General features: G+C 61.4%; 186 protein-coding genes and 1 tRNA gene (1 of these 187 only partly in view). 56 read left to right on the forward strand and 131 right to left on the reverse strand.

The annotated features are described in order from the left end of the window. A protein-coding gene (locus tag K419_RS0105390) for a translocation/assembly module TamB domain-containing protein (RefSeq protein WP_026840685.1) crosses the window boundary here: on the reverse strand, positions 1-3,003 show its 5' portion. 1,464 nt of this gene lie to the left of the window's left edge; 3,003 of the gene's 4,467 nt are visible here — the first part of the coding sequence; the start codon lies at positions 3,001-3,003; its stop codon lies off the left edge, out of view. Further along, a complete protein-coding gene (locus tag K419_RS0105395; RefSeq protein ID WP_026840686.1) occupies positions 3,000-4,793 on the reverse strand; it encodes an autotransporter assembly complex protein TamA in 1,794 nt (597 codons plus the stop codon). Before K419_RS0105395 ends, K419_RS0105390 begins: the two co-directional genes overlap by 4 nt. Before the next feature lie 550 nt (positions 4,794-5,343). Here K419_RS0105395 and K419_RS0105400 point away from each other — a divergent pair. The 4 genes from K419_RS0105400 to murB all read left to right on the forward strand — a co-directional run bounded on the left by K419_RS0105400 (position 5,344) and on the right by murB (position 9,752). Further along, on the forward strand, positions 5,344-5,856 hold the full coding sequence (locus tag K419_RS0105400; protein WP_026840687.1) for a GNAT family N-acetyltransferase: 513 nt from the start codon (positions 5,344-5,346) through the stop codon (positions 5,854-5,856). Beyond that, a complete protein-coding gene (locus tag K419_RS0105405) occupies positions 5,853-7,064 on the forward strand; it encodes a M20 family metallopeptidase (protein WP_026840688.1) in 1,212 nt (403 codons plus the stop codon). The genes K419_RS0105400 and K419_RS0105405 overlap by 4 nt, the downstream gene beginning before the upstream one ends. A gap of 142 nt (positions 7,065-7,206) precedes the next feature. Next, entirely contained in the window at positions 7,207-8,541 is a 1,335-nt protein-coding gene (locus tag K419_RS0105410) for an exo-beta-N-acetylmuramidase NamZ family protein (protein WP_026840689.1), read from the forward strand. A gap of 248 nt (positions 8,542-8,789) precedes the next feature. Next, a complete protein-coding gene (murB, locus tag K419_RS0105415) occupies positions 8,790-9,752 on the forward strand; it encodes a UDP-N-acetylmuramate dehydrogenase (protein WP_026840690.1) in 963 nt (320 codons plus the stop codon). Here the strand turns inward: murB and K419_RS0105420 are convergent. The 13 genes from K419_RS0105420 to K419_RS0105480 form a co-directional block, all read right to left on the reverse strand. Beyond that, positions 9,745-12,195 carry an ATP-binding protein gene (locus K419_RS0105420; protein ID WP_026840691.1) on the reverse strand — a complete coding sequence of 817 codons (2,451 nt, stop codon included), beginning with the start codon at positions 12,193-12,195 and terminating at the stop codon, positions 9,745-9,747. The genes murB and K419_RS0105420 overlap by 8 nt on opposite strands. Positions 12,196-12,484: 289 nt before the next feature. Continuing rightward, positions 12,485-13,180 carry a lipid-binding SYLF domain-containing protein gene (locus K419_RS0105425; protein WP_026840692.1) on the reverse strand — a complete coding sequence of 232 codons (696 nt, stop codon included), beginning with the start codon at positions 13,178-13,180 and terminating at the stop codon, positions 12,485-12,487. Positions 13,181-13,254: 74 nt separating this feature from the next. Beyond that, positions 13,255-13,428, reverse strand: coding sequence for a YMGG-like glycine zipper-containing protein (locus tag K419_RS0105430; RefSeq protein ID WP_226377629.1), 174 nt, complete (start codon positions 13,426-13,428; stop codon positions 13,255-13,257). A gap of 134 nt (positions 13,429-13,562) precedes the next feature. Continuing rightward, complete coding sequence (locus K419_RS0105435; protein WP_026840694.1) at positions 13,563-14,021, reverse strand: hypothetical protein; 459 nt, start codon at positions 14,019-14,021, stop codon at positions 13,563-13,565. A gap of 296 nt (positions 14,022-14,317) precedes the next feature. Next, positions 14,318-14,518 carry a cold-shock protein gene (locus tag K419_RS0105440; protein ID WP_012531618.1) on the reverse strand — a complete coding sequence of 67 codons (201 nt, stop codon included), beginning with the start codon at positions 14,516-14,518 and terminating at the stop codon, positions 14,318-14,320. A 215-nt stretch (positions 14,519-14,733) separates the two neighbouring features. Beyond that, on the reverse strand, positions 14,734-15,510 hold the full coding sequence (locus K419_RS0105445) for a hypothetical protein (protein WP_026840695.1): 777 nt from the start codon (positions 15,508-15,510) through the stop codon (positions 14,734-14,736). A 64-nt stretch (positions 15,511-15,574) separates the two neighbouring features. Beyond that, positions 15,575-17,704: a response regulator gene (locus tag K419_RS22740; RefSeq protein WP_051292884.1), complete on the reverse strand. Its 2,130-nt coding sequence runs from the start codon at positions 17,702-17,704 to the stop codon at positions 15,575-15,577. A 172-nt stretch (positions 17,705-17,876) separates the two neighbouring features. Beyond that, positions 17,877-18,635 (reverse strand): NADH-quinone oxidoreductase subunit B family protein, encoded by a 759-nt coding sequence (locus tag K419_RS0105455; RefSeq protein WP_026840696.1) that lies wholly within the window; start codon positions 18,633-18,635, stop codon positions 17,877-17,879. Positions 18,636-18,695: 60 nt separating this feature from the next. Continuing rightward, on the reverse strand, positions 18,696-20,207 hold the full coding sequence (locus K419_RS0105460; protein WP_026840697.1) for a hydrogenase large subunit: 1,512 nt from the start codon (positions 20,205-20,207) through the stop codon (positions 18,696-18,698). Beyond that, positions 20,204-21,637 (reverse strand): proton-conducting transporter transmembrane domain-containing protein, encoded by a 1,434-nt coding sequence (locus tag K419_RS0105465; protein ID WP_026840698.1) that lies wholly within the window; start codon positions 21,635-21,637, stop codon positions 20,204-20,206. Before K419_RS0105465 ends, K419_RS0105460 begins: the two co-directional genes overlap by 4 nt. Before the next feature lie 4 nt (positions 21,638-21,641). After that, the gene (locus K419_RS0105470; protein WP_026840699.1) at positions 21,642-22,283 is read right to left on the reverse strand and encodes a hydrogenase; all 642 of its coding nucleotides are present in this window, start codon (positions 22,281-22,283) and stop codon (positions 21,642-21,644) included. A gap of 4 nt (positions 22,284-22,287) precedes the next feature. Next, entirely contained in the window at positions 22,288-23,196 is a 909-nt protein-coding gene (locus K419_RS0105475) for a respiratory chain complex I subunit 1 family protein (RefSeq protein WP_012531624.1), read from the reverse strand. 21 nt (positions 23,197-23,217) lie between these two features. Continuing rightward, positions 23,218-25,197, reverse strand: a complete 1,980-nt coding sequence (locus K419_RS0105480) for a proton-conducting transporter transmembrane domain-containing protein (protein WP_026840700.1) — start codon at positions 25,195-25,197, stop codon at positions 23,218-23,220. Positions 25,198-25,605: 408 nt separating this feature from the next. On the opposite strand from K419_RS0105480, the gene K419_RS0105485 reads away from it, so the two are divergent. The 3 genes from K419_RS0105485 to nrfD are packed head-to-tail and all read left to right on the forward strand — an operon-like array spanning position 25,606 to position 28,102. After that, the gene (locus tag K419_RS0105485; protein ID WP_026840701.1) at positions 25,606-26,082 is read left to right on the forward strand and encodes a multiheme c-type cytochrome; all 477 of its coding nucleotides are present in this window, start codon (positions 25,606-25,608) and stop codon (positions 26,080-26,082) included. Next, positions 26,079-26,861, forward strand: coding sequence for a 4Fe-4S dicluster domain-containing protein (locus K419_RS0105490; RefSeq protein WP_084154120.1), 783 nt, complete (start codon positions 26,079-26,081; stop codon positions 26,859-26,861). The genes K419_RS0105485 and K419_RS0105490 overlap by 4 nt, the downstream gene beginning before the upstream one ends. Positions 26,862-26,866: 5 nt before the next feature. Beyond that, a complete protein-coding gene (nrfD, locus tag K419_RS0105495) occupies positions 26,867-28,102 on the forward strand; it encodes an NrfD/PsrC family molybdoenzyme membrane anchor subunit (RefSeq protein ID WP_026840703.1) in 1,236 nt (411 codons plus the stop codon). Between the two features lie 34 nt (positions 28,103-28,136). Here nrfD and K419_RS0105500 read toward each other — a convergent pair whose 3' ends face one another. The 6 genes from K419_RS0105500 to rnc all read right to left on the reverse strand — a co-directional run bounded on the left by K419_RS0105500 (position 28,137) and on the right by rnc (position 35,694). Further along, positions 28,137-30,137, reverse strand: a complete 2,001-nt coding sequence (locus K419_RS0105500) for a proton-conducting transporter transmembrane domain-containing protein (protein ID WP_026840704.1) — start codon at positions 30,135-30,137, stop codon at positions 28,137-28,139. 2 nt (positions 30,138-30,139) lie between these two features. Next, on the reverse strand, positions 30,140-30,817 hold the full coding sequence (locus tag K419_RS0105505; protein WP_012531630.1) for a PTS sugar transporter subunit IIA: 678 nt from the start codon (positions 30,815-30,817) through the stop codon (positions 30,140-30,142). A gap of 224 nt (positions 30,818-31,041) precedes the next feature. After that, the gene (locus K419_RS0105510) at positions 31,042-32,565 is read right to left on the reverse strand and encodes a cytochrome c3 family protein (protein ID WP_026840705.1); all 1,524 of its coding nucleotides are present in this window, start codon (positions 32,563-32,565) and stop codon (positions 31,042-31,044) included. Between the two features lie 324 nt (positions 32,566-32,889). Beyond that, positions 32,890-33,783, reverse strand: coding sequence for a GTPase Era (era, locus tag K419_RS0105515; protein WP_026840706.1), 894 nt, complete (start codon positions 33,781-33,783; stop codon positions 32,890-32,892). 187 nt (positions 33,784-33,970) lie between these two features. Further along, positions 33,971-34,999, reverse strand: a complete 1,029-nt coding sequence (locus tag K419_RS0105520; RefSeq protein ID WP_026840707.1) for an elongator complex protein 3 — start codon at positions 34,997-34,999, stop codon at positions 33,971-33,973. After that, positions 34,996-35,694 carry a ribonuclease III gene (gene rnc / locus K419_RS0105525; protein WP_026840708.1) on the reverse strand — a complete coding sequence of 233 codons (699 nt, stop codon included), beginning with the start codon at positions 35,692-35,694 and terminating at the stop codon, positions 34,996-34,998. Before rnc ends, K419_RS0105520 begins: the two co-directional genes overlap by 4 nt. Positions 35,695-35,907: 213 nt before the next feature. Between rnc and tmk the strand changes: the two genes are divergently transcribed. From tmk to metG, 4 genes are all read left to right on the forward strand, one after another. Next, positions 35,908-36,585 (forward strand): dTMP kinase, encoded by a 678-nt coding sequence (gene tmk, locus K419_RS0105530; RefSeq protein ID WP_026840709.1) that lies wholly within the window; start codon positions 35,908-35,910, stop codon positions 36,583-36,585. Beyond that, on the forward strand, positions 36,586-37,548 hold the full coding sequence (gene holB / locus K419_RS0105535) for a DNA polymerase III subunit delta' (RefSeq protein ID WP_026840710.1): 963 nt from the start codon (positions 36,586-36,588) through the stop codon (positions 37,546-37,548). 144 nt (positions 37,549-37,692) lie between these two features. Further along, entirely contained in the window at positions 37,693-38,628 is a 936-nt protein-coding gene (locus K419_RS0105540) for a PSP1 domain-containing protein (RefSeq protein ID WP_026840711.1), read from the forward strand. After that, positions 38,625-40,154 carry a methionine--tRNA ligase gene (gene metG / locus K419_RS0105545; RefSeq protein WP_026840712.1) on the forward strand — a complete coding sequence of 510 codons (1,530 nt, stop codon included), beginning with the start codon at positions 38,625-38,627 and terminating at the stop codon, positions 40,152-40,154. Before K419_RS0105540 ends, metG begins: the two co-directional genes overlap by 4 nt. Positions 40,155-40,363: 209 nt before the next feature. Here metG and K419_RS0105550 read toward each other — a convergent pair whose 3' ends face one another. After that, positions 40,364-40,951: a YdcF family protein gene (locus K419_RS0105550; RefSeq protein ID WP_026840713.1), complete on the reverse strand. Its 588-nt coding sequence runs from the start codon at positions 40,949-40,951 to the stop codon at positions 40,364-40,366. A gap of 105 nt (positions 40,952-41,056) precedes the next feature. On the opposite strand from K419_RS0105550, the gene rpmB reads away from it, so the two are divergent. Further along, on the forward strand, positions 41,057-41,248 hold the full coding sequence (gene rpmB, locus K419_RS0105555) for a 50S ribosomal protein L28 (protein WP_012531640.1): 192 nt from the start codon (positions 41,057-41,059) through the stop codon (positions 41,246-41,248). Between the two features lie 74 nt (positions 41,249-41,322). Here rpmB and K419_RS0105560 read toward each other — a convergent pair whose 3' ends face one another. From K419_RS0105560 to K419_RS0105590, 7 genes are all read right to left on the reverse strand, one after another. Further along, positions 41,323-41,706 (reverse strand): RidA family protein, encoded by a 384-nt coding sequence (locus K419_RS0105560; protein WP_026840714.1) that lies wholly within the window; start codon positions 41,704-41,706, stop codon positions 41,323-41,325. Positions 41,707-41,737: 31 nt separating this feature from the next. Then, positions 41,738-43,888 (reverse strand): RelA/SpoT family protein, encoded by a 2,151-nt coding sequence (locus tag K419_RS0105565; protein ID WP_026840715.1) that lies wholly within the window; start codon positions 43,886-43,888, stop codon positions 41,738-41,740. A gap of 121 nt (positions 43,889-44,009) precedes the next feature. Beyond that, positions 44,010-44,216: a DNA-directed RNA polymerase subunit omega gene (rpoZ, locus tag K419_RS0105570; RefSeq protein ID WP_012531643.1), complete on the reverse strand. Its 207-nt coding sequence runs from the start codon at positions 44,214-44,216 to the stop codon at positions 44,010-44,012. Between the two features lie 28 nt (positions 44,217-44,244). Beyond that, a complete protein-coding gene (gene gmk, locus K419_RS0105575; protein WP_026840716.1) occupies positions 44,245-44,853 on the reverse strand; it encodes a guanylate kinase in 609 nt (202 codons plus the stop codon). Between the two features lie 57 nt (positions 44,854-44,910). Next, on the reverse strand, positions 44,911-45,789 hold the full coding sequence (locus tag K419_RS0105580) for a YicC/YloC family endoribonuclease (RefSeq protein WP_026840717.1): 879 nt from the start codon (positions 45,787-45,789) through the stop codon (positions 44,911-44,913). Positions 45,790-45,818: 29 nt separating this feature from the next. Then, the gene (gene galE / locus K419_RS0105585; RefSeq protein WP_026840718.1) at positions 45,819-46,808 is read right to left on the reverse strand and encodes a UDP-glucose 4-epimerase GalE; all 990 of its coding nucleotides are present in this window, start codon (positions 46,806-46,808) and stop codon (positions 45,819-45,821) included. Positions 46,809-47,092: 284 nt separating this feature from the next. Continuing rightward, positions 47,093-47,467 carry a hypothetical protein gene (locus K419_RS0105590; protein ID WP_012531647.1) on the reverse strand — a complete coding sequence of 125 codons (375 nt, stop codon included), beginning with the start codon at positions 47,465-47,467 and terminating at the stop codon, positions 47,093-47,095. Here K419_RS0105590 and K419_RS23465 point away from each other — a divergent pair. Continuing rightward, positions 47,445-47,945 (forward strand): hypothetical protein, encoded by a 501-nt coding sequence (locus K419_RS23465; protein ID WP_156912177.1) that lies wholly within the window; start codon positions 47,445-47,447, stop codon positions 47,943-47,945. The two genes, K419_RS0105590 and K419_RS23465, sit on opposite strands and share 23 nt — an antisense overlap. Positions 47,946-48,022: 77 nt before the next feature. Further along, positions 48,023-49,000, forward strand: coding sequence for a CHAD domain-containing protein (locus K419_RS0105600; RefSeq protein ID WP_026840719.1), 978 nt, complete (start codon positions 48,023-48,025; stop codon positions 48,998-49,000). Here K419_RS0105600 and K419_RS0105605 read toward each other — a convergent pair. The 10 genes from K419_RS0105605 to K419_RS0105655 all read right to left on the reverse strand — a co-directional run bounded on the left by K419_RS0105605 (position 48,912) and on the right by K419_RS0105655 (position 61,701). Beyond that, positions 48,912-49,832: a M28 family peptidase gene (locus K419_RS0105605; RefSeq protein WP_026840720.1), complete on the reverse strand. Its 921-nt coding sequence runs from the start codon at positions 49,830-49,832 to the stop codon at positions 48,912-48,914. The genes K419_RS0105600 and K419_RS0105605 overlap by 89 nt on opposite strands. Before the next feature lie 25 nt (positions 49,833-49,857). Beyond that, entirely contained in the window at positions 49,858-50,415 is a 558-nt protein-coding gene (locus tag K419_RS0105610; protein ID WP_035496931.1) for a DUF4124 domain-containing protein, read from the reverse strand. A gap of 305 nt (positions 50,416-50,720) precedes the next feature. Beyond that, the gene (locus K419_RS0105615) at positions 50,721-50,885 is read right to left on the reverse strand and encodes a DUF6290 family protein (protein ID WP_012531652.1); all 165 of its coding nucleotides are present in this window, start codon (positions 50,883-50,885) and stop codon (positions 50,721-50,723) included. A 39-nt stretch (positions 50,886-50,924) separates the two neighbouring features. Further along, on the reverse strand, positions 50,925-51,797 hold the full coding sequence (gene sucD / locus K419_RS0105620; protein WP_026840722.1) for a succinate--CoA ligase subunit alpha: 873 nt from the start codon (positions 51,795-51,797) through the stop codon (positions 50,925-50,927). 12 nt (positions 51,798-51,809) lie between these two features. Then, positions 51,810-52,979 (reverse strand): ADP-forming succinate--CoA ligase subunit beta, encoded by a 1,170-nt coding sequence (gene sucC, locus K419_RS0105625; protein WP_026840723.1) that lies wholly within the window; start codon positions 52,977-52,979, stop codon positions 51,810-51,812. Positions 52,980-53,437: 458 nt separating this feature from the next. Beyond that, on the reverse strand, positions 53,438-54,757 hold the full coding sequence (locus K419_RS0105630; RefSeq protein ID WP_026840724.1) for a dicarboxylate/amino acid:cation symporter: 1,320 nt from the start codon (positions 54,755-54,757) through the stop codon (positions 53,438-53,440). 552 nt (positions 54,758-55,309) lie between these two features. Continuing rightward, positions 55,310-56,713 carry a sigma-54-dependent transcriptional regulator gene (locus K419_RS0105640; protein ID WP_026840725.1) on the reverse strand — a complete coding sequence of 468 codons (1,404 nt, stop codon included), beginning with the start codon at positions 56,711-56,713 and terminating at the stop codon, positions 55,310-55,312. Between the two features lie 2 nt (positions 56,714-56,715). Further along, positions 56,716-58,542: a transporter substrate-binding domain-containing protein gene (locus K419_RS0105645; RefSeq protein ID WP_026840726.1), complete on the reverse strand. Its 1,827-nt coding sequence runs from the start codon at positions 58,540-58,542 to the stop codon at positions 56,716-56,718. Positions 58,543-58,715: 173 nt separating this feature from the next. Next, complete coding sequence (locus K419_RS0105650) at positions 58,716-60,701, reverse strand: heterodisulfide reductase-related iron-sulfur binding cluster (protein ID WP_026840727.1); 1,986 nt, start codon at positions 60,699-60,701, stop codon at positions 58,716-58,718. A gap of 49 nt (positions 60,702-60,750) precedes the next feature. Next, positions 60,751-61,701 carry a YbgA family protein gene (locus K419_RS0105655; protein WP_026840728.1) on the reverse strand — a complete coding sequence of 317 codons (951 nt, stop codon included), beginning with the start codon at positions 61,699-61,701 and terminating at the stop codon, positions 60,751-60,753. A gap of 307 nt (positions 61,702-62,008) precedes the next feature. Between K419_RS0105655 and K419_RS0105660 the strand changes: the two genes are divergently transcribed. Further along, positions 62,009-65,131: a hybrid sensor histidine kinase/response regulator gene (locus K419_RS0105660; RefSeq protein ID WP_026840729.1), complete on the forward strand. Its 3,123-nt coding sequence runs from the start codon at positions 62,009-62,011 to the stop codon at positions 65,129-65,131. Between the two features lie 119 nt (positions 65,132-65,250). On the opposite strand, the gene fusA is transcribed toward K419_RS0105660, so the two are convergent. Both fusA and K419_RS0105670 read right to left on the reverse strand, forming a co-directional pair. Continuing rightward, on the reverse strand, positions 65,251-67,365 hold the full coding sequence (gene fusA, locus K419_RS0105665; protein ID WP_051292886.1) for an elongation factor G: 2,115 nt from the start codon (positions 67,363-67,365) through the stop codon (positions 65,251-65,253). Between the two features lie 16 nt (positions 67,366-67,381). Next, positions 67,382-68,317: a 1-phosphofructokinase family hexose kinase gene (locus tag K419_RS0105670; protein ID WP_026840731.1), complete on the reverse strand. Its 936-nt coding sequence runs from the start codon at positions 68,315-68,317 to the stop codon at positions 67,382-67,384. Positions 68,318-68,699: 382 nt separating this feature from the next. Between K419_RS0105670 and K419_RS21645 the strand changes: the two genes are divergently transcribed. Further along, entirely contained in the window at positions 68,700-69,143 is a 444-nt protein-coding gene (locus K419_RS21645; RefSeq protein ID WP_035496913.1) for a BON domain-containing protein, read from the forward strand. 396 nt (positions 69,144-69,539) lie between these two features. On the opposite strand, the gene K419_RS23030 is transcribed toward K419_RS21645, so the two are convergent. Continuing rightward, on the reverse strand, positions 69,540-69,842 hold the full coding sequence (locus K419_RS23030) for a YkgJ family cysteine cluster protein (protein WP_084154124.1): 303 nt from the start codon (positions 69,840-69,842) through the stop codon (positions 69,540-69,542). A 263-nt stretch (positions 69,843-70,105) separates the two neighbouring features. Here K419_RS23030 and K419_RS0105690 point away from each other — a divergent pair, with 263 nt between their 5' ends. Both K419_RS0105690 and K419_RS22745 read left to right on the forward strand, forming a co-directional pair. After that, on the forward strand, positions 70,106-70,540 hold the full coding sequence (locus K419_RS0105690; protein WP_084154126.1) for a pyridoxamine 5'-phosphate oxidase family protein: 435 nt from the start codon (positions 70,106-70,108) through the stop codon (positions 70,538-70,540). 278 nt (positions 70,541-70,818) lie between these two features. Continuing rightward, positions 70,819-71,457 carry a DUF3943 domain-containing protein gene (locus tag K419_RS22745; protein WP_198013093.1) on the forward strand — a complete coding sequence of 213 codons (639 nt, stop codon included), beginning with the start codon at positions 70,819-70,821 and terminating at the stop codon, positions 71,455-71,457. 46 nt (positions 71,458-71,503) lie between these two features. Here K419_RS22745 and K419_RS0105700 read toward each other — a convergent pair whose 3' ends face one another. The 14 genes from K419_RS0105700 to K419_RS0105765 form a co-directional block, all read right to left on the reverse strand. Further along, complete coding sequence (locus K419_RS0105700) at positions 71,504-72,064, reverse strand: dihydrofolate reductase family protein (protein WP_198013094.1); 561 nt, start codon at positions 72,062-72,064, stop codon at positions 71,504-71,506. Positions 72,065-72,457: 393 nt separating this feature from the next. After that, on the reverse strand, positions 72,458-72,850 hold the full coding sequence (locus K419_RS0105705; protein ID WP_226377630.1) for a type I restriction enzyme endonuclease domain-containing protein: 393 nt from the start codon (positions 72,848-72,850) through the stop codon (positions 72,458-72,460). Beyond that, the gene (locus K419_RS21655) at positions 72,754-73,527 is read right to left on the reverse strand and encodes a type I restriction-modification system subunit M N-terminal domain-containing protein (RefSeq protein ID WP_226377631.1); all 774 of its coding nucleotides are present in this window, start codon (positions 73,525-73,527) and stop codon (positions 72,754-72,756) included. Before K419_RS21655 ends, K419_RS0105705 begins: the two co-directional genes overlap by 97 nt. 255 nt (positions 73,528-73,782) lie before the next feature. After that, positions 73,783-73,995, reverse strand: coding sequence for a hypothetical protein (locus tag K419_RS0105715; protein ID WP_156912178.1), 213 nt, complete (start codon positions 73,993-73,995; stop codon positions 73,783-73,785). A 274-nt stretch (positions 73,996-74,269) separates the two neighbouring features. Then, positions 74,270-74,356 (reverse strand) — tRNA-Leu (locus tag K419_RS0105720). 18 nt (positions 74,357-74,374) lie between these two features. Next, complete coding sequence (locus K419_RS0105725; protein ID WP_012531682.1) at positions 74,375-74,656, reverse strand: integration host factor subunit beta; 282 nt, start codon at positions 74,654-74,656, stop codon at positions 74,375-74,377. A gap of 50 nt (positions 74,657-74,706) precedes the next feature. Further along, positions 74,707-76,461, reverse strand: a complete 1,755-nt coding sequence (locus K419_RS0105730) for a 30S ribosomal protein S1 (RefSeq protein WP_026840737.1) — start codon at positions 76,459-76,461, stop codon at positions 74,707-74,709. A gap of 68 nt (positions 76,462-76,529) precedes the next feature. Next, complete coding sequence (locus K419_RS0105735; RefSeq protein ID WP_026840738.1) at positions 76,530-77,381, reverse strand: 4-hydroxy-3-methylbut-2-enyl diphosphate reductase; 852 nt, start codon at positions 77,379-77,381, stop codon at positions 76,530-76,532. A gap of 2 nt (positions 77,382-77,383) precedes the next feature. Further along, positions 77,384-78,085: a (d)CMP kinase gene (cmk, locus tag K419_RS0105740; RefSeq protein ID WP_026840739.1), complete on the reverse strand. Its 702-nt coding sequence runs from the start codon at positions 78,083-78,085 to the stop codon at positions 77,384-77,386. Continuing rightward, positions 78,082-79,371, reverse strand: coding sequence for a 3-phosphoshikimate 1-carboxyvinyltransferase (gene aroA / locus K419_RS0105745; protein WP_026840740.1), 1,290 nt, complete (start codon positions 79,369-79,371; stop codon positions 78,082-78,084). The genes cmk and aroA overlap by 4 nt, the downstream gene beginning before the upstream one ends. A 14-nt stretch (positions 79,372-79,385) precedes the next feature. Then, entirely contained in the window at positions 79,386-80,246 is an 861-nt protein-coding gene (locus K419_RS0105750) for a prephenate dehydrogenase (protein WP_026840741.1), read from the reverse strand. Positions 80,247-80,258: 12 nt separating this feature from the next. After that, the gene (pheA, locus tag K419_RS0105755; protein WP_026840742.1) at positions 80,259-81,338 is read right to left on the reverse strand and encodes a prephenate dehydratase; all 1,080 of its coding nucleotides are present in this window, start codon (positions 81,336-81,338) and stop codon (positions 80,259-80,261) included. A gap of 129 nt (positions 81,339-81,467) precedes the next feature. Further along, positions 81,468-82,211, reverse strand: a complete 744-nt coding sequence (locus K419_RS0105760; RefSeq protein WP_026840743.1) for a hypothetical protein — start codon at positions 82,209-82,211, stop codon at positions 81,468-81,470. Positions 82,212-82,437: 226 nt separating this feature from the next. Beyond that, complete coding sequence (locus tag K419_RS0105765; protein WP_026840744.1) at positions 82,438-83,595, reverse strand: ABC transporter permease; 1,158 nt, start codon at positions 83,593-83,595, stop codon at positions 82,438-82,440. On the opposite strand from K419_RS0105765, the gene K419_RS23470 reads away from it, so the two are divergent. After that, on the forward strand, positions 83,588-83,809 hold the full coding sequence (locus K419_RS23470; protein ID WP_156912179.1) for a hypothetical protein: 222 nt from the start codon (positions 83,588-83,590) through the stop codon (positions 83,807-83,809). The two genes, K419_RS0105765 and K419_RS23470, sit on opposite strands and share 8 nt — an antisense overlap. Positions 83,810-83,896: 87 nt before the next feature. On the opposite strand, the gene K419_RS0105770 is transcribed toward K419_RS23470, so the two are convergent. From K419_RS0105770 to K419_RS0105785, 4 genes are all read right to left on the reverse strand, one after another. After that, entirely contained in the window at positions 83,897-85,063 is a 1,167-nt protein-coding gene (locus tag K419_RS0105770) for an ABC transporter permease (RefSeq protein ID WP_012531691.1), read from the reverse strand. Further along, entirely contained in the window at positions 85,064-85,753 is a 690-nt protein-coding gene (locus K419_RS0105775) for an ABC transporter ATP-binding protein (RefSeq protein ID WP_026840745.1), read from the reverse strand. Between the two features lie 2 nt (positions 85,754-85,755). Further along, the gene (locus K419_RS0105780) at positions 85,756-86,970 is read right to left on the reverse strand and encodes an efflux RND transporter periplasmic adaptor subunit (protein ID WP_026840746.1); all 1,215 of its coding nucleotides are present in this window, start codon (positions 86,968-86,970) and stop codon (positions 85,756-85,758) included. 80 nt (positions 86,971-87,050) lie between these two features. Continuing rightward, positions 87,051-87,332 (reverse strand): DUF503 domain-containing protein, encoded by a 282-nt coding sequence (locus K419_RS0105785; RefSeq protein WP_026840747.1) that lies wholly within the window; start codon positions 87,330-87,332, stop codon positions 87,051-87,053. 365 nt (positions 87,333-87,697) lie between these two features. On the opposite strand from K419_RS0105785, the gene rdgC reads away from it, so the two are divergent. Further along, positions 87,698-88,888, forward strand: coding sequence for a recombination-associated protein RdgC (gene rdgC, locus K419_RS0105790; RefSeq protein ID WP_026840748.1), 1,191 nt, complete (start codon positions 87,698-87,700; stop codon positions 88,886-88,888). Positions 88,889-88,998: 110 nt separating this feature from the next. Here the strand turns inward: rdgC and mnmA are convergent, their stop codons facing one another. Further along, entirely contained in the window at positions 88,999-90,066 is a 1,068-nt protein-coding gene (gene mnmA / locus K419_RS0105795) for a tRNA 2-thiouridine(34) synthase MnmA (RefSeq protein ID WP_026840749.1), read from the reverse strand. 220 nt (positions 90,067-90,286) lie between these two features. Between mnmA and K419_RS0105800 the strand changes: the two genes are divergently transcribed. Next, the gene (locus K419_RS0105800) at positions 90,287-91,117 is read left to right on the forward strand and encodes an HDOD domain-containing protein (protein ID WP_026840750.1); all 831 of its coding nucleotides are present in this window, start codon (positions 90,287-90,289) and stop codon (positions 91,115-91,117) included. On the opposite strand, the gene K419_RS21660 is transcribed toward K419_RS0105800, so the two are convergent. From K419_RS21660 to K419_RS0105845, 9 genes are all read right to left on the reverse strand, one after another. Next, complete coding sequence (locus K419_RS21660; protein WP_051292890.1) at positions 91,077-91,544, reverse strand: (deoxy)nucleoside triphosphate pyrophosphohydrolase; 468 nt, start codon at positions 91,542-91,544, stop codon at positions 91,077-91,079. The genes K419_RS0105800 and K419_RS21660 overlap by 41 nt on opposite strands. 44 nt (positions 91,545-91,588) lie before the next feature. Beyond that, positions 91,589-91,783, reverse strand: a complete 195-nt coding sequence (locus tag K419_RS21665) for a type II toxin-antitoxin system Phd/YefM family antitoxin (protein ID WP_226377632.1) — start codon at positions 91,781-91,783, stop codon at positions 91,589-91,591. A gap of 68 nt (positions 91,784-91,851) precedes the next feature. Beyond that, positions 91,852-92,982 (reverse strand): ABC transporter permease, encoded by a 1,131-nt coding sequence (locus K419_RS0105815; RefSeq protein ID WP_026840751.1) that lies wholly within the window; start codon positions 92,980-92,982, stop codon positions 91,852-91,854. 10 nt (positions 92,983-92,992) lie between these two features. After that, on the reverse strand, positions 92,993-94,126 hold the full coding sequence (locus K419_RS0105820; protein WP_026840752.1) for an ABC transporter permease: 1,134 nt from the start codon (positions 94,124-94,126) through the stop codon (positions 92,993-92,995). Then, positions 94,123-95,274, reverse strand: coding sequence for a hybrid sensor histidine kinase/response regulator (locus tag K419_RS0105825; RefSeq protein WP_026840753.1), 1,152 nt, complete (start codon positions 95,272-95,274; stop codon positions 94,123-94,125). Before K419_RS0105825 ends, K419_RS0105820 begins: the two co-directional genes overlap by 4 nt. Then, positions 95,271-98,036, reverse strand: coding sequence for a PAS domain S-box protein (locus K419_RS0105830; protein ID WP_226377633.1), 2,766 nt, complete (start codon positions 98,034-98,036; stop codon positions 95,271-95,273). Before K419_RS0105830 ends, K419_RS0105825 begins: the two co-directional genes overlap by 4 nt. 185 nt (positions 98,037-98,221) lie before the next feature. Continuing rightward, positions 98,222-99,187: an ABC transporter ATP-binding protein gene (locus K419_RS0105835; protein WP_026840755.1), complete on the reverse strand. Its 966-nt coding sequence runs from the start codon at positions 99,185-99,187 to the stop codon at positions 98,222-98,224. An 80-nt stretch (positions 99,188-99,267) separates the two neighbouring features. Then, positions 99,268-100,191, reverse strand: coding sequence for an ABC transporter ATP-binding protein (locus tag K419_RS0105840; protein WP_026840756.1), 924 nt, complete (start codon positions 100,189-100,191; stop codon positions 99,268-99,270). Between the two features lie 12 nt (positions 100,192-100,203). Continuing rightward, entirely contained in the window at positions 100,204-101,205 is a 1,002-nt protein-coding gene (locus K419_RS0105845; RefSeq protein ID WP_026840757.1) for an HlyD family secretion protein, read from the reverse strand. A 123-nt stretch (positions 101,206-101,328) separates the two neighbouring features. Between K419_RS0105845 and K419_RS0105850 the strand changes: the two genes are divergently transcribed. From K419_RS0105850 to K419_RS0105860, 3 genes are all read left to right on the forward strand, one after another. After that, positions 101,329-101,904: an ANTAR domain-containing response regulator gene (locus K419_RS0105850; RefSeq protein ID WP_026840758.1), complete on the forward strand. Its 576-nt coding sequence runs from the start codon at positions 101,329-101,331 to the stop codon at positions 101,902-101,904. 240 nt (positions 101,905-102,144) lie between these two features. Continuing rightward, positions 102,145-102,987, forward strand: a complete 843-nt coding sequence (gene htpX / locus K419_RS0105855; RefSeq protein ID WP_026840759.1) for a zinc metalloprotease HtpX — start codon at positions 102,145-102,147, stop codon at positions 102,985-102,987. Positions 102,988-102,999: 12 nt separating this feature from the next. Further along, the gene (locus K419_RS0105860) at positions 103,000-103,920 is read left to right on the forward strand and encodes a TerC family protein (RefSeq protein WP_026840760.1); all 921 of its coding nucleotides are present in this window, start codon (positions 103,000-103,002) and stop codon (positions 103,918-103,920) included. Between the two features lie 3 nt (positions 103,921-103,923). Here the strand turns inward: K419_RS0105860 and K419_RS0105865 are convergent, their stop codons facing one another. From K419_RS0105865 to K419_RS0105890, 6 genes are all read right to left on the reverse strand, one after another. Further along, entirely contained in the window at positions 103,924-105,246 is a 1,323-nt protein-coding gene (locus K419_RS0105865; RefSeq protein ID WP_026840761.1) for a hemolysin family protein, read from the reverse strand. Positions 105,247-105,430: 184 nt separating this feature from the next. Then, a complete protein-coding gene (locus K419_RS0105870; RefSeq protein WP_026840762.1) occupies positions 105,431-105,931 on the reverse strand; it encodes a chemotaxis protein CheX in 501 nt (166 codons plus the stop codon). Positions 105,932-106,017: 86 nt separating this feature from the next. Beyond that, on the reverse strand, positions 106,018-107,223 hold the full coding sequence (locus tag K419_RS0105875) for a methionine adenosyltransferase (protein WP_026840763.1): 1,206 nt from the start codon (positions 107,221-107,223) through the stop codon (positions 106,018-106,020). Positions 107,224-107,378: 155 nt separating this feature from the next. Continuing rightward, positions 107,379-107,774, reverse strand: coding sequence for an FxsA family protein (locus K419_RS0105880; RefSeq protein ID WP_026840764.1), 396 nt, complete (start codon positions 107,772-107,774; stop codon positions 107,379-107,381). Positions 107,775-107,785: 11 nt separating this feature from the next. Further along, the gene (locus K419_RS0105885) at positions 107,786-109,162 is read right to left on the reverse strand and encodes a sigma-54-dependent transcriptional regulator (RefSeq protein ID WP_026840765.1); all 1,377 of its coding nucleotides are present in this window, start codon (positions 109,160-109,162) and stop codon (positions 107,786-107,788) included. A 41-nt stretch (positions 109,163-109,203) separates the two neighbouring features. Further along, positions 109,204-110,397: a pyridoxal phosphate-dependent aminotransferase gene (locus K419_RS0105890; protein ID WP_026840766.1), complete on the reverse strand. Its 1,194-nt coding sequence runs from the start codon at positions 110,395-110,397 to the stop codon at positions 109,204-109,206. A gap of 179 nt (positions 110,398-110,576) precedes the next feature. Here K419_RS0105890 and K419_RS0105895 point away from each other — a divergent pair, with 179 nt between their 5' ends. Then, positions 110,577-111,860, forward strand: coding sequence for an O-acetylhomoserine aminocarboxypropyltransferase/cysteine synthase family protein (locus K419_RS0105895; RefSeq protein ID WP_026840767.1), 1,284 nt, complete (start codon positions 110,577-110,579; stop codon positions 111,858-111,860). Positions 111,861-111,953: 93 nt separating this feature from the next. Here the strand turns inward: K419_RS0105895 and K419_RS0105900 are convergent, their stop codons facing one another. Beyond that, positions 111,954-112,448: a YchJ family protein gene (locus K419_RS0105900; protein ID WP_026840768.1), complete on the reverse strand. Its 495-nt coding sequence runs from the start codon at positions 112,446-112,448 to the stop codon at positions 111,954-111,956. A 45-nt stretch (positions 112,449-112,493) separates the two neighbouring features. Continuing rightward, positions 112,494-112,784, reverse strand: coding sequence for a Dabb family protein (locus K419_RS0105905; protein ID WP_012531718.1), 291 nt, complete (start codon positions 112,782-112,784; stop codon positions 112,494-112,496). 203 nt (positions 112,785-112,987) lie between these two features. Between K419_RS0105905 and K419_RS0105910 the strand changes: the two genes are divergently transcribed. Together K419_RS0105910 and K419_RS0105915 are read left to right on the forward strand one after the other, a co-directional pair. After that, positions 112,988-113,722, forward strand: coding sequence for a DUF4350 domain-containing protein (locus K419_RS0105910; protein ID WP_226377634.1), 735 nt, complete (start codon positions 112,988-112,990; stop codon positions 113,720-113,722). Positions 113,723-113,746: 24 nt separating this feature from the next. Continuing rightward, positions 113,747-114,121: a desulfoferrodoxin gene (locus tag K419_RS0105915; RefSeq protein ID WP_026840770.1), complete on the forward strand. Its 375-nt coding sequence runs from the start codon at positions 113,747-113,749 to the stop codon at positions 114,119-114,121. A 209-nt stretch (positions 114,122-114,330) separates the two neighbouring features. On the opposite strand, the gene K419_RS0105920 is transcribed toward K419_RS0105915, so the two are convergent. Both K419_RS0105920 and K419_RS0105925 read right to left on the reverse strand, forming a co-directional pair. Further along, positions 114,331-115,749 carry a DEAD/DEAH box helicase gene (locus tag K419_RS0105920; RefSeq protein ID WP_026840771.1) on the reverse strand — a complete coding sequence of 473 codons (1,419 nt, stop codon included), beginning with the start codon at positions 115,747-115,749 and terminating at the stop codon, positions 114,331-114,333. A gap of 170 nt (positions 115,750-115,919) precedes the next feature. Beyond that, positions 115,920-116,540, reverse strand: coding sequence for a hypothetical protein (locus tag K419_RS0105925; RefSeq protein ID WP_026840772.1), 621 nt, complete (start codon positions 116,538-116,540; stop codon positions 115,920-115,922). Between the two features lie 216 nt (positions 116,541-116,756). Between K419_RS0105925 and K419_RS0105930 the strand changes: the two genes are divergently transcribed. The 4 genes from K419_RS0105930 (at position 116,757) to K419_RS0105945 (ending at position 122,867) form a co-directional block, all read left to right on the forward strand. Beyond that, positions 116,757-118,208, forward strand: coding sequence for an ATP-binding protein (locus tag K419_RS0105930; RefSeq protein ID WP_026840773.1), 1,452 nt, complete (start codon positions 116,757-116,759; stop codon positions 118,206-118,208). Further along, positions 118,205-118,876: a response regulator gene (locus K419_RS0105935; RefSeq protein ID WP_026840774.1), complete on the forward strand. Its 672-nt coding sequence runs from the start codon at positions 118,205-118,207 to the stop codon at positions 118,874-118,876. Before K419_RS0105930 ends, K419_RS0105935 begins: the two co-directional genes overlap by 4 nt. A gap of 302 nt (positions 118,877-119,178) precedes the next feature. Next, positions 119,179-120,825, forward strand: a complete 1,647-nt coding sequence (locus K419_RS0105940) for a methyl-accepting chemotaxis protein (RefSeq protein WP_026840775.1) — start codon at positions 119,179-119,181, stop codon at positions 120,823-120,825. Positions 120,826-121,205: 380 nt separating this feature from the next. After that, the gene (locus tag K419_RS0105945; RefSeq protein ID WP_026840776.1) at positions 121,206-122,867 is read left to right on the forward strand and encodes a methyl-accepting chemotaxis protein; all 1,662 of its coding nucleotides are present in this window, start codon (positions 121,206-121,208) and stop codon (positions 122,865-122,867) included. A gap of 260 nt (positions 122,868-123,127) precedes the next feature. Here the strand turns inward: K419_RS0105945 and K419_RS0105950 are convergent, their stop codons facing one another. The 3 genes from K419_RS0105950 to K419_RS0105960 all read right to left on the reverse strand — a co-directional run bounded on the left by K419_RS0105950 (position 123,128) and on the right by K419_RS0105960 (position 125,078). After that, complete coding sequence (locus K419_RS0105950; protein ID WP_012531727.1) at positions 123,128-123,436, reverse strand: hypothetical protein; 309 nt, start codon at positions 123,434-123,436, stop codon at positions 123,128-123,130. A 14-nt stretch (positions 123,437-123,450) separates the two neighbouring features. Then, positions 123,451-124,101 carry a CBS domain-containing protein gene (locus K419_RS0105955; RefSeq protein ID WP_026840777.1) on the reverse strand — a complete coding sequence of 217 codons (651 nt, stop codon included), beginning with the start codon at positions 124,099-124,101 and terminating at the stop codon, positions 123,451-123,453. A 101-nt stretch (positions 124,102-124,202) separates the two neighbouring features. Further along, complete coding sequence (locus K419_RS0105960) at positions 124,203-125,078, reverse strand: methylenetetrahydrofolate reductase (RefSeq protein WP_026840778.1); 876 nt, start codon at positions 125,076-125,078, stop codon at positions 124,203-124,205. Positions 125,079-125,355: 277 nt separating this feature from the next. Between K419_RS0105960 and K419_RS0105965 the strand changes: the two genes are divergently transcribed. Further along, positions 125,356-126,990, forward strand: coding sequence for an ABC-F family ATP-binding cassette domain-containing protein (locus K419_RS0105965; RefSeq protein ID WP_026840779.1), 1,635 nt, complete (start codon positions 125,356-125,358; stop codon positions 126,988-126,990). A 167-nt stretch (positions 126,991-127,157) separates the two neighbouring features. On the opposite strand, the gene K419_RS0105970 is transcribed toward K419_RS0105965, so the two are convergent. From K419_RS0105970 to K419_RS0106015, 9 genes are all read right to left on the reverse strand, one after another. Continuing rightward, positions 127,158-128,621, reverse strand: coding sequence for a B12-binding domain-containing radical SAM protein (locus K419_RS0105970; RefSeq protein ID WP_026840780.1), 1,464 nt, complete (start codon positions 128,619-128,621; stop codon positions 127,158-127,160). After that, positions 128,618-130,582, reverse strand: a complete 1,965-nt coding sequence (locus K419_RS0105975; protein ID WP_026840781.1) for a tetratricopeptide repeat protein — start codon at positions 130,580-130,582, stop codon at positions 128,618-128,620. The genes K419_RS0105970 and K419_RS0105975 overlap by 4 nt, the downstream gene beginning before the upstream one ends. Before the next feature lie 15 nt (positions 130,583-130,597). Further along, on the reverse strand, positions 130,598-131,347 hold the full coding sequence (locus tag K419_RS0105980; RefSeq protein WP_026840782.1) for a class I SAM-dependent methyltransferase: 750 nt from the start codon (positions 131,345-131,347) through the stop codon (positions 130,598-130,600). Continuing rightward, positions 131,344-132,468, reverse strand: coding sequence for a DegT/DnrJ/EryC1/StrS family aminotransferase (locus K419_RS0105985; RefSeq protein WP_026840783.1), 1,125 nt, complete (start codon positions 132,466-132,468; stop codon positions 131,344-131,346). The genes K419_RS0105980 and K419_RS0105985 overlap by 4 nt, the downstream gene beginning before the upstream one ends. 239 nt (positions 132,469-132,707) lie before the next feature. Next, entirely contained in the window at positions 132,708-134,102 is a 1,395-nt protein-coding gene (locus tag K419_RS0105990) for an NDP-hexose 2,3-dehydratase family protein (protein ID WP_026840784.1), read from the reverse strand. Next, entirely contained in the window at positions 134,092-135,063 is a 972-nt protein-coding gene (locus tag K419_RS0105995) for a glycosyltransferase family 2 protein (RefSeq protein WP_226377635.1), read from the reverse strand. Before K419_RS0105995 ends, K419_RS0105990 begins: the two co-directional genes overlap by 11 nt. 732 nt (positions 135,064-135,795) lie before the next feature. Continuing rightward, positions 135,796-136,404, reverse strand: a complete 609-nt coding sequence (locus tag K419_RS0106005) for a MarC family protein (protein WP_012531739.1) — start codon at positions 136,402-136,404, stop codon at positions 135,796-135,798. Positions 136,405-136,564: 160 nt separating this feature from the next. Then, positions 136,565-137,554 carry an NAD(P)H-quinone oxidoreductase gene (locus K419_RS0106010; protein WP_026840787.1) on the reverse strand — a complete coding sequence of 330 codons (990 nt, stop codon included), beginning with the start codon at positions 137,552-137,554 and terminating at the stop codon, positions 136,565-136,567. 103 nt (positions 137,555-137,657) lie between these two features. Next, positions 137,658-137,996, reverse strand: a complete 339-nt coding sequence (locus K419_RS0106015) for a hypothetical protein (RefSeq protein ID WP_226377643.1) — start codon at positions 137,994-137,996, stop codon at positions 137,658-137,660. Positions 137,997-138,170: 174 nt separating this feature from the next. Here K419_RS0106015 and K419_RS0106020 point away from each other — a divergent pair, with 174 nt between their 5' ends. The 5 genes from K419_RS0106020 to K419_RS0106040 all read left to right on the forward strand — a co-directional run bounded on the left by K419_RS0106020 (position 138,171) and on the right by K419_RS0106040 (position 142,169). Further along, positions 138,171-138,914, forward strand: a complete 744-nt coding sequence (locus K419_RS0106020) for a YebC/PmpR family DNA-binding transcriptional regulator (protein ID WP_012531742.1) — start codon at positions 138,171-138,173, stop codon at positions 138,912-138,914. 75 nt (positions 138,915-138,989) lie between these two features. Further along, entirely contained in the window at positions 138,990-139,484 is a 495-nt protein-coding gene (gene ruvC / locus K419_RS0106025; protein WP_026840789.1) for a crossover junction endodeoxyribonuclease RuvC, read from the forward strand. 65 nt (positions 139,485-139,549) lie between these two features. Then, positions 139,550-140,149, forward strand: a complete 600-nt coding sequence (gene ruvA / locus K419_RS0106030; protein WP_026840790.1) for a Holliday junction branch migration protein RuvA — start codon at positions 139,550-139,552, stop codon at positions 140,147-140,149. 104 nt (positions 140,150-140,253) lie between these two features. Then, positions 140,254-141,267, forward strand: coding sequence for a Holliday junction branch migration DNA helicase RuvB (gene ruvB / locus K419_RS0106035; RefSeq protein WP_026840791.1), 1,014 nt, complete (start codon positions 140,254-140,256; stop codon positions 141,265-141,267). A 197-nt stretch (positions 141,268-141,464) separates the two neighbouring features. After that, on the forward strand, positions 141,465-142,169 hold the full coding sequence (locus K419_RS0106040) for a DnaA/Hda family protein (RefSeq protein ID WP_026840792.1): 705 nt from the start codon (positions 141,465-141,467) through the stop codon (positions 142,167-142,169). Between the two features lie 232 nt (positions 142,170-142,401). Here K419_RS0106040 and K419_RS0106045 read toward each other — a convergent pair whose 3' ends face one another. From K419_RS0106045 to trpB, 4 genes are all read right to left on the reverse strand, one after another. Then, a complete protein-coding gene (locus K419_RS0106045) occupies positions 142,402-144,303 on the reverse strand; it encodes an ABC-F family ATP-binding cassette domain-containing protein (RefSeq protein WP_026840793.1) in 1,902 nt (633 codons plus the stop codon). 261 nt (positions 144,304-144,564) lie between these two features. Then, positions 144,565-145,062, reverse strand: coding sequence for an LEA type 2 family protein (locus K419_RS0106050; RefSeq protein ID WP_026840794.1), 498 nt, complete (start codon positions 145,060-145,062; stop codon positions 144,565-144,567). A gap of 115 nt (positions 145,063-145,177) precedes the next feature. Next, on the reverse strand, positions 145,178-145,867 hold the full coding sequence (locus K419_RS0106055; protein WP_026840795.1) for a transglycosylase SLT domain-containing protein: 690 nt from the start codon (positions 145,865-145,867) through the stop codon (positions 145,178-145,180). Positions 145,868-146,106: 239 nt separating this feature from the next. Further along, positions 146,107-147,297 (reverse strand): tryptophan synthase subunit beta, encoded by a 1,191-nt coding sequence (trpB, locus tag K419_RS0106060; RefSeq protein ID WP_026840796.1) that lies wholly within the window; start codon positions 147,295-147,297, stop codon positions 146,107-146,109. 266 nt (positions 147,298-147,563) lie between these two features. On the opposite strand from trpB, the gene K419_RS0106065 reads away from it, so the two are divergent. After that, a complete protein-coding gene (locus K419_RS0106065) occupies positions 147,564-148,040 on the forward strand; it encodes a tRNA (cytidine(34)-2'-O)-methyltransferase (protein ID WP_026840797.1) in 477 nt (158 codons plus the stop codon). A 12-nt stretch (positions 148,041-148,052) separates the two neighbouring features. Further along, positions 148,053-148,376: a cupin domain-containing protein gene (locus K419_RS0106070; protein WP_026840798.1), complete on the forward strand. Its 324-nt coding sequence runs from the start codon at positions 148,053-148,055 to the stop codon at positions 148,374-148,376. Between the two features lie 10 nt (positions 148,377-148,386). Here the strand turns inward: K419_RS0106070 and K419_RS0106075 are convergent, their stop codons facing one another. Continuing rightward, positions 148,387-148,971, reverse strand: coding sequence for an exopolysaccharide biosynthesis protein (locus tag K419_RS0106075; RefSeq protein WP_026840799.1), 585 nt, complete (start codon positions 148,969-148,971; stop codon positions 148,387-148,389). A 224-nt stretch (positions 148,972-149,195) separates the two neighbouring features. Here K419_RS0106075 and K419_RS0106080 point away from each other — a divergent pair, with 224 nt between their 5' ends. Further along, a complete protein-coding gene (locus K419_RS0106080; protein WP_026840800.1) occupies positions 149,196-149,696 on the forward strand; it encodes a rubrerythrin family protein in 501 nt (166 codons plus the stop codon). Positions 149,697-149,760: 64 nt separating this feature from the next. On the opposite strand, the gene K419_RS0106085 is transcribed toward K419_RS0106080, so the two are convergent. The 9 genes from K419_RS0106085 to K419_RS0106130 form a co-directional block, all read right to left on the reverse strand. Next, positions 149,761-150,498: an alpha/beta hydrolase gene (locus K419_RS0106085; protein WP_026840801.1), complete on the reverse strand. Its 738-nt coding sequence runs from the start codon at positions 150,496-150,498 to the stop codon at positions 149,761-149,763. Positions 150,499-150,505: 7 nt separating this feature from the next. Beyond that, positions 150,506-152,185, reverse strand: coding sequence for a sensor histidine kinase (locus tag K419_RS0106090; RefSeq protein ID WP_026840802.1), 1,680 nt, complete (start codon positions 152,183-152,185; stop codon positions 150,506-150,508). A 186-nt stretch (positions 152,186-152,371) separates the two neighbouring features. Continuing rightward, the gene (locus K419_RS0106100; protein WP_026840803.1) at positions 152,372-153,265 is read right to left on the reverse strand and encodes a sensor domain-containing diguanylate cyclase; all 894 of its coding nucleotides are present in this window, start codon (positions 153,263-153,265) and stop codon (positions 152,372-152,374) included. 136 nt (positions 153,266-153,401) lie between these two features. After that, positions 153,402-154,295, reverse strand: coding sequence for a formate/nitrite transporter family protein (locus tag K419_RS21670; protein WP_051292893.1), 894 nt, complete (start codon positions 154,293-154,295; stop codon positions 153,402-153,404). A gap of 16 nt (positions 154,296-154,311) precedes the next feature. Next, the gene (locus tag K419_RS0106110) at positions 154,312-154,614 is read right to left on the reverse strand and encodes a hypothetical protein (RefSeq protein ID WP_026840804.1); all 303 of its coding nucleotides are present in this window, start codon (positions 154,612-154,614) and stop codon (positions 154,312-154,314) included. Between the two features lie 316 nt (positions 154,615-154,930). Then, positions 154,931-155,554 carry a substrate-binding domain-containing protein gene (locus tag K419_RS21675; protein WP_226377636.1) on the reverse strand — a complete coding sequence of 208 codons (624 nt, stop codon included), beginning with the start codon at positions 155,552-155,554 and terminating at the stop codon, positions 154,931-154,933. A 135-nt stretch (positions 155,555-155,689) separates the two neighbouring features. Further along, positions 155,690-156,430 carry a succinate dehydrogenase/fumarate reductase iron-sulfur subunit gene (locus K419_RS0106120; protein WP_026840805.1) on the reverse strand — a complete coding sequence of 247 codons (741 nt, stop codon included), beginning with the start codon at positions 156,428-156,430 and terminating at the stop codon, positions 155,690-155,692. Beyond that, positions 156,430-158,343, reverse strand: coding sequence for a fumarate reductase/succinate dehydrogenase flavoprotein subunit (locus K419_RS0106125; protein WP_026840806.1), 1,914 nt, complete (start codon positions 158,341-158,343; stop codon positions 156,430-156,432). Before K419_RS0106125 ends, K419_RS0106120 begins: the two co-directional genes overlap by 1 nt. A 9-nt stretch (positions 158,344-158,352) precedes the next feature. Further along, a complete protein-coding gene (locus tag K419_RS0106130; RefSeq protein ID WP_026840807.1) occupies positions 158,353-159,018 on the reverse strand; it encodes a succinate dehydrogenase cytochrome b subunit in 666 nt (221 codons plus the stop codon). 441 nt (positions 159,019-159,459) lie between these two features. Between K419_RS0106130 and tgt the strand changes: the two genes are divergently transcribed. From tgt to mazG, 3 genes are all read left to right on the forward strand, one after another. Then, the gene (gene tgt / locus K419_RS0106135) at positions 159,460-160,566 is read left to right on the forward strand and encodes a tRNA guanosine(34) transglycosylase Tgt (RefSeq protein ID WP_026840808.1); all 1,107 of its coding nucleotides are present in this window, start codon (positions 159,460-159,462) and stop codon (positions 160,564-160,566) included. Between the two features lie 5 nt (positions 160,567-160,571). After that, positions 160,572-160,925: a c-type cytochrome gene (locus K419_RS0106140; RefSeq protein WP_026840809.1), complete on the forward strand. Its 354-nt coding sequence runs from the start codon at positions 160,572-160,574 to the stop codon at positions 160,923-160,925. A 100-nt stretch (positions 160,926-161,025) separates the two neighbouring features. Then, positions 161,026-161,820 (forward strand): nucleoside triphosphate pyrophosphohydrolase, encoded by a 795-nt coding sequence (gene mazG, locus K419_RS0106145; protein ID WP_026840810.1) that lies wholly within the window; start codon positions 161,026-161,028, stop codon positions 161,818-161,820. Positions 161,821-162,041: 221 nt separating this feature from the next. Here mazG and K419_RS0106150 read toward each other — a convergent pair whose 3' ends face one another. From K419_RS0106150 to K419_RS0106225, 16 genes are all read right to left on the reverse strand, one after another. Beyond that, positions 162,042-162,638, reverse strand: coding sequence for a methylated-DNA--[protein]-cysteine S-methyltransferase (locus K419_RS0106150; protein WP_026840811.1), 597 nt, complete (start codon positions 162,636-162,638; stop codon positions 162,042-162,044). Next, positions 162,635-164,203, reverse strand: a complete 1,569-nt coding sequence (gene murJ, locus K419_RS0106155) for a murein biosynthesis integral membrane protein MurJ (protein ID WP_026840812.1) — start codon at positions 164,201-164,203, stop codon at positions 162,635-162,637. The genes K419_RS0106150 and murJ overlap by 4 nt, the downstream gene beginning before the upstream one ends. 103 nt (positions 164,204-164,306) lie before the next feature. Continuing rightward, complete coding sequence (locus K419_RS0106160) at positions 164,307-165,473, reverse strand: class II aldolase/adducin family protein (protein WP_026840813.1); 1,167 nt, start codon at positions 165,471-165,473, stop codon at positions 164,307-164,309. Between the two features lie 33 nt (positions 165,474-165,506). Then, the gene (locus tag K419_RS0106165) at positions 165,507-167,246 is read right to left on the reverse strand and encodes an aldehyde ferredoxin oxidoreductase family protein (protein ID WP_026840814.1); all 1,740 of its coding nucleotides are present in this window, start codon (positions 167,244-167,246) and stop codon (positions 165,507-165,509) included. Positions 167,247-167,427: 181 nt separating this feature from the next. Further along, on the reverse strand, positions 167,428-168,501 hold the full coding sequence (locus tag K419_RS0106170; RefSeq protein WP_026840815.1) for a mannose-1-phosphate guanylyltransferase: 1,074 nt from the start codon (positions 168,499-168,501) through the stop codon (positions 167,428-167,430). A gap of 158 nt (positions 168,502-168,659) precedes the next feature. Then, complete coding sequence (locus K419_RS0106175; protein ID WP_026840816.1) at positions 168,660-169,817, reverse strand: Na+/H+ antiporter NhaA; 1,158 nt, start codon at positions 169,815-169,817, stop codon at positions 168,660-168,662. Next, complete coding sequence (locus tag K419_RS0106180; protein WP_026840817.1) at positions 169,818-170,195, reverse strand: phosphomannose isomerase type II C-terminal cupin domain; 378 nt, start codon at positions 170,193-170,195, stop codon at positions 169,818-169,820. A 22-nt stretch (positions 170,196-170,217) separates the two neighbouring features. Continuing rightward, positions 170,218-171,051, reverse strand: coding sequence for a dTDP-4-dehydrorhamnose reductase (gene rfbD / locus K419_RS0106185; protein WP_026840818.1), 834 nt, complete (start codon positions 171,049-171,051; stop codon positions 170,218-170,220). 59 nt (positions 171,052-171,110) lie between these two features. After that, complete coding sequence (gene rfbB, locus K419_RS0106190) at positions 171,111-172,178, reverse strand: dTDP-glucose 4,6-dehydratase (RefSeq protein ID WP_026840819.1); 1,068 nt, start codon at positions 172,176-172,178, stop codon at positions 171,111-171,113. 141 nt (positions 172,179-172,319) lie between these two features. Continuing rightward, positions 172,320-174,374, reverse strand: a complete 2,055-nt coding sequence (locus K419_RS0106195; protein ID WP_026840820.1) for an LPS-assembly protein LptD — start codon at positions 174,372-174,374, stop codon at positions 172,320-172,322. Between the two features lie 167 nt (positions 174,375-174,541). After that, positions 174,542-175,816 carry a bifunctional folylpolyglutamate synthase/dihydrofolate synthase gene (locus tag K419_RS0106200; RefSeq protein ID WP_026840821.1) on the reverse strand — a complete coding sequence of 425 codons (1,275 nt, stop codon included), beginning with the start codon at positions 175,814-175,816 and terminating at the stop codon, positions 174,542-174,544. Between the two features lie 180 nt (positions 175,817-175,996). Further along, positions 175,997-176,845: an acetyl-CoA carboxylase, carboxyltransferase subunit beta gene (gene accD, locus K419_RS0106205; RefSeq protein ID WP_026840822.1), complete on the reverse strand. Its 849-nt coding sequence runs from the start codon at positions 176,843-176,845 to the stop codon at positions 175,997-175,999. Positions 176,846-176,978: 133 nt separating this feature from the next. Next, a complete protein-coding gene (gene trpA / locus K419_RS0106210; RefSeq protein ID WP_026840823.1) occupies positions 176,979-177,785 on the reverse strand; it encodes a tryptophan synthase subunit alpha in 807 nt (268 codons plus the stop codon). Between the two features lie 220 nt (positions 177,786-178,005). Beyond that, the gene (locus K419_RS0106215) at positions 178,006-180,210 is read right to left on the reverse strand and encodes a methyl-accepting chemotaxis protein (protein ID WP_026840824.1); all 2,205 of its coding nucleotides are present in this window, start codon (positions 180,208-180,210) and stop codon (positions 178,006-178,008) included. Positions 180,211-180,214: 4 nt separating this feature from the next. Continuing rightward, entirely contained in the window at positions 180,215-180,574 is a 360-nt protein-coding gene (locus K419_RS0106220) for a hypothetical protein (RefSeq protein ID WP_026840825.1), read from the reverse strand. Between the two features lie 71 nt (positions 180,575-180,645). Further along, positions 180,646-181,959 (reverse strand): porin, encoded by a 1,314-nt coding sequence (locus K419_RS0106225; RefSeq protein WP_026840826.1) that lies wholly within the window; start codon positions 181,957-181,959, stop codon positions 180,646-180,648. Between the two features lie 262 nt (positions 181,960-182,221). Between K419_RS0106225 and K419_RS0106230 the strand changes: the two genes are divergently transcribed. The 3 genes from K419_RS0106230 to K419_RS0106240 all read left to right on the forward strand — a co-directional run bounded on the left by K419_RS0106230 (position 182,222) and on the right by K419_RS0106240 (position 184,726). After that, complete coding sequence (locus tag K419_RS0106230; RefSeq protein ID WP_026840827.1) at positions 182,222-183,886, forward strand: multiheme c-type cytochrome; 1,665 nt, start codon at positions 182,222-182,224, stop codon at positions 183,884-183,886. 9 nt (positions 183,887-183,895) lie between these two features. Beyond that, positions 183,896-184,426, forward strand: a complete 531-nt coding sequence (locus tag K419_RS0106235) for an epoxyqueuosine reductase QueH (protein ID WP_026840828.1) — start codon at positions 183,896-183,898, stop codon at positions 184,424-184,426. A gap of 87 nt (positions 184,427-184,513) precedes the next feature. Next, on the forward strand, positions 184,514-184,726 hold the full coding sequence (locus tag K419_RS0106240; RefSeq protein WP_026840829.1) for a DUF2905 domain-containing protein: 213 nt from the start codon (positions 184,514-184,516) through the stop codon (positions 184,724-184,726). 34 nt (positions 184,727-184,760) lie between these two features. Here the strand turns inward: K419_RS0106240 and hpnI are convergent, their stop codons facing one another. The 3 genes from hpnI to K419_RS0106255 all read right to left on the reverse strand — a co-directional run bounded on the left by hpnI (position 184,761) and on the right by K419_RS0106255 (position 189,451). Beyond that, positions 184,761-185,921, reverse strand: coding sequence for a bacteriohopanetetrol glucosamine biosynthesis glycosyltransferase HpnI (gene hpnI / locus K419_RS0106245; protein WP_026840830.1), 1,161 nt, complete (start codon positions 185,919-185,921; stop codon positions 184,761-184,763). Continuing rightward, positions 185,915-186,502, reverse strand: a complete 588-nt coding sequence (locus K419_RS0106250; protein WP_026840831.1) for a class I SAM-dependent methyltransferase — start codon at positions 186,500-186,502, stop codon at positions 185,915-185,917. Before K419_RS0106250 ends, hpnI begins: the two co-directional genes overlap by 7 nt. Before the next feature lie 300 nt (positions 186,503-186,802). Next, positions 186,803-189,451, reverse strand: a complete 2,649-nt coding sequence (locus K419_RS0106255) for an MMPL family transporter (RefSeq protein WP_026840832.1) — start codon at positions 189,449-189,451, stop codon at positions 186,803-186,805. Positions 189,452-189,684: 233 nt separating this feature from the next. Between K419_RS0106255 and shc the strand changes: the two genes are divergently transcribed. The 4 genes from shc (at position 189,685) to hpnH (ending at position 195,984) form a co-directional block, all read left to right on the forward strand. Further along, positions 189,685-191,727 carry a squalene--hopene cyclase gene (gene shc / locus K419_RS0106260; RefSeq protein ID WP_026840833.1) on the forward strand — a complete coding sequence of 681 codons (2,043 nt, stop codon included), beginning with the start codon at positions 189,685-189,687 and terminating at the stop codon, positions 191,725-191,727. A gap of 13 nt (positions 191,728-191,740) precedes the next feature. Then, the gene (gene hpnA / locus K419_RS0106265; protein WP_026840834.1) at positions 191,741-192,730 is read left to right on the forward strand and encodes a hopanoid-associated sugar epimerase; all 990 of its coding nucleotides are present in this window, start codon (positions 191,741-191,743) and stop codon (positions 192,728-192,730) included. Positions 192,731-192,960: 230 nt separating this feature from the next. Beyond that, positions 192,961-194,868: a 1-deoxy-D-xylulose-5-phosphate synthase gene (dxs, locus tag K419_RS0106270; RefSeq protein ID WP_026840835.1), complete on the forward strand. Its 1,908-nt coding sequence runs from the start codon at positions 192,961-192,963 to the stop codon at positions 194,866-194,868. Between the two features lie 117 nt (positions 194,869-194,985). After that, on the forward strand, positions 194,986-195,984 hold the full coding sequence (gene hpnH, locus K419_RS0106275; RefSeq protein ID WP_012531791.1) for an adenosyl-hopene transferase HpnH: 999 nt from the start codon (positions 194,986-194,988) through the stop codon (positions 195,982-195,984). 345 nt (positions 195,985-196,329) lie between these two features. Here the strand turns inward: hpnH and K419_RS0106280 are convergent, their stop codons facing one another. Together K419_RS0106280 and K419_RS0106285 are read right to left on the reverse strand one after the other, a co-directional pair. Next, on the reverse strand, positions 196,330-197,259 hold the full coding sequence (locus tag K419_RS0106280; protein ID WP_026840836.1) for a DUF1566 domain-containing protein: 930 nt from the start codon (positions 197,257-197,259) through the stop codon (positions 196,330-196,332). An 83-nt stretch (positions 197,260-197,342) separates the two neighbouring features. Next, the gene (locus K419_RS0106285) at positions 197,343-197,531 is read right to left on the reverse strand and encodes a hypothetical protein (protein WP_026840837.1); all 189 of its coding nucleotides are present in this window, start codon (positions 197,529-197,531) and stop codon (positions 197,343-197,345) included. Between the two features lie 177 nt (positions 197,532-197,708). On the opposite strand from K419_RS0106285, the gene K419_RS0106290 reads away from it, so the two are divergent. Then, positions 197,709-198,833 (forward strand): sensor histidine kinase, encoded by a 1,125-nt coding sequence (locus K419_RS0106290; protein ID WP_026840838.1) that lies wholly within the window; start codon positions 197,709-197,711, stop codon positions 198,831-198,833. Positions 198,834-198,957: 124 nt separating this feature from the next. Then, positions 198,958-199,512: an NADPH-dependent FMN reductase gene (locus tag K419_RS0106295; protein WP_026840839.1), complete on the forward strand. Its 555-nt coding sequence runs from the start codon at positions 198,958-198,960 to the stop codon at positions 199,510-199,512. A 222-nt stretch (positions 199,513-199,734) separates the two neighbouring features. Here the strand turns inward: K419_RS0106295 and K419_RS0106300 are convergent, their stop codons facing one another. The 3 genes from K419_RS0106300 to K419_RS0106310 form a co-directional block, all read right to left on the reverse strand. Then, the gene (locus tag K419_RS0106300) at positions 199,735-200,475 is read right to left on the reverse strand and encodes a C40 family peptidase (RefSeq protein ID WP_026840840.1); all 741 of its coding nucleotides are present in this window, start codon (positions 200,473-200,475) and stop codon (positions 199,735-199,737) included. A gap of 360 nt (positions 200,476-200,835) precedes the next feature. Further along, positions 200,836-201,045 carry a hypothetical protein gene (locus K419_RS0106305; RefSeq protein WP_026840841.1) on the reverse strand — a complete coding sequence of 70 codons (210 nt, stop codon included), beginning with the start codon at positions 201,043-201,045 and terminating at the stop codon, positions 200,836-200,838. A 279-nt stretch (positions 201,046-201,324) separates the two neighbouring features. Next, a complete protein-coding gene (locus K419_RS0106310) occupies positions 201,325-201,537 on the reverse strand; it encodes a GSU3473 family protein (RefSeq protein WP_026840842.1) in 213 nt (70 codons plus the stop codon). Positions 201,538-202,006: 469 nt separating this feature from the next. Here K419_RS0106310 and K419_RS0106315 point away from each other — a divergent pair, with 469 nt between their 5' ends. The 4 genes from K419_RS0106315 to K419_RS0106330 all read left to right on the forward strand — a co-directional run bounded on the left by K419_RS0106315 (position 202,007) and on the right by K419_RS0106330 (position 207,428). Further along, entirely contained in the window at positions 202,007-204,694 is a 2,688-nt protein-coding gene (locus K419_RS0106315) for an OmcA/MtrC family decaheme c-type cytochrome (protein ID WP_026840843.1), read from the forward strand. 156 nt (positions 204,695-204,850) lie between these two features. Then, positions 204,851-206,152 (forward strand): porin, encoded by a 1,302-nt coding sequence (locus K419_RS0106320; protein WP_026840844.1) that lies wholly within the window; start codon positions 204,851-204,853, stop codon positions 206,150-206,152. Continuing rightward, entirely contained in the window at positions 206,152-206,586 is a 435-nt protein-coding gene (locus tag K419_RS0106325; protein WP_026840845.1) for a hypothetical protein, read from the forward strand. Before K419_RS0106320 ends, K419_RS0106325 begins: the two co-directional genes overlap by 1 nt. Further along, the gene (locus K419_RS0106330) at positions 206,574-207,428 is read left to right on the forward strand and encodes a hypothetical protein (RefSeq protein WP_026840846.1); all 855 of its coding nucleotides are present in this window, start codon (positions 206,574-206,576) and stop codon (positions 207,426-207,428) included. Before K419_RS0106325 ends, K419_RS0106330 begins: the two co-directional genes overlap by 13 nt. A gap of 104 nt (positions 207,429-207,532) precedes the next feature. Here the strand turns inward: K419_RS0106330 and K419_RS0106335 are convergent, their stop codons facing one another. Beyond that, positions 207,533-209,146, reverse strand: a complete 1,614-nt coding sequence (locus K419_RS0106335) for a glycerol-3-phosphate dehydrogenase/oxidase (RefSeq protein WP_026840847.1) — start codon at positions 209,144-209,146, stop codon at positions 207,533-207,535. Positions 209,147-209,621: the final 475 nt, after the last annotated feature.

Consider the following 209,621-nt stretch of genomic DNA (forward strand, 5'->3'; position numbering starts at 1 on the left):
GGCGAAGGTGAGCGTGGCCGAACGGAGGTTGGCGCCGATCACTCCGTTGCCCCCCTGCCAGCTCGCCCTCCCCTGGGAGAAGCCGGCCTCGCCGCTCAATTCGAGACGCTGCCCCGGCATGAGCCTGCCGTTGGCCTGGCCGTTCAGCTCCCCTTTGAGGTCCAGCGTCCCCGGAAGCCACGGCTTCAAGAGTTCGGGGCGGATGCCGCTCCAGCGCGCGGAAAGATCGCCCGTCTCCGGGATATTGAACCCGGCCGGGGAGTTGGAGAAGAAGGTGGCGGTCAGGCTCCCCCCTTGATCCAGCGTGAGGTCGACGGCGGCACGGCTGCCGCTCTTGTCCGCATCCAGCCGCAGCGTGCTCTTCGCCACCAGCATCCGCTCCCCGTTCGAGGTGTAGGTTCCCGTGGCCGCGGCGCGCGCGCTCAGGGTTAGCTCTGCGCGCCTCCCCCTGGCGGGGTTGATCCGGCCGCGCCAGCCAAAACTGACTTGGGCCTGGTCCAGCGGGGCGTCGAATTCCTCGCCCTGGGAAAGCCAGTTCAGATGCCCCTCCGAAACGCTACCTTCCCCTTTCACGTCGACCCTGCCGCCGGGAAGGAGGTTCCCGGTGACGTCCCCCCGCATCTTGCCGTCCACCAGCATCCCGGAAGGGAGGAAGGGGCGCAGCAGCGCGAGGTCGAGGCCGGAAAGGGCAATGGCGAGATCGCCGCGGTTCGGCAGCGAGAGCGACGCGGGATCGCTTGAGTGGAAATCGAGACGGGCCGCGCCGGCACCCTCTTTGAGAGCCAGATCGGCCAGGGCGGTGAGGCCGCCGGCCCCGCCGTTAATGGTGGCCTGGAACCGCTCCAGGTCGAGGCGCTGCCCGTCGACAACGACTCCCCCGTCAGCCTCCGCATGCCCGGAGAGGTCGATCCGCCCGCGGCGCAGGAAGGCGACCTCCACCTCGCCCGAACTCCTGCCTTGTAATTCGCCGCCGCTAAGCCAGTAGTTGGTGCGCGACAGGTTCAGCGCGCTCCAACTGGCTCGAAGGGAACCGGTCTTATCCCGCTCCAGGTTCCCGGCGAGCTCCACCCGCTCCACCCGCTCCCCCTGCGCCCCGACCAGTACCAGCGGCGAAAGGGCGAAGCGCCCCCCTCCCGCGACCACGGTCGCCGGAGCCGCGAGGGCGAAGGGGCCGACGCTGTCGGCGCCTAAGAAGCGCAGCAGCCGGCCGCGCCACTCGCCGCCGGCGTAGCCCCCCTCAAGGCTCAGCTCGGCGTGATTCTCGCCGGAGGCAAGCCTCCCTTCGAGCTGGTGCCGCGCCAGCGTCCCCGCCAGCGAGAGGTGCGCCGTCTCCACCTGCGCTTTGCCGAGAGAGACCCCTGTCAAGGCCGCGTCCAGATGCACCGGGTACCCCTTTTCTTCGCCCAGGCTCGCCTTCACTTCCATGGAGCCGACGCGGCCGCCGGAGGCGGCTATGTTGCGCCCGTTGCCGCTCACCGCACCGCTCAAGACGCCGTCGCGCCACCTGAACCATCCCCCCGCCCGCAGTTCGCCAGAAGCGGCCGGCACCGCCCCGGAGAGATCGCTCACCTCGGCCGCGAAATCGAAGCGGCGGTCGAGTTGCCCCGAACCGCGGGCGCTGAACCCTTTGCCGGCAAGGACCAGGCGTTTCACCAGCATCGTCTTGCCGAGGAAGCTCCCCTGCAGGTCGCCGCGCAGTTCGTGCCCCTGCAGCCTGCTTTCCAGCAGATGCGCGTCCAGGCTCCCCCGGACCTCCCCCCGTTCAGGCACGTCGACGCTGCCGGTGAGGTCGAGGTTGACGACCCCCTTCCAGCTTGCCGCCAGTTGCGAAGGGTCGAGCCTCCTCCCCGCGAGCTTCCCGCTCACCAGCACTCCCTTCTCCCAGCCGATATCCAGCGCACCGCGCACCCCTCCCCCCAGCCACTCCCCGGAGAGCGGCGCGAGCTTCACGCCGCTTTTGCCGCCGCGGTAGCCGGCGGCGAGCGCCACCTTGCGCCACCCCTCCCCCTGGTTCGACAGGGAGAAATCGCCCCGATAGCTGGCCGGTGTCCCGGAGAAGTTGAGCGTGCCGGAGATGAGGTCGGGAGTGTTGAGTTCTTTGGAGAGGTCGAGTTCCGTCCCCCGCAGGGCGAGGGTGAAGAGCGGATCGGTCTTGGTGAGGGTCATGCTTGCGCTGCCGGACAGGGTGCCGCGACGCCCGGGCCGCACCAGCTTCAGATTTCTCAGGTTGAAACCGGTGCTGGTGATGCCGAGTTCGCTGTTAAGCTCCAGGCGCCGTGCCCCCCCTCGCCTGCCCGAAAGCGCCAGCGGCCCAGCCATCTGCTCGGGAAGAGTCCCCGGCATAAGCCTCGCCTGCACCGAAAAGGCGTCCATATCGGCCACGGCGGCCGAGGGGTTCAGGCGCAGGTCGAGCGTAAGCGATGGGCGCCAGAGCCCGGCGGCCAGTTCGCCTGAGGCGGTCCCCTGGGAGGCCGAGATGCTCCCGCCGGTGAGCTTCAGCGTCCCCTCTTTGAGCGCGAGCGATGCCGCGAGCTCTTTGAGCTTCGAGGGGGGCTGCTGCAGGTGCCGGTAGCTGAGCTCCTTGAGCGAGAAGCGGGTCACCTCAGCATCCAGCCTGCGCACCGCCTCGCTCACCTGGGGCCAGCGCAGTTCGGGGGCTTTTTCGCTGAGCGGGGTGTCGTCCTCAATGCGCACCCCCCGAAGGGCCAGATCGTGCACCAAGAGCTTCCCGCCCAGTAGGCGCTCGGGGTCCCAGGCCAGGCGCAGCTCTTCTACCCGGACCAGCATCCGCGGCCGCGAAACGGTGACCCCTTGCAGCAGCAGGCGATCCCTTAGCCTCCCCTCCACCTTTTGCACCGTGACCTCGACGCCCGCGAAGCGGTCGAGGGTGGTGAGCGCAAAGCGAGCGCCTGAGCTGGTATCGACCAGCCAGACGAGGCCGGCGAAGATGACCAGGGCGAGGGCCAGGATGGCTCCGCCTAAGTAGAGCGCGATCCGCCTCATAGCTGGAACCCCACGGTGAAATGGATGCGGTAGCTCCCCGCTCCGGAGGTTAGCGGCCTGGCGAGGTAGAGGTTCAGCCCCCCGACGGCGGTGTAGTAGTGGACGCCCAAGCCGGTCCCGTCTTTCAGGCGCATGTCAGCGTAGTTGTTGAAGGCGTTCCCTATGTCGTAGAAGACCGATACCCCCCAGTCCTTGTAAAGGGAGCGCAAAAGCTCCAGGCTCCCGACCAGCAGGTGCCTCCCCCCCACCACCTTCCCGGAGGAGTCGCGGGGGCCCAGGCTTTGGTAGGTGTAGCCGCGCACGCTCTGGTCGCCACCGGCAAAGAAGCGGATGGACGGCGGGAGGTCGGAGAAGGGATCGGTGAGCAGGCTGTACGCCGCATCCCCCCGCGTCTGCAGGGACAGGCGCCAGGGGAGCGGGAACAAGAGGTTGGCATGGGCGATCCCCTGGATGAGGCCGCTGTCCGATCCCAGGTACGGGTGGGCGCCGCGCAGTTCCAGGGTGTAGGCGTAACCGCGCCTGGGGCGGACCAGGTCGTTGAAGGTTTCCTTGGAGAAACGGAATCCCGGGAGCACCAGCCTGGAGTTCGCGTTCACGTTGCCGACGGTGAAGACTTCCTGCAACAGCCTAACGTACCCCGTCGCCAGCTCGCCGCGCCCCAACCCTATGTTCCGATCCAGTTCCAGCGCGACTATCTTGCTCAAGTAACTGGTGACGTCTTCCTTTTGCAGGTTCAATTGCAAGGCGGTGGAACTTCGGTAATCGCTGCTGCTCGGTATGGTGTAGCGGCCGGCGAACCCCTGCAGGCGCTGCGCCGCGTAGAGGCTCAGGTCGAGGTCGTGCCCTTTGTGGAAGAGGTTCAAGTCGCGGTAGTGGGTGGAGAACCTGGCGCCGGTGTCGGTCCCGTACCCGATCCCGGGCCTTACCGTGCGGCGCGGCGCCTCGGTGAGCTGCACCACGACAGGTACCCGCGCGTTCTCGGCCCGCTCGCGCTCCGGCGTGACCACCACCTGCCTGAAGCGCTCGGAGTTGGCGAAATTGAGCTGCGTCTCTCCGATCTTCGCGTAGGAGAACGGTTCCCCCTCCCTGAAGGCGACGAAACGCTTCAGGTAGGACTCGGGGTACTCCGGCGCCCCCTGGATCACCGCCGGGCCGAAATAGAACCGCGGGCCGGTGTCGAGCACCAGGGCGATCCGCGCCGAGGAACGGTCCTCGGCGATGCGGATCTCGTGACGGGGGAAAGCGGCATCGAGATACCCCAGTTTCTGGGCCATAGACTGCAGCGCCCCCTTGCCCCGCTCGTAGTCGGGTTGCAGCAGCACCTCACCCCTTTTCACCGGGAAGGCGTCCCGCACCCGCGAGAGCCTTCTCTCCTCCGCTCCTGCCCCCTTGAGCTCCACCGTCACCTCGGCGACCCGCACCGGTTCCCCGGGGATGACGACGACCTGCAGGCTCGGTTTGCCGTCCCTTGTCTGAGCCACCCGGGCGGAAACCTCCGACTTGTAATAGCCGTAAGGCTGCAGCGCCTGGCGTACCTTGTCCGGCGCCTGCTTGGCGAAGCGGTCCAGCCAGAGCCGATCCACCTTCCCGTCCCGGACCAGGCCGTAGGGAAGCGCCAGCGCCTGACGCGCGTTCTCCAGGGCATCGCCTTCAACACCTGTCACCTCGATCTCGACCGGGTCGGCAGCAAAGGCGGCGGACGCAAGGAAAAGCAGCGCCGCGAGGCAGCTAAGAGCCAGGTATGGAGGAAACCGCTTGGGCATCGGGCCGGCCTTCATCAGTGTCAGCAACAGACCCGGCACCGCCCTTTGGGCCGATGGAACCAGGGCCTTGGTGCCGGCGCCGTCGTCGACCTCGGCTAAAGCAACGCATAGGTGTGCGCAGACGGCGGAACAGCTTCAACTGGACACTGCTTTTTTGGGAATGGTACTGCCGAAGGCGCCGCGGATCAGGTGAGGCAGTCCCGCGAACTGGAGAATTCTACCATGCCGCGCAGCAATAGTTGGGAAGAGGGCCGCAATAACTGCAAATGAAGAAACTAGTAGCAACATCTTTTGCTACCGATGGAGTTGCCGTCTCTTCCCTTTGAGAATTTCCCTATCCAAGTCGCCCGCCGCGCTGAGCCAGAAAAGGCGAGTCGGCTCTGCCGCAGGAGAGTCACCAAAGAAGCACCCTCTTCTCACAGCGGTCCCGATCATCCACATCCCGCCGGCAGAACTGACAGCAGCAACGTAACTTGCACCTGCCGGACAGAATCAGGAAAAAATAGTGTCTCGGCTGGCAGTCAGGGAACCTGTTATAATGTCTGTGAGGTAAATAAACCGTGTCACGAGGTACGCAATGCTGCCACAACATCCGCACGACGAAGAGACTCCCCGCATCAGGGAGATGATCATAGACGATCTGCCCGAGGTGTTTCACATAGGCGAGGAGCTCTTCACCGCCGAATATTCACAAAGCCTCTACCGGACCTGGGACGAATACGAGATCACCACCCTTTTCAACAGCGACAACGAGCTCTGCATAGTGGCCGAGCACGAGGAGCGGATACTCGGCTTCGCCCTGGGGACCACGGTGAAAAAGCACGGCTCCCCCTGGAAATACGGCTACCTCGTCTGGCTCGGGGTGCGGCGCGACCTGCAGAAAATGCACGTAGGCGAGCGCCTTTTCAAGGAGCTGAAGCGGCGCTTCAAGGAACAGGGGGTGCGCATGATCATCATCGATACCTCGGCCGACAACAAGCCGGCCATCAAGTTCTTTCAAAAGCACGGCTTCGACAACATCCAGGAGCACGTGTACATGACCCTGAACCTGTCCAAGAGAAGCAAGAAGAAACCGGTGAAAAAGCCATGACCGGGCGCCTGGACGAGGTTTTCGCCGCCATCGATCCGGTACGTCTCAAGGGAACCCTGCTGGAGATGCTGGACATATATTCCCCCTCGGGGAAGGAGGAGGACATCCAGCTCTACCTCGAGGACCTGCTGGCGGGCGCCGGATTCTACGTCGAGCGGCAGGAGGTGGAGGAGGAGCGCTACAACCTGCGGGTGACCATGGGGGAAGGCGAGCCTGCGCTTTACCTCGTGGGGCACGTGGACACGGTCCCGGCGTGGGACCTGGAGGAATTCGGCGCCAGGGTGGAAGGCGACGTCATCGGGGGGCTGGGGAGCGCCGACATGAAGGGGGGGTGCGCCGCCATGATCGAGGCGTGGCTCGCCATAGCCCAGGCCTTGAAGCCGGGCCGGCGCCCGAACGTTGGGCTTTTGCTTGTGGTGGGGGAGGAGGAGAACGGCGACGGCAGCGCCAGTTTCCTGAAAAACTGCAGTCCCGCCTGGGCGGTGATCGGTGAGCCTACCGGCCTCTCAGCCTGCTTCGCCCACTACGGCTACCTGGAGGCCGGCTTCGTCACCCACGGGTTGAGGAGCCACTCCTCCCTGCCGGAATTGGGGCACAACGCGGTGGAATCGATGCTGAGGGTGCTTTTGCACTTGAGCAAGGACCCGCTGTTCAACCGGGAGCAAGGGAGCATCGTCTACTCCATCCGGGAGATGCACTCCTCCCAGAAGGGGTTCGTGGTCCCGGACCGGTGCGAATCCTGGATCGACCTGCATCTTCCCCCGGAGCTCGACCCGGAGTCCGTGCAGCGGGGGATTCGCCATATCGTCTCCAGCGCAGGTCAATACATACCCGGGCTCGACTTAAACGTCGCCTTCAATTTCACCTCGGCCGGCTACAACCTCGGTACCGACAACCCCCTTTCCTGCATCCTGGAACAGGTCTACCAGCGCCTTGGGCGCACCCTCAAATTCGATTCCTTCCGCTCGCACTCCGACGGCAACCTCTTCTATGCCGCCGGTTGCCGACCGCTGATCCTGGGCCCCGGCGCACTGGAGATTTCGCACACCCCCGAAGAACAGGTCGACTTCCCCGAGGTCTTGGCGGCGGCACAGATCTATGCCGCGCTTTGCCTGGGGCTCGACCGGTACGCGGTGCTGAACGTGGAGCGCTGCGGCTCCTGGGCTTCGTTCGACAGGCAGGGGAGCTGGGTGGGTTGCCGGGATTAGAAAGGGACCCTTGCCCTCCTGATTCGTTTTCTGTAAGCTGCTTCAGTATTTCCATCCCACACCGATACGATACCCCAGGACAGGTTCCGCTGGAGTATCAGCATCGACCCGGTTCAATTGACCCATAAGGCGGTACCTAGAGTTGCGACTGTTTCGCGTTTTGCCCTACCTGTTGTCCCTATCACTGATGCTGACCCTTTTCTCCCCCGCCCCTTCCCAGGCCGCCCTGGTGAAAACCGGAGCGGAGGTACTCGCCGAGCAGAACTTCCTGCCGCTCAGGGGAAAGAACTTCGCCCTGGTGACCAATCATTCCGCCATGGTGGGTGAGGTGCACCTGCTGGACCTTATGAAAAGCAAGGGGGTGCAGCCGGCGGTGATCTTCACCCCTGAACACGGCCTGAAAGGGACCGCCGAAGACGGGGTGCACCTGGCGGACGACTCCAGCGACGGCATCCCGGTGATAAGCCTCTACGGCGCGGTGAAGCAGCCCCGCCATGAGGACCTCAAGGGGATCGACCTGGTCGTCTTCGACATCCAGGATGCGGGGGTCCGCTTCTATACCTACATCTCGACCATGGGGCTTGCCATGCAGGCTGCCGCCCGGGACGGGATTCCCTTCATGGTGCTGGACCGCCCCAACCCGCTGGGAGGGGATTACGTCGGCGGGTTCATGAGGGACGGGATACCGGCGAGCTTCACCTCGCTCTACCCGATCCCGATTGCCCACGGCATGACCGTGGGCGAGCTTGCCGGCATGATCAAAGGGGAGGCGATGCTGCCGGGACTCGCGCAACTCGACCTGAAGGTGGTGCGGATGCAGGGGTGGCAGCGCGCCATGCGCTGGCCCGACACCGGCCTTTCGTGGGTGGCGACCAGCCCCAACCTCGCCTCGTTCGAATCCGTGCTCCTTTACCCGGGAACCGGCCTTTTGGAGGGGACCAGCGCCTCCGAGGGGCGCGGCAGTACTCTCCCCTTCCAACTCGCGGGGTGGCCCGGCATCGACCCCCTGGCGCTCGCGGCCCGGCTGAACGGCGAACAGTTGCGGGGCATCCGTTTCGAGCCGGTGCAGTTTACGCCGGTGAGGATCCCCGGGGTATCGAGCGTGCCCAAGTACCGGGACCGAGAGGTGGACGGGGTGAGGATCGATATCACCGACTACAGCAAGGTCTTGCCGGTGGAGACCGGGATCGCGGTCCTGAGCGCGCTGCACGCCTTGGTACCGGAGCCGGCGCGCCCTTCCTTTTTCAGGGCGGGGTTCGACGACATGGCGGGTTCGGCGGAGTTGCGCAAGGCGGTGGAGCAGGGTGAGAGCGCCGCCGGCATCTCGGCACGCTGCAACGGCGAAATCTCCAGGTTTCTGGCATTGCGCGAAGCGTACCTTTTGTACGACGACGAGCCCGCTTCAACGGCCGATGCTGCGGGGAAGGCGGCGGATGCATCCGGTTTGGCTCAAAAAGAAGGGCACCCATCGCGGTAAAGCGATGCGTGCCCCAAGTGCGCCATCTGATAGGTATCGGCCGCCAGAGCGCACCATATAAGAGGAGCTGCAGGATGGCGGAGCGCTGCCGTTCTGGCAGGGATGGTCCACCTTTTCGCGGCACCTTCTGTACCGCCGGTTGTCCTGCTTGTCAACACCTCAGCTCTTATCGCCAACCGCCGGCGCTACTTGAGCTGAAAATGCCCCTACGTTGGCTTTGAGCGCAAACTGTTGCTATGATAGGGCCCATGTATACCGACCAGAGAAAAGACAACCAGCCGATTGAACTTTCGCGTGACATCCCCCTCGCCCCCTTCACCTCGTTCAAGATCGGCGGCCCGGCCAGGTTTTTGACCAGGGCCCGGACGCTGGAACAGCTGAAGCAGGCACTTTCCTTCGCCAGGACGGAGGGGATTCCCTTCCTCATCGTCGGAGGGGGATCCAACCTGCTGGTGAGCGACCGCGGTTTCGACGGCATCGCGATCAGGCTGCAGATGAAAGGGATCATGGTCCAAGGGAACCGGGTCGAGGCGCAGGCGGGAGTCGACCTCATGGCGCTGGTGGAGCATGCGGCACACTGGGGGCTGGCGGGGATCGAGCGGCTGGCTGGCATTCCGGGGCTCTTCGGGGGGGCGGTGCGCGGCAATGCGGGCGCCTACGGCAGTTGCATCGGCGACGTGATCGAGAGGGTCCACGCGCTGCGGGCGGACACCCTGGAACTGGTCACGCTCGCGCGGGACGCCTGCCAGTTCCAGTACCGCAACAGCCGTTTCAAGAAGGACCACGGGCTGGTGGTGGTGGCGGCGAGCCTGCTCCTTGAGCCGGGGAACCCCCAGGAAATCCTGCGCCTGGCGGAGGCGACGGTGAGAAAACGGCAAGCCCGCCAGCTGCAATGCGACCTGAGCGCAGGCTCGTTCTTCATGAATCCGGTGGTGCGCGACCCCGAGCTGATCCGGAGGTTCGAGACCGAGCAGGGGACCCACTGCAGGGACGGCAGGATTCCCGCCGGATGGCTCATCGACAGGGCCAGGCTGCGCAGCCTTTCCGTGGGAGCGGCCATGGTCAGCCCGCGGCACGCCAATTACCTGATCAACACCGGCAACGCCAGCGCCCAGGAGATGGTCAGGCTCGCCGAGCTGGTGAAGGACGAGGTGCGGGCATCGCTGGGCGTGCAGCTGGAGGAGGAAGTGAGCTGCGTCGGCTTCACTTAGGCTGCGCCGCTTCCCTCCTGAACTCGGCGAAGGCCTCCTCGAGATCCTGGTAAAGCCCCGTCATCCCCTCAAGCTCTTCCTGCTGCGCTGCCTTTTTCTCCATCTCGAACGCAATGATCCGCATAACCTCGGCACCTATGCTGGCCGCCGCACCCTTGATGCTGTGGGAATGCAGGTGCATGCCGTCCAGATCCCCGTCCGCTATGGCCTGTCTCAAAAGCCCTAGCAACTGCTCCGTGCTGGCCAGGTACTTCTCTACAAATATGCCCACAAACTCAGGGTCGCCCACCCGGTAGAGCAGCCCCGCCCGGTCGAACACCGGCGGCTGCGGAGGATCACCCTCCTCCCCGGCCGGTGCGGATTCCACGGGGCAAGCGGCAGTTTCGCCCCTGGGTGCTTCTTCCTCAACCATCTTCCCGGGTAGCCAGCGCTGCAAGACGGCGCATAGCTGCTCCGATCCGAAGGGCTTGCTCAGGTAGTCGTCCATACCCGCTGCGAGGCAGATCTCACGGTCCCCGGTGATGGCGTTGGCGGTGAGCGCCACTATCGGGACGCGCCCGGGGCCTTCCCCTGCCTCCCACTCCCGGATTTTCCTGGTGGCGGTAAATCCGTCGACCTGGGGCATCTGGCAGTCCATGAAGATCAGGTCGAAGCCTCCCCCCCGGGCGGCATTCAAGGCTTCGGCACCGTTATCCACGATCTGCACCGAGCACCCCAGCCTGCCTAGCATGTGCCGGACCACGTCCTGGTTCACCGGGTTGTCCTCCGCCACCAGGAGGTTCGCGGCAAAACGCACCTTATGCTGCGACACCGGCTGCCGCTGGGAGAGCGCCATCCCCTCCGGCGCCTCGGCGAGCGCCTTCAGGCGGAGCGTGAACCAGAAGGTGGAACCGGCGCCGAATTCGCTCACCACGCCCAGCTCCCCCCCCATCAGCTCAACCAGCTGCCTCGCGATGGCAAGGCCAAGCCCTGTGCCGCCGAAAGAGCGGGTCGTGGAGTAATCCGCCTGGGTGAAGCTGTCGAAGATGTGTGCCAGGGCCTCCGGCCGGATGCCGATCCCGGTGTCCACGACCTCGAAGCGGAGCACCCGCTCCTCCCCCCGTTCTTCCAGCCGGAAGGCGCGCAACTGCACCTCGCCGCGGCTGGTGAACTTAACCGCGTTCCCGACCAGGTTCACCACGATCTGGCGTAACCGGACCAGATCCGCTTCGACGTAGCGCGGGACATCCGGGGCGATCCGGCACTCCATCCCCACCCCCTTGCTGCGCGCGCCGGCGCCGAACATCTCCAGCACCTCCGCCATCGTGCCGTGCAGGTCCATCGGCGCCGGGTCCAGATGCATGCGGCCTGCCTCTATCTTGGAGAAATCGAGGATGTCGTTGATGATGCACAAAAGGGATTCGCCGGAGTTGCGGACCGCTTCCGCGAAGCAGCGCTGCTCGCCGTCAAGGCCGCTCTCCAAAAGCACGCTCACCATTCCCAGGACGCCGTTCATCGGGGTGCGGATCTCGTGACTCATGTTGGCCAGGAACTGGGACTTGGCGAGGCTCGCAGCCTCGGCCGCGTCCTTGGAGAAGCGCAGTTCGGCAACTGTCTGGCTCAACTCCCGGTTGGCCGCGGAAAGTTCGTGGGTGCGCCGTTGCACCACCTCCTCTAGTTCGATGCGGTGCGCCTCCAGCTTCTGGTCGCGTTCCTGGATCTGCACCAGCATCTCGTTGAAACCGTCCATCAGCATCCCCAGTTCGTCATTTCCCTGCTTTCGCGCCCTCAGGTAGTAGCTCTTGTCGGTGGAGACCGCTTTCATGACCTGCGCCAGGTGCGAGATGGGCTCGGAGATGATGCGTTGCAGCTTCGCGGCGAGAAAATACCCCAGCGACAGCGCGCCCAGCAGCACGCCCGCCAGCATGAGGAAGAACGGTTTCAGCCGGTGCTTTAGTTCGGTGGCATCGGACTGAATCACTACGGTTCCCAGCTGCTGGCCGTCCAGGATGATGGGGGAGATGCCTAAGATGTGGCCGCCAAAGGCAAGCGGGAAGCTGGCGCGGGCCAACTCGACCCTCAACTTCCGGTCGTCCACCCGCGCGCGCTCGCCGGAACCGTCGACAAAGCCCAAATGTTGCAGCGTCGCGCCCGGCGCTACATAGCTTGCGAAGAGTGTGTGGTCCTTCAGCACGACCAGCGCGGTAAGGATGTACGGTTTGGCGCGCAGCGCGGCCAGGGTATCGGCCGCCGATTTACGGTCGTTGAAGGCTACGGCGGCTGAGCTGTTGCTTCCCACGATCTCTGCCAGCGCGCTCAACTCGGTCTGCATGCCGCTACGGAAACCGGTCGCCTCGGTGATGACGAAAGCGGTGGAGACAAGGGCGAGACCCACTGCGCTGGTGAGAAGCAGTATGGCGAGCAGCTTACGCCTGATGGAGAGGTCACGGAACCGTCGAAGCATTAGGTATTTATCCGTACAAAGGGTTGCCCGCGTTATCAATCGGGCGGATCGGGAGGTTTGCCCAAAGCCTTCGGGACAAACATGGAGACACATCCCTTCTCGGACTGTTATCGGGAGAACTTTAATGTTAAAGAATGGCGGGGATAGAAGAAGGGGGCGCCAAGGAAGATGGGGCTAGGTTCCTTCGGCTCCGCCCGCCCGGATTCCGGTCACGTCGGGGGAGAATGAAAGGTGCCCGGGACCAGCTCCCGGGCACGCTCGATCGAAGGTACAAGTGCGGTTAAAGGCGCTACTTCGCGGCGGAATATCTCGTCAGTGCCTTTTGCAGATTCACCGTCGCCGGCTCTTTTTTTAGCCCTTGGCCGGCAAGGATATCCTTCGCGGTGAGGTCGCTCTTGCCGTAGTAGGCATGGTTCGCGTCGTCGTCTACGAGCAGCGCCGCCCCTTCCAGCGAGACCCCGGCGAACAGGCCGCGGCTGCGCGAGTAGGAGAGTATCCCGGTTTGGAGGGTGACGTCGGTCGCCGCACTTGCCTTGCGCCCCACCGGGCCCGCCGCGACAGCCGCGTCCGCCCCCAAGGTGAACTTCCCTTGCAGCAGTTTATCGACGTCCTTGACCTCCTTGAAGACGAGGATGAGATCTGTGGACGTTGCTCCCACCTGCCAGCCGACACTCCCCCCCGTTATGCTCACGAAGACCGGGTCGCTCCAGTTGTTGTCCGCATTGCGCACGGAGAGGACGCCGGTACCGTGCCGGCCGCCCACGACGAAGGCGCCCTTGATGACGCCCGGAATGATGGCGATCGCCTTGGCGTCGCGCAGAAGGACCGGCGGAATCCCCTTCTCGGGGATCTTCATGATCTTGGCCAGGACATCGGCGGACTCCTCAACCTTCTTGGCCTCGTTCTTCGCGAGGGCGGCGGTGGACCACACCCAGAGAAGCATTACGGCAACCACTGCGATGGAAAGGACCTTACCGGATCTCATGGTCAAACCTCCTTTGATTGGCTCTGCGTATAGGATAAGTAGCTCCCGCCGTCGGACCTCAGCGCCGAAACAATCTATCTCCTGTGGCGCGCATTCCTGTCCCCGAGGATGTAGCCGGTCAAAGCGCCGACCGCCCCGCCCACTGCCGCGCCTACCGCAGGCCTCCCCCCGGAGATCCCGCTCAAAACCGCCCCGCCGCCGGCGCCTATCGCTCCCCCGGTCAGGGTCCTCTGTTCCCTCTCCGACATCCCGGCACAACCGGAGCATGCACAAACAAACAGTGCCAAGATAAGGCTTGTTCTCGGTCTCATGGATTTTCTCCTTCTTACCGTCTCTGTTACCCCTCACGGGCCTACCGCACGCCCTGCGGCTTCACCTGCGGCTAAGGGGCGCTCCCCTCCCCTTCAAAGGGGATATCGGCTATGCCGCTTTTCAGCCGCGGCTTCACGATCTGGGACCACACCACCCGCAGCACCGGCAGATCCCGGTCCCCGGGGTTTTGCCGATAGTAGCTGTTAATACGGTCGATGATGCTGCTCATGGGAACGCCGCGCAGCCCTTCACCCAACTTGGCCACGAAGTCCTGCCTCTTCAACTCGGGGTGCCGCTGTACCACTGCCTCCTCGATGGTTACCACGTGTCCGACCCCCCAGATGAAGGCGATCTTCGCGTCCGGAGACATGCTCTGCCAGCTTTCCCCATCCAGCACCGGCATCTCCTTCAGCTCCGTACCGGTCTCCAGGGCGACCGGCAGCTCTGCCGCAAGGGCGTGATCGACCATCCCCACCCCAGCAGCAACTACCACAAGGCAACAGAATTTCTTGAGTTTGCTGACTTGCATGCTCCACCTCCAGCGCTCGGTTAAGTTCGGCTAATTATAAATATTACAGATATTTGCTGTCAATGAATTTCAAAGGGCGAGTCTGCTAACTATATCGGGGCGGGGGACGCCGGTACCGGCGATTCTTTTGCGGCAGCGAGACGAATGGCATGAGGCGTTGGCAGAAACAATCAGGGAGGGGTCAGTCTGTCATAGGTGCTAAAGCGGAAGTCATAGGAAGGGATAACGCTGACTCTGGACAAAAAAAAGTCCCGGATTATCTCCGGGACTCATATCAGCGCTGAAACTAGAAGTACTTACTGCCTTGCGACGTTAGCAGCCTGAAGCCCTTTGGGCCCTTTTACTACGTCGAAGGTGACGCTATCGCCTTCAGCAAGGGATTTGAACCCGTCGCCGGTGATGGCAGAGAAATGGACGAACACGTCGTCGCCATTGTCCTGCTCGATGAAACCAAACCCCTTGCTGTCGTTAAACCATTTTACAGTACCATTTGCCATTTACTTTTACCTTCTCCATGTCTTTCTACTGAGTTTTGTTCCGGTCATCCGAAACTTTCGACACAGTAGCAGAGTTCATATCGCCAATGCAAGCTATTTATTTTCCGTTATTTTTGCGGCATCGTTTAGCAGAGAGAGTCCCGAGGAGCCAGAGGCTCCCCTGTTTGCATCAAGCCAAATGACTGTTTTTTCACACTTAATGAGCGTATCCCGGATCAAGGCGTCAGTTTTACCACGAAATCGGCCCCGTCTATGGTGAGGGTCGTGGAGGCACCCGCATCGACGTTGCTAGTCAGGTTCCTGACGAAGATGCGCCGGTTGTTCAATGGTGTAGTCAGGGGCGAGCTGTGAAAATCAGTTGGGACGATATCTGTAAAGCTCACGGTAAACTGTGCATTCCCCCTGTTGAGGGAGTCCTTGATGCTGACGAGGTGCGTGCCCGGTGCGCCGTCCGCGGCGACAAGGGTGGCCACGGCACGGTTGTAGCCGTTTTCCGCTGCGAGCGCACTGAAGACGGGGATCTCCACGAACCTGGTGGTGCTGACGAAATTGGCGCTGACCGTCCCAATGGTCAGGGTGGTTTGTGTCGCGGTACCCAAGGTGGCGGCCGATTTATGGCTCACCGTCACCTTGTCGCCGTTTTTAACAGTGCCCTGGGCGCTGGTGGCGGTGGCGCCGTTGATGGAGTAAGCGCTCTCGCTGGAACCAGTGACGAAGATGCGGCTCTCCTCGGTGAGGCCGGAGACGGTAATGGGGTCGGAGGTGACGGTGACGCTCTTGTCGGTGCCAGCTTTGGCCGCGAAAGTAAACTGGTCCGGGGTGGTGCCGAGCCGCACGTACGGCGGGAACCAGACGATATCACCGCACCCCGGGAGCACCAGGGTGCAGGCGAGCAGGAGCAGTTGAGCGACAACAACAAGCGCTCGTAGTGCCCGGCTTTTCCCATGCGCCGCGCGGCGTACGCCGGCCCAAATAACATCAGCACTCGTCATGGCAATCTCCTTGTAATTTTTGAAAAAATCAGACGCTAACCCGAACCCGGTCATATTACAAGCGTTACAAGCCCCGCAACAACTCCCGCAGGGTGGAAAGCTTGTACGGCTTCTGGATGAATCCGGCGATTCCATCCAGCTTTTCAGTCACTTCCTGCTGGGTGAACCCGCTCGACATCACCACCTTCAGGGTTGGATCCAGTCGCCGCAGCGTCCGGAAACACTCCTCGCCATCCATGTGCGGCATGGTCAGGTCCAAAATCACCAGGGAAACGTCGTCGCGGCTCTGGAAGAGTTCGACCGCCTGCCGGCCGTCGCAGGCCGTCACCACCTGGTAACCCAGCTCCTTCAGCATCTCGCTCCCCAGCGCGCGAATGGTCTCCTCATCGTCCACCAACAAAACCGTCCCGCTGCCATGCCACGGCTGCACCTCCCGCTCTTCAACAGCGGGAAGGACGGACGGCAGCGCGGTGGCAGGAAAGAGGAGCTTGAAGGTGGTCCCCTTGCCGGGTTCGCTGTAAACCTTGATCGCCCCGCCGTGCCCGCGCACTATGCCGAGCACCGCCGCCATCCCCAGCCCCCGGCCGGTGAACTTGGTGGTGAAGAACGGATCGAAAATCTTCCCCAGCGTCTCCTTGTCCATGCCGCAACCGGTGTCGGCGACTTCGAGGGAGACGTAGAGGCCGTCCGGCAAAGGATCGGAGAGCCAGGAATTTCTGAAATAGTCGTCGTTGCATTCCACGCAACCGGTGCCGATTGCGATGACGCCGCTTTTATCGCCGATGGCCTCGGAGGCGTTGATCACAAGGTTCATGACGATCTGCCTGATCTGCGTGGCGTCCCCCTTGAACACAGGCAGCGGCCGGTGGCAGTCGTAACGCAGCAGCGCCTTCTTAGAGATGGAGACCTCCAGCATATGCCCCATCTCCTCCACCAGTTCGTTCAGGTCCAGTTCCTCCACCAAGAAGCGCCCTTTCCCGGAATAGGCGAGCATCTGCCGCGCCAACTCTGCGGCCCTGGCCGCAGCGGCTTCCACCCGCTCCAGGTTTTCCACCGCCGGAGACTCAGGCTTTAGTTTCAGGCGGGCCAGGTCGGCGTTGCCGGCGATCACGGTGAGGATGTTGTTGAAGTCGTGCGCTATCCCTCCGGCCAGCACCCCCAGGCTTTCCAACTTCTGGGTGTGAAGCATCTGCTTTTCCAGCTTGATGCGCTCCTCCTCGGCGTGCTTGCGCTCGGCGATCTCGTTCTCCAAACGGGCGTGGCTCTCGGACAGTTCCCGTGTCCTCTCCTCCACCATGCGCTGCAGCAAGATGGGCTGGCGGGTGAGCCACCACGCGGTCAGCGCGGACAAGGCGCCGAATAAGATCACCATAGCACCCTCGACGATTACGGTCCGCGACGAATGCCACTCCTCGACCGGCTCTACCGACAGGGTCCACTCTCCGTTGGGAACCGCTATCTTCTGACGGACCGGGTCATGCAACGCCCCGCCCTCCGACCAGAAGACGTCCCTGACACCGGTATCGGGATGAATGCGTGAAATCTGATAATGGAAGGCGCCTTGCAGGATGGGAGAGAGGTTGGTGTTTTTGAAGAAATCGGCGGTGCGCAGGACGGCGATGCTGAATCCCCAGAACCGTTCCGGGCCGCCGTTGTGGTCCCTGATGAAGACCGGGAGTCTCCCTATGGCAGCCTGTCCCCCCTGGATCAGTTGGAACGGGCCGGCAAGCGTGAGGGATTTGGTGCGCAAGGCAAGGATCGCCTCCTTGTTGCGCTTGCTGTCCTGCAGTAGGTTGTGTCCCACCGCCTTCTCGTTGCCGGAAAGGGGGACCACCTGGGTGATGATGCCGTCGGGGGCGAGTTGGAGGCAGCTGATGCCGTGGTAGAGCTTCAGCATCTCCCGGGCCAGTTTGGGAAAATTCTCGATGTTGCCGTGGCCTTGGCGGATGATGGCGGCGAGTGCGTAGGTGGAGGAAAGCGAGAGGTTCAGGTTGTTCTGGATATCCTGGGCCACCTTCTGGCTCAGGTCGGTCACGGCGCGGCGTTTGCTCTCTATGCGGTTGGTCTCGTAGAGCCAGATGGCGCCGGCGCTGACCAGCGACCCCACTAGGAAAGCAAGTAACGCCGCGCTCCAGACCCGCGCCAGATCCGATCCTTTGACAGGTTCGTTATCGTTTTTGCTTCCTTTTGGCATCGAGTCCACCATCGCTCAGGACCCCGCCGCCGCGACCGTTCAAGATCGCAACGAGTTGGCGTCCCTTAGATTTGAGACGCTAAAGGGCTGTTCTGGCGGGGTATCGTACTGCAGGACGCCTGGAAAGTCAAAAAGAAGAAGCTGTTGCGAAAAACGACGACGGATTTCTCGCCTATGGCATCCGGTCCAAAAGCCTGAGGAGCCCATCCAGGATGGTGACCGGGTGCGGCGGGCAACCGGGGATGTAGAGGTCGACCGGCAGCATCCCCTCGACGCCGTCGTGCGCCTCCGGCGAACCCCGGAAGGGGCCTCCGCTGATGGCGCAGGCGCCGCACGCCACAACCAGCTTCGGCGCCGGTATCGCCTCGTAGGTCAAGAGGAGCGCCTCCCGCATATGCTCGGTGACAGGTCCGGTGACCCAGAGGCCGTCGGCGTGCCTCGGGGAGGCGACGAACTGGATGCCGAAGCGCCCCATGTCCCATCCGATGGTGGAGAGGACGTTGGTGTCGGCCTCGCAGGCGTTGCACCCGCCGGCTACAACGGAGCGGAACTTGAGCGAGCGGCCGAAAAGCGAGAGCATCTTCTTTTCCAGCGCCTGAGCCAGCCGGCGCTCGTCCCCGGGCCTCACCACCAGCTCCTCCCGGTGGTTGGCGGCCAGCCTCGCGTCCGGGGTGTGGGTGATGGCGCCTTGGGGGCAGGCCCGGGAGCATTCGGGGCAGAAAAGGCATTTGCCCAGATCCAGCGAAAGGTCGGGCTGGCACTCGAGTGCTTCGACCGGGCAGGCATCGGCGCAGGCCCGGCACTCCTTCGGGCAGAGGTCGGCCTTTATCTCTGGGTAGCCGCGGAAACGCTCCGGCAGCGGGAGCGGTTCCCTGGGGTAAGCCATGGTCCGGTGCCCCTGTTTGCAGCGTGCGATGATGGCCTTGAACATGATGCAACTCCTGTTTGATCTCCGGCTCCGCGCCTTAGCCGCGCGGCGCGGGAGAGGTCTCTAAAGGTCGAACCCGCAGTAAGAGAGGTTGAAGCTCTTGTTGCAGAGCGGAAAGTCGGAGATCTGCCCCCCGCGCAGCGCCATGGCGAGGCCGCTCCAGTTGTGGAAGGAGGGGTCGGTGATCTTGTAGCGCTGGAATTGCCCGCTCCCGTCGGTGAGGGCTACGTGGCAGACCTCGCCGCGCCATCCCTCGACCAGGGCCAACGCCATCCGGTTTTCACCCAGCTGCGCCGCCGGCGAGACGATGCTTCCCCCCGGAAGCTGCGCCAGCTGCTCCTCTATGAAATGGAGCGACTTCTCGATCTCCAGCCAGCGCACCAGGGTGCGGGCATAAACGTCCCCCCCCTTGGCGGTCTCCACCGGGAGCTGCGTCACGTTGTAGATGCCGAAGGGGTGATCCCGGCGGATGTCGCGGTTGAGCCCGCTGGCACGCGCCGCCGGCCCGACGAGGCCTAGATCGAGCGCGTCCTTTTCGCTCACCACCCCGGTCCCTTCCAGCCTCCCCATCACCGAGGGGCTGTCCCAGAGGAGCTCCACCGCGTTGGTCACCTCGCGGCGCGCCACGTCTATCCTCTTCCTCAGCTTGTCCGCCAGTTCCCTTCCCACGTCGAACTGGACCCCGCCCGGGGTGACCAGGCCGCGCCCGAAGCGGCTGCCGCAAAGCTCGGCGCTCATGTTCAGGAAGTCGCCGCGGATCCTGCCGCAGAAGGAAGCGGTGGGAAGGTAGCCGACGTCGCCGGCTATGGCCCCGAGGTCGCCGGTGTGGTTCGCCAGCCGCTCCAATTCCAGCGCTATGCCGCGTATCGCCTCGGCCTTGGCCGGCACCCGCGCGCCGCAAAGGGCCTCGACAACCATGGCGTAGGCGGTGCCGTGGCCGATGGTGGTGTCCCCGGCGACCGCCTCCATGCACTTGAGGGTGCGCAGACCGGGGCGCCCGAGCACCATGCGCTCGACGGCGCGGTGCTGGTAGCCCAGCGAGATCTCCAGGTGCATCACCTCCTCGCCGAAGCACTGGAAGCGGAAATGCCCCGGCTCGATGATCCCCGCATGCACCGGCCCCACCGCGACCTCGTGCACCTCGTCTCCCGCCACGCGGTAGAAATCCATGATGCCGGCTTTTTCGGGAGCCTTCGGGGGCACCGCCGGAAGCGAGGCAAGCTGTGTCTCGAACCGGACCGGCTTCAGCCAGGGATGCCCCTCAAAGCTGATGCCGAACTGCTCGGCGATCTCGCGCTCGAACAGGTGCAGTTGGGGGACAGCCTCAACCAGCGAGGGGAAGCTGTTGCCGGTGACGGCGGTGCTCATGATACCTAGCGCCGCGTGGGTTTTGAAGGAAAGGATGCAGTAAAGCCGGACGGCGTCAGCCTCCGCAGCACCGAAGTAGGAAACCACCCGCCATCCCCCGTCGATCGCGGAGATAAGCGTCTCGCAGAACCTTTCGCCCGAGTGCTCCGGTATTTCCTCGCGACTGACTGCGCTTCCGTTTTGAGTAAAAAGGAGCCCCGGCGTCATGCGCCACCTCCCAATAGCCCGGCCGCCTCATGCAACAGCTGCTGCAGCGGCGCCGGGAGCCAGAGCCCCATGGTCAGGATGATCCCCATGAGCAGCAAGGGGGGGAGCACCGTCGGAAGCGTGTCGCGGTACCTGGTCCTCTCTATGTCTGTCGGCACCTCGCCCAGCACCACCGGAAGCACGGTCGAAGCCATGCCGATGAAGATGAGGGCCAGGAAGACGAGGAAGAGCCCCCCAGTCCAGAAGTTCCCCTGAACGAAGGCGGAGGAGACGATGAGGAACTCGCTCACAAACGGCGAGAACGGGGGGGATCCGGTGATGGCGAGGAAGGCGGCCAAAAACAGCGCCCCCGACCAGGGAGTGCGCCTGAGCGCCCCGCGCACCGTAGTGGTGCTCTTCGAGTTGTAGGCCCGGTGGATGTTGCCGCAGGAGAGGAAGAGGACCCCCTTGGTCATCGAGTTGTTGATCATGTGCAAAAGCCCGGCGAAGAGGGCACCCTTGCCCAGCCCAAGCGCCACGGTGATGATGCCTATGTGCTCGACGCTCGAGTAGGCGAGCATCCTCTTGAAATCGCTCTGCCTCGCCATGAAGACGGCGGCGAAGGCCATGGAGACGAGCCCCATGACGAGGAGAACCTCCTGGAACATGGCACCCTCGCTTGAGGCGACGGCGATCTGGTACACCCGCAAGAGCGCCAGGAGCGCGCAGTTCACCAGCCCCCCGGCGAGCAGCGCCCCCACCAGCCCCGGCGCCTCGCCGTAGGCGTCCGGCTTCCAGGTGTGCAGCGGGGCGAGCCCCATCTTCGAGCCGAAGCCGACCAGGAGGAAGATGAAGGCCGCGTGACGCCAGCCGGGATGGAGCGCCGCCGCGTCGGAGATGAGCGAAGGGAGCAGGAGGGTCACGTCCTGCTTGGCGACGATGGTGGAGTAAGCCAGGAAGAAGAGCCCCAATAGGGCGATGGCGATCCCGACCGAGCAGATCAGGAGGTACTTCCAGGTAGCCTCGATGGAGCGGGCGTTGTGGTTGAAGTAGATCAAAGGCGCCATGGTGAGCGTGGTCGCCTCCAACGCGATCCAGAGGAGCCCCAGGTGCTGCGAGATGGTGACCAGGGTCATGGCGGAGAGGCAGACCAAAAGAGCCGCGCAGAGGACCCGGTTCGGACGCCTCCTGCGGTAAGCCAGGTAGCCGACGGCGTAGAAGGCGCAGACGGCGAAGAGGACGCTATTGCTGATCAGGGCGAGCTTTCCCAGCGGGTCGAGCATGATCCACCCGGCTGGGGAGACGGGGGGGGTGTCGACAAGGAGCGCTCCCACCAGGAAAAGCTGCGCCAGCGCGAATACCGGCAGCACCAGGGCGCGCTTCCTGTTGTCGGGGATCAGCCAGGCGATCAGGGCCCCCGCGAGGGGGAGAAGGACCAGGGCCCACATCATGTCGTTATTCCTCCCTGAGCGCGCTGAGCCTCGAGGTGTCGATGCTCGAGAATTCGCGGCTTATGTGATTGATGACGATCCCCATGACGAAGATGCCGACCAGAAGGTCCAAAAGCGCCCCCGCCTCGACCATGACCGGCATGGCGTCGGCCAGAAGCAGGCCAAAGAGGAAGATCCCGTTCTCCATGAGGAGGTACCCCAAGACCTGCGAGATCGCCTTGCGCCTTCCCATGAGGACCAGGAACCCGCACATGAGGGTCGCCAGCGACGCCGGGACCACCAATAGCCCCGAGTGCTCCGGGGCCAGCGGCAGCTTCGCCGCGAAGATGAAGGCGAGCGTGGTGAAGAGCGCTCCCAAAACCAGCGAGGGGATGTAGCCGATGAAGGGCTGGAACTCGCGCTCGATCTCGGCCCTCTTGATGGCCCGGATGATCAGGAACGGGATCAGCGCCCCCTTGACCAGCACGATGCTCACCACGATGAAGGCGAGGTGCCAGGAGAAGGGATGCACCAGCGCCGGGAGGACGCCCAAGAGCACCCCCTGCAGCGCCACGGAGCGCACGGAGAAGTTGAGCCTGCTGGTCCCGAGGACGGCGAAGTTCAAAAGCAGGCAGAGCACCAGGAATTGGTCGGCCAGGGAGTTCATCGGGTCACCTCACTACCAGAACCAGGGAAAAGGCGGTCAGTATCATGGCCGCTACCAGAAGCTGCGGCACGCGGATCAGCCTCAGGCGCGCCATCACCGATTCCACCACCCCGATGGCGACGGCCAGAACCAGCATGGAGAGCGCGAAAAGGGCCCAGTCGACAAAGGCGTTCCCCGAGGCGAAAGGGACGGCGATGTTCACGAAGAGCGCGCCCAGCAGGTAGAGCTTCAAGGCGGCGCCGTAAAGGATGCAGCCGAAATAGGGGCCGCTGTGGTCCAGCACCATCACCTCGTGGATCATGGTGAGTTCCAGGTGGGTGTTGGGGTCGTCGAACGGTATGCGGCAGTTCTCCGCCAAAAGGACCACGAAGAGCCCCGCCAGAAGCAGTATCAGGGAGGCGCCGGCGGCAACCCAGACCGGAGAGGTGACGTGGTTCAGCATGGGCGTAAGGCTCATGGTCCCGGAGAGCCTGGTCAGCGTGATCAGGGCGAAGAAGAGCGCCGGTTCGGCGAGGCAGGAGAAGGTGACCTCGCGGGCCGCCCCCATCCCCTCGAAGCTGGAGCCGGTATCGAGGGCGGCCACCGTGGTGAAGAAGCGCCCCAGGGCGAAGAGATAGGCGAAGAGGATCATGTCCCCCTCGAAGGAGACCGGGGCGGCGTGTTTGCCGAGCGGCACCAAAAGCGCCGCGAAGAGGGTCGCCGCCAGGGTGACCGCCGGGCCGGCTTTGAAAATCCAGGTGGTGGTGTCGGAAATGACCACCCCCTTGCGCATCAGCCGCGACAGGTCGTAGTAGGGCTGCAGGAACGGGGCCCCCACCCTGCCGGCGAAGGCCGCCTTGGTCTTGCCGATCACCCCCAAAAGCAGCGGGGGCATGGCCAGGACCAGCACCATATGGAAGAGCGTGTCGATCATGTCGAGTCTCCTGAAGCTAAATTAATGCACCCACAGCATCAGCAGTAACAGCGTGGCGAAGATGTAGAGGATGTAGACGTGCACCTCGCCGTGCTGCAGGCGCCGCACGAAGGCGAAGCCCACGCCTATGATGCTTATCGTGGGGAGCACGATGCGCTGCAGCACGGTCTCCTCGGGTGCATAGCTCAGCTTCGTTGCAGCCGGCGCCACCCCGGCCACCTTGCCGGCGCTGATGCGCGAGCGTACCAGCGTCGAGGCAAGTGAGCCGAACAGGGCACCGAAGGAACTCCCGCTGTACTGCATGCTGGCAGCCGGGCGAATGTAGCCGCACCCCCAGGTCGGGCCGGCGCCGGCGGGGACCGCTTTCGCCCTTCCCTTGAGGAAGAGAAACAGGGCCGCGGAGAGGACCAGCAGGCTCCCTCCGGCAACCGCGAACCACGCAGGCGCCACCGGAAGCGCCACGGCGTCCGCGCCGGGACCGGCGAGCGCCGCGAGCGCCGGGTTCACCAGCGCGAGGAAAAGCTGCGGGAACAACCCGCCGGCCAAAGCGAGCAGGGCCAAAAGCCCCATCGGGGCGAGCATGCTGAAGGGGGCCTCGTGGCTGCGGGCGGAGCCATCGGTGCGCGGGGCGCCCAAAAAGGCGATGCCGTAGAGCTTCACGAAGCTGATCACGGCGACGCCGCCGACAAGCGCCAGCACCGGCGCCCCCAGCGCAAGGTACGGCGCCCCCGCCTGCGCCTCTGAGAAGAAGCCCAAGTACAGGAGCATTTCGCTGGCAAAGCCGTTGAAGGGGGGAAGTCCGCAGATGGCGACGGCCCCGCAAAGCGAGAGGAAGGCGGTCCGGGGCATGCGCTTGGCGAGCCCCCCCATCCGGTCCAACTCGCGGGTGCCGGCGGCATGGATCACGCTCCCGGCCGAGAAGAAGAGAAGCGGCTTGAAGATGGCGTGGTTCAGGACGTGGAAAAGCGCCGCGGCGAGCCCCAGGTAGGCGAGCAGGCGGTTGCCGCTTGCCGCGGCGAGAAGGTAGACGCCGATCCCGGTGCAGATGATCCCCAGGTTCTCGATGCTGCTGTAGGCCAAAAGCCGCTTGATGTCCTTCTGCGCCGAGGCGATGCAGATACCCATCAGGGCCGAGGTGAGGCCTGCGGCGGTGAGGAGCGCGCCCCACCACAAGGGAGGATGGGGGAAGAAGGAGATGACCCGCAAGAGCCCGTAGATGCCGACCTTCAGCATCACCCCGGAGAGAAGCGCGGATACGTGGCTCGGGGCGTTGGCGTGGGCGGAGGGGAGCCAGATGTGCAGCGGCATGAGCCCGGCCTTGGAGCCGAAGCCGCCGAGTGCCGCGCAAAAAATAAGGGTCGAGAGCCCGGCAGTTACCTGCAAAGAGCCGGCGGCGGGGAACTGGAAGGCGCCGGTGGAGAAAAAGAGCGTGGAGAAAAGAACCATCAGCGCCCCCGCCCCCAGGTGGCTCGCCACCAGGTACACCGTCCCCGCTCCCCTCACTTCCTCCTCGGCGTGCTCAGCCACCAGCAGGAAATAACCGGAGACGGCCATCACCTCCCAGGCGATGAGAAAGAGCGCGCCGTTTCGGGCGACCACCACCAGCGCCATGGCGCAGGCCAGGAGCCCATAGAAGAAGGTGACGCTCCGCTCCGATGCGCGGCGCTCAACTGCAGGCCAGTAACCAAGGGCATAGAGGGCGCCTGCCGGAAAGACAAGGAAAATGGGGATCAGGAAGAATGCAGAGAGAGGGTCTAGAGCGATTTCGCAAGGGCCGAAAGGGAGGTTCCAGTTGAGGGTAAAGCTTGATGTTTGCCGCCAGAAGAGGAGATAGACCAGCGACGGTAAAGCAATCAGCGACGAGAGTAGCGCGGCTGCCGAGGCCAATCGCTGTCCCAGCGGGCCATGCCTCAGCAACAGGCCGGGAAGGCCGGAACAGCCGGCAAGGGTTATGGCGCAGAGGACCAAGACGGCGGGGTCCCGCAACATGTCAAAAAGCATAGCCAATCCTTTCGAACGGATCGTCACGCCGCTCCCTTAGGAGCAGGATTCTCTCATCAAGTTTCAACCTCTCCGACGGGCTGAGCCCGGACCGGAAAAGGGGAGCGAAAAAGTTGCTGCGTGACTGCGGTAGGTTGCACGGCGCGGAGCGCGCCGGTAGCGGTCTAAGGGGGACCGAGAGGCTCAACATACTCCGTGGAAACGGATTTGTCAAAAAAAGATTTCTAATGATATACGGCCGGATAGAACAATACTGTAAGGGAATATGCCTCAAGTTACTTGTTTTAATGCCGACAACAGTTATCATTAAAGTCAGAGTGTCTCCATCTTGCGAACAGCGTTATATACTGCGATTTTCCCATGCCTCGATGGCACGGAAGGTTCCCAGACAAATATGGAGGAGTATCGGTGAAGAATCATGTTTGGCGTCCCCTCTACGTGGTGCTGGCGGTAGTGGCCCTGGTGCTGTTGGCCAGGAAGGTCCTGGTCCCGGCCGACTTCGGCGTCGGGCCGCGCGGGTACATGTACGGCTGGCACCGCCCCAGCAATGAGCAGCAGTGGAAAGAGGTCAAGGTGAAGTACAGGACCGCGAGCTTCTGCATGGAGTGCCACCGGGACAAGTACGACGAGATGAAGGAGTCCCCGCACCGCAACATCAACTGCGAGAACTGCCACGGCGCGGCCCTGAACCACCCGGACGATCCCCGCTACCTCACCATCGACCGCAGCCGCGAGCTCTGCGCCCGCTGCCACACCCGCCTCCCCTACCCCACCAGCAGCCGCGGTGTCATGAAAGGGGTCGATCCGAAGACGCACCACGTGGGCCTTGACTGCGTCACCTGCCATTGGCCGCACGACCCGAGGAAGGAGGGGCACCAGAGATGATCGACAGAAGAACTTTTTGCAAGAACACGCTGCTCATCGCCGGGGGCCTCGCACTCCCTCTCTCGGCGCTGGAACTCTTCGACCCGAAGCGGCTTTTGGCCGAGAAGGATCAGAAAGGGGCGCGCTGGGTCTTCCTGGTGGACACCCGCAAGTGCGTAGGCTGCGGCTTCTGCGTCAAGGGGTGCAAGGTGGAGAACGAGGTTCCCTACGACGCCAACGTGACCCGAACCTGGGTGGAGCGCTACCTGGTCACCAGTGACGGCAAGACCCACATCGACTCCCCCAAGGGGGCGCGCGACGGGTTCCCAAGGAAGGAGATCGAGATCGGGCACGGGAAGTTGGAGGAGATCCGCGACGAGGATATCGAGAAGGCCTTCTTCGTCCCCAAGCTCTGCAACCAGTGCGACAATCCCCCCTGCGTCCAGGTCTGCCCGGTGGGGGCGACCTACCAGACCGAGGACGGGGTGGTGCTGGTGGACCGTAGCTGGTGCATCGGCTGCGGCTACTGCATCATGGGTTGCCCGTACGGGGTCCGCTTCTTCCATCCGGTGCACCACGTGGCGGACAAGTGCAACTTCTGCTACCACCGGATCAGCAAGGGGATGCAGACCGCCTGCGTGGATAGCTGCGCCTTCGGGGCCAGGCGCATCGGGAACCTCAGGGACCCCGAGGACCCGGTCACCAAGGTGATCATGACCGAGCGGGTCAACGTGCTCAAAGAGGAGTACGGCACCAAGCCGCAGGTCTTCTACCTGGGGCTTTCCAAGGAGGTGAAGTAGCCATGATGGTGCACGGAGAAGCCTGGACCCTCAAAGAATTCTTCACCTACCCCAACGAGTACATCTACTGGACCATCCAGATCGTGATGTACCCCTTCATGACCGGCCTCGTGGCCGGCGCCTTCGTGCTCTCCTCGCTGTACCACGTCTTCGGCGTGAAACAGCTGAAGGGGATCGCGCGCTTTTCGCTGGTCTTTTCCTTCGCGCTGCTGCCGGTCGCCATGCTACCGCTCATGCTGCACCTGCAGCAGCCGCTAAGGGGGATCGAGGTGATGCTGACGCCGCATTTCACCTCCGCCATCGCCGCCTTCGGCATCGTCTTCACCACCTACGGCATGATCGTCGCCTCGGAGCTCTGGTTCGTCTACCGCAAGCACTTCGTCGAAACAGCGCTGGCCCTGAAGGCCAAAGAGCGGCGCGGTCCCGGCGAGCAGTTCGCCTGTCTCCTTTTCTCCGCGCTCACCATGGGGGCCTACGACGTGAGCCATGAGGCGCTGGAGGCGGACGAGCGGGCGGTGAAAAAGCTTGCCGCCGCCGGGATTCCCGTCGCCTGCTTCCTGCACGGCTACGCCGGATTCATCTTCGGCTCGGTGAAGGCGAACGCCCTTTGGATGACGCCGCTCATGCCGGTCATCTTCATCTGCTCCGCGGTAGTTTCAGGGATAGCGCTTTGCATCCTGACCTACATCGTCACCATGGAGATCAGGAAGGCGCTGGCGGCCAGGCGCCCCGAGCTCCCCTCCAAGGAGGAACTGAAGAGTGCCGAAAGCCAGGTGGTGGTGATGACCTCGCGCTACCTGCTCATGTTCATGGTTGCGGCCATCACGCTGGAGCTGCTCGACTTGGTCTTTCGGGGGTACACGGCGGTGAAATCGTGGGACATCCTGAGAAGCGTCATCTACGAGCGGGATTTCGTGAACATCTTCGTGGTGCAGTACGGATTGGGGAACCTGGTTCCCCTGGTGCTGTTCCTGGTCCCGGGGCTCACCATCCGGCGCGCCATCCTGGGGACGGCGCTGGTGCTGCTCGGGGTTTTCATGATGCGCTGGAACGTCGTCATCGGCGGCCAGGCCTTTTCCTCGTCCTTCTCCGGCTTCATGCACTACACCCTGCCCATCTGGCCCGACAGCTTGGAAACCTTCAAGGAAGGGCTCGGCGGCGCGCTCTTGGTGGCCGTGATCCCGTTCTGTCTGTTCTGGATCCTGAACAAGGTGATGCCCGTCTTCAAGGAGACGCACTGATCGCCCTTTTGCCGCCCGGCTCTTTCCCTCAGTCTTAGCGGCTGGTCAGCGCGAGGAGGACCACCAGGGTGATGAAGGTGTAGAAGATGTAGATGTTCAGCTTGCCGTGCTGCAGCCTGCGGACCGGAAGCGCCTTTTCGAACAGGTATTCCAGGAAGGGGAGATAGATCCGCTCCAGCACGGTCTCAGGGACGTGGCTGGCAAACCGGGCCCGCTCGGGGAAGAGCCCCGTCACCTCCTCCCGGTGCAGCTCGGGGCGCAGCACGATCTTGAACCAGCTCACCAGGGTCGCGCCGAAGGAGCTCGCGGTATATTGCATGGAGCTCGTGGGCCTCAGGTAGCCGCAGCCCCAGGTGGGGCCGGAGCCGACCGGGAGCCTCGCGGCGCGCCGCTGCAGCAGATACGCCGCCAGCAGCGCGGCCAGGATAAGCCCTGCGGCCAGCGCCGAGACCCAGGTAAACGGGACCAGGTTCTCGATCCATTCCCCCGACAGCGAGGAGCGGTAGGCCGAGAGCGCGTTGTTGAGGGGGGTCGCGAAAAGTCCCGGCGCGACCCCGATCACGGTGCAGCAAAGAGCCAGCACCCCCATCGGCGCCAGCATCCCCCCGCTCGCCTCGTGTCCCCCCGCATGCTCTTCCGAGCGGGGCGCCCCCAGGAAAGCAATTCCAAAGACCTTGACGAAGCAAGCGACTGCCAGCCCCCCCACCAGCGCCAGCACGGGGGCGGTAAGCGCGGGGAACATCCCCGACAGCCCCCCCGTGGAACTGATGGCGGTAAAGGAGCCCAGGTAGATCATCAGCTCGCTCACGAAGCCGTTCAACGGGGGGAGCCCGCAGATGGCGACGACACCCGCCAGGAAGAAGAGTGCCGTGTACGGGAGGCGGCGCGCCACCCCGCCCATGAGGTCAATTTCCCTGGTGCCAGTGGCGTGGATGACCGAACCGGCGGAAAGAAAGAGCAGCGCCTTGAAAAGAGCGTGGTTCACCACGTGTAACAGCGCCCCCCCCACCCCCAGCGCCGTCAGCGCAGGGTTCCCCTGACTCTCGCCTATGAGCGCGATACCGATCCCCATCATGATGATGCCGATGTTCTCGATGCTGTGATAGGCCAGTAGCCTTTTGATGTCGTGCTGCGCTATGGCGAAGGCCACCCCGAGGACGCCGGAGACAAGCCCCAAAACCAGCACGGTCCCCCCCCACCAAAGAGGGGGATCGGAAAAGGCGGAAAAGACGCGCATCATGCCGTAGATGCCGGTCTTCAAGACGATGCCTGAGAGGATGGCGGAGATGTGGCTGGGGGCGTTCGCGTGCGCCGAAGGGAGCCAGATGTGCAGCGGCATGCAGCCGGCCTTCAGGCCGAAGCCCAGGATGGCGGTGAGAAAGATGGCGGCGGCGAGCCCTGTCTGCGCGGAAAGCGTGCCGGCCGCGGGGAAAAGCCATTCCCCGGTTTCCCCCTTGAGCAGCGAGAACATGGCGAAGAGCGCCAGCGCGCCCAGGTGCGCCGTGATGAGGTAGAGGGTCCCCGCCTCCCGCACCTGGGGCTTTTCATCCTCGGTGGTGAGGGCGAAGTAGGCCGCGAAGGCCATCACCTCCCAGGCGATCAGGAAGAGAATCGTGCTCTTCGCGATCAACAGCGTGGTGAGGGACGCCGCCAAAAGCCCCAGGAAAAAGGTGAGCTTGCCGCAGTTGCCGGCATGGAGAGCGGCGGGCCAGTAGGCTACGCCGTAGAGCGCCGCGCAGCCGGTCACGATGAACATCGGAAGCAGGAAGAATCCGGAAAGGGGGTCCACCCCTGCCTCGAAGGGGCCGAAGAGGAGGCCGGAAGCGATGGTGACTGTGGCGCAGGAAGGGGAAAGAAGAGCTATCAGGGCGCCGGAGAGGCCGGCCAGGGAAGCTGCGGCTAGAAGTGCTGCGGATAGGCGCTGCGCTTTTGCTGAGCCGCGCCGGAAAAGAAGGGGGAGGCCGGAGAGCGCCTGGCAAGCGGCGGCGAGCAACAACAGGTAGATACAGGTCGCAGGCTCGCCGGAAAAGATCATGATCAGCTCCTTTTGCCGCGCTCGAAGCGCCGGGCGGCTTCCAGAATGGCCGCGGGGTCGCAGGCGTGGTTCAAAGTCGCCCTGAATTCGGCATCGTGCAGGGCATAGGCTAACCGCGACAAAAGGTGCAGGTGCACCTTCACGGTAGGACTGGTCAGCATGAAGAGAATCCGGACCGGCTCACCGTCGAGGGCACCGAAATCCACGGCATGCTCCAGGAAACAGAGCGAGATGGCGGGAACCGGCTTGTCCTGCAAGAGGATCGGGTTGCGGACGTGCGGGATCGCGATCCCGTCCCCGATGGCGGTGGTACCCAAGGCCTCGCGCGCCAGAAGCACCTGGAGCAGAAACTCCGGGTCCATCCTGGGGGGGAGCTTCATCAGGCTAACCACGTTTCGCAGCACGGAAAGCTTTTCGTCCCCGGGAACCCCGCAGTGCACCCCGCCCGCCTCCAGGGCCTGGCTCAGTGTCGGCAACACGACATCCGCCTGCGCCGCCTCGAACAGTTCGGGCGGCACCTTGATGCTGTGGTCGGTCGCCCATTCCAGGAGATCGACGCGGTTGATTCGGTAGCTCCCCTGCACCATGGTGGCCGGCAGCTTTTCCTTCTTGATCCATTTGGCCACCACGCTCTCGTCCACCTTGAGCAGCGTGGCCACTTCCGACGCCTTCATCAACATCTGTCACTCCACGTGTAGGGACTGGGAAAAATTTATAACACCCTTAGCGGCAAGACACAAGGTCGTTAATGTAGAAAAAGCGCCTGTGTTACTGGCGGGTTGCCGGATCGCTCCTCTAATAAAAAAGGGACAGGCTACTTTTTTTCTAAAAAAGCAGCCTGTCCACTTCCATAAAAAAGCCCCCGGATCGCTCCGGGGGCTTTTTCGTCTTTTCTGCCAAGATGCTAGTGCTTCGCGTGCTGCTCGCCTCCGGGGACGTCCTCCCCGCCGGCTGCGTGGCAGTCGCTGCAGTTGGCCTTGAAGAGCTCGTCGCCAATGTCGACCGGGTGCACGAACTCCTTCACCTGCTTGCCGGCCGGGATGTTCTCCTGCTTCTGGCTCAGCACCGTATGGCACATGTTGCAGTCCTTGGAGATAACCTTGCCCGCCGCGGTCTTGTGCTTGCCGTCATGGCAGCGGAAGCAGCCAGGTGTGTAGAAATGCCCGATATGGTTCGGATAGGTATTCCAGGAGACCTTCATGTTCGGGAAGAAGTTCCTGTTGTAGATATCCTGCACCACGACGACCGCGTGGTCGATCTCCTTCTGCTTGCCCTTGGCGACCGCCGGGTAGTTCTTGGCGTAGTACTCCGGCAGTTCCTTCGCGATGGCGGCCTTGGCCTCTTCCTTCTTGGCGTAAGGCCTGGTCAGGATCTCGACGGCAACCTTCTTCAGGTACGGCAGGCTCCCGTCGATTCTTCTGGCCGCGAAAGCCTCGTCCATCTCGATGCCGGGGGCGCGGTAGATGTGGGCCGGGCGGTTGTGGCAATCGAGGCAGTCCATGACGCGTTTATGGGACTTGGCCACCTCTTCCTTGCTCAGAGGCTTCTCGCTGTCCATGTACTCGGTGATGCTGCCGTCCTTCTCCTTGACCGCGATGTACGGGATGTTCATGCGCTGCCTGTCGGTGGCGATGTAGCTGACCTCCTGGCCGATGTGCCAGTGGATCCCCTTGGCATGCTCGCTCTTGGGCGTGCCGCCGATGTTGATCAGCATGTTGATCTCGCGAGGGGAGTTCTCCTCGTTGGGCGCGTAGTGGTAGAACACCTTCTGGCGGCCGGCGTAGAACTTCTCAGGCCAGTGGCAGTGTTCGCAGGTGTCGCGAGCCGGGCGAAGGTTGTCGATCGGGGTTCCGATGGTCTCCGGGTAGGTCTTGAAGAGGACCGCATAGAGCTGCCTCATACCGGAGATCTTCGCCTTGACGTACCAGGCTGCACCGGGGCCTACGTGGCACTCCACGCATTTCACCTTGGCGTGCGGTGAGTTGCTCCAGGCGACGTGCTCCGGCTCCATGACCACGTGGCAAAGCTCGCCGCAGAAGGTGGTCGACTCGGTGAACTCGTACCCCTTGAGCGAGGCGACCGAGACGATGAGGACGAAGATGATGCTGGCGATGACGAAGAAGAGGAACATGTGCCGCTTGTGCGGCTCGTTGAAGTCAACCGTGGGAAAGGGGCTGATTTCCGCCTCGGGGTGCCTGCGTCTCTTCTCCCGCACCAGGTAGGCGCCCAGCGGAACCAGGATAAGGCCCACGATGAGCATCCCCGGGAAGAGGAAGTAGGTCATCAGTCCGAGGTAAGGTTTCTCCACGCCGGTGATCCCCTCGTACGAGAGGAAGCCGATGATGAGACCGGTCGCGGTGACGGCCAGTATCATGCCAACCAAGCTGATCAAGTTCCAGGCGTAGCCGGCATATTTCCTTATTGCCATGTTCTCTTCTCCTTGCCGTTTCTTATGGGTGACAGCCATTTAGCGAAAAAACGCCGCGATATGGCGTAACGATAATAGCCGAGCACCTTACACGCGGATATGATCTTTGTCAAAAAAAAGAAATTTAATATATAAAACAATTGTCTGCCAAAAAACCGCAGTGTTTACTGGAGAATGACCTATGTATACGAGAATAGTGCTGATTTACATAAACAACGTTATATTGTTTTAAAAACAACGGCGGCACGACGACGATTTCTGGCTGACAGGGTCGAGAGAGCCGCAAAATGACGCGGGAATCGCGCGCCCCCCTCGGAAGCCGGGCTACTCGTAGCCGAACTCCTTAAGCATCCGGCTGTTATCGCTCCACTCGCCGCTCACCCGCACAAAGAGCTCAAGGAACACCTTGGTGTCGAGCAGGCGCTCAATCTCCTGCCTGGACTGGGTGCCGATTCGTTTCAGCATGTCCCCTTTCTTGCCGATGATGATCCCCTTTTGCGAGTCCCGCTCCACGTTGATAGTGGCGGAGATGGCGACCACGCCGTTTTCGCGCTCCTTGAAGCTGTCCACCACCACGGCGGTGGAATAAGGTACCTCATCATGGGTGAGCCGGAAGATCTTCTCGCGCACGATTTCGGCGACGATGAAGCGCTCCGGGACGTCAGTGAGAATATCGTCCGGAAAATAGCAGGGCCCCTCCGGGAGCAGGCCGTGCACCAGTTGCACCAGCTGCTCCACTCCGTCCCCGGTACCGGCGGAAACAGGGATGATTTCCTTGAAGGGATAGGTGTCGCCGTAGCAGGACATCCGTTCCAAAAGCTCCCCCTTGGGGACGAGGTCGATCTTGTTCATGACCAGGATCACCGGGGCGTCGACCCCCGAGAGCACCTCCTTGATCATGCCCGCTTCCTTTTCCGGATCGACGGCGCCGTCCACGAGAAACAGGATCAGGTCCACTCCCTGCACCGAGGAGAGGGCCTCGTCGACCATGAACTTGTTGAGGCGGCTCTTGGCGCGATGGATGCCCGGGGTGTCGATGAAGACGATCTGCCCCCCCGGCACGTTGTGGATCCCCTTGATGCGGTTCCTGGTGGTCTGCGGTTTGTCCGAGGTGATCATCAGCTTTTCACCCAGGATCCGGTTTAACAGTGTGGATTTACCTACATTGGGACGCCCCACTATGGAGACGAACCCGGAACGAAACTTCTTTTCTGACATTTCCATGCCTCCTGGCTCTATGGCAACTGATCGAAGCGGTACAAGATACGGGAAAAGGTGCTGGAAGGAAAGCATCTTTGCACGGCAGGTATGGGTTTAGACACAAGGGGACAGTATACGAAGAAAAAAGGGGACAGGCTACTTTTTGATTTCAAAAAGTAGCCTGTCCCACTTTTCCTCTTTTGTGTCACAAACCCGCACTCATGGCCCCGCCGTCCCACTCCACCGAGACTGTGTGCGGCTCAAGTGCGGCGTCCTCCCGCACGGCGACGACCCGTGCATCGAAGAGACGCGAGACCCTGGAGAGGTTCTGCCGTTTCTGCCCCACCAGGTCGGAGGTCTTCCCCCGCGGCACTGTAAAGCTGACCCGGCTCCCGCGTGGGAGGGCGGACAAAAGACGGCTCATCTGGTCGAAACAGAGCTCGCTTTCCACCAACTGGCGAAAGGCCGGGTGGTAAGGCCCGGCCAGAACCACTCCCGGCGCCTCCAGTTCGGCGGTAGGCTGCAGTCCCATGCGTATTACCGGCACACCCGCCCGGGTCGCCGCTACCAGCATCTCCTTGCAGAGGTTGACGGCATCCTCTAAGGAGAGGGGGCTATAGCTTCCGGCTGTGTACATGCGGGAAAGCTCGGTCCCCGAGATGACCAGCGTGGGATAGATGCGCAAAAAGGAGGGGGAAAGCGCTAGCACGCGCGCAAGCGAATTGAGCGAGCGGGCGGGGGAGTCGCCGGGGAGCCCCGGCATGAGCTGGATGCCGACCTCGATGCCTGCTTCCTTAAGCGCTGCCACCGCGGATTCGACGTCGGCGGCGTCATGGCCGCGCCCGGAGAGCCTCAGTACCTCGGCGTCCATGGACTGCACCCCCAGCTCAACGGTGGCGACACCGAAGCTTTTCAAGAAGGAGGCGGTATCGGCATCGACCGAGTCGGGCCGGGTGGAGATCCGCAACGACTTCAGCGCGCCTTGAGCCAGAAGCGGCTGCAGCGGGGAGAGGAGTCGCTTTTGGTCGGCGCGAGGAAGGGCGGTGAAGGTCCCGCCGTAGAAGGCGGCCTCCAGATCCCTGCCGCGCGCCTTTTCCGCGTACTGCGCCACCCGCGCCAAGAGTTCGGCCGGCGCCGGGAGCCCACACGAGGCGCCCGCCACCTTTTCCTGATCGCAGAAGACGCAGCGGTGGGGACAGCCCAGGTGCGGAATGAAGAAGGGGACGACGCTCACCCCTCCCCCTTCAAAAGGAGAAAGGCGGCGCGGGCTGCATCCTGCTCCGCCTCCTTCTTGGTCCTCCCTACCCCCTCACCCATCAGCTCCTCGCCCAGGTAGACCTCGACGGTGAAGCGCTTGTCGTGGTCCGGGCCGGTGACCTGTTTCAACTGGTAACGGGGGAGTTCCCCCTTTAATAGTCTCGCTTTTTCCTGCAGCTCGGTCTTCGCGTCGCGCCCGGAAAGGAGGTCGCGGCTGGACAATAGCGGCGCGAAAAGCGCCTCGACCACCCGGCGCGCCGGGTCCAGGCCGCCGTCGAGATAGAGCGCGGCCAAAAGCGCCTCGAAGGCATCGGCCAGAAGCGAGCGCTTCTGCCTCCCTCCCCCCTTCTCTTCGCCGCGCCCAAGACGCAGCGCCTGCCCGAGGTCGAGCTCCGAAGCGATCTTCCCCAGGCTCGCCTCGTCCACCAGCGCAGCCCTGATCCGGGTCAATTCACCTTCGCGGCTGTCGGGGAAACGCACCAGGAGCATGTCGGAGAGCAAAAAGTCGAGCACGGCGTCGCCGAAGAACTCAAGACGCTGGTTGTCCCTCCCCCCCGCCTCGTTGACGTAGGTGCGATGGGTCAGCGCCTCAACCAAAAGGCCGCGATCGCTGAACCGATAGCCTAGGCGCCCCTCGATCCCCTCCAGGGGGTCATGCAGCATGTCGCTCATAATGAAAACCTGCTCTCCTGAGTTTAATGTGCGTAACTATAAGGCAAAGGGTTAAAGCAGGCAATAGCCATCTCCGGCGCACCCCGCGCCCCGTTGCTGCCGAGGGCCGCACCAAGGCACTAGCCACGCGGGTTTGCGGCCATTTAAGTCTTGCATATTCATCCCCCCTCCCATATAATTCAGTGATTTTATAAGGATCATGAGAGAAGAGCTATGGGCTTTTTCATTACATTTGAAGGTATAGAGGGGTGCGGCAAGACCACCCAGCTGAGGCTTTTGAAGGAGCGTCTGGAAGCTGCGGCCGAGAAGGTGACCGTGACCAGGGAGCCTGGAGGGTGCCCGGTCGCCGACCAGATGCGCGCCATCCTGCTGGATGCGAAAAACAGCGCCATCACCCCTTTGGCGGAACTCCTTTTGTACGCGGCGGCCCGGGCGCAGCACGTGCAGGAAGTCATAGTCCCCGCGCTTGAGCGTGGCGAGACGGTCCTTTGCGACCGCTTCACCGACGCGACCGTCGCCTACCAGGGGCACGGCAGGGGTCTCGACCTCACCGTCATCGAAGAACTCAACACCCTTGCCACCGGCAGGGTGCAGCCGGCGCTCACCGTGCTCATCGACTGCCCGGTGGAAGTGGGACTTTCCCGCGCCCTGGCCCGGATCGAGGCGACCAGCGGGGCGAAGGAAGAACGTTTCGAGCGCGAATCCCTGCTCTTCCACCAAAAGGTACGCAACGGCTACCTGACGCTGGCGGCCGCCTTCCCGGAACGCTTCGTGGTTGTCGACGGCTCGGGAGACGTGCAGCAGACCGGGCTCCTCGTCGAAGAGGCCCTTCGCCAGAGGATGCAGAGCCTTGGAAAGGCCGGACTCGCAGCAGTCAAGGCAGGGTGCTAGATGCCTTTTTCCGAGGTACTCGGCCAGGACCTGGCCGTATCCGTGCTCAGACGCTCCATCGCCATGAACCGCGTTTCCCACACCTACCTCTTCTCCGGAATCGAGGGTTGCGGGAAGAAAAAGACGGCACTCGCCTTCGTGCAGGCTGTCTTCTGCGGCCGCGACGAGGCCTGCGGCGTCTGCTCCTCCTGCCGCAAGATCGCCTCGGGGCAGCACCCGGACCTGCACATCCTGGAGCCAGACGGCGCGTTCATCAAGATCGACCAGGTGCGGGAGCTGCAAAAGGAGCTATCCTACCGCCCCTTCGAGGCTCCCAAGAAGGCGTGCATCATCGACGGGGCCGACAAGTTCAACCTCGCCTCCGGCAACGCGCTCCTGAAGACGCTGGAGGAACCGCCTGGGAACGCCCTGATGATCCTGATCGCCACGGAACGCTCGACGGTGCTGCAGACCATACTGTCGCGCTGCCAGGCGCTCACCTTTCAGCCGCTTCCGGCCGCGCTCATCGAGGAGCGGCTGGTGAGGGAGCAGTTCCCGGCGGAGGCGGCGCGGGTAGCCGCCACCCTTTGCGGGGGGAGTCTCAGAAGGGGAATCGAGATCGCCACCGACGGCGTGCTCGAAGGAAGGGTGAGGTTCCTGGAGCGGGTGCTCGCCCTGGAGCTTAAAGACATCGCCAAGCTTTTCGCCGCGGCCGAGGAGTTCGCCGCCGACAAGGAGGGGCTCCCTGGGCTCTTGGAGCTGCTGCTCTCGTTTTTGAGGGACGTGCTGATCTACCGCTCAACCCCGGAGGCCTTGGCCAACGCTGACCTTACGCAACTGGTGGAGCGGGAGGCGTCCCGCTGCCGCGAGGGACGGGTGATGGAGCTGATCGAGCAGTTGGCGACCATGCGCCGGATGCTCGCCCGCAACGTGAACGCGCGGCTCGCCCTGGAAGTTTTTTTCATGAAGCTTGCGACGCGCTAGGTCCGCGAGAGCTTCAACTCCAGGGCGGGATTAAGATAGCAGTAGAAGCGCCTGACGCCGGCTTGGCCGGCGGGCGGTGCAGCACCCAGACACAGCAAACGACAGGACGTCAGACCACGGCCTGTTTCTCTTTTGGAGGATTTTTTGGCAAAGATCGCAAGGATACAATTCAACACCGCAGGCAAGCTCTACGACTTCACCCTCGGCAAGACCACGGTCAAGCCGGGCGACCGGGTCATCGTCGAGACCGAGCGCGGCAAGAGCATAGGGCAGGTCGTGGCCGGCCCCATCGAAGTGGACGACGCGCTGGTCCCGGAAGGAATCAAGCCGGTTCAACGCCTGGCGGAGGCCAGTGACCTGGCGACGCTGGCATCCAACACGGCAAAAGAGAAAGAGGCGCACAAGTTCTGCCTGACCCGGATCAAGGAGAGGGGCATGGACATGAAGCTGGTGCGGGTCGAGTACCTCTTCGACGGGAGCAAGGCGATCTTCTACTTCACGGCCGACGGCCGGGTCGATTTCCGCGAACTGGTCAAAGACCTGGCACATGCCTTCCACACCAGGATCGAGATGCGCCAGATAGGCGTCAGGGACGAGTCGAAGATGGTCGGCGGCATCGGGATCTGCGGGCGCGAACTCTGCTGCTCCTCCTACCTGCGCGAGTTCGAACCGGTCTCGGTGAAGATGGCCAAGGAGCAGAACCTGGCGCTCAACCCGAGCAAGATCTCCGGGCAGTGCGGCAGGCTCCTTTGCTGCCTCTCCTACGAGTTCGATACCTACTGCAGCCTGAGAAAGGGGCTCCCCAAGTGCGGCAAAAGGGTCCAGTGCGGCTGCGTCGACGGCGAAGTGGTGAAGGTGAACGTGCTGCAGCAGACTGTGACCGTGAGAAACGCAGACGACACGATGGTCACGCTGAACGGCGACGAGATCAGCCCCGAGAACGTGAGCGACCGCGTCAAGAAACCGCAGGGCAAGGGAGAGCAGCAGGGCGACAAGGGCAAAGGCCCGCAGGGCGCCGGCAAGCAGCGCCGCAACAGGCCCCAGGACGTTAAGGAAAGAAAAAAGGAGAAACCACAATGAAGCCCGCGTACTACGTCACCACCCCCATCTACTACGTAAACGACGTCCCGCACATAGGCCACGCCTACACCACGCTTGCTGCGGACGTACTGGCGCGCTACAAGCGGCTCAAGGGCTTCGACGTCTTCTTCCTGACCGGCACCGACGAGCACGGGCAGAAGGTGGAGAAGGCTGCCATCGCCGCCGGCGAGACCCCGCTGGAACTGGCCGACCGCGTCATGAAGCGTTTCCAGTCGCTTTGGGAGAAGCTGGAGATCTCCAACACCGACTTCATCAGGACCACCCAGGAGCGCCACAAGAAAGGCGTTTCGGTGCTCTTCGAGAGGGTGATGGAGAAAGGGGACATCTACCTCGGGGAGTACGAGGACTGGTACTGCACCCCGTGCGAGACCTTCTGGACCGAGACGCAGTTGATCGACTACAAGTGCCCTGACTGCAACAGGCCTACCGAGAAGCTGAAGGAGGAATCATACTTCTTCAGGATGAGCAAGTACCAGGACCAGCTTCTGGCCCACATAGAGGCGAACCCGGACTTCATCCAGCCCAAGAGCCGCAGAAACGAGATCATCTCCTTCGTCAAGGAAGGGCTTCGCGACCTCTCCGTCTCCCGCACCACCTTCCAGTGGGGGATCCCGGTCCCCGGCAACGACAAGCACGTGGTCTACGTCTGGTTCGATGCGCTGACGAACTACATCACCGCGCTCGGCTACCCCGACGAGCAAGGGAACTTCGGCAAGTACTGGCCCTGCGACGTGCACCTGATCGGCAAGGACATCCTGCGCTTCCACACCGTCTACTGGCCCACCTTCCTGATGGCGGCCGGGCTCCCAATCCCCAAGAAGGTGTTCGCCCACGGTTGGTGGACCGTCGAGGGGCAGAAGATGAGCAAGAGCCTGCAGAACGTGGTGGAGCCCAACATGCTGGTCGACAAGTACGGGGTGGACGCGGTGCGCTACTTCCTGCTTCGCGAAGTCCCCTTCGGCCTGGACGGCGACTTCTCGCACCAGGCGCTGGTGCACAGGATCAACTCCGATCTCGCCAACGACCTCGGTAACCTCCTGAACCGTTCCACCGCGATGCTGGGGAAATACTTCGGAGGCGTTTTGCAGGCCCCCGGCGAAGAGACCGAGCTGGACGCGGCCTACCGCGAGAAAACCGTGGCCATGATCGGCCAGGTGGACGGATTCATCGAGGACCTAGCCTTCAGCCGCGCGCTGCAGGCGATCTGGGAGGTCATCTCCGCCGGCAACAAGTACATCGACGAGACCGCCCCCTGGACCCTCGCCAAGGACCCGGAAAAAAGGGAGCGTCTGGCGACCGTCATGTACTACATGCTGGAGTCGCAAAGGGTGGTCTACTCGCTCCTCTGCGCCTTCATGCCCAAGACCTCCGAGAAGGGTCTTTGCTGCCTGGGTTGGGCGCAGGCGCCCGACGCCGGCGATCTCGCCTGGGGTGGGCTCAAGCCCGGCACCCCCATCGCCAAGGCCGAGGCGCTCTTCCCGAGGATCGAGGAAAAAGCGGAGTAAGACCTAAAGCAATTGACAATTGACAATTGACAATTGACAATTGACAATTGACAATCACAAAAACAAAGGCGCTTGACTCAGTTATCTGTCAAGCGCCTCTTTTTTTGCCAACTAGTTTATGCCGTCAAAACGTTGATCAGTCAACGTCCCGGTTTTCGTTGTCAATTGTCAATTGTCAATTGGTTCTGCGCGTCAATTGGTTCTGCGCGTCAATTGGTTATTATAGGTCTCAGCTCGCCCGGCGCGAACAGGAAGAAGACCCGCAGGATGCAGTACTTGTAGAATTCGGAGAAGAGCAGCTTGAAGCTCCCCTTGTGGTTCCACCACTCCTCCTTAAGATTGCTGGAATCTACCGGATGGGGATAGATGGCGATGTCCTTGGGGAACGCGTTCCGGAACAGGATGGTGGAGCGCTTCATGTGGTAGCGCGAGGTGATCAGCTTGATGGAGCTCACCTTGTGCTTCATGATCATGTCCCGGGCATAGATGGCGTTCTCCAAGGTGTTCCTCGACGTCTTCTCCAGATAGACGTTCTCAGCGCCTGCCCCCTGGTAAAGCTCGTGCTTTTTCACCAGAGGATCGACCCCGATGAGAAAGAGGAGCTTTCCCTGGCCGGCCCGGTACAGCTTCACACCCTCCTCGACCCGCCCCCGGCCGCCGGTCAAGACCACGATGGCGTCGGCGTGCACGTCGCGCTGAGACAGTGAAAAGGTCTTATAGACGAAGTCCACGAACAAAACACTCAGGACGATCAGTATCAACACCATGAGCGAAAACAGTCCCTTCAATAAAGCCATGATTTAGCACCCGAAAAAAAGCATCGTTCGCCACTTTTTGCTTGCATCGAAAGTGCGACTCTGCTATTAATTACGACTTCAGTAACCACCGGAGGGTAGAAAGAAATGTCCAGAATATGCGAGATTTGCGGTAAAGGCCCTAGCTTCGGGAATAATGTCAGCCACGCTAACAACAAAACCAGCAAAATCTGGCGCCCGAACCTGCAGAAGATCAAGGCCGTTAAAAACGGTACCGTCAGGAGCATCAAGGTCTGCACCCGCTGCATCCGCTCCGGTCACGTCACCAAGGCCCTCTAGTAGATCTTCCGCAAAGCAATTAAAGCCGCGGCGCAGCATGCGTCCGCGGCTTTATTTTTGCCCGCAGAATACATCTAGCCGCAGAGGGCGGTCACCTCGATCTCGACCAGCGCGCCGCGCGGCAGCCCCTTCACCTCGACGGTGACCCGTGCCGGAGCCTCGGCCTCGAAGAAACGGCCGTAGATCCCGTTGACGGTGGCGAAGTCGGCCATGTCAGCGAGGTAGATCACGGTCTTCACCACGTCCCCAAAGCCTACGCCTGCCGCCTGCAATAGCGCGCCGATGTTCTTCATCACCTGCTCGGTCTCGGCGACGACGCCCCCCTTGACTATCTCCCCCGACACCGGGTCGAGCGCGATGGCGCCGGAAAGAAAGAGAAACCCTCCCGCCTTCACCCCCTGGGAATACGGGCCGATCGCCTTGGGCGCCTGGTCCGTTACGATGATCTCCTTTTTCATGCTTTCCCCCTTGCTACCTTGAATGTTGTTCCTAGCTTCTCAGCCTTTCCACCTTGATGACACCCTTCACCTTCATGATGGCGGCGAACACCTTCTTCAGGTGGTCGAGGTCGGTTACGTCCACCTCGAAGAGGTTCTCGCCCCGCTTGTCGAGGGTGCTCTGGATGGAGGCGCTGGAGATGTTGGCCTCGCAGTTGGTAATGGCGGTGGCTATGTTCGCCAGGATCCCCTTTTCGTCGTTGCAGACGACGCGGATCTTGACCGGAAGCGCGCTCTTTCTCCCCTTATTCCAGGCCACCTCGATGCGGCGCTCGGGCTCCAGCGCCATGGCGAAGGGGCAGTCCGCAGTGTGGATGGTGACCCCTCGCCCGCGGGTGATGAAGCCGGTGATCTCGTCGCCGGGAAGAGGGTTGCAGCACTTGCCGAAGCGCACCAGCACGTCCTCGACGCCGCTGATCTCGATCGCCGAGGAGGATTTCCCCTTCAGCTTCTCGATCACCTTACCGATGCGCGTTTCCTTCTGCTCCTTCGCGGCATCGAGCTTGTCGGCAGGGATCAGCTTGGAAAGGATCTGGTTCACGGAGAGCTTGCCGTAGCCCACCGACGCCATCAGGTCGTCCTCTGCCACGAAGCCGAACTCCTGGGCCACCTTCTTCAACTCGCCGGTCTTTTGCAGCTTCCCGAAGTTGAGCGAGAAGCGGCGGAACTCCTTCTCGCAGATCTCGCGACCCAGCGTGATGCTCCGCATCCGCTCCTCGGTCTTCACCCAGGCCCTGATCTTGTTGCGCGCGCGCGAGCTCTTGACTATCTTCAGCCAGTCCTTGGAGGGGGTGTGGTGCGGCGAGGTGATCACCTCGACGATGTCGCCCGTCTTCAGCTCGTACTTGAGCGGGACCAGCTTGCCGTTCACCTTGGCGCCGACGCAGCGGTGCCCCACGTCGGTGTGGACCGAATAGGCGAAGTCGATGGGGGTCGACCCCTTGGGGAACCCCTTCACGTCCCCTTTCGGGGTGAAGATGAAGACGTCCTCGGGGAAGAGCTCGACCTTGACGGTGTCCATGAACTCCTTGGAGTCGTCGAGTTCCTGCTGCCATTCGAGGAGCTGCCTGATCCAGGTGAAGCGTTTGACGTCCTTGTCGTCGTACCCCTTCCCTTCCTTGTACTTCCAGTGCGCCGCGATCCCCGACTCCGCCACGCGGTGCATCTCCACGGTGCGGATCTGCACCTCCATGCGTTCGCCGTAGGGGCCGATGACCGTCGTGTGCAGCGACTGGTACATGTTCCCCTTGGGCATGGCGATGTAGTCCTTGAAGCGTCCCGGGATCGGCTTCCAGGTGGAATGGATGATCCCCAGCACCTCGTAGCACTCGCGGATGTCCTCCACCGAGACGCGGATGGCGATCAGGTCGTAGATCTCGTCGATGTCGACGTTGCGGCTTTGCATCTTGCGGTAGATGGAGTAGAGGTGCTTGGAGCGCCCGGAGACGTCCCCCTTGATGCCGTGCTCCTCCAACTGTTTCTTGATGATCTCCTTCACCGTCGCGACGTAGGACTCTCGCTCCTGCTTCTTCTTCGCCACCTTGCCGGCCAAGTCGTAGTAGAGCTGGGGCTCCAGGTAGCGGAAGGAAAGGTCCTCCAGCTCCCCCTTGACCCAGGAGATCCCGAGCCGGTTGGCGATGGGGGCGTAGATGTCGAGGGTTTCCTTGGCGATGGTGCGCTGCTTGGGCTCGGGCTGGTACTGCAGGGTGCGCATGTTGTGCAGACGGTCGGCGAGCTTCACCAGGATGACCCTGATGTCGGTAGCCATGGCGAGGAGCATCTTGCGGAAGTTCTCCGCCTGGCTCTCCTCCTTGGTCTTGAAGTGGATCTTGCCGATCTTGGTGACGCCGTCGACGAGCCTCGCCACCTCGGCGCCGAAAAGCGACTCCAGCTCCTCGTGCGTGGTCAGGGTGTCCTCGACCGTGTCGTGCAAGAGCCCGGTGACCACCGCCGGGAGGTCCAGGCGCAGGTCCGCCAGTATCCCGGCCACCTCCATGGGGTGGATCAGGTACGGCTCTCCCGAGAGCCGGGTCTGCCCCTGGTGCACCTTGGCACAGAAGACGTAGGCCTTGCGGAGCAGGTCGAGGTCGCAACCGGGATTGTAGGAGGCGACCTTTTCAAGTATGTCGTTGAGTCTTATCATCGCGCCTGTCTTTGCTGAAAAAGAAGGGGCTAGCGGCAGCAGGGCCCGATTCCCCTTTAGCCGTTAGCCCCCAGCTCGTGAAAAAAAGGGAGACCGCGCAGCGAGTCCCCCTTCCTGTCTTTTAACGACCTTTCTTGCCTATTTCACAGCCGATTTTGCCGGCGGCGATCTCCCTCAGGGAGACGACCACGTTCTTGTTGGCGCCCCTGTTGTCGATGAGCGGCCTTGCCCCTTTGAAAAGCTGCTTCACCCTCTTGGAGGCGAGCATGACGAGAAGGAAGCGGTTGTCCACCTTCTCGAGACAATCTTCTACGGTTACCCTTGCCATAATTTGAATCCCCTTTGTGGTTTAACTGTTAGATCTCGAAGGTCGCGGAAAGACCCTGGATGAGTCGGGTGGTTCTGCAGCGCTCGGCTATAAGCACGCTCTTCAGCTGCTCGACGGCCTCGCGGAACCGGTCGTTGACGATGATGTAGTCGTACCAGCGCGCTTCCTTGATCTCGCCGGCCGCGTTGTTGATGCGGCGCTCGATCACCTCCGGGGAGTCGGAGGAGCGGTGGTCGAGGCGGCGGCGCAGCTCCTCGATGTTCGGGGGGAGCACGAAGATGTAGACGCCCCCTTCGAAGCGTCCCTTGAGCTGCCGCGCACCCTGGCAGTCGATATCAAGGATCAGGTCGATCCCGTCGGTGCGGGATTCCTTCAAGGTGGCAAGCGAGGTGCCGTACAGGTTGCCGTGAACCTCGGCCCACTCCGCGAACTCGCCCGCCTCGACCATGCGGTTGAATTCTTCCTTGCCCACAAAAAAATAATCACGCCCGTGCACCTCTCCGGTACGGGGAGGGCGCGTCGTGTGGCTGACAGAATGCCGTAGGTTCGGGAAAATGTCAATTATTTCCTTGCAGAGCGAGGTCTTGCCCGCCCCCGAGGGTGCCGATATCACATACAGTACGCCTTCTCGTTTCATGGTTCTCCATCCGTTATGCGTTATGCCCGCCGGGCGTTCCCGGCAAGGCCCAAGCCGCTACTCGATGTTCTGCACCTGCTCCCGGATCTTCTCCAGCTCCGCCTTCAGCTCCACCACCAGGGCCGCCATCTGCGCGTCGTTCGCCTTGGAACCTGTGGTGTTCACCTCGCGGTTGATCTCCTGGAGCAGGAAATCGAGCTTGCGCCCCACCGGTTCGCCGCTATTGAGCGTCTCGTCGAACTGACGCAGATGGCTCTCCAGGCGCACCAGCTCTTCGGTCACGTCGCACTTGTCGGCCAAAAGGGCGACCTCGACTGCCAGGCGCTCCTCCGGAACGTTCCCCTCGGTTAGGAGCTGGGTGATCCTCTCCTTCAAGCGCTGCGCGTACTCCTGCACCACGAGCGGCGAGCGCGCCGCCACCTTGGCGATCAGCTGGGCCAGCGCCTCGCGCCGCTTCTGGAAATCGGCGTAGAGCGATTCCCCCTCGAAGAGCCGCATCTCGTCCACCCGGCGCAGCGCGTCCTCCAAGGCGGCGACAAGCTCCGGCGGGATCTCCTCCAGGGTAGCCTCGGCCTCGGCGGCCACCGTGACCACGTCGCGCTGGCAGGCGATCAACGAGAGCTTCACCTCCCCTTCCAGCCCCAGCGCCTCCTTGATGCTGGTGAACGCCTTGAGATAGCCGCGCGCAAGCGGCAGGTTCGCCGTCGGCACCCCGAGCGACACCGCGTTTTCGACCTGGATGAATACGTCGATCTTGCCGCGCACCAGCCTCTCGGCCACCCGCTTCTTGATCTCGTTCTCGAACTGCATCAGCGCGCGCGGGAGCTTTACCGTCACCTCGCCGTAGCGGTGGTTCACGCAGCGCACCTCGACTACGAACCTTCCCCCCTCGTGGGTGGACTCTCCCTTGCCATACCCCGTCATGCTCTTGATCATGCGCTCTCCTTAGTGAAAGCCTCGTACGGCTATTTCTGCTTTTCGAACAGTTTTTTCTCCCAGCGCCAGGCATCCTCGATGATGGTGCGCAGGCTGTTGTAGCGGGGGGTCCAGCCGAGCACGCTGCGGATGCGGTCGGCGACGGCCACCAGGTCAGCCGGGTCCCCCGGGCGGCGCGGCCCCTCGACTACCTTGAAGTCGACCCCGCTTACCTCCTTGACCACCTTGATCACTTCCCTGACGCTCCCGCCCTGCCCATATCCGACGTTGATGGTGCTCGACGTCCCCCCCTGCTCCAGGTACTTGAGGGCGTAGAGGTGGGCGGCGGCGAGATCCTCGATGTGGATGTAGTCGCGGATGCCGGTCCCGTCGGGGGTATTGTAGTCGGTGCCGAAGATGGAAACGCTGTCGCGCATCCCCAGAGCCGCCTGGCAGGCGACCTTGATCAGGTGCGTCGCGTCCGGGGTGCGCTGTCCCATCCGCGCCTGCGGATCGGCGCCGGCCACGTTGAAGTAGCGCAGCGCCACGTAGGAAAAACCGTGGGCGAAGGCGGCATCCCTCAGCATCCATTCGCTCATCAGCTTCGAGGTGCCATAGGGGTTGATGGGGACGGTGGGGCTATCCTCGGCGGCATGCCCCCCCTCGGGAATGCCGTAGACGGCGGCGGTGCTGGAGAAGATGAAGCGCTCCACCTGGTTGTCGACGCAGGCCTTGATCAGGTTCAGGGTGTTGCGGGTGTTGTTGGAATAATACTTGAGCGGCAGCAGCACCGATTCCGGTGCTACGATGGCGGCGGCGAAATGCAGCACCGATTTGCACCCGGTTTCCCGCAGCACCTCGCCTATCTTTTTTTCGTCCGCCAGGTCGCCGACTATGAGCCGCTCCCCGTTGATCAAGGCGTCGGCGCTCCCGGTCGAAAGGTTGTCGAAGACAATCACCTCGTGGCCCGCCTCGGAAAGCTGTCTTACTACATGGCTTCCAATGTAGCCAGCCCCACCTGTAACAAGAATCGCACCCATAGATGCCTCCATCGTTTTGGATAATGAAAGAGGGTCTAGCCCTTGGACTAGACCCTCGATACTTCGGCGCTCTCGCCGGCAAGGCCACATGTGCAAACCCGAAGCCACAACCGCAGCGCGGACGGTATCAACAGCCAATAAGGCGAATATTTATAGCATTTACCCACTCCCCGCGCAACGATTAATTCGGTCCAAGAACCGATTGAACCGCCCCCCCTGCCGGGCGCACACACAAAAAGGCCGCATCGTTTGATGCGGCCTTTCCGAGTTCAGGAACCAAAGCGTCACCTTCCGCCACCGCCGGTCCCCGCGCCGCCTGCGCCTGCCCCGCCTTCGGTGCCGCCCGGGGTTCCCATGGTCCCGCTCGGGCCGCCGGTAGCAGGTGTGCCGTAGTTGGGCTCGGTAGTGTTAGTGGTCCCGGTAGTTGCCCGGCGCGTCGATTTCTTCGACTTCTTGCTTCTTTTCTTTTTCTTCTTCTTGGTAGTGTCCTGGGTCTTGGTCTTGTCCCCCGCCGCACCCGCGGTCGGGACGTCATAGGGTGGTTGGCCTTTGGTGTCCATGGTTTCCGCCGGCACGCTGGGACTATCTACGGCCGAGACAATACCGGCAAACGACACGGCAACCAGGGCACTAACAATGATGGACAGCACTCTTTTCATGATGAGCCTCCCCTTGTTTATTAAACAACCGCCCCACTATATCATGAAATTAAAAAATGCAAATTTTTACCCGATTTTTTCCCGCGCACCGTTGAACCCCACTCACCACAGAGGACACAGAGGAGAACCAAGGCCAAAGCTGACGTTTTCGGTTTTGCCTGTACTGTATTTCGTTTTTGATTCTCCTCTGTGGTGGAGCTTTTGTCTGCGTCACGCCCTCGAAGTGGAGCAGCGGCAGCGCCCCGACACCTTGACACGTCGAAAACAATGGTTATATTTCTCTAACCAAAAATCAAACAAAGGAGGAAAGGCGTTGAAGACCCCGAAGCCGCTCGACCTAGTGATCGACCAGTACCAGATTCTTATGACAAAGCTAAAGTCAACCCGCGACGTTCAGGAGAAGAACAAGCTCTTCCGCAGACTGGCCAACCTTCTTGCCGTGATGGAATTTCTCCTCACAGTTAACAAATCTTCTTAAGACAAAGATCCTGACATGAAGATGGTGCTATAATCCTGCCTGTCACAGTATCGGCACTTACATGAAAGGCGAAGGTCATGGCCCGCTCCATTCCAAGCACAGGCGAACCAGGTTCCCTTCGGATCTGGTTCGCCTCCCGCACCACACTAACCGCAGCCGCAAAACTCTTTTTCGCCAACTGGAAGCAAGTATCGAAGACGCTGGAGGAGGAACAACTCCACGACCTGCGCGTCGCCTCACGCCGCCTGCGGGAGGCGCTGGCACTCTTCGAACCCTGCTTTCCCTCGGATGCAGCGAGCAAGCTGTCAAAGCGGGTCAGAAAGGTGACCCGGATGCTGGGCCCGATACGCAATGCCGACGAGGCCCGTCTCTTTTTCCTTGAACTAAAGCAAAGCAGGCCACAGACCGACACGGCGGTGCTGGACGAGCTTTTGCGCGCACTTGAGCAGGAGCGCGGGCTGGCGCGCAGCCAACTCGCCGCGACCTTGCGCCACCCCCGCGAGCGCCGGCAGACCGCCATGCTGCTGGACGCTCTGCACGACAGGCTCAACCTCTTCCGGGGCCAGAAGGAAAACCCCTTCCTCGACTTCCGCACCTTCGCGGAGGGGGCGCTCACCGAACGCGCCGAAACTCTCGCGGTACTCCTTCCGTCGGCGGCCATTGAAGGAGATCCCGCGGCACAGCACAGGCTGAGGATCGCGGTGAAGAAGATGCGTTACCGGGTGGAGCTTGTGGAACCGCAGCTGCCATCGGCGGGTGCCTTGAGGGACAAGCTGAAGAGCCACCAGGAGGTGCTGGGGAAACTGCACGACCTGGACGTTTTTACCGGGATGGTGCGGGAAAGGGTGGCCGACGGGGCGGCCAAGGAGGAACTGCTGGGCGTAATGGAACAGCTAAGGCACGAGCTTTTCACACGGTTTCTGGAGCTGCTCCAGGCGATGCCGCTTGCGGCGGTGCCTGAAGAGGTCAGACTTCTCTTTCCTCGACGCCCCCAGCCAGGTCCAGCAGGCAGCCGGCAGTCGCGCGGCAGACCTTTTCCGCGAAGGCAAGGTTGAGGGTCTCTAGCGTGTCGCTCGGCTCGTGGTAGTTTGGGTTTCTGAAATTTGTTGTGTCGGTCAGCATCACCGCGGGGAAACCGAGGTCCCAGAAGGGGGCATGATCCGACCTCCTGGTGTCGCGGAACATCTCCCCGTTGCCCGGAACCGCCAGGGGAACTACCGGAAGAGCGGCGCCATGGCGCTTGATCGACTGGGAAAACCCCTGCAGCAGCACTTTTGAGTTTTCGTTGCCGATCGCGGCCAGGAAGTTCCCCTGAGAAGGCACCTCCAGCGGCAGCCCCGCCGGCACGGTCTGCAAGGCGGAGTCGGATGCGAAGGCGACCGATTCCAGCACCAGCACCCCCTCGATATCCCACCCTTCCTCTTTGGCCCGGGCAGCGAGCGCCCGGCTCCCCCTGAGTCCGCTGCCGGACACCTCTTCGTCGGCATTTTCCTCCAGGTTCACCGCCACGAACTGGACCGTCTTTTCCATGGAGAGCCCGCTCAAAGCAGTGGCTATTTCCAGGAGAACCGCCACGCCGCTTGCGTTGTCGTCGGCCCCGGGGGAGTTGGAAACGGTATCGTAATGAGCCAGCACCAGCAGCCGGCGCCTGGGGAAAAGCCTGCCGCGCCGGGTGGCAATCACGTTGCTGAACTCGCTGCCGTTGTCGAGGAACAGGTGCTGTTCGATGCTGTACCCCAAGGCTTTCAGGTTGTCGCTTACATAAGCCCGCGCGCGCTCCAGGGCGGCCGGGGCCGCCACCGGGTGCCTCACCCCTTCCAGCTCCTCGATGTGCTTTCTGATCCGTTCCACCGAGATCTTCGCCAACGCCTGCCGAACCAGTTCCATCCTCGCTCCTTACGCCTATTTGCCTTTACTTTCCCTGCGCCTTAAGTTGCTGCTCCAGTTGCCGGATCCGCTCCTCGTCCTTTTGCACCTCTTCCAGTTTTTTCAAATAGGCGACGCGGGCGGGAATGGGGGACGAGAGCGGCGATTTGTTGACATAAGGGTTGTCCTTGAAGGTCGACTTCCCCTCGGCTCGCTTCTTCTCGAATTCCTTTATCTCTTCCCGAGAAGGGTTTCGCCCCTTGGCCAGTTGCCACTTGCGCCGCAGGCGGGCCAGTTCGGCCTGCTTCGCCGCCAGGTCCTCCCTGAGCTGGTTCAACTCCGTGCTCGCGCGATCCCCCTCAGGAGGTGTGGGCGCGGGCGCTGCCGCGGGGGCACCCTCCCCTTTAATTGCGGGTGGTGTCGGGGAGGCAGTTTTCTTTTCCCCGGCGACCGATTGGATCTCCCTCGCCCGATTCAGGTACTTCTCCGGTACGCGGTCGGCATCGTCGGTGAAATGGGTCACGCCCTGGTCGTCGCGCCACTGGTAGCTCGCAGCAGGGGCGATGCCCGGCGCAAAAAAGGCGAGAAGCAGGGTACTAATCACGAGATGTCGCATATCTCCCCCAAGAAACGAACCGTCAGCCACGGAGAAAATCCGAGAAGTTCACAGTCAAAACCACGCTTCCGGTACAAGGCTCGCCTGACCGGCATCCGAGGCAGGGACGATAATATGCATATCGCGGAAATTGTCAATTTTCTTTTAAATACTCTCATAGGTTGCGCCGCATTCTGGTGGAACGAAGCCAGACGTAAAAAAGGCCGGGAAGTATCTCCCCGGCCTTTTTCATTCGAATTCCAACGCGTACTTTTTTTCTCTTTCCTGCCAAGCCCCCCCTTGCCGGCGCCCGGTCAGGAAGGATCCTTCGCGGGGACCGCCAATAGCGCCTCCCGCATCAGGTCCGAGACCTTCATGTTGGTCTGTTTCGACAGGTGTTCCAGGGTCTCGCGGTCTTCATGGGTTACCCGTACCGAGACCACATGGTAGCGTACGTTCTCCTTCTTCTTCTTTCTCATACGCACTCCCCATTGCCACCTCGCCGTGGCAGTAAGTACTTACGGCTTGTAGACCTGCAGCAGCGCCTGGGCCATCTCCGCCGGGCTGTCGGCAACGCTGATGCCGCATTCCCTCAAGACAGCTACCTTCTCGGTCGCGGTCCCCTTGCCGCCGGAGATGATGGCGCCGGCATGCCCCATCCTTTTACCCGGGGGAGCGGTGACGCCGGCGATGTAGGCCGCCACCGGCTTTTTCATATTCTCCTTCACGAAGCGCGCGGCCTCCTCCTCGGCGTTCCCCCCGATCTCCCCGATCATGATCACCGCATCGGTGTCGGGATCCGCCTCGAAGAGCCTCAAGCAGTCGATATGGCTCGTGCCGTTCACCGGGTCGCCGCCGATGCCGACGCAGGTGGATTGCCCGAGCCCGATGGAGGTGAGCTGCCATACCGCCTCGTAGGTGAGGGTGCCGGAGCGCGACACGACGCCGATCCTGCCGGGCTTGTGGATGTAGCCGGGCATGATGCCGATCTTGCACTGGCCTGGAGTGATCACTCCGGGGCAGTTGGGTCCCACCAGGCGGGTCCGCTTCCCCACCAGGTACTGCTTCACCTTCACCATGTCTAGAACCGGTATCCCCTCGGTGATGCAGCAGACCAGCTCAACGCCGGCATCGACCGCCTCCATGATGGAGTCCGCAGCGAAGGGGGGCGGGACGTAGATGACGGACGCGGTGGCGCCGGTTTGGTGAACCGCTTCGGCGACCGTGTCGAATACAGGGAAGCCGTCGATGACCGTCCCCCCCTTCCCCGGGGTTACCCCCCCCAGCATCTGCGTGCCGTACTCGCGCGCCCCTTGGGCGTGGAAGAGCCCCGTGGCGCCGGTGATCCCCTGGGTGATGACCCTGGTTTCCTTGTTGATCATTATGCTCATGGTCATCCCCCCCTAGGCTTGGGCCGCTACGGCCCGCACTATTTTCTGTGCCCCGTCGGCCATGCCGTCGGCAGCCACTATGTTCAACCCGCTTTCGGACAGAAGCCGCTTGCCCAGCTCCACGTTGGTCCCTTCCAGCCTGACCACGAGCGGCACCTGGATGCCGACCTGCCGCGCCGCTTCGATGACCCCGGTGGCGATGACGTCGCACTTCATGATCCCGCCGAAGATGTTGACCAGGATCCCCTTCACGTTTTTATCCGAGAGGATGATCTTGAAGGCCTCGGTGACGCGCTCGATGGTGGCCCCGCCCCCGACATCCAGGAAGTTGGCCGGGTCGCCGCCGTAGTGCTTGATGATGTCCATGGTGGCCATGGCGAGGCCCGCGCCGTTAACCAGGCAGCCGATGTTGCCGGTAAGGGAGATGTAGGAGAGGTCGTGCTGGGATGCCTCGATCTCGTTTGCGTCCTCCTCGTCGAAGTCCCGCATGTCGCCTATCTGCAGGTGCCTGAATAGCGCGTTGTCGTCGAAGCCGAATTTAGCGTCCAGCGCGATCAGTTCACCTTCGTCGGTGACGACCAAGGGGTTTATCTCCAAAAGCGAGCAGTCGGTAGCGATGAAGGTGTTGTAGAGGGAGGTGAAGACCTTCACGGCCTTCCCCGTGAGCTTTCCCCTGAGCCCCAGGCTGAAGGCGATCTTGCGGCACTGGAAGGGAGTCAGCCCCACCAGCGGATCGACCGCCTCGGTGAAGATCTTTTCCGGGGTCTTCGCGGCCACCTCTTCGATGTCCATCCCCCCCTCGGTGGAGGCCATGACCGTGACGCGTGAAGTGGCACGGTCCACCAAGAGGCTCACGTACAGTTCGCTGCCGATGTTGCAGCCGCACTCGACCAGGACCCGGTGCACCACCTTCCCTTCCGGCCCGGTCTGATGCGTCCTGAGGGTCATGCCGAGCATGTCGCGGGCGATCATCTGCACCTCGCTCGAGGTGCGCGCCAATTTGACGCCTCCCCCCTTGCCGCGCCCCCCGGCATGGATCTGGGCCTTGACCACCCAAGGTCCCTCGCCGAGCCGCTTGGCCCATTCCCTGGCACTGGCGCCGTTGTAGCAAACGTGGCCATCCGGAACCGGCACCCCGAACTTGCGCAGAATTGCTTTAGCCTGGTACTCGTGGACGTTCATACTCCCTCCTTAAAGATCGGGTTCTGACATATCACCAGCAAACTGCCAACAGCATTAACTATCGCTTGTTTTATTTTGACTCAAAAACGGGCAGGGAAGAATGGGCCCTAGCATAATATGTCAACATCGTTTTAGCAAACTGTTTTATAAAAAACCTGTTACAAAATTGGTCCGACCACGACAACCTTTCAAAGAAGCCGGCGCAGCCCACAATTTAAGACGCAAATCCGGCAGATTACCCCGCAGGCACGCCAACCCGCCCTAGTATCGACACCTACTGGTCATGCGTCAAAACAGACACCATCGCGTCCTTTTCCATGAATCAACGCTGAGGTAAAAATAAAACACGCTGTAAACATTTTCGGCAAACTAAACGTTTCGGACAAAAAAAATCCCCCACCACCGGCAAAGGTGATGGGGGATCGAAGATACGAAGATAGGTTCTGAGCTCGGTGTGTCTAAGCCTCTTCGGGCTCGGGGTCCATCATCAGCAGGTCAGCCTCCCCGGCAGCCTCATCCAATTCCTTGTTCAGCACCTGCGACATGCGGGTCGCGTTCAGCTCGTTTTCCCAGCGGGAGACGACCACGGTAGCGACGCCGTTGCCGACCAGGTTGGTAAGGGCACGCGCCTCGGACATGAAGCGATCGATCCCGAGGATGAGGGCAAGCCCCGCAACCGGGATGGTGGGGATGGCGGCAAAGGTTGCGGCCAGGGTGACGAAACCGCTGCCGGTGACGCCTGCGGCCCCTTTCGAGGTAAGCATCAGCACGCCCAGGATGGTCAGCGTCTGGGTCAGATCCAGCGGGGTGTTGGTCGCCTGCGCCACGAACACCGCAGCCATGGTGAGGTAGATGGAGGTGCCGTCCAGGTTGAAGGAATAGCCGGTGGGAATCACCAGACCGACCACGGACTTGGAGCAGCCGAGGTTCTCCAGCTTCGCCATCAAGCGGGGAAGCGCGGATTCGGAAGAGGAGGTCCCCAGCACGATGAGGAGCTCTTCCTTGATATAGGAGATGAACTTGAAGATGTTGAAGCCGCACAGCTTGCCGATGGTGCCGAGCACCACGAAGACGAAGAGCAGGCAGGTCAGGTAGAAGCTCCCCATCAGCATCCCGAGCTTGGTCAGCGAGCCCAGCCCGAACTTCCCGATGGTGAAGGCCATGGCGCCGAAGGCGCCGATGGGAGCGAACTTCATGATGATGTTCACGACGCCGAAGAAGGCGTGAGCCACATCGTCGATCATGCGGTACACCGGCTTGCCCTTCTCGCCCATGGCGGAAAGCGCCAGGCCGAACAGGATGGCAAAGAAGAGCACCTGGAGGATTTCGCCCTTGGCGAAGGCGTCGACCACGCTATTGGGGATGATCCCCAGCGCAAAATCGGCGAAGCTGTGGGACTTGGCGGCGGTAGCCGTGTAGGTGGCGAGCCCCTTGGTGTCCAGCTTGGTGACATCGGCGTTCATGCCGACTCCCGGCTGGATCACGTTGATCACCACGAGCCCGATGGCAAGCGCCAGGGTGGAGACCGCTTCGAAGTAGAGGAGCGCCTTGCCGCCGACGCGGCCAACCTTCTTCATGTCGTCCATGCCGGCGATGCCGGTGACCACTGTGCAGAAGATGATGGGGGTGATGATCATTTTGATCATCTTGATGAACCCGTCACCCAGCGGCTTCATCGCGGTACCGGTGTCCGGCAGGTAGTAACCGAGCGCTACGCCGATCGATATCGCCGTCAATACCTGGAAGTACAGATGCTGGTAAAACTTCTTTGTTTTCATGGGCTCTCCTTTTACTGTGACTATTTCAACTTCAATGAAGCGTCATCGCATAAAAATCGCAGCGGCTCTCGACACCACATATCAGCAAGAGGAGTACCAATCATCTGTTTACATTTACAAGTTACTGTGAGGACACAAGAAAATACTGTTTTAGAAGAAAAGGGCGACCGCAATGGTGTTAACCAAAGTAAATACCATTGAAGAAGAGCGGCAAAAGGGACGTGAAAGCGGGAAGATAACCGGCTTAACCATGGTTAAGGCCTTAACCATGGTTAACACCATTGGGTGATGTAGTTGATATAGCAAGGAAAGGGACTGAAGACTATCGATGAGGGTAAAACCGTGATCTCGTTCCCAAGGTCCACCTTGGGAACGCAAAACCAGCCGAAGCTCCAGCTTCCACTAGATGCAAAGCTGGAGCTTTGCGCCGCATTGGGTTCCCAAGCTGGAGCTTGGGAACCAGGAATTCTCCCTCTCCCTCTGGGCCTTCGCCCACCGTAGGCTACGGTCCGCAGGTGGGAGAGGGTCGGGGTGAGGGGAGAGAAGTGTTATTTATTTCCGCTGCTTGAGGCGCTTGTTCAGCGCGGGGGCGGAGATACCCAAGAGCCTCGCGGCGATGGCCTGGACGCCGTTGGCGCGCGAGACGGCCGCCTCCACCAGCAGTTCGGCCGCTTCGGCGAAGGTGGGAAGGCGCTCGAAGGAGTGGAACGGGTTCTCGTGCAGGGCGGGAAGCGGCTGCTCCACGCGGGAGCGGCCGATCGCCTTCAGGAAGCTGTCCATGGAGAGGATCCTCTCCTTGTGCAGACTAACCGCGTTGTAGACCATGCCGCGCAATTCGCGCACGTTGCCGGGGAAGCTGTAGGTGGCCAGTATCTGGGCCAACTCCTTGGGAGGGGTCGGCTTCTTCTTACCCAGCGACTCCGCCGCCTGTTCCAGGAAATAATCGAGCAGAAGCGGGATGTCCGCGGTCCGCTCCCGAAGCGGCGGGATCTGGATGCGGTGCGTGCAAAGACGGTAATAAAGGTCGCGCCTGAAGGTCCCGGCGGCCTCTTTGGCGGCCAAATCGCGGTGCGTCGCGACCACGATGCGCGCGTTCATCCGTTTCGGCCGGTCGCTACCCAGCTGGAAGTACTCCCCTTCCTGCAGCAGGCGCAATAATTTCACCTGCGATGCGATGCTCAGGTCCCCGATCTCGTCTAAGAAAAGCGTCCCGTTTCCCGCCTGTTCGATCATCCCGAGGCGCGCCTGGTCCGCGCCGGTATAGGCGCCGCGGACGTGCCCGAATAGCGTATCGGCAAAGACGGTATCGTCGAGCCCCGCGACGTTGACGGCGACCAGCGGCCCCTGGCAGCCGCTCAAGGCGTGCACGGCGCGGGCGATCAGTTCCTTCCCCACCCCGCTCTCGCCGGTGATCAAAAGCGGCTGATGGCTGGGCGACACCGCCTCCACGTAGTTGAACAGGTCGTGCATGCCGCGGTCGCTGGTGACGATGTCGGCGAACGCCTCCGGGTGTTTCAACTCGCGCGAGATCATCCGGTCCGACATGGCGCGGAATTCGTTGTGCAGTTCCAGCATCCGGATCGCCCTCATCGCCCCCCCAACCAGCCGGTCCTCCTCGTCGGTCTTAACGATGTAGTCGAAGGCGCCAAGCTTCATGCAGCGCACCGCGGTGTCGAGCTGGTTCATACCGCTCACGATGATGGTCATGATCTCCGGATGGCTCTCCGCGATCTGCTGCAGAAGCGTCTCGCCGGAGATGTGCGGCATGGTGAGGTCTAGGAGCACGAGCCCCACTCCCCCCCGGTCCAAAAGCCCCATCACCTCGCGGCTGTCCTGGCAGATGAGCACGTTGTTGATCCCCGCCCGGCTTTTGAGCGTGAGCGAGAAGGACTTGAGCCAGGCCGGCTCGTCGTCGACCAGCAGTATGCTGAAGCTGGGGTACGGCGTTGACTTCATATTCATGACCTCCTGGAAGTAACGGGAAGGGAAAGGGTGACCGTGGTCCCCTCCCCCGGCGTCGACGCGAAGCGGAGCGTCCCCCCGTGCTCCTTGACGATTCCCGCGGAGACGGAGAGGCCGAGCCCGGTGCCTCCGGTCTCCCGCTTGGTGGTGAAGAAGGGATCCACGAGCTGCGGCAGGTGCTCCTGCGCTATCCCCACCCCTTCGTCACGCACCTCGATCAGCACGCTGCCGCTCTCGCTGTCCAGCGAGGTGGTAAGCGTCACCCCCTGGTCCCGCCCGGAAAGGGCCTGGCAGGCGTTGAGCACCAGGTTGACGATGACCTGCTCTATGCGCTGCGCGTTGCCCAATACCGGCGGTAGGTTCCCCGCATAGAGCGCCTCGAACCTGTTGGTTGCCGTACGTATGGTCGGCTCGACCAGGCGCACGGCCCTCTTGGCTGCCGCCTCCACGTCGATCGGCCCCATGTAGCCCGCGTCGTCGCGGCGCGCGAAGTCCTTCAGATCGTTCACTATCCTCTTGATGCGCTGCGCCCCGTCCTGCATCTCCTCCAGGATGCGCGGGATCTCCTCGCGCATCTCCGAGTACGGGACCCCCCCGAGCATGAAATCCCCCTCCTGCAGGTAGCGGGCTTCGAGGATCTCCTCCGCGTCCTCGTGCACGCGCCTAAGAATCGGGATATCGAGCAGCAAGAGCCCGTTGGGGTTGTTGATCTCGTGGGCAACGCCGGAAACCAGCGTCCCGAGCGAGGCCATCTTGTCCGCCTGGATCAGCTTGTCCTGGTGGCGCCTTAACGCCTCCAGAGCCTTGTTGCGCTCCGAGACCTCCTGCGCCAGCTCATCAGTGCGCTCGGCGACCCTTTTGTGCAGCGTCTTGTTCCAAAGCGCCGTCCCCGCCAAGACCAGCAAAAGCGGCACCAGGATCATGGCGCCGTACTTGAGCGCCATCTCCCTGGTGACCCGCGGAGGCTCGTGCACGCCGAGCCACCGGTTGTAGATCTGCGCGTACTGGCCGGTCTTGATGACGATGGCGAGCCCCTCGTTGAAGCGGGTCAAAAGCTCCTTATTCCCCTTGGCGACCCCGTAGCCGTACTGCTCGCTCACCACGGCCTTTGCCACCGGAACCAGGTTGGTCAGGTGCAGTTCGCGGATGAGATACATCCCCGGGAGTTGCGCCACCACCGCGTAGTCGTACTGCCCCGAAGCCAGGAGCCTGAGCGCCTCCGCCGGCGTCGGGGTGAGCACCAGGTCCTTCCCGAACCCCAAGAGCTTCAGGCGCTCGTGCATGATGCCGTCCTGGAAGACGATCACCTTCTTCCCCTTCAGTTCCTCCAGGGTACGGACCCGTTTCGAGTCCCTGCGGGCGAAGATGGCGTGGTGCACCATGGCGTGGGGGGGCGAGAAGTCGACGCTCCGGGAGCGCTCATCCGAATAGGAGAGCCCCTGCAGGATGTTGATCTTTCCCTGCTGCAGCCCTGCCCGCATCTCCGCCCAGCTTCCGAAGCGGAATTCCACCTTCATCCCCATCACCTCGGCGATGGCCTTGGTGAGATCCACGTTATAGCCGGCGGGGCGGCCGTCCTTGTCGATGAATTCGTATGGGGGATAAGAGCGGTCGCCGCCGACCACGATGGTGGCCGCGGGGTCGTAGTGGACCGGGGGGGATTGCTGCGCCTGGGCAGGCGGGGTCAGAGAGAGCAGCAGGACCAGCAGAAGGAGCGAGAAAAGCGCCCGGTTGCCGGCGTGGGAAGGGTTCGTGCTGAAAGGAGGGAAGAAACGAAACCTCGATGCGGGTTTTAGTGTGCCGGTGCAGGCGCCGTGAGACACTGTGAATCCTTTTGCTTTAAAAAAGGGGGACAGGCTACTTTTTTAAATGAAAAAGTAGCCTGTCCCCTTTTCGGAGGTAAGGGCTACGGCTTCGACAATATAGCATGCGCCGGGACAAGTCAATGAAGCTCATGAGAAACAAGGGGACTGGCTCCGCCAGGTGCCTGTCCCCCTTAGACTATCCGCTCCGCTAGAATCTCAGCCAGATCCCTCGCGGCGACGCTTCCCTCAGCGCCGCCGGTCTTGATGCCGTCCTCGAACATGGTGAGACAGAACGGGCAGTTGGAGACCAGCATGGAAACGGCGGTTTCCTGGGCCATCTGCACCCGCGCCACGTTGATCCGCGTGCCGCGCTTCTCCTCCGCCAGGATGCGCCCTCCCCCGGCGCCGCAGCAAAAGCTCTCCAGGCGGCTCGCCCCCATCTCGGCGATGCTCCCGCCGGCGCGCTGCAGGAGCTCGCGCGGCTCTTCGAAGATGTCCATGTAGCGTCCGATGTAGCAGGAGTCGTGATAGGTGCAGGCAAACGGCTCCGCTTTCAGCTTCAACCTCCCCTGCTGCACCAGGTCATGGAGGAAGGTGGTGTAATGCTCAACCGGGACATCGAAGCCCAAGTCGCGGTAATCCCTGGCGAGCGTGTTAAAGCAGTGCGGGCAGGTGGTCACCACCCGCGGCACCCCGTATCCCTTGATCTTCTCGATGTTCTCCTGCGCCATCCCCTGGTACAGGTACTCGTTCCCAAGCTTTCTGGGGGGCTCGCCGCAGCACTTCTCCTCTTTGCCTAAGATGCCGACCCTGACGCCGGCGGCGTTGCAAAGCTTCACGAAGGCGCGGGCGACCTCCTGGTTCCTGCGGTCGAAGGAGGCGTAGCAGCCGACGAAGTAAAGGACGTCGACCGCGGCGCCTTTCTCCATGAGGGCGACGTCGAGGCCGTCGGCCCAGGCGCCGCGCTCGGCGTAGGCCATGCCGAACGGGTTGCCGTTCACCTCGTAGTTGGCCATGGCGGCGCGCACCTCGTCGCCGGGGAAGGAGCCCTCCATGAGCGCCAGGTTCCTGCGCATCTCGAGGATCTTGTTCACGTGCTCGATCTCGGCCGGACAGATCTCCTGGCAGGCCCGGCAGGTGGTGCAGTCCCAAAGGACGTCCTCGGTGACGGTCCGGCAGAGGTCGGCCTGCGGCGTCGCGGCAGCCACCTCGCCTATCCGCAGCACCACCTTCATGGGGGAAAGCGGCTTTTCCGTGTTCCAGGCCGGGCAGCGGTCCTGGCAGCGCTTGCAGAGCGTGCAGGCATCGGGGTCGTAGAGGTCCTTCCAGGAAAAATCCGCCACCTTGGCGACGCCGAACTGCTCCGCCCCCTCGTCCTCCAGGTTGATGGTCGCAATCGCCCCCTTGGGCCTTAAGTCGGTAAAGAGGTAGTTGACCGGCGTGGTGAAGAGATGGCGCAGCTTGGTGAAGGGGATGGCCACGATGAAGGAGAGGGCCAGGAACAGGTGCCCCCACCACAGAGTCTTGTGGGTCAGGGAAATCCTCCCCAGGTCCATCCCCACGAACAGTCGGCCGAAGAGCCCCCCTACCGGGGACCAGCGCGCGAGTTCCGGGTTGATCCCGATCTCCGTCGAGGCCATGCGAAGCCCCTCCACCACAAACCCGGTGACGAGGATGGCGAAGAGAAGCGCGTGCGCCAGGTAGTCGTCTCCGCTGGTCGGGAGCCCCTTCGGCTTCACGAACCAGCGGCGCACCAAAAGCCCCCCGAGCATGACGATCGCCACCAGCCCGGCAAGATCCAGCACCAGCGAATAACCGCGGTAGAAGTTACCCTGCAAAAACACCCTGTGGAACAGCGGCGCGGTGAAGTCGGCCTGCAGCATGATCAAGAGGGTACCGATGAAAAGGAGCAGAAAGCCCCAGTAGAAGAGCGCATGCAGCGTCCCCGGCACGGGAACCCGCAGCACCTTCACCTGCGAAAACATCCCCTTAAGGAAGTGCCGGACGCGCTCGGGGAGCCGGTCCAGCCGGTCAAGCGGCTGCTTACCCTGCCGGTACATGGGGAGACGCCGCCAAAAGCCCCAGGCGCCTGCCGCCAGGGCAATGAAGGCGAAAAGGTACATCACCCAGATCAGGGCGTGATTGACGTTCCAGTATATTTCGCGGGTGGCGTGCATGATGAGACCTCTATAAATCGATAGGATGGGTGCTGCCTGTTGCGGATGCTTAAGCGTGGTTGCGCAGCATCAGCTCCGCCGGATGTGGGGAGAGGTAGACCTGCTGCTGCAGATACTGCTGCCGGTACTTGTTGACGTAGTGCTTCAGGAGGGTGACCGGCACCACCAGGGGGACCAGTCCATCGTGGTACTGCCCGATCAACTCCAAAAGCTCCTGTTTTTCCTCGGCCTCCAGCTCTTTTTTGAAGTACCCCATGATGTGCATCAGCACGTTGGTCTGCTTTTTCACCGTGGCCTGCAGCTCCAAGGCCCGCAGGAAAAGTTCCTGGTAGCGCTCGGCGAGCTCCGGCCAGACGATCTCCTTGCCGCGCGCGACAAGCGCCCCCATTTCCCGGTAGAGCTGCGTGCTGTGGGAGATCACCAATAGCTTTTGCCGGGTGTGGAACTGCACCAGCTTCCCCAGGTCCGGTCCCTGCGTCAGGAAGTCCTTCCAGCGCCGGTAGCTGAAGACCCGCTCGATGAAGTTCTCCCGCAAGGAGGCGTCGGCGAGCCTCCCCTCCTCTTCCATGGGAAGGTGCGGGAAACGCCCGGCCACCGCGGCCGCGAAAAGGCCGCTGCCGGTCTTAGACGGCACGCCGGCATGGTCGTAGACCTTGACCCGGAACAGGCCGGAACTGGGGGAGCCCTTCTTGAAGATGAAGCCGCAGAGATCCTCCAAGGCCAACGCCTCCACCTTGGCGCGGCAAAAGGCCAGCATCTGCTCGGTCTTGTCCGCCCGGCTCTTGTGGGTGATCAGCCTGGGCGCCGCAGGATCCCCCTCCAGCCGCATCGCCTCGCGCGGCACGGGCATGCCGCACTCAACCTCCGGGCAGACCGGGACGAAGAGGAAGAACCTGCCCAGCACGTCCGTGATGTAGCGGTCATGCTTGTGCCCTCCGTCATAGCGGACCTTCTCACCCAGAAGGCACGAACTCACACCGATCTTTATAGGTGAAGTCATTAAAACTCTCCTTGCATGGCAGATTCGACGAAGGCACATGATACCACAGTAGCAGCCGGTGCGACAGGATCGGTGGGGACTAACTTCAGCTCTATCTGCAGTGGCTATGAGTGCTGCAGTGTCGCCTGCGGATGGTTCAATTAAAGCTACGGCAGCACCACACCGATAAGATGTTATGAAACAAGCAATTCCAGAAAACAGCTCTGACACAAAACGTTGAACTGTCACCTTTATCCTGTTATAAGCATCGATAGGTTCATCCTCTGCTGACAGTGCTGAGCCTTTTCCACCTTTCCAAGGAGGGCCGATGTTCCATTCGCTTCAGAACTGGCAGGCATTGTTCGACAGCATGTCCCAGGGCATGTTCTGCCAGGACGCGGAGGGAAGCCCCGTCGAGGCGAATGCATCGGCACTCTCCCTTCTGGGCCTGGACCGCGAAGCGTTCATGGCGCACACCCCGCAAAAGCCGCAATGGCGCCTCCTCACCCAGGACGGAGGCGACCTCCCCCCGGAACAACACCCGGCCTCCGTAGCGCTTACTAAAGGAAAGGCCGTAACCGGCTTCACCGCCGGCATCTACACCCCCCACAATGACGCCACGATCTGGGTAAAGATCGATGCCATCCCGCTCCAGCAGGGACTTGTCTGCGTCGTCCTGAACGACATCACCCAAGAAAAGCTGATAAAGGAGCAGGAGCACCAGGCCGCGCTGCAGTACGAGCTTCTTGCCAATACCTCCATGGACGGCTTCTGGGTCGTCGACATGGAAGGAAAGATCCTCTCCGTGAACGAAGCCGCCTGCCGCATGTACGGCTACAGCCGCGACGAGTTCAGTTCCATGTTCGTCTACGAGATCGAGGCGCGTGAGGACCGCCACGAGGTCATGCAGCATACCGAGAAGGTAGCGGCGACACGCTACGACCGCTTCGAGACCGTGCACCGCACGAAGGACGGCACCCTGATCGAAGTAGAGGCGAGCACCACCTTCATACCGGAGAGCAGGCGGTTCCTCACCTTCTTGCAGGACATAACCAGCAAGAAGGACGCGGAAAATGCCCTGCAACAAAGCGAACGGCGCTACCGGGCCATCGTGCAGACCCAAGCCGAATTCGTCGTGCGTTACCGCCGGGGAGGCTTCCTCACCTTCGTCAACGATGCCTTCTGCAAATACATGCAGATGTCCCGCGAGGAACTGTTGGGCCAGAGCCTGTACCCGTATTTTTTCCTGCAGGACCGCGAACACCTGATCCGAGTCGTGGAGTCGATGGGCGCGGAGCACCAGGAGCAGGCGCTGGAAGTGAGGGCCTGGCTGCCGGACGGCCGCCTGGTGTGGCAGAAATGGAGCAACAGCGTCATCCCCGACGACTGCGGACAGGTGGCGGAGTTCCAGGCGACCGGCATGGACACCACCCGCAGCAAGCACGCCGAAGAGAGCCTGCGCAAAAGCGAGGAGAAGTACCGCTCGCTGTTCGACAACATGCTGAACGGCTTCGCCTACTGCAGGATGATCCTGGATTCCAATCTCCCCATGGACTTCGTCTTCCTGGAAGTGAACCAGAGCTTCGAGAAGCTGACGGGGCTGCGCGAGGTGAAGGGGAAGCGGATGAGCGAGGTGCTGCCTGGCGTCGGCAACTCCGACCCGGAGCTTCTCGCGGGCTTCAGGCGCGTCGCCCTGAGCGGGGAGCCCGAACAGGTGGAATACTTCCTCTGCGCCATCAACGAGTGGATTGCCGTTTCCGTGTACAGCCCGGAGCCGGGGTGCTTCGTCGCGGTCCTCGACGTGATAACCAAGCGCAAGAGGACCGAGGAGTGCCTGGCATTCCTGGCCCAGTCGGTCTCAGAGCCGGGCGAGCAGTTCTTCCACCGGCTGGCGAAATACCTGGCGCAAGCCCTCGACATGGAATTCATCTGCATCGACCAGCTGGAGGAGGGGAACCAGTACGCGCGCACCCTCGCGGTCTACTTCGACGGCAGCTTCGAGGACAACATCCGCTACACCCTGCGGGACACCCCCTGCGGCGAGGTGGTGGGAAACAGCGTCTGCTGCTACCGCCAGGGGGTGCGCCACCTCTTCCCGACCGACACCTTGCTGCAGGAGATCAAGGCGGAGAGCTACATGGGGACTGTGCTTTGGGGGTCCAACGGCGTGCCGATAGGGTTGATCGCCGCAATCGGCAAGAAGCCCCTGGGAAACCGGAACCTGCCTCAGGAAATCTTCCAGATGGTCAGCTCGCGTGCCGCGGCGGAGATGGAGCGCGGCCTGCACGAAGAGGAGCGGCTGAGGCTGGAGCATCAGCTTTTGCACGCGCAGAAGCTTGAAAGCCTGGGCATCCTTGCCGGCGGCATCGCGCACGACTTCAACAACATCCTCACCGGCATCCTGGGGAATTCCAGCCTCGGGCTCTTACGCATAGACCCGGATTCTCCCGCCGCCGAAAACCTGCAGAACATCGAGAAGGCCGCCGTCAGGGCGGCCGACCTGGCCAAGCAGATGCTCGCCTACTCCGGCAAGGGGATGTTCGTCGTGGAACCGGTGAACCTCAACCTGCTGCTGGAGGAGATGATCCACCTGCTGGAAGTCTCGGTATCGAAAAAGGCCGAGCTGAAGCTCTCCCTGGCCCAGGAGCTACCTCCGGTGCAGGCAGATCCGACGCAGTTGCGTCAGATCGTGATGAACCTGGTCATCAACGCTTCGGAGGCCACCGGAGAGCAGGGGGGGACCATATCGATCAGCACCGGATACCGGTATTTCGATCAGAGCTATCTGAAAGAGGCGTGGTTCGACTGCGAACTCGTCGAGGGGGAGTTCGTCTTCCTGCAGGTGGCAGATACCGGCTGCGGCATGGACGAGAGCACGCTTTTGCGCATCTTCGACCCCTTTTTCACCACCAAATTCACCGGTCGCGGGCTCGGCATGTCGGCGGTACTGGGTATCATCAGGGGGCACAAGGGCGCCATCAAGGTGCAAAGCAAGACCGGGGAGGGAACGACCTTCACCGTGCTGCTGCCGGCCAGCGACCTCCCGGTGCCAGTGAAGGAAGCGGACCAGAAGATGGACAACTGGCAGGGGAGCGGGACCATCCTTCTGGTCGATGACGAGGAGACCATCTGCGACATCGGGGCGATGATGCTGGGACAGTTGGGATACGAGGTGGTGACGGCGCTTTCCGGCAGCAGTGCGCTGCAGACCTACCGATCGCGGCCGGATATAAAATTCGTGATTCTGGATCTCACCATGCCGCAGATGGACGGGGAGCAGACCTTCGACGCGCTGAGAGCGCTCGACCCGGAGGTGAAGGTGATCATGTCCAGCGGCTACAGTGCCCAGGAGGTAACCGGGAAGTTCACCGGAACCGGTCTGCTCGATTTCATCCAGAAGCCGTACAGCATGCAGGCCCTTCTCGAAGTGATGAAGAGGTGCGACAGATAAGCCGGAGGCGTAATCAGGGAATACCGAGGAACCAGGGTGGTCTTTCCTCGAAGGACTAGGCGGGGCTATTGCGTCCCCCCCTTTGCGAAGGGGGGACAGGGGGGATTTTGAAGTAGCGGTCAGCTATGAATACTTCCTTTGAGCCCGAACTGCTCCTGCACCTGGGCGGGCGCCTCCTCGAAACCCTGGAACTCCATGGTATAGCTCCCCCGCCCCTTGCTGGCGCTTCTTAGCTCCGTCATGTAGCCGAACATCTCCGCCAGCGGCACCGTGGCCTTCACCAGCTCCAATTCGCCCCTGCGGTCGAGCCCCTCCACCCTCCCGCGCTTTTGCTGCAGCCCCCCGAGCACCTTTCCCAGGTACTCGGCCGGCGTCTCCAGCTCCAGTTTCATGATCGGTTCGAGCAGGTACGGCTCCGCTTCCCGCGCCGCTAGCGCCAGCCCCCGTTGCGCCGCCGCCCTAAGCGTCTGTTCGCCAGGCGCCGGCATTCCCGGGTCCACCGGCAGTTCCAAAACCCGCACTTCCAGATCGGTCAGGGCGTACCCCGTCCGTCCCCCCCCCTGGCATCCCTGCAAAAGGCTCTGTTCCACCGTTGTCAGCAGCTCGGCAGTCATGGGCGGCGCCGGTTGCGGCAAGACGATGCGAACCCCGCTTCCGCGCGAAAGAGGGACCAGGCGCAGCAGGATCTCCGCCCTCTCCTGCCGCTTCTCGGTCAGGGCCTGGAACACCTCGCGCCGTTCGACCTCGCGCCTGAGCGCCTCCCGGAACACCACCCGCGGCCTTCCCGTTTTCACCTGTACCCCGTACTCGCGGCGCAGACGATCGATGACCACCTCGAGATGCAACTCCCCCATCCCGGTGAGGATGGTCTGTCCCGTCTCCTGGTCCTCGTGCACCCGGAAGGTCGGGTCCTCCCACTGGAAATACTCCAGGGAAGTGAGAAGTCCCGCCCGATCCTCGCCCCCCTTGGCCTCCACCGCGATGGACACCACCGGCTCGGGCACGGTCATCCCCTCAAGAACCAGGGGATGCGCAGGATCGCAAAGGGTATCGCCGGTCAAGGTCGACTGGCAGCCTGTGACGGCGACGATGTCGCCTGCTGCCGCATCGGCTACCTCCTCGCGCTTGTGGGCATGCATGTGGAACAGGTGCCGGACCCGCTCGGCGTTGCCACGGGTCGCGTTCAAAAGCGATGCCCCCGCTCTTATGGTCCCGCTGTAGATGCGCAGATAGGTCAGCCGCCGTCCCTCCTCCGCCATTACCTTGAAGGCAAGTGCGGCCAGCGGGCGCCCCGGGTCGCACAGGACCGGTTCGGGATCGCTGCCGCCGGGCTTGCGCGCCACCAGCGATGCTACTTCGTTCGGGGAGGGAAGGTAGAGGCAGACGGCATCAAGCACCGGCTGCACCCCCTTGTTCCTGAGCGCCGATCCGAAGAGCACGGGAAAGACCTGGCAGGTAAGGGTCCCCTGCCGCAGCGCCTCCCTTAACAGCGACGTCTCCACCTTCGTCCCCTCCAGGAATGCCGCCATCACCCGGTCGTCGAAATCCGCTGCGATCTCCGTCAACTGCAGCCGCGCCTCTCGCACCGCCTCGACAGCCTCCTGCGGCACCGCCCCCCTCACCACCGTCCTTCCCTGGTCCTGCTCCGAGAAGGTCAGAAACTCTTCGGAAAGGAGGTCGATCACCCCCGAGAAACCGGCTTCCGCGCCGACAGGGAGCTGCAGCAGCACCGGCCTGGCACCGAGTCGCTGCTCCATCTGGGAGAGGACGTTCCGGTAATCCGCCCCCATGCGATCCATCTTGTTGATGAGGCAGACGCGCGGGACGCGGTAGCGGTCCGCCTGGCGCCAGACCAGTTCGCTTTGCGGCTGTACCCCCTCGACCGCGCTGAAGATGGCCACCGCTCCGTCCAAAACGCGCACGCTCCGCTCCACCTCGATGGTGAAGTCGATGTGCCCCGGTGTGTCGATCAGGTTGAGCCGGTATTCCCCCCAGCGGCAGGACGTGGCGCTGGCGGTGATGGTGATGCCGCGCTCCTGCTCCTGCGGCATCCAGTCCATGACCGCCTGGCCGTCATGCACCTCCCCCATCTTGTGCGTCTCGCCGCTGTAAAAGAGGATCCGCTCGGTAACGGTGGTCTTGCCGGCGTCGATGTGGGAAATGATCCCGATGTTGCGGGTGTGGGAAACGTCGATGGATGAAATAACCCTCTCCTTTCCAACAGTAATGGGCATTAAGTGCGGACTCCTTCTATTCACCCGGAAGCATCTGCCGGTACAGCCTCTCGGCATCCTCCCGGCGGCAGAGCTCCGTTCCGGGCGTCATCACCGCGGCGGTCCCGGCAGCCACCCCGAAACGGACGGCGTCACGCAGGGCGTTCCCCCGCGCAAGGCTCAATACCATGCCGGCCACCATGGAGTCTCCGGCGCCGACCTTGCTGATAATGGGAACCGTGGGGGGATGCAGCCGCTCCACTCCCGAGTCCGACACCATGAGGACCCCGGCCGCGCCCAGCGAGATCACCACCACCTCGCTCTGCCCATCGAGGACAATCTTCTTGGCAAGCGCCAGCACCCTGGCTTCGTCTTCCCCCCCCTCGCCTATCATCTCGCGAAACTCCCGGATGTTCGGCTTGATCAGGAAGACCCCTTCGCGTAGCGCCAGGCGCAGGGGCTCGCCCGAAGCGTCCACCGCCACCCGGGCGCCGTGCTGTTTTCCAAGGCGCGCTACCCGGGCATAAAAGTCCTGCGGTACGCCCGGAGGGAGGCTGCCGCTCGCCACCAGGTAATCTGGTTTGGCTGCGCCGGCAAAGATCTGTTCCAAACAAGCCTGCCATTCCTTCGCGGAGAGATCCGGCCCCGGCATACCGAATCGGTACTGCTGCCCCGTTGCGGACTCCAGCACGATCAGGTTCTCCCTGGTCCAGCCGGCGACCTCAATCGGACGGTGCGTAAGCCCTTCCTGGTCGAGCAGCAGGCGCAGCGTCTGTCCGCTGTGACCTCCCGACGGATAAAGAGCCAGGGACTCCCCGCCAAGCTTCCGCACTGCCCGCGACACGTTGATCCCCCCTCCCCCGGGCTCGAAAAGGGGCTCGCTGCAGTAAAGCTTTCTTTCTGCCAGCACATGATCCACCGTCGCACTCTTATCGATGGCAGGATTCATGGTTATGGTCACGATCGTTTTCATAGCGACAGCTCCTCGTCGTTGCCAACGCTGACAGAGCAGAGGATTTGAGCAAAAGTTCAATGGTATCGGAAGGACCGCCGAAGTCAAAACTGGCATAGCGATAGGAATCAAGCTCAGAGGCTGCATTTATTGCCGCATCTGCAGATTCAGCAGCTAAAACCGAAAGCACGAACAGCAGCCGCAGCGCAAATAACGAAAGCTATTGACAAAGACGAATACTATATTAATTTCTTCTTATCTTTTTTTCACCCCAGTCCCTGCCGGTTCTGTCATCGCTCCGCAAAACGCAGAGAGAAACAGGACGCGCTGATTGCGGCAAAACCCAACAGCAAGATCACAAGGGAGCAATCCCTATCAACCAGAGAAGGAGGCAAACCAAGACATGAAAAAAGTAAACCTGTTGATCGCCATCGCACTGTCAGCCGCTGTTGTTTTCAATGCACCGCCCCAAGCCACAGCCGCCCAGGACTCCAGCGCCGCCAAAGCCGACAACTCCAAGAAGAACAAGGAAGCAAGCAAGGGAGTCACCGCCGACCAGCAGAAGGAAAACAAGCCCGACCGGGAGACCACCAGGCAGATCAGAAGGGCCGTGGTTAAAGACAAATCCCTTTCGATCAAGGCTCACAACGTGAAGATCATTACCACAAACGGCAAGGTCACGCTGAAGGGACCGGTAAAATCCGAATCGGAGAAAACGACCATCGAGAAGATTGCCGAAGGGATCGTCGGCAAGGGGAACATAACCAACGAGATCGAAGTCGCGCCGCCGTCGGATAAAGGCAAGGACAAGGAAAAGAGCAAGAGCGACAAGGAGAAAGGGAAGTAGAAGTCCCAGGCGAAAACCCGCCGTTTTCTCGGGCCAAAGGATCAAAAAAAGGCTAGATCGCTTAAAGCGGTTTAGCCTTTTTTATATCGGGAAAATGCGTGGCTCTATCTTGCTCGTTTTTGCTTTTGGGCCTGATACGCCTCCCATTGTTCCTTGATCTCGTCAGGAGCGTACCGCTGGAAAAAGCGGGGAAAGCACCTGGCGATGAGCTTGTCCTGCCAGGTGAAAGTGGTAAGCCAGCGCTGCGCCGGATCTGCCTTGGGAGGAGTTTTCATGCCCCTATTGTACCTGTAGAGACGGTAATAACCATCAACCATCGCACACGGATTTGGCGGAAAACGCGGATAACGGCAGATTGATCTAAACATAAACTAGGCTAAGGATATGCAGAAGGTCTCAGTCGCTCCGGCAGATGAAACGGCGGCAGATCTCCGGCCGCAGCTCATAGATGCCGCACCTGTTGCCGACAAGAAACTCGCAGCCGTTTTCGATTATCAACTTGTGTGGCCCATGAATGGAAAAATGGAGGCGAGTCGCACCCATGCTCTCAAGAAGCTGGTATTCCTCCCAGGAGAGGTCGACATTGGGAAAGGAGCGGCAACACAAGGCAGCACAGGCGTCGCAGCAGGAAGGGTCATCCAGCGGTTTGTCCAGCAACAGTCCGTGCCTTTTATCTTTGGCTCGACTATGAAAAAGCATGTCATGCCCCCTATTGTGCAGAAGCAACAACAAAACCGGACGTGGCAGAGCCAGAAGTACTGAAATCCTACTGCCGTATACACAATACTGTCAAGATGCGGGTTGTAACAGCCAGCATACACAGGTAGTATGGCCATCCGAGCACAGCGGCTTGCGCGACGGAGATTAGTTGTATATATTCACTTGGCGGTGCAGCAAAGATCAAGTTTCAGCGTCGCGACGAAGGACGCCGCTGCGTTGGAACTGCAGATAAGGAGGTAGCTATGAAAGTAGAGATGAATAAGAAACAGATTTTGGAGTTCATCAACGCAAATCCCATTTTCCACATGGCGACCGTCGACGGCGACACACCTCACGTGCGCGGGATGCTTTTGTTCAGGGCCGATGACGATGGCATCGTCTTCAATACCGGCAAGATCAAGGACTTATACCGGCAACTGAACGTCAACCCCAAAGTTGAGATGTGTTTCACCAACGGTATCTTCGAGAACCTGATCCAGGTGAGGGTGACCGGAACAGTCGAGGCGCTGGAGGACCTGGAACTGAAGAAGGAGATAGTGCATAAGCGCGATTTCCTGAAGCCGTGGATAGACAAGGTGGGGTACGAGCAGCTGGCCGTTTACAGGTTGAGAAACGGCGTGGCGACCGTCTGGACCATGGCCACCAACACCGAGCCCAAAGAGTTCATACAGCTGTAAAAACGTAGAGTACAGGCAGGAACGAAATGGCCGCCACAGAGCGGCCTTTTTATTGCCGGCATCCCAAACCGATGCTGGAGTTTTTCCAGGACAAAGAGGCAGACATGCTCCCCGATGTTGTACTAGCTTCAGATGGTAAAAGCTTCAAACAGCTCCAGCTTTTTCTTCGGATTATCACCTTTATCCTGATGGCAGGGACATCTCAAGCCGCAGAACTTCCTATGGGTGACCTTCTCCTTTCTCCCCCTGTTTCCGCTGAAGTTCCTATACCGGATAAAATGACCACACCCTCCGAGCCGGCGAGCATCCCCTCCGTCACCAAGACCAAGGACCGGGACGGGCTCTGGCGCGATACCGGCATCCTGGTTGGAGCACAAGTCGCGTCCATCGGAGTTCTTTATGTGATGCCGGAGAGCGTTTCCGGCTGGAGCCCTAAACAGAAGAAGAACAGCTTGAGGAACTACGAGCAGAACGTAAAGAATCCGGGATTTGATAACGACAAGTTTTATCTCAACTACATCCTGCATCCGTACTGGGGCGCGGCATATTTCACCCGGGCTAGGGAGCGAGGGTTCGATGAAGGCGAATCCTTCCTGTACTCCACGGCGATGTCCACCCTCTACGAATTCGGCGTGGAATGCTTCTTCGAGAAACCCTCGATACAAGACATGTTCGTCACCCCCGTCATAGGCTCAGTGATAGGAAGATACCTGTTCGAGCCGGTGCGGATGCGCATCAAGCAAAAGGCAGAGCGTGACTGGTATGACGAAACCTTGCTGGTAGCCACCGACCCCACTGGAGTCTTGAGTAACGGCATCGAGAAGATGTTCGGGATCAAGTCCCAGGTCGAGCTGAACTACGGCACCCCCGCCGGAAGCCCGAGGGTAGATGTAATGGTCAAGTTCCAGTTGCACTAGCTACAGCAGGTCACCATCAAGATCACAGTCCTGGCCGGGCATGGTGCTATTTCCCTACCTCATACCGCAGTTCAACCATGGCGGTCCCCATCTGGCGAACGGAGGAAAGGCGCAGGATCGGGCTCAGAACACGGCGCGGGAACAACTGCTTGCCTTTCCCCAGCGTAACTGAGCCAATCTGGATGATGAGCTCGTCCAGAAGCCCTGCATCGTAGAACTGACCGGCCAAGTCCCCGCCCCCGACAACCCAGATATTCTTTGCCCCTGCGGCCAGACGCATATCGTTGTGTACCTGGCGTACATCGCCTTTCACGAACCTGATATCTGCACCTTCAATTGCCGAGAGCACGCGACAGGTGAATACCCAGACAGGCTGGGTGTACGGCCAAGGAGAACCGGTCTCGGCAGCGACCTTGGCGGCATTACGAACCATCCACTCATAGGTGGCCGATCCCATTGCCAGCGCGCCAACCTCAGCAATGAATTCCGAATAGCTGGACTCCTGCAGGTTCGCAAGAGAAAAGAGCCACTCCAACGAGTCGTCCTCCGTCGCAATAAATCCATCAAGACTCGAAGCGGCGTAGTACTGGGTCTTCATAACTTCCATCACCTCTCGTGCCGGCTCTCTTCATGGTCGCTGCCCTAACCCCACTTCGTACCCGCGAAGTCCTTTTCCATCCGTGTGGTTTGGGTTCCTTCTCCAGTACCTCATGTGTTGCATAATTATCGGTATTGTGTCCCCGCAAATTCTGATTTACGCTAAAAGCGTACGGGTTCCACAATCGTAAATACACCCAACGTGTTCTTTGCAGGTACTGTTTCTTATCCAGTGAAAACCACCTTCCCCGACATTGAATGTAATGAATTCAAGCTGTTTTGTGTTGAAATCAAGCGGCGGTATGTGAAACTTCTTCATATTTTTGGCTACCTCGCGTAGGTGTGTGGGCGGACTACAACAGGTCTGCGGTTGAACGCGACCATGGAAACAAAGCGGGTCAGGCTAGACATTCGGACATTCAACTATCACCTCACCCATGTTTGAACCGACCGAGTTCGGCTGAACTGGCAAATATTCCGTTGTCGGCCCTGCGCCCACCACTTCCCACTCCGCACTGAGCGTCTCCGCCTGATCAAGCACCAGTTGCACTGCCGCTTCCTCTCGGTCGGGCGGATACTTGTACTTGCGCAAGATCCTCTTCACCATCAGCCGCAGCTTGGCCCGCACGTTCTCACGCACCGACCAGTCCACACTGACGTTCCGCCGCAGGCTCTCCGCTAGTTCATGCGCGATCTTCTTCAATATCTCGTCGCCCATCTCGCGCACCGCTTCGGCGTTGTTGGCCAAGGCATCGTAAAAGGCGAGTTCATCGGCATTAAGGAACCAAGGGGACACGTAGAAGAATATAAGTTCCGCTTCAAAAACTTAAAATCTGATACGTGTCCCCTTGGCTTTCGCTGGTGCGGTGCGAGTACGGCCACTAGCGTCTTGACGATGCTGGCAGGTGTGTAGAACTGGCCGCCGCGTTTCCCTTCGGCGCTGGCAAACTGCCCCAGAAAATATTCGTACACCTGCCCGAGCAAGTCCCGGGCACTCTGCCCGGTGGTCCCAAAGCCGATAGTCGAGACCATGTCCACCAGTTCACCCAGCTTTCCATCGGGGAGTTGAACGCGGGCATACCGTTTGTCGAGAATCCCCTTGAGCTTTGGGTTCTCCGTCTCGATCAACGTCAGGGCGTCGTCAATCCGTTTGCCGATATCCGCTTGCTTCGCCTGTGCCCGCAGGTTTTCCCAGCGAGCAGCCTCCGGCACCCAAAAGACGTTCACCTCCCGGTAGTAGTCCCGGTCCTCCAGTTCGCAAACCAGCGAGGCGCTGGAAGCGTCAGGCAGATAGTACTCGTCGTGAGGATCGATGAACCGCTCCCTTAGTTCCGTGCTGCGGGTTTGGAAAGTGTCGGAGATGTATTTGAGAAAGATGAGGCCAAGTACCACGTGCTTGTATTCGGCAGCGTCCATATTGGCGCGCAACTTGTCGGCAGTGGCCCAGAGAGTTTTTTTGATGTCTTCAATCATGCCCGTAGCAACCTCACCAAATAAAATCGCCCCAATTTACCTGAGACTAAGGCATCGGTCAATTTATCTAATGAAGTGAATGGGGGGTTCAGCCAAAATGTGGAGAGAGACTGGGTTCCGTGCGGTTATCCTGGAAATCTGAATCGTTCCACACCCATACCGGGGGAAGACAATTCCTAGCACCGGGAACACCAATCTCCATTCCGGGAAACGCAAAAGTTGCTCCGCAAATAACAACTCTCGCTCCGGGAATTACTAAAGTTGCCCAGCGAATGTCATTTCTTGTTTCGGAAAATGCAAAAGTTCCTGAGCGAATGGCAATTCCCCCTGCGGGAAATACAAAAGTTCCTCCGCGAATACCATTTCTCGCTCCGGGAATACCATTTCTCGCTCCGGGAATACCATTTCTCGCTCCGGGAATACCATCTCTCGCTCTGTGAATACCATCTCTCGCTCTGTGAATGCCATCTCTCGCTCCGGGAATTGCATTTCTGGCTCCGGGAATACCTTTTCACGTTTCGGGAAACGCAAAAGTTGATCAGAGAAATATTTCTGAGATAGGGAAATGCAATTCCCCTCTTGGAAAAATGCAAAACCCTCTGGAATCGAAATCCAATCGATCGGGCAGTGGGGCCTGTAAAGCGGCTGGTGTTAATGGCGCTGTATTCAGCCGCAGACAGCAAAAAGGGCCGCGCTTTCGCGTGGCCCTTTTCTATTGGTCTTCAATATTCAGTTGTTCCCGTGGTGCCCGGAGCCGGGGTCGAACCGGCACGTCCTTTCAGACGAGGGATTTTAAGTCCCTTGCGTCTACCAATTCCGCCATCCGGGCCGATCCGGTCTTCTTTTACTACAGGTTGTTCACCCGCTCCCTAAGATCCTTGCCGGTCTTGAAAAACGGGGTCTTCTTGGACGGGATGCTCACGATCTCGCCGCTCTTGGGGTTCCTTGCCTCGCGCGGCTCGCGATCCCTGATGGTGAAGCTCCCAAAACCGCGGATCTCTACCTTGTCTCCGTTGGTGAGCGCCTCGCTCATGGCATCGAACACCATGGAAACGACGGCCTCGGAGTCCTTGCGGGTCAGCACGCCACGTACTTCAACCAGCTTGTCGATCAGTTCGCTCTTTGTCATTTGCATACCTCAATTACTATTAAATTAATCAGTCGGCGAAGTGACTGGTTCTATTCCTCGGTGCTCTTCTTCAGCTTCTCTTTCAGCAGATCGCCGAAGCTGGAGGTGGCCTCACCCTGGCTCCCCATGTAGGAGGCGATCTCTGCCTTCTCCATGGCGGTCTGCAGCGCCTTGATGGAAAGGGCGATCTTCTTCTCGACCATGTCCACGTTCAGCACTACAGCCTCAAGCTCATCGCCCACGTTGGCGAAGTCCTTCGGGGAGGCGACCTTCTCGTAGGAGATCTCGGAGACGTGGATCAGCCCCTCGATCCCTTCTTCGATCTCGACGAAGATACCGAAGTCGGTCACGGAGGTGACGCGCCCTTTGACCTTGGAGCCCGGACGGTACTTCCTGGGGATCTCTTCCCACGGATCGGCTGCCAGCTGCTTGATGCCCAGGGAGAGACGCTCGTTCTCGACGTCGATGTTGAGAACAACTGCCTGCACGGTCTGCCCTTTGGTGAACATCTCGCCCGGGTGCTTCACGCGGCGGGTCCAGGAGATGTCGGAGACATGCACCAGGCCGTCGATGCCGTCTTCGATGCCGATGAAGACGCCGAAGTCGGTGATGTTCTTGATCTGACCTTCGATCTTGGTGCCTACCGGGTAGCGCTCCCCGATCACGGTCCAGGGGTTGATCTCGGTCTGCTTGAGCCCCAGGGAGATCCTGCGGTTGCCCGGATCGACGCCCAGGATGACTGCTTCGACTTCCTCTCCGACCTTGAGGATCTCGGACGGGTGACGCACCCTCCTGGTCCAGGACATCTCGGAAACGTGCACCAGGCCTTCGATGCCGTCTTCCAGGGAGATGAATGCGCCGTAGTCGGTCAGGCTCACGACTTTGCCGCTCACCCTCTCGCCTTCCTTGTAGCGGTCGCCGACGTTGAGCCAGGGATCGGGCACGGTCTGCTTGAGGCCGAGGGAGATCTTCCCTTTCTCGCGGTCGTACTTAAGAACCATCACGTTCAGGGTGTCGCCCACTTTGACCATCTCGGAGGGGTGGCCGAGGCGGCCCCAGGACATGTCGGTTACGTGCAGCAGGCCGTCCACGCCGCCCAGGTCGACGAACGCGCCGTACTCGGCGATGTTCTTGACCACGCCGTTGACGATGTCGCCTTCCTTCAGGGTCGCCAGGGTCTCGGTCCTTGCCTTCTCGCGCTCTTCTTCGAGCAGCACGCGACGGGAAAGAACCAGGTTGCCGCGCTTCCTGTTCAGTTTCAGGATCCTGAACTGGTAGGTCTGGCCGACGAAGCGGTCCATGTTGCCACCGGGACGGAGGTCAACCTGGGACGCCGGAAGGAATGCCTCGACGCCGACGTCGACGGTCATGCCGCCCTTCACCTTGCCGGTGATCTTGCCTTCGATAACGCCACCCTCGCCAGCTGCGGCGATGGTCTCCCAGGCAACCTGGGAATCGGCTTTCTTCTTCGAGAGGACCATGTGGCCGCGGATGTTTTCGCCGCGCTCGAAGTAAACGTTTACTTCGTCACCGACCTTGACGTTGAGTTCGCCGTTCTCGTCGATGAACTCGCCGATGCGGATAGCGCCTTCGGACTTGTAACCGACGTCCACGAGCACCACGTCCTGCTCGATCTGGACCACGACGGCCTTGACTACCTCGCCGCTTTGCGGCTGCCTCAGACTGTCCTGGAAAAGGTCGGCAAACTCGCCACCCATTTCGGCCTGATCCAGCTCCTCGTCATTATCGTGTAACCGCCTGATAGGCATATCTTTTTTCTTGAACGTCCTTTTTTCGTCACCCATTGAAACGTGTACCCCCTCGTGTAATCTCCATATAAAATCGGGCTAATTTAGCACATCGTCGAGAAAAATCAACTTATTTTATCTTTATCTATCGCCGAAATACGATCGATCACTTCATCGATAATCCACTTCGGCGTGGAGGCGCCGGCCGTGACTCCGACCTTCTTCACCCCCTTGAACCACTGCTCGTCGATCTGGCAGGCGGTCTCGACGTGGTGGGTGCGGGGCAAAAGCTCCCGGCAGATCTGGGCGAGCCTCATGGTGTTGGCGGAATTGAAGCCGCCGATCACCACCATGCAGTCCACCGCGCCGGCCAATTTCTTGGCCTCCTCCTGCCTGACCGCCGTGGCGTCGCAGATGGTGTTGTAGACCCGGGTCTCCCCTCCCCTGGCAAGGCAGGCGGCGACGACTTCGTGCAGATGCTCGAACGACTGGGTGGTCTGGGCCACTACGCCGATCTTCGACATGCGCGGAAGGCGCTCCACGTCTTCATGGGAGCTGACCACGTACACCCTCCCGGCGGCGTAGGAGACGATTCCCTGCACCTCGGGGTGCACCGCGTCCCCCACCACCACGATGTCGTACCCTTCTTTGGATAGGGTCGCCACATGCTCTTGCGCCTTCTTGACGAACGGGCAGGTGGCGTCGACCACCTCGAGATTGGCACGGACCGCGGCTTCCAGTTGCTCGGCGGCGACGCCGTGCGAACGGATGATGATGGTGCCCCCGGTCTCCACCTCGCTCACGTTCTCGACCGATATCACGCCCATCTCCTCAAGCCTTTGCACTACCTGCGGCGAGTGGATGATAGGCCCGAGCGTGTAGGTTTCGCTCCCGATGTTGGCTGCTTCGAATGCCAGTTGTGTAGCCCTTTTGACGCCGAAGCAAAACCCGGCGTGCTTGGCCAGTAACACTTGCATAATTACCCCTTTTCGCCTTGGGCCAGGCGCTCTTTCACGGTACGTTCCATCAGTTCCAGGACCTGCTCGATGGTGAGGCTGGTGGAATCGATGGGGACTGCGTCTTCTGCCTGCTTAAGCGGCGCGTGCTCGCGCCCCTCGTCCTGCCGGTCGCGCTGGATCACCTTGGCGATGGTCTCTTCGAGGGTCGCGCTCTCGCCGCGGGCGGCAAGTTCCAGGTAACGGCGACGGCCGCGCTCCTCGGCACTGGCAGAGAGAAAGAACTTCACCTCGGCATCGGGAAAAACCACGGTGCCGATGTCGCGACCTTCCAGGATCACGCCCCCCTTGGCCCCCATCTTGCGCTGCATTTCCAAGAGCGCCTGACGCACCGGCTTCCTGGCCGAGATGGTCGAGGTCAAAAGCCCGATCTCCTCGGTCCTGATCTCGGCGGATACGTCCTCGCCGTTGGCGAGTACCCGGCAGGTTTCGCCGTCGCGGGCAAAAGCGATCTCAAGGCCGCGGCAAAGTTCGGCCAGTCCCGCGTCGTCGTCGCTCTTGATGCCGGCGCGCTGGGCCGAAAGGGCCACGGCGCGGAACATGGCGCCGGTGTCGATGTGGATGTACCCCAGACGTTTGGCGAGGAGCTTGGTGAGGCTGCTTTTGCCGGCCCCGGAGGGGCCGTCTATGGCTACGATTACTCCGTTTTCCCTTACCGCGCTCACCGCTGCACCACCCCCTCAATGAGGTTGACGAAGCCGGGGAACGAGGTGGCGATGCACTCGACGTCCGAAACGCTGGTCTCATTCTGGGCGACGAGCCCGGCGACCATCATGGACATGGCGATCCGGTGGTCGCCGAAACTGTCGGCGGCGCATCCTTTCAAAGAGGCGACGCCGGTGATCTCCATGCCGTCCGGGGTCTCGACGATGCTGACCCCTGCGCGCCTAAGGTTATCGGCCATGGCGGAGATGCGGTCGGTCTCCTTGACACGGAGCTCCGCGGCGTCGCGCACGACGGTGGTCCCTTGCGCCAGCGAAGCGGCGACGCAGATGGCGGGAAACTCATCGATGGCGCGGGGCACTACGTCTCCGGAGATCTCCATGGCGGTCAGTTTCGAATGGCGCACCCGAATGTCGGCGACCGGCTCCCCCGATTCGTCGCGCAGGTTGGTAAGTTCCAGGTCGCCCCCCATACCCTTCAGCACGTCGATGATGCCGGTACGGGTCGGGTTGACGCCGACGCCGCGGATGAGGAGATCGGAACCCGGGACGATGAGGGCTGCGACCAGGAAGAAGGCGGCCGAGGAGATGTCGCCCGGCACCACGATGTCGCGTCCGGTAAGTTCCGCCCCGCCGCGCACCTTGACGCCGCCCGGGAAGGTTTCGACGTGGGCGCCGAAAGCGCGCAGCATCCGCTCCGAGTGGTCGCGGGAGAGATGCGGCTCGCGCACCACCGTTTCGCCGCCTGCGTAAAGCCCTGCCAGCATGATGGCCGACTTGACCTGTGCGCTGGAAACGGGGGAGTCGTATTCGATCCCTATCAGTTTCGAGCCCTGGATGGCCAGGGGGGCCTTTTCGCCGCCGGCGCGCCCCGAGATGCGAGCGCCCATCTGGGCCAAAGGCCCGACCACGCGCTTCATGGGACGGGCGCGCAGGTACTTGTCCCCGGAGAGGACAGAGAAGAAGTTCTGCCCGGCGAGCAGGCCGGTCAAAAGGCGCATCGAGGTCCCGGAGTTGCCGCAGTCGAGCACGTCGGTAGGCTCGCTCAGGCCGTGCAGCCCCCGTCCCTGGATGGTGACCGTCTCGCCGTCGTCATCGATCTGCACCCCCATGGCACGGAAGGCTTCGAGGGTGGCCAGGGCGTCCTCGCCACGGAGGAAACCGGTCACCGTGGTTACGCCGGAGGCGATGGAGCCGAACATGATGGAGCGGTGCGATATGGACTTGTCGCCTGGGACGCTGATTTCGCCGCGCACCGACTTGGCGGGTCGAACGGTATAGTTTTGCATGAGTACCCCTGGTTCTACAAAATGGCGTCGCGCTTTTCTTTCGAGTTCAGGAAGAAGCTGCGGAGCCCTTCGCCGTCACCTTCCGCGACCAGACCGCGCAGCGTTTCCAGATACCCTGAGAAAAAATCCATCATCTCCAGGATGGCGTCGCGGTTGGTGAGCGCGATGTCGCGCCACATGACGGGGTCGGACGAGGCAATGCGGGTGAAGTCCCGGAAACCGCCGGCGGAGAAGGATAAAAGATCCCCGCCAAAACGGTCGTAACCGTCGACGGCGTTGACCAGCGAATAGGCAACCATGTGCGGCAGGTGCGAGATCGCGGCGACGACGCGGTCGTGCTGGACCGGATCCATGAGCGGTACCGAGGAGCCGGCTATCTTCCAGAGTTCCACCACCTTCTTAAGCGCCACGGCATCGGTCTTGGCGGTAGGCGTTACGATGCAGCGCTTCCCCTGGTACAGCGTCGAGAAGGATGCCTCGACCCCGGAGTGCTCGGTTCCGGCAATCGGGTGTCCCCCGACGAAGAAGGTCCCTTCTGGCATGAGCGGTTCGCACGCCTCGACCACGAATTCCTTCACGCTCCCGCCGTCGGTCACGATGCAGCCCGGCGCCAGAAACGGCGCTATCTCGGCCACCACCTTGGGGATGGAACAGACCGGCGTCGCCACGAAGACCAGATCGGCTCCGGCAACGCCTTCCCTGGCATCGGTGGTGTAGCGGTCCAGGACCCCCAGTTCGACGCCGCGCTTCAGGTTCTCCTCGCCGCGGCCGATCCCGACCACTTCCTTTACCGCACCCTTCTCGCGCAGTATGCGGGCAAGCGAGCCCCCGATCAGTCCGACGCCGATCACGGCCATCCGATTGAATACCACCATGCTAGCTATCCCTCATGAACGCGCCCGGGGGTAGGAGCCCAGCACCTTGACGAATTGACAGCAGACGGAAAGTTCCTTGACCGCATCGGCGACTTCCGGGTCGGAGATGTGGCCGGACAGGTCGAGGTAGAAGATGTATTCCCAGGCCTTGCGCTTCAGGGGGCGGGATTCGATCTTGGAGAGGTTGATGCCGCGCTGGGCGAAAGGCTCCAGCATCCGGTGCAGGATGCCGGGCTCGTCGCGGACCGAGAACATGAGCGAGGTCTTGTCGTCTCCGCTTTTGTCGGCCATCTTGCGGCCGATGACCAAAAAGCGGGTGAAGTTGTTGACCTGGTCCTCGATGCGGGCCTTGACCACCTTAAGGTTGTAGATGGAGGAGGCGTATTCGCTGGCGATGGCTGCGGCGGTGTAGTCTTCGGACACGATCTGCGCCGCGAGCGTGGTGGAGGCGACGTCGACCAGCGGCACGTTGGGGAGGTTCTCGGCGAGCCACTTGCGGCACTGGGCCAAGGGCTGCGGGTGCGAGTAGACCTTTTTGATGTCCTCGAAGCGCCCGGTGCGGGAAAGGAGGAAGTGGGAAACCTCGAGGAGCACCTCGGCGTTGATCTTCAGCTCGCTCTCCATGAACATGTCCAGCGTGTGGGAGATCATCCCCTCGGTGGTGTTTTCCACCGGCACCACGCCGTAGTATGCCTCACCCTTCTCCACCGCCTCGAAGACGGCGGGGATGGAGCGCTCCGGGGAAAGCGAGGCCGAAAGGCCGAAGTGCTGCATGGCGGCCAGGTGGCTGAAGGTGGCGCTCGGTCCGAGGAAGGCGACGTTCAGGGGTTTTTCCAGCGCGAGCGAAGCCGAGATGATCTCGCGGAATACGCCGCGCACAGCGTCCGACGGGAAGGGGCCCGGGTTCTGCGCGGTGAGGCGTTCGTAGATCTCCCTCTCCCGGCTGGGGACGTGGAAATCGCTGTGGCTTTTGGCCTTGACCGCGCCGACCTCCATCACCAGCTTGGCCCGCTGGTTCAAAAGATCGAGGATGCGGTCGTCAACGGTATCTATTTCCTGACGGAGTTTTTCCAGAGTCTGCTTTTCTTTCAAAGCGTTCGGTCACCTTTCAGGAGGGGGATAGTGGCGTTCAGAGAGTCTGATACGATCATTCAGAGAGGCTGATATTTATAAGACACCGGATGCAAATATGCAACTTTTTTCTGACTTTTTCGCCCCGGCTCAGGCCACCTCGGCATGCGCCTGCGGGTTCATCGGGTTCATCCGGACGGCCAGCGAAAAGAGATAGGGGTAATCCTTTTGCAGGTGGGCCATGTACGAGAGCCACTCGATGAGGAGGTGGTTGTGGGCCCTTTTCATGTCCCCCGCCAGGTGTTCCAGGTCGCTCGCGGGGAGGGAGGCTAAGGAGTGGCGCGCCTGCAGTTCCTCGATCAGGTGGAAGACGGCCCAGAGCAGGTCGGTGAAGGACTCATGCTCCAGGAGGTTCGGGTTTTCCATGAGCGAGAGCATCACCCCCTTCTTCTCCGAGAGGAACTCTTTCAGGCGGGGGAGGTCCCCAAGGCGCGCGTCGAGACGGATCTCATGGCTTTTGATGAAGTCGCGTGCGGCGCGGTAGTCCTCCTCGCGCCAGCGCACGGTGACGTTGAGCTTTCCCCTAAGGCCCTGTCCGTCCGGGAAGAAATCGAGGAAGTCCCGCAGAAGCTGCGTGCCGACCTCGCTGAAAAAGATGCCGATCACCATGTTGAGCTTTTTGATCATCGCCTCGCGCTCGCGCTCCCTCAAGACCCGCTCGATCATGAGGGTGACGAAGAGGACGTAGACCGGGAGGAAGGCGACGTTGGACATGAAGCCGAAGCCGATCTCGCCCATTCGGCCGAAGAGGAAGTAATCCATCAGGTAGAGGGCGACGGAGACGAGGAGCAGCAGGTAGACGATGCGGTCGTGGGGCATGCGGATGAATCTCAAGAAAAACCTCCTAAAGTCATAAACGCCTCACGCAAAGACGCGAAGACGCAAAGAAAAGATAAGACTTAAAAAAACAAACCTTTGGCAAGGAGAACTTCTGAGAAAATCTGAGCATAGACAGAAGCTGGAGAGAACCCAAAACTACGCTTTGCTTTTCTCGAGTTTTTGCTTTTACTCAGATATCCTCAGATGTTCTCCTTGTGAAGGGTTTTGGTTATTTTCGGTTTTAGCCTATGCGCTTCAACCCTTGCGCGATGCGGATGGTGGCGCCGCGCCAGGTGGGGAAGATCCCCGAGACGACTCCTACGGAAAGGGCGGCCAAAAGCTCCAGCAGCAGGGTCTCCATGGAGACGCTGAAAAACGGGAAGTACTGGGTGAGCTCCACCTCGATCCAGTGGGCGACGGGGAAGGTTGCCGCCACTCCCAAGACGCCCCCCAAAACGGAGATGGCGACGGACTCGCCGAAGATGAGCCCGGCCAGATGCCCCGCCTTGAACCCCAGCGTCTTCAGGGTCGCATACTCACCGATCCGCTCGCGCGCCGTCATCGCCATGGTGTTGGCCGCCACCACCATGATGATGGCGATGACCATGTAGGAGACGATCTGGATCGCCACCATGATCGCCTCGGTCATGGCGATGAACCCCATGTGGAAAGCCTTCTCGGTCTCGGTCAAGGTCTCGGCCAGGGAGTTCTTGAACATGGAGTCGACGGCCAAGGAAACCTCGGGGGCGAGCTCCGGGCGCTTCACTCCGATCATGAAGAACCCGACCTGGTCGGCCCTGCCGGGGAAGCTCTGGCGCACGCTCTCGTTCAGGTAGCTCCAGTGGAAAAGGAGCAGCCGCTCCTCGGTCGCCTTCTCGGCGCCATGGTAGATGCCGCGCAGCACGAACTCCCAGTTGCCGGGAAAGATGGTCCCTTTCAGGGTGATGAGATCCCCCACCTTCCAGCCGTAGGTCTTCGCCAGCCGCTCCCCGACGATGCACCCCTTGCGGTCGAGGATGAAGTCGTTCTTCTGCTTCTCCGAGAGGACGAGCTCGGGGTAAAGGGCCAGGTAGGTGCGAGGCTCGACGGCGTAGTTGGCGAAGAAGTTCTTCTCCTCGATGTAGATCCCCCCGAACCAGTTGCCGTAGGAGACCGAGCTCACCCCGGAGACGCCGCGGATGCGGTCCAGGTAGGAGATGGGGAGCGGGAAGACGAGGGAGATGGCGTTGCGGGTGACGAGTCGCGTGTCCGAGGCGTGCTCGGCGCCGGCGTACCAAAGCCCGACCAGGGTGCGCAAAAGCCCGAAGGCTAGTACAGCGACGGCGACGCCGACCACCGTCAACACCGAGCGGAGCTTGTGCCGGAAGAGGTTCCGTATGATGTATTTCAGCATGAACATCAAAAACCCTCAAAAACCAAAAAAACCAGAAGCAAGAGCACTCACCACAGAGGACACAGAGGAAAAACAAAAGCGAGGAAACCCAACCTTTTTTGGGAAAAGCAAAAGCTCAAAACCATTTGCCACAGAGGTCACGGAGAAAAACCAAAAACTTTTTTGTGAAAAAATAGGCCTTGCCTTTCCTCTGTGGTTCCTCTGTGTACCTCTGTGGTGAGTGCCTTTGCTTTCCCCTGAAAAACCTCTGTGACCTCCGTGGACCTCCGAGACCTCTGTGTTCCGCCTTTAGTTTACGCCTTGAGGTTTACGTTGCCCTCAAAGCTTCCACGATATTCATCCGTGAGGCACGGAACGCCGGGAGGGTGCCTCCCACTAGCCCCATGACTGCGGAAAAAAGCAACGACTTCCACACGATGGAAAAGTTGAGCGTGAAGGAAAAGGCCAGCTCGGAGAAGGAGGCCCAGTTCATGGTGGAAATGGTGATGAGCTGCATGAAGCTCGCGGCAAAGAGCCCCAGCCCACCGCCGCAAAGCCCCAAAAAGAGCGCCTCTACGATGAAGGCGGAGAGGATGCTCTTCCTCTGGAACCCTAACGCGCGCAGGGTCCCGATCTCGGTGACGCGATTGGCTACGGCGGCGTACATGGTGATGGTTGCACCGATGACGGCGCCTATGGAAAAGACCACGGTCAACACCATTCCGAGTATGTTGAGAAACTTGGACATGGCCTCGGACTGGTCCAGGTAATACTGGGTCTCCCGCTTGGCCTCGACAGTGAGCCTCGGGTCGCTCTCCACGCGCGCCTTGTAGGAATCGAAAGCGGTCGAGTCCCGCAACCGGAAGATGATGGAGGAGTAGGCCTGCCTCCGGAAGGCCTGCATCAACTGGTCGGCGTCCCCCCAGATCTCGGAGGAGAATCCGGTGGAACCTGCGTCGAAGACGCCGACAACCCGCCAGTCCCGCATCCCGAACCGGATGGTCTCACCAAGGCCGCCCCCCTTGAAGCGCCGGGCTATGCTCTCGCCGGCGATTACTTCGGCGGAACCGGACCGCGGCATGCGCCCCTCCTTGAGCCGGATGGCGGGACGCAGCTTGAGCGAAGTAGGGGTCACCCCCCTGATGACGACGTTGGAGGGCTTGTCCCCCACCCGCTTTTTCAGGTTGATCAGCACCACTACTTCCTTGGCTAAGAGCGGCTCTCCGTCGGCGCCGATGGCGACCTCGGGCTGGCTCTCCAAAAGGGCCGCCTGGGAGCGCTCCACGCCGCTTTGCACCTCGGAACCGGCAGCTTTTCTGAGCAGCACGACGTTATCAGGAGAGCCGGTCTGCACCAGGGTCTTTTGCAACCCCTCGGTGAGCATGAGGGTGGCGGCGAAGACGAAGACGACGAGCCCCATCCCGCTCGCGGTGAGAAGGGTGGTGAGCCGCCGGGTCCAAAGGTTGCGGAAACTGTAGGAGTAAGGGATCCCCATCTAGCTCACGCTCAGCTCGCCCTTCTCGAGATGCCTGATGAGGTGGGCCTTTTCGGCGGCACGCGGGTCGTGGGTGACCATGATGACGGTCTTGCCGAACTCGTGGACCAGGCGGTCCATGAGCTGCAGGATCTCTTCGGCGGAGGCGCGGTCGAGGTCTCCGGTCGGCTCGTCGGCCACCAGGATCTCGGGGTCGGTGACGATGGCGCGCGCGATGGCGACTCTTTGCTGCTGGCCGCCGGAGAGCTGAGAGGGGTAGTGTTCCATCCGGTCGGCAAGCCCCACCACGGAAAGGACCGCCTCGACATGCTCGCGCCGTTCGCGCCTTTTCAGGGGGGTGAGCAAAAGGGGAAGCTCCACGTTCTCGAAGGCGGTCAGGACCGGTATCAGGTTGTAGAACTGGAAGATGAAACCGACGTTGCCGGCGCGCCAGCGGGCCAGTTCCCCCTCGCTCAGATGGGTGATCTCCACCTCTCCGATGGTTATGGAGCCTTCATCGGCGGTGTCGATGCCGGCGATGAGATTGAGGAGGGTGCTTTTTCCCGAGCCGGAGGGACCCATGAGGGCGACGAATTCTCCCTGGTCGATGTCGACGTTGATGCCGGTGAGGACCGGGATGACCTGGGTGCCGCGGCGGTAACCCTTGGAAAGGTTGCGGATGCGGACGATGGGAGGGGTGGATTCTGCCATGGCTATTTTTCCGCCGCCTTGACGCGGCTATTGTCCTTGAGCTTATCCAGGGGCTTGGTGGCGATGCGGTCCCCCGCCTTGATGCCGGAAACCACCTCGACCATGTCCCCGAGTTTCCCTCCCAGCGTGACCGGGGTCTGCCGCGCGCGGTCGCCTGCGACGACGAAGACGAACTCCTTGCCGTCGCGCTTGACCACCGCGGCGGGAGGTATCGCAATCCGCGGCCTTCCCTCTCCCGGCTTCAGCTCCCGCTCCAGGAAAGCTACCTTCGCGCTCATCTCGGGAAGGATCCGTTTGTCCTGGTCGATGAAGCGGACCTTAACCAGGACGCTACCCTTGCTGCGGTCGGCGGTCGGGACGATGGTCTGCAGCGCCCCGCGAAAGCGCGCTTCGGGGAGGGCGTCCAGAAGGATCTCGCAGGGCTGCCCCACGCGCACCTTGCCGAGGTTCGCTTCGGAAACGTCCGCCTCGACTTCGAGGGAACCCATATCGGCCAGGGTGACGACGGCGGCCTTGGCGTTGGCGGCGGCAGCAAGCGGGGAAACGATATCCCCCACGTCGGCATTCTTGGTGAGCACCACCCCGTCGAAGGGGGCGCGGATCAACGTGTAGTCGAGCGACGCCTCGGCCCCCTGCAGCGCGCTCGAAGCCCCCTTCAGGTTCGCCTGGGCAGCGGAGCTCGACGTAACAGCGCGCTGGTAACGCGCCTCCGCCGTGTCGTAATCGGCCTGCGCCACGATCCCCTGGGAAACGAGCTCCCTCATGCGCGCCAAGTTGCGCGCCGCGTCCTTTTGCTCCACCCGGGCCTGCTCCAGGTTCTTCTCGGCCGCGGAGACGCTCGCCGCGGCCTCCCCCTTTTGCGCGGCGACGTCCCGGTTTTCCAGGCGGGCCAGAAGTTCCCCCTGCCGCACCACGCTCCCCTCCTGGACCCCGAGCCATTCCAGGCGGCCGGTCGCCTTGGAGGATACGGCGGCCTTTCGCTGCGCCACCACGTAGCCGCTTGCGTTCAAGAGGGAAAAAGTCTGGGAAGGGTAAACCAGGGAGACGGTGGCGACCTCGACCTGGACGCTGCGCCGCGCGGCCCAGGCGAAAAGGGCCAAGCAGAGGAGAATCACCAGCGACGCCGCTATGATCCTGGAGCGCCAGGGGCTGCCGCCGCTTGCGGGGGAATAGCGTTTTTTGTCGATGGTGAGCTTGTTAAGGTCGTCCTGTGCCATGCGGTTTCACCCCGGTTTACAAGATCATAACGAGCGGAAGCTAACACATTTCGCCTGGACTGTATAGCGTGCAAATGAGGCTACAACTCCTCCACCTGCACGTCGCTTACTTCCAGCTCAGGACGCTCAGATACCAGCCAGGATTCGAGCTCCTGCAGTATCTGCTTCGCGCGGGCAACACTGGGGGCGACGGTCACGAAGCAAAGCTCGGCATCCATGGGCTGATCGTGCAGTTCGCTCTCAGTACAGGCGACGTTGAACCGGTTGCGCGCCCGGGAGAGCACACTCTTTACGATGGCGCGCTTCTCTTTGAGCGTGCGGCTTGGCAGTAACAGCCTCATCTGCAACAGTGCCACATGCATGTATCCTCCCTTCATCTTCAACAGGCCGCGAAGATCTGACAGCCCCTTCTATTCGAACTTCAGGATTCTACCATACCGGGCGCGCGGACAGGGGGGCTGACCGTATACTGGCGCACGGGACGCGAACGATCTAGTTACTGTTGTCTTGCCGGCGCAACTTAAGCTAAACTGCGCAGTGCCAAAAACGGGGCGCCATGCACTAGATATCGCCTTACCCCCCTCGCCCAGGTTTTGTTTCTCTCAGATTTTCTTCGTGGCAGAGGGTTTGGCCTTTTAGTTTTGGCTTGCCCGCAACCGGCAAAAGGTGTATCCATGCTGTCCCGCTAAAGCGGACTAGATAAACGCACAATCCGAAGGAGAAGAAGATGGGCATCCTCGCCAACACAGTAAGCGTCTGCCATTTCAAGGTCCAAGGAGAACTCCCGACCCAGGACCTCTACACCTGGGTCACCAAACAACTGGCGGCGAACCGCTTCAATCCGATCGACCAGGGAAGCGAAGAAATGTCGATCGGCTGGGTCCACCTGGACGACCCGAAAGCAAGCGACTTCGAGACCCCCGCGGCCTGCTGCCGCGAGCACTACCTCATGTTCACCCTGCGCCGCGACAAGCGCTCGGTCCCCTCGGCCATCCTGAAGGCACACCTGGAGAAGGCGCAGGACGAGTTCCTCGCGGAGAACCCCGGCTTCACCAAGGTCCCCAAGCAGAAGCGGGAGGACCTGAAGGAAGCGGTGCAGGCGATGCTCCTTTCGCAGACGCTCCCGACCCCGGCCACCTACGACGCTGTGTGGGACACCAGAAGCGGCATCCTCACCTTCACCTCGCTTTCCCCGAAGGTCATCGAACTCTTCGAGGAGCAGTTCAAGAAGACCTTCGAAGGGCTTCGCGTCTCCGCGTTCCACCCCTACGCCCGCGCCGAGAACGTTCTGGACGAAGGGAACCAGGTGCTCCTCAAAAAGGCCAACAAGGCAGGCGGCGACAACTATTTGGAGCTGATCAAGGAGAACCAGTGGCTGGGCACGGACTTCATGCTCTGGCTCATGTACCAGACCATGAACGAGGCCTCCGAGTACAGCGTGAACCAGGAAGGTATCCTGCTGGCGAAGGAGCCGTTCGTGGCCTATCTGGACGACCGCGTGGTGTTGCTCGGCTCCGGCGAGAACGGCGCCCAGAAGATCACGGTCGCCGGGCCGCAGGACCACTTCAACGAGGTGAGAAGCGCGCTATTGAACAAGAAGCAGATCACCGAGGCGACGCTGCACCTTGAGACCGGCGACGACCACTGGAAGCTGACGCTCAAGGGCGAGCTCTTCCACCTGGCGTCCTTCAAGTCGCCGGCGGTAAAGCTGGAAAAGGACAGCAGCGTGGACGAGGCGATGGAGCGGGAGGCGGTTTTCTTCGAGAGGATGATGCTATTGGAGAAGGGGACCCAGCTTTTCGATTCGGTGTTCGCCACCTTCCTGCAGCTCAGGCTCGGCAGCGAATGGGCCGAGCAGGAGAAGGCGATCCAGAAGTGGCTCAACGTCTGCAGCTTCTGCAACGGGTCGCTCGCGTAGAGGGGGGTGTGAGGGGACTGGCTCCGCAAGGTGCCTGTCCCCCTTGCCTCCAGGTTGACCCCCTCCCAACCTCCCCCCTCCGGGGGGAGGAGCTCCTGTGACTCTCTCGTCTAGATCTTCCCTACGATGCGGCCGCCGCCCAGGAGTTCGTCGTCCCGGTAGAAGACCACGGACTGCCCCGGCGTCACCGACTTCTGCGGCTCGGCAAAGAAAACCTCGCCCAGCCCCTCGCCCAAAAGCTTGACCCGGCACTCTATCGGTTGCTGCCGGTAGCGGATCTTGCAGGTCGTCTCGAAGGTCTCCCCCTCTACCGGCACCACCCAATTCAGGTCGCAGGCCACGAGCCCCGAGGCAAAGAGCTGTCCGACTTCGCCGACCACCACCCTCCCCTCCAGCGCATCGATCGACACCACGTAAAGAGGCTCCTTCCAGGCGACGCCTAGCCCACGCCTCTGGCCGATGGTGTACCGGTGGGTGCCGCTGTGCCTTCCCAGCACGGTCCCGTCGATATGGACGATGTCGCCGCTTTTCCCCGCGACTCGCCCCCCCTTTTCCAGGAAGGCTACGTAGTCGTCGCCGGGAACGAAGCAGATCTCCTGGCTGTCGCTCTTTTGCGCCACCGGGAGCCCGAACTTTTCCGCAAGCCTGCGCACCTCGTCCTTGCTCGGCATGCCACCCAGCGGGAAGACCACATGGGAGAGCTGCCTTTGGGTCAGCGTGTAGAGGAAGTAGGACTGGTCCTTGGCGAGAAAAGCCGCTTTGAGCAGGTGATAGCTACCGCCATCGTCCCTGCTGGTCCTCACGTAATGGCCGGTCGCCAGGTACTCCGCCCCCAGTTCCAGCGCCTTGTCCAACAAAAGCCCGAACTTGACGTAGCGGTTGCAGCGGACACACGGGTTGGGGGTCTCGCCCCCCAGGTACTGCGCGCGGAAGTCGTCCATGATGAGGCGCGAGAATTGCTCCTCCAGATGCACCAGGTGGAATTCGATCCCCAGGTACTCGGCGACGATCTGCGCGTCCCCCTTGGCCTGCGGGTCCTCGCCGTCGCGCGCAAAGAGCTTCATATTGATACCGATCACCTCCGCACCCTGCTCTTTGAGGAGGGCGGCGACCGTGGACGAATCAACTCCGCCGCTCATGGCGACGGCTACTTTCTTGCCTTTAAAATTCCCTGACATAACATCTCCGTTTGCTTTACTACAGGCGCATCCATAGTTGACCAATTCGCTCTCCCATGGCAACTGTTTTTATCAAACAGTGCCGCTCCCCTTGCCAGTCAGAGGAACAGATGAAAAAAGGGCCAGAAAGTTCCGGCTACACAACAATTTGCTGTTGTTATCTTTCCGGCACTTGCTTTAAACTGTCGAGTGGCTCGAATCCTTGCTCAGGAGAACCGCTATGCCCTTATCGCTCACCATCAGGCGCCTGTTGACCAACCAGCCGATAGATCTGCCGGTCTTCCACCCGGTGGCGCTGAGGCTGCAGCACCTCCTTGCGACCCCGGACTTCTCGATGGCCCAGGTAGTCACGCTGGCCAACGAGGATCAGTCGCTGGCGGGACAGATCCTGAAGATGGCCAACTCCACCATGTACATCGGGCGTGTCCGCACCGAGACCATCAAGGACGCGGTAATCAGGCTAGGCGCCCAGCAGGTGTGCAACCTGGCGATGGCGGCTTCGCAGGCAGGGCTCCATGTATCGGACAACCGCGTCATCAACGGATTCATGCAGTCGCTTTGGCTGCACAGCCATGCCTGCGCCATGGGAAGCCGCTGGCTGGCCCGCAGCGCCGGCTATCCGCAGCACGCGGACCAGGCGTACATGGGGGGGCTTTTACACGACATAGGGAAGCTCTACCTGCTGAAATCACTGGAGCGGCTGAACCAGTCGGGTGTGGCGCAAGCCGCGCTGGAGGATGACCTGCTGCTGGAGATTTTCGAGGAACTGCACGTGGAGCAGGGGTGCCGCCTGATGGAGCACTGGAACATGCCGAAGGTGTACTACAACGTAGTGGCCAACCATCACGACGAGAATTTCGAGACCACGGACATCGTGTTGACGGCGGTGCGGCTGGTGAACAAGGCATGCAAGCTGAAGGGAATCGGGCTTGTCGTCGACCCGACCATCGATCTCGAAAGCGAGCCGGAAGCCGCGCTTTTGCAGTTGACGCCGGAAGAGATAGACGAGCTCATGGAAGTCCTGGACGACTCCCAGGAGCTGTCGCTGTAAAAAGGGGCTCTGCCTCTCCCCGCATTTGCTGGTATTCCAGTATTATCGGCAGGTCCGCGTCGGCCCACTCCAGTTCCAGCATCTTCGCGGGAAGGAGCCATCTCACCTCGGAGTGCTCGTAAAGGGTGATCTCGCCGGAAGCGATGCGGCAAAGGTAGGGATACAAGGTCACGTCGAAGCTGGGGTAGCTGTGGGTGGCCGGCGTCAGCGCCTGTCCCACCTCTACCTCCACGCCCATTTCCTCGACCATCTCGCGCTTCAAACACTCCTCGCGCCCCTCGCCGGGCTCGATCTTCCCCCCCGGGAATTCCCACTTGAGAGGCAGGTTCATCGAGGCGCTCCTGAGCGCCGACAGCACCAGCCCGTCCCGCTCAACGATGGCGCAGGCGACATGCACGTGTCTTCTCTGTTCTTCTGTATGGCTCATTCGTAGTGCCTCTGTCAGCTCACCAGCCTGGCTCTTCGCTGCATTCATCGAGCGGCGTAGCCAGACCTTCCAGGATCGACTCGCGCATGCCGTTCACTCCCAGCCAGCCACTCCTCCTCAGTGAGAGAAATAGCGTTTCCCAGCTTTCCAGTGATGCACATCGGCTCGTGGGACTCAGCGGCTTCATCGATCAACTTGTAGATATTGGCTCTGGCTGCAGTGGGGGAAACTGTTTTCATCGCACGCTCCTCGGGCGAAAACCTACGCGAAGGGGGAGTTGCGGTCAAGGATTATTAGCGGCCCGCGCCTACCCCAGCGTCTTCTTGAACCTGAGGACGGCGGTGGAGAGGATGGTGACGCCGATCAGGAGCAGCGCCGCCATCTGCGGCCAAAGGATGTCGACGCCGACTCCCTTCTGGAAGATGGCGCGGATGATGACCAGGAAAAAGCGCATGGGGTTCACCAGGGTGAACCACTGCACGATTTGGGGCATGCTCTCGATGGGAAAGGCGAACCCGGAGAGGAGGATGGCGGGAAAAAGAACGAAGAAGGCGCTCATCATCGCCTGCTGCTGGGTGCGGCTGATGGTGGAGATGAGCAGCCCGATACCCAGCGAACTCATCAGGAAGAGGGCGGTGGCTAAGTAGAGAAGCGGTATGGAGCCGCGCAGCGGCACCTCGAACCAGAACACCGCGACCAGCGAAATGATCGTCACGTTGATGAAGCCGATGAGGATGAAAGGGATGCTCTTGCCCAGGATGAACTCCCCCTTCCCTATCGGGGTCACTATCACCTGCTCGATGGTCCCGATCTCCTTCTCGCGCACCACGGCCATGCTGGAGAGAAGCATGGTGATGATGAAGACGATGTTGGTGATGACCGCGGGGACGTAGTAGTTGCGGCTTTCCAGATTCTCGTTGAACCAGGCGCGGCTCACCAGTTCGACTCCCCCGGGAAAAGTCCGCACTCCGCCGTGGCGCGCGCCCCACTCCTCTTGCAGGCGAGCGTTGTATCCCCCGACGATCCTTGAGGCGTAGTTGAGCGCGATGCCGGCGGTGTTGGAGTCGGTTCCATCCAGGATCATCTGCAGTTGCGCCCCCCTCCCCCCGACGAGCCGCTCGCTTAAGCCCCGGTTCATCCTGAGCACCGCCTTCACCTCGCCTCGGTCGATCAGCTCCTGGGCCTTCTTGTCGTCGTAGACCCGGGCCTCAAGCCGGAAGTAACCCGACTTGACGAACAGGTCCGCTATCTCCCGGCTCTGGCTGCTGTTGTCGAGATCGTAGACGGCGGTCGCCACCTCGCGCACGTCGGTATTCACCGCGTAGCCGAAGATGAGGGTCTGCACCACCGGGATCACGAACATCACGAAGCGCATGCGCGGGTCGCGCAGCACCTGGATGAATTCCTTGACCAGCATGGCTTTCAGCCGTTCGATCACGCTCGCCCCCTCACTCGATCTTCTTGCGCAGCTTGTGGTGCGCCAGGGTGAGCACCAGCGCGGCGAAGGCCAAAAGAAAGAGCGCCTCGCCGACGAGAAGCCTAAGCCCCAGCCCCTTCAGATAGATGCCGCGCAAGAGGGTGACGAAATAGCGCGCGGTGATGACGTGGGTGAAGAGCTGGATCGGGTACGGCATGTTGGCGATGGGGAAGACGAACCCCGAAAGCAGGAAGGCGGGGAGCATGGTGGCCACGAGCGCGATCTGGCTGGAGAGGAACTGGCTCTTGGTGACGATGCTGATCAGCATCCCCAGAGAAAGGGCGCCGGCCAGGAAGACGGAACAGGAGGCGAAGATGAGCCAGAGTTGCCCGCGCATCGGGATGTCGAAGACGAACTCCCCGACGAGAATGGCGAGCAAAAGGTCGAGCATGCCGATGCAGAAGTAGGGGATCAGCTTCCCCAGGATCAGCTCGCCGCGGGTCACCGGCGTCGCGATCAACTGCTCCATGGTCCCCACCTCCCATTCCCGCGCCACGGTGAGGGAGGTCAAAAGGGCGGCGATCACCATCATCACGACGGCGATCAGCCCGGGGAAGATGTAGTTGCGCGACTCCATGTCGCTGTTGAACCAGACCCGCGGCTCAAGATCCAGCCCCGCAGCAGGCTGAGGCAGGCCGCCCCTTCTCATGGAGTCGAGGGTCACCTGGTTGCTGTAGGAGCGGGTCACACCCTCGGCGTACCCCAGGGCATAGGAGGCGACGTTGGAATCGCTTCCGTCGATGATGGCCTGAACGGAGGAGCCGCGCCCGGAGGCTACCCCGCGGGCGAAGTCTACCGGGACCACCAGCGCGATCACCGCCCGCCGGGCCTCGATGGCCCGCTCGATCTCCCCGTAGCCCCCCGCTTCCCCTACCAGCTGGAAGTAGCGCGAGGCGCTGAAGCCGCCGATGAAGGTGCGGCTGGCGGGGGTCTGGCTCTGATCCCAGACGACGAGCGGCACGCGGTCCACGTCGAGGGTAAGCGCGTAGCCGAAGAGAAAGAGCATCACCAGCGGGATGGCGATGCCGATCCCGAGGCTCCTCCAGTCCCTAAGGACGTGCAGGAACTCCTTGCGGGCTACAGCCGAGACCCGCTTCGCCTTCACTGGCGCACTCCGTCCGCGAAGGGGGGAGCGTCGGCCGATTCGGGCTCAGGAAGGAGCAGGGGGATCTGCATCTGGAACAGGGAGCCCCCTCCCGGCGAGCTCTCCGCCCAGATGCTCCCGTCCATAAGCTCTGTCATGCGCCGGGCCAGGGTGAGCCCCAGCCCGAGACCCGGAAACGAGCGTGTAATGGAGCCGTCGGACTGGGTGAAGTCGCTGAAGACCCGCTCCAGGTCGGCCGGATCTATGCCGACGCCGGTGTCGGCGACGGAGAATTGCAGCATCTGCTCTCCCGCCACCTCCTGGAGATGCACTTCCAGCGATACCTTGCCGGCCGTGGTGAACTTGACGGCGTTTCCCAGCAGCATGGTAAGGACCTTGTGCAGCATCGCCTGGTCGCTGCTGACCGCCTCGGGAAGGGCAGGATCGAGGGTCACCATGAAATCGAGCCCCTTGCCCTCAGCCTGCGTCCGGGCCTCCATGGCAACGGTGTCCAGGAAGGCCTTGAGCAGGAAGGGGCGGTACTCGGGAGCGGTCCCCTCCCCTTCGAGCCTGCTGGTCTCGATCAGGTCCTCGACGATTCCCAAAAGGCGCAGCGCGGATTTCTGCACCATGGTCAGGTACTTCCGCTTGTTGTCGTCCTCCTCGCTGTCGAGAACCAGGTCGGTCATGCCGATGATGGGGGTGAGCGGGGTGCGCAACTCGTGGCTCACGCTTCTCAGGAATTCCTTCTTGGCGCGGTCGGCGGCGCTGGCGAGCGTCTCCAGAAGGTCCCGGTACCTTTTCAGCTCCAGATGGTTCTTCACCCGGGCGCGCACGATGTGGGGGGAGATCGGCTTGGTGAGGTAATCTATCGCGCCGAGTTCCAGCCCCTTGATCTCCTCCTCCTCGCCGATCATGGCGGTGACGAAGATGATCGGGATGTCGCGGGTGGCGGGGTCTCCCTTCAGGATGGAGCAGAGTTCATAGCCGTCCATCCCGGGCATCATGATGTCCAAAAGGATCAGGTCCGGCTTGTCGGCGCGGATCAGTTCCAGGGCATCCGCCCCGCTGGTGGCGAAGAAAAGTTCGTACTCCTCCCCGAGTGTCTCGCTGAGGATCTCGATATTGGCAGGGGTATCATCGACGATCATGACCGTCTGGCGTTTCATAGGCTCTCCCTTTGTTCCGAGTGCGGCTCCTGCCTGTCCGCCGGGAAGGCGGATAGAAGTTGCCGTGCCTTTCTGAAATCAAGTCTTTCCAGGCAGCGTTCCAGCGCCTGGATTTCTTCGGCGAAGCCGCCCGCAGGGACCGCACCGCAAAACTTCTCGAACTGCCGCTTCGCGTCCAGGCTGTTCTTGGCAAGGAGCCGCTCCAGCTTCGCCTTCTCGGCGGCGAGCTTCGCCGGCTCGAAGCTACCCGCCGCGGCAGCCGGTTTCCTGCGCCGGACAGCTTTCTGCGGCGGCCACGGTTCGACCTCCGGCCACAGCTCGCCGGAGCGCGCCAGCACCCGTACCAGTATGTCGAGGAGAGAGGAGGGACGCGCCGGAGCGCAAAGGACCGCCGCCACACCCCACTCGTCCGCCTGCTGCCGCACCGTCTCCAAATGCTCCCGACTCACGGTGGCAAGAACGGGAAGCAGGCTGCGGTACCGGCTCCAGATGCCGCGGCAGATCTTCTCCATGCCGTCGAGTCCGGCCGTCGCTTCGTCGACCACCAGCAGGTCGAAGGGAGGGTCCTCCGGCGGAGCCTTGTCCTTAAGCGCGGCGAGTGCCTGGGGCAGGCTCTCCGCGTATTCAAGCGCAAGGGGCATTCCTTCGGTGATCTCCTCGATGCCGGCGCGCACCTCCTGGTCGCGCTCGACTACCAGCACCCTGAGGTCCGGCAGCTCCTGTTCCCGCGGTTGGGCGACGGGGTTGACGGCGTCGGGAAAGGCAAGGGGGACGGTGAAGGAGAAGCTGCTGCCGGAGCCGGGGACGCTCTCCACCTGCAGTTCCCCCCGCATCAGCTCCACCAGCTGGCGGCTGATGGAAAGCCCGAGTCCCGTACCGCCGTAGCGGCGCGTAGTGGAGCTGTCCGCCTGGGTGAAGGGGGTGAAGATCTTTCCCATCTGCTCGGGTGCTATGCCGATGCCGGTGTCCTGGACGCAGAAGTGGACCTCGACCTCTTCCTCCTCGCGCCGCAGCGGCTTGATGGCGACCACCACCTCTCCCTTTTCGGTGAATTTCACCGCGTTGGCGATGAGATTGTTCAGCACCTGTGTCAGGCGCAGCGGGTCCCCCACCAGCTTCTTGGGGAGATCGGGAGCAAGCCGGACCCGGAATTCGATCCCCTTTTCCTGGGCCTTGGACTGGTGCATGTCGGAGATGTTTCCCAGTACCTCGTACAGGTTCAGCTCCGTCTTCTCCAGTTCCAGCTTCCCGGCCTCCATCTTTGAGAAGTCGAGGATGTCGTTGATGATGTTCAACAGGGTCCTGCTCGACGAACCTATCTTTTCCAGGTAGCCGCGCTGCTTTCTGTCGAGCTCGGTCTTAAGCGCCAGCCGGCTCAACCCCATGACGGCGTTAAGCGGGGTGCGGATCTCGTGCCCCATGTTGGCCAGGAACTGGCTTTTGGCGCGGCTGGCCGCCTGCACCAGGTCTCGTTCGCGGCGCAGCTCCTCGGCCTCCCTGTTGGCGGTTACGTCCTCGATGATGCCGGCCAGGTACTTGGGCTCCCCCTTGGGACCGCATACCAGCGACTTGGTGAGGTTGACCCAGACCGGGGTGTCGTCATGCCTCAACTGGCGGATCTCGATGCTGTAGTTGTCGATCTCCCGGCTCAAAAGCCGCGCGGCCTGCCGCTGCTCGGCCTCCCGGTCGTCGGGATGGATGGTCTGCTCCAGGGACCAGCCCAAGAGCTCCTCCTGCTCATAACCCAGGATGTCGCAAAAGCGCCTGTTGATGCGGATTAGCTCTCCGCTCAGGGCGAGGTGGCAGATCCCTACCGCCGCCTGCTCGAAGATGCTGCGGAACCGCTCCTCGCTCTCCCTCAACTGCTCCTCGGCGCGCTTTCTGAAGGTGATGTCGGTCAGTACGCCGAGCAGGCCATAGACACGGTCGTTGTCGTCCCGAAGGGGGATGAGAGCCTTGCTGATCCAAGCGCCGTCCCTCTCGCGCTGCTCGTCCCGCTCCACCGCGGCTCCGCCCGCCATGACCTTGCCGTCGTCCTCCTGGCGCTTTTTGGCCAACTCGGGAGCGAAGAGGTCGTAGTCGGTCTTTCCGAACACGTCGGAGGGCTCGACGCCGAGATCGCGGGCGAAGCTGGAGTTGCAGGAGAGGTAGACGGAGTTGCAGTCCTTAAGGAATATGCGCTGCGGCAGGTTCTCGATCAGCCCGCGGTAGCGCTTCTCGAAGAAGAGGGCGTTCTCCGCTTCCTTTTGCTCGCTCACGTCCTGGACCACGCTCACCACGCGAAGCGCGGCGCCGGAATCGTCCCTGAACACCTCCCCCACCTCGAAAAGGAAGGACTCCTTCCCGCCGGGGCGCTCTACCGAGTATTCCACGGCGAAGGAATCCCTCCCGGCCAGCGCCTCCTCGACCGCGGCGGCCAAGGCGTCCTTGCCGTACTCGGGAAGAATAGCCAGCAGACCGTCGTAGTTGTCCGGCGCCTCGTCAAGCGGGACCGAGAAGATGCGGCAGAGCTCTTCCGAGCAGTCCAGCCTGCCGCTGGCGAGGTCCAGGTCCCAGCTCCCGATGCGGGCGATGCGCTGCGAGATGCGGAGCTGCTCCTCGCTGCGCCGGACCGCGTCGTCCGATTGCTGCCGCCATTTAAGGCGCATGCCGTGCAGCGCCGCGATGGAGAGCACTATCACCGACGCCAAGAGCGAATGCCGCTCATGAAGGGCAAGGGCGCAGACGAACAGCAACACCCCCCCGCAGAGAAACAAGGCCATCCTGCTTTTGGTATGTGGAATTGCGGGAGATTCCCGGAAATGCATCTGTCACCTGTGGAAATGGAGGTTCAATCGCCCTTGGGCGGGCGGCCGGGCTGCCTTTTGGAGGCTTTAGCGGCAGCGGCTGCAATGGATTTGCTGCAGTATCTCTTTATCGGGCCGGAGCCCGGAAACATTAGGGATAATTATGAGCTAGCGGCGCGCCCCTGCGCCTGCATGAAGGAGACGAACAGGTCTTCCAGCGACGGCGTGATGCGCTCCATCCTGAGATCCAGGTCGGGGAGCTCCCGGCCGATGGCGGCGATGGTCTGCTCGGCGTTTTCCACCGCCAGGTGCAGCCCGGCCCCGAAAAGCGCCGAACTCTTCACCCCCGGCAGGGACTCGACCCGCTGCAAAAGCTCAAAGGGGCGCTCGCAGCCGATCTCGACGATCTGGCCGGGAAAGCCTGCTTTGAGTTCGGCAGGGGTCCCCAGGGCGATCAGCTCTCCGCCGAAGATGAAGCCCAAGCGGTCGCAGCATTCGGCCTCTTCCATGTAATGGGTGGTGACGAAGATGGTGACCCCCTCGCCGGAGAGCCGGTAGATCAGCTCCCAGAAGCTCCGCCTGCTGATGGGATCGACCCCGGAGGTCGGCTCGTCCAGGAAAACGATGGGGGGCTCGTGCAGGACGGCGCACCCCAGGGCGAGCCGCTGTTTCCATCCTCCGGAAAGGGCCTGGGCGCGGGTCCCTCGCTGCTCGGCGAGCCCGGCCATCTCGATGACCCACTCCTTGCGCTCGGCTTTCTTCCCGGCAGGGATGCGGTAGATGCCGCTGTAAAAGTCGATGTTCTCCTCGACGGTCAGCTCCTCGTAGAGGGAGAACTTCTGGCTCATGTACCCTATCTGGTTCTTGATCTGTTCCGATTGGGTGGCGATGTCGTAGCCGGCCACGGTCCCGCTGCCGGAGCTGGGAGGGAGGATGCCGCAGAGCATCCTGATGGTGGTGGATTTGCCGGCGCCGTTGGGCCCCAAAAAGCCGAAGATCTCCCCCCGCGCCACGTCGAGGGTGACCCGGTCCACGGCGGTAAAGTCGCCGAAGCGCCTGGTCAGTTCATGCAGGCTGACCTGCGCTTCCGGGGATTCCCCAGTTGTAGTGGCGTTGGCACCGTTCATTTATTCGACTTCTCCTCAAAGGCCCCGCCGGAGGGACCGCCCCCGGCAGATCCGGCAGATCCGACAGATCGACAAAAGCTTCAGCGCAAAAGCGAGACGAAGAGGTCCTCCAGGGACGGCTCGACTTGCCTCACCCGGGGGGCTTCCAGCCCCGCCTTTTTGAGGCTCGCGATGGCCCGCTCCCTCGCCTCTTCCGGATCGTCGGCGTAGTACAGATGCAGCTTCTCGCCGAAAAGCGCCACGCTCCCGGAAGGAAAATCGGCGGAGAGAAGCCGCACGGCGCGGCGCGGCTCCTCGGTGGTGAATTCCAGCACGCCTCCCGTCATGAGCCCCTTGAGCCCCTTGGGGGTGTCGCAGGCCAAGAGCCTGCCGCGATGCATGAGGCCCACCCTGTGGCAGCGCTCCGCCTCGTCCAGGTACGCGGTTGCAACGAGGATGGTCACCCCCTCCCCCAAAAGGCCGTGCAGGATGCGCCAGAAGTCGCGGCGCGAGACGGGGTCGACGCCGTTGGTCGGCTCGTCCAGGAAAAGCACCCGCGGACGATGCACCAGCGCGCAGGCAAGCCCGAGCTTCTGCTTCATCCCGCCGGAGAGCTTGCCGGCGAGCCTCTCTTTGAAGGGGGTGAGGTTGCTGAACCCCAAAAGCTCGTCGATGCGGCCCCCCCGTTCGCGTGCGGGAATCATGTGGATGTCGGCGTAGAAGCGGAGGTTCTCCAGCACCGTCAGGTCCGGGTAGAGCCCGAAGCGCTGGCTCATGTAGCCGATGTCGCCGCGCACTTCCTCGGCCTCTTGCGCCATGTTCCGCCCAAGGACCAGGGTCTCGCCGCCGGTGGGATCCATGATGCCGGCCAGCATCCTCAGGGTGGTGGTCTTGCCGGCGCCGTCGGAGCCGACCAGGCCGAAAAGCTCGCCACTCTTTACGCCGAGCGAGAGTTCCTCAACCGCGGTCACCTTGCCGAAGCGTTTTTGCAGCGCGTTGGTTTTGATCGCCTCGCTTGGCGCCATCTCTTCCCCCTGTCAGCGCGCCGGTTGTGCGCCCAGGTCTATCACGGCATCAGCCGGCATCCCCGGTTTCAGTTCCATCCCCGGGTTGGCCAAAGAGATCTTCACCCGGTACACGAGCTTCACCCGCTCCTTCTCGGTCTGCACGCTCTTGGGGGTGAATTCCGCCTGGCTGGATATGAAGCTCACCCTTCCCTCGAAGGCCTTGCCTGGAAGCCCGTCCGCCGTCACCCGCGCCCTTTGCCCCAGCTTGACCCGCGCCAGTTCCGTCTCGGGTATGTATCCCTTGAGCCAGCAATCCTTAAGGTCGCCGAGCGTGACCACGGGGGTCCCCGCAGCCACCTGTTCGCCCGGCTCGATCGATTTGTTGAGCACCACACCGGAGATGGGCGCCGCCAAGGTGGCGTACCCCAGCCGCTCCTTTGCCGTGGATACCCGCGCCAGCGCCCCTTCATGTGCGGCACGGGCGGCTTGCAGGCGCTCGGGCCGCGCCCCCTTGCGCAAAAGCGCAAGCGCTTCCCTGCGCTCGCGCACAGACGCCCTGGCCCCCTCGTAGGCCGCCTTGGCGGCGTCGAACTGCTGCCTCGGGATGACCTCCCTGGCGAGGAGGGCCCTGCTCCTTTCGTAATCGGCCGTCACCTGCGCGGCTTGGGCCTCGGCGCGCGCCAGAAGCGCCGCTCCCTGGGCCACCTCTTCCCTGCGGTTGCCGGCTTCCAGTTCCGCCAGCGAAGCGGCGGAGGCAGCCTCATCCGCCTGCGCGAGCTTCAGCGCATCGGCGAGCTCGCGCTCTTCCAGGCGCGCCACGACCTGTCCGCGGGCAACCTGCAGACCCTCGTCGACCAGCCGCTCCAGGACCCGGCCGGAAGTCTTGAAGCTCAGTTGCACCTCGGTAAGTTCGACGTTCCCAGAGATGCGCAGCGCCGCGGAGTTCTCCCCGTCCCGGTGATGGCGAAGGTAGAAAACAACCGCCACCACCACTGCCACCAGCAATGCCGCAATAATCCCCTTGTTTTTCACAGGCACCTCCAATGATTTAGAACTTATAGCATCAGAATGTTTTTTTTGGAACGCTCTATGCTCTTACCCTGCTAGTTGTGCCGCAAAAGCGGCAGCGCCAATCGTCGTAAGGGGGTGAAAGACATGGGAAAAGCGGTCCTGTATGTTCGCGACGAAGAGCTTCTGGGAAGCCTAAAAAACAGGCTCAGTGAGAGGGGATATGCTGAAATAATAGCTTCAGGCAGCGCCGGCGAGCTTTTGGTGGACGCCTTGGAGCAGCGCCCCGAGGTGGCCGTAATCGAGTATGCCGACGGCGACCAGGAGATAGGAGCTACGGTGAAGCGGCTCTGGGACAAGCTAGGCATCCCGATCATCATGGTCGCGCAGAGCTGCGACCTTCAGGAGGTGCAGGAGTGGGGCGAGTCGCTGGTTTCCACCATCCTGGCGAAGCCGGTGCGGGAAGAGGAGCTGGTGGCGGCGCTGGTCCTCTCGGTCGCGGCGGCGCGCCGGGTGGAGCGGCTCAAGGAAGAAGTCTCCACGCTGAAAGAGAGCATCGAGAGCAGGAAGGTGATCGAGAAGGCCAAGGGACGCCTGATGGAACGGGACAAGCTCTCGGAGGCCGAGGCTTTCCGGAGGATGCAAAGGCTCGCCATGGATCGCAGGATTTCCATGCGCCAGTTGGCGGACGCGATCCTCTTGACCGACAGTATCGGGGGGTGAAGCTTTCTGGTTGACACATCGCCAGTCATTACCTATATTCCACAAAGTGTAAAGGGGAGTAGCAATCGGTTACCACGGCAACCGACCTGTGTTCGTCAAGACGGCTGACAAAGCCCGGACACGGGGCGATGACACCTGTCAGAGCATGCAAGACCTTTATCCAGTGCCGACGCGCCTGGATAAAGGTCTTTTTATTTGACCTGCCAGCGACTGTCAGTTCGACCGCAAAGGAGGTACGTCATGAACAGATTCAAGACTGCCGTTCTACTTACTTCTCTCACCCTGTTGATGGTAGGGCTCGGCGGAGCGATCGGGGGGCAAGGGGGAATGTACCTGGCCTTCCTGATGGCCTTGGCCATGAACTTCTTTTCCTACTGGTTCTCGGACAAGATCGTCTTGCGCATGTACGGCGCGCGCGAGATAAGCGAGATGGAGAACCCCGCCTTCTTCGGCATGATCCGGCGGCTCACCGTGCAGGCCGGCCTGCCCATGCCGCGGGTCTACATCATCCCGTCGGAGAGCCCCAACGCCTTCGCCACCGGCAGAAACCCCGAGCATGCGGCTGTGGCCGCGACCGAGGGTATCATGCGCATCCTCACCCCAGAGGAGCTGGAAGGGGTGATGGCCCACGAACTGAGCCACGTCGCCAACCGTGACATCCTGATTTCTACCATAGCGGCCACCATCGCCGGGGCCATTTCCATGCTGGCCAACATGGCGCAGTGGGCCGCCATCTTCGGGCACAGAAGCGACGACGAGGAAGGCGGTGGCGTGATCGGCACCCTGGCACTAGCCATCCTGGCGCCGATCGCCGCCATGCTGATCCAGCTTGCCGTTTCCAGATCGCGCGAATACATGGCCGACGAAGGGGGCGCCAAGCTCTGCGGCCATCCCCGCTCGCTCGCCAACGCGCTGAGAAAGCTGGACCAGGCCTCTCACCTGCTCCCGATGCAGGGAGCGCGGCCGGCCACAGCACACATGTTCATCGTGAACCCACTCACCGCGGGCGGTATCGCCAAGCTCTTCTCCACCCATCCGCCGATGGAGGAGAGGATCGCGAGACTCGAGCAGATGGGGCGTTAAAAGGAGGTTTATTTGTCTACCAGGGAAATGATGTGGGTTGCCTTCGCAGCCGTCATCACCGTCATGTTCGTGCTGGACCTGTTCGTCTTCAACCGCAGGAGCCACGAGATCAAGTTTCGCGAGGCGCTCGCCTGGACCACCGTGTGGGTGGGGCTCGCCCTCGCCTTCAACGCCGGGATCTGGTATTTCATGGGGCCGGGGAAGGCGCTGGAGTTCTTTACCGGCTATCTCATCGAGGAGTCCCTGTCGGTCGACAACCTCTTCGTCTTCATCATGATCTTCTCCTACTTCAAGATCTCGAAGGCGCAGCAGCCCAAGATCCTCAAATGGGGCATCATCGGCGCGCTGGTGATGAGGGGGATCTTCATACTGGTGGGGATCGAGCTGATCGAGCGGTTCCACTGGATGATCTACATCTTCGGGGGGATCCTGATCTACACCGGGATCAAGATGGCCTTCGGCGGAGACGACGAAGTCGAGCCGGAGAAAAATCCGCTGGTGCGCCTGGTGAGGCGTTTCATGCCCATCACCAAAAGGATCTGGAGGGACAGGTTTTTCATCAAGAGGCACGGCGTCTGGGCGGCGACCCCGCTGTTTCTGACCCTGGTGGTGGTGGAATCGAGCGACGTCATCTTCGCCGTCGACTCGATACCCGCCGTACTGGCCGTGACCCACGACCCGTTCATCGTGTACAGCTCCAACGTCTTCGCCATCATGGGGCTGCGCTCCCTGTACTACCTGCTGGCCCACGTGATGGAGATGTTCGTTTACCTGAAGCTGGGGGTATCCTTCATCCTCGCCTTCGTCGGGGCTAAGATGCTTCTCGTGGACGTGGTAGAGATCCCGCTGCAGCTGTCCCTGGGCTTCATCATAGGGACGCTGGTCATATCCATCCTCATCTCTGTGCTGCTAGCGAAGAAAGGCAGGGGCTAGGGGTCAGGGGCTAACCCCTGTTTTTCCAGCCCCTGTTTTCGCGATTCTCACCTTGGTGATGCCGGTGCGGGTGACTTCCTCGCAGATCAGGGTGTACTCTCCCAACTGGATCTGCTCGCCCTGCTCCGGGAATCCGCCGATGCGGTTCAGTATCAGCCCGGCCAGGGTGTCGAAGGGAAGATCCTCGCCAAGATCCATCTCCAGCAGGTCCTCCAGATCGGAAACGGAGATGAAGGCATCCACGAGGTAGCTCCCGTCGGCCAGGATCTGCACCGTGCTCGGCTCGCCGACATCGTGCTCGTCCTCGATCTCGCCGACCAATTCCTCCAGCAGGTCCTCGGTGGTCACTATGCCGCTGATGCTGCCGTACTCATCCACGACAAAAGCCATGTGCACGCGGGTTTTCTGCATCTCCTTCAAGAGTTCGCTCACCTTCTTCCCCTCGGGGACGAAGAAGGGGGGACGGACGATGGAGCGGATGTCGAAATCCGGCTCGCGCACCATCCTCCCTAAGAGGTCCTTGCCGTGGATGAACCCGACCGTCTCTTCGATGCTCCCGACGTAAACCGGGTAGCGGGAATACATGTTGTCCAGAACCTCGTTCAGGATCTCCTCGTTGGAAAGGTTGAGATCGAAGGCGACCACCCTGGTGCGGGGGACCATCACCTCTCTTACTGCGGTATGGGTGAAGTCGAAGAGGTTGTCGATGAAGGTGTGCTCGGTCTCGCTGAAGATGCCGCTCTCATGCCCCTCGGCGACGATATGCTGCACCTCCTCCCGCGTCATGAAGGCCTTTCCCTCCCCCTTGATCCGGAACAGCGCCAAGGCCGCCCTGGTGGAGTAGCTGAGCACCGATACCAGGACAGCCGCAACCCTCGCTAGGAAGGTGATGGTCTTGGCGACCCGAAGCGCCACCGTGTCGGCATACTGCAGGCCGATGGTCTTCGGTACCAGCTCTCCCAGGATGAGCTGGAGATACGAGATGACTGCGACCACCATGGTGAGGGAGAGCGGTTCGGCGGCGTTGCGGATCATGGCGAAGGGGGATACCTGCAGGATGGGGCGGATGTAGTCAACCGCTATCACGCCCCCCACCGCGGAGGCGGTTGATCCGACCACGGTGACCCCGATCTGCACGATGGCCAGCAGGCGGTGCGGATCCTTCTGCAGGGATTCAACCAGCGCGGCACGCTGGTCCCCCAGGGCGACCAGTTGCGCAACGCGGCTCTTTCTGATGGAGATGATGGCGAATTCGGCGCAGGAGAAAAATCCGTTCAGCAGGATGAGGATGGCGATGACAAGCAGTTCGACGAAGATTGTGTCCAATTACCCTCCACTTTGATTGTCGGGGCGTCCGCCAGTGCGCTCCAGGCGGCCCGGCACCGCCGGGTGCCCCCAAGTTTCAACAGGTGCTCATTTTTCACTACTAAGCCGGCTTTTGTCAACCTTTTGTGGCGCTTAGCCTACTTTACCCATCCGTCACCGGGCGCGGCGCCGCCTTTGGAGTGGGCTACTTGCCGATCTTAAAGGAAAGCAGGAAGCGTTCCTCTTTGCACAGAAACGGTATCACCAGCGCGTCGGAATTGGAGATGCTCTCCAGCGCGTAATCGCTGCCGTAGATTACGGTCGGGATGGAGAGGTTGATGTCGGCCCCTTTTGGGGAGAAGATGTGCTTCACATCGCCGCCTACCATGTTGGCGATCTCCCCCATGGCGTCGTTGACGTCCTCGTCGACGTCGGTGACGTCCATTCCCAGCATGTTGGAAGTGACCAAAAAGGCGAGTTTCTTCGGGCAGTGAATGGCGATGATGCCGGAGTGGCTTCCGGCGAGGCCGACCATGCTGGTGACCGTTTCATGAAAGGTCTGCACCGGCTTCTCAAGAGGGGGCTCGTCGACCACATCGAGCATCACCATGGTGGAAAACACCCCCTTGGTGATCTCAGCTATGCTCTTGCGCACCTCATCTTCCGTCGTGTTGGCCTCGTTCAGGATTGCCGGATCAAGCCCCATGGTGCCCCCCTCCTCCTAATGAATTCTTACAACAGTCTACCGTACCCTCTAATAAAAAAAAAGACGACCCCGCAAAAAGTGCGGCGTCAACTGACCGGGTAGGCCCCCTTGGCAAGCATGAGGCAGAAAGCATTGATCTCCGCGAATTCGCGCTCGAACACTTCCTCGACCTCCCTCTCGACCTCCACCGCCCGCCGGCCCGGCTCCATGACTAGCTGCGCGTTGGCCATGTGCGGCCGGTCCACCCGGTCGCCGATCCGGCTCAAGAGCATGACGTGCGCCCCCTGCACCCCGGCGACGGAGTTGCAGATCTCGCGCGCCATCCGGTGCGCCAGTAAGTTGTAGATCTTCCCCACGTGGCTCATGGGGTTCTTCCCGGCTGCGGCCTCGGTGCCGATGGGCCTCGCTATGGGAATCACCCCGTTCACCCGGTTCCCTCTCCCCACCTGCCCCGAATCGGCGTCTTCCGCCGATGTCCCCAGCAAAGAGAGGTAAACCCCGCCCAGTCCGCGCCCCGGCTCGTCGAGGGTGTTGTAGTGCAGGTCGATGCGGCTGAAATCCCGCAGCCCCGCCTGCAGAAAGCGCCTCATCTCCTGCTCCACCTTTTCCTTACGGTAGAAATACTCCCGCTCCGATTCGATGCTACCTGCCAGAAGCGGCATGGCGACGGTCAGGTCCAGTTCGTCGCGCCGGCGCAGCCCCATGACCTTCACGTCTTCACCCGTCTCGGGGAAGAGCTTCTTGAAGCGCTCCGAGTTCAGCTCGTTCTCCAGGGAGAGAACCGTCTTTTCCGTGGGGCTCAACGGGTAGTAGCCCACCGCCGCCGAGGTGTCGTTCGCGCCCCTTACCTCGCCGGCGCGGGCAAAGATGTCGGTCAGCTCCTGCGACCCGGGGGCGAGCTTGAAGCGGTACTCAAGGTGCCGCTCCGGATCGACATTGCGCAGGTTCTTCCCGATCCACTCCTTGGCGGCGGCCAGAGCGATTTCCTGTACCGGGATCTCCTTCCCCTCAAAGCTGAAGGTGGCGCGGTCGCCGATGGTCAGCTCCATCGGCTCGACGACCTCGCCGCCGCCGAACCGCTTCTCGACGCGCCCCGCCGCCAAGAGCCCCTTGTCGATGTTGTGGTGCAGGACGGTGCCGAAAGTCTGCAGATAGGCGCGGGAAAGGGCGACCGAGATGGCATCCATGACGCAGTCGCAGATCTGGTCCGGATGTCCGGCCCCCTTGCGCTCGACCATCTCGACGGCCTGCTCCGTTACCAAAGCTCCCTTGTACTGTTCGACGAGGAACATGGCACGCCCCCGGTTGAGGTTGAAGTCTAATTAAGAGAAGGAAGGTTCCTTACACAAAAGGGCAGCAGAGATTGTATCCGAAAAAGTAATGGGTGCAATGTTTTAGAGAGGTTACACGATGCGGGGGAGGGGCCGGGGCAACGCTTGGGGCGTGATCAGTGATGGTGCCTGACCACGAAGCCCCCCCGCGAGATACGGGATTGCAGCCAGAGCCCAAGCCACGCCTTGATGACGCGGCGAGTGGCCGGGATCAGGAAGAAAATGCCGAGGAAGTCTGTGAAGAAGCCGGGGGTGGCGAGAAGGACGCCGCCGATGAAGACCAGGGCGCCGTCCAGCATCTGGGCGGCGGGGAGCCTCCCCTGGGAGAGTTCGTCGCGGATCTGGGTGAGGATCCTTCCCCCCTGGCTCTTCATGAGCCAGGCGCCGAACAGGCTGATGGAGAGCAGGGTCGCCACGGTGGCAACCCCGCCGATAACCGATCCCACCTTGATCAGCAGGTAGATCTCGATCACGGGGACGATGAGGAAAACCAGGAACAGTTTGAAGTACATTGAGGTCCCTGCTATTTCTTCATGTCTATGCCATAGCTCTTGATCTTGCGGTGCAGGTTGCTCCGCTCAAGCTCGATGGCCTCTGCGGTCTTGGAGACGTTCCAGTCGTTCTCCTCCAGCTTCTGGATGATGAACTCCCTCTCGAACTCCTCTCGCGCCTCGCGCAGGCTGGAAAGTTCCAAGACGCTGTCCAGCTTGCCCCCCCCCGCATCCTTCCCGGCACCGTCACCGCGGAAATAATCGGGGAGGTGGTCGACGGTCATCGTCCCGCTGGGGGTCATGATTACCAGCCGCTCCACGATGTTCTTCAGCTCGCGCACGTTCCCCGGCCACTCGTAGCGCTTGAGCGCCTCCATGGCCTCGGGGACGATCCGCTTCGACTCCCTCCCCTCGCGCGAGCAGAAGGCATCCATGAAGTACCGGGCCAGAAGCGGTATGTCGTCGCGCCGCTCCCTCAACGGCGGGACCTTGAAGGGGACCACGTTCAGCCGGTAGTAAAGGTCCTCGCGGAAACCACCGTTTCTGATCTCCTCCTCGAGGAGCTTGTTGGTGGCGGCGACGATACGGACATCCACCTCCAGTGTCCTCGTGCCCCCCACCCGCTCGAACTTCTTCTCCTGCAGGATACGCAGCACCTTGGCCTGGGTCTTGAGCGACATGTCGCCGATCTCGTCCAGAAAGAGCGTGCCGCCGTCGGCCAGGTCGAATTTCCCCTTCTTCTGGGCGACAGCTCCGGTGAAAGCACCCCGCTCGTGGCCGAACAGTTCGCTCTCGATCAGCTCCTCGGGGATTGCGGCGCAGTTGATCTCGATGAAGGGCTTGTCGCGGCGCTGGCTGTGGAAATGGACCGAGCGGGCCACGAGTTCCTTCCCGGTGCCGTTCTCGCCGGTGATCAGCACCGAGGCGTTGGTCGGGGCGACGAGCCGGATCTGCTCGCCCAACTGCAGCATGGCGGCGGAATTCCCGATCATCTCGTGGCCCTGCTGCACCTGATCGCGCAGGGCGGCGTTCTCCTCCTTCAGGCGGTTCATGGCCAGGGCGTTTTCCACCGTGACCACCACCTTCTCCAGCGAAAGCGGCTTCTCGATGAAGTCGTAGGCGCCTAGTTTGGTCGATTTGACCGCCGTCTCGATGGTGCCGTGGCCGCTCATCATGATGACGTTCAGGAATGGGTGCGCTTCCTTCAGGCGCTGCAGCGTCTGGATGCCGTCCATCTTGGGCATCCAGATGTCCAAAAGCACGAGCCCCGGCAGCTCCCGGGCGCAAAGCGCGAGCGCTTCCACGCCGTCGGCGGCGCAGACGGTCCGGTATCCCTCGTCTTCGAGGATGCCGGCCAGGGAGGATCGAATTCCCTCCTCGTCGTCAACTATCAGAATGGTCTCGGTCATGGTGGTCCTTGCCTCCGGGAGGATCCTCCGTAGCGCAACGCTCAACCGGCGAGCCCCGCTTCGCGCGCGAGTTCCGCCCAGGCGGGGAGGCTCCGCTCGATCATCTTCTTGTCGACGCAGTAGGCGATCCGGAAGTAGCCGGGGGCGCCGAAGCCTGCGCCGGGCACCAGCAGGATGCGGTGCTTCTGGGCCAGCTTCACGAACTCGATGTCGTCGGCAAAAGGCGATTTGGGGAAGAAGTAAAAGGCGCCGTCGGGCTTCACCATGCTGAAGCCAAGCTTCGTGAGCGATTCGTAGAGAAGATCGCGCTTTTCCTGGTAGGCGCTGGCGTCCACCGAAACATGCTGCAGCCCTGCCACGAGCCTCTGCATGAGCGCGGGCGCGTTGACGAAACCAAGCACCCGGTTGGAGAAGACCGCCCCTTCCATGAACTGGTCCACGTCGTTCATCTTCGGGTTCGCGGCCAGGTATCCGATGCGCTCGCCCGGAAGGGCCAGGTCTTTTGAGTGCGAGGTGACGATGACGGAGTTGGCGACGTAGCGGAAGATGTTGGGGACGCTCTTTCCCTCGTAGCTGATCCTCGCGTAGGGTTCGTCGGAAATGACGCAGATCTGGCGCCCCAGTTCCTTCTCTTTGGCGGCCACCACTTCGCCCAGGGCGGCGAGGCTCTCGGCGGGATAGATGACCCCGGTCGGGTTGTTGGGGGAGCAGATGATGATGGCGCGGGTCTTCGCGGTGATGGCGGCGCCGATGGCGGCCACGTCGAGCTGGAAGGTGTCGCGGTCGGTCCAGACCTCGACCGGCACCCCGCCATGGTTGTCGATGTAGAAGCGGTATTCGACGAAGTAGGGGGTGAGGATGATCACCTCGTCACCGGGGTTGAGGATGGTCTTCAGCACCACGTTGAGCGCGCCTCCCGCCCCGCAGGTCATCACCACCTGGCTCCCCTGCACCGGCAGATCGGAGGCGGCCGAAAGCATGCGCGCCACGGCGTTCCTCGTCTCGATGTAGCCCGCGTTGTTCATGTAACGGTGCATCCCCGGGACGGGGGACTTGGCGAGCTTCAGGAACTCGTCGCGGAAAGGCTGTGGGGGCTCCACGTCGGGGTTCCCCAGGGTGAAGTCGTAGACTTTGTCGGCCCCGAACTGCGCGCGAAGCTTCTCCCCTTCCTCGAACATCTTCCTGATCCACGATGATTTCGCAATGAAACCGGCTATCTTATCGGCGACGGGCATCATCCCCTCCTTGATTTTTGATCTCTGCCTTATTAGCACATTACGGAAACAGCGGCAAGGCGTATTCCCCGCCCGTGAGCCTCGGGCTGCGGCTGCCTGAATATTTCCCTGCAAATCGCGGGGCAATCTGCTATGATGCCGCCCTGCATTTGGGCATCCGATTTTGACAGGAGGGATACATGAAAAAGGATTGGCGCATCGAGACCCAGGCGATCCAGGAAGGCTTCGCCCCCAAGGACGGAGATCCCCGGATCCTGCCGATCTACCAGAGCACGACCTTCAAGTTCTCCAGCGCGGAGCACGTGGCGAAACTGTTCGACCTCGAGGTGGGAGGACACTTCTACACCCGGCTCAGCAACCCGACCGCCGAGGGTTTCGAAACCAAGATAGCGGCCATGGAAGGGGGGGTCGCCGCCATGGCCACCTCCAGCGGGCAGGCCGCGACCAGCATGGCCATCATGAACATCTGCCAGGCCGGCCAGCACGTGGTCGCCGCCAGCACCTTGTACGGCGGCACCTATTCGCTGTTCGCCAACACCTTCCCGAAGATGGGCATCGAGGTTACCTTCGTCGATCCCGAGGCAGGCGAGGCCGCCATCGAGGCAGCCTTCCGCCCCGAGACCCGCGCGATTTTCGGCGAGACCATAGGGAACCCCGGCTTGAACGTGCTCGACTTCGAGAAGTTCTCCCGGATCGCCAGGAAGATGCAGGTGCCGCTCATCATCGACAACACCTTCCCGACGCCGTACCTGTGCCGCCCCTTCGAGCACGGCGCGGACATAGTGATCCACTCGGCAACCAAGTACATCGACGGGCACGCCACCAGCGTGGGCGGGGTCATCATCGACAGCGGCAACTTCAACTGGGGCAACGGCAAGTACCCCGAGATGACGGAGCCCGACTCCAGCTACCACGGCCTCAAGTACCTGGTGACCTTCGGCAAGCTCGCCTACATCGTGAAGGCGCGGGTGCAGCTCATGCGCGACCTGGGCTCCTGCCCGGCGCCGATGAACGCCTTTTTGTTCAACCTGGGGCTGGAGACCCTGCCGCTGCGCATGCAGCGCCACAGTGAGAACGCGCTCGCCATGGCTAAGTACCTGGAAAAGCACCCCGCGGTAAGCTGGGTCACCTACCCGGGGCTGGAGAGCCACAAAAGCTACGCCCGCAGCAAGAAGTACCTCCCCAAGGGAGCCAGCGGCGTCCTTACCTTCGGCATCAAGGGAGGGGCCGCGGCAGGAAAGAAATTCATGGAGAGCTGCGAGCTCGTGGCGCTGGTGGTGCACGTAGGGGACGCCAGGAGCTGCGTCCTGCACCCGGCAAGCACCACGCACCGCCAGCTGAACGAGGAGCAGCAGATAGCTTCCGGCGTCTCCCCCGACCTGATCAGGCTCTCGGTCGGCATCGAGCACATCGACGACCTGATCGCGGACGTGAACCAGGCGCTTTTGGCCAGCCAGAAGTAAAAGCGCGGCGCTACCGGCCTTTGGCCGCGCTGCCAACGAAGAAGGGGCGAGTGAATCCACTCGCCCCTTCTCATTTTTAAAGCTTCCGCTACCCTACTTGCCGCAGCACTTCTTGTACTTCTGGCCGCTGCCGCAGGTGCAGGGGTCGTTGCGCCCGATCTTGGGCCCCCTGACTATCGGCTGCTGGGGCGCCGGGTTCACCGCCGTGCCGTCGGTAAAGAACCAGCGGGACTTCTCCTTCTTGAAGAGTGCGCGCTCGTGATGCACCCTCTCCTCCCCATTCTCCTTCCAGCGCGCGATGAACTCGACCTCGCCGGTTTTGTCGTCCTTGCCGCCGTCCTTGGTCGAGACGATCTCAAGCCCCTGCCATTCCGAGTTCGCGGCCCAGGCGCGGGTTCCGTCATGGTCATAACCCTCGCGGTGCTGGGCGTGGGTGGTTTCAAAGATAAAGTCGGTCTCCACGTTGACATACGCCGCGTAACGCGCGCGCATCAGTGCCTCTGCCGTCTCCGCGGGGCGCTGGCCCTTGATGATGGGCTGGCAACATTCAGCGTAGGCAAGACCAGTTCCACAGGCACATTGCTCCATTCCGGTACTCCTCCTCGTTTCTATTTGGTTTCTTCGTTGCTTTGTCTAGCAGTGATAATCGGCGGCGACCACTGAAGAGCATACGCTTCTCATGTAGGCGGCTACTGTATCGGCGTGATAGGGGTGCACCTGGTAGGCCTGGAGATCTTCCAGCGAATCGAACCTGGTATAGAGGGCGATGTCCGCGGACCTGGGTGAGCGAATCACATCCACCCCCACCTCAAGCTGGCGCAGCATTTCGACCTTGCCGTCCATACTCAAAAGGAGCTGCTTTGCCTTTTCGATCCCCTCAGGAGTCGACTCCTTCAGCGTGAATAACACTATGTGCGCAATCATTTCTATCTCCCGTAACTTAATGGTGTTGCCTCGGATACCATGTAATACATCGGCGCCAGCCTCCCTGTCAACGGTGGCAGTCTTTGAAGCGAAAAAAAAGGTTGCACGCAGGGGGCAATGCTGCTATAAGGACCAACAAGACCGTTATGGTCCTCTTTAAAATTTTCTGCTGGGGAGATGTGATGACTGGCATTTTGAAATTAATGAGTATACTTGTACTGGCCTCCTTAATCTACACCGCACCGGGCGAAGCGGCCGAGAAGGTCCTCTTCGACACCGGGCATGGAGAGCGTTTCCGGGTGAGCGACACCGGGCCTTTGCAGCTTTCGGGGCTGGCCGGGATAATGAAGTCGGCGGGCGCGCAGTTAGAGGCCACCGATCAGCCCTTCAGCGACGCGACGCTCGCCGGTGCCCACGCCGTGGTGATCAGCGGCGCCTTCAACGCGCTGCATCCAGCCGAGATCGAAGCTCTGCTCCGCTTCATGCAGCAGGGGGGCAAGCTCGCCGTGATGCTGCACATCGCCCCTCCCCTGGCCACTCTCCTTGAGCGGCTGCAGGTGACCTACACCAATGGTGTGATCCAGGAGCGGCAGAACGTGATCGACAACGATCCCCTGAGGTTCCGCGTGCAGCAGATAGACCCGCACCCGGCGCTCTCCGGGGTGACCCGGTTCAGCGTGCATGGTGCCTGGGGGCTCTTGAACCTGGCCCCTACCGCCCGCATCGTCGCCTCTACCAGTCCGCAGGCATGGGTCGACGTCAACAGGGACCAGGTCCAGGCCAAGGAAGAGACGGCAAGCTTCGGCATAGCCGTTGCCGGCGACGTGGGCAAGGGAGGCTTCATCGCCTTCGGCGACGACGCTCTGTTCCAGAACAAGTTTCTTGACGACGACAACAGATACCTGGCCAGGAGTCTGGCCGGCTGGCTGAATAACTAATCAACCAACAGGAGGGAATTGAGCATGGCAGAGGCATTGGGAATCTACAAATGTGGGAGCTGCGGCAACATCGTCGAGGTATTTCATGCAGGCGGGGGCGAACTGGTCTGCTGCGGAGCGCCGATGACGCTGCAAAAGGAGAACACGGTCGACGCTTCCAAAGAGAAGCACGTGCCGGTGATCGAGAGGGGCCAGGGGAGCATCACCGTTAAGGTCGGGAGCATACCGCATCCCATGGAGAGCGCCCACTACATCGAGTGGATCGAGGTGATAGCCGACGGCAAGATCTACCGCGCCCAGTTGCAGCCGGGGCAGGCCCCCGAGGCGACCTTCCCGGTCACCGCCAAGGAAATCAAAGTGCGCGAGTACTGCAACATGCACGGACAGTGGTCTGCGTAACGTAGAAAAGGGGACAGGCTACTTTTTTATTTGTAAAAGTAGCCTGTCCCCCTTTCAAGCAGGTGACTTTCCCGGTTCACACCCAAAGAGATAAAGGCGCGATTGTACTGCAACATCGACGGGCGCTGTTCAGCATCAAAATAAAAGGGGACAGGCTACTTTTCGTTTTGAAAAAGTAGCCTGTCCCCTTTTTCCTTCTTTTTACTTTCCTACCTGCCGCTGCGGCGGGCGGCGTGGTTCGCGGGGCGGTTGCCGCCGGGGTGCTGCCGGTGCTTTCCAGCAGGCCCGGAAGCATGGCCGCCATCTGCCGAGCCGTCTTTGCTGCCGTGAGCGGCAGGGCGGCCGGAAGCGGCTGCGTTACCTTTCGCGCCCACTGCGGAAGCCGGTTTGGCCCCGGCGGCGGGTCTGGCTGCGGCGGGTCTCCCGGCGCCGGGCTTGGCTCCGTCTCTCCGGCGCTGAGGTTCGCGGGGCGGCCGGGCGAACTCGGTGTCCTTTTGCGGAGCGGGGACCGCGTAGTCGAACCCCTCGATGCGGCGGCGCTCGATCTTCGTTCCCAACACTTTCTCGATGCTGCGCACCGTGTAGTCGTCTTCCGAGGTCACCATGGTGAAGGCGTCGCCGGTCTTGGCGGCACGGCCGGTCCGGCCGATGCGGTGGGTGTAGGCCTCGGGGGTGTCAGGGATGTCGTAGTTGATGACGTGGGAGATGAGCGAGACGTCGATGCCGCGCGCGGCGATGTCGGTGGCGACCATGATCTGGAAGGTGCCGTCCCTGAAGCCGTCGAGTGCCGCCTGCCTTCTGTTCTGGGAAAGGTTCCCCTGCAGCGAGGTCGCCTTGTAGCCGGCCTTCTCCAGTTGCTCCCCTACCCTCTTGGCGCGGTGCTTGGTCTTGGTGAAGATGAGCACGCTCTCGGTGTCGGTGTGCTTCAGCATCTCGAACAGAAGCGGGGTTTTCAGGTGCTGCCCCACCGGATAGAGCGCATGCGACACGGTAGCGGCGGGAGCCGTGCGGCTCACCTGCACCGTGACCGGGTTGCGCAGGATCTCGTGCGCCAGCCTGCGGATGTCGTCGGGCATGGTGGCGGAGAACATGAGGTTCTGCCTCTTGCCGGGGAGCGCCCTCAAGATCTTCCTCACGTCGGGGAGAAAGCCCATGTCGAACATCTGGTCCGCCTCGTCCAGCACCAGGATCTCGACCCTGGAGAGGTCGATGGTCCCCTGGGAGATGTGGTCCAAAAGGCGCCCCGGGCAGGCGACCACGATTTCGGCACCTTCTTTGAGCTTCTTGATCTGGGTGTTGATGTTGACCCCGCCATAGACCGTGACGCTTCTCAGGCGGGTCTGCTTCCCCATGCCGTTCAGGGCGTCGTTGATCTGCTCGGCAAGCTCACGGGTGGGGGCAAGGACCAGGCCGCGGACATGCCCGCGCTCTTCCTGCACCAGACGGTGCAGCATGGGAAGGCCGAAAGCGGCGGTCTTGCCGGTGCCGGTCTGGGCCAGGCCGAGGACGTCCTGCCCGGAGATGACCGAGGGAATCGCCTGCAATTGGATGGGGGTCGGGGTGACGTACCCCATGGCCTCGACGCCTGCCTGGACCTTGGGGTGCAAATTAAACTGTTTGAAATCCACTATTACTCCTGTCAATCGATGTACATGCCACAAAAAACCCCAGAAGCTTAGAAGGCCTTGGGGTCTTTGCTAATTAGAACTGGACTATAGCATGAAAGTATCGGAAGTAGGGATATTTTATTTTTCTCCCTCAGAGAGATTTCATTCGATGGGCCGGAAATCTCCTTGCGCTAGCGACGGTCCCTCCCCTCCCGACGGTCGTCGCTGCGGTCATCATGCCGGGCGTACTCCCTGTCGCGGTAGCTATCGCGGTCGCGGTCCCGATGCTCGCCCCAGCGGCCGTCGCCGCGGTCGTGGTCGTGCATGGAGACCGGGCGATACCAGCGCCCCCGGTAATGATCGCGGTCGCTCATGTAGGCGCGGTACTCCCGGTCACGGTAATAGCGTATCTGTCTGTAGTCGTGGCGGTGCAACCGGTAGGGGAGTCTTTCCCGGGTGACGTAGGCCCAGGGGCCGCCGTAGCTGCGGGACATGAACCAGCGGCCGCCCCGATTCTGGTAGTAGCAGTCGTCAAGGTAGACCACGTCATATGGGGCGCCGACAGAGACGTAGAAGCCAAGGTTAGGAGAATAGATGAAACCCGCAGGCTCGGCGTAGACGGGTTCGGCATAGGCGACCGGCTGAGGATAGCTTGGATAACTTGGATAACTCGGATAGGTCACCACCGCCGCTGCCGGTGGCGGCGCGACCACCACCGGCACGCCGATGTTCACGCTTACGTCCATCCTTGCCTGAGCGCTCGCCGCACCGGCTAGCACGATGAGTATTGCTGCTGCGAGATGCTTTTTCATGTTCCTTCTCCTTGGCGGCCTGAAGCCGCGCTGTCCTTTTCGGTAGTTTGCCTGTTGCAGCATCAACTCTTGCTTTGGTTTTCACAATAGCCGCTCAATGTGGAGAAAATATGCAGCAATTGTGGATTTTCTGCTCCATCGGAAGATGCGATGGCGCATTGCCGGCATCTGTGTTAATAAAAAAGCAGCGTTACCAATTCTAATAGTGGGCTACCCATGAAGATAATGATCAAATACAGGCTGTTGATCGCCATGCTCGCCGCAACCGGGGCCGTGGTGGTCTCGATGTTCCTCATCATGCAGTGGAGCATCGGGCGCGGCTTCCTGGCCTACGTCAACACCATGGAAGAGGACCGGCTCGGACGGCTCGCCCAGGTGCTGGAGCGGGCCTACCAGGCGAACGGGAGCTGGGACTTCGTCAAGGACGACAACGCCACCTGGTCGAAACTCGTTACCTCCAGCAGGGAGACAAGCGACCTGGACCGGAACGAGCACGGCGAGCGAAGAATGACGCCGCCCCCCCCGCCGTTTCCCAACCTCTCCGGGCATCCCTTGCCGCCGCGCTTCCAATACCGTTTCGAGGGAAGGGTGCTGCTGCTCGATGCGCAGAAGGTGAAAGTGATCGGTATGCCTAACGCCCAAGAGGCGGCGCAACTGCACAAAATTACGAGCTCCGGCCGCATCGTCGGCTACGTCGGGCTGCGCCCCAGGCAGCGCCTCACCGACAACTATCAGCTCCTTTTCGTCAAGCAGCAGAAACTCACCATGGGTCTCGTGGCGGTGGTTATGTTCCTCGTTTCCGCCGCGATCTCGCTACCTTTGGCCCACCGCCTGGTGCTCCCCATCAAGCGGCTCGCCGCCTCCATGCACCGCCTCGCCTCCGGCGAGTACAGCACCAGGGTCGCCGTCGGCCCCGAAGACGAACTGGGGCAACTGGCGCGCGACTTCAACACGCTTGCGCTGACGCTGGAGAACAACGAGCGGGCGCGCCGGCGCTGGGTGGCGGACGTCTCGCACGAGCTGCGCACGCCGCTTGCCATCCTGCGCGGCGAGATCGAGGCGATCCAGGACGGCGTGCGCCAGGCGGGCCCGGAGTCGATGCGCTCCCTGCACGGCGAGGTCATGCACCTAAGCCGCCTGGTCGACGACCTCTACCAGATCTCCCTCTACGACATAGGGGCGCTGACCTACCGCAAAGAGAGCATCGATTTGAAGGAGGTGCTGGAGGATGCGCTGGCCATGCTAGGGCAGGAATTCGTCCAGAAGGGGATCAACCTCTCCATAGAGCTGCCGCGAGACGACGGCTGCTCCGTCTTCGCGGATCCCGACCGGTTGAGCCAGCTTTTCTCGAACCTTTTAGACAACTCGCTCAAGTACACCGATGCCGGGGGAAAACTGTCGGTCAGGCTCAAGTATCGGCCCAACACGGCCCTGGTCGAATTTGCCGACAGCGCGCCGGGGGTGGCCCCGGACCAGTTGGAGCGCCTTTTCGACAGGCTCTACCGGGTGGAAAGCTCGCGCAACCGCGCCAAAGGGGGCGCGGGGCTGGGCCTTGCCATCTGCAAGAACATCGTGGAAGCCCACGAAGGAACCATAACCGCCCTCTCTTCCCCGCACGGCGGGGTGCTGATCAGGGTGGAACTGCCGCTTACCGGGAGCAGGACATGACACAGAGAGTGATGATCGTAGAGGACGAGGAGAAGCTGGCGAGCCTTTTGGGCGACTACCTGAAGCAGTCCGGTTTCGAGACCATGTGGATAGCCGATGGCAACGAGGTGCTGCCGCGGGTGAGGGAACAACAACCCGACCTGATGCTGCTCGACCTGATGCTCCCCGGGCGTGACGGCCTGGAAATCTGCAAGGAGATCAGGACCTTCTCGCAGCTTCCCATCATCATGATCACGGCGCGGGTGGAAGAGATCGACCGCCTGCTCGGCCTGGAGCTTGGCGCCGACGACTACGTCTGCAAGCCGTTCAGCCCCCGCGAGGTGGTGGCCAGGGTAAAGACGGTGCTGCGGCGGACGGGCGAGCAGGCCCCGGCGCAGGCACACGGCCTCACCCTCGACGCCGACCGCTACTTGGCGCTCTTCCACGGTCATGATCTAGAACTCACCGTGGTCGAGTTCAAGCTCTTGCACTTCCTCTACCAGAACCCGGGTCGGATCTACTCCCGGAGCCAGCTGATGGACCGCATCTACTCGGACCAGCGCATCGTCAGCGACCGGACCATCGACAGCCACATCAAGAAGCTGCGCAAAAAGATCGCCGCAGTGGCCCCCGACCAGGAGATCATCCACTCCATCTACGGCGCGGGGTACAAGTACGAGCCGGCGTAACCCTCCCCTGCGCTTCATTTACCTTCGACTACTCCCCTCCGGCCTTTACAGCCTTGCCTCACGCCCCCCACTAAGGATAATCGAAATTTCACCTTCGAAAACTCCTATTGTTTAATGAATTCGTCGACCGATATCTATTTACAGCGACTTGGTTTGGAAATCAGCTTTAACTTCGGAGCCGGAGCGAAAACGAAGTAGTGATGTTAAACAGCCTGGAGGCGGCTGTTGAGTCCTGTGGCTAGAATTTCCTCAACCAACCCCACCTGCAGAGGTCATCGAGATTTGTAAAAGGGAGGTAGTTAATGAAGTGGTTCATGAACATGAAGATAAAAACAAAAATGGGCCTTGGGTTCACAATCGTCCTCGCCCTTTTCACCTGCGCGATTGCGGTGACGTGCTTCAACCTGGAGCAGGCGAGGAAAGATTCCGAGCAGGTTGCCAGCGAATCTGTCCCTTTCCTCATGCGCGCATACGACATGAATATCGCCGCAATAAAGTTATCGGAAACCCTTACGGATATCGCCGCGACCCATAACAACGAAGGGTTCAAGGAAGCCGAACTGGCGGCGGTGAGGTTCCGGCAAGAACTGGCAAAGTACAGGGAAATGTACATGAGAGAGAACGACGAAAAATCTCTCCGAGAAATGGACGAGCTGGGTAAAAGCTTCGACAAGTTCTACGACACAGGTAAAAAGATGGCTCTCAGCTATGTCTCATCGGGCCTGGTGCAGGGCAATACGATGATGGACGGTTTTGACAAAGATCGCGCGCTCCTCTCCGCGGAAATCGAAAAGCTGCAAAAATCCCAGTCAGACGAAGCCAAGGCGAACACAAAGGGCATTGTCACGACACTTAACAAAGTTTTTCTATTGCTCGTCGCAGCGTGCGGGGTAGCGATCGCCTTGGGGATTCTGATTGCCGTCTTCGTAACCCGCAGCATAACAGTTCCGCTCCAGAGAGCTGTAGAGGTCTCCAACAAGCTGGCGGAGGGAGACCTGACTATCGTTGTAACGTCTGAGAATACTGACGAAACTGGCCATCTTTTGGCTGCTATGGGGAACATGGTCTACAAGCTGAGGGAGATCGTGGGAGAGGTGCAGGCCGCGACCAAGAACGTAGCGTCGGGAAGTCAGGAGCTCTCCTCCAGTTCCGAGCAGATGTCGCAGGGTGCCAGCGAGCAGGCAGCGGCGGCTGAAGAAGCTTCCGCCAGCATGGAGCAGATGACCTCCAACATCCGTCAGAACGCGGACAACGCGTTGCAGACCGAGAAGATAGCAGTCAAGTCCGCGGAAAACGCCAAAGAAGGGGGGCAGGCTGTCCTGGAAACGGTGCACGCGATGAAGGACATCGCCGGAAAGATCAACATCATCGAGGAAATCGCGCGTCAGACGAACCTTTTAGCCCTGAACGCCGCCATAGAGGCGGCCCGGGCCGGCGAGCACGGCAAGGGTTTCGCCGTCGTCGCCAGCGAGGTGAGAAAGCTCGCCGAGCGGAGCCAGAAGGCTGCCGCCGAGATCTCGCAGCTTTCCAGTACCAGCGTCGATGTCGCGGTAAAGGCCGGCGACCTCCTGTCCAAGATGGTGCCCGACATCCAGAAGACGGCCGAACTGGTCCAGGAGATCAGCGCCTCCAGCAGGGAGCAGGACACCGGGGCGGAGCAGATCAACAAGGCGATCCAGCAACTCGACACGGTCATCCAACAAAACGCCGGCGCTTCAGAGGAGATGTCCTCGACCGCAGAGGAACTTGCTTCGCAGGCGGAACAGCTGACAAGCTCCATCGCCTTCTTCAATATCGGTGAAGAGGGAAGGTCGAAGCCCCTGGCAAGACATTCCAAGACGACGATGAAGCCGATGAGCTTTAGCAAGCACCCCGCAAAAAGCGCACCTATCGCCAACGTCGCGGGCACGGATCTCCAATTGGACGACGACCATTTCGAGCACTTCTAACGGCACCTGCTTCTGAATGGCAAAAGCCGGGTTCCGCCCTGCGACCGCACGGTCCGACGAAACCCGGCTTTTTTGTTTCCGACCTTCGATCTCGTTGATCCCGTGCCCAAGGTCAATCTTGAGCCGCGCGGACCTTGCTTCCACTGGGGCAAGCTGGAGCTTGGGAACTGAAAGTGGCTCATCGATACCGAGTCGCAATAGATATTCGTTGCCGCAAAAAGCCTATACATGCACAGCGGCACATCGGCGCAACGGCATAAAGTGGAATCGACACCACACTTTCCGAAACTCCCATAATTTACTCAAGCAGCGTGTCGATAGTTAGAAAGCAGGGTGAAAGAGCGCCAAGCTTAAGAGATAACTAAAGGGGGGGATTAGCGATGTTAAGCAATTTAAAAATTGGTACAAGATTACTGCTGTGCTTCGGCGTAGTCCTGCTCCTGCTTGTCGCCGTGGCGGGCACCGGTTACTGGGGCATCAAGCAAGTTGAAGCCACCACAGACACCATGCTAGCTACCGAGGGACGCATCGCAGAGCACTCAGCCAGGGCCCGGGCCAACATTCTGGGCATGAGGCGCTATGAGAAGGACATGCTCCTGAATATGGGCGAAGCTAAAAAGGTCGAGGAATACCTCCAGAAATGGAACGCCGAGGCCGCCAAGATGACCGAGCGCGTCGCCGACCTGGAAAAATGCGCCGTCGACAAAGAGGACAAGGACAAAACCAAGGAAATCAAGGAAAATTTCGATAGTTACAAGGCAGGTTTTGCGAAGGTAGCAGCCGCTATTCAGAACGGAAAGCTGAAGACCGCACAAGAAGCAAACAGCGCTATAGCAGCATACAAGGACCAGTCTCACCTGATGGAAGCGACGGCGGTCAGCCTGGCACAGGATGGCGTCAAGTCAATGCATGAAGCAGGGGCGAACATTGATAAAAAGGCTAAGGAAATTGTTAATTACCTGCTCGCTATATCGTTGACAGCCGTAATTATGGCAGTCGCACTGAGTTTCCTGGTGACGCGCAGCATCAGGCGTCCGCTGGAGGTCGGGGTTCAAACTGCGAACCGACTTGCTGCCGGAGATCTTACCATGGACATCGGCGCGACCAGCAAGGACGAGACCGGTGAACTGCTGGCGGCGATGGGCAACATGGTGTCCAAGCTGAGGGAGATCGTAGGAGAGGTGCAGGCCGCGACCAAGAACGTCGCCGCCGGAAGCCAGGAGCTCTCGTCCAGTTCAGAGGAGATGTCGCAGGGGGCCAGCGAGCAGGCAGCGGCGGCTGAGGAAGCTTCCGCCAGCATGGAGCAGATGACCTCCAACATCCGCCAGAACGCGGACAACGCGCTGCAGACCGAGAAGATAGCGGTCAAGTCCGCTGACAACGCCAAGGAAGGTGGACAGGCGGTCCAGGAAACCGTACAGGCCATGAAGGATATCGCCGGCAAGATCAACATCATCGAGGAGATCGCGCGGCAGACGAACCTATTGGCCCTGAATGCCGCCATAGAGGCGGCCCGGGCCGGCGAGCACGGCAAGGGATTCGCCGTCGTCGCCAGCGAGGTGAGAAAACTGGCCGAGCGGAGCCAGAAGGCTGCCGCCGAGATCTCGCAGCTCTCCAGCAACAGCGTAGATATCGCGGTAAAGGCAGGCGAGCTGTTATCCAAGATGGTGCCAGACATCCAGAAGACGGCCGAACTGGTCCAGGAGATCAGCGCCTCCAGCAAAGAGCAGGACACGGGTGCGGAGCAGATCAACAAGGCGATCCAGCAACTCGACACGGTCATCCAGCAAAATGCCAGCGCGTCGGAGGAAATGTCCTCGACCGCTGAGGAACTCGCCTCGCAGGCGGAACTGCTGTCAAGCTCCATCGCCTTCTTCAAGATCGAAGAGGGAAGGTCGAAGTCCTTCGTTACTTCCACGAAGAACCCCGGCACGGTGAAGACGATGAGCTTTAGCGAACACGCGGCCGCTCCTCGCGCAGCGGCCGCAAACGTCGTGGGCACCGACCTCCAGCTGAACGACGAAGAGTTCGAACACTTCTAAGAGCGCCGTTTAGAAAGAAAAAGCCGGGTTTCGCCTGCGACCAATCGGTCCGGCGAAACCCGGCTTTTTTATTTCAGCGATCTTTGGCGACCTCGTTCCCAAGGTCCGCCTTGGGAACGCAAATCCCGAAAGAAGCTCCAGCTTCGCCTAACCGAGGCAAATCCCCCGTCCCTCCTTAGCAAAAGGGGGAACGCGCTAGTTCACGTGCGGCGCTTGTTGGGTGGGACTTTCAGTATTCCCCGGCGTTCGACGGTGAACCTTTACAGCAGCTCTATCTCGCTGCTCCGGACGATCAGTATGTCCTGGCGGAAGTCGGCGGCGAGTTGCTGGCGGTACCTTTTCCACCAGGCCCGGTCCAGTTCCGCCGCCATCACCTCGTAAATCACGATGTCGTCGTGCACCGTGGTTTCCCGGGTCTCCTTCCACAGACCGCGCGCCGGCGAGCGCATGTAGGTGGTGATGCCGCCGAAGCGCTCGGACAGCTGGTCGCGCACCTTGAGGAACTCGTCCTGGGTGAAGGGTACCCCCTCGTTGTCGTAAAGCGGCAGCAGAATCTGGATCAGGTACATGTGGACCGTCCTTTTTAGGTCTCGCGCACGTCCTTGATCTCGCGCACGTGCGGCCGGATCGCCTCTACCAGCTTGTCCTTGTCTACCCCCTGCACCTTGAAGGTGTTAACCCAGGTGTCGCTCGTGCCGCCGTCCACCTCGCTGAAGCCGAGGCCCACGATGTCGCCGCCGGCCTGGTAGATGGTCTGGGCCACGTCGGCCAGTGTCCCCTTGGCGCCGGTGGTGGTGACGGTGAGGCGCACCCCGTGCCGCCGACCACCCAAGAGTTCCAAAAGCGCCTGGAACAAATCGCTCTCGGTGATGATGCCGACCAGCGCGTCACCTCTCATTACCGGCAGGCCGCCTATCCTGCGGTCGACCATGACGCGGGCCGCTTCTTCCAGCGGGGTGTCCTCGGTAACCGTGATGACGTCTGTGGCCATGGTCTTGTCGACCGTGAGCTTCGCCAGCAGGTCGTGAATCTCCCAGATCGCCAGCGAGGTCGCCGGCGAGGGGGAAGCCTGAAACAGGTCGCGGTCGGATACGATCCCCACCAGCTTTCCGGTACGCTCGACCACGGGAAGGCGCCGGATCTTCTTGTCGCCCATGAGGCGCAGCGCTTCGGTCACCGAGATATCAGGCGTGATGGTTATGGGGTTTGGGGTCATCCGGTCTCGAACAAGCATGGTGCAACCTCCTGTTTATTTGTTGTCCTGCCGCATCCGGCTAAGGCGCCGGTTTCGTCGTGCGATATATCAGCCCGAAGGCCGCTGAGGTCTGGGGAGGGTTACGACGGCAGCAGGCCGTCTACAAGCTCCAGCACGGCCAGGTCGCGGTTCAGCGTGTAGATGTGAACCCCCGGAACCCCGGCGGCCAGGAGCTCCTGCGCCTGCCGCCTGGCGTAGGCGATACCGGCTTTTTGCACCGCGGCCGCCCCGCCGCTGCGGTCGGCCTCTTCGAGTTCGGCAAGGTATGCGGGGGGGAGCGTCGCGCCACACATGGAGATGATGCGCTGGATCACCTTGAGACTGACGACCGGGATGATGCCGGGGATGATTGGCTTGTCAACGCCCGCTGCACGCGCCTTCGCGAGGAAATCGAAATAAAGCTGGTTGTCGAAAAACAGCTGGGTGATGACGAAATCGCCCCCCTGGTCCAGCTTGAGCTTGAGGTACCCCAGATCGCTCTCAGGGTCAGCCGCCTCGGGGTGCGTTTCCGGGTAACCGGCGACCCCGACCCCCATCTCGGGATGGGACTCCCTGATGAAGGCGGCGAGATCGGAGGCGTGCAAAAGCGTGCGGCAGGCGGAGAACTCGGGCGGCGTGTCGTTGGGGAGGTCGCCGCGCAGGGCCAGGACGTTCTTGACCCCGGCGAACGCTAGCTCGTCCAGGAAGAGCTGCAGGTCGCCGCGATAGGCGCCGACGCAGGTGAGGTGCGCCATGGTGTCCAGGCCGTTGCCCCCTTGAAGCCTCTTCACTATTTCCAGCGTGTCCCCCTTGGTGCTGCCGCCGGCCCCATAGGTTACCGAAGCGAAAAGGGGATTTATCTGCGACAACCGGTCCACCGTCTTGAAGAAGGCGGGCCACTCGTTCCTATCTTTCGGGGGAAAGAACTCAAGCGAAACGAACTGCTGCGCCTGGTTCATCTTTTCCACTATTCTCACTGCAATCTCCAGCGCTTCTATTAGGCTCCCAAAGCCCACACATTGCCATATCGGCCGATGAAAATAAACTTTTTTGTCATGTCGACAGGCAGGAGCTGCAACTTTAACTGTTTTTTATAAGAAGCCGTGTGGCTGCAACAGGAAGAGCGCCGCTCCAGATAGTGCAGGTGCAAAAATACGTTGCTTGCCACCTATAGGAAATGATATACATGCAAGGTTCATGACCACGGGGACGCTCCTTGTGGTTTTTTTCATTTTTCCAAAGGGAGCAGTTCACATGATCACCGCATCAAACGTCACCCTCTCGTACGGCAAGAGGGTCCTGTTCAAGGACGTAAACATAAAATTCACCCCCGGCAACTGCTACGGCCTCATCGGAGCCAACGGTGCGGGGAAATCGACCTTCCTGAAAATCCTCTCCGGCGAGATCGAAGCCGACAAGGGAGACATCTCCGTCGGCAAAGGACGCATCGCCGTATTGAAGCAGGACCAGTTCGCCTACGACGAGCACACGGTGCTGAACACCGTCATCATGGGGCACAAGAAGCTGTTCGACATCATGGCGGAGCGCGAGGCGATCTACTCCAAGCCGGAGTTCAGCGAAGAGGACGGCATCCGCTCGGCGGAACTGGAAGCGGATTTCGCCGAGATGAACGGCTACGAGGCGGAGAGCGAGGCGGCGGTGCTGCTGAACGGTCTCGGCATCCCCGAGGAGATGCGCGGCAAGCAGATGAAGGAGCTTGAAGGGGGCGAGAAGGTCCGGGTGCTCCTGGCCCAGGCGCTCTTTGGCAACCCCGACGTGCTCCTCTTGGACGAGCCTACCAACCACCTGGACCTGAAATCGATCTCGTGGCTGGAGGAGTTCCTGTTCCGTTTCCAGAACACCGTGATCGTGGTCTCCCACGACCGTCACTTCCTGAACCAGGTCTGCACCCACATAGCCGACATCGACTTCAGCCGCATCCAGGTCTACGTCGGCAACTACGATTTCTGGTACCAGGCAAGCCAGCTGCACCTGAAGCAGCGCCAGGACGACGCCAAGAAGACGCTGGACAAGGCGGCCGAGTTGAAGGAATTCATCCAGCGCTTCTCCTCCAACGCTTCCAAGGCGAAACAGGCGACCTCCAGGAAAAGGCTTTTGGAGAAGCTGACCATCGAGGACATGCCGGTTTCCTCCAGGAAATACCCCTGGGTGGTGTTCAAGCCTGAGCGCCCCTGCGGCGACATCATCCTCGAAGTGAAGGGGCTTTCCAAGATGGTGGACGGCGTCCAGATCTTCAAGGACCTCGACCTGATCGTCAGGAAAAACGACAAGATCGCCTTCGTGGGGGGCAACTCGCTGGCGAAGACCACCTTGTTCCAGATCCTTGCCGGAGAGCTGGAGCCGGACGAGGGGACCTTCCGCTGGGGCGTCACCATCACCAACGCCTACTTCCCCAAGGAGAACGGCGACTACTTCAAGAGCGACCTGAACCTGATCGAGTGGCTGGGGCAGTATTCCCCTCCCACCGAGGGCGAGAGCTTTGCCCGCGGCTTCCTGGGGCGCATGCTCTTCTCCGGCGACGAAGCGCTGAAAAAAACCAGCGTCCTTTCCGGCGGCGAGCGCGTGCGCTGCATGCTCTCCAGGATGATGCTGACCGGCGCCAACGTGCTGATACTGGACGAGCCTACCAACCACCTCGACCTCGAATCCATCACCGCGCTCAACAACGGGCTCATCTCCTACACCGAGGTGGTGCTCTTCGCCTCCCACGACCACGAGTTCGTCTCCACCGTGGCGAACAGGATCATCGAGATCCACCCCAACGGCATCATCGACCGCGACATGAACTTCGACGACTACCTGGAGGACGCGGACGTCATAGCCGAGCGCGACAGGCTTTGCAACGGCCACGCGGAGCTGAGCCTGTAGCACGCGCAGCACGCACCAGACCAGCCATGACAAACGAAAAGGGCCTTTCCCGTGGGGGGAGGCCCTTTTTTTCTTTTAGCTGATCTTTCGCAAAAAGCCCCCGGTTCACCCCAGGTCCCTCACCCCCGCCCCTCTCCCAGAGGGCTCCGCACATCCCACCTCCCTCCCTACATCTTCCCCGTTGCGTACCATTTGAGATAGGAGAGCCCGGCGCGGGTCCAGTACCCCAGTTCCTCCCGCGACCGGATAGCAGCCAACTGCTCGAGGACGTAGCGCGGGCGCAGGTAAAAGGAGCGGGTGAACGACCTCTGGTACTCGAGGAGTTCCTCCGCGCTGAAGTTGGCGGTGCGCCAGCGCGGCTTCTTGCCGAAGATGACGTAATCCTCCCAGGGTACCCCCGGCTCGATCAGCCCGGCTGCGAGCATCTTCTCCCTAAGCGGCGTCCCCGGGTAGGGGACCACCACGGAAACCGAGACGAAACTCCAGGGAAGCCCCCGGATCAGCCTCCGCGTCTGGTCCAGATCCTCCCGGGTTTCCGAGGGGTCACACCCTATGATGAAGTTCCCCTCCACATGCCTGATCCCGGCCTCCCTGGCCCAGCGCACCGCGTTTTCAACCTGCCCGACCGTGATCCCCTTCCCCATCAACTCCAAAAGGCGCGGACTGCCGCTCTCGACGCCGAAGGCCACCTTCTCGCAGCCGCAGCGCCGCATCAGCCGCAGCAGCTCCGGCGTCACCGTGTTTACCCGGGTGTCGCAGTTCCAGGAACGGATGCCGCTGCGCGTGAGGATCTCGCAGATGACTGCGGCGCGCTCGGGGTTGAGCGTGAAGGTGTCGTCGGCAATGACCACGTGGTTCACCTTCTGCTCGCGCACCATCCGGTCCAGCTCGTCAGCTATGAAGAGAGGGTCACGGAAACGGACGCTCCTGCCGAAGGTGGCCTGGATGGCGCAAAAGGAGCAGGCGACCGGGCAGCCACGAGAAGTGAAGAGTTCGCCACAGCGTAGCGCGTTGGAAAAACCGCGGCTGGAATGGCCGGCACGAAGGGAGTAGTCGAGCAGGTCGCGGGCAGGAAAAGGAAGGGAATCGAGGTCTTCTACCAGCTCGCGGGACGGGTTCACCCTTACCCCGTCCTCGGACCGGTAGGCGATCCCCCGAATGTCTTGGCCGGCTCCGCCCTCGCGCAGCCTCAGGGAAAGCTCCGCAAGCGTCAGCTCCCCCTCTCCCCGGACCAGGTAGTCAAAGGAGGGGAACTCTTCCAGCGTCTCTTTGGGAAGGGCGCTCGCGTGGCTCCCCCCTATCACGGTGAGCGTGTCGCCGCGCCGCCGCTTCACTGCACGGGCTAGCCCGGCCGCGCTCCCTATGGTGGGGGTAGTGGCGGAAAAGCCGACCACCGCCGGGGAAAGCCGCTGCAAAAGCGCCCCAAGGTGCTCTTCGCTGTAGGGGGTCGCCTCGTAGTCGGCGATGTCCACCTGCAGCCCTGCCAGGCGCAGGCTGGAGGCGAGGTAGGCGAGGTTCATCGGGCGGGTGTGGGAGAGAAGCGCCGCCCCCTGGAAAGGATCGGGGGGGCGCACCAGCAGCACGCTTCCCGGTTCCACCTGCGCCGCTCTCCTCGTGAGGGCGCAGCTCATCGCCCCTCCACCATGAATCTCAACTGCGCTATCTTCGGCTCCAGGTCGGGGCGGGGGACAAGCCTATTGGCGATCTGGTACTCCTTGAGCGCCTCGGCGTGCCTTCCCTCTCGCAGGGAGAGAAGCGCCAGGAACAGATGCGGGAAGGGCTCCTGAGGGGTGAGAGAGATTGCCTGCTGGTACTGGAGACGCGCAGCGGCAAGATCCCCCCGAGCCTCGCTGAGCTGCCCGATAAACGCGCGGGTCCTTGCGTCCTTCGGGTCGAGCGCGGCTGCGGTCGCCAATGCAGCGGCCGCTTCGTCGAACTTCTTTTGCACCATCAACGCCGCCCCCAAAAATGAATATCCGGGCGCAGATTTGGGGTCGAGTTTGGTCGAGATACGGAGTTCCCTGACCGCTTCGTCCAGTACCTGGTTCTGGGCGGGGTCCATGGGCTGGAGCATCACGTTGATGTCATCGGTGTGCCAGGGGGGGAGGGCACAGGCCAGCGCGAACCCGAGTGAGAAGTGCGCCCTCCCCTTCCCCGGGCTCTTTTGCACCGTATCCCGCCACAGGGCCACCGGCGTCGTCCACACCTCGTTTCGCAGGTAGCAGGCGACGGAGCTGGCGAGAACCAGGAAGGCGACCGCGGCGACCGCGGGACGCGAGGTGCAAAGCGGTGTCCCGCTGAACCGGGGGGGAAGGGAGAACGCGGCGGCGAGCAAGGCGATGAAGAAACCGACCGACGGCAGGTAGGCCCGATGCTCGAAGATGACGTCGTCGATCGGCACCACGCTCGACTCGACGCTGAGGGTGATGAAAAACCACCAGATGCCGAAGCCGGCCAGCGCGCGCATGCCGGCCCGGTCGTCAGACCTGCGTGAGGTCGCCAGGAGATAAGTGCCGCCGGCTGCCAGCGCCAGCAGCAAAAGCAGCGGCAGGACTACGGCCGGGACGAGGAAGGCTTTCTGCAGCGGGTACTGATAGTCGAAGTTCTGGTTGACCGGCAGGATGAGGAGCCGCAAGTAGGTCGTTATCACCCCGAACTGCGTCATCAGGTATTCCCAGGGGGAGGTGCGGTTGAAATTGACCAGGTTCACCGCACCGGCCACCTTGCCCCCCGTGGCAGCCATGGCCGAGAGGGACATAAGCTTGAGCGGGATGATCGCCATGGTGAAGAGGAACGGGACCAGCCGCGCGAGCCGGGCGGCGGTGACGGCGCCCCGGAAGAAGACGAACTCGTACAGCGCGATCACCGCCGGGAGGGTGAAGGCGTTTTCCTTGCTCTTCATGGCGAGGACACAGGCGAAAAGCGAGCCGAGGTAGCAGGCGATCCGCATCCCCTTCGTCTGTGCAAGCCTTCCCGCGGCGTACAGCGCCAACGACCCCAGGAAGAAAAAGGCGACCAGCGGGACGAAGCGCTGCACCACGTAGGTGACCGCCTGCGTCTGCAGCGGGTGGCAGACGAACAAAAGGCTCGTCAGAAACGGGAGGTAGAAGTATCTCTCCGCCGGGGGTGCCGCCCCTTCACCGTGCTCCGGCTGCAGCGCCGGCGTCCTCAGGGTGAGCCACAAGACGAGGTACACCAGCAGCGCGTCGGCCATGTGCAGCAGGAGGTTGACGACGTGGTACCCCCGCACGTCCAGCCCGTGCAAGGCGTGGTTGAGCGCAAAGGTGAAGTAAGCCACCGGGCGCAGGATGAAGTTGTTCTTCAGGTCCGGGTTGACCGGGAGCGCGAACACCTTTTGCGGATCGGCGAAGAAGGAGAAGTCCTTGATGGCCGGGTTGTTGACCAGGCAAGGGAGATCGTCGAAGACAAACGGCGCGGCTACGATGTTCGAATAGACCGCGAAGCCCAGCGCCAGCACCAGCAGGATATGAACGAGCGGATCGCACCAGAGGCTCAGCTCTTCCTCCACCGCGGGCAAGGCCTGTGGCCCGGCTTGCGGCTCAAGCTTTGCTAACTTGCGTCTCTTTTTCATGTTTTCTCCAAGCCGTCAGCCTTTTCTGGCCACGGCGAACAGGGAGGAGCCGATCGGCAGCCGCAGGCGCCGCAGCAGGGAATTCTCCATCCGCATCGCACACAGAAGAACCCGGTTCACCAGTGGCGAAGGGAGCACCACGTCCGAGGCCCCAGCTTTGGCGGCACGGGCGGAGCGCAACCGTCCGCGCAGCAGCCGGTACCCCGCGACGAGCGGGAAAAGCAGGCTTACCCGGAAGCTCAAAAGCGCGACGCGAAAGCCCGCCGCAGCCAGCCTGTCACGAAGGGTGCGCTCGTCGTAGCGCTCGCGGGTGTGGACCGCCACGTCGTGGGAACTCCTGAGCCACTCCAGGGCCACCAGGTTGAGGATCAGCATGCCGCCCGGCCGGAGCGCCGCGAGGAACGACTTCAGCACCTCTACGTCGTCCCGGACCCCCTGGTGGTACAGGACGTCGATGGAGGTGATCAGGTCGTAGCGCTCCGGCTCCAGCTCCAGAGCGTTCAGGTCGCCGATTTCGGCGGCGACGCCGCGCCTGCGGCAGAAGCGGATCGCCTCCCGCGAGGCGTCGACCCCCTCCACCTCGCCGTAGGGCGCCAGCAACTGGCAGAGCCTCCCGGTGCCGCACCCCGCATCGAGGATGCGCAAGGGGCGCTTAAGGCGCGCGGCCTCCCGCGCCACGTGGGAGAGGATGAGTTCGTGCAGCCCCACGTACCACCAGTGGGAATCCTCCACCTGAAACATCCTGGCGTATTCCGCCTGGTTCATCGGCTCCCCCGGAAAAACGCCCGTACCGCTTCGACCACCCTTTCGGCATGGCGCCGGGGGAGTTCCGGGTACATGGGGAGCGAGAGGATGCTGCGAGCCAGGCGCTCGGTTACCGGCAGGTCCCCTTCCCGATAACCCAAGAAGGCATAACCGCGCATCAAGTGCACCGGGTGAGGGTAGTTGATGCGGGTCTCTATCCCTTCGCCGCGCAGATATTCCTGCAGCTCGTCGCGCCGACCGGTCCTCACGGTGTAGAGGTAGAACTGGTGCCGGCACCCCTCCCTGACCGCGGGAAGCGCCAGGTCCCCGACCCCTGCGAGCCCCTGGTCGTAAAGCTGCGCCAGCTCGCGGCGCTTTTCGACCGCCTTCTCGACCCGGGGCAGCGCAAGGCTCAAAAGGGCCGCCTGCACCTCGTCCAGCCGGGAGTTGAACCCCTCTTCTTCGGCATAGTAGCTCCCCTCCATGCCGTAAAAGCGCAGCCGCCTCAACCGTGCCGCAAGCTCCGGGTCGGCCGTTGTCATCACGCCCGCGTCGCCGAAGGCCCCCAGCACCTTGGTGGGATAGAAGGAGAAGGCGCCGATGTCCCCGAGGCTCCCCGCCCGGCTCCCCCGGTAGCTGGCGCCGCAGGCCTGGGCGCAGTCCTCGACGATGCGCACCCCCCGCCGCTTGGCGATCTCGACAAGAGGCGCCATGTCCGCCATCTGGCCGCACAGGTGCACCGGAAGGATGCAGCGGGTGCGTCCGTTCATGGCTCCCTCCACCTGGGAGACGTCGATCAGGAAGGTGTCCTCTTCGACGTCGACAAAGACAGGGGTCGCGCCGGCGGCGCGTATCGCTGCCACGGTGGGGACGGCGGTATTGGAGACGCTGATCACCTCGTCGCCTGCCCCTACCCCCAGCGCCTTCAGGGCCAGCGTCAGGGCGTCGGTCCCGGAATTGACCCCGACCGCGTAGCCGGTCCCGCAGTAGGCGGCGATCGCCTCCTCGAATGCCGCCACCTCCTGTCCCATCACGAGCCGGCCCGAGGAAAAGACACGATCCACTGCGCGCAGGTACTCGTCGCGCCGCGGCTCATAGGCGGCAAGATAATCCCAGTAACGGACCGGTTCTGCGCTCGACATAAGTTCTCCCTCAGTTCGTTCCAGGTTCCCCGGAATTCGATCTCGTTCCCAAGGTCCACCTTTGGAACGCAAGGCGCGTGGCCATCGTGCAAAGCTGGAGCTTTGGGTTGCATTTGGTTCCCAAGCTGGAGCTTGGGAACCAGAAGAAAACATCCTGGCTGCCGTCCATTCTCCCTCTCCCCCTGGGAGAGGGTCGGGGTGAGGGCGAGGGGATGGACTCTGTCCCTCCCCCGCTTCCCCTACAGCAAGCAGGAGAGGATGCTGCGGGCGCACGAGTTCACCTGCTCCCCCAGCTGCACCAGGAAAGCGATTTCGCGAAGCGGGATCCAGCGGTGGTCGGGGGGAAGCTCCAGAGTCTCCCCCTCGGGGAGCACCAGGACCCGGTGCAGGTTGTACTCCTGGTAAAACCGCGCCCCCTCCTCGGTCTGCCGACTCTCGTGGAGCACGGGAAAGCGCCCCGGGGTGGAGAACTCCTCGAACAGAAACGGCTTCGTCAACTTCGGGCTCCCTTCGTAATTTTCCCTGGCGAACTGCGCCGTCGGGCCCAGCTGGACGGTGACGCGGTTTCCTACCTCGGCTTTGGCCTGCATCAAAAGCTCCATGCCCCGCCCCCCCTTGCGGACCAAAAGGCCGATGATCCCGGGAGCGGGGTTCTCGAGGATAGGCTGCCCCCAGGAGCCTACCTCGCGTGTTTCCGAGGAGATCCGCAACCCCACGACGCGGAAAAAACCGCGCGACAGGTGCGAGAAGAACCCCTTTTCGTCCAGCGCCCATTCCTGCAGATCGTTCAACCCGATGCGCCTGGTAAGGATGTGGGTACAGGCCTTGCGATCGTCGAGCCACTGGAGCGTTTCCCGCAGCCCTTCATCTTCATGCCGTGCGCCCGCGCCTGCTTCGCCAACCGGGATCAGAGCGGAGAGGATGCTGCGCGTGCAGGCGTTCACCATGTTGTCGCTGCGGATGAGCGCGGCGATCTGGCGCAGGGTAAGCCAGATGAACCCCTTGGGGAGCTCCACGGGGAAATCGTCCCCCGCCACGACCACCATGTTGCGGTTCGACTTGTACAGGAACCGCCCGCCGTCCTCGGTCTGCAGGCGGGCAAACAGCAGCCGGGACGGGTGCGGATCCATGAAGTGCTCCAGAAAGTGCGGTATGCCACCGCCATGGGCGCAGGTGTAGTTGCTGTAGGTGGCCTGCACCGTCGGGGAGAGCTGGATTCCCCCAAGGTTCCCCGGCTCCTCCTTGGCCTGGAGGCAGAAGTGAAGGGTGCCGGCGATGGACTTCGCCAGGATGCCCAGTATGCCGATCTCGGGCTGCTCGATAATGGGCTGGTCCCATTCCAGTTCGTGGCGCCCCAACCTGTGCCTTGCATGCACGCCTATGACGCTGAAGAAGCGGCCGGTTTGGTGGCGGATGTTGCCGGTTATCGGGTCGCGGCGCCACCCTTGAACCGCGTCGAGCGGAACCAGGCTCTTGTACAGCGAGCAGGCCTCGCGCGCCTGCCCGATCCAGCCTTCGACGCAGGCGTCGTCATGCAGGGACGATCCGCCGTCAAGTGAGCGGGCGACCCCCCGGGCATGTTCAGGAGTTATGGCCAGGGAGGCTGGAAGCGGAAAACTCAATTCAGGCGCCATGACGCTCCCCCACCGTTTTCGCCAGCAGCTTATCCCTCACGATGAACTGCGGCTCCTGGTTAAGCTTCAAATAGATCCGTCCCACGTACTCGCCCACGATGCCGGTCGCCAGCAACTGGACCCCTCTGAAAAACATGGTGATGGAGCTCAACTCTTCGAGGTCGCTCGGGTCGTTCAGCATGGGAAGCCATCCCCTGACCAGCATGGCGCAGACGGAATAGATGCCGAGACAGGTCAACACCGCCCCGGCCGCGGCCAATAACCGCAGCGGGATCAACGAGTAGCTCACGAAGACGTTGCCCCAGAGATCGGCGAGCTTCTTCATGGTATAGCCGGACCGCCCCTCCCGCCGCACGTCGTGCCGTACCTGGACCGTACCTATGTTCCGTGTGGTGCGCAGGATGAGGGCATCGAGGTAGACGTTGGGGCTTCTGTGCACGACGAGATGGTCCACCAGGAAGCGGTTCATCGCCCTGAAACTGGATAGGTAGAGGTTCGCCGGCTTGTCGAGCGTCACGCGTGCCAAGGTGCCGTTCAGGTAGCTACCGAGGTTTCGATACCAGCTGTCGCTCTTGGTTGCATACTGGCAGTAGACGACGTCATACCCCTTCTTTATCTCGGTCAAAAGCTTGGGCACTTCTTCCGGCGGGTTTTGGAAATCGTCGTCCATGACGACGACGTAATCGCCACAGGTATGGTTCAATCCCGCCAGCACCGCGTTGTGCTCGCCGAAGTTGCGAGACAAGGCAAGATAGGTGACGGTCCGGGGAAACTCGTCGCACAGAGTGCGGCAGATGCGGTCACTTTCGTCGCGGCTGTAATCGTTGACCAGTACGATGTCGAGCCGGTAATCGCCAGACAGCTCCGAAATGAGGGCGCGGCAGAGCGGGCCGATGGTTTTCTCGGCGTTATAGACAGGAATTACGATGGAGATGGGAGTCATGTATTCTATTTTGCGCAATTTTCCGTGCGCTGACGGGTGTACGCGAAGCGGCGCTGACGCAGGTACTTCGGCTTGCCGAGGCAGAGAGGCCGGCGAAAGACGTCGCCGGCTCGCGGCATGGCTGCTGAGAATGACTGCGGATGCGACGGAGATGCGCCCCGCTCGGCTGCAAGCGGGTTGGAGGCACCTGGGACAAACCACCTTCGCGCCGCTATGCGTATTGGTAACGCGGGTGACGGCGGTAGCATGGCCGGTCGGAACAGGTCAGGGGATCAGCAAGAAGGTGGGGAGCGCCCGTGGAGGGAATGCAGTTCAGGATCTACGAGATGGGGAGCCAGGAAGCAGGCGGAGGCAATCGTCGTGTTCCAGACGGTTTTGCAGCACCCAAATGAGAGGAATTCGGCGTCGATGACGTGGACGGGAACAGTTTCGCTGCAGTGGGCAGAGCTTGGCGCTTTCTTGCCGCACAGGTTGAGGACGGCCCGCGGCTTGGGCTTGGGCCCGGGGCCATGTTCGAGAAGCGCAATCCTCATTCCGGCGAAAGCCAGGAAGAACATCACTGCGCATGCCGCCGCAGTCTTTACCATTCTGCTGTTGACCATGAACGTTAAGCCTGACTCCCGGGACATCTACTCTCAAAGGCGCAAAGGACAGCTAAGGCGACCGCAACATAGCGTAAAACGGATAAAAAAGTCAACATTAATTCACTAAAGTACATTTTTCGACAGGAGACATAGGGAGATTCCCTCCTCATTTGACCTGCAGGAAATTTCTGACTCCCGTGAAAACGATTTGGGCGGCGAGGGCCGCGACGAAGAGGCCGGTGAGCTTGCTGAGGATGGTGATCCCCTTTTTGCCGACGATGTGTTCGATGAAGGAGGCACAGACAAGGAGGATGCCGACGCAAAGAACCGCCGCCGCGAGTGCCGCAAGGCCTACGAACACCTGCCAGTTGTGCTGCACCTCGGCCCCCATGACCAGGAGCGCGCCGGTGGTGCCGGGGCCTACGGTCACCGGTATGGCGAGAGGCACCACGGAGATGGCGCCGCGTTTCTCGCTGGGAGGCGCGCTGTCGTCGCCGTGCACCATGTGCACCGCCGACAGGAACAAGAGGCTACCCGCGCCGATCCTGAAGGAGTCGAGCGTGATGCCGAAGAGCGAGAAGAGCGTGTTGCCGAAGGAGTAGAGGACGAAGCAGGCGACCAAGACGGCGAGGGTGACCCGCAGCGCGGTGGCGCGGCGTTCCGAGGCCGAGAGTTCCGGCGTCATGGCGAGGAACGTGGAGAGGACGAAGAAGGGAGTCAGCAGGAAGAAAAACCTGATCCACACGGTGAAGAAAAACTCTGAATACGTTTCCATCCTGAGACTGCCTCTCCTTAAAGTCAGAAGCGTTAACACAGAGGTCACGAAGGAACACGGAGGTCCCAGAGGAAAAAGCGAAGAAAAGGTTTTCCCCTTTCCCGTCGCCTTTCTCTGTGCCCTTCGTGAACCTCGGTGCCCTCTGTGTTCCGCTTCAGGTTTATTCAGCTACTTTCAAAACTATCTTTCCGAAATGCTTGTCTTGTTCCATCATCCGGTGCGCTTCGACCACCTGATCGATGGGGAACGCCTTCTCGATAATCGGCACGATGGTGCGGTCGGCGAACTTCGGCATGGCGCGGCGCACGAATTCGGCCGCTATCTCCCCCTTTTCGGAGACCGGACGCGAACGGAGCACGCTGCCGATGATCTGCTGGCGCTTCACCATCATGAGGGCCAGGTTCAGCTCGGCCTTGATGCCGGAGATGACCCCGATGATGACGAGCCTCCCCTTGTACCCCAGGGAGTTCATGTTGGGCGCCAGGTACTTGGCGCCGACGTGGTCCAGGATGACGTCGACACCCTTTTTGTTGGTGAACTCCTTGACCGCCTCGGAGAAGTCAGGGGTCTCCTTGAAGTTGATCACCAGGTCGGCCCCCAACTGCTTCACGCGCTCCAGCTTCTCGGGGGAAGCGGTGACGATCAGCTTGGACTTCGGCGCCAGGGCCTTGCAGAGCTGGATGGCAGCGGTGTTAACCCCGCCGCCGCCGCCGTGCAGGATCGCGGTCTCGCCGTCCTTGAGCCCGCCTATCATGAAGACGTTGAGGAAAGCGGTGATGTAGGACTCGCAGATGCAGGCCGCCTCCTCGAAGCTCACCGTCTCGGGGATCGGCATCAGGTGGCAGGCGTAGGCGACTGCGTACTCGGCATAACCGCCGCCCCCCACAAGCGACACCACGCGGTCGCCTTTCTTCCAGCCGCTTACGCCCGGTCCAAGCTCCTCGATGACGCCCGCGACCTCTAACCCGAGGATTTCGGAATCGCCCGGCGGGGGGGGATATTTCCCTTCGCGCTGCACCAGGTCAGGGCGGTTGATGGAGGTGGCATAGACCTTGACCAGCACCTCCCCTTCCTTGGGGACCGGCCTGTCCACTTCACCCAGCTTCAGAACCTCGACACCGCCAAAACCCTCCATCAGCACAGCTTTCATGGTTTCCCTCCAGAAAAATTAAATTGATAGCGTATACAGGCGCACACTATCTCAAAAACAGGCGCAATTGATCAACCGGAATTTTGTCGATGGAGGGAAAAAATCAGCGGAATTTGACCGCGACTCCCTTAGCCGTCATCTCGCTGACCGGGTAGAAGATGTAGGTGTCCATCTCCACGGTTACCTCGGGGAGGATGACGGCGTCGGCCCCGATCTTCTGGGCCTCGGCGCGCAGGGCGTCGTAAGCCCAGCTGTAGTCGGCGGGGGTCAGGTCGGCACGGGAGCCGTAGCGGGAGCGGCGTACCTGGATGTTGCCGACCTTGTAGTAGGGGCGCAAGAGCTCGTCCTGGGTGAGCACCGGCGGGGCGTTGACCACGTTGAGTCTCGCAGTCGCGCATCCGCCGAAAACGACGGCGCACAGAAGCAGGAATACCGGCAACACTCTTTGCAAACAACCTCCCATACAAATCACCTCTCTCGGCAGTCAGCGCTGCGCCCCGTACGGTCATAAATCGGGTGACAGTTTAACTGTCATTTTCCCACTTTACAACCGTCTTTTGGCCATGATAGTATTTCGCGTTTCAATCACCAAACTGATTCGGAAAGGAAGCAGCTTATGTCAGGACATAATAAATGGAGCACCATCAAACACAAGAAAGGCGCCGCCGATGCCAAGCGGGGCAAAGTATTCACCAAGATAATCAAGGAAATCACCGTTGCCGCGAAACTCGGCGGCGGGGACCCTGACGGCAACCCGCGCCTTAGAACCGCTATAGATAAGGCAAAAGGCGAGAACATGCCGAAAGACAACGTCGAGCGCGCCATCAAGAAAGGCGTCGGCGGCCTGGAAGGGACCACCTACGAAGAGACCACCTACGAGGGTTACGGCCCCGGCGGCACCGCGGTTCTGGTCGAGGTCATGACCGACAACCGCAACCGCACCGTCTCCGATGTGAGGAGCATATTCACCAAGTGCAACGGCAACATGGGTGAGTCCGGCTGTGTTTCCTGGCTTTTCGACAAGAAGGGATTGCTGGTTTTCCCGAAGAGCATCGACTTCGACAAGCTCTTCGAAGCCTCCATCGAGGCGGGCGCCGACGACGTGACCGATGAAGACGAGCAGTACGAAGTGCTGACCGACCCGGCCGCGTTCCACCAGGTGAAGACGGCCCTGGAGGGAGCAGGCTTCAAGGCCGAGTCCGCCGAGATCACCATGATCCCGCAGACCATGGTGAAGCTTGAAGGGAAGAACGCGGAGAACATGCTGAAGCTGATGGACCGTATGGAAGACAACGACGACGTCCAGAACGTCTACGCCAACTTCGACATCTCCGAAGAAGAGATGGAAAAGATGATGTAGCAAAGGCAGGGTCTTTTGTGGTACTAAGAGCGCGGGCTTGTCTCCGCGCTTTTTTTTTAACTTTCAGGATTCAACATGATCATTCTCGGCATCGACCCAGGCTCCCGCAAGACCGGCTACGGCATCATCTCCAAACAGGGAAACCGCCTGATTCACGTCGACAACGGCGCCATCTTCACCCAGAGCGCCAAAGACTTCCCCGAGAGGCTGGAGAAGATCTTCACCGGGCTCTCCGAGATCATCGCGCAGTACCGCCCCGAGGTGGTCGCGGTGGAGGACGTGTTCCTGGCGAAGAACGCCCAGAGCGCCTTGAAGCTCGGGCAGGCCCGCGGCGCGGCCATCGTCGCCGCGGTGAACGTCGGCCTCCCGGTCCACGAGTACACGGCGATGCAGGTGAAGCAGGCGGTGGTCGGCACCGGTCGCGCCGAAAAGGCGCAGGTGCAGCAGATGATCAAGGCGCTTTTGAACCTGCCGGAGGTGGCCCAGGAAGACGCCTCCGACGCCCTGGCGGTAGCCATCTGCCACGCCCACTCCGCAGGCATCAACACCCTTTTGAAAAGCGTCAGGTAGCCACTAATGTTTCTTCACCGTCAATTGTCAATTGTCCATTGTCAATTGGTTCAGGAGAGTTTTTTATGATCGCGCTCCTTACCGGAAAGCTTGCCTACAAGTCCCCCGAGTTCATCATCCTGGACGTCAACGGCGTGGGATACCAGGTGCACATCCCCTTCTCCACCTACTACACCCTCCCCGCCGAAGGGGGCGCGCTGTCGCTGCAGATCCACACCTCGGTGAAGGAAGACGCCATCAACCTGTACGGTTTCCGGACCCAACAGGAGAAGGAACTGTTCCAGCTCCTGATCGGCGTCTCGGGTGTCGGGCCGAAGCTCGCCACCGGCATACTTTCCAACAGCGAGCCTTCCGAGCTCGCCGACTCGCTCGTCAACGGCAACCTGGCCCGACTCTCCGCCATTCCCGGCATCGGCAAGAAAACAGCGGAGCGACTGGTGCTGGAACTCAAGGAAAAGATGAAGAAGCTGGGCCTCGCGCAGCCGCAGGCAGGCGGCACCACCGCTCCGGCCAAACAGGAGATCAGGGACGACGTGCTCTCCGCGCTCATCAACCTGGGGTACAAGGAGGCCGTGGTGCAAAAGGCACTGGCAGAGTTGAAGGTCACGGAGGACGCGACCGTCGAACTCGTGCTCAAGCAGGCGCTGAAGATACTGATGAAGTAGGCGACGCAGCAGGCGTATCCCTCCGGCATCCCCCTTGACCTTTATCTCCAACTGTTATAATTTGGCCCCTTGCATTTTGCAGAATTGCCGCAGCAAGGAGAGCCATGACCCGCCTTATCAGCGCAGATAAATCAGAAGACGACCTCCTTGAGGCGTCGCTGCGCCCGCGGGCGCTCTCCGACTACGTGGGGCAGGAAAAGGCCAAAGGAAACCTGGGACTTTTCATCGACGCCGCACGCGGCAGAGGCGAGGCGCTGGACCACGTGCTTCTGTACGGCCCGCCGGGACTCGGCAAGACCACGCTGGCCAACATCATCGCCTGCGAGATGGGGGTCAACATCAAGTCCACCTCCGGCCCTGTGATCGAGCGCCCCGGCGACTTAGCAGCCATCCTCACCAACCTGGAAGCGCACGACGTCCTCTTCATCGACGAGATCCACCGCCTCTCGCACGTGGTGGAGGAGATCCTCTACCCGGCCATGGAGGACTTCCAGCTCGACATCATCATCGGCCAGGGGCCGAGCGCCCGCACCATCAAGCTCGACCTCCCGAAGTTCACCCTGGTCGGCGCCACCACCCGGGCCGGTCTTCTTTCCTCACCCTTGAGAGACCGCTTCGGCGTCATCTCGCGCCTGGAGTTCTACACCCACGAGGAACTCGCCTTCATCATCACCCGTTCCGCCCGCATCTTCGGGATGGCCATAGCGCCCGAAGGGGCCATGGAGCTTGCGCGGCGCAGCCGGGGAACCCCGAGGATCGCGAACCGCCTGCTGCGCCGCGTGCGCGACTTCGCCCAGGTCCGCGCCGACGGCGTGATCACCCGTAGCGTAGCCGACCAGGCGCTGGCGCTTTTAGAGATAGACGACATGGGGTTCGACATGATGGACCGCGCCATCCTGCTCACCATCATCGACAAGTTCGGTGGCGGTCCGGTAGGGCTCGACACCATAGCCGCCGCCATCAGCGAGGAAAGCGACACCATCGAGGACGTGTACGAGCCGTTCCTGATCCAGAACGGGTTCCTGAACCGCACCCCCAGGGGGCGGGTTGCCACCGCCGCGGCCTACAGCCACTTCGGCAGGATCGCGCCCGAGCCGCCGCAGGGCAAACTCTTCTAAGCCAATTGACAATTGACCATGGCAGAGCTTTGTTTGCTTTTCTACTCATTACATCAATACCGGCACTGCTTGACCTGACAGCGGGTCACGGCCTGTTCTACTTCATTGCAGAAATACTGGCACAGCACTTGACCTGACAGCGGGTTCGCTTTTCGTTGTCAATTGTCAATTGTCAATTGTCAATTGGTGTTAGCCTTATGCAGCTTATCTTTGATTTCCCGGTGGTGCCGCGCTTTGGCTTTGAGAACTTCGTGGTCTGCGGCGGCAACAAGACTGCCTACCAGTTCGCGAAGAAGCTGGTCGAGGACCCGACGGAAAACCTGCTCTACATCTACGGCCCGGAAGGCTCGGGCAAAACCCACCTTTTGACCGCCCTCTCCAATTCCATCGACGGCAGGTACTTTTCCTTCCGCGATGCCGGCTCGCTATACGGCGCCAGCGTCGGCAGCGAAGGCCCTTCCTGGCTGGCCGAGCACTTCCAGGATGCGGCCGCGCTGGTACTGGACGATCTGCATCTCCTCCCCAACCTGCAGGAAGTGCGGGTCGAGCTTTGGGAACTCTTCAACGCCTTCTACAGTTCCGGCCGCAAAATTGCCATCTCCGGCCTTATGCCCCCCAAAGAGCTGCCGCACCTGGACGGGCACCTGACCAGCCGCCTGCTCTGGGGACTTGTGGCGCGGATGGATGTCTCCGACGACGAGTCCAGGAGGATGATCCTGAAAAAGCTGGCCGAGGACCGGCAGATGGCACTTCCCGACGACGTCATAGACGAGATGCTCTTGAGGGTGAGGCGGGACATCCCGTCGCTCGTGTACGCCCTGGAGAACATCAACCGCTACGCCATCTCGACCAAGAGAAAGGTGAGCCTCAGGCTGGCGAAAGAATCTTTTAGAGGCAATTGAGAAGCAATTCAGAGTCAATTGACAATTGACAATTGTCAATGAAAACCTTTGCTCATTGCTCAATCCCAGACTCATTGCTGCGACACAACAAGAAAGGCTTCTGAACTTCCTCTACCAGAGGTTGTCTCAGAAGCCTTCTTTCGTCAGTCAATCGCTGTGCTTTTCGTTGTCAATTGTCAATCGTCAATCGTCAATTGGTTCTCGCTTCTCGTTGTCAACCGTCAATTGGTTTTCAATTGCCTTTCTTCGTCTCCAACTCCTCCCACCGCTCGAAGGCCGCGGCAAGTTCGGCTTCCAGCCTCCCGTAGTTCGCCGTGATGGCGGCGATGCCCCCTTCGACGCTGCCGTAGCAGGAAGGGTCGCCCAACTGCGCCTCGACCTCGGCGAACTCCTGCTCCAGTTCTGCAATCCTAAGCTCCAGTTTCTCCAGCTCGATACGCTCGGCGTAGGTCAGCCCCTTCTTGGGCTTCTCGTTCCTGGCGGCCTGGGCCGCATCCTTCTTCTCGACCCGCTGCGCTACTGCCGCCACGCGCGCCGCTTCCTTGCGCTCCCGGTAGTTGCTGTAATTCCCCTCGTAGAAGGTGACCTCCCCCTCTCCCTCGAAGGAAAGGATGCCGGTGGCGACCTTGTCCAAAAAGAAGCGGTCATGGGTGACCATCAGCACGCACCCCGGAAAGGCGGCTATGGAGGCGTCGAGAAGCTGCAGGGTAGGTATGTCCAGGTCGTTGGTCGGCTCGTCGAGCACCAGGAGGTTCGAGTCCTGCAGCATGAGCCTGGCGAGGATGAGCCGGCTCTTCTCTCCGCCGGAAAGGCTTCCCACCGGGCGCCGCCTGTCCTCGGGCGAGAACAGGAACTCCTCCAGGTAGCCGATCTTGTGCCGCTTATCCCCGGTCGGCGTGGCGACGTAATCCCCCTCGCCGAAGAAGTCGTAGACGGTCTCATTCGGATCGATCACCTCGCGCAACTGGTCGAAGTAGGAGATCTTCGTTTTCTTGCCGACCACGACCTTCCCCAGGTCCGGCTCCTCCTCTCCCATGATCATGCGGATCAGGGTGGTCTTGCCGCAGCCGTTGGGCCCGATCACGCCGACGCGGTCGCCGCGCTTCATCCCGAAGGTGAGCTTCTTGAGCAGCTTCTTCTCGCCGAACCCCTTGCTCACACAGTCCAATTCCAGAATGGTCCCCCCGAGCCCCTCTTCGGTGTTGAAGCCGATCTTCAGCTCCTTGCGCGCAGGCCCGGCCAGGCTCTCCTCAAGGGCGTAATAACGGTCGATGCGCGCCTTTTGCTTGGTGGAACGCGCAGGGGGGCCGCGCCTGATCCAGTCGGTCTCGGTACGCAGCAGGTTCAAAAGGCGCGAGCGCCTGGTCGCCTCGTTCAGGAGCCGCTCTTCCCGCTGCTCCAGGTACCAGGAATACCCCCCCTGGTAGGAGATGACGGCCCCACGCTCCAACTCCAGCATCCGGGTCACCACCTCGTCGAGAAAGTAGCGGTCGTGGGTGATCAGCATCACCGCGCCGGGGTAGGCCTTAAGGTGGTCCTGCAGCCACTGGGTGGTGTCGGCGTCCAGGTGGTTGGTCGGCTCGTCTAGGAGCAACAGTTCCGGTGCCTGCAGCAAGAGCTTCGCCAGCGCCACGCGGCGCTTGGTCCCTCCGGAAAGCGTGCCGATCTTCTGGTCGCGGTCGGGCAACTGCAGGTGGGTCATCATCTCGGAGACACGGTGGTCGGTATTCCAGCCGCCGTGGTGCTCGATCCAGGCGGAGAGCTCCCCCTGACGCGAGAGGAGCCGGTCCATGTCGGGAGGGTTCGACGCCATGCGCTCGGAGAGCTCGTTGAAGGTGGCCATGGCGGCGCGGATCTCCTTCAAGCCCCCTTCTATCTCGGCGGCTACGGTGGAGCTTTCGTCCAGCACCGGCTCCTGGCTCAGGTAGCCGACGCTCGCCCCGCGCTTCATGGCGATGGAACCGCCGTCGTGATCCTCGATGCCGGCTAAGATGGTGAGGAGGGTGGATTTCCCGGCGCCGTTTGCTCCGATCAGGCCGACCCTCTCCTCCTCTCCCACCGCGAACCCGACCTGGTCCAGAAGCTCCCTGGAACCGAAGCTTTTACAAAGCCCAGTTACGTCTATTACGTTCATGCAAACTCCAAAACCGGGGGCAGATGTGGCTATCTGAACCCTCGGGAAATAATCGGCGCACCGAAAGCGTCGCAGCCGCGGCTGCGAAGCGCCCTAGTATTGCATGAGCCCTGCCCATCAGGGAAGTCCGAAATTAAAAATAAAAAGGCAGCGGGCCCCTTCGGCCCACTGCCGGTAACGCTTTTCCCAAGGGGAATCCGGGAGAGATCTGCGGCAGCATGAACACCCCCCTGGCGCCCGCATCGCCTCGGCACGCCTTCCTTACTGGGCCTTGAAGAAGTCGCTGATCCTGCCAAAGAGCGCCGACGGGCGGTACTGCTTTGGAATGGCGTAGGTGCCGGTTCGATTGACAGGAACCGTCATCTCCCCCACCGGGGTCTCCAGCTCGAGCCCGGCGGCGAGCTGGTACGGTATCCGGTCAGGGTCGGGCCTGCGCTTCAGGATCTCGATCAGTTCCTGGTAGCTGATCCTGATCGGGATGCGGAAGTCGGCCTCCCCTTGGGCGGGAAATTTCACCTCTTCGCGCGCCCCACCCTTGGCCAGCGGCAGCGCCATCACCCTGAGATCGTAGCTGAACCCTTGAAGCTTCAGGTCGAAGCTGTTGGGGTTCTTCACCTTTAGGTACAACTCCATGCCGGCGCCGGTGGGATCGAGCGAGACCACGCTCAGATCCTCGACGGTGACCATCGGGTGCGTGACGAAGCTGGTGCAGCCGGAGAGCGCGACGACAGCCATTAAGACGAACAGTATCTTTTTCAAGCGGGACTCCTCCTTGTTCAGCGGCGTTCGACACGCCCGCCAGGGAATAAAAACGGGCGGGCTCCCGAAAGAGCCCGCCCACTATAGCACAACCGAACTGCAAACCGCAAAAGGACTAGCTGTTGCTGGCTACTTGCTGCAGCATCCCTTTTTGCATCTCGTGCAGGATCTCCGCACGGAAACGCTTGCGGACTTTATCGTAGGCCCTGGCCGCGGGCCCCGTTCCGCAATAAAGCCTCTTGGCCCTTGCCATGTTTCCTTTCGCCATGTCGAGCTTCTCCTTGAGCTCTTTCACCGCAGCATCCGCGCACTTCTCGTCGTCCCACATCTCCTGCGGCGTGTATCCATGGCTTGCGGCCCTCTCCGGCATCAACTGCCAGACACCCAAGGCTCCCTTGTGTGAGACCGCTCTCGATGACAGCTTGTGGCCGCCTGTTTCCGCCAGGGCTATTTCAGCCAGATCCAGCGGTGTAAATAGGGTTCCCTCGGTCTTCTCGTAGCAGATTTCCGCGAGCCACTTGGCCCTGGCGGGTGTGGTCCTGCGTGAAAAAGCCGTATAAATTGCGGGAACCAGTTTCTTCCTTCCGTCCAGTACCGCCTCCTTGGGCAGCTCCGTCTGCGTGGCAGGGGTGGAAGCAGGTGAGTTTTCCATCGACTTCTCGCTCCCTTCCGCCCAGGCAAGCAGCGCCCGGTCCTGCTCCGAAACTCCCGGAGTGACCGGTACCTGCGCCTGTTGCAGGTGGGACTGGTCGCACGATGCCGTCAACATGAGCATCGCGACCAGCAATAAACATTTTCTTTTCATAGATCGCTTTTGAATGGCTTGTGCCGGCTTTAGTAGCTTTAAATAAATGTCGGTAGTGAAGCCTGCGCCAATCTCTCCTTTCATTATAATGCAAGTGGCTCGTCGCCAACCTGAGGGCTCTAGTGTAGCCAAAACCGACAACATTGCAAGAAGCACATTAATTTCTTGTAACCATGGTCGATAAAAAGGGAGGCCCGCGTTAGCGGCCCTCCCCCACTAAAACCTCAGGATTTCATATATTAAAGCTGTACCCCCATAACCTCGGCCACGGTATGGATGTCCTTATCGCCTCTGCCGGAAAGGCAGACCACGATGCTCTCATTGGACGATAGTGTCGGTGCCAGACGCAGTACGTGCGCCACTGCGTGCGACGATTCCAGCGCCGGAATGATACCCTCCTCCCGGGTCAGCACCTGGAACGCGTCCAGTGCCTCCTGGTCGGTAACGGAGACGTAGCTGGCGCGCCCGCTCTCCTTAAGGAAGGCGTGCTCGGGTCCCACGCCTGGATAGTCGAGCCCCGCCGAAATGGAGTGGGCGTGGGCGATCTGCCCGAAGCCGTCCTGCAACAGGTAGGTCTTGTTGCCGTGCAAGACACCGACCGTCCCGGCGCAAAGCGGTGCTGCGTGCTTGCCCGACTCGATGCCGTAGCCGGCCGCCTCGACCCCGACCATCTTCACGCTCGCGTCGTCGCTGAAGGCGTGGAAGAGGCCGATGGCGTTACTCCCCCCTCCGACCGCCGCCACCAGGTAGTCAGGGAGTTTTCCTTCCGCCTCCAGGTGCTGCGCCCTCGCCTCGTCGCCGATGATGGCCTGGAAGTCTCGCACCATCGCCGGGTACGGGTGAGGTCCCGCCACGGTGCCGATGATGTAGAAGGTGTCGGCGACGTAGGTGACCCAGTGGCGCATGGCCTCGTTCATGGCGTCCTTGAGGGTCGCCGTGCCGGAGGTGACCGGGGTCACTTTCGCCCCCAGGAGTTTCATCCTGAACACGTTGAGGGACTGGCGCCGGATGTCCTCCTCCCCCATGAACACTTCGCACTCCATGCCGAACAAAGCCGCCACCGTCGCGGTCGCCACGCCGTGCTGCCCGGCGCCCGTCTCGGCGATCACCCTTTTTTTCCCCATCTTCCTGGCGAGCAGCGCCTGGCCGATGGCGTTGTTCACCTTGTGGGCGCCTGTGTGGTTCAGGTCCTCGCGCTTCAGGTAGACCTTGGCGCCCCCAAGTTTCCGGGTCAGTTTCTCGGCGAAGTAGAGCGGGTTGGGGCGTCCGACGTACTGCCGCATGTAGTACGCGTACTCCTCCTTGAACCCCTTGTCGGTCCGGTAATGGTTGTACGCTTCCTCAAGTTCGAGGAGCGCCGGCATCAGGGTTTCGGAGACGTATCTGCCGCCGAAACGGCCGAAGTGTCCACTAGTGTCAGGCGTGCTCAAGTTGGCCTCCAGTAGGTGTTTGGAGGGGGCACTATAGACTATCTGTCGATAAATTGCAAGCTTACAGAATCCGCCCCTCTGTCAAGCCCCCGGGGTTACTGGCTTTTAGCCGTTTATCTTTGCCTTATTTTCCGCTTTGAGATACTTATATCCATTGCTTTTTCAGCTCTCATTGCGTCTCCGAATTGGGCAATATCTGCTATTGAGTTTGGCCCTTATTTCGTCTGCCGAGAAAGCGATGAATTGCACTGTCATAGAGGAGCGTGATGTCAGAGATGAAACCTTTTCACATAGTGCTCGTCGAGCCTGAGATACCGCCTAACACCGGCAACATCGCCAGGCTCTGCGGGGCAACCGGCACCGTTTTGCACCTGGTGGGAAAACTCGGCTTCTCGACCGACGACCGCTACCTGAAAAGGGCGGGGCTCGATTACTGGAGCGAAGTGGAGATTCACTACTGGCCCGACCTCCCGGCACTAAAGCAGGCCTATCCCGACGGAAGGTTCGTCTATACCAGCAAGAAGACGGATAAAAGCTACCTGGCCTTCACTTTCCTTTCCGGCGACTTCATCGTCTTCGGCAAGGAGACCAAAGGGCTTCCCGAGGAACTGATCGAGGCGAACGCGCAGACGTCGGTCCGCATCCCCATTCCCGGCAAGGTCCGCAGCCTAAACCTCTCCACCTCGGCCGGGATCGTTCTTTACGAGGCCTTGCGTCAGACCGGTGCGCTCGAAGGTGCATGAAAAGGAGTCCGCATGTTTGCAAACGGCAGCGAAGAAGGTTACCAGGAAGTGCTTGAAGGGATAAGGCGCAAGACGCTGGTCTACGGCGAAGAAACCCTGATGGTGGAGTTCCTGCTGAACGGGGGGGCGCGCCTTCCGCTGCACTCCCACCCGCATGAACAGACGGGCTACCTGGTGAAAGGGAGGATGAGGCTTACCATAGGCGGAAAGACGCGCGAGTTGCTGCCGGGCGACAGCTGGTGCGTCGCGAAGTGGGAGGAGCATGGCGCTGAGGTTGTCGAGGACTCGGTCGCGGTCGAGGTCTTCTCCCCGGTGCGGGAGGATTATCTCCCCTGACCGCTTTCTTTCAGATCATGTTGTAGGCGAACACGGCGAAGCTTAACCCGATCACCAGGAAGGAGATCAAGGCAAGGAGCCCGTCCCGGGCGATCAATGCCAGACCGAAAGCGGTAAGAGCCAGTCCTGCGGCATGGGCCGAAAAGGGCACAACTTCCATGATCGGCATCACCGCCCCGATGGCGACGCAGAGAAACGAAATGAGGTGGATCCTCCACCCCTTGACGAAGGCGGGAAGCCGCGGCCTGAGCCAGCGGTCGACAAATCGCGCCGGCGGCCGCAGCCAGTCGATCGCCTTGCAGATCTTTTGCTGTTCCAAAGAGCGCTTGAGCACCCAGCGCGGCAGCCAGAAATGGTCCTTGCCGAAGAGGAGCTGCCCCGCGATCAGCACCACCAATATCCCCATCGTCGTCGGGATACCCGGCATGCCGCTCAAAGGCGAGGTCATGATGACCCCTATCAGGAGCAGCAGGGGCCCGAAAGACCTTCCACCGACCGACTCCACGATACTCCCCAAGGTAACACGCCCCTCGTCATCGGAGGACTCCCCGATACGATTCAGCATCTCCTCCAAGGTATTGATCTCCTTGGTCATTAGTGGCCTCTAGGACATCTGCGTTTGCTTCGTATCGCCGCCGGCAGCACCACGGAAGGGTATATTAGAACCTATCCAAGTCAAGACTCATCGCTCCCCGGAACATCCCGCCCCGGGACAAAAAACGTTTACAGATCAAATAAATATAATATTAAAGCAGGCTTGACTGGCATGGCGCAGCCGTTATATTCAAGCATCACAAAAATCGTCTTAGGAGGAATCAGATGCCTACGAAAGAGAACCTTGCCGAGGCGTTCGCAGGGGAAAGCCAGGCCAACCGCAAATATCTGGCCTTTGCCAAAAAGGCGGAGGCCGACGGCCTGCCGCAGGTGGCAAAGCTGTTCCGCGCCGCGGCGCACGCCGAGACGGTGCACGCCCACGCCCACCTGCGCGCCATGGGGGGGATCAGGAGCACGGCCGACAACCTCAAGGAGGCCGTAGAGGGGGAAGGGTTCGAATTCCAGAAGATGTATCCCCCGTTCCTGGAGCAGGCGAAGGCGGAGGGGGACCGCTCCGCGGAAAACTCCTTCAAGTTCGCCCTGGCAGTGGAGGAGGTGCACCACGGCCTGTACCAGCAAGCGCTCGCCGCGGTCGAGGGGGGAAAGGATCTGGCCGACCGCCCCATCTACGTCTGCGAGGTGTGCGGCAACACCGTCTACGACGCCGCGCCGGAGAAATGCGAGGTCTGCCTGGTGCCGAAGGAGCGCTTCACGCTGATCGGCTAAAACTAGGGGACAGGCTACTTTTTCGTTGGAAAAAGTAGCCTGTCCCCTTTTCTGCCCCCTTTTCCTAGGGGTTCCTGATCGCCACTTTCCCCCCTGCAGCCCAGTCGTTGTGCCCCCCCTCGATCTCACGCAAGAGCGCGCCCGGCTTGCTGTCCGCCAGGGCCTTGGCGAACCTGGCCGGGATCACCTCGTCCTCGCGCATCCCGAAGATCTCCACCCTTCCCCCATACCCCCGCAGTGATTTGACGTTGTCCCAGTCGTCGGATAGAAGCAGGCGCACCGGCAGAAACGGGTAGTGGTAAGCGGCGACCCGGTGCAGCTGATCGAACGGCGCCACCAGCACGATCTTGTCCGGAGGCGGATCTTCGCCGGCAAGGACCGAGGCCGGCCCGCTCCCCAGCGACTCCCCCAGGACACAGACCGGCGTGCGCGGGAACCTCTCCCTGAGCAGACGGTAAGCCTGCCCGGCCGCGGCATCCAGACTGGCACGGGACGGTTCCCCCGGCCGCTGGCCGTAGCCTGGGTATTCGAGGATGAAGACGGAATCCTTGGGCGAAAAGGAAGGGAGGGCGTAGGCACGGTCGCTCGCCTGGCCGCCGTTTCCGTGCAGCATGAGCCAGACGTTTAGTGGCGCGGGGACCTCGCGGGCAAACCCGAGCAGCTCCTGGCGGTGACGCCACTCGGAGAGGCCGTTGTTGCCGCTTTCATGGGTGGGGAAAAAGAGCAGCCGCCGCTGCCAGGTAGCCGCGACGAGTATCAGGGCCAAAAGGGCGACCAGCAGCAACACCGCTATGCGTAGCATCCGTCTGTCAGGAGAGGGTGAAGTAGATGGTGGCCCCGGCATCGACCTCCCCCTGCGCCCAGACAGTTCCGCCATGACGCTCAACGATCCGCTTCACGGTGGCGAGGCCGATCCCGGTCCCCTCGAACTCCGAGCCGTGCAGGCGCTGGAAGGCCCCGAACAGCTTGTCCTGGTAGGCCATGTCGAACCCCACCCCGTTGTCGCGGACAAAGAACGCTTTTTGCTCCCCCCAGTTCGATTTGCCGACTTCGATACGGGCGCATCCCCTGTCCCGGGAATATTTCCAGGCGTTGTCGAGCAGGTTCTCCAAAAGCTGCCTCAAAAGCACCCGGTCCCCATGCGCCTGTAGGCCAGGCTCGATCACCAGCTCGGCCTGGCGCGCCGGGTCGCTCTCCAGCAGTTCGCGCCCGATGCCGCGGGCAAGCTCGCTCAGGCTGACAGGGACCTTATTCAATTCCAACCTGCCGATCCGGGAGAGCTCCAGCAAGTCGTCGATCAGGTCCCCCATGATCCGGCTGGAATTCCGGATGCGGTCCATGTACCTTTTCGCCTCCGCCGACAGTTCGGCGCCGAATTCCTCCTCGATGATCGCCGTGTAACAGTTTATGTGGCGCAGCGGACCGCGCAGGTCGTGGGACACCGAATAGCTGAAGCTCTCCTGCTCCCGCATGGCGGTCTCCAATCGTGCGGTCCGCTCGACCACGCGCAGCTCCAGTTCCTCGTTCAGCATCCTGAGTTCCTGCGCCATGCGGCGCCTGTCGGTGACGTCCCTGGAGATCCCGAAGACGCCTATCAGATTACCCTTGCCGTCCTGCAGCGGGCCCTTGATCGCCTCGAAGATCCTCTCTTCCCCTTCGGAGGTGAGGGTATGCAGCTCGAGGGTCTGGGGCTCGCGCGTATCCAGGACGAGCCGGTCCTTCGCCATCGCATTGCGCGCCACGTCAGGAACGAAAACGGTGAGATCGTCGTGTCCCAGGGCCGCGCCCGCGCTTACCCCGGTCATGACCTCGGCCGCACGGTTGAAGAGGAGGTACTGCCCCTGCAGGTTCTTCACGAAAACCGCGTCCGTGGTCCCATCGACCACCGCGTGCAGCAGCTCGCGATCTTGCAGCATCGAGCTCTCGACGCAGGCCCGGTCGTCCATGGTCTGGCGCAGCTCCTGGTTCAGCGCCAGAAGTCGCTGCTGCTCGCGGTCGTGCTGCTCCAAAAGCACCCACAACATCATGGAACAGCAAAACACGCTCATGACCAGCCCGACGGCCAGATCAGCAGTCCTTTCATATGCGGCTCCGTAGTAGGCGACGGAGCCCGGGAAAGCGATCTCCGCCGCCAAAAGGGCCAGCGCGTCGGCAACGGCAAGGACAAGGAGCAACCAGCGCGTCTTCCCCCGGTAAAAGATGGGGGCGTAGAGGAAGAGGCAGTAAAAGAAGTAGCCAGAGCTCCCGCTGGTGCCGCCGCTTGGGAACCAGACCAGGTTCAGCAGGAAAAGCAGCAGGAAGAAGAAGGTCTTAAGGTGATGCTTGCCGAGGCAGGCCCGGCGGAAAAGCCAGAGCGTGCCAAGGCCAAAGCAGATGACGGCGGCGTTTATCTCGGCGGGGCGGTGATGCAGGTAGTTGGTAGGGACGATGACCAGAAAGGAGGTGGCGGTCGCAAGCAGACAGAGCAGCCGGAAGAGGGGCATTTCCATGCCCGGGTCGTCCATCCTCCAGATACAGCTTTTGAGCCTAACAGCCAGAGAATCCATGGTGGTCGGTGCGGCCTCACTCGAGCGGAACAGGGTCGAGGAACTTCTGAAGGCGACACCTTAGCACATGAACGCTTCTTTACAAAGAAAATTTTTTAATGGGGCCAGCCTCAACAAAAAAGGGACACGCTAGCGCAGGGTGACCAGGTTCCGGCCGCCGGCCTTGCTCCGATACATCTGCGCGTCCGCCCTGCCGATGATGCTTTCGGCGTTATCCCCCGTCTCGGCTATGGTCCCGCCGATGGAGAGGGTGACGCCGACCCTTTGGCCGTCCTCCATCAGGAAGGAACCGGCGACCGCGCTTCTGATCCGTTCAGCTATGGAGGCGAGCGCAGGGAGCCTCGTGGCGGGAAGAATGGCCACGAACTCCTCCCCCCCCCAGCGCGCCACGGTATCCACTTTCCTGAACGTGTTGGATATGGTCTTGCCTAACATGCGCAACACCTCGTCGCCGGTCTTATGCCCGTAGCGGTCGTTGACGCTTTTGAAATGGTCGACATCCATGAAGAGCACGCCGAAGGGCCTGCGGTGCGTCTGCCAGTCGTGCAGCCTCGACTCCAGCGACATGTCCGCCAGCCTTCGGTTCCCCACCCCGGTAAGCGGATCGACCAGCACGTCCTGCTTCAGCTGCTCCAGCGCGGCGAGGATCTGCACCGAGTTGGAGTTGTCGGTGAATATTTCGACGGCGCCGACTATGGCCCCCTCTTCGTTTCTCACCGGAGAGGTGCGCACCTGCACCGGGAGGCGGTAGCCGTGCTTGTGGTGCACCAGCACGTTGGCCTCCCGTACCTTGCCGTCTGCAATGGTCGCCGCGAGGGGGCACTTCACCTCGCATTCGTAGCCGTCGACCTCGACACGGCGCAGGATGGAGTCGTGGCAGTTGGAGCCGAGCACTTCCTCAGCGCTGTACCCTGTTATCCTCTGGGCGGCACTGTTCCAAAAGGAGATGCGCCGGTCCAGATCGACGCAGTAAAGGCCGTCGAACAGGCTGTTCAGCAACTTGTCTGAAGACATCCCTAGCATAAGCCACGCTCCTTGAACAGGCGTTTACTCACAGCGCCTGGATATTGTCTGCTCCATGACAATAATTATCGGTGCTTATGCAAGTTACTTTAACGCTTTTATCTGTGAGAATGCTGCGGCGAGACTTTACTGCTTGTTATTGCTCGGGAGGAGATGGAGAAGAACCCGCCGGGGAGGATGCCGCTGACGGCGAAGATGCATCGCTTTGCTTAAACGACCGGCTGCGCCGCCCGTCCACCTTCAGATGCACGTACCAATAGGCAAAGGCCACGAAGAGCACGCCGCCCAGGATGTTTCCCAAGGTAACCGGGAGCAGGTTGTCGCGGAAACAGGCGGTCCAGGTGAGCCCCGGCACCTCACGCCCCTGGGCTCTCGCCAGGAGCACACCGGTCGGTATGAAGTACATGTTGGCGATGGAGTGTTCGAAGCCGCTGGCCACAAAGGCCATGATGGGGAGGTAGCAGGCCAAAAGCTTCCCGGTGACGTCCCGGGCCGCGGTGGCCATGAAGACGGCGAGGCAGACCAGCCAGTTGCAGAGCATCCCCCGCACCAGGGCCACGGAGAAAGGGAGCTGGCACTTGGCAGCGGCGATCCGGATGGCATGATCGGCCACCCCGGGGGCGGCCCAGAGCTGCGAGGCGAACATCATTGCGGCGAAAAAGAGCGATCCCGCCAGGTTCCCGAGGATCACGATGCCCCAGTTCTCCAGCAGGTGCGCCCAGGTGATCTCCCCGTGAAGGGCCGAGCTCGCCAGCATGCTGTTCCCCGTGAAGAGCTCCGCGCCGCAGATCACCACCAGCATGAGCCCGAGGGAGAAAACGCTGCCGCCGAGAAAGGCAGCCACCCCCTTGCCGGCCGTCTGCGCCGCGTCGTGGGTCACCACGGTGGCGAGTTCGGCGCCGAATCCGATGTAGAACCCGGCCAGAAGGCTCAGCACGAAGGTGCGCAGCCGCGACTGGGTCAGCACCCTTTTGCCGTTCTCAACGATCGCCTTTACGGTCTCTGCTGGGGTCAGGTACTGCTTTTCCATTGAGGCTCCCGGCGGGTCAGCGCCCCCTTCGGTTCATCATCTTGCGGACGATGAAGAGTTGTGCCGCGACATCGACGGCGAGGACGGCTGTGGTGAAGTAGAGAAGCCACCATCTCTGTCCGAAGAAGGCCAGGCAGTCGAAGAACATATAAAGTGCGACCACCCAGGCCAGAAGCCTGCGCACGCCGCGCACCGCCTCCTCGCCGGCCTGCTCTCCCCCGCCGGCCAAAAGGGTGATCGAGGGAGCGGCATGGTAGCCGACGGTGGCGTCTAAGAAAATGAGGAAGATGTTGGCGACGAAGATGTAGGTGAAGATCATCCTTCAGGCTCCTGTTGCTCCAGTGCGGAATCTAAAGGAAATGGCCGCGGGAATCAAGGAGAATGGTCGTCCCCCCTTCCCGATACGACAGCGGGCGGAAGGTTTCCCTCCCGCCCGCTGCCAAACGCGTCGTAACCATGCGGCTAGAACTTAACCGGGTTTGCCTTTTCCTGCCTGATTATCGCCTGCCCTTCCGCGGAGCGGACGAACTGGATGAACCTCAGGTCCGCCGGGGAGGGGTTCTTGTTGAGCACGAACTGGTAGTGGTGCTGGATCGGGCCGGTGATGGAGGAGGTGATGTCCTTGCCGTCCAGCTTCAGCGCGACGAATTTACCGCGGCGTCGGCATAGTTCACGGCGTCGACCATGCCGATGGCGTCAGGGGTGCCGGCGAGGGAGGTCATCATGTCCTTGGCGCGGAACTTCGACTGCACCGTCGCGGGCTCCTCGACCTTGGCGAAGCCGGGAACCTGCTGGCGCATCACGATCTTGGTCGAATCCTTCTCCGGCCGGGTCAGGACCACGATCTTGGCGTCCTTGCCGCCGACCTGCTTCCAGTTGGTGGTCTTGCCTGAATAAATGTCGCAGATCTCGTGGCTGGTGAGGTTGCGCACGGGGACGGAGGGGTGCACTGCGAAAAAGGCCGCCACCGTAGCGATTTCATACGGCTTCACCTGAAGCCTTCTCTCTTCCTCCCCCAGCCTGCGCGCCGAGGTGGCGATGTCGATGTACCCCTCGCTCACTGCCTCGACGCCATTTTTCTGCCCCAGCGATTTCGGGTTCACTTCCACCGCGTCGCCCGGGTGCTTCTTCATGTATCCCTTTCCCAGTGCGGTCGCCAGCGGGAGCATCTGGCCGGAACCTGCGATCTTGATGGTATCCGCGTTGGCGTTGAGGAAGGAGCAAAGGACGACGGCTACGGCCAGCAAGATACGTTTCATGGATGCTTTTTCTCCTTTCGATGCGGCCTTCCGGGAGTTCCCCGGAGGTAGTGGAATCTGACGCGCCTTAAAAAGAAAAAGGGGCGAGAGGTTACCCTCCCGCCCCTGCTTTTATTTATCGGCGATTATGCCCGATTACTTAAACAGCGCCTTCTGGTACTCGCGGTTCAACCTGGCGATGAACTTGACGTTGATCCCTTTCGGGCAGGCTGCCTGGCACTCGTAGTGGTTCGAGCAGTTGCCGAAACCTGCGGCCTGCATCGCGTCGGTCATGGCGCAGACGCGCTCGGCGGCTTCCGCTTTGCCCTGCGGCAGGGCGGCCAACTGCGCCACCTTGGCGGAGGTGTAGAGCATAGCCGAGCCGTTCGGGCAGGCAGCGACGCAGGCGCCGCAACCGATGCACTCGGCCGCGTCCATGGCGTAGTCGGCGTCCGGTTTCGGTACGAGAAGGGCGTTGCCGTCGGCGACGCCGCCGGTGTGGCAGGAGGTGTAGCCGCCTGCCTGCATGATCTTCTCGAGGGCGTCCCTGTCCACGATCAGGTCCTTGAGGATCGGGAAGGCAAGGGCACGCCACGGCTCGATGTAGATGGTGTCGCCGTCGTTGAAGCGCCTCATGTGCAGCTGGCAGACGGTGGTGCGCTCCTGCCCGCCGTGCGGCACGCCGTTGATGACCTGCGAGCACATGCCGCAGATCCCCTCGCGGCAGTCGTGGTCGAACACGATCGGATCTTTTCCTTCCTTGATGAGGTGCTCGTTCACCTCGTCGAGCATCTCCAGGAAGGACTGGTCGGGACTTACGTTCTTGGCCTCGTACTGCTCGAGCTTGCCCGGCTCTTTGGGGCCGCTTTGGCGCCATACGTGTAGTGTGAGGTTCATTATTTATAACTCCTTACCGCCAGATGTACGTTCTCGAACGCCAACGGCTCCTTGTGCAGTTCGGGCTCCTTGTCGACACCTTTGAACTCCCAGGCCCCGACGTAGCAGTAGTTCTCGTCGTCGCGCTTCGCCTCGCCGTCGGGCATCTGGTGCTCGACGCGGAAGTGGCCGCCGCAGGACTCGTTCCTGTGGAGAGCGTCCTTCGCCATCAGTTCGCCGAACTCGAGGAAGTCCGCCACGCGGCCGGCGTTCTCCAGCTGCTGGTTCAGTTCCTCGCCCTTGCCGGTGACCTTGACGTTCTTCCAGAACTCCTCGCGCAGGACCGGGATCTTCTTGATGGCGTCCTTGAGGGTCTCCTCGCTTCTCGCCATGCCGACGTTTTCCCACATGATCTTGCCCAGTTCGCGGTGGAACTCGGAAACGGTCTTCTTGCCGTTCACGTTGAGCAGGCGGTTGTTGTAGCTCTTCACGTCCTCGATCGACTTCTTGCACTCCGGGTGATCCGCCTTGACGGCGCCCGGCTTGGTCTTGGCGAGGTAGTTGGCGATGGTGTAGGGGATGACGAAGTAACCGTCGGCCAGGCCCTGCATCAGCGCCGAGGCGCCCAGGCGGTTAGCGCCGTGGACCGAGAAGTTCGCCTCGCCCAAAACGAACAGGCCGGGGACGTTGCTCTCGCAGTTGTAGTCGACCCAGAGGCCGCCCATGGAGTAGTGCGGTGCCGGGTACATGCGCATCGGCTGCTTGTACGCGTTCTCGTCGGTGATCTTCTCGTACATCTCGAAGAGGTTGCCGTAGCGCTCGCGGATGGTGTCCTCGCCGACGCGCTGGATCGCAGCGGAGAAGTCCAGGTTCACGCCGCGGCCGCCGGGGCCGACGCCGCGCCCGTCGTCGCACTGCTCTTTCGCGGCGCGCGAGGCGATGTCGCGGGGAGCGAGGTTGCCGAAGGAGGGGTACTTCCTCTCCAGGTAGTAGTCGCGCTCGTCTTCCGGGATCTCGTTGGGGTGACGGTTGTCCCCCTTCTTCTTGGGAGCCCAGCAGCGGCCGTCGTTTCTGAGCGACTCGGACATGAGGGTCAGCTTGGACTGGTGGTCGCCGGACTGCGGGATGCAGGTCGGGTGGATCTGCGTGTAGCAGGGGTTGGCGAAGAAGGCGCCTTTTTTGTGAGCGCGCCAGTTGGCGGTGACGGAGCACCCCATCGCGTTGGTGGAGAGGTAGAACACGTTCACGTAGCCGCCGGTGGCGAGGACGACCGCGTCACCCACGTGGGTGCGGATCTCGCCGGTGATCAGGTCGCGTACGGTGATCCCTTTGGCTTCGCCGTCGACGACGACAAGATCCAGCATCTCGGTGCGGGCGAAGAGCTTCACGGTCCCAGCCTTCACCTGGCGGGAAAGTGCCGAGTAGGCGCCCAGAAGGAGCTGCTGGCCCGTTTGGCCGCGGGCGTAGAAGGTACGGGAAACCTGCGCGCCGCCGAAGGAGCGGTTATCCAGGTAGCCGGCGTAGTCGCGGGCGAAGGGGACACCCTGGGCCACGCACTGGTCGATGATGTTGTTGGACACCTGGGCCAGACGCCACACGTCCGCCTCGCGGGCGCGGAAGTCGCCGCCTTTGATGGTGTCGTAGAACAGGCGGTAGATGCTGTCGCCGTCGTTCGGGTAGTTTTTCGCGGCGTTGATGCCGCCCTGCGCTGCGATGGAGTGGGCGCGACGTGCGCTGTCCTGGTAGCAGAAGGCTTCGACGTTGTAGCCGAGCTCGCCCAAGGAAGCTGCGGCTGCGCCGCCGGCCAGGCCGGTGCCGACAACGAGGATCTTGTACTTACGCTTGTTTGCGGGGTTGACCAGCTTCAGGTCGAAGCGGTGCCGGTCCCACGAGGTCTGAATCGGTCCTTTCGGACATTTTCCGTCGAGTATCACTTGAACCCCCTAAAGTTTCAATAAGCCAGCTAAGATGACGGCAGGAATCGAGATGTATGCGAGCATGAGAATGGTCGAGATTACTTTCCCACCGGTAGCGAAGACGGGAATGGTTTTCTCGTTGTTCCACCCCATGGTCTGCAGGAAGCTCGGGATGCCGTGGGAGAGATGGAGGAACAACATCACCATGGCGGCCAGGTATACCAGCGAGATCAGCGCGTTGCCGAAGCTGGTGACCACCATCTTGAAGACGTCGGGGCGGTTGAGGGAGTCAAGCCCGATCACGATGTCGGGGGTCCCTTTGATGGTGAACTGGATCAGGTGATACACGATGAAGGTGGCCAGAAGCAGGCCGGTCCAGATCATGTTCTCGGAAGCGAAGCTCTTTTTGAGGTTCTTTTTCACTGCGTAGGCGCCGGGGTTGGCGGCCTTGTTCTCCAGTGTGAGCATGACGCCGTAGCAGATGTGGACTGCGACGGCGGCAAGCATGAAGAGGCGGAAGCCCCAGACCAAAGGCGGCAGGCTATGCAGGTGTTCCGCATAGGCGTTGATGCCGTTGGGTCCGAAGAATATGGTGGAGTTTCCGATCAGGTGGATGAGCACGAAGATGATCAGGAGCTGACCCGTGATGGACATCAGGATCTTTCTTCCCACAGAGCTAGTTAAGATTCGCATGTTTTTTGTCCCTTTTGCGTTTTTTTCGATGATCGATGGTTTGAGTGCTTGCGTACGCCGGAGGGGCTACAAGTCCCGGGAACCCAATCGGGGATGGACTCGCGGTTTCCGCTGGAAAGTTAAGGGGGACCACGCCACGTGCTAAGTGTCTGCATTTGATCTCTCCTTTATTAATCGTGGTTTATCTGCAAGCGGATGCGAGATAGAACTTATAAATGGGAGGATGCTTCGAGGCGCATATTAAATGCCGTTATATCAAAATGCAACTGTTTTTTGTATACAGCATACAATTAATATATCGGCAACCTTAGCCCCCTCCCAATCGAAGTAACCATGTTTTGAAATTCCGCTTACGCCCCCTTGCTGTTGCTTTTTCCCACCCGCTCTGCTAATTAGGATAGTTACCGCAAGGAAAAATTCAGAAAATAGAACGGAAGGTCGATGATTTTCAAACTGCTTAAGAAAGATCCCAAGTCGGGAGCGCGCCGCGGCGTGGTGACCACCGCCCACGGAGAGATCCAGACCCCGATTTTCATGCCTGTTGCGACCCACGCCGCCATGAAGGCCATGACCCCCGCGCAGGTGCACGACACCGGCGCGCAGATCATCCTCTCCAACACCTACCATCTGCACCTGCACCCCGGCGAGGCCCTGGTGCAAAAAGCGGGCGGGCTGCACCAGTTCATGGGGTGGGACGGCCCCATCCTCACCGATTCCGGCGGGTTCCAGGTCTTCTCGCTCCCCAAGAAGCGGATCACCGAGGAAGGGGTGTTCTTCCGCCACGAGGACACCGGCGAAGAGGTCTTCCTCGACCCGGCCAAGGCGGTCGCCATCCAGGAGGCCTTGGGCGCCGACATCATCATGAACTTCGACGAGTGCATCCCCTACCCCTGCGAGAAATCCTACGCCGAGCGCTCCACCGAGAAGACCATCCGCTGGGCCAAGCAGTGCCGGGAGGCGCACAAGAGGGAGAAGCAGTATCTTTTCGGCATCGTGCAGGGGAGCGTGTTCGAGGACCTGAGGAAGCGCTGCGCCAAGGAGCTGGTGAAGATGGACTTCCCCGGCTACGCCATCGGCGGCGTTTCGGTAGGCGAGGGGCTTGAGCTTTTGAAGCAGGTGGTGGGGTACACCGCGCCGCACCTCCCCGAGGACAAGCCGCGCTACCTGATGGGGGTCGGCCTTCCCGAAGACATACTGGAGAGCGTCGAGCGCGGCATCGACATGTTCGACTGCGTGATACCGACCCGCTACGCCAGGAGCGCCACGCTCTTCACCAACCGCGGCCGTATCCGGCTCACCAACAAGAACTACCGGCGCGACTTCTACCCTATCGAGCCCAACTGCACCTGCTACACCTGCCGGAACTTCACCCGCGCCTACCTGCACCACCTCTTCACGGCGAACGAGGTGCTCTCGGCGATACTGGCGAGCATCCACAACGTGCATTTCTACCTGAACATGATGGCCGAGATCCGCAGCTCCATCGAGGAGGGGCGCTTCAAGGAGTACAAGGAAACGTTCCTGGCATCCTATCTCAAGGGGAAATAGCCGTTATGAACCGAAACCTGCACCTGATACAGTTCCTGCTTCTGGCCCTTCTTGCCTCCTCCTGCTCCAAGGGGGAACAACAACCCCCTGAGGGGAGAAAGAGCATCCCTTTTCCTGAGGAGTTGACCGGGGAGCCGCTTTTCAACGAGCGCTGCCTGACCTGCCACAAGGTCGGCGAAAAGGGGGGAACTGTGGGGCCGGACCTCTCCCTTGTGGGCGCCAAGCGCGACGCCCGTTTCCTTAAGCAGGTGATACGGGAGCCGTCGAAGGTTTTTCCCGGCACCGTCATGCCCGCGTTCGACAGCTTCTCGGAAAAGCAGGTCGATTCGCTGGCCGACTACCTGAGTACGCTAAAATAACAGCCCCGACACAAGCGGGCTACGTCTGAAAAAAGGGGGACATGCACTTTTTGAAAGCAAAAAGTAGCCTGTCCCCTTAACTGCATTGGAGACTCGATACATGGAAAAAGCCAACCAGCAAAACCGCTTCGAACGCCTCATGGAGATCATGCGCAAGCTGCGCGCCCCCGGGGGCTGCCCCTGGGACGCGGAACAAAGCCACGAGTCCCTCAAGCGCTACCTTCTCGAAGAGGCGTACGAGGTCATCGAGGCCATCGATGCCAAGAACAGCGCCCTGCTCAAGGAGGAGTTGGGCGACCTCCTTTTGCAGCCGGTCTTCCATGCCGCCATTGCCGAGGAAAACGGCGACTTCACCATGGACGAGGTACTGGACGCCATCAACGAGAAGCTGGTGCGCCGCCACCCGCACGTGTTCGGGGACCAGGTGATCGAGAGCAGCGAGGCCCAGGTAGAGAACTGGGAGAAGATCAAGAGCCAGGAAAAGGGCGTGGAGAGAAAATCGGCGCTCTCCGGCATCCCCCCCCACCTGCCCGCCCTGATGCAGGCGCACAAGATCACCGAGAAGGCGGCACGGGTCGGCTTCGACTGGGAGCACACGGACCAGGTTTTCGCCAAGGTGATGGAGGAGTTGCACGAATTCGAGGAGGCGATGGTAGCCGGCGACCAGAAGGAGATGGAGGCGGAACTGGGCGACCTGCTCTTCGCCATCGTCAACCTGGGGCGCTTTCTCTCCATCGATCCGGAGGACGCACTCAGAAAGACGATCCAGCGCTTCACCAAGCGCTTCAGCCACGTCGAGGAGACGCTGCATGCCCGGGGCAAGACACTGCCGAATTCGACTCTCGAAGAGATGGACCAGCTCTGGGAAGAAGCGAAGAAACTGGAAAAACGTTAATCTAATTGATATTTTTTCGATACCACATGCTTATCCACATTTTTTGTGGATAAGCTGTGGAAAACGATGTTGACAAATAAATAAACCCACGCGTTTTAAGCACTTTCCGCGTTCTGCATAAATATTGGCCATGGCCATATACATTGTAAAATCAATAACTTAGACGCTCACATTAAATACCACGCGTTTACGCTCTAACTAGATGAGCCGAACCTAATTAGTCAAGCGCCCCCGTGGAAATCCTGTGCAAAACCCCCGCTGCAACGCCCCTGCAACACCCCTTTGTCGCTCAAAACCGCACCTTCCATCGCAAGGAGTTCGCGCTTGGATGCGACGCCCCCCGGAGCGGTAAATCCGGTCATCACACCGGATGCTCCCACCACCCGATGGCAGGGTATCAGGATCGGGAGCGCGTTCCTCGCCATGGCGCCTCCGACGGCCCGCGCCCCCTTAGGCGAACCGCAGGCGGCCGCAACTTCCAGATAGCTCAAGACCTTGCCGTAGGGGATCTTCGCGACGAACCGGTACACCGCCTCCTGGAACGGGGTGAACCCCTCGAGTTCCAGGGGGAAGTCGAAAGAGACTTTTTCCCCAGCGAAATAACGTGCCATTAGCGCCGCTGCGTCGCGGGTCAGGGCGCTCTCTTTAGTCGCCTCGGGATGCAGTGCGTCGGCAAGCTCAAGGGCGTCGCCGGCGCAGGCGGAACCGAAGGGGAGATGATGGGCCACGAGCCCGTTTTCGTTCGCCGCCAGCACCCCGAAGCCGCAGGGGGCCTGGTAGATGGAGCGGGCGATTGCCGTTACATGGTTCTTTTTCATTTTCTAAGTACCTTTTTTCTGAACAGTCCCACGATATCGGTCGCCTCCTCGCAACGCAAAAGGTGCGCGGTCACGAGGAAGACAGCCATCCCGGCCGCGACTGCGGCCCCGAGCACCCCTCCTTTCAAAAGCCGCCCTCCCATCGGCGACCAGTCTATCAGGTGGATTATCCAGTAGGCGACCACACCCATCGGGATGGAGGCGATCACCCCCTTCACCCCCGCGGCGAAAATCGCCCGCCCACCGAAGGGACCTATCTTCTTCCTCAAGAACCAGAGCAATAGAAGCATGTTCCCCAGCGCGGAAAGGGAGGAGGCGAGCGCAAGCCCCCCGTGCTTCAGCGGCCCCATGAGCGCCAAGCTGAAGAGAAGGTTGAGCAGGAAGGCGCAGAAGGCGGTCATAACCGGCGTCTTCGTGTCCTTCAAGGCATAGAAGGCGGGAACCAGCACCCGCACCAGCGCCACGAAGGTAAGGCCCAAGGAGTAGTACAAGAGCGCGACGCCGCAGTTCACCGCCTTGGCGTAGTCGAAGGCCCCCCCCATGAAGAGCAGCGAGAATATGGGGGTCGCGCAGATCATCAGCCCGACCATGGCAGGAACGGTGATGAAGAGGGTGAGCCGGACCCCGTAGGAGAGCGACTCCTTGAGCGCGTCCAGATCCCCCGCCGCGGCCTGCCTGCTCATGGACGGGAGCACGGCCTGCGCCACGGAGACGGTGAAGATCCCCTGGGGGAACTCGAAGAGACGCTGCGCGAAGTAGAGATAAGAAACGCTCCCCTCGGGAAGGAGCGACGCCAGTATGGAGCCGACCGCCAAGTTGAGGTAATAGACCCCGACGCCGAAGACGGAGGGGCCCATGAGGAGCGTGATCCTCTTCAGAGCCGGGTGGGACAGGTTGAAATTGGGGCGGATGGGGAAACCCATTCGGTAGAGCACCGGAAGTTGCAGCACCAGTTGCAGCACGCCGCCGATCAGAACGCCTACGGCGAGCGCCACGATGGGGACCTGGAACCGGTTATGCAGCAATACCGCCGACAGGATCATGGCGATGTTCAGGAACACGGTCGATATGGCCGGGGTGAAGAAGTGGCGCAGCGTGTTCAGTATCCCCATGCAGAGGGCGACTATGCTCACGAAGAAGATGTAGGGGAACATGAGCCGGTTCAGCAGGATGGTCATCGACAGCTTTTCGGGGTTGGAGGCGAAGCCCGGGAACATCAGCTTAACGAGCTGCGGGGAGAAGATGATTCCCGCGACGGTTATGGCGGCCATCACCATGGTGAGCGCGGTGAAGCAGACGTTGGCCAGGGCGCGCGTCTCTTCCTCCCCTTTGGTCGCGTGCCACTCGGAGAAGGTAGGCACGAACGCCGAGGTGAGCGCCCCCTCCGCGAAGAAGCGGCGCAGCATGTTGGGGATCTGGAACGCGGCGACAAAGGCGTCCGTGTACATCCCCGCGCCGAAGAGGCGGGATACCACCATGTCGCGGACCATCCCCATGATGCGGGAAAGCATGGTTGCGGCGCCCAGGACGCCGGCGGCGCGGGCTATGTTCTTCTTTTCCGACAAAAAAACCTCCAAAAATCACTCACGCCAAGCCGCAAAGACGCGGAGAAAAACAAGAGAGACTTAAAGCCTTTCTTTGCGTCTTTGCGGCTTTGCGTGACCTGCTTTATGCCTTTGTTTCCAACTGCCTGAAATACTCTTCGCGGCAGAAGTTCTCCACCTCGACCATGGTCCTGAAGGCTTCCCCGAACCCGTCGCGCCCGAGCGTGAAGACGCCGTGGCCGTAGACTATGGCGGAACCGCTGGCGCCGATAACGGGGGGAACGCGCTTGGCGAGCCCTCCCGCCCCGATCTCGCCCGCCACCACCGGCGTGCCGCCCAAGTCCCGCACGTGGGGGCATTCCTTCCAGCAGTCCTTGATGGCGCACTCCTTCTTCTTGTCGCAGAGCATGCTCATGATGACGGCGAATTTCGGGTGCCCGTGCAGGATGACCCGCGCCCCGGTCTCTTCGAAGATCTTTCTGTGGGCCAGGAGTTCGCTGGAGGCGGTGATCCCGGTCGTGGAGGAGTTGTCGGTCGGCACCGGGTCGATGCACCCCTTCAGCTCGTCCAGGCTCGCGGCGGTCTGGGAGATGTAGATGAGATCCCCCGCTGCCGCCGAGATGTTGCCGAAGAAGGAATCGACCAGCCCCCGCTCGACCGTGTAACGCCCCACCCGCTCGATCTCATGGAGGATCTCTTCCTTATCCAGAGAGATGGCATCGACGAACTCCAGCCCCTCGGCCGAAAGCGGCTTCAGCCACTGTTTGCTGAAGCTCTCGAACGCCTCGCGCTCGCCGGGGAGCTTGAAGCCGTCAGTAAGAAGGTCCTGCAGGTATTTGACGAAGGTGGAATGGAACACCGAGGAGTAGTTGATGAAGGCCTGCTCCACGGTGATGGCGCCGACAGCTATGATGCCCACCCCCTCGACGATGACACCCTTGCGGCTACCCAGAAGCCGCGCAAGCTCAGGCGCCGGGTCGCCGGCTAGATCCTCGCGGCGCAGAAACGGGATGTCGTGCAGGAAGGTCCGGGTCTCGGTGTCCTGCGGCAGGATGAAGGTTTCCCCTTTCCCCGCCCGCGCTATCAGGAACTCCGCAAAGGGAAGCGAGGGGCGCGCGGCCACGAGCGCGAGGGAGTTGAGCCGCGACAGCGTGCCGCCGGCAAGCTTGGCAAGCTCCGGGCTCCCCTGCGCGATCAGCACGTCGTCCTGCGCCGCAATGGCGATGGCGCCGGGAATAGCGGAGCGGTCCGCCAAAAGCTTCCCTATGTATTTATCGATCTGGTCTCTCATGGTTGGGCCTTAGGTCTCTTGGTTTCCAGCTGTTCAGGGGAGCTTTTCGAGGAACGAAGCATCGGCAAAGGTGCCGTCAGGGGAGAGCCCGCGGATACGGTAATACTTCTGCAGCTCTTCCTGGAAACGCGCGCGGTCAAGGGGCGGAATCTCGATCCCCTCCCCTGCCGAACCGGGCTCGCGGTAAAACCGCTCCGGCAAGAGATCGTCCTTCATGCGGAAGCCGTTGGCGCAGTTGTAGAAGCGCTCGGTGAGGTAGATCCGCTCGCCTATGGCCTTGAGCGACTCCGGGCAGTACTCGACCCCGGTCACCGCGGAGAGGAGTTCGCCGTACTCCTCAAGCGTCGCCCCGAAGAAGGCGAATTTGCAGGCAACCAGCGAGTCGACCGCGGCGTTCACGTCCTCGGCGATCTTGATGATGCGAGCCTTCCCGGAGAAGGAGAAGCGGTCGGTCGGGACCGGCTTTCGCAGGATCTCGTGCGAGATCGGGTAAGCGCGCAGGTGGCACCCCCCCCGGTTGGAGGTGACGTAGGCGAGCGCCATGCCGTAGGCGCCGCGCGGGTCGTAGGCGGGAAGCTCCAGCGACTTGACGCTCATGGAAAGCCCGGGCTTGCCCAAGGCCTCGGCCACCCTGCGGGACCCCTGGCAGAGGAGTTCACCGTCGCCGCGCCTGAAGGCCATGTCCGAGAGGAGCCGGTCCACCTCGGCCGGGTCGGGGAAGCGCCCCCTCGCCTCTCCGAAAGCAGAGAGGGTCGCGGCTGCCGAGATGGTATCGAGCCCCAGCTCGTTGCAAAGAGTGTTCGCTCTTACGATGGCGTGGAGGTCCGAGATGCCGTTCAGCGCGCCGAAGTGGTTCACCGTCTCGTACTCTGGGAGCGGTTCCCCCTTGGCGCTCGCCTTCTTGCACTGGATCGGGCAACCGTAGCACCCTTCCTTTTTGGCGCCGCACTCCTTGCGGATGGCGGGGCCGGAGTAGTTCGCCGACAGGGCAAAGAAAGTCGATTTGAAGTTTTCCGTCGGCGCCATGCGCCGCTGGGCCATCAGGTCCACCAGTGCCGGGGTGCCGTACTCGGCGATCCCCAGCTCTCCGAAGATGACGGGCGAAGCGCGGAACAGGCGCATGACGTCGGCGCGGGCGGCGTCGAAGCGCTCCCGGTTGGCTACCCCGGTCACACCCTCCCCTTGCACCGTGACGGCCTTGAGAAGTTTCCCCCCCATGACGGCGCCGAGCCCACCCCGGCCGATGGAGTTCCCCTCCCCCATCATGATGTTGGCGAAGAGGACGCCGTTTTCCCCGGCAGGGCCGATGGCGGTCACGCTGCCGCGCCCTTTAAGCGCCGCTACCGTTTCCTTCACACCCTTGCCCCAGTGCTCACCCGCGGCCAGGATCTCGGCGCGGTCGCCGTCGATGGCGAGGACGACCGGGGTTGCGCTCTTGCCGGTGACGAAGACGACATCCAGCCCCGCCCCCTTCAGACGCCAGGCAAAGCGCCCGCCGGCTGAGCAGTCGTAGATGGTGCCGGTGAGCGGCGAGCGGGAGACGCAGGCAAGCCGGGCAGCGGTGGGCGAGTTGGTGCCGCAGAGCGGGCCGACCGCGAAGATGAGCGGCATCTGGGGGTCGAAGGGGTCGAGGCGGAAGTAGTCCCGCATCAGCCGGACCCCGAGCCCGCGCCCGCCCAGGTAGGCGTGCAGGATCTCGGTCGGGATTTCCCTGCGCTCGCAGGTGCCGCTGGTTAAATCGACGTGCAGTAATTTTCCGGTCCAGCCGTACATAAAAACCTCAAAGTCCGTTCAGCGTTCAACGTTCAATGTTCGATGCGTCCCCATACCGGGGCCAAGCGCCATGTGGCGGCACGTACAGCTTGAGACCTTCCGGAGCACGGTGACCGTAGCAACGGCTCTGCCCGCAGGGAAGAAAATGTCGAACCTTGAACGTTGAACGGTGTTCCTAGGGTTAAAGCAGTTCCGTCTTGCCCCTGCGCTCCAGCTCCTCTACCACCTTCTTCACGTCCTGGGCCGCGGACTTGGCGCAGACCAGAAGCGCGTCAGGCGTGTCCACGACGATCAGGTCCTTTACGCCCACCAAGGCTACCATTTTGCCGTTGCCGTAGGCAAGACACTCATTGGAGCCGACGGAGACGGACCCTTCGGCGGCGATCACGACATGCCCGTCCTCGCCTGCCTCCATCACCTCCGGAAGCGCGCTCCAGGACCCCACGTCGCTCCAGCCGAAGGACGCCGGTATCACCTGCACGCTTTCGGCCTTTTCCATCACGCCGAAGTCGATGGACTCCCCCTTGATTGAGCCGTAGATCTCGGCTATCTGCGGCTTCAGGTCGGCGAGCTCCCATACGTCCGAGTCGAAGCTGAGTTTGGCCAAGGCATTCGAGAGTTCCGGCATGTGGATCGCAATCCGGTCCAGGATGGTGCAGGCCCCCCAGACGAACATCCCGGAGTTCCAATAGAAACGGCCGGTGGCGAGAAACTCCAGGGCCCGCTCCAGGTTCGGCTTCTCCACAAAGCGCTGCACGTCTACCGCACCGCTCCCCCCTGCGGCGGCCGCCTCTATGTAGCCGTAACCGGTCTCGGGCCTGGTCGGCGCGATCCCGAGCGTCACCAGGCTCCCCGCCTGGGCAACGCCCCTTGCCTCTACCAGGGTGGCGCGGAAGGTAGCCTCGTCCAGGATGTAATGGTCGGCAGGAAGGACAGCCATGACCCCGTCGGGATCGAAGCGGGCGATGATGGAAGCGGCAAGGCCGATGGCGGGGGCGGTGTTGCGCCCCACCGGCTCCTCGATCACGTCGACCGCGACCTCCTTGATGTATGCGAGCTGGCTCCTGGTCTCGGCCGCCTGCAGCGCGTTGGTCACCACCAGTATCCGTTTCGGCTTCAGCGGCAGGACCCGCTCCACCGTCCTTTGCAGCATCGACTTGCCGCCGAAGACGGACATGAGCTGCTTGGGCGTGCTCTTGCGGGAAAGGGGCCAGAACCTGGTGCCGGAACCGCCGGCCAGAATGACTATGTACATGTTCACCTCCTGTAGCTTTTAACTTGACCTGATCAGCAATCGCACCGGTCCCCGCCCCCGGAGGGGGAGGGTCAGGGAGGGGGCAGTTCCATCTTCGCTTCTCCAGGCTTCCCCCCTCCCAACCTCCCCCCTCCGGGGGGAGGGGCCAATCGCTCAACTCAACGTCGGCCGGGCTCGCCAAACCGGCGGCCGATTCGTTCGATCGCCGCAGCCGGCACAAATGCAAAGAGGCTGAGCATCGCCCCCATCTTGGCGGCGCCGCTCAGCTTGAGATCGGAAAAGGCCTCGCCTGCCACGAAGAGGGCAACGGTAAACCCAATCCCTGCCAGGAAGCCGGTGGTGACCAGTTCGCGCAGCCCCATGCCGACCGGCAGCGGAAAGCCCATGCCGCGCCCAGCGAGCGCGAACGACACGATCCCCACAGCCTTGCCGCCTAACAACGCCGCGAGGACGAGCCAGGTGGCGCTACCGAGCGAGCCGAAGGAGACGCCGGCGTTGACCAGCCCGAAGACGAATAGCCCCAAGTCGACGAACAGCTTCCAGTCGTGCTCGAAACGTGAGAGCGGGGTGTGGTCCGCCGGGTCGAGCTCGAAGAGGTGCGCCGTCTCGCTGGAGGGGTGCGGCAGGAAGGGGATGACGAAGGCCAGCGCCAGGGCCGGGTGCAGATGGGCGAGGAACAGGCCGGACCAGCTCAGCACCCCTCCTGCGGCGAGGTAGGGCCAGTAGCTGGTCACCCGGCGCAAACGGAGCCAGTAGCAGGCGGCCATCCCCGCCAGTGTGAGGAGGAGCCAGGCCGGTGCGGCGGGGGTGTTCGGGTCCCCGTAGAAAACGGCGATGATGGCAAGCCCCACCGCATCGTCGGCGACGGCCAGAAGCAACAGGAAGGATATGGCGGGGTGCCCCTTGCCGAAGATGAAGCGGGCGGCAAGCCAGGCGAGCGCGATGTCGGTCGCGGTGGGAATGCCCCACCCCCTGGCAAGCTCGGGAGCGCCGAACCAGCCGTTCAACAAGAGGTAGACTGCGACCGGGCCCAGGACGCCCCCGGCCGTTGCCAAGAGCGGGTTCACCGCGCGCTTCAGCGGATGCAGATCCCCGCCGGGGAGGCAGCTCTGGGTGATCTCGACCGCAGCCATGCCGAAGAAGAAGGTCATGAAGAGGTCGTTGGTGATGAAATGGAGGGAAAGACCGGCGAGGACCGGCTCGTGCAGGAGATGGTGGTACTGCTCCGGCGCCAAGTTGGCCCAGGCGAGGGCAAGGATGACGCCGGCCACCAAAGGAACCGAGAATTCCTGCAGGAGGCTCAGTTGTTTCCTCATTTAAAGGGCCGGGTCCACGTCCGGGTCGATGCTGGTTTCGACGCGCTGGTAGTCGTCCTGGAAGCGGACGATATCGTCCTCGCCCAGGTACTCGCCGCTTTGCACCTCGATGATGATCAGGGGAATCACCCCCGGGTTTTCCAGGCGGTGGCTGGCCCCGATGGGGATGAAGGTGGACTCGTTGATGTTGACCGTTCGGACGCTGTCGCCGCAGGTGACCTTGGCGGTGCCGGAAACGACGATCCAGTGCTCGCTTCTGTGGTGATGCTTCTGCAGCGACAGGCGCTGGCCCGGCAGGACCTCGATGCGCTTGATCTTGTAGCTGCTGTTTTCGTCCAGTACCGTGTATGTTCCCCAGGGACGCTCTCCGCGCTCCATATTTCCTCCAGTGCTGTGTCTGCTATCGTGCCGGCCGCAGTTCCAGGTACCGCTCCAGGGCTTGCTGCCAGGGCTGCAGCGCGAACCCGGTATCCTGCGCGAGCTTGCCGCAATCGAGCGTCGAGTAGAGCGGGCGCGGCGCCGGGCGGTTCAGTTCCGCCGTGCTCATCGGGTTGACCTTGATGTCGAGCCCCGCCAGGCGGAATATCTCCTTGGCGAAGCCGTTCCAGGAGACGAAACCGGCGTTCGCGGCATGGTAGGTGCCCCCGCACCCCTTGTCCAAGAGCGCCTTGATGGCCAGGGCGAGATCGCGGGCCCAGGTGGGGGAGCCGATCTGGTCGTCCACCACGGAAAGTTCGCTCCTCTCCCCCGCCAGCTTCAGCATCGTCTCGACGAAGTTCTTGCCGCCGTGGCCGTAAAGCCACTGTGTCCTGACGATCAGGTGGTCGGGGTTGAACCAGGCGTTCATCTCGCCGGCGAGCTTCGACTCGCCGTAGATGGAAAGCGGAGACGCGAGGTCGTCCTCGAGGTAGGGCGCACCCTTCTTGCCGTCGAAGATGTAGTCGGTGCTGACCTGCACCAGCTTGGCGCCGATCTCCTTGGTGGTCAGGGCCAGGTAGGCGACCCCTTCGCCGTTGACCTGCATAGCCTTTTCCACCTCGGCCTGGCAGCCGTCCACGTCGGTGTAGGCGGCGGCGTTGATGACGATGCGGGGCTTGAGGGTCAAAAGGACCCGCTGCACCGAAGCGAGGTCGGTGATATCGATGTCGTCGATGTCCACCCCGCGGGCGGCGTCCCCGAACACCTGCATCAGTTCCTGCCCCAGCATCCCCTTGCTCCCCACCACTAATATCATCGCTTCCCCCGCCCCTTGTAAGGGGACTGGCTCCGCCAGGTGCCTGTCCCCCTTCGGTTTTAGTGCTGCCCGTACTGCTTCTCGTAGTATTCGCGGTAGGCGCCGGAAACGACTTCCTCGACCCACCCCTGGTTAGCCAGGTACCAGTCGATGGTCTCGGCGATGCCGCGCTCGAAGGTGTAGCTCGGTTCCCAGGAAAGCTCCCGCTTCAGCTTGGAGGCGTCTATGGCGTAGCGGCGGTCGTGACCCTTGCGGTCCTTGACGAAGGCGATCAGTCCCCTGCTCTCGCCGGGGCGCCGCCCGAGCCTTTCGTCCATCAGGTCGCAGACCAGGTTCACGATGTCTATGTTCTTCCACTCGTTGTTGCCGCCGACGTTGAAGATCTCCCCCGGCTTTCCAAGCTTTAGCACCCGCTCGATGGCGGCGGAGTGATCCTTCACGTGCAGCCAGTCCCGCACGTTAAGCCCGTCTCCGTACACCGGCAGCGGTTTCTTCTTGAGGATGTTGTGAATCATGAGGGGAATCAGCTTCTCCGGGAAATGGTACGGGCCGTAGTTGTTGGAGCAGCGGGTGTTCAGGGTGGCAAGGCCGAAGGTCTCGGAGTAGGCGCGCACCAAAAGATCCGCCCCAGCCTTGCTGGCCGAGTAGGGGGAGTTGGGCGCCAGCGGCGTCTCTTCGGTGAAGTACCCTTGGGCGCCGAGGCTGCCGTACACCTCGTCGGTAGAGACCTGCAGGAACCGGAAACCGGCAACGCGCTCCGCGTGCAGCCGGCTTGCTTCGAGCAGCGTCTGGGTCCCGAGGACGTTGGTCCTCACGAAGATGTCGGGGCCGGTGATGGAACGGTCCACGTGGGATTCGGCGGCGAAATGCACCACCGCGTCCACCTCTCCCTCGGCGAGAAGTCCGGCCACGAGGCCGGCGTCGCAGATGTCCCCTTTCACGAAGCGGTAGTCGGGGTTTTCCTCCACCGCAGCCAGGTTCTTCAGGTTCCCGGCGTAGGTCAAAAGGTCCAGGTTGATGACCCGGCAGCCGGGGTTACCGGCCGTGAAGTGGTTGATGAAATTGGAACCGATGAACCCGGCACCTCCTGTCACCAGAAGCGAGGTCGGGGTGAATGCGTCCTGCATGTAGCCTCCAGATCGTAACCGTTTGCCGCGTCGGCCTTGACTGCCGCAATTATTCAAACCGCTTTCCTTGATACACCGGAAAACACAATCGTGTCAACTTCTTAGCATTTCCCAACCGGCACGGGCCAATCGGGGGAAAAGCTAAAATGCCCGCAGCGGGCCCAGCGAACCGAGCCCTGCCAGCGTGAAGTTGACGCTGAACTGCTGCTCGCCGGCGACGTTGCGGCTCCCTACCCGGTCGGAGTAGGAGAAGACAACGCTCCAGCACTGGCGCCGGTACTCGACGGCGTAGCGGGATTCCAGCAACTCCCCGCTATCCGCGGAATAACGCCCCAAGAGATCGGCGGTGATGTCCTTGGTGACCGGGAAGGTGAAGCCCCCCTCGACGTAGTCGACTTCCCCGCGGCTGTGGCGGTACCCGAGCTTCGCCTTGTCGCGCCCCTCTCCCTTCAGCTCCACCCCGACGTTCGCGGTGGAAAACTGGCTGTCGCTCGTGTTGTAGCGTGTATCGAACGCCACGGAGAGCCGTTGTACCGGGGTGAGCACCCCCTCCAGCATCAGGTCCGTGAGTCGGTGTCCCTCGTCCACCAGGGTGAGGAGGTCGCGGCGCTGCCCCGAAAGCCAGTACCCCTGGGAGAGCTTCAGGTAGAGGAGGTCGCGGTACTCGGGAATTCCGTCCGCCTCGGCGAACTTCCGGGTCACCACGTTGCTGAGCGACCAGCGGACGGCATTTTGCCCCAGCACGCGATCGTCGTAATCGAAAAACGGGAGGTCGCCGTCGCGCCGTTGCTGTACGAAGCTGTACTCGACAGCCGGGATCATCAGATGCCGCAACCGGCCGTCGTACACACGCTCCAGCGGCAAAGAGAGAGATCCGCCTGCGTCCGCCTGCCCCAGTTGCCGCCATCCCCTCTCGCTGCTCTCCCCTTGGGCGTTGTACATCCGCTGCTGGTAGCCGCCGTAAAGGGAAAGGTCTAAAAGGCCGGCGGGTTTGCCGTACCAGGCGAGTCGGGGATGCAGTTGCAGGCGCTGACCGGTGGCTCCCGCCTCGCGCTGGAAGCTGGTGAAGCGGCTATCCATGGAGAAAAAAGTGGGCCCCACCTTTTCGCCTGCGGCGATGAAACCGAGAATGGGAAGCCGCTGCAAGGTGGCGTCGTTGTTGGGGGTCTCCAGGTCGTCGGTGTAGCGCAGCTCGCCGAACAGGCCGCTGCGCTCCCAGCGCTGGTCGAAGGAGGCCGTCGACTCCAGGTACTGCCGGTTGTACTCGCCTGAGAACTCGCCGTAATCCAGGAAGTAGCGGCGATCGGTGATGAGATGGATATTGGAGGCAAGGGTGAGCCTGGGGGTGAGGAGTTCCAGGTGCTGCTGGTCCACCTCGCCACGGAACTCCGACTTCTGGGTGTCGTAGATGCCGAAGGTCTGCAGCCGTCCTGAGCTGCCGTGCGGACGCAGGTAGCGGTAGTCCAGCCCCCCCCCGACTCCCCGGGAGCTTTCCAGGTCGAGGGTGAAGGTCGCCTCCTGGCTGGGATTGATGGCCCAGTAGTAAGGCTGGTCGTAGTAGAACCCTTTCTTGGAAGAGTAGCCAAGCCTTGGGAGCAGCAGCCCCGACTGCCTTTCGATGTTGGCGGGGAAAATAAGATAAGGGGTATAGAAGATGGGGACGTCGCCTGCGTAGAAGACGGCATCCTTAGCCGTGGCGAAATCCTCCAGGGTCACCTTCACCTGCCTGGCCTCGAACCTCCAGCTGGGCTTGTCGCCGTCGCAGGTGGTGAAGGTTCCCTTGGTCATCTTGTAGTCGTCGGGGCCGGTCTTCTCCAGGCGCTCGGCGCGCAACCGGAAGTTCGACCTCTTGACGAAAAGCTCTCCGTTTAAGAGTTCCCCTGTTTGAGACAGCAGGTTCAAAGAGAGGCTGTCCCCCTTCATGGTGTCGCCGCTGCGCTCCATGAAAACGCCGCCCTGCGCCTGGGCCTCGCCGGTGAGCCGGCGGTAGACCACGCTGTCGGCCAGAAGGGAAAGGCCGTCCTGGGTGATACGGACCTCGCCCTGGGCACGGTAGCTCTGCGTCGGGACGTCCACCGAGAGGTCGTTCGCTTTCAGGGTGACCTCTTTGTCGACGGGGACAGCGAGTTCGCCCTGGGCGGGTACCGCCAGCAGCATAAGGTATGTGAGAAGCCAAGCGGCTCTTGCAGCTTTCATTGCACTCCATTAATAAGACGACCGATTAGCAGTGAGCTTTCCGCTAATCTCACTGATCTCGTTCCCAAGGTCCGGCTTGGGAACGCAAGGATTGCCAACCAGGAAAGGCTCATCTCGTTCGGGGAGCCTCGCTCCTCGTCCCCCTCCTAGGGGAGGGAAGGTGCCATTCAACCCCGAAAAGGCTCGAAGCTGCGCGACAGCAGGTATCCCCGCGCCTCCCCGACGGCAAAGAGGGATCCGCAGACGAGTATGAGGTCTTCATCGGCGGCGGCAGCTTGCGCCTGTTGCACCCCCTGCGTCACGCTCCCGGCCTCCTGCGCCGGCACCCCGGCGGCAAGGCAGAAGCGGGCGATCTCTTCCGCCGGCAGCGCCCGTTCCAGGGCCGGGGTCACGCAGAGTACCTGGTCGGCCAAGGGGAGCAGCGGCCCCAGTATCCCTCCGAGCTCCTTGTCCCCCATGACGCCGACCACCATGAAAAGCCTCGCGCGCGGGACCTCCGCGAGCGCCTCGGCGAGGGCGTTGGCGCCGGCTGGGTTGTGGGCGCCGTCCAAAAGCACGCGCGGCGGCCCGGGAAAGAGCTCCATCCTTCCCGGCCAAAAAGCGCGCGCCATGCCGGCCGCCATCGCCTGCGGCGACAGCGGGAAGCCGAGCCCCCCCAAAAGTTCCGCAGCCGCCAATGCCAAAGCGGCGTTGCCGCGCTGGTAGCGCCCGAAAAGCCCGACCTCGAGCTCGTCCAGGGTCACCCCGATGCCGCGGTAGCAGAGCCTCTCCCCCTGCCAGAAGGCGTCGAAAGATTCCTGCTGGCGGTACAAGGGGGAGCCGATCTCGTCGGCGCGGGTTGCTATGGCCGCTTCGGCCTCCGGGTGCTGCGAGGCGCATACCAGGGGCGCCCCCGGCTTGCAGATGCCGGCTTTCTCCTGAGCTATCTCAGCGAGGCTTTCCCCCAGGTACTCGGTATGCTCCAGCGAGATCGGGGTGACCGCGCAGAGGATGCCCTCGAGAGCGTTGGTGGCGTCGAGGCGCCCCCCCATGCCGGCCTCGAACACCGCTACCTCGACCCCTTTCTCGGCGAAAGACAAAACGGCCAGGGCCGTCACTATCTCGAAGAAGGTGCTCTCCGGCGGAGCGGCGTCCATAACGCGCGCGGTCAGAAGCACCACATCCTCTTCGGATATTTCGTTGCCGTCTATGCGGATGCGCTCGGTGAAGGAGATCAGGTGCGGAGAGGTGAAGAGCCCCGTCCGGTACCCTCCGGCGCTGAGTATGGAACTGAGAAAGGAGGCGGTCGATCCCTTGCCGTTGGTGCCGACCACGTGGACGCTCCGGAACCGCTCCTGAGGATTGCCCAGCGCGGCAAGCAGCGGGGAGATCCGGGAGAGCCCCGGCTTCATCCCGAAACGCCCCAAGGCGTAGATGTGGCTGAGGGTTTCGGCGTAGGTCATGACAGGCCGGGATTATAGGTAAAGCGCATGAAAAAGTCCATAAAATAGGGGCGGCTCGAGGAGGATTGCTCAAGCCGTCAAGGCTGCTAGCGGGGAAAGGTTTCACCCCATGCACCAAAATAAAAAAGGCGCCGGCCAGCCAACAGCTGATCCGGCGCCCGTGATTCGGATGACGCCTCTTTACGGGCGATAGAGCATCTTCAGGATGCTGGAGAGCTGCGACCTCATCTTGCTCCTCTCCACGATGACGTCGACCATGCCGTGGTCCAAAAGGTACTCGGAGCGCTGGAAACCCTGGGGGAGCTTCTGCCTGATGGTCTGCTCGATGACGCGCGGGCCGGCGAAGCCGATCAGGGCCTTGGGCTCGGCCAGGTTGATGTCGCCCAGCATGGCGAAGCTGGCGGTGACCCCGCCCGTGGTGGGGTCGGTAAGGATGGAGACGAAGGGAAGCCCCGCTTCGCGCAGCTTGGCCAGCGCCGCGGAGGTCTTCGCCATCTGCATGAGCGAGAGGATGCTCTCCTGCATGCGCGCGCCGCCGGAAGCGGAGACTATGATGCAGGGGATACGGTCGGAAAGCGCGCGTTCGATGCCGCGGGTGATCTTCTCGCCCACGACGCTCCCCATGGAACCTCCCATGAAGGAGAAGTCAAAGACGCAGATCTGCACCGGGGTCCCCTCGATGCGGCCGGCGCCGCAGATGATGGCGTCCTTGCTGCCCCCCTTGGCAAGGGCCTGGTCGATGCGGTCCTGGTAGCTCTTGGAATCCTTGAAGTCGAGGAAGTCGACCGAGACGACGCCTGCGTCGAATTCGGTGAAGCTCCCCTCGTCGAGGAGAAGCTCCAGCCTCTTCTTGGAGGAGACCCGGTAATGGTGGTTGCACTTGGGGCAGACGTTGAGATTGTTCTCGATGTCCTTCGTATAGATCGTCTCGCCGCAGCTGACGCACTTCGTCCAGAGCCCCTCGGGAACCTTCACCCTGGGAGCCGGTCCCTTAGCCTGCGGCGGATTGTCTCTTTTAAACCAAGCCATATGTGCCCTCTTCTGGGGAAATGCCCCTATTGTTTTAAAAATCGTAAATCCGGCGCTGATACTTATCAGATCGCACCGTCTATGTCAAACAAAACGGTTTACGCGCAAAGCTAACCAGCCGGAACAAAAGCGGTTACTGCCGGGAGCCCTTCAGCACTCCTTGTTTTAGCGCCGAGACGAAGCCTCCCAGCTGTTCCAGGAGTTCGGCCCCCTGGTACTTCTCGAAGTACTTCACCAGCGCGCTTCCCACCACCACGCCGTCGGCCACCCGGGCCACCTCCCCCGCCTGCTCCGGGGTGGAGATGCCGAAGCCGACCACGAGCGGCAGCTCCAGCGCCCCGCGCACCTCGGTGACCCGCGCCGCCAGGTCATCGGCGACCGCGCTCCGCGCGCCGGTGACGCCGGTGACGGAAACGTAGTAGATGAAGCCGCTTCCCTGGCGCGCGACCATAGCGACCCGGGAGGCGTCTGAGGTCGGGGTGAGGAGGAAGATGAGGTCGAGTCCGCAGCTGTCGGTGGCCCCTTTCAGCTCAGCGGCCTCCTCGGGGGGGAGATCCACCACCAGCAGGGCGTCGACCCCGGCTTGGGCCGCATCGAAGGCAAAGCGCTCGGAACCGTAGGCGAAGATGGGGTTGAAGTAACCCATCAGCACGATGGGGACCTGGGTCTTTTCCCTGAGCCTCGATACCAGCTCCAGTATCGCCGGGAGCGTGGTGCCGGAGGCCAGGGCCCGGTCGGAGGAGAGCTGGATGGTCGGGCCGTCAGCCATGGGATCGGAGAAGGGAACTCCCAGCTCGATCAGGTCGGCCCCTGCCCGTTCGAGTTCGAGCACCACCTTTTCCGTAGTCGCCAGATCCGGGTCGCCGGCGGTGACGAAGGTAACGAGCGCCTTTTCCCCCCGCTCTTTCAGGCTGGCAAATCTATCTGAAATCCTGCTCATCAGGCCCCTCCTTATTTATTGAATGTCGCACGGCTGGATCACGCCTCCCGGCGCCCCCTCCGAACAGCAGATTATGTAACGAAAAAACGGAGAAACTGCAAAAACAAAAAAGTCCCCCAGGTAAAAAAAGGGGGATGCGGGGGACTGCTCTGGGCGGGAGAAATCCCCACCCCCCCGGCAAGGGGGGCTGGGAAAGTTGCCGGTTTGCTTGGCAGGGTGATCAGATCCTGAACGCGTCCACTTCTTTTTTCAAGAGCTCGGTCTGGCGGAACAGCTTGTAGACCGCCTCGTCCATGACCCGCGTCGCCTCGAGGTTCGCGTCGGTCGCCTGCTGGATGTCCTCCACCGAAACGACGATCTGCTCGCTGCCGCGGGTCTGCTCGTCGCAGGCGCGCTTTATGTGGCGGATCATCTCGGTGATGCTCTCGGTGGACTGGGCGATCAGGTTCCCGACCTTGTTCTGCTCGCGGGTGGAAGAGAGCACCTGCGAGGTGAGCCCCTTCATGTGCTCGACCGCGCCCATGATCAGCTCGCTCCCCTGCCCCTGCTCCTTGGTGGCCTTGGCGATCTGCGCCACCATCTCGGAGACCTGCTCCATCGCCTCCCGGATCATCTGGCTTCCCTTGGCCTGCTCGACCGTAGTGCGGGCGATTTCGCCCACCTGGGCGGTAGCCTCGTTGACCCCGACCACGATCTTCGCCAGCGCCTCCCCCGATTTCTGCGAGAGGAGTTCGCCGTCGCCGATGGAGCGCTCGGCCTGGTCGATGGCCTCGACGGCGCGTCGGGTCTCGTCCTGGACCGCGCGGATCACCTGCGAGATCTCGCGGGTGGAGCTGGAGGTGCGCTCGGAAAGTTCCTTGATCTCGTCCGCGACGACGGCGAAACCCTTGCCGTGCTCTCCGGCCTGGGCCGCGATGATGGCCGCGTTCAAGGCCAAAAGGTTCGTCTGCTCGGCCACCTCGTCTATGACGGAGAGGATGTCGCCGATGTCGGCGGCGCGCTCGGAGAGGGTGGTGATGACCTCGCTGGTGATCTGGGAAGCGCGTTTGATTTCCTGCATCCCGTTGATCACCGCCTCGACCGCCTCGCGGCCGGTCTCGGCATCCTCGCGCACCCCCTTGGAGATGGCCGCCGTCTCGTTGGCGTTTCTCTCCACCTGCTTGATGGAGCTGTCCATCTCCATCACGGAGGAAGCGGTAGCGGTGGAGACTTCCATGAGGCTCACCACGCCGTTACCCACCTGCTTGATGGAAGCCCCCATCTCGACGATGGACGAGCTTACCTCGTTCACCGACAGAGCCAGGTTCTCCATGTTCTGGACCACCTCCTCGACGCTTGAGGCCATTTCCAGGATGGAAGAGGAGCTCTCAGACGCCGAGATGGACAGGGAATCGACGCCGTGGGCGACCCCTTTTACCGAGGTGGTGATCTGGACGATGGCCGCGGAAGTCTTGGAGACGCTTTCCGCCTGGGTCTTCGCCGAGCCGACCACCGAGTGCGAGGCCTGGGCCATGGTGTCCGAGATCCCGGCCAGCTCCGCGGCGGAGCGGAGCACCTTGCCGATCATGACGGAGAGCTTGTCGACCATCTCGTTGAAGTCGCTTCCCAGCTTCCCTATCTCGTCGTGCGAGTCAAGCGAAGTGGTCGCGGTCAGGTCCCCCTCGGCCCCGCGGTTGACCGCCTCGCAGATGGCGCCCACCCGGGTGACGATGTTGCGGGTGATCAAGATCCCCAGACCGACGGCCACGGCGACGGCCAGCAGGATGACCACGGCGAAGGTGACCCCCGCCGATTTCTGGATCTCGGTCACCCGGGCATTGGCCTGGTTCATCTGGTTGCCGACCTCCACCAGGATGTCGTCCAGGTCGGCCTTCGCCTTGTCGTTGGCCTCGGTGATCTCCTCGTTGGCCAGATGGTTCAGCTTCTCGTCCGCCAGGGCGTCCTTGGCGGCCTGGTTCAGCACCCCGGCGGAGACCCCCTTGAAGAGCTCCTGCTTCTTGGCGATGAGCTCGTCCGCCACCTGCTCGAAGGCGGCCCAGCTCACCAGGAACTCCCTGGTCCGCTTCTCCACCACGCTCCCCTTGGGAGCCGGAAGCACGCCGAGCTTCTTGTTCCCTTCCAGGATGATCTGGGCCTGGCTCAAGAGGGTGTCCCGCTTCATGCGGTAGTCCTCGACGTACTCCTCCAGTTTGTCCGGGTCGGTACGCACCAGCGCAGCCTGCATCAGGCTCACGTGGCAGTACTTCTGGGTCACCCCCATGAGCAGCACCAGTTTCTGCTGCTTGGAGAGCTGCTCCAGGATGGTCTGGATCTGTCCGCCGACCCTCTTTATCCCCAAGGCGCCGAAACCGCCGGTGAACGCGACCAGCAGGGCCATGACCAGGAAGGCGATTATCAGCCGGCTACGCAGCGTGAGGTCTTTCATCGCGTTATTGCCCCGCTTCGCTCAACAGGTAGTTCATCAGGTCGACGGTGGCCTTCACTTCGGGCTTGGTCATGTTGGAGTCGGGCTTTCTGAGCATCTTGATGCCGTAGGCCTTGGTGGCGGTGCGGTCGAAAGGCTGGCCGGAGATCGGGGCCACGCCGGTCTGGATGGCGACGATGGTGCGCTCCAGGGTGTGACACTTGACGCATTTGGTTCTCATGACGTCGTAGTTTGCCTTCATGGCCGGCGGGAATGAGGTGGGGTCAAGGCGCATGGCGTCTCCCCTGCCGACGACTTTGAGCCCGGCATGGGCGCTGCTTGCGGTCGCTGCGAGAAGAAGCATAGTAACAAGGAACTTTTTCATTTTCTTTTAAATCCTCCCAACGGTGTATAAACGGCGGCAATACCGCCATGTTTGTTTCTTCGGCGTCCCCACTACAAACTGAAGGCGAGAGAGGCGAAGGCTGTGTTGCTGTTTCCTTCCGGGGCTTCGCTGTGGATGTATTCCAAGGAAAGCTTCAAGTTTTGCAGCGGTGAGTAGGCCAGCGCGGGGATGAAACGCTTGGTCCCCCCGTTGCCGGTGTCCAAGTGCTCGTAGCGGAAAAGCGGCACCAGGTTGACCGGTGCCCCCAGGTAGTACTCGCCTTCCAGCGTGTACGCGCGGCTGTCGACTTCCTGCCGCACCCAAAGGGTGGGGTTGGAATCCCTGCCGAAGCTGCCGCTTCCTTTCAGGTGCAGCCGCTTGTACAGTATGTCGGCCTCTGCGCCTATGCGGCGGAAGTTGTTGAGGTTCTGCGCGATGCCGTTATTGAACTGGCCGTTTTGCCCCCAGTAGCCGAAGACGCCGGTGGTGATGGCGAGGTAGTCCCAGATGCTCTCCCCTTCCAGCTCGAGTTCGGGCTCCTGCCCTTTCAGGTCAGTCCCGCCGAACTTATAGGAAATATGCCCGTAACCATCCTCCCGGTCCTGGCCGTCCCTATCGACAATGCCTGCCGCGACGAACAGGCGGTTGCCCAGCACCGCGTTCAGCTCAATCCCGTCCTCGGTCGCGTCACTGCTAAACGGCGAATTGCCTACCAGATAGGTGGTGGAGGCGTAGGAGGGAACGGGGAGGATGCGGTTGCTCTTCTTCCAAAGTGACAGCTTGGGCTCGAAACGTCCCACCTTGAGGTTCACCGGAGAATTAAGCGCGTGGCGCCATACCAGGAACAGCTCATCAATGTCGGGATCGTTGTTTGGGGGGGTATTCGTGTTGCGTGCCGGGGTGAGCGCCTCCGACCCCGCATGCCCCGCCCCTTGCGAATAGAGGTTGTAGGTGAGGAAGAAGCCAGCCACGTCCCGGAGGGAACCGCCGGCGTGCAGCGTTAGCGACCTCGTGGAGAGGTTGACTTTGTTGCCATCTGCGGCGTCGTTGTCATAGGCCAGGTCGGCGGTCGCGGTAAGAGAGATGGGGAGCTGCAGGGGCAGACCGGAGATGGTTGCCCATTCGTTCCCGGCCGGTTCCCCCCCTTGTGTCGCGGCGCTGACCGCCTTCGCGCCGTTTTTCTTGTGGGGCCAGACATAGCTGTTCTTCAGGAAGGCGTCACCGAACTCGTTCAATTCCGGGTATATCGTGTGACAGGTGGAGCACTCGGTCTTGTGTTGCCGACTGAAAGCGGGTATTGCGTCGGCCTTTTCAGGAACAAGCAGGGGCGCAAGAACAAAGCCCAAGGTGAGCAGGGCAGCTGCGGTTACTCTCTTTAAGAACATTTTTGTCTCCTGCAGAATCAAAAAAAATACATTATTGTAAGAATAAGCTAATAAATAACAATTCGCCCTATTCAAGAAATTGCATAGAAAGAGCAGGAAGAAACGAGAGTAGATTATTACAATATTGCTGATGTGAAGTCAACTTAACAAAAGACTGTGAGAGTAATTGCTTTTCTCTGGTGAGCTGATCTTCATTTTTTAACTACATTTTTAATTTGGGAAGTGCTATAAGGTAGCGTCGAAATTTCCCGGAGGTCATGCTATGCGGCTAAAAAGTCTCCTTCTCCTGATCCTTGTTCCGGTGCTGGTCGCCGGTTGCGGCGGCGGCTCCAGCGAGAGCGGAGTCCCCATTTCGAAGCTGGCGGCATCGCAGACGTGCATGAGCCTTAACTGCCACGCCACCTGGACCTCCCCGGGGACGGGGGCCGTTATCGCCGACGAATGGCGCGCTTCCGCCCATAACCTAAAGAACGGGGCAGGCTGTGCCGACTGTCATGAACCCCATGCCGGCCATCCGCAGTCCTGCTCCAAGTGCCACGGCGGCGGAAGCGGAGTGGCGACCAGGAACCCGGACCAAGCCGGCAAGTGCGGCAAGTGCCACGGGCTCTCCCACCCGGGCGACGTCATGGTGGCGCAGGCGCCGCAGCACTTCGGCAACATGACCGCGAGCCAACTCAACACGAAATACAGGGCTTCATACGTAAGCTCCCACAATGTGAACAATTGCAGGAACTGTCACAACCCGCACAACCCGAGCGGCGCCATCAACATAGCACGACAGTGGGCGCAAAGTGCGCACGGCAATACCATGGCCTTGGCCTATGCGTACTACGACTTCAAAACAATGGGCACCGTCCAGTCGTCCTCAACCACCTTCGAGTCGAACTGCGTCCGTTGCCACACGACGACCGGCTACATTAATTTCGTCAATTCCGGCTTCGTCGATGCCCGGGCCTGGGGCAGCGGCAGCGACAAGACCAAGGAACTCACAACCTGTAACGCCTGCCATGACAACGCCGCCGGTCGCGCCTATGGCTACGGTCTGCGCAGCGTCCCCGCCGTCAGCATTTACTACAACTACTCGGCATCCAAGAGCTCGCCGACGGTGAAGCTCAACAACAACGCCACCGTGTACCCGGATGCAGGCGCATCCAACCTCTGCATGCCGTGTCACACAGGCAGGGCGATTGGGAAGATGATTAAAGACGCGGCAGCTCTGGGCCTTAACTTTAGCAACGCCAACATGCCGAACGGCCATTACCGCTCTGCCGGGGCAACCATTTTCCAACTGGGGGGCTACGAGTTCGCGGGGAGAAGCTACTCGAACGCCTCCTTCCTACACTCGTCCGTCGGCCTTGGCAACAACCGCGGCACCGGCGGCAAGGGTCCCTGCATCACCTGCCACATGACCGACGGCACCTCTCATCTTTTCATGCCAGTGACACTGGATGATTCCAAAGCCATCACAGCTGTGGTCAACACGACCTGCGTCAAGTGCCACGACAGCAGCTTCCAAACCAGCCACACCGCAGCCTCGCTACAGCAGCGCAAGGCGGGGTACGCCGCAGCATTGGCCATGCTCAACATCATCAAGAGCGGCAAATCGACCAGCACCAACTGGGACACGTTCCTCCCAGGCAACGGGGCCAACACCATGGGGGCATCTTTCAATTACAGCCTCCTGTCGAGTGAACCGGGAGCCTACGCTCACAACCCGCTCTACACCAAGCGGCTCATCTACGATTCCATCGACTGGATCTCCAACGCCGGCATGGACGACGACGTTGCGACTGCCATAAACGCGGCGATTCTTCCGGGTTCGATAACCAACCCGATAACAAAGATCGCTTATACTCCAGCGGAGATTGCCGTTTTGAAGACGCTAGCCATCGCCTACCTCAGTGGAAGCGGCGGCGGGCGGCCCTAAAGGGAGAAGATGAAACTCTTACTGCACATATGCTGCGGGCCATGCGCCATCTACCCCGTGAAGGAACTCAGGTCCAGCGGGGTGGATGTCACCGGCTTTTTTTACAACCACAACATACATCCCTACACCGAGTACAAGCTCCGGATGGAGGCGCTGAAGAAGTACGCCGAGATGGTCCAGCTGGAAGTGCACTACCGCGAGGAGTATCGGTTGGAAGAGTTCCTGTCCCAGGTGGCGGGGGAACCTGCGGCGCGCTGCGCCTACTGTTACCGGTCGAGACTGGAGGAGACCGCCAAGGCGGCGGCCCTCATGGGTTTCCCCAGCTTCTCGTCGACGCTTCTGTACAGCCGGTACCAAAACCAGGAACTGATCCGCGAGTTCGGTGATAAACTCGCGGAGCGCTACGGCGTGAAATTCCACTACCAGGATTTCAGGAGCGGCTGGCAGGAAGGGATCGACCTTTCCAAGGAGATGGGGCTGTATCGCCAGAAGTACTGCGGCTGCATCTACAGCGAGAAGGAAAGGTACGTCAGGAAGTAAGTCACAGCGCCCGAGCCGCTAGTAGCCCTCACCCCCTCCCCTCTCCCATAGGGCGGGGGGCGATCCTCCTTCACAACTGGGGACGACATGCCTTCACTGGGAAAATCGCTCATCATAATCGGGCTCGTCATCGCCGCCATCGGCGCTCTCGTCACCTTCGCCGGCCGCTTCCCCTGGCTGGGGAGGCTCCCCGGGGACATCTACGTGAAGAAGGAGAACTTCACCTTCTATTTTCCGCTCGCCACCAGCATCATCATCTCGCTGTTACTCTCGCTCATCCTCTGGCTTTTCCGCAAATAAAGCGAAATAAAGGGGGACAGGCTACTTTTTGATTTCAAAAAGTAGCCTGTCCCCTTTTCCGTAGAGGCCGGATCGTCCCCCCCTTGTCTAACTGGAACAGCTCCCCGCGCCAGCGCACCCGGTTTCCCAGAAGCGAAAGCGCCCATACCGCAAAAGCGAGCGCGTCGCGCAGTGGCAGGAGCCAAAGCCAGCGCGGCAACAGCCGGTCCCGCACCAATGCTCGGCTATAACTGACGGACACGGCCGATCGCACCAGATAGAGCAGTGCCGCGGCAAGCCAACCCGACGCGGTGAAGCCGGAGATAAGCAGCGCCAAGAGGGCCGCCGGGAAGGGGAGCGTTATGCCGGAGGCGAGATAACCGCCAGGGCGGGAAACGCGCATGGTCCTCCCCCAGCGCAACTGCCGCGCCATCACCTCGGATACCTCCTCATCGCCGCGCATGACGCTCTCCACGAAGTGCGGGGAGAGTTCCAGGCGGAACCCGCTTTTGTGGATCATGTTCCCCAGTTGGTAGTCGTCGGCCAGGTAGTCGACCAGGGCCTCGAAACCTCCTATCCGCTCCAGCGCCTCACGGCGCAGCGCCATGGATGCGCCGAGAGCGAAGCTCAACCCTTCCAGCTTCACGGCAGCCATGACGTTCGGGACCATCTCGCTGCAAAAGCCGAGCGCCTCTATGGCGCAGCCGGCCCCTTTCACGCTGGAGCTCCGGTAAAGGGATGTCACCAGCCCCACCTGGGGATCGGCGAAAGGCGCGCAAACCCGGCGCAGATATTGGCTGTCGACCCGGATGTCGCTGTCGCAGACGATGAGCAGGGGATACTTGGCCTTCGCGTAGGCATGCATCAGGTTGCACACCTTGTAGTTCGCCCCGTGGATGGCGCCGTCCACGACCAGCGAGATGTCGACCTGCGGGAAGGCGGCGATGAGCCGCTCGATGATGGGGATGACGGGATCGGAAGGAGACGCAGCAGCGAAGACTATCTGAAACTTCGGGTACTCCTGCCGGCAAAACGAGGCGAAGTTTTCGAAGCTGTCGCCGTCCACCCCTTTGACCGGTTTCAGGATGGAGACGGGAGGGGTGTGCTCAAGAAGGGGTCTCTGCCCTGCGAAGAAGCTGCGGCCGCAGTGGAGCGTGAAAGCGGCATAGCCGAGAGCCGGCGCGGTAACCAGGAATGGAAGCAGCTCCTTTAGCATGATCCTCCTCGTATTCTCTCGACCAGGACCAGGTACGGCGCCACCTGCGGTCTGTTCAACTGGCGGCTGCACCAGACGTTGTACTCCCTGGGGGCGAGCGAAGCGCCCCACTCGTGCACGGTTTGCGCCTCCTCGGGGCCCCCTTCGTGGCCGGTGTACAAAGCTATGGTGATGATCCCACCAGGCTTCAGTAGCTTGGCGGCCTGCCCCAGCGCCGACACGGTCCGCACCGGATCCGTGACCAGAGAGGCTTCGCCGCCGGGAAGGTACCCGAGGTTGAAGACAGCCGCCGCGAGCCCGGCAGGGACGAATTCCGATACTCGTTCGTGTCCCGCCTCCAGCAGGTGAACGGTCGCCAGGCGCCCTTCCCGCTCCAGGAGCGCGCGCGTGGCAGCGATGGCGCGGGGCTGGATATCGAAAGCCCAGACCTCTCCCCCCTCCCCGGCAAGCTCCGCCAGAAGGAGCGTATCGAACCCGTTGCCGCAGGTAGCGTCCAGCGCCAGGTCCCCCGGGCGCACCCTCTGTCTCAGGTAGAAATGAGACAAAGGCACCGCGCCGCGTAATGATTCATTCTTTGCCATGCAAACCTCAAAAGCATTAGCCACGGAGAAAATCCGAGAACGTCAAAAACCTTTAAACCATTAGCAAGGAGGACATCTGAGAATATCTGAGTAAAAGCCAAACACTGAGAAAACCTTTTTCGGGGAAAAGCAAAACCCAAAAGGTCTGATGTTGTTCTCACAATCCCATGCTTAAGCTTGGCTTCTCTCAGATTTTCTCCGTGGCTAATGGTTTTGGTTTTTAGCTTCTCTCCCGCTTTGCTCAGATTTCCTCAGATTTTCTCCTTGTTAGGGGTTTTGACTGATGTCTTGCTTTGCTCATCATTTACCGGCCAGGGTCAGCACCGCCGGTAACGTGACCATGAAGGCCAGCTGGCAGGCGACCATCCCCAGCGACATGACGGCGCCGATGCTGAAAACCCCCTGATGATGCGCCACCATGAGCGCGCCGAAGCTGGCCATGATGGTGAGGGTGTTGAGCAGAACCCCGACCCCGGTGCTGCTCAGAACGACCGCCGCGGCACTCCCCTCTTCGCGCCGGAAGCGGTTGATGATGTATATCCCCGAGTCGACGGCGATCCCCAGCACCAAAGGCATGACTATGATGTTGGCAGAGTTGAAGTCGATCCCGAAAAGCCACATGCCGCTCACCATGAACAAGACGCCGACGACCAGCGGGATAAGACCTATGGCGGCGAACTTGACGCTCCTGAAGGCGACCAGCAGGATCACCACGATGGCGGCAAAGGCGTAAATGAAGGCGAGCCGGTAGGCGTCGCGCATGATGGTCATGGATTCGTAAACCATCACCGGCTGCCCGGTCGCATGCGGATCGACGCTCTTCACCTGGTTCAGGAAGTCCTCGAGCGGCTCGCGGTTGAAGATCTCCCACTTGGGTGCAACCTGCAGCATCAGCCTGCCGCTCTTCCCCACGAACCGCGAACGGAGCTCCGCCGGGATGTCGGCCTCGGTGACCGGCGACGCGTCCAGACTCTGCTTCAGTGCCTCTATCTTCAGCGGCAGCTCGCGGAACATCCCCCCCTGGAACTCCTGCAGCATTCCGACGGCGTTTTTGTCCCGCTCCTTTTCCAGCCCCGCGAAGAACTTGTCCAATACGGCCACGAAGGAGGAGACCTGCTTCGCCTCGGGACGGCGCTCCTTTTCCAGCTTCCCCTTGAGCGCTACCGCCGCGTTCCTGAAATTCTCGAAAACGGTCGGCAGTTCCATGAGCGAGAGCTCTTCCTCGTATGGGGCCGGCTTGACGTCGGCAAGCTCGCGCCTTATGGCCGCCAGCTCGGCGAGCTTTTCCGGCTGGCGGTCCGGCACCAGGGTATGCAGGCTCACCACGTGATCCACCGTCGGCAGCGCTTCCAGCCGCGCGCTCTTCTCCCGCGCCTCCGCCTCGTTCTTCGCGGTGACCACGGCAAAATAGCCGCTGTTTTCCTTGCTCTTCATCAGCTTGTAGGCGTAGGTCACCGACTCGAGCCCCTCGGCCTGCAGGTTCATCAGGTTGTAATCGAAGGCGATCCGGGAAAGGGGGTAGAGCGATGCCAGGCAGCAAAAAGCGGTGACCGCGATGACGAGCTTGGGGCGGCCATAGACGATCCTCGCAACGACGCCGTGCTCCGAGAAGTGCGTCAACCCTTGCCGCGCGTGCGGCTTTCTGTGCCGGGAAAGGAGCACCAGCATGGCGGGAAGGACGGTGAAGGTGACCAGAACGCAGATGGCGACCCCGCCCGCGGCGATGATGCCGAGTTCCGCTATCCCCTTGAAATCGGTGAGGACGAAGGTGAGGAAAGCGGCCGCCACCGTCGCCGCAGCCATGATGATGGCCCAGACGTTTCTTTCCAGCCCGGTCTTGATCGCCGGCAGTTCCCCCGCCCCCAGGTTCAACTCCTCCTGGTAACGGAGCACGACCTGGATCCCGTACTCGATGCCGATGCCGATCAGCATCACGGCGAAGACCATGGAAAGTATGTTGAGATGGCCGACGGCAAGCGTGGCGAAGCCGAAGGAAAGCGAGATGGCCACCAGCAGGGATGCCATTGCGGCCAGCACGTTGAGCACGCCGCGAAAGGCCAAAAGCAGCAGGATCACGGTCAGCACCAGGGAGACCGCGGTGGCGAGCGCGATGTCGTTTTGGCTCGTCGCCATCTCCTCGTTTTCCAGCACCGGCGTTCCGGTGAGCCCGACGGTCACCCCCTTGAATTCGGGAAGCGCCTTCAGCCTGGCCACCTCGGCGCGCACTTTTTGTATCGCCCCCGCCGCCGGCACGAATCCCTGCATATCCCTCACCGGGAGCACCGTAAGGATCTGCTGCCTCCCCGCCTTGGCGAAAGAGGAGTCCGGATTCATGAAGACGGTTTCCATGGAGGGGGGCGCGCCTTTGCCGCCGCCGAAGCTTTGGAAGCCTGCGCCGAGCTTGTCCAGCATGAACAGTACGCCGGGAAGCTGCGACTCGTCCCCAGCGGCGCAGCGCTCCATGCTCCGGGTCAGGTGGGTGAAGAGCGTCTGCACCGACGGGGATGCGGCGAGTGCCTTCAAGGCAGGCGCAGCAAGGGAGAGGTTTTTGCGCAGCTCCTTTATATCCTCAAGCGGCATGAAGAGCAGGCCGTTTTTCTGGAAGAAGGGGAGTGCGTACGGGTAGAAGACGTCGGAGAAGTACCTGGGCTCCTTGGAGAGCGTGCCGTAGAGCCGGTTGCCGAAGGCGCCCACCCGCTCGGGGTCGTTCCCCTCGATGACCACCGCTATTTCCTCCATGTCGCCGAAGTCGGCGCGCAATTCCCGGAAGTCGCGATTGAAGGCGGTGTTCTGCGGCATCAGGTCGTCCCTGCCGGTCAGGAACTCCATGCGCTGGCAGGTGAGCCACAGGGAAAGCACCGACAGCAGCAACGCCGTAACCAGTACCAGCCAGGGACGGCGGGAGGAAAGGGAGAAGAGGAGGCTGCCTCTTTTTGCCGTTTCTTTCATAGAACCTCGTCAGTTTCGTGTACAAAAGCTCAGGACCAGGCAACCTAGCACACACAGCCACTACAATCAACACCAGGGAACAAACTATTGTTTTAATTAAGAAAAAAATCTTCCCCCATCAAAAAAATATTGTACCTTTTGGGAAAACCGTGTTAAGTTTCGACACTTGTAACAATCAGAGTAAGAGGCTACACTCTGTTAGCTTTCACCAACCTGACAGAAAGGAGTACGTTTTGACCTCCCCTTTCAAGCACCCCATATCAAACGCACTCACCTCATTCAACGGTAACGTTGCAGAGCCAGAGCAAAGCGTAGAGCAACAGAGTGGAGCAAAGGTGCACCACCTTCCTGCTTCAATCTGGAAGCGGAAGATGGGCAGGGCTAAGAGCCCCCTGGATGTGGCCATTGAAGGAAGCCGCGACTTTTTCTTTCAGGAACAGCTACCCAAAGGTTATTGGTGGGCCGAACTCGAATCCAATGCCACCATCACCGCCGAATACATCATGCTGTTCCATTTCCTTGGGCTGGTTGATCCTGAGCGCCAGCGCAAGATGTCAAACTACCTGCTCTCTAAACAGACCGAAGAAGGTTTCTGGACCATCTATCACGGCGGACCTGGCGATCTCTCTACCACCATCGAGGCCTATTTCGCCCTTAAACTCTCCGGTTACCCGGAGGACCACCCGGCCCTGTCGAAGGCGCGCGCCTTCATCCTGGAGCAGGGGGGGGTGGTCAAGAGCCGCGTCTTCACCAAGATCTTCCTGGCGCTCTTCGGCGAGTTCGACTGGCAGGGGGTCCCGAGCATGCCGGTTGAGCTGAACCTCCTGCCGGACTGGGCCTACATCAACCTCTACGAATTCTCCAGCTGGGCCAGGGCGACCATTGTCCCGCTTTCCGTGGTGATGCACAGCCGCCCGGTGCGCCGCGTCCCCCCTTCCGCGCGGGTACAGGAACTCTTCGTGCGGCAGCCCACCGCGGCGGACTACAGCTTCGCCAAGAACGAGGGCCTCTTCACCTGGGAGAAATTTTTCCTAGGTCTCGACTGCGTGCTCAAGGTGTACGAGAAGAGCCCGCTGCGCCCGTTCAAGAAGGCGGCGCTGGCCAAGGCGGAGGAGTGGGTGCTGGAGCACCAGGAACCGACCGGCGACTGGGGAGGCATCCAGCCGGCCATGCTGAACGCCATCCTTGCGCTCAACGTGCTGGGGTACCAGAACGACCACCCCGCGGTGGAACAGGGGTTGAGGGCGCTGGCGAATTTCTGCATCGAGACCGAGGACCAGCTGGTGCTGCAGTCCTGCGTCTCCCCGGTGTGGGACACGGCGCTGGCGTTAAAGGCGCTATTGGATGCGGGCGTTCCTCCCGACCACCCCTCCCTGGTGAAGGGGGCCCAGTGGCTTCTGGACAAGGAGGTGACCCGGGCAGGCGACTGGCGCGTCAAGTCCCCCAACCTGGAAGCCGGCGGTTGGGCCTTCGAATTCCTGAACGACTGGTACCCGGACGTGGACGACTCCGGCTTCGCCATGATCGCCCTGAAGGGGATCCAGGTGAAGGACCGCAAGGCCATGGACGCTGCCATCAAGCGCGGCATCAACTGGTGCCTGGGGATGCAGAGCAAGAACGGAGGCTGGGGGGCGTTCGACAAAGACAACACCAAGCACGTCCTGAACAAGATCCCCTTTGCCGACCTGGAGGCGCTCATCGATCCCCCCACCGCGGACCTGACCGGCCGCATGCTGGAGCTGATGGGGACCTTCGACTACCCCGCCACCTTCCCTGCGGCGCAGCGCGCCATCGAGTTCCTGAAGAAGGAGCAGGAGCCGGAGGGGCCCTGGTGGGGGCGCTGGGGGGTCAACTACCTCTACGGCACCTGGTCCGTCCTTTGCGGGCTGGCCGCCATAGGCGAGGACATGGATGAGCCATACATCCGCAAGGCGGTGAACTGGATCAAGTCGCGCCAGAACATCGACGGCGGGTGGGGCGAGACCTGCCAGTCGTACCATGACCGGACCCTGGCAGGGGTCGGCGAGAGCACCGCTTCCCAGACGGGATGGGCGCTCCTAAGCCTTCTGGCGGCCGGCGAGATGCACTCGGCGACCGTGGTGCGCGGGGTGCAGTACCTGATCTCGACCCAGAACAGCGACGGGACCTGGGACGAGCAGCAGTACACCGGGACCGGGTTCCCCAAGTACTTCATGATCAAGTACCACATCTACCGCAACTGCTTCCCGCTCATGGCCCTGGGGACCTACCGCACCCTGACCAGGACGCAGCCGTGACCGGAGCGCGCGGGTGAAAGCATTCGTCACAGGCGCCACCGGGTTCATCGGCGCGAGCATCGTGCGCGAACTGTTGAAGGACGGCTGGGAGGTACGGGTGCTGGCCCGGCCCGGCTCGGACCGCCGCAACCTCTTCGGGCTCGACGTGGAGATCCGGGAAGGGGACCTGAGCGACCGCGAAGCGCTGGTGCAGGCGCTAAGCGGCTGCCAGGCGCTGTTCCACGCCGCCGCCGACTACCGGCTCTGGACACGCACGCCGCAGGCCATGTACGATGTCAACGTCAAAGGGACCCGGGCCATACTGTCGGCGGCTCTCGCGGCGGGGATCGAGAAGGTGGTCTACACCAGCAGCGTCGGGACCCTGGGGAACCCCGGCGACGGCACCCCCGGCGACGAGAGCACCCCGGTGGATTTTTGCCACATGGTGGGGGACTACAAAAAGAGCAAGTTCCTCGCCGAGCGGGCGGCGGAATCGTTTCTGGAGAAGGGATTGCCGCTCGTGATCGTGAACCCGTCGACCCCGGTGGGGCCGATGGATGTGAAGCCTACGCCGACGGGGAAGATCATAGTCGACTTTTTGAACGGCCGGATGCCCGCCTATCTGGACACCGGGCTGAACCTGATAGACGTAGAGGCGTGCGCCCGGGGGCATATCCTGGCGGCGCAGAAGGGGCGGGTCGGGGAAAAGTACATCCTTGGCAACCGCAACCTGACCCTGGCCGAGATATTCGAGATCCTCTCCGGCATCACCGGTCTCAAGGCGCCGCGGGTGAAGCTCCCCTACTATCCGATACTGTTCGCCGCCTACGCGAACCATGCGCTGTCGGCCGTGACCGGGAAAGAGCCGCTGATACCGCTTGCCGGCGTGCAGATGGCAGCGAAGTTCATGTATTTCGATTCGGGGAAGGCGGTGAGCGAGTTGGGGTTGCCGCTTTGTCCCGTGGAAGGCGCGCTGGAGCGAGCCGTAGAATGGTTCCGCAGCAACGGCTACGTAAACCGGTGAAGCAAAAACCTAAACCATTAACAAGGAGGACTTCTGAGAAAGTCTGAGAAAGACAAGAACTTTGATAAGAAAACACTCAAGCATTAAGGTTCTGTCTTTCCCCAAGAAGGTTTCTCAGGATTTTGCCTATACTCAGAAGTTCTCAGATTTTCTCCGTGCCAATGGTTTTAGATGTTGGACTTTTGTTTCTTTTTTTGCATTGATATCGCTACGGGTTCTCAAGGAGATCCATGTACAGACTGCTAAGCAAGATCAACGGTCCCGACGACCTGAAGAAGCTTGATGCCGAGGAACTGACTCCCCTTGCCGAAGAAGTGCGCGCCTTTCTCCTGGAGACGGTGCCAAGGACCGGCGGACACCTGGCCTCCAACCTCGGAGCGGTGGAACTGACCATCGCGCTGCACTACTGCTTCGATTCCCCCAAGGACAAGATCATCTGGGACGTCGGGCACCAGGCCTACACCCACAAGATCCTCACCGGCCGCCGCGACAGCTTCCACACCCAGCGCTGCTACAAGGGGATCAGCGGCTTTCCCAAGCGCGCGGAATCCCCCCACGACGCCTTCGGCGTAGGTCACTCCTCCACCTCCATCTCCGCCGGGCTCGGCATGGCGGTAGCGCAGGGGCTCAAGGAGGATGCGGCCCGCATCATCTCCGTCATCGGCGACGGCTCCCTTACCGGCGGCATGGCCTTCGAGGCGTTGAACCAGGCGGGTCATCTCAAGAAAAACCTGATAGTGGTCTTGAACGACAACGAGATGTCCATCTCCAAAAACGTCGGCGCCCTCTCCTCCTTCATCTCGCGCAAGATGACCGGCGGCTATTACCGCAGCCTGAAGAAGGAGATGGAGGCGCTCATGGCCAACATCCCTGCCATCGGCGGCAACATCCTGCACTTCGCGAAGAAAGCGGAGAACTCGCTCAAGGGTTTCCTCACCCCCGGCACCCTCTTCGAGGGTCTCGGCTTCGAGTACGTCGGCCCCATCGCCGGGCACGACCTCCCCACCCTCCTGGGTGTGCTGGAAAACGTGAAACGGCTCGAAGGGCCGATTCTTTTGCACGTGATGACCAAGAAGGGAAAGGGTTACCCGCCCGCCGAGACCATGCCGGACAAGTTCCACGGTGTGGCGCCCACCAAGCCGGCGAGCGCCTCCCCGGCCAAGCTCCCCCCTCCTTCCTACACCAGCGTCTTCGGCAACACCATGGTGAAGCTGGGCGAGATAGACCCGAAGATACTGGCGATCACCGCCGCCATGCCCGACGGCACCGGCTTGACGCCGTTCGCCGAGCGCTTCCCGGACCGTTTCTTCGACGTGGGAATAGCCGAGCAGCACGCGCTCACCTTCGCGGCGGGGCTCGCCGTAGAAGGGTTCCGCCCGGTCGCCGCCATCTACTCCACCTTTACCCAGCGTGCTTACGACCAGGTCTTCCACGACGTCTGCCTGCAGAAGCTGCCGGTCACCCTCGCGCTCGACCGCGCAGGCCTCGTCGGCGACGACGGCCCGACGCACCACGGCAGCTTCGACATCTCGTATCTCCGGCACCTCCCCGAGCTGACCGTAATGGCGCCCAAAGATGAGAACGAACTGCAGCACATGCTGAAGACCGCCCTTTACTCGGGGCGTCCCATCTCGCTGCGCTACCCGCGCGGCGCCGGTTTCGGCGTCCCCCTGGACCAGGAGCTGCAGGAGCTGCCCATCGGCAAGGGCGAACTCCTTATCGACGGCGGCGATCTCACCATAGTCGCCATAGGGTCCACCGTCCATCCGGCACTGGAGGCCGCGGCCCAGCTAAGGCAGAAGGGAATCTTCGCCGCCGTGGTCAACGCGCGCTTCATAAAGCCGATCGACTCCGAGCTGATCCTGGCCGAGGCCAAAAAGACCGGCTGCCTAGTCACCGTCGAAGAGAACGCGCTTTTGGGCGGCTTCGGCAGCGCCGTGCTCGAACTTCTTTCCGACGCGGGATTGAACGCGGTCCGGATCAAGAGGATCGGCATCCCCGACCGCTTCATAGAGCAGGGGACCCAGGCACAGTTGAGGGCGGACCTTGGTCTCGATGCCGCCGGCATCGCCGCCACCTGCGAGGCATTCCTCAAAGGGGAGAGCGGAACGTCTCCGCAGCTTGCCGTGGTCAAATAGCTTAAAATCCCCGGGAGTAACCAGATGCGGGACAGGCTGAGCGGAAGATTTTCTCCGGCTTGTCCCGCAACCTTGTTCGTCCGTAAAATCCAGAGCCATAAAGGAAGCCTACTTACCATGCGTTTTCCAATGCGATTGAACTATGATCTGACCAGGTACATCGTTTCCAACAAGCTGAACAAGATAGAGAAGTACCCGCTGGTACTGATGCTTGAGCCTACGCACCTATGCAACCTCGCCTGCTCCGGGTGCGGCAGGATCAGGGAGTACGCCGACACCATTCAGGAGATGATGTCACTGAAGCAGTGCCTCGACTCGGTTGACGAATGCCCGGCGCCGGTAGTCACCATAACCGGCGGCGAACCCTTTCTCTATCCGCACATCTTCCAGCTCATCGAAAAGGTACTGGAGCGCGGCAAGCACATCTACCTCTGCACCAATGCGCTGCTGCTAGAAAAGGCGCTGGATAGCATGAAGCCGCACCCGAACCTGGTCATCAACGTGCACATGGACGGCATGGAGGAGACCCACGACCGGATACTGGAACGCCCCGGCACCTTCAAGATCGCCATGTCCGCCATCCGCAAAGCCAAGCAATTGGGCTTCAGGCTCTGCACCAACACCACCATCTTCAAAGAGACCGACCTGATCGAGATAGAGATGCTCTTCTCGCACCTGAAGGATATCGGCGTCGACGGCTTCCTGGTCGCGCCCGGATTCGGCTACGAGGCGGTGGGAGAAAAGCTCTTCCTGGAGCGGCGGGAAATCCAGAAGAAGTTCGAGGAAGTCTTCGAGATGAGCAAGCGTTTCCGGTTCTTCTCCACGCCCATGTACCTTCGTTTCCTGAAAGGGGCGAAAGAACTCGATTGCACCCCCTGGGGGAACCCGACCAGGAACCCGCGCGGCTGGAAGGCCCCCTGCTACCTGATCACCGACGAGCACTACGGGAGCTTCGCCGAAATGATGGAGAAGACGCAGTGGGAGAAGTACGGCGTCGGCAAGGATCCGCGCTGCGCCCAGTGCATGATGCACTGCGGCTTCGAGCCGACCGTGGTGGGAGAGATAGGTAAGAGCTGGAAGGATATCTGGGAGATGTTCTGCTGGAACTTGACTTAACCCCTGAGCCCAGCTCTGGATGGGGTTGCGCCCGAACGAGGCGCAGAGCCTCAGGCGGGAGGAAGTGACATTCCATTTGCCTAGAGAAAAAAAGAAGGGGCCTTTAGGCCCCTTCTTCTGCTTCTACATCTGTTTGATCACGCCGCCAGTTTCCACTCTTTGTCTTGACCCATTCCGCAAACAGTCGTAGAACGGTTGCAGCTTTCCTGGCAGCGCCTTCTCGGATATACGCCCTCGCCACTGGGATACCAACACAAATGTTGTGTTCAATACAACCTGTGACAAAAGCTGCCAGTTGCTGGACTGCAAATAGATTCTGCGAGCATACCGCGAGGATTATAATTTCTATCGAAGCTTGTCCGGGTCTATACGCTCGGGCAGGTTTGGCTTGAACGGCACGACCTTGCGGTTGAACGTTACGGTAACGGTCTTTGCCTTATCCATGGTGACGGTGCAGGTATTTTGCGTGGGTGGACAGGACGACCCGTCACCGGACCAACCGGCAAAACTGCTGATGGCTTGCATCGGCACCTTGGTGGCTCTACCGCCTGGCAGCTTGACCGATTGAAGCACCGTTTGTGGCGCTGCCGCGGCGGCGGTGAGGACAACGGCTGATCCCGCCGGAAATTTCGCTGTCGCTGCGACTCTTGTTGAGATCCCTGCGGGACTGCTTGTCACATTGCCCTTCCCGCTGCCTGAAAAGGACACGGTAAGAGACAGGCTCGGTGCTACCGCCTTCCCATCCCGTACCAGCCATACAAGTTCGAGGTTCGAATCCGGCCCAATGAGATAATTACTGCTTAGAGATCCGTCAAAAATCCAATGGTGGGAAGTCGTCCAGCCTGCGCTTAAATCGGTCCAAAAGGAGCCTGGCCAGATCATGCTGAATGGCCCCTTGTTTTTCCAACCGCTTGTCTGTGTGTTCCCAAGTTGATAGTACAGATTATATAATTCTCCGCCTGTTGCATTCACAGTTAAAGCCCCTGAGGTATTCGCAGTGGGGCCATGAGGAAGGCGCCAGCCAGAATTGCCGTTAAAGGTAAAGGTCCTTGCCCAAGTATCTGCCTGAGCCCAGGTCATCTGGCCGTTACGCCCGCCGAGACCATGGTGAAGGGTGTAATTGGAATCTTGCAGCCATGTGATGTCCTGATCACTGTCATAGATCATCCCCCCGCCTAGATCGACTAGGGCTGCATTGACATCATTGGCCAGTGCAACTGTTGCAATAAAAAGAGCAGTAAAAATATTTCGCCTAAACGTTTTTTCGAGTTTCACTGTCACCCTCCTTTTAATTTTTTCAATCAGAAGTCAGAATCGGACGTCAGGCAACGATCTGCTGCAGGACCTTCCCCAATGTCTCAAGACATGTACGGCTTCTGGATTAAACCTGCTACATCCTTACCGATAAATTTCCGGGTCACCTCCTGCCTGTTGTAGCCGCTGGAGATGCCCCCCCTGACATCGGTACCGATCCGGCGCGGTTCGACGCCAGTAGATGACAGGATCAAAGAGAAGAGCAGGATGACGAGAAGAAAAAGCTTCGGCATTGACATGACCTCTGCAAAGCGAAAGTCGAAGCCTGCAGCGATATTATTGACAATGGTTATGAAGGAGAATAAATTGAAACGAATTTATGACAACAACTCTTTTTTGTCTTCTCACATAGCTTTTTCGAACCCCCTTCTGATTGGGATCTGCAGCAGTTCTATGACATGGAGGAACCCGTGGATACTTATTTCGCTCCGGCAAAGCGGGCAGACACTGACACCTTGAAGAAAGAAATAGCAACTGTCGCCTGCAACCCGATCATTCATGAATTGTTGAACAGCATAAGCGGGCTTATCGCAGTACTCGATGAGCACCGACAGGTGGTTGCGCTCAACGACTCCCTGCTTCGGGTGCTCGGGATCGAAGATCCGGGAGCAGTGCTGGGACTGCGCCCGGGCGAAGCGTTGGCTTGCGTCCATTGCAACGAAGAGCCGTCCGGATGCGGCACCACCAGGTACTGCTCTACCTGCGGCGCCGCCATCGCCATCACCGCGACCCTGGCTCACAACAAGCCTGAGGAGAGGGTATGCGCAGTCACGGCGAACAGGGGGGGTGGATCAGCTGAGTTTTCACTATTGGTGAAGGCAAGCCCGCTAACGATCGAAGGAAGACAGTTCGTTCTGCTCTTCCTACAGGATATAACACTTGAGGAACTGAGAGCCGCGCTGGAGAGAACCTTCTTCCACGACATGGGGAACATGTTGACCGGGCTTTTGGGAGTAAGCCGTTTGCTTGACGCCAAAGGCAACGACTCCATGCTGGTGAACGTGCTGCAACAGTCGGCCCAGAGGCTGTACAAGGAAATGGAAGTCCAGCGATGCCTTTTCAAGAACGACATCAGCGAACTGCGGGTGGCGCGGGAGGAAACAACACCGCAGCAACTGCGGGATGAACTGAAGAACATGTTCGACAGCCATTCGGCAGCAATCGGAAAAACGCTCGATTTGACTGGGGAACTGCCTCAACTGTCCATCAGGACCGACGTCTCTCTGGCGCTGCGGGTGATGTGCAACATGGTGACGAACGGCTTGGAGGCAACGGATGCGTTCGGCAAGGTCAAGGCGTGGTTCGTGGAAAGCGCCGATGCTCTCACTTTCTGCGTCTGGAACGACACCTGTATTCCGGAGGAAGTTCGGTACAGGATCTTTCAGAGAAGCTTCACCACCAAGGAAGGAAACGGCAGGGGCATCGGCACCTATTCGATGAAGCTCATCGGCGAGAAACTTCTCGGCGGCAGGGTGACTTTTAACTCCTGCCAAGAGCAAGGAACTGTCTTCAGGTTCGCACTTCCGAAGGGATAGTTCTGTTTGGCTTCATCCAGGATGCTTTGGAGCGACGGCGGTTGGGTAGCATTTCGATCTGGAACTGGTATAGTCGTATCTCATGCAACAAACGCATAGACTATAACGATAAGAGGAGACAGACATGAGCCAGTACCAGATAGCAATTATTGTAGGAAGCCTTCGCAAGGACTCGATCAACAGAAAGCTTGCCCAGGCGCTCATAAAGTTGGGGCCGAGCGAGTTCTCTTTCAAGCAACTGGAGATAGGCGACCTGCCGCTGTACAACCAGGACCAAGACGCAAACCAGGCTGCATCCGTCGTCCGGCTCAAAAACGAAGTCAGGGCCGCCTCGGGGGTCATCTTCGTCACCCCCGAATACAACCGCTCGATTCCGGGGGTTCTGAAGAATGCCCTCGACAACGCTTCGCGCCCGTATGGGGACAGCGCCTGGACCGGCAAACCCGCCGGGGTGTTGGGAGCGTCTATCGGGACCATCGGTACCGCGTTGGCGCAACAGCACCTGCGCAACTGCCTGGCCTACCTCGACGCACCCACGATGGGACAGCCAGAGGTGTTCATCCAGGTAAAGGAAGGCTTCTTCGACGAGGCGGGCAACATTACTAGCGCGGACACCGTTCGTTTCCTGCAGGGATGGATGGATCGATACGTGCTCTGGGTGAAACGCCACGCCGAATAGGGATGGCGATCCTGGAGCACAAAGAAAAGAAGGGGCGGCACCTTGCGGTGCGCGCCCCTTTTCGCGTGCAAGGGATGGATCAGTTGGAACCGGACACGAGCCCGAATTGCTCAAGTCGCTACATGCTGAACGCCTCGGGAATCAGGAGAGCATAAAATAGAGTTTGCTGGAAGCGGAAAGAGCTGGAAATGGCGCCGGCCGCAGGCGCCGGCACGGGACTAATCAGACGACACGCCTGGCGCCTAGATAGCGAGGACGATAGTAGCTGCTGTTCATGTCCGAAATGGTAACCTCCCCCTTCCCCGACGAGGCATGGATCATCTTGCCGTCCCCGAGATAGATCCCGACATGTGAGGGATAGGAGGCGTAGGTCTGGAAAAAGACCAGGTCACCCTTGCGCAGGTCACCCTCGGCGACGTCGACGCCGACGTTGATCTGCTCCCGGGCGGTCCGGGGAAGATCGACCTGGTGCTCGCGGTAGACATGCTGCACGAAGCTGGAACAGTCGATACCCGCAGCTCCTTCCCCGCCGAAGCGATAGGGGATGCCGAGGTACTGCGCCGCGGTCGCGCCGATGGAGTCAAGTTCGTCCCCGGCCGCGGACATGGAGGCCTTGGGCGGCGTCTCTACGGGTGCGGCAAAAGGGGCCGCAGCGGCACATGCCTGTCCGCGGGAGAACTCCTTGGCTCCGCGCAGATTCGCCAGAAAGTTTTCCACCGCCCGGGTTCCGGCCCTGGGGGATTCGGCAGCATCCCCCGACAAAGAGAGAGAGCTTTGCATCATCTCGATGCGGAGCAGTTCGGCCGCGGCCTGTGGCGCCGCCACCGTGTTCCCCTCGCGAGGCCCGTCTATCGCATCGAGCAGGGCGTCGAATGAGGATCTCCCGCTGCCCCGCTTGGTGGCGCTGCGTGTCGCTGAAGCTGTAGCGGGCGTTATTGCCCCCTGCAAAGGCTGAATGCTCATCGCGTCTTTCCTATGGCACCTGTGGTGCTACCTACCTCACTTCCACCCTTTGGTGGTGGTGATTTTGACAAAATGTCAACGGACCGTCACCGTGCCGTTAGCTAAGTAGCTGAAACGGCATCTGCCGGCCTGACTGGTGCTGGCTGAGTTACTCCACAACAGCAGTTTGCAAAAGGGTAGCCAAACAACAGGAGCACGATGCAAAAAGGGGAATTTAAGAGAGAAAAGAAGGGCCGGTGCAGTTGCGGAAGACGATGGCACCGGCCCTTTTCTACTGAAGGGGAGACAACGCCGCAGAAGGCGCCGTTCGCAGGTGATCAAAGGACGAATTATGATGCAGGGAGCAAGTTGCAGCCGGTTCTAATCGCCGAAGGCTTCGCTGTCGTACACCTCGGGGGTCTCCCGCGAGGTCTTCACAACGGTCCCTTGGTAAAGAATATACTGTCTGTGGCAGGCACAGGTATAAGCCAGCTTCACACTCCAGTGGGCCTGTACATAGTTAGGATAATCATTACGCAGGCCGCATTCACAGGTGAATCCGCTTTCGTCATGCTCGATGTTCGTCCCCATGACATCCTCCTGCCGCCCTAACGCGCCAAAGAGTAAAAGAAACCTTGCGTATGGGCGGGTTGCCGACAGAGCCCCTATGCATTCAATTACTACGGCGCCCACTCCTATGACTCGTCTGTCATCTCTATCTTACAATGAAAACACTTTACGATTCTATGCAGCATCCCCTGAATGTCAAACTCGCCTGAAACTTCCCAGCGCGGCGCCGATAGTAACGTGAGCATTGGCCTGATGCCCTATGTGTAAAGGATTTTAGATCAGATAGGAAATGGCTTTTGCCTAGGCCTGGTTCCTCTTGAAAAGGAAATCACTCCATCTCTCGCCGGACCTGGTAAGCGGTTGCTGCGCCTTGCGTATAGGATCGCGCCCGATCTGAACCCACCCCGAAGATCTTAGAAAAGCGACAATCTTCTTTTCCCGGATCAGGTAGTCAAGCATATATGACGGCACGTTCTTTTCTTCGCCGTTTTTGAAAATAACCGGAATTCCCATCTAAACTCACCTCTTGTCTGCTCCTTTCCAGTATAGACTCACCTCCGTTTCAAAACTCATGCCCAGCCATCAAGCCGATTCTAGCCTAGCTTCGCTCTTAGCTCAAGACAATATTGGCCAAGACCATACGAGCCATCGGCAGCAGCGATTTAACCAGCCAAACCATCCTGCGTCCCCCTCCACCGTCGCTTCGCACACCGAAAAGCACCTCATTTTACACATTAAGAATAACCAAAAATCTAAGTTACCACCCTTGCCATTTCATGAATAACTGTTAAGTTACTGTACCGTGTTTGAAATGTCTAATAAAAACAGGAGGTGGTCACATGATTGACGTGAAGTACGATAGCTCATAAAGCATCCCCTCCCCAAGCCCCCCCTGAAGCAGCGCTCGCTACGGCTCTCTTTTCCCAGTTCAGCAGCAGCCTTAATGGCAACACAGGCATCTGACCAGAGACAAGGAGGATTTATGCAAGGCACGCTATGGAAAAAGTTTTCAACTTTCTTGATTGCCTCAACCGCTGCAGCCGCACTGTTTCTGGGCGGCTGCGAAGGGGACAAGGGTGATCGGGGTGAACCTGGCAAGAACGCCACCTCATTCACCAATATAAGCTCCCTTACCCCGCAACAGCAGGCGAATCTCACCTTCGACCAGACCAACAGCACGGTTACCAGCATCTCCATCAGCAGTCCGCCGGTCGTCAAGTTCAAGATCCTCGACAGCAACGGTAACCCCGTAGTCGGCATCGGTGCCAGGAACTCGACTGGGCAGTTGCAAAACCTCGGCTTCACCCTTGCTAAACTCGTTCCCGGCACCAACGGCAGCCCGTCTCACTGGGTGAACTACTTAGTGACCACTGTTCCGGCCCCAGGCTCCAGCACACCGGCTGCAGCCAGGGCACCCGAGCGCGACCGTGAGGGGACCTTGATTGACAACGGCGACGGCACCTACCAGTACACCTTCGCCCGCGACATCACCCAGATACAGACCCAGGTTAACGCCATGACCTTCACCGGTAACAACCGCAGAAGCGACCTGGGCGATTTGACCTATCAGCCGAACCTTACCCACCGCCTGGTGATCCAGTACGGCGGGACCATCCTGAACACCTCCCCGTCGGTTCCCTTCAAAAATGCGCTCAACATCGTCTACGATTTCATCCCGGCTACCGGCCAGGTGGTGACCTCCTCGACCTCTAACGCACAGGAGCGCAACATCGTGTTCACCAAGTACTGCAACGAGTGTCACGGAAGCCCGGGCGATCCCAATAACCTCAACGACAAGGGCTTCGGCTTGGGCATCACAACGCCTCATTCCGGCCGCGTAGATACCCGCTACTGCGCGATCTGCCATACGAGCCAGCGTGCCTACGGACACGCCATCTCCGTTGCTACCGCCGGCGCCTTCACCCCCGGAAACATTTATGTCACAGCCGACAGCGCCACGGCAGACGTTAACACGGACGACGTGCAAGTCATGGGAGAGTTCGTGACCATGGTGCACAAGATCCACATGGGAAGCAACCTGACCCTGACTGGCTCGAACTATGCGGGGCTAGCTTTCAACGAGATCGCCTACAGCCAGGACCCGGCGCTCTGCCGCAAGTGCCACAGAGGCGACACGCCTCAGCAACTGGCGGTCACTCCGCAGGGGAACAACTGGAATACCATGCCCAGCCGCAAGGCCTGCGGTTCCTGCCACGACGGCGTCCACTTCTCGACTGGCGTGGGCCACGACGGCACACTGGTACAGACCAATGACTCGGCCTGCACCGGCTGCCATACCACGACGGCGATCCAGACTTCGCACGCCAGGGCGCTCGCCAGCCCCCTCAATCCGCAGCCGATCGCCGGGCTGACCAACTTCGAATACCAGCTGCAAAGCGCGACCATCAACGGGACCAGCAACGACTTGACCATCGTCTTCCGCATCCTCGGCAATGGCACCCCCATCACGCTGGCCACGGCCGCGCCCGGCCTCACCGCGCCGCTTGCCGGCTTCACCGGCAGCCCGTCCTTCCTGCTGGCCTACGCAAGCCCTCAGTTGGAGACCGGCACCGCTGTTCCGGCCGATTACAACAACCTCGGCAAAGTGGAGGCGCAACCTGCCTTGGTATCCATCGCCGCGCTGCTCAATACGACCACTAACGCAGCTGTTGGCAGCATCGCTGGCCCGGACAGCAACGGCTTCTACACGGCGACCATCAAATCGGCGGCAGCCTTCCCGGTAGGGGCGAGTATGCGCGCGGTCGGGATGCAGAGCTACTTCACCCAGACCGGTTTTGACGCCTCGATCGCCGGCCGCCACACCAAGGCGGTCATCATACCTGTCACGGGCGACACAGCGCGCCGCACGGTAGTCGATCCCGAAAAGTGCGCCAGGTGCCACGAGTTCTTCGAAGCCCACGGCGGGCAGCGGGTGTACCAGACCCAGCTCTGCGTAACCTGCCATAACCCCAACCTGACCACCAGCGGCCGTGCCATCTCCGACGCCAAGCTCGCCGGCTTTGCCTTCACGCCAATCCAGCTCGGCATCCTTACCACTTGGGACCCGGCCTTCAACAAGGCCACCCCGGGATACGCCCTCAACAACTTCCCCGAGTTCTCCAACAACTTCAAGGACCTGATCCACGGAATCCATGCCGGGAGCGCGGCAGAAGGCGGCATCCGCACCAACCCGATCCGCGACGTGCGTAACGGCCCGGGTCCGGGGGGCATCACCCTGATCGCCGGCGAGGAAATCACCTTCCCGAACCTGCTGTCCAACTGCGAGGCCTGCCACCTGAGCGCCCCCGCCGGCACCAACCGCCAGACCTACAAGGCGAACCTGCCGCCCAACGTCCTGCCGTCGACCCAGGTGACCAAGGGCGCCTCTGTCGCGACGACCGGCGACATCACCGCGGCACGCACCACGGTCCCCAACCTCACTGACCTGGTGGTGGCGCCCATCACCGCCTCCTGCGTCAGCTGCCACGACAGCGCGTTGGCCAAGTCGCACATGCTGGCTAACGGCGCGCAGCTTGGCGCCGGCCTGGCTGGGCCGTCCTACACCAACATGGGCGTCCAGCGCTCGACCCTGCCGTCCGCCACCGAGCAATGCGTGCTCTGCCACGGCGAAGGGCGGGTGGCCGACGTCGTAGTGGTTCACCAGAGGTAACAATAAGCGCCACAACCGGCCGGGGCACGAGAGTGCCCCGGCCCATCGCTCCTCGAAAACACCTGCAGAACCGGGGGCCCATCTGCCCCCGGTTTTATTTGCAACTGCATTTCCCCACCAGCAAACAGAGACGGAACCAAGAAAGGAGGAAATGTCTTGAAAATCCAAAAGAAAATAACGGGAGCCGTCCGTCCCTGTGTTTTGAAGCTAGCGGGAACCGCACTGGTTACCTGTTCCCTGCTTGCCTTCAACCACCCGGCGGCTTACGCAACCTCGATTTCCGGAGATTCCCTGACCATCCTGCGCCTGAGGGAGAACACGCGGGATGACCAACTGTTCCCGCTCTACGAGTACCTGAACCTCTCAGCGAGCGACACCGGCAGCCAAGGGACCATATCGGTTCAGTTGGGCGGCTGGGGACGCATCGACCTGGGGGACAGAAGCAGCCAAAGAAGGAGCGACGGAGACATCCAGTATGGCTTCCTGAGCTACCGGGCCAACAAGAACAACCTCCAGTTCAACGCCGGACGCCAGTGGGTAGTCGAGGGGGTCGCCACCGAGAGGCTTGACGGCCTGTACCTGAGGACCGATCTCGCCGCCGGCTTTACCGCGGCGACCTTCGTCGGCACCCCCGTCACTACCAACCCGAACTTCGAAGGGGGAGAACTGTTCTACGGCGGCCGGATCGCCCACACCATGCCCACGTACTATTCCATCGGCCTCTCGGCCCTCAGAAACGAGACCGACGCTGAAGGCCTGCGCGAAGAGGAAGGGGTCGACCTCTGGCTGCACCCGATACCGCAGCTGGACATAAGCGGCCGCTCCAGCTACAACTCGCTCAGTAAAGGCTGGGCCGAACACGCCTACACCCTGAGTGTAACCCCGATGGACGCGCTGAGGCTGAGCGCCTCGATGCAGCGCATCGACTATCAGGACTACTTCTACCATGTCACTACCAGCGCCCTCAGCCTCACCAACGGCATTCTGGATCCCAACGAGGAGCTCTGGAACGTCGGGGGAAGCATAGGACTCCTCCCCACGAAGAACGTAAACGTCGCGCTGGAGTACAACCGTTACGAGTACGAGATCGCCGGCAAGGCCGACTACTACGGCGTTACCGCCAGTTTCACGACCCCTACCGCCCTGACCGCCGGCGCCTCCTTCCACCGCATGGACGGCGACACGGGACCTTTGCGCTACAACCAGTACCGGGCCTGGGCTACGCAAAAGTTCGGACCGGCCGACCTGACCCTCGATTTCTTCGATGTTGATTTCGACAGCAGCATCACCGGGAGAACCAACACCTACTCCCTGGCCGCGGCCGCTGGATACAACTTCAACCGAAGCCTGAGAGTCGCAGCGGACATCGACTACCAAAGGAGCACCGACTTCGACAACGAGCTGCGCGGATTGGTGAAGCTGAGTTATGCATTTGGCTTCGGAAAGGAGGGGAAATAGTGAAAAAGATATCGTTGATGGTCCTGATGGGAGTGACGCTGTCGTTTCTTTACGCCTGTGCCAGCACCAGCAGCATAGCCCGGGTGCACCCCGAGGAGGTAAAGGGACTTCCCAGATGCGCGGAATGCCATACCGACACCTGGACCGCGCTGAACCACCAGGCACAGGACTTCTACCTGAAGCATAAATTCTACGCCGCCCAGCAGCGGGCCGCCTGCTCAACCTGCCACAAGGAATCCTTCTGTGTCGACTGCCATGCACATAAAGAGGAAATCAAGCCCAACGACAAGTACAAGGAGAGGCCCGAGCTGAATCTGCCTCACCGGGGCGATTACCTCAGCCGGCACAGGATCGACGGCAGGATCAATCCCGCCTCCTGCGTTAAGTGCCACGGGAGAGAAAACAACGAGAGGTGCAAGACATGCCATCGATAACCAGACCAGCTCAAGCTGTCATGCTTTGGTGCCTTTTGGTCCTGCTGCTCGCCGGTTGCGGGGACAACAACTCGCACTCAAGCTACGACCCCGACCTGGGCGCCCATCCCGACGACTGGCTTCCAGCCCGGCATGCGGCAGCCGCCTTCGGGCACCTGCAGGACTGTACCCAGTGCCACGGCACGGATCTGACCGGCGGCATCTCCAAGGTCGCCTGCACGGGTTGTCATCTGGGCAGCCCAACGGACGTGCACCCGCTTGAGTGGGGGGCGCACGATTACGCACGGCACGGTGAGTGGATCCGGCAGCAAGTGCTGCAAACAGGGCGCACACTGGCCGATATCGGCACCCTGGGGTCCGGCACCCTCGGCACCACGCTCATCGGTCCGGCCACCCAGGTGACCGCTAGTTGCGCCACCGCCTTCTGCCACGGCAGCAACTACCGGGGTGTGGCAAATTCCGGCCCGTCCTGCTTCGATGACCAACCGGGGGTAGTCGATTCCAGCTGCCACATCGGCAACGCCTTCTCGGTCCACCCGATCAGCTGGCTGCCGCCCAGACTCACCACCAGGGTAGGATTCCCCGTCCCGACCATCCTTCCTGCCCACGGCGTGTACGTCGAGACCTACGGCCCCGCCGAGTGCTCGATACCTATCTGCCACGGTACCGGCACACCCGAGACCATCCACGTAGGCGCCGGAAGCACCAGGATAACCGGGACCACGCCCACCACGCCGAACTTCGGCCAGACCGGATTCACCGGCTTTGCCATGTTCACCACAGGGACCGCAAGGGTCCAGGTCGCCAACACGGGACGCTCCTGCGCGGCATGCCATTTCTGACGCCACGGCACTCCTGAAGCAAGCAAAAAGGGGGCCCCGGATCCGATCCGGGAGCCCCCTCTTTTTGCAGCCAAGGCCTTTTCCCCTACGATCCTTTGCTGTGGTCACCCCTGTTCCAGCAGGTTTGACAGTTCCGATCGCTCGTGCGCGACCCGCACCTGGCTCCATCCCAACTCCTGCGCCATCATCTCCAGCACCACCGGAGCCGCTATCTGCGCCCCCCTCTGGTCCAAAAGCGCCAAGGGAATGCGCCGCTCCAGGAAATCCGAGGGAGAGAGCGCCATCTCGTTCCGTACCGCGTAAAGCACCTCGCCCTTAAGGTAGGGGTGCGGCGGCACCAGCCTATCCCCCAGCTCTCCCTGGCAAAGCTGCGCCACATCGGTCGCCAATGTCCCGTAGGAGCCGTGCAGATGCAGGGCGACGTCGGGGGGAAGCTTAAAGCGCTTCGCCAACGCGGTAGCCCCCTGCTCCTCGACCCCCTTGCCGCCATGCAGCATGATACGGTCGGTGCGGCAGGCCCCGGTGGGGGCGAGTCCCATATTGGCGACAGCAAAATCGACCGTGTCGAGCGCCATCTTGCGGTAGGTGGTCCACTTCCCGCCGACGATGGTGATGAGCCCGGTGGGGGAGCAGCTGATGACGTGGTCGCGCGCAAGCTCCGCCGTATCCGCCGTGTAAGGATCGTGCACCAGCGGCCTCAACCCAGCCCAGCGCGCCATTATGTCCCCCTCGTCCACGGTGAGGTTGAAATAGCGCCGCAGGTGGCGCAGCAGGTAATCCACGTCCTTGTCGTCGGCAACCGGCGTAGTGCCGGCCGTTGCGGGTTCCTCCGTGGTGCCGACCAGGCACATCCCCTGCCAGGGGAGGATGAAGACGACGCGCCCGTCCTCGGTCTTGGGGATCATGATCCCGGTGTCTGCCGGGGCGAACTTCCCTGGGAGCACGATATGGCTGCCGCGGCTCAACCGCAAAAGCGGCGCGGCCGTAGGGTCGTCCATCCGGCGCAGGAGGTCAGCGGAAGGGCCGCAGGCGTTCACCACGCAGCGGGCCCGGATCTGCCAGGAAGCCCCCCCCAAGGGGTCCCGCACCAGTGCGCCGGCCACCCTCCCCTTTTCCCGGACCAGCCCGACCACCTCCAGATAGTTGCTGAGGGCGGCCCCCTCCCTCAGTGCGGTCAGCGCCAGCGCGACGTTCATGCGGGCGTCGTTGAACTGCCCGTCGTAGTAGAGGACTCCGCCTTTGAGCCCCTCCCCTTTTATCTGGGGAAAACGCCGCAGCATCTCGGAAGGGGAAAGGTAACGGCTGTGCCCGAGGCCCGCACCGCGCGCCAAAAGGTCGTAGAACTTGAGCCCAGCCCAGATGTACGGGACCTGCGCCAGCCGGTACAGCGGCGAGACCAGGGTCAATCGTTGGCACAGGTGGGGCGCGATCTTCAACAGCACGCCGCGTTCGTGCAGCGCGTCGCGCACCAGGTTGAACTGAACCCTGTCCCGGTGCAGGACCGCAGCCTCCAGATAGCGCACACCTCCGTGCAAAAGCTTCGTGCTCCTGCCGCTGGTGCCGCCGGCGAAATCCCGCCGCTCGGCCAGCGCCACCTTGAGGCCCCGGCTTGCCGCGTCGAGCGCGATACCGCAGCCGGTAGCGCCTCCGCCTACCACGAGAAGATCGAAGATCTCCCCCGATTTCAGCCTGTCCAGACGCTCTTTTCTGTCAGTCACCTAAACCTCCAAAACATTAAAGGCATGCACCACCGAGGACACAGAGGATCACAGAGGAAAACCATAACTGCAAAGGCGTTTAACAGGTATAAAAACGGATGAAAGGGATAAAACCATGCAAAAGCTTCTGGTTTAACCAATATGTTTTTTGTTTTTGCAGTTATCCCCAGTAGTGTCCGGTTAAGAAATTGCACGTCTGAGCGCGCTCTTTAAAAATCGAATAAAAAGCAGTGTTGTGGCATTTTTCTCTTGACAAGGAGAGGGAAAAACGCGCGGCGCATATTCATAACTAACTGATATTGCGGAGTTATGAATATGCCACAACATTGCTTGCCTTGTGCCAGGCATACGGCACCCTTTTCTTTCATGCGTCTGTTCAAGCCTGCCCTTGATGAGGTATCTTCAGTCACCCCAGTACAATCAAGGAGCAACAGACCCATGACCTTTACCTTTGAACATCACCTGAAAGCGTTGG

It is taken from the genome of Citrifermentans bremense R1, from assembly GCF_000426865.1.
Lineage (GTDB): Bacteria > Desulfobacterota > Desulfuromonadia > Geobacterales > Geobacteraceae > Geomonas > Geomonas bremensis.

Coding starts and splice junctions, on each gene's coding strand:
- K419_RS0105400 (WP_026840687.1), top strand. CDS start 5,344: ATGCTGCCACAACATCCGCACGACGAAGAGACTCCCCGCATCAGGGAG.
- K419_RS0105405 (WP_026840688.1), top strand. CDS start 5,853: ATGACCGGGCGCCTGGACGAGGTTTTCGCCGCCATCGATCCGGTACGT.
- murB (WP_026840690.1), top strand. CDS start 8,790: ATGTATACCGACCAGAGAAAAGACAACCAGCCGATTGAACTTTCGCGT.
- K419_RS0105420 (WP_026840691.1), bottom strand. CDS start 12,195: ATGCTTCGACGGTTCCGTGACCTCTCCATCAGGCGTAAGCTGCTCGCC.
- K419_RS0105425 (WP_026840692.1), bottom strand. CDS start 13,180: ATGAGATCCGGTAAGGTCCTTTCCATCGCAGTGGTTGCCGTAATGCTT.
- K419_RS0105430 (WP_226377629.1), bottom strand. CDS start 13,428: ATGTCGGAGAGGGAACAGAGGACCCTGACCGGGGGAGCGATAGGCGCC.
- K419_RS0105435 (WP_026840694.1), bottom strand. CDS start 14,021: ATGCAAGTCAGCAAACTCAAGAAATTCTGTTGCCTTGTGGTAGTTGCT.
- K419_RS0105440 (WP_012531618.1), bottom strand. CDS start 14,518: ATGGCAAATGGTACTGTAAAATGGTTTAACGACAGCAAGGGGTTTGGT.
- K419_RS0105445 (WP_026840695.1), bottom strand. CDS start 15,510: ATGACGAGTGCTGATGTTATTTGGGCCGGCGTACGCCGCGCGGCGCAT.
- K419_RS22740 (WP_051292884.1), bottom strand. CDS start 17,704: ATGCCAAAAGGAAGCAAAAACGATAACGAACCTGTCAAAGGATCGGAT.
- K419_RS0105455 (WP_026840696.1), bottom strand. CDS start 18,635: ATGTTCAAGGCCATCATCGCACGCTGCAAACAGGGGCACCGGACCATG.
- K419_RS0105460 (WP_026840697.1), bottom strand. CDS start 20,207: ATGACGCCGGGGCTCCTTTTTACTCAAAACGGAAGCGCAGTCAGTCGC.
- K419_RS0105465 (WP_026840698.1), bottom strand. CDS start 21,637: ATGATGTGGGCCCTGGTCCTTCTCCCCCTCGCGGGGGCCCTGATCGCC.
- K419_RS0105470 (WP_026840699.1), bottom strand. CDS start 22,283: ATGAACTCCCTGGCCGACCAATTCCTGGTGCTCTGCCTGCTTTTGAAC.
- K419_RS0105475 (WP_012531624.1), bottom strand. CDS start 23,196: ATGATCGACACGCTCTTCCATATGGTGCTGGTCCTGGCCATGCCCCCG.
- K419_RS0105480 (WP_026840700.1), bottom strand. CDS start 25,197: ATGCTTTTTGACATGTTGCGGGACCCCGCCGTCTTGGTCCTCTGCGCC.
- K419_RS0105490 (WP_084154120.1), top strand. CDS start 26,079: ATGATCGACAGAAGAACTTTTTGCAAGAACACGCTGCTCATCGCCGGG.
- nrfD (WP_026840703.1), top strand. CDS start 26,867: ATGGTGCACGGAGAAGCCTGGACCCTCAAAGAATTCTTCACCTACCCC.
- K419_RS0105500 (WP_026840704.1), bottom strand. CDS start 30,137: ATGATCTTTTCCGGCGAGCCTGCGACCTGTATCTACCTGTTGTTGCTC.
- K419_RS0105505 (WP_012531630.1), bottom strand. CDS start 30,817: ATGTTGATGAAGGCGTCGGAAGTGGCCACGCTGCTCAAGGTGGACGAG.
- K419_RS0105510 (WP_026840705.1), bottom strand. CDS start 32,565: ATGGCAATAAGGAAATATGCCGGCTACGCCTGGAACTTGATCAGCTTG.
- era (WP_026840706.1), bottom strand. CDS start 33,783: ATGTCAGAAAAGAAGTTTCGTTCCGGGTTCGTCTCCATAGTGGGGCGT.
- rnc (WP_026840708.1), bottom strand. CDS start 35,694: ATGAGCGACATGCTGCATGACCCCCTGGAGGGGATCGAGGGGCGCCTA.
- tmk (WP_026840709.1), top strand. CDS start 35,908: ATGGGCTTTTTCATTACATTTGAAGGTATAGAGGGGTGCGGCAAGACC.
- holB (WP_026840710.1), top strand. CDS start 36,586: ATGCCTTTTTCCGAGGTACTCGGCCAGGACCTGGCCGTATCCGTGCTC.
- metG (WP_026840712.1), top strand. CDS start 38,625: ATGAAGCCCGCGTACTACGTCACCACCCCCATCTACTACGTAAACGAC.
- K419_RS0105550 (WP_026840713.1), bottom strand. CDS start 40,951: ATGGCTTTATTGAAGGGACTGTTTTCGCTCATGGTGTTGATACTGATC.
- rpmB (WP_012531640.1), top strand. CDS start 41,057: ATGTCCAGAATATGCGAGATTTGCGGTAAAGGCCCTAGCTTCGGGAAT.
- K419_RS0105560 (WP_026840714.1), bottom strand. CDS start 41,706: ATGAAAAAGGAGATCATCGTAACGGACCAGGCGCCCAAGGCGATCGGC.
- K419_RS0105565 (WP_026840715.1), bottom strand. CDS start 43,888: ATGATAAGACTCAACGACATACTTGAAAAGGTCGCCTCCTACAATCCC.
- rpoZ (WP_012531643.1), bottom strand. CDS start 44,216: ATGGCAAGGGTAACCGTAGAAGATTGTCTCGAGAAGGTGGACAACCGC.
- gmk (WP_026840716.1), bottom strand. CDS start 44,853: ATGAAACGAGAAGGCGTACTGTATGTGATATCGGCACCCTCGGGGGCG.
- K419_RS0105580 (WP_026840717.1), bottom strand. CDS start 45,789: ATGATCAAGAGCATGACGGGGTATGGCAAGGGAGAGTCCACCCACGAG.
- galE (WP_026840718.1), bottom strand. CDS start 46,808: ATGGGTGCGATTCTTGTTACAGGTGGGGCTGGCTACATTGGAAGCCAT.
- K419_RS23465 (WP_156912177.1), top strand. CDS start 47,445: ATGATGGACAGCACTCTTTTCATGATGAGCCTCCCCTTGTTTATTAAA.
- K419_RS0105590 (WP_012531647.1), bottom strand. CDS start 47,467: ATGAAAAGAGTGCTGTCCATCATTGTTAGTGCCCTGGTTGCCGTGTCG.
- K419_RS0105600 (WP_026840719.1), top strand. CDS start 48,023: ATGGCCCGCTCCATTCCAAGCACAGGCGAACCAGGTTCCCTTCGGATC.
- K419_RS0105605 (WP_026840720.1), bottom strand. CDS start 49,832: ATGGAACTGGTTCGGCAGGCGTTGGCGAAGATCTCGGTGGAACGGATC.
- K419_RS0105615 (WP_012531652.1), bottom strand. CDS start 50,885: ATGAGAAAGAAGAAGAAGGAGAACGTACGCTACCATGTGGTCTCGGTA.
- sucD (WP_026840722.1), bottom strand. CDS start 51,797: ATGAGCATAATGATCAACAAGGAAACCAGGGTCATCACCCAGGGGATC.
- sucC (WP_026840723.1), bottom strand. CDS start 52,979: ATGAACGTCCACGAGTACCAGGCTAAAGCAATTCTGCGCAAGTTCGGG.
- K419_RS0105630 (WP_026840724.1), bottom strand. CDS start 54,757: ATGAAAACAAAGAAGTTTTACCAGCATCTGTACTTCCAGGTATTGACG.
- K419_RS0105640 (WP_026840725.1), bottom strand. CDS start 56,713: ATGAAGTCAACGCCGTACCCCAGCTTCAGCATACTGCTGGTCGACGAC.
- K419_RS0105650 (WP_026840727.1), bottom strand. CDS start 60,701: ATGCACGCCACCCGCGAAATATACTGGAACGTCAATCACGCCCTGATC.
- K419_RS0105655 (WP_026840728.1), bottom strand. CDS start 61,701: ATGACTTCACCTATAAAGATCGGTGTGAGTTCGTGCCTTCTGGGTGAG.
- K419_RS0105660 (WP_026840729.1), top strand. CDS start 62,009: ATGTTCCATTCGCTTCAGAACTGGCAGGCATTGTTCGACAGCATGTCC.
- fusA (WP_051292886.1), bottom strand. CDS start 67,365: ATGCCCATTACTGTTGGAAAGGAGAGGGTTATTTCATCCATCGACGTT.
- K419_RS0105670 (WP_026840731.1), bottom strand. CDS start 68,317: ATGAAAACGATCGTGACCATAACCATGAATCCTGCCATCGATAAGAGT.
- K419_RS21645 (WP_035496913.1), top strand. CDS start 68,700: ATGAAAAAAGTAAACCTGTTGATCGCCATCGCACTGTCAGCCGCTGTT.
- K419_RS23030 (WP_084154124.1), bottom strand. CDS start 69,842: ATGCTTTTTCATAGTCGAGCCAAAGATAAAAGGCACGGACTGTTGCTG.
- K419_RS0105690 (WP_084154126.1), top strand. CDS start 70,106: ATGAAAGTAGAGATGAATAAGAAACAGATTTTGGAGTTCATCAACGCA.
- K419_RS22745 (WP_198013093.1), top strand. CDS start 70,819: ATGACCACACCCTCCGAGCCGGCGAGCATCCCCTCCGTCACCAAGACC.
- K419_RS0105700 (WP_198013094.1), bottom strand. CDS start 72,064: ATGGAAGTTATGAAGACCCAGTACTACGCCGCTTCGAGTCTTGATGGA.
- K419_RS21655 (WP_226377631.1), bottom strand. CDS start 73,527: ATGATTGAAGACATCAAAAAAACTCTCTGGGCCACTGCCGACAAGTTG.
- K419_RS0105715 (WP_156912178.1), bottom strand. CDS start 73,995: ATGGCATTCACAGAGCGAGAGATGGTATTCACAGAGCGAGAGATGGTA.
- K419_RS0105725 (WP_012531682.1), bottom strand. CDS start 74,656: ATGACAAAGAGCGAACTGATCGACAAGCTGGTTGAAGTACGTGGCGTG.
- K419_RS0105730 (WP_026840737.1), bottom strand. CDS start 76,461: ATGGGTGACGAAAAAAGGACGTTCAAGAAAAAAGATATGCCTATCAGG.
- K419_RS0105735 (WP_026840738.1), bottom strand. CDS start 77,381: ATGCAAGTGTTACTGGCCAAGCACGCCGGGTTTTGCTTCGGCGTCAAA.
- aroA (WP_026840740.1), bottom strand. CDS start 79,371: ATGCAAAACTATACCGTTCGACCCGCCAAGTCGGTGCGCGGCGAAATC.
- K419_RS0105750 (WP_026840741.1), bottom strand. CDS start 80,246: ATGGTGGTATTCAATCGGATGGCCGTGATCGGCGTCGGACTGATCGGG.
- K419_RS23470 (WP_156912179.1), top strand. CDS start 83,588: ATGAACATCAAAAACCCTCAAAAACCAAAAAAACCAGAAGCAAGAGCA.
- K419_RS0105765 (WP_026840744.1), bottom strand. CDS start 83,595: ATGTTCATGCTGAAATACATCATACGGAACCTCTTCCGGCACAAGCTC.
- K419_RS0105770 (WP_012531691.1), bottom strand. CDS start 85,063: ATGGGGATCCCTTACTCCTACAGTTTCCGCAACCTTTGGACCCGGCGG.
- K419_RS0105775 (WP_026840745.1), bottom strand. CDS start 85,753: ATGGCAGAATCCACCCCTCCCATCGTCCGCATCCGCAACCTTTCCAAG.
- K419_RS0105780 (WP_026840746.1), bottom strand. CDS start 86,970: ATGGCACAGGACGACCTTAACAAGCTCACCATCGACAAAAAACGCTAT.
- K419_RS0105785 (WP_026840747.1), bottom strand. CDS start 87,332: ATGCATGTGGCACTGTTGCAGATGAGGCTGTTACTGCCAAGCCGCACG.
- rdgC (WP_026840748.1), top strand. CDS start 87,698: ATGGGCATCCTCGCCAACACAGTAAGCGTCTGCCATTTCAAGGTCCAA.
- mnmA (WP_026840749.1), bottom strand. CDS start 90,066: ATGTCAGGGAATTTTAAAGGCAAGAAAGTAGCCGTCGCCATGAGCGGC.
- K419_RS0105800 (WP_026840750.1), top strand. CDS start 90,287: ATGCCCTTATCGCTCACCATCAGGCGCCTGTTGACCAACCAGCCGATA.
- K419_RS21660 (WP_051292890.1), bottom strand. CDS start 91,544: ATGAGCCATACAGAAGAACAGAGAAGACACGTGCATGTCGCCTGCGCC.
- K419_RS21665 (WP_226377632.1), bottom strand. CDS start 91,783: ATGAAAACAGTTTCCCCCACTGCAGCCAGAGCCAATATCTACAAGTTG.
- K419_RS0105825 (WP_026840753.1), bottom strand. CDS start 95,274: ATGAAACGCCAGACGGTCATGATCGTCGATGATACCCCTGCCAATATC.
- K419_RS0105830 (WP_226377633.1), bottom strand. CDS start 98,036: ATGGCCTTGTTTCTCTGCGGGGGGGTGTTGCTGTTCGTCTGCGCCCTT.
- K419_RS0105835 (WP_026840755.1), bottom strand. CDS start 99,187: ATGAACGGTGCCAACGCCACTACAACTGGGGAATCCCCGGAAGCGCAG.
- K419_RS0105840 (WP_026840756.1), bottom strand. CDS start 100,191: ATGGCGCCAAGCGAGGCGATCAAAACCAACGCGCTGCAAAAACGCTTC.
- K419_RS0105850 (WP_026840758.1), top strand. CDS start 101,329: ATGGGAAAAGCGGTCCTGTATGTTCGCGACGAAGAGCTTCTGGGAAGC.
- htpX (WP_026840759.1), top strand. CDS start 102,145: ATGAACAGATTCAAGACTGCCGTTCTACTTACTTCTCTCACCCTGTTG.
- K419_RS0105870 (WP_026840762.1), bottom strand. CDS start 105,931: ATGGGGCTTGATCCGGCAATCCTGAACGAGGCCAACACGACGGAAGAT.
- K419_RS0105875 (WP_026840763.1), bottom strand. CDS start 107,223: ATGTTCCTCGTCGAACAGTACAAGGGAGCTTTGGTAACGGAGCAGGCC.
- K419_RS0105880 (WP_026840764.1), bottom strand. CDS start 107,774: ATGTACTTCAAACTGTTCCTGGTTTTCCTCATCGTCCCCGTGATCGAG.
- K419_RS0105885 (WP_026840765.1), bottom strand. CDS start 109,162: ATGACCGAGACCATTCTGATAGTTGACGACGAGGAGGGAATTCGATCC.
- K419_RS0105890 (WP_026840766.1), bottom strand. CDS start 110,397: ATGCCCGTCGCCGATAAGATAGCCGGTTTCATTGCGAAATCATCGTGG.
- K419_RS0105895 (WP_026840767.1), top strand. CDS start 110,577: ATGAAAAAGGATTGGCGCATCGAGACCCAGGCGATCCAGGAAGGCTTC.
- K419_RS0105900 (WP_026840768.1), bottom strand. CDS start 112,448: ATGGAGCAATGTGCCTGTGGAACTGGTCTTGCCTACGCTGAATGTTGC.
- K419_RS0105905 (WP_012531718.1), bottom strand. CDS start 112,784: ATGATTGCGCACATAGTGTTATTCACGCTGAAGGAGTCGACTCCTGAG.
- K419_RS0105910 (WP_226377634.1), top strand. CDS start 112,988: ATGAGTATACTTGTACTGGCCTCCTTAATCTACACCGCACCGGGCGAA.
- K419_RS0105915 (WP_026840770.1), top strand. CDS start 113,747: ATGGCAGAGGCATTGGGAATCTACAAATGTGGGAGCTGCGGCAACATC.
- K419_RS0105925 (WP_026840772.1), bottom strand. CDS start 116,540: ATGAAAAAGCATCTCGCAGCAGCAATACTCATCGTGCTAGCCGGTGCG.
- K419_RS0105930 (WP_026840773.1), top strand. CDS start 116,757: ATGAAGATAATGATCAAATACAGGCTGTTGATCGCCATGCTCGCCGCA.
- K419_RS0105935 (WP_026840774.1), top strand. CDS start 118,205: ATGACACAGAGAGTGATGATCGTAGAGGACGAGGAGAAGCTGGCGAGC.
- K419_RS0105940 (WP_026840775.1), top strand. CDS start 119,179: ATGAAGTGGTTCATGAACATGAAGATAAAAACAAAAATGGGCCTTGGG.
- K419_RS0105945 (WP_026840776.1), top strand. CDS start 121,206: ATGTTAAGCAATTTAAAAATTGGTACAAGATTACTGCTGTGCTTCGGC.
- K419_RS0105950 (WP_012531727.1), bottom strand. CDS start 123,436: ATGTACCTGATCCAGATTCTGCTGCCGCTTTACGACAACGAGGGGGTA.
- K419_RS0105955 (WP_026840777.1), bottom strand. CDS start 124,101: ATGCTTGTTCGAGACCGGATGACCCCAAACCCCATAACCATCACGCCT.
- K419_RS0105965 (WP_026840779.1), top strand. CDS start 125,356: ATGATCACCGCATCAAACGTCACCCTCTCGTACGGCAAGAGGGTCCTG.
- K419_RS0105970 (WP_026840780.1), bottom strand. CDS start 128,621: ATGAGCTGCGCCCTCACGAGGAGAGCGGCGCAGGTGGAACCGGGAAGC.
- K419_RS0105975 (WP_026840781.1), bottom strand. CDS start 130,582: ATGAAAAAGAGACGCAAGTTAGCAAAGCTTGAGCCGCAAGCCGGGCCA.
- K419_RS0105980 (WP_026840782.1), bottom strand. CDS start 131,347: ATGAACCAGGCGGAATACGCCAGGATGTTTCAGGTGGAGGATTCCCAC.
- K419_RS0105985 (WP_026840783.1), bottom strand. CDS start 132,468: ATGTCGAGCGCAGAACCGGTCCGTTACTGGGATTATCTTGCCGCCTAT.
- K419_RS0105990 (WP_026840784.1), bottom strand. CDS start 134,102: ATGGCGCCTGAATTGAGTTTTCCGCTTCCAGCCTCCCTGGCCATAACT.
- K419_RS0106005 (WP_012531739.1), bottom strand. CDS start 136,404: ATGGAAACGTATTCAGAGTTTTTCTTCACCGTGTGGATCAGGTTTTTC.
- K419_RS0106010 (WP_026840787.1), bottom strand. CDS start 137,554: ATGAAAGCTGTGCTGATGGAGGGTTTTGGCGGTGTCGAGGTTCTGAAG.
- K419_RS0106020 (WP_012531742.1), top strand. CDS start 138,171: ATGTCAGGACATAATAAATGGAGCACCATCAAACACAAGAAAGGCGCC.
- ruvC (WP_026840789.1), top strand. CDS start 138,990: ATGATCATTCTCGGCATCGACCCAGGCTCCCGCAAGACCGGCTACGGC.
- ruvA (WP_026840790.1), top strand. CDS start 139,550: ATGATCGCGCTCCTTACCGGAAAGCTTGCCTACAAGTCCCCCGAGTTC.
- ruvB (WP_026840791.1), top strand. CDS start 140,254: ATGACCCGCCTTATCAGCGCAGATAAATCAGAAGACGACCTCCTTGAG.
- K419_RS0106040 (WP_026840792.1), top strand. CDS start 141,465: ATGCAGCTTATCTTTGATTTCCCGGTGGTGCCGCGCTTTGGCTTTGAG.
- K419_RS0106045 (WP_026840793.1), bottom strand. CDS start 144,303: ATGAACGTAATAGACGTAACTGGGCTTTGTAAAAGCTTCGGTTCCAGG.
- K419_RS0106055 (WP_026840795.1), bottom strand. CDS start 145,867: ATGAAAAGAAAATGTTTATTGCTGGTCGCGATGCTCATGTTGACGGCA.
- K419_RS0106065 (WP_026840797.1), top strand. CDS start 147,564: ATGTCAGAGATGAAACCTTTTCACATAGTGCTCGTCGAGCCTGAGATA.
- K419_RS0106070 (WP_026840798.1), top strand. CDS start 148,053: ATGTTTGCAAACGGCAGCGAAGAAGGTTACCAGGAAGTGCTTGAAGGG.
- K419_RS0106075 (WP_026840799.1), bottom strand. CDS start 148,971: ATGACCAAGGAGATCAATACCTTGGAGGAGATGCTGAATCGTATCGGG.
- K419_RS0106080 (WP_026840800.1), top strand. CDS start 149,196: ATGCCTACGAAAGAGAACCTTGCCGAGGCGTTCGCAGGGGAAAGCCAG.
- K419_RS0106085 (WP_026840801.1), bottom strand. CDS start 150,498: ATGCTACGCATAGCGGTGTTGCTGCTGGTCGCCCTTTTGGCCCTGATA.
- K419_RS0106090 (WP_026840802.1), bottom strand. CDS start 152,185: ATGGAAATGCCCCTCTTCCGGCTGCTCTGTCTGCTTGCGACCGCCACC.
- K419_RS0106100 (WP_026840803.1), bottom strand. CDS start 153,265: ATGCTAGGGATGTCTTCAGACAAGTTGCTGAACAGCCTGTTCGACGGC.
- K419_RS21670 (WP_051292893.1), bottom strand. CDS start 154,295: ATGGAAAAGCAGTACCTGACCCCAGCAGAGACCGTAAAGGCGATCGTT.
- K419_RS0106110 (WP_026840804.1), bottom strand. CDS start 154,614: ATGATCTTCACCTACATCTTCGTCGCCAACATCTTCCTCATTTTCTTA.
- K419_RS21675 (WP_226377636.1), bottom strand. CDS start 155,554: ATGAAACGTATCTTGCTGGCCGTAGCCGTCGTCCTTTGCTCCTTCCTC.
- K419_RS0106120 (WP_026840805.1), bottom strand. CDS start 156,430: ATGAACCTCACACTACACGTATGGCGCCAAAGCGGCCCCAAAGAGCCG.
- K419_RS0106130 (WP_026840807.1), bottom strand. CDS start 159,018: ATGCGAATCTTAACTAGCTCTGTGGGAAGAAAGATCCTGATGTCCATC.
- tgt (WP_026840808.1), top strand. CDS start 159,460: ATGATTTTCAAACTGCTTAAGAAAGATCCCAAGTCGGGAGCGCGCCGC.
- K419_RS0106140 (WP_026840809.1), top strand. CDS start 160,572: ATGAACCGAAACCTGCACCTGATACAGTTCCTGCTTCTGGCCCTTCTT.
- mazG (WP_026840810.1), top strand. CDS start 161,026: ATGGAAAAAGCCAACCAGCAAAACCGCTTCGAACGCCTCATGGAGATC.
- K419_RS0106150 (WP_026840811.1), bottom strand. CDS start 162,638: ATGAAAAAGAACCATGTAACGGCAATCGCCCGCTCCATCTACCAGGCC.
- K419_RS0106160 (WP_026840813.1), bottom strand. CDS start 165,473: ATGAGAGACCAGATCGATAAATACATAGGGAAGCTTTTGGCGGACCGC.
- K419_RS0106165 (WP_026840814.1), bottom strand. CDS start 167,246: ATGTACGGCTGGACCGGAAAATTACTGCACGTCGATTTAACCAGCGGC.
- K419_RS0106170 (WP_026840815.1), bottom strand. CDS start 168,501: ATGTACATAGTCATTCTGGCCGGCGGTTCCGGCACCAGGTTCTGGCCC.
- K419_RS0106175 (WP_026840816.1), bottom strand. CDS start 169,817: ATGAGGAAACAACTGAGCCTCCTGCAGGAATTCTCGGTTCCTTTGGTG.
- K419_RS0106180 (WP_026840817.1), bottom strand. CDS start 170,195: ATGGAGCGCGGAGAGCGTCCCTGGGGAACATACACGGTACTGGACGAA.
- rfbD (WP_026840818.1), bottom strand. CDS start 171,051: ATGATATTAGTGGTGGGGAGCAAGGGGATGCTGGGGCAGGAACTGATG.
- rfbB (WP_026840819.1), bottom strand. CDS start 172,178: ATGCAGGACGCATTCACCCCGACCTCGCTTCTGGTGACAGGAGGTGCC.
- K419_RS0106195 (WP_026840820.1), bottom strand. CDS start 174,374: ATGAAAGCTGCAAGAGCCGCTTGGCTTCTCACATACCTTATGCTGCTG.
- K419_RS0106200 (WP_026840821.1), bottom strand. CDS start 175,816: ATGACCTACGCCGAAACCCTCAGCCACATCTACGCCTTGGGGCGTTTC.
- accD (WP_026840822.1), bottom strand. CDS start 176,845: ATGGCTTGGTTTAAAAGAGACAATCCGCCGCAGGCTAAGGGACCGGCT.
- trpA (WP_026840823.1), bottom strand. CDS start 177,785: ATGAGCAGGATTTCAGATAGATTTGCCAGCCTGAAAGAGCGGGGGGAA.
- K419_RS0106215 (WP_026840824.1), bottom strand. CDS start 180,210: ATGAAAGACCTCACGCTGCGTAGCCGGCTGATAATCGCCTTCCTGGTC.
- K419_RS0106220 (WP_026840825.1), bottom strand. CDS start 180,574: ATGAAAAAGTTCCTTGTTACTATGCTTCTTCTCGCAGCGACCGCAAGC.
- K419_RS0106225 (WP_026840826.1), bottom strand. CDS start 181,959: ATGTTCTTAAAGAGAGTAACCGCAGCTGCCCTGCTCACCTTGGGCTTT.
- K419_RS0106230 (WP_026840827.1), top strand. CDS start 182,222: ATGCGGCTAAAAAGTCTCCTTCTCCTGATCCTTGTTCCGGTGCTGGTC.
- K419_RS0106235 (WP_026840828.1), top strand. CDS start 183,896: ATGAAACTCTTACTGCACATATGCTGCGGGCCATGCGCCATCTACCCC.
- K419_RS0106240 (WP_026840829.1), top strand. CDS start 184,514: ATGCCTTCACTGGGAAAATCGCTCATCATAATCGGGCTCGTCATCGCC.
- hpnI (WP_026840830.1), bottom strand. CDS start 185,921: ATGCTAAAGGAGCTGCTTCCATTCCTGGTTACCGCGCCGGCTCTCGGC.
- K419_RS0106250 (WP_026840831.1), bottom strand. CDS start 186,502: ATGGCAAAGAATGAATCATTACGCGGCGCGGTGCCTTTGTCTCATTTC.
- K419_RS0106255 (WP_026840832.1), bottom strand. CDS start 189,451: ATGAAAGAAACGGCAAAAAGAGGCAGCCTCCTCTTCTCCCTTTCCTCC.
- dxs (WP_026840835.1), top strand. CDS start 192,961: ATGTACAGACTGCTAAGCAAGATCAACGGTCCCGACGACCTGAAGAAG.
- hpnH (WP_012531791.1), top strand. CDS start 194,986: ATGCGTTTTCCAATGCGATTGAACTATGATCTGACCAGGTACATCGTT.
- K419_RS0106285 (WP_026840837.1), bottom strand. CDS start 197,531: ATGCCGAAGCTTTTTCTTCTCGTCATCCTGCTCTTCTCTTTGATCCTG.
- K419_RS0106295 (WP_026840839.1), top strand. CDS start 198,958: ATGAGCCAGTACCAGATAGCAATTATTGTAGGAAGCCTTCGCAAGGAC.
- K419_RS0106300 (WP_026840840.1), bottom strand. CDS start 200,475: ATGAGCATTCAGCCTTTGCAGGGGGCAATAACGCCCGCTACAGCTTCA.
- K419_RS0106305 (WP_026840841.1), bottom strand. CDS start 201,045: ATGGGGACGAACATCGAGCATGACGAAAGCGGATTCACCTGTGAATGC.
- K419_RS0106310 (WP_026840842.1), bottom strand. CDS start 201,537: ATGGGAATTCCGGTTATTTTCAAAAACGGCGAAGAAAAGAACGTGCCG.
- K419_RS0106315 (WP_026840843.1), top strand. CDS start 202,007: ATGCAAGGCACGCTATGGAAAAAGTTTTCAACTTTCTTGATTGCCTCA.
- K419_RS0106330 (WP_026840846.1), top strand. CDS start 206,574: ATGCCATCGATAACCAGACCAGCTCAAGCTGTCATGCTTTGGTGCCTT.